General features: G+C 65.8%; 166 protein-coding genes and 3 tRNA genes (1 of these 169 cut by a window edge). 79 read left to right on the forward strand and 90 right to left on the reverse strand.

Translation table 11 applies throughout. The features are described 5' to 3' along the window. Nucleotides 1-17,453 carry the 5' portion of an amino acid adenylation domain-containing protein gene (locus ACIBI6_RS19530; protein WP_396957265.1) on the reverse strand. Its footprint begins 763 nt before the window's first position, so 17,453 of the gene's 18,216 nt are visible here — the first part of the coding sequence; it begins with the start codon at nucleotides 17,451-17,453; the stop codon falls past the left edge of the window. An 850-nt stretch (nucleotides 17,454-18,303) separates the two neighbouring features. Here ACIBI6_RS19530 and ACIBI6_RS19535 point away from each other — a divergent pair. Further along, entirely contained in the window at nucleotides 18,304-18,543 is a 240-nt protein-coding gene (locus tag ACIBI6_RS19535; RefSeq protein WP_364341197.1) for a hypothetical protein, read from the forward strand. Between the two features lie 240 nt (nucleotides 18,544-18,783). On the opposite strand, the gene ACIBI6_RS19540 is transcribed toward ACIBI6_RS19535, so the two are convergent. From ACIBI6_RS19540 to ACIBI6_RS19550, 3 genes are all read right to left on the reverse strand, one after another. Continuing rightward, a tRNA-Leu gene (locus tag ACIBI6_RS19540) sits at nucleotides 18,784-18,857 on the reverse strand. Nucleotides 18,858-18,964: 107 nt separating this feature from the next. After that, on the reverse strand, nucleotides 18,965-20,482 hold the full coding sequence (locus ACIBI6_RS19545) for an amino acid permease (RefSeq protein ID WP_396957266.1): 1,518 nt from the start codon (nucleotides 20,480-20,482) through the stop codon (nucleotides 18,965-18,967). Nucleotides 20,483-20,751: 269 nt separating this feature from the next. Further along, nucleotides 20,752-22,218 (reverse strand): peptide MFS transporter, encoded by a 1,467-nt coding sequence (locus tag ACIBI6_RS19550; RefSeq protein ID WP_396957267.1) that lies wholly within the window; start codon nucleotides 22,216-22,218, stop codon nucleotides 20,752-20,754. 293 nt (nucleotides 22,219-22,511) lie between these two features. Between ACIBI6_RS19550 and ACIBI6_RS19555 the strand changes: the two genes are divergently transcribed. Further along, nucleotides 22,512-23,324, forward strand: a complete 813-nt coding sequence (locus ACIBI6_RS19555; protein WP_396957268.1) for a neutral zinc metallopeptidase — start codon at nucleotides 22,512-22,514, stop codon at nucleotides 23,322-23,324. Between the two features lie 115 nt (nucleotides 23,325-23,439). On the opposite strand, the gene ACIBI6_RS19560 is transcribed toward ACIBI6_RS19555, so the two are convergent. From ACIBI6_RS19560 to ACIBI6_RS19600, 9 genes are all read right to left on the reverse strand, one after another. Continuing rightward, nucleotides 23,440-24,387, reverse strand: coding sequence for a Ppx/GppA phosphatase family protein (locus ACIBI6_RS19560; protein WP_364341189.1), 948 nt, complete (start codon nucleotides 24,385-24,387; stop codon nucleotides 23,440-23,442). Nucleotides 24,388-24,906: 519 nt separating this feature from the next. Next, a complete protein-coding gene (locus ACIBI6_RS19565; protein WP_364341187.1) occupies nucleotides 24,907-25,437 on the reverse strand; it encodes a DUF501 domain-containing protein in 531 nt (176 codons plus the stop codon). After that, nucleotides 25,434-26,081, reverse strand: coding sequence for a septum formation initiator family protein (locus ACIBI6_RS19570; protein WP_396957269.1), 648 nt, complete (start codon nucleotides 26,079-26,081; stop codon nucleotides 25,434-25,436). The genes ACIBI6_RS19565 and ACIBI6_RS19570 overlap by 4 nt, the downstream gene beginning before the upstream one ends. A 91-nt stretch (nucleotides 26,082-26,172) precedes the next feature. Further along, the gene (gene eno / locus ACIBI6_RS19575; RefSeq protein WP_364341183.1) at nucleotides 26,173-27,459 is read right to left on the reverse strand and encodes a phosphopyruvate hydratase; all 1,287 of its coding nucleotides are present in this window, start codon (nucleotides 27,457-27,459) and stop codon (nucleotides 26,173-26,175) included. A gap of 157 nt (nucleotides 27,460-27,616) precedes the next feature. After that, on the reverse strand, nucleotides 27,617-28,342 hold the full coding sequence (locus ACIBI6_RS19580; RefSeq protein ID WP_364341181.1) for a lytic murein transglycosylase: 726 nt from the start codon (nucleotides 28,340-28,342) through the stop codon (nucleotides 27,617-27,619). Nucleotides 28,343-28,553: 211 nt separating this feature from the next. Beyond that, nucleotides 28,554-30,158: an ABC transporter ATP-binding protein gene (locus tag ACIBI6_RS19585; RefSeq protein ID WP_396957270.1), complete on the reverse strand. Its 1,605-nt coding sequence runs from the start codon at nucleotides 30,156-30,158 to the stop codon at nucleotides 28,554-28,556. Beyond that, the gene (locus tag ACIBI6_RS19590) at nucleotides 30,155-31,024 is read right to left on the reverse strand and encodes an ABC transporter permease subunit (protein ID WP_364341177.1); all 870 of its coding nucleotides are present in this window, start codon (nucleotides 31,022-31,024) and stop codon (nucleotides 30,155-30,157) included. The genes ACIBI6_RS19585 and ACIBI6_RS19590 overlap by 4 nt, the downstream gene beginning before the upstream one ends. A 28-nt stretch (nucleotides 31,025-31,052) precedes the next feature. Beyond that, complete coding sequence (locus ACIBI6_RS19595) at nucleotides 31,053-31,979, reverse strand: ABC transporter permease (RefSeq protein ID WP_396957271.1); 927 nt, start codon at nucleotides 31,977-31,979, stop codon at nucleotides 31,053-31,055. Beyond that, on the reverse strand, nucleotides 31,976-33,493 hold the full coding sequence (locus ACIBI6_RS19600) for an ABC transporter substrate-binding protein (protein ID WP_396957272.1): 1,518 nt from the start codon (nucleotides 33,491-33,493) through the stop codon (nucleotides 31,976-31,978). Before ACIBI6_RS19600 ends, ACIBI6_RS19595 begins: the two co-directional genes overlap by 4 nt. A gap of 315 nt (nucleotides 33,494-33,808) precedes the next feature. Between ACIBI6_RS19600 and ACIBI6_RS19605 the strand changes: the two genes are divergently transcribed. The 6 genes from ACIBI6_RS19605 (at nucleotide 33,809) to ACIBI6_RS19630 (ending at nucleotide 41,115) form a co-directional block, all read left to right on the forward strand. After that, on the forward strand, nucleotides 33,809-35,002 hold the full coding sequence (locus tag ACIBI6_RS19605) for a TauD/TfdA family dioxygenase (RefSeq protein ID WP_396957273.1): 1,194 nt from the start codon (nucleotides 33,809-33,811) through the stop codon (nucleotides 35,000-35,002). Then, the gene (locus ACIBI6_RS19610) at nucleotides 34,974-35,984 is read left to right on the forward strand and encodes an ornithine cyclodeaminase family protein (protein ID WP_396957274.1); all 1,011 of its coding nucleotides are present in this window, start codon (nucleotides 34,974-34,976) and stop codon (nucleotides 35,982-35,984) included. The genes ACIBI6_RS19605 and ACIBI6_RS19610 overlap by 29 nt, the downstream gene beginning before the upstream one ends. Before the next feature lie 149 nt (nucleotides 35,985-36,133). Next, nucleotides 36,134-37,492, forward strand: coding sequence for an alanine racemase (locus ACIBI6_RS19615; protein ID WP_396957362.1), 1,359 nt, complete (start codon nucleotides 36,134-36,136; stop codon nucleotides 37,490-37,492). Between the two features lie 52 nt (nucleotides 37,493-37,544). Then, complete coding sequence (locus tag ACIBI6_RS19620; protein ID WP_364341165.1) at nucleotides 37,545-38,576, forward strand: cysteine synthase family protein; 1,032 nt, start codon at nucleotides 37,545-37,547, stop codon at nucleotides 38,574-38,576. Nucleotides 38,577-38,724: 148 nt separating this feature from the next. After that, complete coding sequence (locus tag ACIBI6_RS19625; protein ID WP_396957275.1) at nucleotides 38,725-40,131, forward strand: MATE family efflux transporter; 1,407 nt, start codon at nucleotides 38,725-38,727, stop codon at nucleotides 40,129-40,131. Between the two features lie 66 nt (nucleotides 40,132-40,197). Further along, nucleotides 40,198-41,115 carry a putative PEP-binding protein gene (locus ACIBI6_RS19630; RefSeq protein WP_396957276.1) on the forward strand — a complete coding sequence of 306 codons (918 nt, stop codon included), beginning with the start codon at nucleotides 40,198-40,200 and terminating at the stop codon, nucleotides 41,113-41,115. Here the strand turns inward: ACIBI6_RS19630 and ACIBI6_RS19635 are convergent. Next, nucleotides 41,097-41,672 (reverse strand): TerD family protein, encoded by a 576-nt coding sequence (locus tag ACIBI6_RS19635; RefSeq protein WP_040695304.1) that lies wholly within the window; start codon nucleotides 41,670-41,672, stop codon nucleotides 41,097-41,099. The genes ACIBI6_RS19630 and ACIBI6_RS19635 overlap by 19 nt on opposite strands. Before the next feature lie 75 nt (nucleotides 41,673-41,747). Beyond that, nucleotides 41,748-42,233, reverse strand: a complete 486-nt coding sequence (locus tag ACIBI6_RS19640) for a hypothetical protein (protein WP_364341158.1) — start codon at nucleotides 42,231-42,233, stop codon at nucleotides 41,748-41,750. Between the two features lie 668 nt (nucleotides 42,234-42,901). Between ACIBI6_RS19640 and ACIBI6_RS19645 the strand changes: the two genes are divergently transcribed. Beyond that, on the forward strand, nucleotides 42,902-44,344 hold the full coding sequence (locus tag ACIBI6_RS19645) for a stealth family protein (RefSeq protein WP_396957363.1): 1,443 nt from the start codon (nucleotides 42,902-42,904) through the stop codon (nucleotides 44,342-44,344). Here the strand turns inward: ACIBI6_RS19645 and ACIBI6_RS19650 are convergent. From ACIBI6_RS19650 to ACIBI6_RS19675, 6 genes are all read right to left on the reverse strand, one after another. Next, entirely contained in the window at nucleotides 44,295-45,245 is a 951-nt protein-coding gene (locus ACIBI6_RS19650) for a phosphodiesterase (RefSeq protein WP_396957277.1), read from the reverse strand. The two genes, ACIBI6_RS19645 and ACIBI6_RS19650, sit on opposite strands and share 50 nt — an antisense overlap. A 245-nt stretch (nucleotides 45,246-45,490) precedes the next feature. Next, nucleotides 45,491-46,582, reverse strand: coding sequence for a glycerol dehydrogenase (locus ACIBI6_RS19655; RefSeq protein ID WP_364341154.1), 1,092 nt, complete (start codon nucleotides 46,580-46,582; stop codon nucleotides 45,491-45,493). Nucleotides 46,583-46,736: 154 nt separating this feature from the next. Then, nucleotides 46,737-47,369 (reverse strand): MazG family protein, encoded by a 633-nt coding sequence (locus ACIBI6_RS19660; protein ID WP_364341374.1) that lies wholly within the window; start codon nucleotides 47,367-47,369, stop codon nucleotides 46,737-46,739. Nucleotides 47,370-47,560: 191 nt separating this feature from the next. After that, a complete protein-coding gene (gene mfd / locus ACIBI6_RS19665) occupies nucleotides 47,561-51,175 on the reverse strand; it encodes a transcription-repair coupling factor (RefSeq protein WP_364341151.1) in 3,615 nt (1,204 codons plus the stop codon). Nucleotides 51,176-51,393: 218 nt separating this feature from the next. Next, complete coding sequence (locus tag ACIBI6_RS19670; RefSeq protein ID WP_364341149.1) at nucleotides 51,394-52,041, reverse strand: TetR/AcrR family transcriptional regulator; 648 nt, start codon at nucleotides 52,039-52,041, stop codon at nucleotides 51,394-51,396. A 181-nt stretch (nucleotides 52,042-52,222) separates the two neighbouring features. Further along, complete coding sequence (locus ACIBI6_RS19675; protein WP_364341147.1) at nucleotides 52,223-52,837, reverse strand: TetR/AcrR family transcriptional regulator; 615 nt, start codon at nucleotides 52,835-52,837, stop codon at nucleotides 52,223-52,225. Nucleotides 52,838-53,142: 305 nt separating this feature from the next. On the opposite strand from ACIBI6_RS19675, the gene ACIBI6_RS19680 reads away from it, so the two are divergent. The 7 genes from ACIBI6_RS19680 to ACIBI6_RS19710 all read left to right on the forward strand — a co-directional run bounded on the left by ACIBI6_RS19680 (nucleotide 53,143) and on the right by ACIBI6_RS19710 (nucleotide 58,223). Beyond that, nucleotides 53,143-53,213: transfer RNA gene (locus tag ACIBI6_RS19680), tRNA-Gln, on the forward strand. A gap of 94 nt (nucleotides 53,214-53,307) precedes the next feature. Further along, nucleotides 53,308-54,798 carry a bifunctional UDP-N-acetylglucosamine diphosphorylase/glucosamine-1-phosphate N-acetyltransferase GlmU gene (gene glmU, locus ACIBI6_RS19685; protein ID WP_364341145.1) on the forward strand — a complete coding sequence of 497 codons (1,491 nt, stop codon included), beginning with the start codon at nucleotides 53,308-53,310 and terminating at the stop codon, nucleotides 54,796-54,798. Then, entirely contained in the window at nucleotides 54,795-55,775 is a 981-nt protein-coding gene (locus ACIBI6_RS19690; RefSeq protein WP_364341143.1) for a ribose-phosphate diphosphokinase, read from the forward strand. The genes glmU and ACIBI6_RS19690 overlap by 4 nt, the downstream gene beginning before the upstream one ends. Before the next feature lie 103 nt (nucleotides 55,776-55,878). Next, nucleotides 55,879-56,478, forward strand: coding sequence for a hypothetical protein (locus tag ACIBI6_RS19695; RefSeq protein WP_396957278.1), 600 nt, complete (start codon nucleotides 55,879-55,881; stop codon nucleotides 56,476-56,478). 58 nt (nucleotides 56,479-56,536) lie between these two features. Then, nucleotides 56,537-56,797, forward strand: a complete 261-nt coding sequence (locus ACIBI6_RS19700; protein ID WP_364341139.1) for a hypothetical protein — start codon at nucleotides 56,537-56,539, stop codon at nucleotides 56,795-56,797. A gap of 39 nt (nucleotides 56,798-56,836) precedes the next feature. Then, the gene (locus ACIBI6_RS19705) at nucleotides 56,837-57,505 is read left to right on the forward strand and encodes a hypothetical protein (protein ID WP_364341137.1); all 669 of its coding nucleotides are present in this window, start codon (nucleotides 56,837-56,839) and stop codon (nucleotides 57,503-57,505) included. Nucleotides 57,506-57,572: 67 nt separating this feature from the next. Then, a complete protein-coding gene (locus tag ACIBI6_RS19710; protein WP_364341135.1) occupies nucleotides 57,573-58,223 on the forward strand; it encodes a DUF2461 domain-containing protein in 651 nt (216 codons plus the stop codon). Nucleotides 58,224-58,261: 38 nt separating this feature from the next. Here the strand turns inward: ACIBI6_RS19710 and egtD are convergent, their stop codons facing one another. From egtD to egtA, 4 genes are all read right to left on the reverse strand, one after another. Further along, nucleotides 58,262-59,233: an L-histidine N(alpha)-methyltransferase gene (gene egtD / locus ACIBI6_RS19715; protein ID WP_396957279.1), complete on the reverse strand. Its 972-nt coding sequence runs from the start codon at nucleotides 59,231-59,233 to the stop codon at nucleotides 58,262-58,264. After that, nucleotides 59,230-60,063, reverse strand: coding sequence for an ergothioneine biosynthesis protein EgtC (gene egtC, locus ACIBI6_RS19720; RefSeq protein WP_396957280.1), 834 nt, complete (start codon nucleotides 60,061-60,063; stop codon nucleotides 59,230-59,232). The genes egtD and egtC overlap by 4 nt, the downstream gene beginning before the upstream one ends. 127 nt (nucleotides 60,064-60,190) lie before the next feature. Then, complete coding sequence (gene egtB / locus ACIBI6_RS19725) at nucleotides 60,191-61,531, reverse strand: ergothioneine biosynthesis protein EgtB (RefSeq protein WP_396957281.1); 1,341 nt, start codon at nucleotides 61,529-61,531, stop codon at nucleotides 60,191-60,193. Nucleotides 61,532-61,586: 55 nt separating this feature from the next. Then, on the reverse strand, nucleotides 61,587-62,918 hold the full coding sequence (egtA, locus tag ACIBI6_RS19730) for an ergothioneine biosynthesis glutamate--cysteine ligase EgtA (protein ID WP_396957282.1): 1,332 nt from the start codon (nucleotides 62,916-62,918) through the stop codon (nucleotides 61,587-61,589). A 268-nt stretch (nucleotides 62,919-63,186) separates the two neighbouring features. Here egtA and ACIBI6_RS19735 point away from each other — a divergent pair, with 268 nt between their 5' ends. Continuing rightward, complete coding sequence (locus ACIBI6_RS19735; protein WP_396957283.1) at nucleotides 63,187-64,365, forward strand: aminotransferase class V-fold PLP-dependent enzyme; 1,179 nt, start codon at nucleotides 63,187-63,189, stop codon at nucleotides 64,363-64,365. Next, entirely contained in the window at nucleotides 64,366-65,283 is a 918-nt protein-coding gene (locus ACIBI6_RS19740; protein ID WP_364341123.1) for a ribonuclease Z, read from the forward strand. Nucleotides 65,284-65,364: 81 nt separating this feature from the next. On the opposite strand, the gene ACIBI6_RS19745 is transcribed toward ACIBI6_RS19740, so the two are convergent. Beyond that, nucleotides 65,365-65,952 (reverse strand): TetR-like C-terminal domain-containing protein, encoded by a 588-nt coding sequence (locus ACIBI6_RS19745; RefSeq protein ID WP_364341121.1) that lies wholly within the window; start codon nucleotides 65,950-65,952, stop codon nucleotides 65,365-65,367. Between the two features lie 113 nt (nucleotides 65,953-66,065). On the opposite strand from ACIBI6_RS19745, the gene ACIBI6_RS19750 reads away from it, so the two are divergent. Together ACIBI6_RS19750 and ACIBI6_RS19755 are read left to right on the forward strand one after the other, a co-directional pair. Further along, nucleotides 66,066-66,746, forward strand: coding sequence for a lysophospholipid acyltransferase family protein (locus ACIBI6_RS19750; protein ID WP_364341119.1), 681 nt, complete (start codon nucleotides 66,066-66,068; stop codon nucleotides 66,744-66,746). 123 nt (nucleotides 66,747-66,869) lie between these two features. Beyond that, a complete protein-coding gene (locus ACIBI6_RS19755; RefSeq protein WP_364341117.1) occupies nucleotides 66,870-68,507 on the forward strand; it encodes a fatty acyl-AMP ligase in 1,638 nt (545 codons plus the stop codon). A gap of 12 nt (nucleotides 68,508-68,519) precedes the next feature. Here ACIBI6_RS19755 and pth read toward each other — a convergent pair whose 3' ends face one another. Both pth and ACIBI6_RS19765 read right to left on the reverse strand, forming a co-directional pair. After that, the gene (gene pth / locus ACIBI6_RS19760; RefSeq protein WP_364341115.1) at nucleotides 68,520-69,101 is read right to left on the reverse strand and encodes an aminoacyl-tRNA hydrolase; all 582 of its coding nucleotides are present in this window, start codon (nucleotides 69,099-69,101) and stop codon (nucleotides 68,520-68,522) included. A gap of 24 nt (nucleotides 69,102-69,125) precedes the next feature. Then, complete coding sequence (locus tag ACIBI6_RS19765) at nucleotides 69,126-69,734, reverse strand: 50S ribosomal protein L25/general stress protein Ctc (protein ID WP_364341113.1); 609 nt, start codon at nucleotides 69,732-69,734, stop codon at nucleotides 69,126-69,128. Nucleotides 69,735-70,036: 302 nt separating this feature from the next. Here ACIBI6_RS19765 and ACIBI6_RS19770 point away from each other — a divergent pair, with 302 nt between their 5' ends. After that, a complete protein-coding gene (locus ACIBI6_RS19770) occupies nucleotides 70,037-71,680 on the forward strand; it encodes a peptide chain release factor 3 (protein WP_396957284.1) in 1,644 nt (547 codons plus the stop codon). 66 nt (nucleotides 71,681-71,746) lie between these two features. Here the strand turns inward: ACIBI6_RS19770 and ACIBI6_RS19775 are convergent, their stop codons facing one another. Both ACIBI6_RS19775 and ACIBI6_RS19780 read right to left on the reverse strand, forming a co-directional pair. Further along, nucleotides 71,747-72,301, reverse strand: coding sequence for a nuclear transport factor 2 family protein (locus ACIBI6_RS19775; RefSeq protein WP_364341111.1), 555 nt, complete (start codon nucleotides 72,299-72,301; stop codon nucleotides 71,747-71,749). Nucleotides 72,302-72,401: 100 nt separating this feature from the next. Continuing rightward, on the reverse strand, nucleotides 72,402-73,280 hold the full coding sequence (locus ACIBI6_RS19780; RefSeq protein WP_364341109.1) for a DUF4393 domain-containing protein: 879 nt from the start codon (nucleotides 73,278-73,280) through the stop codon (nucleotides 72,402-72,404). Between the two features lie 332 nt (nucleotides 73,281-73,612). On the opposite strand from ACIBI6_RS19780, the gene ACIBI6_RS19785 reads away from it, so the two are divergent. Both ACIBI6_RS19785 and ACIBI6_RS19790 read left to right on the forward strand, forming a co-directional pair. Then, nucleotides 73,613-74,935 (forward strand): hypothetical protein, encoded by a 1,323-nt coding sequence (locus tag ACIBI6_RS19785; RefSeq protein ID WP_364341107.1) that lies wholly within the window; start codon nucleotides 73,613-73,615, stop codon nucleotides 74,933-74,935. Then, nucleotides 74,932-75,855, forward strand: a complete 924-nt coding sequence (locus ACIBI6_RS19790) for an Abi-alpha family protein (protein WP_364341105.1) — start codon at nucleotides 74,932-74,934, stop codon at nucleotides 75,853-75,855. The genes ACIBI6_RS19785 and ACIBI6_RS19790 overlap by 4 nt, the downstream gene beginning before the upstream one ends. A 77-nt stretch (nucleotides 75,856-75,932) precedes the next feature. Here the strand turns inward: ACIBI6_RS19790 and ACIBI6_RS19795 are convergent, their stop codons facing one another. Continuing rightward, the gene (locus ACIBI6_RS19795; protein ID WP_364341103.1) at nucleotides 75,933-77,786 is read right to left on the reverse strand and encodes an ABC-F family ATP-binding cassette domain-containing protein; all 1,854 of its coding nucleotides are present in this window, start codon (nucleotides 77,784-77,786) and stop codon (nucleotides 75,933-75,935) included. Nucleotides 77,787-78,252: 466 nt separating this feature from the next. On the opposite strand from ACIBI6_RS19795, the gene ACIBI6_RS19800 reads away from it, so the two are divergent. Continuing rightward, entirely contained in the window at nucleotides 78,253-79,101 is an 849-nt protein-coding gene (locus ACIBI6_RS19800) for an LLM class flavin-dependent oxidoreductase (RefSeq protein ID WP_396957285.1), read from the forward strand. An 11-nt stretch (nucleotides 79,102-79,112) separates the two neighbouring features. Here ACIBI6_RS19800 and ACIBI6_RS19805 read toward each other — a convergent pair whose 3' ends face one another. Continuing rightward, entirely contained in the window at nucleotides 79,113-80,048 is a 936-nt protein-coding gene (locus ACIBI6_RS19805) for a 4-(cytidine 5'-diphospho)-2-C-methyl-D-erythritol kinase (protein ID WP_364341099.1), read from the reverse strand. 216 nt (nucleotides 80,049-80,264) lie between these two features. Between ACIBI6_RS19805 and ACIBI6_RS19810 the strand changes: the two genes are divergently transcribed. From ACIBI6_RS19810 to ACIBI6_RS19820, 3 genes are all read left to right on the forward strand, one after another. After that, nucleotides 80,265-80,423 carry a hypothetical protein gene (locus tag ACIBI6_RS19810; RefSeq protein ID WP_396957364.1) on the forward strand — a complete coding sequence of 53 codons (159 nt, stop codon included), beginning with the start codon at nucleotides 80,265-80,267 and terminating at the stop codon, nucleotides 80,421-80,423. Between the two features lie 243 nt (nucleotides 80,424-80,666). Next, complete coding sequence (locus ACIBI6_RS19815; RefSeq protein WP_364341097.1) at nucleotides 80,667-80,873, forward strand: copper ion binding protein; 207 nt, start codon at nucleotides 80,667-80,669, stop codon at nucleotides 80,871-80,873. Further along, nucleotides 80,873-81,763: a hypothetical protein gene (locus ACIBI6_RS19820; RefSeq protein ID WP_396957286.1), complete on the forward strand. Its 891-nt coding sequence runs from the start codon at nucleotides 80,873-80,875 to the stop codon at nucleotides 81,761-81,763. The genes ACIBI6_RS19815 and ACIBI6_RS19820 overlap by 1 nt, the downstream gene beginning before the upstream one ends. A gap of 451 nt (nucleotides 81,764-82,214) precedes the next feature. Here the strand turns inward: ACIBI6_RS19820 and rsmA are convergent, their stop codons facing one another. The 3 genes from rsmA to ACIBI6_RS19835 form a co-directional block, all read right to left on the reverse strand. Next, on the reverse strand, nucleotides 82,215-83,096 hold the full coding sequence (rsmA, locus tag ACIBI6_RS19825) for a 16S rRNA (adenine(1518)-N(6)/adenine(1519)-N(6))-dimethyltransferase RsmA (RefSeq protein WP_396957287.1): 882 nt from the start codon (nucleotides 83,094-83,096) through the stop codon (nucleotides 82,215-82,217). A 55-nt stretch (nucleotides 83,097-83,151) separates the two neighbouring features. Next, entirely contained in the window at nucleotides 83,152-84,279 is a 1,128-nt protein-coding gene (locus ACIBI6_RS19830) for a transglycosylase family protein (protein WP_364341091.1), read from the reverse strand. 205 nt (nucleotides 84,280-84,484) lie between these two features. Next, nucleotides 84,485-85,351 carry a TatD family hydrolase gene (locus ACIBI6_RS19835; RefSeq protein ID WP_396957288.1) on the reverse strand — a complete coding sequence of 289 codons (867 nt, stop codon included), beginning with the start codon at nucleotides 85,349-85,351 and terminating at the stop codon, nucleotides 84,485-84,487. A 15-nt stretch (nucleotides 85,352-85,366) separates the two neighbouring features. On the opposite strand from ACIBI6_RS19835, the gene metG reads away from it, so the two are divergent. Further along, complete coding sequence (metG, locus tag ACIBI6_RS19840; protein ID WP_396957289.1) at nucleotides 85,367-86,926, forward strand: methionine--tRNA ligase; 1,560 nt, start codon at nucleotides 85,367-85,369, stop codon at nucleotides 86,924-86,926. Nucleotides 86,927-87,146: 220 nt separating this feature from the next. Here metG and ACIBI6_RS19845 read toward each other — a convergent pair whose 3' ends face one another. Beyond that, nucleotides 87,147-87,899: an isocitrate lyase/phosphoenolpyruvate mutase family protein gene (locus ACIBI6_RS19845; RefSeq protein ID WP_364341089.1), complete on the reverse strand. Its 753-nt coding sequence runs from the start codon at nucleotides 87,897-87,899 to the stop codon at nucleotides 87,147-87,149. Nucleotides 87,900-87,985: 86 nt separating this feature from the next. Then, nucleotides 87,986-88,843 carry a 16S rRNA (cytidine(1402)-2'-O)-methyltransferase gene (rsmI, locus tag ACIBI6_RS19850; protein WP_396957290.1) on the reverse strand — a complete coding sequence of 286 codons (858 nt, stop codon included), beginning with the start codon at nucleotides 88,841-88,843 and terminating at the stop codon, nucleotides 87,986-87,988. Between the two features lie 236 nt (nucleotides 88,844-89,079). Between rsmI and ACIBI6_RS19855 the strand changes: the two genes are divergently transcribed. Continuing rightward, the gene (locus ACIBI6_RS19855) at nucleotides 89,080-90,681 is read left to right on the forward strand and encodes a dolichyl-phosphate-mannose--protein mannosyltransferase (RefSeq protein ID WP_396957291.1); all 1,602 of its coding nucleotides are present in this window, start codon (nucleotides 89,080-89,082) and stop codon (nucleotides 90,679-90,681) included. 3 nt (nucleotides 90,682-90,684) lie between these two features. On the opposite strand, the gene ACIBI6_RS19860 is transcribed toward ACIBI6_RS19855, so the two are convergent. Together ACIBI6_RS19860 and arcA are read right to left on the reverse strand one after the other, a co-directional pair. Continuing rightward, on the reverse strand, nucleotides 90,685-91,044 hold the full coding sequence (locus ACIBI6_RS19860; RefSeq protein WP_364341083.1) for a GntR family transcriptional regulator: 360 nt from the start codon (nucleotides 91,042-91,044) through the stop codon (nucleotides 90,685-90,687). Between the two features lie 7 nt (nucleotides 91,045-91,051). Next, on the reverse strand, nucleotides 91,052-92,350 hold the full coding sequence (gene arcA, locus ACIBI6_RS19865; protein WP_364341081.1) for an arginine deiminase: 1,299 nt from the start codon (nucleotides 92,348-92,350) through the stop codon (nucleotides 91,052-91,054). 110 nt (nucleotides 92,351-92,460) lie between these two features. On the opposite strand from arcA, the gene soxR reads away from it, so the two are divergent. Next, the gene (gene soxR, locus ACIBI6_RS19870; RefSeq protein WP_040695381.1) at nucleotides 92,461-92,946 is read left to right on the forward strand and encodes a redox-sensitive transcriptional activator SoxR; all 486 of its coding nucleotides are present in this window, start codon (nucleotides 92,461-92,463) and stop codon (nucleotides 92,944-92,946) included. On the opposite strand, the gene ACIBI6_RS19875 is transcribed toward soxR, so the two are convergent. The 7 genes from ACIBI6_RS19875 to ACIBI6_RS19905 form a co-directional block, all read right to left on the reverse strand. Continuing rightward, on the reverse strand, nucleotides 92,915-93,793 hold the full coding sequence (locus ACIBI6_RS19875) for an SDR family oxidoreductase (protein WP_396957292.1): 879 nt from the start codon (nucleotides 93,791-93,793) through the stop codon (nucleotides 92,915-92,917). The genes soxR and ACIBI6_RS19875 overlap by 32 nt on opposite strands. A 275-nt stretch (nucleotides 93,794-94,068) precedes the next feature. Further along, nucleotides 94,069-95,196, reverse strand: a complete 1,128-nt coding sequence (locus ACIBI6_RS19880; RefSeq protein ID WP_396957293.1) for a glycosyltransferase — start codon at nucleotides 95,194-95,196, stop codon at nucleotides 94,069-94,071. 375 nt (nucleotides 95,197-95,571) lie between these two features. After that, nucleotides 95,572-97,389: a bifunctional diguanylate cyclase/phosphodiesterase gene (locus ACIBI6_RS19885; protein WP_051182549.1), complete on the reverse strand. Its 1,818-nt coding sequence runs from the start codon at nucleotides 97,387-97,389 to the stop codon at nucleotides 95,572-95,574. Between the two features lie 67 nt (nucleotides 97,390-97,456). Continuing rightward, the gene (locus ACIBI6_RS19890) at nucleotides 97,457-99,604 is read right to left on the reverse strand and encodes an Rv1355c family protein (RefSeq protein ID WP_396957294.1); all 2,148 of its coding nucleotides are present in this window, start codon (nucleotides 99,602-99,604) and stop codon (nucleotides 97,457-97,459) included. Next, nucleotides 99,601-100,365 (reverse strand): hypothetical protein, encoded by a 765-nt coding sequence (locus tag ACIBI6_RS19895; protein WP_396957295.1) that lies wholly within the window; start codon nucleotides 100,363-100,365, stop codon nucleotides 99,601-99,603. Before ACIBI6_RS19895 ends, ACIBI6_RS19890 begins: the two co-directional genes overlap by 4 nt. Before the next feature lie 256 nt (nucleotides 100,366-100,621). Beyond that, on the reverse strand, nucleotides 100,622-101,056 hold the full coding sequence (locus tag ACIBI6_RS19900; protein ID WP_364341071.1) for an effector binding domain-containing protein: 435 nt from the start codon (nucleotides 101,054-101,056) through the stop codon (nucleotides 100,622-100,624). Further along, complete coding sequence (locus ACIBI6_RS19905) at nucleotides 101,053-101,496, reverse strand: GyrI-like domain-containing protein (RefSeq protein ID WP_040695392.1); 444 nt, start codon at nucleotides 101,494-101,496, stop codon at nucleotides 101,053-101,055. The genes ACIBI6_RS19900 and ACIBI6_RS19905 overlap by 4 nt, the downstream gene beginning before the upstream one ends. 160 nt (nucleotides 101,497-101,656) lie before the next feature. On the opposite strand from ACIBI6_RS19905, the gene ACIBI6_RS19910 reads away from it, so the two are divergent. Further along, a complete protein-coding gene (locus ACIBI6_RS19910; RefSeq protein ID WP_364341069.1) occupies nucleotides 101,657-102,415 on the forward strand; it encodes a uracil-DNA glycosylase in 759 nt (252 codons plus the stop codon). Nucleotides 102,416-102,423: 8 nt separating this feature from the next. Here the strand turns inward: ACIBI6_RS19910 and ACIBI6_RS19915 are convergent, their stop codons facing one another. Beyond that, nucleotides 102,424-103,131, reverse strand: a complete 708-nt coding sequence (locus ACIBI6_RS19915; protein WP_364341067.1) for a hypothetical protein — start codon at nucleotides 103,129-103,131, stop codon at nucleotides 102,424-102,426. A gap of 452 nt (nucleotides 103,132-103,583) precedes the next feature. Between ACIBI6_RS19915 and ACIBI6_RS19920 the strand changes: the two genes are divergently transcribed. Next, complete coding sequence (locus ACIBI6_RS19920; RefSeq protein ID WP_396957296.1) at nucleotides 103,584-104,834, forward strand: KasA/KasB family beta-ketoacyl-ACP synthase; 1,251 nt, start codon at nucleotides 103,584-103,586, stop codon at nucleotides 104,832-104,834. Here ACIBI6_RS19920 and ACIBI6_RS19925 read toward each other — a convergent pair. Beyond that, on the reverse strand, nucleotides 104,831-105,682 hold the full coding sequence (locus ACIBI6_RS19925; protein ID WP_396957297.1) for a GNAT family N-acetyltransferase: 852 nt from the start codon (nucleotides 105,680-105,682) through the stop codon (nucleotides 104,831-104,833). The two genes, ACIBI6_RS19920 and ACIBI6_RS19925, sit on opposite strands and share 4 nt — an antisense overlap. 334 nt (nucleotides 105,683-106,016) lie before the next feature. Between ACIBI6_RS19925 and ACIBI6_RS19930 the strand changes: the two genes are divergently transcribed. Together ACIBI6_RS19930 and ACIBI6_RS19935 are read left to right on the forward strand one after the other, a co-directional pair. Then, a complete protein-coding gene (locus ACIBI6_RS19930; protein ID WP_396957298.1) occupies nucleotides 106,017-106,904 on the forward strand; it encodes an alpha/beta fold hydrolase in 888 nt (295 codons plus the stop codon). A 96-nt stretch (nucleotides 106,905-107,000) separates the two neighbouring features. Continuing rightward, nucleotides 107,001-107,804, forward strand: coding sequence for an SDR family oxidoreductase (locus ACIBI6_RS19935; protein WP_364341059.1), 804 nt, complete (start codon nucleotides 107,001-107,003; stop codon nucleotides 107,802-107,804). Between the two features lie 271 nt (nucleotides 107,805-108,075). Here ACIBI6_RS19935 and ACIBI6_RS19940 read toward each other — a convergent pair whose 3' ends face one another. Beyond that, entirely contained in the window at nucleotides 108,076-108,390 is a 315-nt protein-coding gene (locus ACIBI6_RS19940) for a hypothetical protein (protein ID WP_396957299.1), read from the reverse strand. A gap of 247 nt (nucleotides 108,391-108,637) precedes the next feature. Here ACIBI6_RS19940 and ACIBI6_RS19945 point away from each other — a divergent pair, with 247 nt between their 5' ends. The 3 genes from ACIBI6_RS19945 to ACIBI6_RS19955 all read left to right on the forward strand — a co-directional run bounded on the left by ACIBI6_RS19945 (nucleotide 108,638) and on the right by ACIBI6_RS19955 (nucleotide 111,356). Then, on the forward strand, nucleotides 108,638-109,261 hold the full coding sequence (locus ACIBI6_RS19945) for an antibiotic biosynthesis monooxygenase (RefSeq protein ID WP_364341055.1): 624 nt from the start codon (nucleotides 108,638-108,640) through the stop codon (nucleotides 109,259-109,261). Nucleotides 109,262-109,527: 266 nt separating this feature from the next. After that, nucleotides 109,528-109,824 carry a hypothetical protein gene (locus tag ACIBI6_RS19950; RefSeq protein ID WP_364341053.1) on the forward strand — a complete coding sequence of 99 codons (297 nt, stop codon included), beginning with the start codon at nucleotides 109,528-109,530 and terminating at the stop codon, nucleotides 109,822-109,824. Between the two features lie 512 nt (nucleotides 109,825-110,336). Further along, nucleotides 110,337-111,356, forward strand: coding sequence for a DUF6492 family protein (locus ACIBI6_RS19955; protein ID WP_396957300.1), 1,020 nt, complete (start codon nucleotides 110,337-110,339; stop codon nucleotides 111,354-111,356). Nucleotides 111,357-111,714: 358 nt separating this feature from the next. On the opposite strand, the gene ACIBI6_RS19960 is transcribed toward ACIBI6_RS19955, so the two are convergent. The 5 genes from ACIBI6_RS19960 to ACIBI6_RS19980 form a co-directional block, all read right to left on the reverse strand. Further along, nucleotides 111,715-111,787, reverse strand: a tRNA-Ala gene (locus ACIBI6_RS19960). An 85-nt stretch (nucleotides 111,788-111,872) separates the two neighbouring features. Then, the gene (gene glpR, locus ACIBI6_RS19965; RefSeq protein WP_364341011.1) at nucleotides 111,873-112,934 is read right to left on the reverse strand and encodes a gephyrin-like molybdotransferase receptor GlpR; all 1,062 of its coding nucleotides are present in this window, start codon (nucleotides 112,932-112,934) and stop codon (nucleotides 111,873-111,875) included. 326 nt (nucleotides 112,935-113,260) lie between these two features. After that, nucleotides 113,261-113,911, reverse strand: coding sequence for a GNAT family protein (locus ACIBI6_RS19970; protein ID WP_364341010.1), 651 nt, complete (start codon nucleotides 113,909-113,911; stop codon nucleotides 113,261-113,263). A 12-nt stretch (nucleotides 113,912-113,923) separates the two neighbouring features. Then, a complete protein-coding gene (gene glp, locus ACIBI6_RS19975; RefSeq protein ID WP_364341008.1) occupies nucleotides 113,924-115,183 on the reverse strand; it encodes a gephyrin-like molybdotransferase Glp in 1,260 nt (419 codons plus the stop codon). Between the two features lie 200 nt (nucleotides 115,184-115,383). After that, entirely contained in the window at nucleotides 115,384-116,340 is a 957-nt protein-coding gene (locus ACIBI6_RS19980; protein ID WP_364341006.1) for a UTP--glucose-1-phosphate uridylyltransferase, read from the reverse strand. Nucleotides 116,341-116,426: 86 nt separating this feature from the next. Between ACIBI6_RS19980 and ACIBI6_RS19985 the strand changes: the two genes are divergently transcribed. The 4 genes from ACIBI6_RS19985 to mscL all read left to right on the forward strand — a co-directional run bounded on the left by ACIBI6_RS19985 (nucleotide 116,427) and on the right by mscL (nucleotide 118,707). Further along, entirely contained in the window at nucleotides 116,427-117,014 is a 588-nt protein-coding gene (locus ACIBI6_RS19985) for a 5-formyltetrahydrofolate cyclo-ligase (RefSeq protein WP_396957365.1), read from the forward strand. A gap of 69 nt (nucleotides 117,015-117,083) precedes the next feature. Then, nucleotides 117,084-117,380, forward strand: a complete 297-nt coding sequence (locus tag ACIBI6_RS19990) for an FmdB family zinc ribbon protein (RefSeq protein ID WP_396957301.1) — start codon at nucleotides 117,084-117,086, stop codon at nucleotides 117,378-117,380. Between the two features lie 111 nt (nucleotides 117,381-117,491). Next, the gene (locus ACIBI6_RS19995) at nucleotides 117,492-118,190 is read left to right on the forward strand and encodes an SAF domain-containing protein (protein ID WP_396957302.1); all 699 of its coding nucleotides are present in this window, start codon (nucleotides 117,492-117,494) and stop codon (nucleotides 118,188-118,190) included. 109 nt (nucleotides 118,191-118,299) lie between these two features. Next, entirely contained in the window at nucleotides 118,300-118,707 is a 408-nt protein-coding gene (gene mscL, locus ACIBI6_RS20000) for a large conductance mechanosensitive channel protein MscL (RefSeq protein WP_364341000.1), read from the forward strand. A 127-nt stretch (nucleotides 118,708-118,834) separates the two neighbouring features. Here the strand turns inward: mscL and ACIBI6_RS20005 are convergent, their stop codons facing one another. From ACIBI6_RS20005 to ACIBI6_RS20045, 9 genes are all read right to left on the reverse strand, one after another. Further along, nucleotides 118,835-119,506, reverse strand: coding sequence for an MspA family porin (locus tag ACIBI6_RS20005; RefSeq protein WP_364340998.1), 672 nt, complete (start codon nucleotides 119,504-119,506; stop codon nucleotides 118,835-118,837). A gap of 149 nt (nucleotides 119,507-119,655) precedes the next feature. Next, a complete protein-coding gene (locus tag ACIBI6_RS20010; RefSeq protein ID WP_364340996.1) occupies nucleotides 119,656-120,330 on the reverse strand; it encodes an MspA family porin in 675 nt (224 codons plus the stop codon). Nucleotides 120,331-120,639: 309 nt separating this feature from the next. Continuing rightward, nucleotides 120,640-121,308: an MspA family porin gene (locus ACIBI6_RS20015; RefSeq protein WP_364340994.1), complete on the reverse strand. Its 669-nt coding sequence runs from the start codon at nucleotides 121,306-121,308 to the stop codon at nucleotides 120,640-120,642. Between the two features lie 62 nt (nucleotides 121,309-121,370). Then, the gene (locus tag ACIBI6_RS20020; protein WP_364340992.1) at nucleotides 121,371-122,045 is read right to left on the reverse strand and encodes an MspA family porin; all 675 of its coding nucleotides are present in this window, start codon (nucleotides 122,043-122,045) and stop codon (nucleotides 121,371-121,373) included. Between the two features lie 505 nt (nucleotides 122,046-122,550). Then, complete coding sequence (locus tag ACIBI6_RS20025) at nucleotides 122,551-122,736, reverse strand: hypothetical protein (protein WP_083898204.1); 186 nt, start codon at nucleotides 122,734-122,736, stop codon at nucleotides 122,551-122,553. Further along, nucleotides 122,737-123,231 carry a molybdenum cofactor biosynthesis protein B gene (locus tag ACIBI6_RS20030; RefSeq protein WP_157187336.1) on the reverse strand — a complete coding sequence of 165 codons (495 nt, stop codon included), beginning with the start codon at nucleotides 123,229-123,231 and terminating at the stop codon, nucleotides 122,737-122,739. It lies immediately after the preceding gene. A gap of 80 nt (nucleotides 123,232-123,311) precedes the next feature. After that, nucleotides 123,312-124,736: a S1C family serine protease gene (locus ACIBI6_RS20035; protein WP_396957303.1), complete on the reverse strand. Its 1,425-nt coding sequence runs from the start codon at nucleotides 124,734-124,736 to the stop codon at nucleotides 123,312-123,314. A gap of 188 nt (nucleotides 124,737-124,924) precedes the next feature. Next, nucleotides 124,925-126,397 carry an ATP-binding protein gene (locus tag ACIBI6_RS20040; protein WP_396957304.1) on the reverse strand — a complete coding sequence of 491 codons (1,473 nt, stop codon included), beginning with the start codon at nucleotides 126,395-126,397 and terminating at the stop codon, nucleotides 124,925-124,927. A 15-nt stretch (nucleotides 126,398-126,412) separates the two neighbouring features. Continuing rightward, on the reverse strand, nucleotides 126,413-127,099 hold the full coding sequence (locus ACIBI6_RS20045; RefSeq protein WP_364340985.1) for a response regulator transcription factor: 687 nt from the start codon (nucleotides 127,097-127,099) through the stop codon (nucleotides 126,413-126,415). A gap of 359 nt (nucleotides 127,100-127,458) precedes the next feature. On the opposite strand from ACIBI6_RS20045, the gene ACIBI6_RS20050 reads away from it, so the two are divergent. The 5 genes from ACIBI6_RS20050 (at nucleotide 127,459) to ACIBI6_RS20070 (ending at nucleotide 132,515) form a co-directional block, all read left to right on the forward strand. Then, nucleotides 127,459-130,260, forward strand: a complete 2,802-nt coding sequence (locus ACIBI6_RS20050; protein WP_364340983.1) for an ATP-binding protein — start codon at nucleotides 127,459-127,461, stop codon at nucleotides 130,258-130,260. Next, on the forward strand, nucleotides 130,257-130,664 hold the full coding sequence (locus ACIBI6_RS20055) for a roadblock/LC7 domain-containing protein (protein WP_364340981.1): 408 nt from the start codon (nucleotides 130,257-130,259) through the stop codon (nucleotides 130,662-130,664). Before ACIBI6_RS20050 ends, ACIBI6_RS20055 begins: the two co-directional genes overlap by 4 nt. Before the next feature lie 7 nt (nucleotides 130,665-130,671). Continuing rightward, nucleotides 130,672-131,046 carry a DUF742 domain-containing protein gene (locus tag ACIBI6_RS20060; RefSeq protein ID WP_040695427.1) on the forward strand — a complete coding sequence of 125 codons (375 nt, stop codon included), beginning with the start codon at nucleotides 130,672-130,674 and terminating at the stop codon, nucleotides 131,044-131,046. 88 nt (nucleotides 131,047-131,134) lie between these two features. Continuing rightward, nucleotides 131,135-131,692: an ATP/GTP-binding protein gene (locus tag ACIBI6_RS20065; protein WP_364341355.1), complete on the forward strand. Its 558-nt coding sequence runs from the start codon at nucleotides 131,135-131,137 to the stop codon at nucleotides 131,690-131,692. Further along, nucleotides 131,685-132,515, forward strand: coding sequence for a hypothetical protein (locus tag ACIBI6_RS20070; protein ID WP_396957305.1), 831 nt, complete (start codon nucleotides 131,685-131,687; stop codon nucleotides 132,513-132,515). The genes ACIBI6_RS20065 and ACIBI6_RS20070 overlap by 8 nt, the downstream gene beginning before the upstream one ends. A 19-nt stretch (nucleotides 132,516-132,534) precedes the next feature. Here ACIBI6_RS20070 and ACIBI6_RS20075 read toward each other — a convergent pair whose 3' ends face one another. Next, nucleotides 132,535-132,906, reverse strand: coding sequence for a VOC family protein (locus ACIBI6_RS20075; protein WP_396957306.1), 372 nt, complete (start codon nucleotides 132,904-132,906; stop codon nucleotides 132,535-132,537). A gap of 89 nt (nucleotides 132,907-132,995) precedes the next feature. On the opposite strand from ACIBI6_RS20075, the gene ACIBI6_RS20080 reads away from it, so the two are divergent. After that, on the forward strand, nucleotides 132,996-134,000 hold the full coding sequence (locus tag ACIBI6_RS20080; protein ID WP_396957307.1) for a glycoside hydrolase domain-containing protein: 1,005 nt from the start codon (nucleotides 132,996-132,998) through the stop codon (nucleotides 133,998-134,000). Nucleotides 134,001-134,462: 462 nt separating this feature from the next. On the opposite strand, the gene rpmF is transcribed toward ACIBI6_RS20080, so the two are convergent. The 3 genes from rpmF to mrf are packed head-to-tail and all read right to left on the reverse strand — an operon-like array spanning nucleotide 134,463 to nucleotide 136,244. Further along, nucleotides 134,463-134,636 (reverse strand): 50S ribosomal protein L32, encoded by a 174-nt coding sequence (rpmF, locus tag ACIBI6_RS20085; protein ID WP_364340972.1) that lies wholly within the window; start codon nucleotides 134,634-134,636, stop codon nucleotides 134,463-134,465. A 1-nt stretch (nucleotide 134,637) separates the two neighbouring features. After that, the gene (locus tag ACIBI6_RS20090; protein WP_364340970.1) at nucleotides 134,638-134,928 is read right to left on the reverse strand and encodes a type B 50S ribosomal protein L31; all 291 of its coding nucleotides are present in this window, start codon (nucleotides 134,926-134,928) and stop codon (nucleotides 134,638-134,640) included. Then, nucleotides 134,925-136,244: a ribosome hibernation factor-recruiting GTPase MRF gene (gene mrf, locus ACIBI6_RS20095; RefSeq protein WP_396957308.1), complete on the reverse strand. Its 1,320-nt coding sequence runs from the start codon at nucleotides 136,242-136,244 to the stop codon at nucleotides 134,925-134,927. The genes ACIBI6_RS20090 and mrf overlap by 4 nt, the downstream gene beginning before the upstream one ends. Before the next feature lie 161 nt (nucleotides 136,245-136,405). On the opposite strand from mrf, the gene rpmB reads away from it, so the two are divergent. Genes rpmB through rpsR form a run of 4 tightly spaced genes read left to right on the forward strand, consistent with a single transcriptional unit; the run spans nucleotide 136,406 to nucleotide 137,416 of the window. After that, nucleotides 136,406-136,642 carry a 50S ribosomal protein L28 gene (gene rpmB, locus ACIBI6_RS20100; RefSeq protein ID WP_364340966.1) on the forward strand — a complete coding sequence of 79 codons (237 nt, stop codon included), beginning with the start codon at nucleotides 136,406-136,408 and terminating at the stop codon, nucleotides 136,640-136,642. Between the two features lie 10 nt (nucleotides 136,643-136,652). Continuing rightward, complete coding sequence (gene rpmG, locus ACIBI6_RS20105) at nucleotides 136,653-136,823, forward strand: 50S ribosomal protein L33 (RefSeq protein WP_364340964.1); 171 nt, start codon at nucleotides 136,653-136,655, stop codon at nucleotides 136,821-136,823. Next, nucleotides 136,823-137,128, forward strand: a complete 306-nt coding sequence (gene rpsN / locus ACIBI6_RS20110; RefSeq protein ID WP_396957309.1) for a 30S ribosomal protein S14 — start codon at nucleotides 136,823-136,825, stop codon at nucleotides 137,126-137,128. The genes rpmG and rpsN overlap by 1 nt, the downstream gene beginning before the upstream one ends. Before the next feature lie 33 nt (nucleotides 137,129-137,161). Next, nucleotides 137,162-137,416: a 30S ribosomal protein S18 gene (gene rpsR, locus ACIBI6_RS20115; protein WP_040695439.1), complete on the forward strand. Its 255-nt coding sequence runs from the start codon at nucleotides 137,162-137,164 to the stop codon at nucleotides 137,414-137,416. 72 nt (nucleotides 137,417-137,488) lie between these two features. On the opposite strand, the gene ACIBI6_RS20120 is transcribed toward rpsR, so the two are convergent. Continuing rightward, on the reverse strand, nucleotides 137,489-138,067 hold the full coding sequence (locus tag ACIBI6_RS20120; protein ID WP_396957310.1) for a LysM peptidoglycan-binding domain-containing protein: 579 nt from the start codon (nucleotides 138,065-138,067) through the stop codon (nucleotides 137,489-137,491). A 245-nt stretch (nucleotides 138,068-138,312) separates the two neighbouring features. On the opposite strand from ACIBI6_RS20120, the gene ACIBI6_RS20125 reads away from it, so the two are divergent. Further along, nucleotides 138,313-138,768 (forward strand): hypothetical protein, encoded by a 456-nt coding sequence (locus ACIBI6_RS20125; RefSeq protein WP_364340957.1) that lies wholly within the window; start codon nucleotides 138,313-138,315, stop codon nucleotides 138,766-138,768. A gap of 47 nt (nucleotides 138,769-138,815) precedes the next feature. Here the strand turns inward: ACIBI6_RS20125 and purH are convergent, their stop codons facing one another. From purH to ACIBI6_RS20145, 4 genes are all read right to left on the reverse strand, one after another. After that, nucleotides 138,816-140,420: a bifunctional phosphoribosylaminoimidazolecarboxamide formyltransferase/IMP cyclohydrolase gene (gene purH / locus ACIBI6_RS20130; RefSeq protein WP_396957311.1), complete on the reverse strand. Its 1,605-nt coding sequence runs from the start codon at nucleotides 140,418-140,420 to the stop codon at nucleotides 138,816-138,818. After that, nucleotides 140,417-141,106 carry a phosphoribosylglycinamide formyltransferase gene (purN, locus tag ACIBI6_RS20135; RefSeq protein WP_396957366.1) on the reverse strand — a complete coding sequence of 230 codons (690 nt, stop codon included), beginning with the start codon at nucleotides 141,104-141,106 and terminating at the stop codon, nucleotides 140,417-140,419. The genes purH and purN overlap by 4 nt, the downstream gene beginning before the upstream one ends. A 59-nt stretch (nucleotides 141,107-141,165) precedes the next feature. Further along, nucleotides 141,166-142,713 (reverse strand): DUF6350 family protein, encoded by a 1,548-nt coding sequence (locus ACIBI6_RS20140; protein ID WP_396957312.1) that lies wholly within the window; start codon nucleotides 142,711-142,713, stop codon nucleotides 141,166-141,168. An 83-nt stretch (nucleotides 142,714-142,796) separates the two neighbouring features. Further along, entirely contained in the window at nucleotides 142,797-143,855 is a 1,059-nt protein-coding gene (locus ACIBI6_RS20145; protein WP_396957313.1) for a DUF5336 domain-containing protein, read from the reverse strand. A gap of 282 nt (nucleotides 143,856-144,137) precedes the next feature. On the opposite strand from ACIBI6_RS20145, the gene ACIBI6_RS20150 reads away from it, so the two are divergent. Then, on the forward strand, nucleotides 144,138-145,079 hold the full coding sequence (locus ACIBI6_RS20150) for an undecaprenyl-diphosphate phosphatase (protein ID WP_396957314.1): 942 nt from the start codon (nucleotides 144,138-144,140) through the stop codon (nucleotides 145,077-145,079). Between the two features lie 52 nt (nucleotides 145,080-145,131). On the opposite strand, the gene sucD is transcribed toward ACIBI6_RS20150, so the two are convergent. Together sucD and sucC are read right to left on the reverse strand one after the other, a co-directional pair. Continuing rightward, nucleotides 145,132-146,046: a succinate--CoA ligase subunit alpha gene (sucD, locus tag ACIBI6_RS20155; RefSeq protein WP_364340945.1), complete on the reverse strand. Its 915-nt coding sequence runs from the start codon at nucleotides 146,044-146,046 to the stop codon at nucleotides 145,132-145,134. Between the two features lie 11 nt (nucleotides 146,047-146,057). Next, entirely contained in the window at nucleotides 146,058-147,224 is a 1,167-nt protein-coding gene (gene sucC / locus ACIBI6_RS20160; protein WP_364340943.1) for an ADP-forming succinate--CoA ligase subunit beta, read from the reverse strand. Nucleotides 147,225-147,929: 705 nt separating this feature from the next. On the opposite strand from sucC, the gene ACIBI6_RS20165 reads away from it, so the two are divergent. Continuing rightward, nucleotides 147,930-149,039, forward strand: coding sequence for a M23 family metallopeptidase (locus tag ACIBI6_RS20165; RefSeq protein WP_396957315.1), 1,110 nt, complete (start codon nucleotides 147,930-147,932; stop codon nucleotides 149,037-149,039). Nucleotides 149,040-149,099: 60 nt separating this feature from the next. Here ACIBI6_RS20165 and ACIBI6_RS20170 read toward each other — a convergent pair whose 3' ends face one another. Continuing rightward, nucleotides 149,100-149,525, reverse strand: a complete 426-nt coding sequence (locus ACIBI6_RS20170; RefSeq protein WP_364340939.1) for a hypothetical protein — start codon at nucleotides 149,523-149,525, stop codon at nucleotides 149,100-149,102. A gap of 53 nt (nucleotides 149,526-149,578) precedes the next feature. Beyond that, entirely contained in the window at nucleotides 149,579-152,203 is a 2,625-nt protein-coding gene (pcrA, locus tag ACIBI6_RS20175; protein ID WP_396957316.1) for a DNA helicase PcrA, read from the reverse strand. A gap of 379 nt (nucleotides 152,204-152,582) precedes the next feature. Between pcrA and ACIBI6_RS20180 the strand changes: the two genes are divergently transcribed. Next, complete coding sequence (locus tag ACIBI6_RS20180) at nucleotides 152,583-152,876, forward strand: chorismate mutase (protein ID WP_327093861.1); 294 nt, start codon at nucleotides 152,583-152,585, stop codon at nucleotides 152,874-152,876. 118 nt (nucleotides 152,877-152,994) lie between these two features. Here the strand turns inward: ACIBI6_RS20180 and ACIBI6_RS20185 are convergent, their stop codons facing one another. Then, entirely contained in the window at nucleotides 152,995-154,449 is a 1,455-nt protein-coding gene (locus ACIBI6_RS20185) for an NAD-dependent succinate-semialdehyde dehydrogenase (RefSeq protein WP_396957317.1), read from the reverse strand. Between the two features lie 205 nt (nucleotides 154,450-154,654). Between ACIBI6_RS20185 and pgi the strand changes: the two genes are divergently transcribed. After that, entirely contained in the window at nucleotides 154,655-156,292 is a 1,638-nt protein-coding gene (pgi, locus tag ACIBI6_RS20190; RefSeq protein WP_364340932.1) for a glucose-6-phosphate isomerase, read from the forward strand. A gap of 58 nt (nucleotides 156,293-156,350) precedes the next feature. On the opposite strand, the gene ACIBI6_RS20195 is transcribed toward pgi, so the two are convergent. Together ACIBI6_RS20195 and ACIBI6_RS20200 are read right to left on the reverse strand one after the other, a co-directional pair. After that, nucleotides 156,351-157,025: a nucleoside/nucleotide kinase family protein gene (locus ACIBI6_RS20195; protein ID WP_364340930.1), complete on the reverse strand. Its 675-nt coding sequence runs from the start codon at nucleotides 157,023-157,025 to the stop codon at nucleotides 156,351-156,353. Nucleotides 157,026-157,090: 65 nt separating this feature from the next. Then, the gene (locus ACIBI6_RS20200; protein ID WP_396957318.1) at nucleotides 157,091-157,993 is read right to left on the reverse strand and encodes a LysR family transcriptional regulator; all 903 of its coding nucleotides are present in this window, start codon (nucleotides 157,991-157,993) and stop codon (nucleotides 157,091-157,093) included. A gap of 151 nt (nucleotides 157,994-158,144) precedes the next feature. Here ACIBI6_RS20200 and ACIBI6_RS20205 point away from each other — a divergent pair, with 151 nt between their 5' ends. Continuing rightward, nucleotides 158,145-158,549: a nuclear transport factor 2 family protein gene (locus tag ACIBI6_RS20205; protein WP_396957319.1), complete on the forward strand. Its 405-nt coding sequence runs from the start codon at nucleotides 158,145-158,147 to the stop codon at nucleotides 158,547-158,549. Here the strand turns inward: ACIBI6_RS20205 and ACIBI6_RS20210 are convergent. Beyond that, nucleotides 158,546-159,223 carry a class I SAM-dependent methyltransferase gene (locus ACIBI6_RS20210; protein WP_364340924.1) on the reverse strand — a complete coding sequence of 226 codons (678 nt, stop codon included), beginning with the start codon at nucleotides 159,221-159,223 and terminating at the stop codon, nucleotides 158,546-158,548. The two genes, ACIBI6_RS20205 and ACIBI6_RS20210, sit on opposite strands and share 4 nt — an antisense overlap. Before the next feature lie 74 nt (nucleotides 159,224-159,297). Between ACIBI6_RS20210 and ACIBI6_RS20215 the strand changes: the two genes are divergently transcribed. Beyond that, nucleotides 159,298-160,164 (forward strand): helix-turn-helix transcriptional regulator, encoded by an 867-nt coding sequence (locus ACIBI6_RS20215; RefSeq protein WP_364340921.1) that lies wholly within the window; start codon nucleotides 159,298-159,300, stop codon nucleotides 160,162-160,164. A 249-nt stretch (nucleotides 160,165-160,413) separates the two neighbouring features. On the opposite strand, the gene ACIBI6_RS20220 is transcribed toward ACIBI6_RS20215, so the two are convergent. Both ACIBI6_RS20220 and ACIBI6_RS20225 read right to left on the reverse strand, forming a co-directional pair. Then, nucleotides 160,414-162,033, reverse strand: coding sequence for an acyl-CoA dehydrogenase family protein (locus tag ACIBI6_RS20220; RefSeq protein WP_396957320.1), 1,620 nt, complete (start codon nucleotides 162,031-162,033; stop codon nucleotides 160,414-160,416). After that, entirely contained in the window at nucleotides 162,020-162,649 is a 630-nt protein-coding gene (locus ACIBI6_RS20225) for a TetR/AcrR family transcriptional regulator (RefSeq protein ID WP_364340917.1), read from the reverse strand. The genes ACIBI6_RS20220 and ACIBI6_RS20225 overlap by 14 nt, the downstream gene beginning before the upstream one ends. A gap of 66 nt (nucleotides 162,650-162,715) precedes the next feature. On the opposite strand from ACIBI6_RS20225, the gene ACIBI6_RS20230 reads away from it, so the two are divergent. Continuing rightward, nucleotides 162,716-163,477, forward strand: coding sequence for a crotonase/enoyl-CoA hydratase family protein (locus ACIBI6_RS20230; RefSeq protein WP_396957321.1), 762 nt, complete (start codon nucleotides 162,716-162,718; stop codon nucleotides 163,475-163,477). A 2-nt stretch (nucleotides 163,478-163,479) separates the two neighbouring features. Next, entirely contained in the window at nucleotides 163,480-165,156 is a 1,677-nt protein-coding gene (locus ACIBI6_RS20235) for a hypothetical protein (RefSeq protein WP_364340913.1), read from the forward strand. Nucleotides 165,157-165,221: 65 nt separating this feature from the next. On the opposite strand, the gene ACIBI6_RS20240 is transcribed toward ACIBI6_RS20235, so the two are convergent. Further along, a complete protein-coding gene (locus ACIBI6_RS20240; RefSeq protein WP_396957322.1) occupies nucleotides 165,222-166,469 on the reverse strand; it encodes an FAD-dependent monooxygenase in 1,248 nt (415 codons plus the stop codon). Between the two features lie 77 nt (nucleotides 166,470-166,546). On the opposite strand from ACIBI6_RS20240, the gene ACIBI6_RS20245 reads away from it, so the two are divergent. From ACIBI6_RS20245 to ACIBI6_RS20255, 3 genes are all read left to right on the forward strand, one after another. Next, nucleotides 166,547-167,098 (forward strand): TetR/AcrR family transcriptional regulator, encoded by a 552-nt coding sequence (locus tag ACIBI6_RS20245; protein WP_364340909.1) that lies wholly within the window; start codon nucleotides 166,547-166,549, stop codon nucleotides 167,096-167,098. Between the two features lie 101 nt (nucleotides 167,099-167,199). Continuing rightward, nucleotides 167,200-168,390, forward strand: coding sequence for an NAD(P)/FAD-dependent oxidoreductase (locus ACIBI6_RS20250; RefSeq protein WP_396957323.1), 1,191 nt, complete (start codon nucleotides 167,200-167,202; stop codon nucleotides 168,388-168,390). 10 nt (nucleotides 168,391-168,400) lie between these two features. After that, entirely contained in the window at nucleotides 168,401-169,342 is a 942-nt protein-coding gene (locus ACIBI6_RS20255; protein ID WP_396957324.1) for a sigma-70 family RNA polymerase sigma factor, read from the forward strand. A gap of 264 nt (nucleotides 169,343-169,606) precedes the next feature. Here ACIBI6_RS20255 and ACIBI6_RS20260 read toward each other — a convergent pair whose 3' ends face one another. Continuing rightward, nucleotides 169,607-170,290 (reverse strand): pyridoxamine 5'-phosphate oxidase family protein, encoded by a 684-nt coding sequence (locus tag ACIBI6_RS20260; RefSeq protein ID WP_396957325.1) that lies wholly within the window; start codon nucleotides 170,288-170,290, stop codon nucleotides 169,607-169,609. Between the two features lie 81 nt (nucleotides 170,291-170,371). Here ACIBI6_RS20260 and ACIBI6_RS20265 point away from each other — a divergent pair, with 81 nt between their 5' ends. Then, on the forward strand, nucleotides 170,372-171,769 hold the full coding sequence (locus tag ACIBI6_RS20265) for a PLP-dependent aminotransferase family protein (RefSeq protein ID WP_396957326.1): 1,398 nt from the start codon (nucleotides 170,372-170,374) through the stop codon (nucleotides 171,767-171,769). Between the two features lie 312 nt (nucleotides 171,770-172,081). Then, nucleotides 172,082-172,387, forward strand: a complete 306-nt coding sequence (locus ACIBI6_RS20270) for a hypothetical protein (protein WP_396957327.1) — start codon at nucleotides 172,082-172,084, stop codon at nucleotides 172,385-172,387. Nucleotides 172,388-172,521: 134 nt separating this feature from the next. Here ACIBI6_RS20270 and ACIBI6_RS20275 read toward each other — a convergent pair whose 3' ends face one another. Then, the gene (locus tag ACIBI6_RS20275; protein WP_364340897.1) at nucleotides 172,522-172,833 is read right to left on the reverse strand and encodes a hypothetical protein; all 312 of its coding nucleotides are present in this window, start codon (nucleotides 172,831-172,833) and stop codon (nucleotides 172,522-172,524) included. 481 nt (nucleotides 172,834-173,314) lie between these two features. Here ACIBI6_RS20275 and ACIBI6_RS20280 point away from each other — a divergent pair, with 481 nt between their 5' ends. From ACIBI6_RS20280 to ACIBI6_RS20305, 6 genes are all read left to right on the forward strand, one after another. After that, a complete protein-coding gene (locus ACIBI6_RS20280; protein WP_396957328.1) occupies nucleotides 173,315-174,247 on the forward strand; it encodes a helix-turn-helix domain-containing protein in 933 nt (310 codons plus the stop codon). Continuing rightward, nucleotides 174,244-174,447: a DUF397 domain-containing protein gene (locus ACIBI6_RS20285; protein WP_396957329.1), complete on the forward strand. Its 204-nt coding sequence runs from the start codon at nucleotides 174,244-174,246 to the stop codon at nucleotides 174,445-174,447. The genes ACIBI6_RS20280 and ACIBI6_RS20285 overlap by 4 nt, the downstream gene beginning before the upstream one ends. After that, nucleotides 174,444-174,650, forward strand: a complete 207-nt coding sequence (locus tag ACIBI6_RS20290) for a DUF397 domain-containing protein (RefSeq protein WP_396957330.1) — start codon at nucleotides 174,444-174,446, stop codon at nucleotides 174,648-174,650. The genes ACIBI6_RS20285 and ACIBI6_RS20290 overlap by 4 nt, the downstream gene beginning before the upstream one ends. A gap of 150 nt (nucleotides 174,651-174,800) precedes the next feature. After that, nucleotides 174,801-175,046, forward strand: coding sequence for a DUF2630 family protein (locus ACIBI6_RS20295; protein ID WP_364340887.1), 246 nt, complete (start codon nucleotides 174,801-174,803; stop codon nucleotides 175,044-175,046). Next, a complete protein-coding gene (locus ACIBI6_RS20300) occupies nucleotides 175,043-176,473 on the forward strand; it encodes a dihydrolipoyl dehydrogenase family protein (protein ID WP_396957331.1) in 1,431 nt (476 codons plus the stop codon). Before ACIBI6_RS20295 ends, ACIBI6_RS20300 begins: the two co-directional genes overlap by 4 nt. 14 nt (nucleotides 176,474-176,487) lie before the next feature. Next, nucleotides 176,488-177,993, forward strand: a complete 1,506-nt coding sequence (locus ACIBI6_RS20305) for a carboxylesterase/lipase family protein (RefSeq protein ID WP_396957332.1) — start codon at nucleotides 176,488-176,490, stop codon at nucleotides 177,991-177,993. Nucleotide 177,994: 1 nt separating this feature from the next. Here ACIBI6_RS20305 and ACIBI6_RS20310 read toward each other — a convergent pair whose 3' ends face one another. Next, nucleotides 177,995-178,864, reverse strand: a complete 870-nt coding sequence (locus tag ACIBI6_RS20310) for an Fpg/Nei family DNA glycosylase (protein WP_396957333.1) — start codon at nucleotides 178,862-178,864, stop codon at nucleotides 177,995-177,997. 418 nt (nucleotides 178,865-179,282) lie between these two features. Here ACIBI6_RS20310 and ACIBI6_RS20315 point away from each other — a divergent pair, with 418 nt between their 5' ends. Beyond that, nucleotides 179,283-179,762, forward strand: a complete 480-nt coding sequence (locus ACIBI6_RS20315; protein ID WP_396957334.1) for an Lrp/AsnC family transcriptional regulator — start codon at nucleotides 179,283-179,285, stop codon at nucleotides 179,760-179,762. On the opposite strand, the gene cobF is transcribed toward ACIBI6_RS20315, so the two are convergent. Continuing rightward, nucleotides 179,738-180,478: a precorrin-6A synthase (deacetylating) gene (cobF, locus tag ACIBI6_RS20320; RefSeq protein ID WP_364340877.1), complete on the reverse strand. Its 741-nt coding sequence runs from the start codon at nucleotides 180,476-180,478 to the stop codon at nucleotides 179,738-179,740. The genes ACIBI6_RS20315 and cobF overlap by 25 nt on opposite strands. A gap of 42 nt (nucleotides 180,479-180,520) precedes the next feature. Here cobF and ACIBI6_RS20325 point away from each other — a divergent pair, with 42 nt between their 5' ends. From ACIBI6_RS20325 to ACIBI6_RS20355, 7 genes are all read left to right on the forward strand, one after another. Then, nucleotides 180,521-181,327, forward strand: a complete 807-nt coding sequence (locus ACIBI6_RS20325) for a thymidylate synthase (protein WP_364340875.1) — start codon at nucleotides 180,521-180,523, stop codon at nucleotides 181,325-181,327. Continuing rightward, nucleotides 181,324-181,872 carry a dihydrofolate reductase gene (locus tag ACIBI6_RS20330; protein WP_396957335.1) on the forward strand — a complete coding sequence of 183 codons (549 nt, stop codon included), beginning with the start codon at nucleotides 181,324-181,326 and terminating at the stop codon, nucleotides 181,870-181,872. The genes ACIBI6_RS20325 and ACIBI6_RS20330 overlap by 4 nt, the downstream gene beginning before the upstream one ends. A gap of 199 nt (nucleotides 181,873-182,071) precedes the next feature. Continuing rightward, a complete protein-coding gene (locus ACIBI6_RS20335) occupies nucleotides 182,072-182,401 on the forward strand; it encodes a cupin domain-containing protein (RefSeq protein ID WP_364340873.1) in 330 nt (109 codons plus the stop codon). A gap of 56 nt (nucleotides 182,402-182,457) precedes the next feature. Then, nucleotides 182,458-183,486 carry a Dyp-type peroxidase gene (locus ACIBI6_RS20340; protein WP_396957336.1) on the forward strand — a complete coding sequence of 343 codons (1,029 nt, stop codon included), beginning with the start codon at nucleotides 182,458-182,460 and terminating at the stop codon, nucleotides 183,484-183,486. Next, a complete protein-coding gene (locus ACIBI6_RS20345; protein ID WP_396957337.1) occupies nucleotides 183,483-184,283 on the forward strand; it encodes a family 1 encapsulin nanocompartment shell protein in 801 nt (266 codons plus the stop codon). The genes ACIBI6_RS20340 and ACIBI6_RS20345 overlap by 4 nt, the downstream gene beginning before the upstream one ends. Nucleotides 184,284-184,359: 76 nt before the next feature. After that, nucleotides 184,360-184,890 (forward strand): hypothetical protein, encoded by a 531-nt coding sequence (locus ACIBI6_RS20350; RefSeq protein WP_396957338.1) that lies wholly within the window; start codon nucleotides 184,360-184,362, stop codon nucleotides 184,888-184,890. Between the two features lie 64 nt (nucleotides 184,891-184,954). Next, nucleotides 184,955-186,571 (forward strand): TerD family protein, encoded by a 1,617-nt coding sequence (locus ACIBI6_RS20355; RefSeq protein ID WP_364341351.1) that lies wholly within the window; start codon nucleotides 184,955-184,957, stop codon nucleotides 186,569-186,571. A 134-nt stretch (nucleotides 186,572-186,705) separates the two neighbouring features. On the opposite strand, the gene ACIBI6_RS20360 is transcribed toward ACIBI6_RS20355, so the two are convergent. The 3 genes from ACIBI6_RS20360 to ACIBI6_RS20370 all read right to left on the reverse strand — a co-directional run bounded on the left by ACIBI6_RS20360 (nucleotide 186,706) and on the right by ACIBI6_RS20370 (nucleotide 189,822). Then, on the reverse strand, nucleotides 186,706-187,605 hold the full coding sequence (locus ACIBI6_RS20360; RefSeq protein WP_396957339.1) for an RNA polymerase sigma-70 factor: 900 nt from the start codon (nucleotides 187,603-187,605) through the stop codon (nucleotides 186,706-186,708). After that, nucleotides 187,602-188,759: an NAD(P)/FAD-dependent oxidoreductase gene (locus ACIBI6_RS20365; RefSeq protein WP_396957340.1), complete on the reverse strand. Its 1,158-nt coding sequence runs from the start codon at nucleotides 188,757-188,759 to the stop codon at nucleotides 187,602-187,604. Before ACIBI6_RS20365 ends, ACIBI6_RS20360 begins: the two co-directional genes overlap by 4 nt. A gap of 406 nt (nucleotides 188,760-189,165) precedes the next feature. Continuing rightward, nucleotides 189,166-189,822, reverse strand: a complete 657-nt coding sequence (locus ACIBI6_RS20370; protein WP_396957341.1) for a TetR/AcrR family transcriptional regulator — start codon at nucleotides 189,820-189,822, stop codon at nucleotides 189,166-189,168. Between the last annotated feature and the right edge of the window lie 313 nt (nucleotides 189,823-190,135).

The following is a 190,135-nucleotide window of genomic DNA, read 5'->3' on the forward strand; positions in this document are numbered from 1 at the left end:
AGCACATCGAAGCCGACGGATCGGTCGACGACGGGTCCGGAGTGCATTCCGGATTCGATCCGCTTCGCCAGATCGGCCGGGCACGGATCCGACAGCATCCAGCTGATCGGAACCTCGTAGTCGAGTTTTTTGCGCAACTCGCTCACCACTTGCACCGACTTCAGCGAATTACCACCCAATGTGTAGAAGTCGTCATCGGCGCCCACCCGATCCATACCGAGTACCGCCCCGAAGACCTGTGCGACCTCCCCTTCCAGCCAGGACGAGGGCTCCCTGAACTCCGCTACCGCGAGCACCGGCTCCGGTAGCCGCGTGCGGTCCAGCTTGCCCGACGCGGTGAGGGGCACCGTGTCGAGCACCATCACCGTGGTGGGCACCATGTAGTCGGGTAGTTCGGATGCCGCGTGCGCCGAGACCGCCGCGGTGTCGACCGTGGCGCCCGCGGCGGGCACCAGGTAGCCGACGAGGTGGTCAACCGCACCGCTGGAGCGCATGACGGCGATCGCCCGGGCGACGCTCGGGTGCTCGGCGAGTACCGCCTCGATTTCACCGAGTTCGATACGCAGGCCGCGCAACTTCACCTGGAAATCGGTGCGGCCCAGGTATTCCAATTCGCCGCTGTTGCGCCAGCGCACCAAGTCACCGGTGCGGTACAGGCGCTGGCCGTCACCGTACGGATCAGGCACGAACCGTTCCGCGGTGAGACCCGGACGGGACTGATAGCCGCGCGCGAGCTGGTTGCCCGCCAAGTACAGCTCCCCAGCGACACCGGGTGGTACCGGATGTAACCGGTTGTCGAGTACGTATGCCCGCGCGTTCCATACCGGTGTGCCCATCGGCATGTTCCCACTGTCGGCTTCGGTCACCCGATGCGCGGTCGCGCACACGGTGAACTCGGTCGGCCCGTACAGGTTGTGCAACTCGACCCCGGGCACTATCCGCCGCACCGCCGCCGCCACCTCGGGGCCGAATGCCTCACCGCCCACCAGGAACGTCCGCACCGACTCCAGCGACTGGGCAGGCACCGCGTCCGCGAAGACCGCCAGCATCGACGGCACGAACGCGGCGATCGTGACCCGCTGGGTGGCAATGGTTTCGGCGAGATAGGCCGGGTCGGTGTGCCCGTCGGCTCGCGCGATCACCAGCCGCGCCCCCATCGCCAGTGTCGCGAACAACTCCCACACCGACATGTCGAACGTGGCCGGGGACTTCTGCAGCACCACATCATTCGGCATCAGGGCGTAGGTCTCGTTGACCCACCGCAACTGGTTCACCACCGAATAATGCAATACCGCAACACCTTTCGGTCGCCCGGTCGACCCGGAAGTGAAGAGCAAGTATGCGATGTTGTGCGGTCGCAGTGATGCGAGCCGATCGGCGTCGGTGACCGGCGCGTCATCGAAGCCGGACAGCTCCAGCCCATCGAGGGACGACAGCTCCAGCACCGGCGCGGCGATCGACAGCATGTACGCGACGCGGTCGGCCGGAAGGTCCGGATCGACCGGCACGTACCCACCGCCTGCGGCGTGCACCGCGTACATGGCGGTGATCTGGTCCAGTGAACGCCGCATGCGCAGCGCCACCAACGACTCCGGACCCACTCCGCGGGAGATCATCCACCGCGCCAACCGGTATACGCGAGACGCGAATTCCGCATAGGTCAGCGACTGTTCGCCGAACGTCACCGCGGTCCGGTCCGCATATGCCACCACGGAGTGGGCGAAGACCGAGGCGAGCGTCTCGCCGGAAGGGAGCCTGCGATCGGTCGAATTCCACTGCGTCAGAACGGCTTCTCGTTCCTCGGCGCCGAGCAGATCCACCTCGTGCACCGGCTGTGCCGGATCGGTCACCAGTGCGCCGAGCAATCGCAGCAGGCGATCGACGATCGTGGTCACTGTCGTCGGGTCGAAGAGGTCGCTCGCGTAGGTCACCCCGCCGCTGATGCCGGCGGGGGCACCGGTGGAGTCGTAGGAATCCGACACCGTGATCTGCAGATCGAACAGTGCGGTGTCGCTGTCGGCCGACTCGGCCGACGCCGAGAGCCCCGGAAGTTCGAACTGCGCCCTGGCGAGGTTCTGGAATGCCAGCATCACTTGGAAGACTGGATGGTGGGCGCGCGAGCGCACCGGGTTCAGCTCCTGCACCAGCCGCTCGAATGGAATATCGGCGTGCCCGAACGCGGCGAGATCGGTCTCGCGCACATGCTCGAGCAGCTGGGTGAACGTCATCCCCGGGGTCAACCGGGTCCGTAACACCAAGGTGTTGACGAACATCCCGACCAGATCGTCGAGTTCGGGCTCGCCGCGTCCCGCATACGGAGTGCCGATCGCTATATCGTCGGTATCGGCCAGCCGGGCCAGCGTGGCCGCCAGCGCGGCGTGGAAGACCATGAACAGCGTCGTGTTGTGTGCTCGCGCGACCTGCTGCAATCCCGCGTGCAGATCGGCACCGACCGTTATCGGCACGCTCGCGCCCGCATAAGTCTGCATGGCCGGTCGCGGTCGGTCGGTCGGCAGCTCCAGCAAAGCTGGGAGTTCCGCCAATTCGTTTGTCCAGTAGTCGATCTGGGCGCGTAGCAGCGATTCCGGATCGTCTTCGGTCCCCAGCACCGTCCGCTGCCAGATCGCGTAGTCGGCGTACTGCACCGACAGCGACGGCCAGCACGGTGTCTCCCCGATCAGGCGTGCCTCGTACGCGGTCATCATGTCCCGTGCCAGCGGACCCAGCGACGACCCGTCGCAGCAAATGTGGTGCGCCACCACGGCCAAGACCCGCTCCTGCGGCCCGAGCTCGAACAACCGCACCCGCACCGGCGCCTCGACCGTCACATCGAATACCGTCGAGACGAACGCCGACAACGACTCGGCCAGTTCCGGTTCCGCGACCGAGGTCACGGTCATCGGCGCCATCGACTCGGCGGCGGGCAGGACAACCTGCGACGGCTCGCCATCGGCATACGGGTATACGGTCCGCAGTACCTCGTGCCGGTTCAGCACATCCTCGATGGCCGCGCGCAGCGCGTCGAGATTCAGCTGTCCGGACAGCCGTAGCACGATCGGAATGCTGTAGGCGGCCGAGCCGGGCTCGAGCCGGTTCAGGAACCACATTCGCTGCTGTGCGTACGACAGCGGAATTCGCTGTGGCCGTGGCTGTGCGGTCAGCGCCACCCGACCGGTATCGGCCTGCGATTCGGCGCGCGCGGCCAACCTCGTGACCGTGGGCGCCTCGAAAATCATCGACGCCGGGATGGTCGCGTCGAGCGCGGCACCGATCCGCGCGGCTACCCGGGTGGCCACCAGGCTGTTGCCACCGAGTTCGAAGAAGTCGTCGTCGGCGCCTACCGGACCGCCGATGCCGAGGACGTCGGCGAATACGCCGGCCACTATTTCCTCCACCGGTGAAGCCGGGGCCCGGAATCGCTTGGCCTGGACGACGGGTGCGGGTAGGGCCGCGCGGTCGAGTTTTCCATTCGGCGACAAGGGGATCGCATCGAGGATCATCACCGCGGCGGGCACCAGATACGACGGCAGCACCTCGGCCAACGCCGCCCGCAACTGCTCGCCCGACAGACTCGCCCCGGTTTCGGGTACCGCATAGGAAACCAACATCACCGGACCCGTGCCCGCATGCCACGGCAACGTGACCGCGTATGCCACCTCCGCACGCGCGCTCAGCACCGCGTCGACCTCGCCCAGCTCGACCCGGTAACCACGGATTTTCACCTGGAAATCGTTGCGCCCCAGGAACTCCAGAGCACCATCGGTATTCCAGCGCACCACATCACCCGTGCGATACATGCGGCGTCCAGGTTCCCCGAACGGGTGCGCCACGAAGCGCTGCGCACTCGTTGCCGCCTTGTCGAGGTACCCGCGCGCCAGCGCCGACCCCGCCAGATACAACTCTCCAGCCACCCCCACCGGCACCGGCCGCAGCCGGGCATCCAAGACCAGCGCCTGCATGCCTTGCAGCGGGGCACCGATCGTCGGCCGGTCACCGGGTCGCAGCTCACCCGTCGCCGTGGCAACCACCGTGGCCTCGGTCGGCCCGTACAGCTCCCGGAACTTCCGTGCGCCGGCGATGTCGGTGCCCGCCCACCGATTCACCAGATCCGCCGGGACCTTGTCACCCCCGGACAGCACCACCCGCAAGTCGTCCAGCCCGGCCGGAACCACCGACGCGAGCGCGGCAGGGGTCATGAAGGCGTGGGTAACCCGCTGCGCGCGCAGGAGTTCGGTCAACTCAGCGCCGCCGTAGATCTGCGTCGGCACCACGACCAGCGCACCGGCACGGCTGACCGCCATCAGGATCTCCAGCAGGGCGGCGTCGAACGACGGCGACGCGAAATGCAACACCCTGGATGTGTGTCGGAGCTCGCGATCGGCGCGTAGCGCCGAGACGAAGTCGGCGATGCCGGAATGTGTGACGGCGACGCCCTTCGGCACCCCGGTGGATCCGGAGGTGAAGACCACGTAGGCAACGTTCGAGGTCCGCAGTGGTCGCAGCCGCTCGTCATCGCCGACCGGGCCGCTGGCCAACTCGTCGATCTGCGCGGCGATGGCCGCGTCGTCGAGCACGATCCAGTCCACCGAATCGGGCATCTCGGCACGCGCCGAGGACACCGTGAGGCCCAGCGTCGCACCCGAATCCGCCACCATCTGCTCGATCCGGCCCGCGGGATAGCTCGGGTCCACCGGCACATATGCCGCACCTGACTTCACCACCGCCCACCATGCGACGACGGAGTCCATCGACCGCGCTGCCGCCACCAGCACCGCACTCTCCGGCCCGGCGCCACTGCGGATCAGCATCCTCGCCAGCCGGCTCGATCGTTCGTCCAGCTGTGCATACGACAACGTGGCATCCCCCGAGACAATGGCGATACCGTCGCCGTTGTCCCGGACGGCCGAGGCGAACACCTCCGGCAGCAATCCGGACGGCTCCAGCGCCGCCACCGTGTGTTCCCCCACCCGCGAGGTGAGCGCCGAGCGCTCGTCGGCTTCCAGCCAGTCGATGTCGCCGACCACTACGGCCGGATCGCCGGCGACGGCTTCCAGTACCCGCATCAGCCGTCGGACAATTCCCGCCGCGGTCGCCTCGTCGAACAGGTCCCGAGCATAGCTCATCATCCCCGAGATACCTTGCGCCACAGCGGCATTGGACGAATCGGACAGCACCAATTGGAGGTCGAACTGGGTCGCCCCGGTATCCACATCCGCCCGTGCAACCCGGACGTCGGGCAGCGCCACATCGACCGTCGACACGTTCTGGAACGCCAAGGCCACCTGGAACAACGGATGCCGTGCCGCCGATCGCTCCGGCTTCAACTCCTCCACGACCCGCTCGAACGGCACGTCCGCGTGCTCGAACGCCAACAGGTCCGTCTCCCGGGTGCGCATCAGTAACTCGGCGAACGGCTCGCGCGTGTCCACCCGGGTCCGCAATGGCAGCGTGTTCACGAACATTCCCACCAGTTCGTCCAGGCCAGGCTCGCCCCGCCCGGCGACCGGGGTGCCGATCACTACGTCATCGCTGCCACTGAGCCGCCCCAATACCGTTGCCAGCGCCGCATGCATCACCATGAACAGCGACGACCCCCGCGACCGTGCCAGCGCGAGCAGCCGCTCGTGCAGCCGCGCACCGATCTCCACCGGTACCCGGCCGCCCGACAGCGATGCGATCGCCGGGCGTGGTCGGTCGGCGGGTAGTTCCAGCCGGTCCGGTGCGCCCGCGAGCGTCGAGCGCCAGAACTCCAGTTGCGCGGACATCAACGACGCCGGATCGTCTGCGGCCCCCAGCATCTGCCGTTGCCACCACGCGAAATCCGCGTACTGCACGGCGAGTGGTTCCCATTCCGGCGCGTGCCCGGCCAGTCGCGCGGTATACGCCACCATCACGTCACGGGCCAGTGGCCCCATCGACTGACCATCGCCGGCGATGTGATGGACCACCAGCACCAGTAGGAATTCTGCTGTGGCACTGTCGCTTTCGGCACCCAGTTCGAACAATCCCACTCGCATCGGCACTCGGGCGGTCACATCGAATCCGCGCCGCACGAACTCACCCACCACATCCGGGACCGAATCCGCAGGCACTCGCACCGGCTCCACCAGCACCGCGGGCTCGTCGAGAACGACCTGTCGCGGCTCACCGGAGGTTTCCGGATATATCGTCCGCAAAACTTCGTGACGTGCGACCACATCCGCGAGCGCGGCCGCCAGCGCTTCGGTATTCAGCCGTCCCGACAACCGCAGCATCACCGGAATGTTGTATGCCGCAGAGTCCGGCTCGAACCGGTTCAGGAACCACATCCGCTGCTGCGCGAGCGACAGCGGTACCGGGTCGGGACGCACTCCCGCCAGCAGGGGCAACCGGCCTCCACCGTTGAGTGCTCCTGCGAGCGCGGCCAATCCGCCGACGGTCGGCGCCTCGAATACCGACCGCACCGGCACTCGCCTGTCCAGGGCCGCACCTATGCGCGCCACCAGCAGCGAGGCACTCAGCGAATCGCCGCCCAGCGCGAAGAAGTCGTCGTCGACTCCCACCCGGTCCACATCGAGCACCTGCTCGAATGTTCGCGCGATCATTTCCTCTATCCCCGGCGAGGGCGCCCGGAATTCTCGCGCGACGGCAATCGGCTCGGGCAATCGCTCGCGATCCAGTTTCCCGTTGGCGGTCAGCGGCACCTCATCCAGCACCAGCACCGCGGACGGCACCATGTACCGGGGCAACGCCTCGGCCAGTGCCGCACGCAACTCCTCGCCCGATACCTCGGCCCCGGCCGCAGGAACGACATAGGACACCAGCAGCACCGGTCGCCCGCCATCGCGGCGCGCCACAGTGACCGCATATGTCACATCCGCACGCGCACCCAGCACCGCGTCGATCTCCCCCAGCTCGACCCTGGTGCCGTGCACCTTCACCTGAAAATCATTGCGCCCCAAGAACTCCATCTCGCCATCGGCGCTGCGGCGCACCACGTCACCGGTGCGGTACATGCGCTGCCCCGGCCCCCCGAACGGGCATGCGACGAACCGCGCCGCGGTCAACGCCATCTTGGCGACGTACCCATCGGCCAGACCGGTGCCGAACAGGTACAACTCGCCCGCGACGCCGTGTGGCACGGGCCGCAACCAGGTATCCAGGACCACGGCCGCGACGGCGCCGACCGGCCTGCCGATCGTGATCGCGGCACCGGGCACGAGTGCATCGCCCGCGGTAGCCCAGATAGTGCTTTCGCTCGGCCCGTAAAGATTGACCATGGTGCGATACGGCGCCCACCGATCGACCAGTTCCGGCCCGACCGGCTCGCCGGCTGTCGCCAGCACGCGCAGCCCGTCGAGACCGTCGCACGGGACTGTCGCCAGCGCCGAGGGGGTCACTACGGCATGCGAAATACGTTCGCGCCCGATCAGATCCGCCAGCTCGGGGCCGGCGTAGACATCGGCGGGCGATACGACCAGGCGGCCGCCCGAGCCGTGCGCCATCAACAATTCGAACACCGAGGCGTCGAAGCTGGGCGAGGCGACCTGCAGTACTACCGACATCAGGTCGACGCCGAGTATTCGCCGCTGCGCTGCGACCATATCGGCCAGGCCGCGATGGCTGACGAGTACGCCCTTGGGCGTTCCGGTCGACCCGGAGGTATAGCTCACGTACGCGATCTGATCCCGCCGAATCGGTCCGCCGCGTTCGGCATCGGTGATCGGCACGGCGGGAACCGAGTCCACCGCGCCGCGCGTGTGCTCCTCGTCGAGGATCAGCCAGTCGACGCCGTCGGGAAGATGCTTCCCCGCGGACGTATCGGTCAGCGCGAGCACAGTTTTCGAATCCGAAAGCAGAAATTCGATCCGTTCCGACGGCAAGGTCGGATCGATCGGCAGGAATGCGGCACCGGTCTTCGCGACGGCCCACAGGGTGACCGTCGCGGCCAGGGATCGCGGAAGCACGGAGGCGACGACCTGTCCGGCGCGGGCGCCGTGCCGCAGCAGGACCCGAGCCAGACGTGCGGATCGCTCGTCGAGCTGCCGGTAGGTCATGGTGGCCGTGGCGCACCGCACGGCGATCGCTTCGGGTTCGGCGGCGGCGGAAGCGGCGAGTATCCGGTCCAATGTGTCCGGGATCGCGGCCTGCGCACCCGAAACCGGCCACGTCGGCCCCGGCTCCTCGGCGAGCGGCAGCTCGCCCAGCCGCATATCGGCATTCGCGGCGATCCGGCACAGCAACTCGACGAAGCGGTCGAGGATGCGGCGCGCCGACGCGGTATCGAACTCACGGTCGTGGAATCGGAGGGTGATCCGAAGTCCCTGCGCCTCGCCTTGCTCGGACTGCTTCGGTTCCACGACCAGGCTCAGCGGGTACGGCGTTGCGTCCACACCGCTGAGTTCGTCCACTCGCAGGCCAGCCGAATCGACGAGTTGCTGCAGTGCCGTCCGGTCGACCGGAAACGACTGGAAGGTGATGGCAGTGTCGAAGAGTTCGGGCAGACCGACGCTGCGGTGAATCTCGGGTAGGCCGATATGGTGATGATCCAGCATGCGGGCGTGCCGCGCCTGAATGCCGATCAGCAACTCGCGTACCGTCATTGTGGGATCGAGCGGGACTCGCACGGGAATCGTATTCAGAAACATGCCGAGCGTCTGATCGACCAGCGGCAACTCCGGGGGCCGGCCCGAAACGGAGGAGCCGAAGATCACATCGGTCTCACCGGTCAGTACCCGCAGATTCAGGGCCCAGGCCGCGGCGACGGCCGTATTTATGGTGACGGCCGCCTCCGCCGCCACTCGACGAAGTTCTCCGAAACGATCCGCCGTCAAGTCGGCCCCGACCTCGGCGGCGGATACCGAGCCCGCCGCGCCGGCGTCGCGGGACACCCGGGTGGGTGCGTCGACATTCGAAAAGGCTTGCGCCCATGCCGCTTTGGATGCTGCGCTGTCCTGCCGACCCAGCCAGGACAAATAGTCGCGGTAGGAGGGAGCAGGTCCAGCGGAGCCGATATGTGCGGGAGATCCGTAGTAGTCGAGCAGTTCTCGCATCAGCAGCGGCATCGACCAGCCATCCAGGATCACATGGTGATTCGTGACCAACAGCCGGAAGGACCCCGCATCGAGCCGGATCAGCGTCAAGCGCAGTAGCGGAGGAGCCGACAGGTCGAATCCCGCCGCCGCGTCCGCTGCGGCAATGGATCCCGGATCGGCGGCGGATTCCGCATCGCCACCACCGGCGAGATCGATCTCCCGGAACGGGATTTCGGCATGGTCCAGCACGATCTGGCACGGCCCCGCCGCGGTCTCGACAAAGGCGGCCCGCAGGATATCGTGCCGGTCGACCACCGCCTGAGCGGCACGTCGCAGGCGCTCACTGTCGACCGCGCCGGAAAATCCGATCATCGTCTGGACGGTGTAGTTGTCCCCGGTATCCGGGTCGAACGTCGAGTGGAAGTGCATCCCGGATTGTGTGGGCGACAACGGCCACACGTCGGACAGGCCGCGGAACTGCCGCTCGAGCCGATCGATGTCGGGTTGTGTGAGCGCGACGAGCGGAGAACCCGAGGCACGATCCGCCGCCGGGAGTCGAGGGGGTGCCTCGATTGTCACCGCAGCCGCATCGCCGTCCGCCATTGCGGCGAGGGCGGCAACTGTCTTGCCTTCGAATACATCTCGCGGCGTGAGCGTGAGCCCGGCGGATCTCGCCATAGCCACCAGCCGCATCGAGACGATGCTGTCCCCGCCGAGCGCGAAGAAGTTGCTATCGGCGGACACAGTGTCGAGATGGAGCACATCGGCGAAGAGTTTCGCCACGACCTGCTCGGTATGCGTCGACGGCGGTCTGCCGCCTGCGGCGTCGGAATCGAAGGCGCACTGCTGCAACGCTTTCCGATCGATCTTTCCGGTTGGCGTGCGCGGCATCTGGTCGAGCCGCACGATCGCCGCGGGATTCATATAACGAGGTAGCCTGCCCGCGAGATCGTCGCCGAGTGCCGCCACATCTACTACAGCGCCCGGCGCGGAGACGACATAGGACATCAGAACCGGTTCGCCGGCAGGCCCTTCCACCGCAACCGTAGCGACGCTCGCCACGTCCGGGTGCCGGGCCAGGTGGGCATCGATTTCCCCCGGCTCGATCCGCAGGCCGTGAATCTTGACCTGCTGATCGCAACGGCCCAGGTATTCCAGTGCCAGCCCGGCGCGTCCGCGCACCCAGCGCACGGAATCGCCGGTGTGGTAGATCCGCTCGCCGCGGGTGGATCGCGGATTCGCGACGAAGCGCGACGCGGTCACACCCGGCCGATCGACGTACCCGCGGGCAAGTCCGGGCCCACCGATATAGAGTTCGCCCGCGACACCGACCGGCACCGGTCGCAGCCACGAGTCGAGAACCATCGCGGACGCGCCTCGGATCGGTCCACCGATCGTCACCGGCTCGCCGGGTACGAGGGCATCCGACCCCGTCGCCCAAATCGTGCACTCGGTCGGTCCGTAATGATTCATCAGCCGTCGCCCAGCGCCCCACCGGTGCACGGTGTCCGGCCCGGTCGCTTCGCCGACGACCGCGAGCGATGTCAACGACGGTGTCCGGGACGGATCCATCGTATTCAGCACGGATGGGGTGATGATCGCGTGCGAAACCTGCTGCGACCGAAGCAATTCCTCGAGGTCGGACCCCGCGTACACCTCCGGTGGCGCCACCACGAGGCACGCGCCACTGCCATGCGCCAACAGCAACTCCGACATGCACGCGTCGAATCCTGGCGACGCGACCTGCAACACCATCGAATCCATACCCACACCGAAGGCGTCGACTTGCGCCGCGACGAGGTCGGCCAGACCTCGATGGCTGAGGTGGACCGCCTTCGGTTTGCCGGTCGATCCGGAGGTGTAGATCACGTATGCCGCGTTGTCGGCCGACAGCCTGTCGGCCCCGGCCGGGACACCCGTCGGATGAGGTAGATCCTCATAAGCATCCGAAGCCGAAGCGTCCAGAATCAACCATTCGACAGTGTCCGGAAGCCGCGGTGCCACAGCGCTGGTCGTCACGCCCAGACTCGTCCCCGAGTCGGACACCAACTCCTCGATGCGCGCGGCGGGATTGCCGGGATCCAACGGCAGGAAGGCGGCACCCGTTTTCGCCACCGCCCAGATCGCGACGACCAGTTCGGCCGAACGGGGAACGGCCAGTGCGACGATCGACTCGGCGCGAGCACCACGGCCGGCCAGCAGGCGAGCGAACCCGTCGGCGCGATGCTCCAGCTCACGATAGGTCCACCTGGTGTCACCGCACCGAACGGCCACAGCATCCGGATACCTCCGGGCGGTCCCCGACAGGATGTCGCGTAGCACGAGCTGCGCGGTCGGCTCCGCGCTGCCGACCGAAAGCAGTTCCGCGCGTTCTGAATCCCAGCAGGAGGAGACCGCGGCGACCTTCCGGGCGGGATCGCTGACGATCTGGGTGAGCAGCAACTCGAAGCGCTCGAGCAGCGTGCGAGCAGCGTCGGAATCGAATCGGTCGGTGGCGAATTTCAGCGTCACCGTGTAGGTGCCGGGCTCGTCGGCGGCATCCGGTCGTCCGGCACGACTCGACTGCGGCGGGGTCACTTGCAAACTCAGCGGATACGGCGTGGCATCGTGTGTGTCGATCTCGACGAGCCGCAATCCGGCGTCGGAGAGATTGCGTGCCAACAGTTCCCGGTCGAGCGGGTAGGACTCGAGCACCGTAGCGGTATCGAACATATCGGCATTACCGGTGGCCCGTTGCAGCTCCGCCAAGCCGATGTGCTGGTGATCCAGCATCGCGGCCTGCTCGGACTGCACGCGGACGAGCAGGTCGCCGACGGTTTCGTCGGGTTGGAGCCGGACGCGGACGGGCAGCGTGTTGACGAGGAGCCCGACCATGCGCTCGACATCCGGAATCTGCGCCGGGCGGTGCGACACGGTATTGCCGAACACCACGTCCGACCGTCCGGTCAGGGTGGCCACCAGCAATGCCCACGCCACCTGCAAGGCCGTATTGGCAGTGACGCCGTGCGAGCGGCCCAAATCGAGAATCGCGGCGGTGGTCGCGGCGTCGAGGTGCAGACCGACTTCACCGGCGTGCGCGGTGACGGTCCGATCCGGCCCGCCCGTGACCCGGGTCGGACTGTCGATTCCGGCGAGCATCTCCCGCCACGCGGCGGTTGCGGCGTCGCGATCCTGAATCTGTAGCCACCGCAGATACTCTCGGTACGAACGAGGGGGCGCGAGCTCGGCCGTATCGCCATCGGATATGTACAGCGCGAGCAATTCGTGGATCAGCAGGGGCATCGACCAGCCATCCAGCACGAGATGGTGGTTGGTGACCAGCAACTGGAACATATCGACGCCGGTGCGCACGAGGTGGAAACGCATCAGCGGCGGGCAGGCCGGGTCGAACGGCGCCGCAGCCGCCGTCGCGCGTCGCCGAAGTGCTTCTGCCTGCTGCCCGACATCGCTGATGTCGGTGATACTCGACTCGCCCCAATCGACCCCGACGTCGCGCAACACGATCTGACGTGGCCCATCGGCACTTTCGACGAACGCGGTCCGCAGGCTGTCGTGCCGGTCGATGAGCACCTGCGCGGCCCGCCGCATCCGCTGCGCATCCACCTGCCCGGCAAACGTCAGCGCCGCCTGCACGGTGTAGCCGTCGTCGACGTCCCGGTCGTAGATCGCGTGGAACAGCAGCCCGGACTGCAGGGCGGTGAGTGGCCACACATCGGTCATCGACGGGTATTCCCGCAGCCAGTGGTCGACATCGTCCTGTGATACCGCGGTGAGCGGGAAGTCGGATGGGGTGAAGCCGGGTGTGGTGTCGGATCGGACGTGATCGGCAAGCGCCCCCAGGGCTAGAGCCCACAGCCCGGCGAGTTCGTCGACCTCCGCACCTCCCAACACTTGTGAGGCGAACTCCCAGGTCGCGTTGAGTTCGAGCCCGTCGAGCCCCTCCTCGGCGATCGCATTGATATCGAGCACGGCGGACAACGCCATCCCCGGATCGCTCGTCGCGGTCAGTGCGGTGAATTCGGTGGTGGGTGCCCAGGGCACCGAGTGTTCACCGACGCTCACCCGGCCGAGGTAGTTGAAACTGATCTGAGGTTCGGGCAGGTCTGCGAGCTCGGCGCTCCCCTGCGAATCGAGATAGCGCAGCATTTGATAGCCGATGCCGTTGTCGGGCACCGCGCGCAGCTGTTCTTTCACCTGCTTTATCGCCAGTCCCGCACTCGAGCCGCCCGCGAGCGCATCATCGATGTCGATGTTCTCCCATTCGATCCGGACCGGGAACCGAGTGGTGAACCAGCCGACGGTGGCACTGAGATCGGCGCCGGGTACGGCCCGCTCCTCGCGGCCATGTCCCTCCAGCGAGATCAACTCTGCGGCCACCGCCGTACCGCGCCGGCGCCGCCACTCACCCAGTGCCAGTATCAGCGCCGCCAGCAGCGGATCGTTGGCACTGCAGTGGAAGCGGTCCGGAATGGTGGTGAGAACCGCTTCGGCAACCGCTGCCGGGATGCGCTGACGCACCCGGCCCGCCGTGGCCCCGACGTCACGATCCGGGACCAGACGGCGCGATCCGAGTAGCTGATCGCCTTGCTCGAGTAGGCCTTTCCACAGGTCGAGCTCCGCCGACCGCCGGCCCGGCGCTTGCTCGACCAAACCGTGCATCCACCGCCGGAACGAGGTGGTGGCCGGGCCGAAATGCGGTTCGCCGCCGTCGCGAACCTGCGACCAGGCCTGCGCGAGGTCGGCCAGGATGATGCGCCACGACACCGCGTCGACGGCGAGATGGTGGATCACCAGCCACATCAGGTCGGGGCCCGAGCCGTTGCGATCCTGAATCCAGACGGCCTGAAACAGCACACCGTTGCCCGGGGCCAATCGATCCGCGGCCTTCTGCAGGTGCCGACCGATTTCGGCGGCGTCACGTCGATCGACCCGAACATCGACGAGCGCGGCGTCCGGATCGACCGCTTCCCGATCGAGCACCTCGACGTACCGACTAGCCGAATCGCCGCGCAGTACTGCCCGCAACATATCGTGGCGGTCCAGCAGGGATCCCACTGCGCGCACCAGGCCCGCTCGATCGACGCCCTCGGGAAGCTGAACGAGCGCGGCCTGCGCGAATCGGTCGTAACGACCCCGATGAAGCATCGCGTGCATGATCGGCGACAACGGCATCGGCCCTACACCACCGCCGGGCAACTCGGCCAGCTCGGGGCTATCGCCGGCTTCCGTCGCCGTTGCCGCCAGGCCCGCGACGGTCTTGTGCACGAAGACATCCTGTGTGGAGAAACTCAGGCCCTCGGCCTTGGCGCGCGCCACCAGCCGGATCGACAGAATGCTGTCGCCACCGAGGGCGAAAAAGCTGTCGTCCGCCCCGACTCGAGGCACGCCGAGCACCTCGGTGAACAGCCGTGCGACCGTCTTTTCCCGGGCGGTCGCTGGTCCACGCCCGACCGGTGCGGTCCCGAATTCGGGCCTCGGCAAAGCGCTGCGATCGAGCTTGCCGAAGGCATTGACCGGCAGGCTGTCCAACGAGAGGATCACCGCCGGGACCATATGCGGCGGCAGCGAAGCGCGGGCGAAGCGCTGAAGTTCGAGCGGATCGATCCGACGACCGCTGACCGGGACGACATAGGACGCCAGCACCGTCGTGCCGATGTTGTTCAGCACCGGCACAGTGACGGACCGATCCACGTCCTCATGTGTGGTGAGCGCGGCGTCGATTTCCCCCGGCTCGATCCGGTAGCCACGGATCTTGACCTGGAAGTCGCTGCGCCCCATCAATTCCAGCGTCGGCTCGGCATTATCGCCGGTCCAGCGCGCGATATCGCCGGTGCGGTACATCCGCTCGCCGGTGCCGCCGTACGGATCGGCGACGAACCTGGCGGCGGTTTCGACGCACAGATGGCTGTATCCACGGGCCAATCCCGGTCCGGCGAGATACAACTCGCCCGCGGTGCCCTTTGGCACCGGTTGGAGCGTTCGGTCCAGCACCATCGCCGAGACGCCGCGGATGGGGCCACCGACCGTATGGGCGCGGCCGGGTCTCAGCATGGAGCCGACGGCGGTCACGGTGGTTTCGGTAGGACCGTATTCGTTGTAGATGGACACCGACGGTGTCGTCCACCGCTCGATGACGTGCGGTGGACATACATCGCCACCGACCACGACTACCCGCAAATCCGTCGTCCGACGCGGGTCCACAGTTGCCAGCATCATGGGCGTCAGCGTCAGGTGGGTCACGTGCTCGTCGGCCAACAGTTGCGTGAGCGGCTCACCGCCGCTCACCTCCGGCGGCACGATCACCAGCGTGGATCCGATCGCGAAGCAGGTCAGAAACTGTTCCAGGGAGGCGTCGAAACTGGGCGAGAGGGCGTATGACACGCGTGAGGTGGCGTCGATGCCGTACGTGGCGGCGCGGTCGGCAACCAGATTCGCGAGGCCGGCGTGCGTAACCTGGACGCCTTTCGGGGCTCCGGTGGATCCCGAGGTATAGGTGATATAGGCGATGTTGGACGGCCGTAGTGGGCGGGTACGGTCATCGTCGGAAATCGGCGCGCTCGCGGCGTCGCATTCGCCCAGGGGCGCACGGTCGTCGAGCACCACATGGCGCATCGCCAGCGGGAGCCGCCCGCGCAGGGCGTCGACCGTAATCGCCACAGCCGCACCGCTGTCGGCGACGATATGTGCTATCCGCTTCGCCGGGTACTCGGGGGACAACTGGACAAATGCCGCACCGCATTTCGCGACCGCCCACGTCGCCACGACCAATTCGACCGAACGTCGCAGCATGATCGCCACCGCCGTGTCCGGGCCGCAGCCCAGATCTATCAGATCCCTGGCCAGCTGCGAGGACCTGGTGTCCAGCTCGCCATATGTCATCGTCTGCCCGGCCGAGGCGATCGCGCACGCACTACGATTCCGGCTCGCGCTCTCGGTCAGAATCTCTGGAAGCAGCTGTGTTTCGACCCCGCCGGGCCCCCGCACAGGCAGCAGCGCAGACCGTTCCTGAACTTCGAGCAGCGGCACTCGGCTGACCGGAGATCCCTGTCCCCCTGCGAGGAACTCGTGCAGAAACATGCGGAACCGCCGGTGGTGGCCCGCGAGCTCCTCAGGGGTGTATGCATTCGGATTTCCCTGGAAGTCGATATGTGTACTGTCTCTGCCGGCGCCCGGGTAGATATTGACGAAGAGGTCGGCGGTAGGTCCTGAGGTGAGGACGTGCAGGCGGCCTGTCGTGTTGCCGAGCACAATCTCGTTCTCGATCATCATGAGGTTCACGGCCGGCCCGAAGGATGGCGCCTCGTCGCGCGCAATCCCCATATCGTGGAATATGTCCTCTTGGCGATAGCGCTGCCGCCGAAGAGCACTGGTCAACTCGCTTTGCACAGCGGAGATCAATTCACCGACGCTGCGGCCGGCGACCCGAACTCGCAGCGGGACCACATTCGCCACCATCCCCCCGGAACGGCGCAGCACGGCAGAGTGCCGACCCGAAACCGGCAGGCTCAGCAATACTTCATCGCTCCCGGTCATCCGCGCTAGATAAGCGGCGAACGCCGCGACGATGGTCGGAGTCACGCTCTGGCCGTGCTGGCTCCGCAGTAGATGCGCGGTGGCGTCCGGCAACTCTGTGCTGACCAGCGCCGGATGAATGGTGGGCTTGCCTACGCGACCGGCCAGGCTGACGACGGCAGGCGCGCCTGCCAGGTGCTCGAGCCAGTATCTGCGATCGTTTTCGAAACGCGCCGAACCCCGGTACGCCAGATCCTGCTCGACGACGACCCCCAGGTCCTGCGCCGCGCACGGCGGCGCTTCCTCGGACCTCACCCGAGCGTTGTACAACTCGGTTATCCGGTGCAGCATCGTTACCGCGGCAAAACCATCGAGTGCGATGTGGTGTGCACGCTGGTACCACAGGAAATGGTCCTCGCCGACCTGGAACACGATGCTCGTCATGAGGTCGTCGTTCAGCAGGTCCAGGGGGGCGGAATAATCCTGAACCATGATTTCGTGCGCAGTCGCAACCGGATCGGCGTGCCGACGCAAGTCCATGATCGACACCTGAGCTCCGCGTTCCTCGTCGACGAACTGACCTGGCTCTCCGTCGACCTCGATCAGGCGGACGTGTCCGGATCCGAACTCGCGACCAGCGGTTCTGCATGCCTCGGCAAGCAATTCCGCGTCCAACTCGCCTACGATCTCGACGAATTGGGCTACAGATATCGGCGATGATTCCGCGAGGTGCTGGGCAAACCAGATTCCCCGCTGAGCCGCAGTCAGTGGAAGAATGTCGAATGATGACAGTCGCGCGGATCCATTACCGTCGGAGCGCGCGGCGGAACCGTTTCCCGAATTTGTGCCGGGAAAGTAGAATGAGCCGTTTTGCAGCACTTTCGACTGATCCGGATTGCTATTGATACCGCTCTTGAACTGGTCCATCTCGACCTCCGCTGATATCACTCATTTCAGGAAATCAGTTCTATTGCTGCAAAGTTGCCGATATCAGTGTGGTGGAATTTGCAACATAGCGACGTCAACCGGGTCGCATGCTCAGGAAGGCACCGTCAAGGCGATCGGCACACGATCTCGCCGACGCTTACGCGGCGTTCTCGTCGGTTGGACGTCTCAGCCATCCATCCATCGTCCGGTCGCCCGTCGTGCATGGCCCAGGGACCAGGGGCCAAATTCACAAGGAGCGGGGCGCCATTCGGCACCCTACGGCAAATATACCGCAGACACGTGCCACTCTGTTGAGACAGCGATAACGTTATCTGACAGGCCATTCGAGCACGAAGTTGCAGTTCAGAGCGTTGAACAGCAATGGATTGGCTAACATTCGCGGCAGGTCGGTCAGGTTAGGCTACCCATAGTCCAACCTGCGTGACCGGCTTCAAGACTCCCGAACAACTGCGTGACCTGCTTCGAGTACTCCAGCACCAGGCAGAGCTCGAATCCTGCGGAGAATCAGGCCTCTGAACCGCTGGAACAAACCCTCCACCACAAGAAAGCTGACAGTTAACGACATCTGGTTCGGAATCGCCCCTAATGCCGCCGCTGAACACTGCGGTATGTCAAGACTTCAGGAGCCGCTGAATTTACGCTGCGAAACCATCGTGCCGATTGAGAGGAGCCGAAAACGGTCCGCACCGGGAATAGCTAACTGCAACTCTTATTTCGCGCGGTTGATGCCCTGAACGCCGATCTGGACAAAAAGACGTTATCGGGCGAGCAATATACGAGGACGAACTGCAAGAGCGGCGGCTTGGCCTCACGGCACCATCGAGTCCGGATGCCGGCCTGGACGGGCCCTTTTCGCCCGGCTGCCTGCGAGACCGCGGCACGACTCGAATCCCAGCACCACACTCTGCAGACCAGCATCTTGGAACTCGAAACCGCCGACGGCATAGCGGCCTGCTCGGCTGTCCTCTACGATCGCACGGGCCAACTCGGCACTTGCGTAGTAACCGCCCTCTCCAATGCCGCCCGTCGAGTAGACCTGGCGCGTCCGCTGGACCTGGCGAACCGCTGACAGCATGTTCGGCGTCCCGGATGCTCCGACCAGGAGTGCCCGGGACGCCAGCGGTGCCGGGACTACGGAGCCAGCGGGATGGAACGGTTATACGACGCGAACGAGGCAACTGTAGGCCGTTCTCCCTGCCGATTACTCCCACGAAATCGCAGCGGTCAGCGCATCTCTGTCGACAGCCACCGGCGAACCGACAGCAGCAACGGAGACGCCGCCGGTCGCGCCCAGTGTGGATCTGACACGTGCCCCCAGTCGGACTCGAACCGACACTTTGCAGATTTTAAGTCTGCTGCCTCTGCCAATTGGGCTATAGGGGCGCCCGGTCAGCGTACCGACTCGTACTGCCGTACCGGAATTCCGTTCTGCAGGCTAGCGCATCCCCGGTGGTGGCCAGAGTAATGCCGCCATCGCACAGTCAGATCATCTAGTCGTGGGCGACCACCGGTGCGGTGCTGTCGGAGGAGTTCGCGCCAGGTCCGTTGGCGAGGACGGAATGGCGGCGGCTGTAGGCGAAGTAGACGATCAGGCCGATGACCATCCAGACGAGGAAGCGCAGCCAGGTTTCGACCGACAGGTTCAGCATCAACCAGAGGCAGGCGAGTACGGCGAGGATGGGGATGAGCGGGACCAAGGGCACGCGGAAGCCGCGCGGAAGCTCGGGTCGGGTGCGGCGCAGGATGAGAACGCCGATGGCGACCAGGACGAAGGCGAAGAGCGTGCCGATATTGACCATCTCCTCGAGGGTGCCGAAGTCCACGAAACCGGCGAGCACGGAGCAGACCACACCGACCACGATGGTCAACCGAACCGGAGTGCCGTTCTTGCCGGTGCGCGCGAGCTGACGCGGCATCAGTCCGTCGCGCGACATGGCGAACAGCACCCGGGTCTGTCCGAGGAACAGCACCATAACGACCGTGGTGAGTCCGGCGAGCGCGCCGATGGAGATGATGTTTTTGGTCCAGGTGGCGCCGTGTTGCGCGAAAGCCGTCGCGAGCGTTGCTTTGTCGCCCGATAGCGCGGTGTAGGGCACCATCCCGGTGAGGATCAGGGATACCGCGACATAGAGAATGGTGACGATGACCAGCGAGCCGAGGATGCCGCGCGGCAACGAGCGTTGCGGATTCTTCGTCTCCTCCGCCGTCGTCGCGACGACATCGAAGCCGATAAACGCGAAGAACACCAGACTGGCCGCGGCGAGCAGACCGTACCAGCCGAACGTGCTGTGTCCGGCGCCGGTGAAGTAGGAGAACAGCGACTGGTGCAGCCCCTCCCCTTCCGCACCGGACTGCGACGACGGGATGTAGGGCGTCAGGTTCGACTTGTCGAAGTAGGTGGCGCCGACGACGAGAACCACCGCGATAACGCTCAACTTGATGGCGACGGCCACCGCCGAAACCCGCGAGGACACCTTGGTGCCGACCGCCAGCAGCACACCCAAAACCGCGATAAGAAATACCGCACCCCAGTCGAAGTCGATCGGCCCCAGATGCGCGATCGGCGAATGCGATCCCATCACCTCACCGAGGTACTGCGACCATCCCTTGGCGACCACCGACACCGCGAGCGCGAACTCCAGGATCAGATCCCAGCCGATGATCCATGCGACGAGCTCGCCGAAGGTGGCGTAGGAGAACGTGTACGCGCTGCCCGCCACTGGAACCGTCGAGGCGAATTCGGCGTAGCACAGCGCGGTCAACCCACAGGCGATGGCGGCGAAGACGAAGGCCAGGGAAACCGAAGGTCCGGCGACATTGCCCGCGGTGCGTGCGGTGAGCGTGAAGATGCCCGCCCCGACGACCACGGCGACACCGAAGATGGTGAGGTCCCAGGCGGTCAGATCCTTGCGCAGTTTCGAGTCGGGTTCGTCGGTGTCCCGGATGGACTGCTCGACCGATTTGGTACGGAACAGACCGCCCCATCGAGTTCCTGGGGTCGCCAACACTGTCTCCTTGCTGTCGTCGACGGGTTCTGTATTCGATTGCGGCGCTCCCGGGGCCCTCCGGGGTAACGCAAGCTGCCGCCTCCATGCCCGTCGCTCACGCCGCTGTATTCAATTGCGGCGCTCCCGGGGCCCTCCGGGGTTACACAAGCTGCCGCCTCCATACCCGTCGCTCACGCCGCTGTATTCAATTGCGGCGCTCCCGGGGCCCTCCGCGGTAACGCAAGCTGCCGCCTCCATGCCCGTCGCTCACGCCGCTGTGTCGATTCTCCCTAGTGCACACCGGCCATATGTCGGCGCACCCATGGTGTGAGTGCGACGACGATCAGACCGGCACAGATCGCCACTGCTCCGGTGATTCCGAAGTACGCGAATTCGTGATCCGCGTCATAGAACCGAGCCAAAGTACCGGACATCGAGGTTCCGATGCCAATGGAGAAGAAGTACAGCGCCATCATCTGGGCACGGAACGCCTCGGGCGCCAACTGCGTGGTGACCGAGAGACCGATCGGGGAAAGCAGCAGCTCGGAGACCGCGAATGCGCCCATGATGAGCAGCACAGCCAGCGCTGGCACCGATTTGCCACTGCTCCCCGAGAACAGCACGAACAACCAGAACGCCAGCCCCATGCCGATGACGCCGAGGGCGAATTTGCGCGGTGTACTCGGGGCACGATTGCCCAGCTTGGTCCACATGAGCGCGAACAGCGGCGACAGGCAGATGATCCACACCGGCTCCGCCGAGCCGATCCAGTTCGACGGTGCAGTCCAGCCGAAGATGGTCCACCGCAACCGTTCATCGGAATACACCGCGAGGACTGTGAAGATCTGCTGGAACAGCGACCAGAAAACCGCATTCGCGATGAACAGCGGTATGAAAGCACGAACCCGGCTGCGCTCGACCGACGTTACCTTTGCGCTGGTCAGCATGAGTACGAAGTAGGCGAGCGCGGCCCCGATGATGACGACGGTGGTGACCTCGGACAGGTTGTCCAAGTTCACCAGGCCGGTGATCAATGCCAGCGCGACCACGATGGCCGCCCCGGCCACGATGCCCAGTATCGGTCCGACGGCGTTGCGCGGCAACGGATTGGGCACATGCCTGCCCGCGGTGCCGAGGTTGCGCCGGAACACCACGTACTGCGTCAGCCCCAACGCCATGCCCACCGCGGCCGCACCGAAGCCGTAGTGAAAGCCCCAATGCCGTTGCAGCAGACCGGTGAGCAGCGGGCCGACGAACGCACCGAGGTTGATGCCCAGATAGAACAGCGTGAAGCCGCCGTCCAAGCGCGGATCACCCGGCCGGTAGAGGGTGCCGAGCAGCGAGGAGGCATTGGCCTTCAGTCCGCCGCTGCCGAGCGCGACCAGCACCAGGCCGACTCCGACACCGCTCAGTCCGGGCAGAACCGCCAGCGCGATATGCCCGGCCACGACCACAACGCCGCCATAGAAGACGGTGCGCTCCATACCGATCAATCGATCGGCGATCCACCCGCCGAGCACCGTGGACAGATACACCAGCCCGCCGTACGCGCCGACGATCCCGACACCGGTGCTCTGCGATAAACCCAGTCCGCCCTCGGTCGTCGAGTAGTACAGGTAGTACCCGAGGATGGTGAGCATTCCGTAGAACGAGAAGCGCTCCCAGAGTTCGACTCCGAAGAGATTGGTCAACCCGATGGGGTGACCGAATAGGGTTCGCTCCCGAACCGGTTGCTCCGCCATTGCTGCGTCGGACATGCTCAGACCCTCCCATATGGGCGGGAATTTTCCGGCATCCTGAACCAGGAATTCCCTGCTCACAGCCGATATGGCCAGACATGCGAGTCGCCGCCGGAGCAATCCGCCAACCGGTCCTCCACCTTGGAGGTGCCCGTCCAGTGCGCCCTTTCAGCGAATTCCAGGCAATGTCGAATATTCGTCGGCCGCGATCGGTGACGCACAGCACTCGACGAGAAAACCGGAGAATCTGCCGGTAAAGTTCGCCTCGCTGGACGGGGAAACCTCGTTTGTTGGCTGGACGGGGGAACCTGATGAAGCGCTCGAGCGCCCGTGCGGCGCTGCTGCTCGCCGTGATCGGCGCGCTGGTGTCGATGCTCGGCTCCGGATGCGCGTCGGTATCCGCGGTGGATGCCGAGCCCGTTGAGGGTGCACCGCAGGAACCGCCACTGACGGCCAACACCCTGCACGCGGAGTTGCGCTTGTCTCCGCTGCGGTGTCAGCTGCCACCGATCGAGATGAGCGCGGAGGGTCAGCGGCAATTCGTCCAGACCGAACTGGACTGCCTGACGAAGGCCTGGGATCCGGCGCTGCGCGCGGCGGGTATGACCCTCGCGCCGCTGCAACTCGTGGTGGTCGACAACGTGACGACCGGATGCTCGAAACAGGTTCAGTCCACCGATCCGGCGTTCTATTGCGGCGGCACTGTGTACTGGCCGACCGACGATCCCATCCATCGGGGGTGGGGTTCGCAACTCGGGCAGTACCTGATGTTCGTCGTGATGCACGAATACGGCCACCACCTACAGTCCTCTACCGGCATCCTGCGCACCGCCGATCGAGATATCGGTACCGCGGGCGAGAAGTCACCGCTCGGATTGGAACTCAGCCGACGCATCGAACTCCAAGCCCAGTGCCTGGCGGGCGTGATGCTGGCGGCAGCGCAGGCAGGCGGCATATTGCCCCCGGCCGAGGCCGCGGATCTGATCGATATCCAATCCGATACCGAAGAGGATCCGACCCACGGCACCGGGGTGAACAGTCGGCGCTGGGTCGAATCGGGTTACCGCAGCGCCTCGACATCATCGTGCAACACCTGGGCGGCCGCGCTCGACAAGGTGGAATGACCGCGCAGGGGCGACGGACGGCAAGCGGCCGGGCGGGGTACCAGGTCGTGATCTCCTCGTAGCAGCTCACGGTCGTCGTGAAGTGGATATGTCGCGCGACGGCCGCGATAGAGCGTCAGGCGATGGACAGGGCTATGCCGTCGAGGATGTCGTGTTCGCTGACGGTGAGGGCGGAAATGTCGGCGCGGCGGGACAGTTCGTAAGCGAGCACCTCGGTGATGACGGCGCCGCCGCCGATCACGTCGACACGGCCGGGATGCATGGGGCCGAGGGCGGCGCGCTCGTCGTGGTTCATGCCGATCAGGCGATCGCAGACCTCGCGCACTTGGTCCAAGGTGAGGCTGGTGAGATGGACACGCTCCGAATCGTATTCGGGCAGATCGAGGGCGACGGCGGCGATAGTGGTCATGGTGCCCGCTACGCCGACCCAGGTGTGCGCGCCTTCGACCGGCACCTTCGCGAATGCCTCCGCCAGTCGCTCGGTGGCGAATTCCCGTGCGGCGGCAACCTGTTCGGCGGTCGGTGGATTGCCCGGCAGGCACCGCTCGGTAATGCGTACGCAGCCGATATCGGCGGAGAATGCGGCACGCACACCATCGCTGTCGCCGACGACGAGTTCGGTGGAGCCGCCGCCGAGATCGACGACAACGAAGGGCCCTGCCTCGCTGGCCAATTCGCCGACCGCACCGGCGAAGGACAGCCGTGCCTCCTCGTCACCGGTGATCACCTCGGCCTCCGCACCCGCCACCACGGTGCCGAGTTCGGCACGGGCCATGGCGAAGAAGTCCTCGCGGTTGGCGGCATCGCGAGTCGCGGAGGTCGCGACCATCCGCACCCGACTCACCCCCGCCTCCCGCATCAGCGCGACATAATCGGCGAGCGCGACCCTGGTGCGCTCGATCGCCTCCGACGCAAGCGCCCCGGTCGCATCCACCCCCTGCCCCAGCCGCACAATGCGCATCTCCCGATGCACATCCACCAACCGCCCATCGCCGAGCACCTCGGCGATCAATAGTCGAATCGAATTCGTCCCGCAATCGACTGCCGCTACCCGATTACTCATGCTCAGCTCCGCTCATATCAGCACCGGTTCATTTCCCACTCGCGCTCACCGCGCGCCCAGTCATCCCAGCGCCTACGCCGCCCGCCGCAGCACCCACGCTCAGCGCATCGCGGACGCTCACCGCGGCACCCGCAGACGTCACAGCACCCGCATATGTCGCGGCACCCGTGCTCATTGCAGCACCCACGCCCAGCGCGACACCCCACGCCTCGCGACACCCCACGCCTCGCGACATCCACGCGCACCACAGCGGCGCCCACGCCCGCTGCAGCATCCACGCCCAGCGCGACACCCCCACGGGTCACAGCACCCACAAGCGGCGCGGCACCCACAAGCGGCGCGATACCCACAGAGGTCGCGGCACCCACGCTCACCACAGTGCCCACGACCGCCGCGGCACCCACGCCCAGCGCACCATCCACACCCACTGCGGCACCCGCACACGCCCCGCCATTCGCACTGATCACAGCACGCATGTTCGCCCCAGCGCCCGTGGTCAATTCAAGCGCCGCGCTCATGTCATTGCCCGTTGGTCGGAGCGTGAGGTGGCTCGTATTTCGGCCAGTCGGCCGGGACCGCGGTGCCGCGCAGACCGCTGTCGGCTGCCATGGCTACTGCTTCGTCGCCGAAGGGGTTGACACCCGGGCCCTTGGCGAGGGAGTGGGCGATCAGGACGTGCAGGCATTTCACTCGTTCGGGCATGCCGCCGCCGGTGAAATCGGTGCCGAGGGATTCGATTTCATTGCGCTCGGCCAGGTAACTCTCGTGGGCGGCGCGGTAGGCGGCGGCCAATTCGGGGTCGGTGGCGAGGCGTTCGGTCATTTCCCGCATGACGCCCGCGGATTCCTGCCTGCTCGCCTCGGCGGTGAGGCGCGGATCGGTCAGGTAGTAGAGGGTCGGGAACGGGGTGCCGTCGGGCAGCCGCGGCGCGGTCTTGACCACCGCGGGCAGCCCGTCCGGAGTGCGGTAGGCGACGGCGAGTACGCCGCGCGGTTCGCGTCCCAGCTGCTTGGCGATGATCTCGAGATCGCGGTCGTTCGGTGCGGTCACCTGGGTCCTTCCGGTGCTGGCTGCGGCGCGGCGGGCGGCGCGGGCTGAAGCCCTGCGGGCGTGGGGGCCTGCTGCGGTTGCGAAATACTGCGCCACAGTTCGGTGTACCAGGGCTCGGGCGCTTTCGACTGGGTCGGTGCGGGGGGCGGCGCGGGCGCTTCGATACCGGGCACCTGGACGATATAGGGCGTCTCACCCGGCATCACCAGCCGCAACCGGTCCCTGGCCTCGGAGCGCACATAGGCCGGATCCTGTTGCTGCGCACGGCGATCCCGCAGCTTGGCGAGATCGGCCTCGAGTTCGATGCGCTCCTGCGCCAAGTGCGCGGCCTCGGCGCGCTGGGTGAAATAGGTGCGTAGTGGTACGGCCAAAGTCAGCGCGAGTGCGCACACGACGATGGCCAGGATGACCGCTTTACCGGTGGATAGCCCGAGGATGGTGCGATCGTGCTTGTCCTCGTGCCTACCGGAGCGCAGACCTATCTTTTGCGGCTTGGCCTTCTCGGCGGCTTCGGACCGTCTGCGGGTCGTGCGCTTCGGTGCGGCCGCCGGCGATTCGGCGGCCGGGCGCGATCTGGCAGAACGCGACGTGCGGCGGTTCCCACGTCCGGCCGGACTGGATCCACGCGCACGTCGCTCTGTCATACCGCTCCTGTATCTAACTTGCGGCGCTCCCGGGGCCCTCCGTGGTTACGAGGGCTGCCTCCTCCGGGCCCGTCGCTCGCACCGCGGCTGGCTAGCCTTCGAACGCGAACCGCGGGAACGCGACGTCACCCGCGTACCGTGCCGAATCACCGAGTGCATCCTCGATGCGCAGCAGCTGGTTGTATTTGGCGACGCGCTCGCTGCGGGCCGGGGCCCCGGTCTTGATCTGACCGCTGCCGACCGCGACGGCCAGGTCGGCGATGGTGGTGTCCTCGGTCTCACCGGAGCGGTGGCTCATCATCGTCTTGTAGCCGTTGCGGTGCGCGAGCTCGACGGCATCCAGAGTCTCGGTCAGCGTGCCGATCTGGTTGACCTTCACCAGCAGCGCATTGGCCGCGCCCTTGGTGATGCCTTCCTCCAGGCGCTCCGGGTTGGTGACGAACAGGTCGTCGCCGACCAACTGCACCTTGTCGCCGATCTGATCGGTCAGCGTGACCCAGCCGTCCCAGTCGTCCTCCGAGAGCGGGTCCTCGATGGAGACCAGGGGGTAGGCGGCGAGCAGTTCGGCGTAGAACTGCGCCATCTCGGCGGCCGAGCGGACGCTGCCCTCGAACTTGTAACCGCTGCCAGCGGTGTAGAACTCGGTGGCGGCGACATCGAGTGCGAGCGCGACATCGGTGCCCAGCTTCAAGCCCGTCTTCGCGATGGCGACACCGATCAGGTCGAGCGCTTCCTTGGTGCCCGCGACCGACGGTGCGAAACCGCCCTCGTCACCGAGACCGGTGGACAGGCCCTTGGACTTCAGTACCGACTTGAGCGCGTGGTACACCTCGGCGCCCCAGCGCAGCGACTCCTTGAAGGTGGTCGCGCCGATCGGGGCGACCATGAACTCCTGGACGTCGACGCCGCTGTCGGCGTGCGCGCCACCGTTGAGGATGTTCATCATCGGCACGGGGAGCACATGCGCGTTCGGGCCGCCCAGATAGCGGAACAGCTCCAGGCCCGAGGATTCGGCGGCGGCGCGGGCCACCGCGAGCGAGACGCCGAGCAGGGCGTTCGCGCCGAGGCGGGACTTGTCCGGGGTGCCGTCCAGATCCAGCAGGACCTGGTCGACGGTGCGCTGCTCGACCGCGTCCAGACCGATGACGGCCGGCGCGATCTCGTCGAGCACACCCTCGACGGCCTTCTGCACACCCTTGCCGCCATAGCGCTCGCCGCCGTCGCGCAGTTCGACGGCCTCGTGCTCACCGGTGGAGGCACCGGAGGGCACGGCAGCCCTGGTCAGGGTGCCGTCGTCGAGGGCGATCTCGACCTCGACAGTGGGGTTTCCGCGAGAATCGAGGATCTCGCGAGCTCCGACCTGTTCGATGATGGCCACGAAAACGACACTCCTTCGGCTGTTGGCACGGTAGGTCTGACGGGAAGGGCCGTGCGCCTGCGAGCCTAGCGTCCTCGACGACTGCGCAGTAACCGGCACTCCGACGAATCGCATCGCACTCTCGCGACGAGCACCCGTTGTTTGCTCCAACGAGTGCTCATGCCCGGCGCCCGACGCTGTACGCGGCGGCGCGATCACGGACGGTCAATAGGTAGGCATTGGACTGGTTGTAGGTCAATAGAGCCTGCTGCCAGCCGCGCTCGGAGGTCAGATCGCCACCGCTCGCGCACAGGTAGCGGGCCGCGGTGAGTGCTGCGTCATCGATATTTTGCGGATCCGCGACACCGTCGCCATTGGCATCGACACCCCAGCGCTTCCAGGTCTCCGGAATGAATTGCAGTGGGCCCAGCGCCCTGTCGAACTCCGGATCGCCGTCGAGCTTGCCGCTGTCGGTGTCCTTGACAAGTGCCACTCCCGGCGCACCGTCGAGTGGGATGCCGATGATCGGCGGGCGCACGGTGCCATCCGCGTCGACCGCCGAACCGCGATGGGTGCCGTGCTTACTCTCCACGCTGGCGATCCCGGCAATGGTGGTCCAGGCGATTCCGCAGTCGGGCCGGGACCGGCCCATGATCGCCGCGGCATAGCCGTACGACTCCAGGGCAACACTCGGAATGCCGAGTTTGTCGGATTGCTCGTCGGCCCAGTCGCGTAACTGCACGGCGGTACGGCCGGGCGCGTCCAGATCGATCAGCGGCAGCGGCGTACCCGGACCGGGCGGAATGCCCTCGGGAATGGGCGGCAGATTGCGTTCGGCGCCGCAACCGGCGAGCACGAGGGTCACCATCGCGGCGACCAATACGCCGGTCAGCTTCGCGAGCATTCCTCCATCATCCGGATCCGAACGACCATTCCCGCGAAGCACGCGTCGCGCCGAGCCCAACGTCATGTATCCCTCCCCCTTGCAGACCCCAGCATGCCCGGTGGTCATGCGCTCCGTGATCCGAGATTACCGAGCAGATCGTCGATTACGCAGCCGTCGATTCGCCCTCGCAGAACTACCGTGCATCACGCACAAGCTGTACGGGAAACGCCTAACCGAGGAGTTCGCGGGTCGCGCTGTGCGCCGGGGTGGTGAGGACCGCTGTCGCCGAGCCGGATTCGACAATCCGGCCGTGGTCGAGGACGACCAGTTGCGAGCAGTGTCCGGTGACCAGGGTCATATCGTGGGTGATTACGAGTAGGCCGGTGCCGTGTTCGGCGCGGATGCGGTCCAGCAGCGTCATGATCGAGATAGCGGTGTTGTGGTCCAGGGCCGAGGTGATCTCGTCGCAGATCAGCACGGCCGGCTCGGCCGCGAGCGCTCTGGCAAGTGCCACTCGCTGGCGTTGGCCGCCGGAGAGTTCGTGCGGGTAGCGGGTGGCAAGATCCGGCGCGAGTTCGACCGAGTCGAGTAGATCGGTAATACGCTGCGCCAGTCCTCGTTTCGATACCCCAGCGAGTCGGCGCAGCGGGCGGCCCAGGGCCTGGGCGACGGTGCGTCGGGGGTTGAGCGCGGACCGCGGGTTCTGCGTAACCAGCTGAATACCATTGCGGCCGTTGCGAGCTCGTCGGCCAGGTCCGACCGGGATCGACTCGCCTCGCAGTTCCAGCGATCCGATCGCTTCCCGGTGCAGGCCGGCGAGCACCCGCGCGAGAGTGGTCTTTCCGGCTCCCGACGCCCCTACGATCGCCAGTGCCGCACCGCCCGGCAGTACGAAATCGATGTCCGCCAATACTTCGTGCCCGGCGATCGAGGCACCGATATCCTGGGCGCGCAGTATGGGTTCCATCGGTTGCGCAGCCGACTCGACAGTCCTCGAGCGCACTGCCACCGCCCCCTGCCCTACGGGCTGCGCAGCCGAGCTTGCGATGTCGATGTTTCGGCCGAAAGGCACCTCCGGTGCCATCGCCGATCTCACGATCGACGCGGCGCTCCCGTTCGGTTGCGATGAATTCGATGCACTCGAACATGTCGGCACAGCTGTGTGGGCGATTACCTCGGAATGCACCGCGCCTAGTTCGATCACGTTATCGGCGATGGCATGGATAGTCGCGGTGTCGTGCCCGGACAGCAAGATTGCGGCGGAGCGCTCGGTGGCGATATCGGCAAGCACCTGGGCGATATCGGTACGGAGTGAACCGTGCAGCCCGGCCAGGGGTTCATCGAGAATGAGGATCCCGGTGTGGCGAACGAGCGCACGCGCGAGGGCCACCCGACGCTGCTGACCGCCGGAGAGTTCGCCGGGGCGACGGCGCAAATGCTCGTCGGATAGGCCGACCAGTTCCAGGGTTTCGGCCACGGCGGCGTCGGGGTGGCGAACCTCATTCAGCAGGGAACGCACCCGCATCAGCGGATTGAGGGCCGAGCCGGGATCTTGTCCGACATAGGCGACATGATCACGCCGGAACCGTTGCAGCGCTCCAGGAGGCAACGCGAATACATCCTGTCCGGCCACAACGGCCGCCCCCGCGGATCGCCGGGCTCCTGCTGGCAAGTGCCCGAGCAATGCCCGCATCAAGGTTGTCTTGCCCGATCCCGATGGACCGGTCAAGGCGGCTACCTTGCCCGCCGCGACGCTGAAACTGGTGGGCTCGAACAATTCCTGACCATTCGATCCGCATACGGTCAGCGCATCGACGACGACAGTCGCATTCATCTCTGGTCCTCCAAAGCATTGCCCACCACCGGCGACTCCGTACCGGTCATCGACTCGGAACCGTGCGACCTGCGAACAGCCCATCGTCGCCGACGATGCTGATCGAACGAGGTCACCGCGAGATTCACGCTGACCGCGACCACCGCGATCGCCAGACTCGGCGCCAGCACGGACCATGGGTTGAGGAGCATGCCGGAGGAGTTCTCGCGCACCATGACCGCCCAGTTGCTCGCGCCGAGCGTGGTCGGCAGTTGCAGAAACGATGCGGTGCTGACCACATACACGCCCTCTACGAAGCGAAGACCGAGTTGCGCGGCCAATACCGCGCGCAAATTCGGGATAACCTCACGGAATACCAAGTGCGGCAGAGTTTCACCGCCGGCTTGGGCCGCTTCGACATACCCGCTGGACGCGACACCAGCAGCGGCCGCCGCGAAAACTCTTGCGCTGTACGGAGTCCCGAAAAGCAGCGCCACCACCACAAGCCCGTAGACACCGGCGTCCGGCCATGCCGTCAGCACCAACAAGATCCCGAGTACCGCCGGAAGCAGGATCGCGAAATCGGCAACGCCCTCGATCAACGCACCGACCCGGGGACGCAATGCCGCGATCGCACCGAGCACGCACGACAACCCGGTCACCGCGACCGCGATCACGCCCGCCAGCAACAGCAGGCCCCAACCGCCATAGAGCAGCTGCGCCAGCACATCCCGTCCGAGCCGGTCCGTACCCAACAAGGTGTCCGCACCCGATCGCGCGAACGGTATCCCGACCGCCTCCTCGGCAGGTCGAGTCGCCAGGCACGGACCGAGCGCAGCAGCGATAACCACCACCAGCGCGGGCAATACCGTGAGGAAACGCTTCACTTGCGACCTCCGGGACGTCGAAATCCGGTCATATTCGCCCCCGCGATGCCCAGGTCCGGATCCCGTCCGCCATGGCCAGCATCACCATGATGATCACCCCGGTCAGCGCGACCACCGCGGCGATCAGGGAGGTGTCCCGATCGGCCACCGAACCCGCCAGCACCGCACCGAGTCCTGGATAGTTGAAGATGGTCTCGACGACCAGCGCACCGCCGAGCAGCATCCCGACCGTGGTCGCGAAACTCGCCACAATCGTCGGCAGCGCGAACGGCAGCACATGCCGGGTCAGCACGACGGTAGTCGAAAGTCCTTCCAGCACCGCACTTTCCACATGCGGCGAGCGCGCGGAATCGAGTAGCGCCGCGCGCACCACCCGGGTGTTCCAGCCGGTCTGCGGTATCGCCAATGCGAGCACCGGAAGCACCAGCATGTCCGGACTGGCCGGGAATCCGGAACGCCCGGTAATGGTGACGGCGGGCAGCCAACCCAGACCCAAGGAGAACACCAGGATCAACAAGGTCGCGATGACGAACTCCGGAATCGCCGCCGCCGCAGTGGTAGTCGGCTGCAGCAACCGGGTAGCCCGGCCGCGCCGCGCCGCCCACCAGCTGCCGAGCAGAAGCGAAGCGAAGACCGTCACCAGGAAGGCGAGCCCGCCGAGTAGCAGCGTCGGCGGAAACTTATCGGCCAGTAGCTCATTGATCGATCGCCCGCGCGCGGTGCGGCCGAAATCACCGGTCGCCACACCGGATATCCAGTCGAGGAACCGCGCCGGCAGCGGACGGTCGAGGCCGAGCTCGTGTTCCTTCGCCGCGATCTGCTCCGCGGTCGCGTCGCGGCCGAGCACCGCACGGGCGGAATTACCCGGCAGCAGATCGACGGCCGCGAACACCGTCGCCAGCAGCGCGACCAGCAGGACGACGCGCCGGATGAGGAGTCGGGCGAAGGAGATCACTCCGCGAGCCAGGCTCGTTCCAACTGCACCCTGGCGAAGCCGCCGAGGGTCGGCACATCCCGCACCCGGGAGGTCGCGATATCGATACCGTCGGCCATGCCCCAGACCAGATAACCCCCGCGGGCGTACTGGATCCGCTGCACGTCACGGCAGGCCGCCGCGTATTCCGAGTCATCGGCCGCGGCAAGGGCTTTCGCAGTTGCCGCGTCGAATTCGGCATCCTTGAAGGCGGTTTCGTTGCGGTTGGATGCCGAGGACATCAGCTTGGTCGCGAAGAACAGTGTGGAGTCATTCGTGCCCCAGGAGACCGTGTACAGCGGTGCCTTCAACCAGGTCTGGTCGTAGAAGGTGTTCGACTCCTGCGTCACGACATCGAGGTGCAGCCCGATATCCGCCAGCTGCGTGGCGATCACCTTCGCCGATTCGACCTCCCCCGGGGCCTCGGCCTTGGTGCGGAACTGGTAGCTGCGCCCGGTATCGAATCCGGCATCGCGCAGCAGCGACTTCGCCCGGTCCACATCGCGGTTGCGCTGCGCAATGGTGTTGTCGTACAACGGATCACCGGTGCCGAGGATATCGTTCGCTACCGTGCCGTACCCCGAATGCACCTGATTGACCAGGGCCTTGCGATCGACACCCAGCCGAATGGCCTCGCGCACCCGCGCATCGGCGAACGGCCCGTCGGAGGTCCGCATCGCCACACCGACCATGGTGTCGTTGGACCGCCGCACCACCCGCAGATCACCGCGCCCCTCGGCGGTACGTCCCGCAATCGCACCGACATTCGAGGCCAGATCGATCTGCCCACCGAGCACCGCATTACCCAGTGCCGTCACGCTGTCGAACATGGTGACCTCGATCGCGTCCAGCAGTGGCGCCGGACCGTACCACCGATCGTTGCGCACCAGCCGGGCATTGCCACCCTGATAGGACTCCAACCGGAACGGCCCGGTGCCGATGGCCTTGGTGAAATCGGTGGTGTCTTTCTTGACTGTGAAGGTCATCAGCCGAACCAGCAGCGGCAGTTGGGAATTCGGCTCGGGCATGGCGATGACGACCCGGTTCGGACCGTCTGCGGTGATGTCCTCCACGGCGGCAGGCATTTTCGACGCACCGCCGACGGTCCGCAGCCGACGCAGCGACCAGACCACATCATCGGAGGTCACCGGGGTCCCGTCGTGGAATGTCGCACCGTCAGCGATGGTGAAACTCCAGCGGCGTCGCTGCGCATCGGCTTCCCACCGACTGGAAAGGCGCGCAGCAACATTCGGGTTCGCGCCGGGTACCGTCAGCGCGTCGTACACCAGCGAGGTGATGAGGAAATCGCTGTCATTGCTGAGATTCGCATGCGGATCGCGTTCGATGCGCGCCGCGCTGCCGAGCGCACCGACCCGCAGGGTGCCACCGCGCCGCGCGGGTCCGCCCGAATTGCCGCCGTCCGAACATGCGGCGACCAATAGCACCGCACCGACACCGAGTCCCGATCGCAGGAGTTGTCGTCGATTCCATTCCATGGTGCTGCCTTCCTCGAACCTCAACGAGTTACCCGCGCGCGACCGCGAACCCTAGCGAATCTAGCTAGGACAGGCTAGCCTAATAGGGCTCCGGGCGTTGAACTTTGCCGCAGCGCAGCTATCAGCCACTACCCCGAAGACGATGCCGCAAATTAGCTACAGCTAGCCGCGGCAGGCTCTGATCCCCGTCATGCAGATGCGCTATTTTACCGACTCGCTTAGGTAAGCCTTGCTTAACGCGGCGTGAGCCACTAGCTTCGCAGATCGAATCGTCATACCCCCGCTTTTCGACCCGATGCGAAGAAGGGATTCCAGGTGAAAGGCGTTCTCTCCGAACGTAAGACGCTTCACCCACTGGATATCGAACGGCGCGAGCTGCCGAGTACCGCCGGACACGCGGTGCGCGCCCTCGCCCGTGAGATATGTATCACGCTCGACTCCCGGCCCGATGGCACCGCCGATATCGCGCGCACGCTGACCGATCCGGCATTGCTCGCGCAAATCGATGCGCGCGTCGGCGAGTTGCCCGACGCGGTGCGCGTCGCCATGCGCCCGCCCGCCACCGCTGTTGGTGCCACCGTTGTCGGCAAATTGCCTCTGAGCGATGCCGAATTCGGGCCGACGCCGCCGAGTTGGGTCGAGGCGGCGCGCTGGAGTGGTGAATCCGACCGCCGCGCGAGCTCATTCGAACTCGATATCGCGATGCTGCTGCTCGCCCGCAGCGCGGGTGAACCGTTCGGCTGGCAGGGTCAGCAGGGCGGCCGGCTGGTCAACAACATCGTGCCCTCGCCGGGTCACGAACACGAACAGTCCGGTGCGAGTAGCAAAACCCTGCTCAGCCCGCATACCGAGGACGCATTCCACCCGGACCGGGCCAACCTGCTGATGCTGGCCTGTCTGCGCAATCCGGACGGCGTCGGCACCACCGTCTCCTCGGTGCGCCGGACCGAACTCTCCGAGGACGAACGCCGACTACTCGGTACGCCGACCCTGCCGATCCTGCCCGACGTCTCCTACGGCACCGGTCACGAGCACTACTGCGCACCGCCGTTGCCAACGCTGTGGAGCGACGAATCAGCCGATGACACAGCGGGTTTGACGCTTCGCTACGATCCGGCATACACCCCGCTCGACGATACCGATACCGAATTCCGACTGGCGTATGCGCGCCTCACCGCAGAGCTCGAACGCGTCTGCGTCACCGCCGCTCTCACCCCCGGTGAGCTATTGCTGGTGGACAATGACGTGGCCGTACACGGTCGGGTACCGTTCAGCGCGCGCTATGACGGCACCGACCGCTGGCTCAAGCGCGTCAATGTCCGCCTGCCCGAACGTCGGCGGCGGGCGGCCGAGGCCGACGAAAATGGTTATGGGCAACGGATCGTCGCCCCGTTCCGAGCGGCAAGCAACCCGCTCGCGATCGACGGTGTACCGGACCGGGCTAGCACCCGGAACGCAGTAAGGCTGGATACGACACAACATGATCGAGGAACCGTTGAGCACTCGTGACCGGAGCACACCACTGCGGGTGCTGAGCCGCAGCGACCTCGCGGACGTGCCCATCACACCCGCCGATGTAGTGCGCGCGGTGGAGGACGCGTATCTCGCCTTCGCCGCGGGTGATTCGGATAATCCGCGCAAACTCAGCGTCGCGAATCCGGACGGCTGGTCGGTGGCCTACGCCATGCTCGGGCGCGACGGCCGGCGCCGGGTCGTCGCGATGAAGACCTCCTACAAATTCGATCCCGGCCACGACCGCAGCACCAAGCGCTACTACACGACCATCACGCTCTACGACGACAGCACCGGCGCACCGATCGCCATGATGGACTGCGCCAGGGTCGGTGCGCTGCGCACCCCGGCGGTTTCGGCGCTGCTGGTGCGCGAGACCGCGCGCCGTGGCGCGGAGAGCGTGCTGCTGATCGGCACCGGCACTCAGGGCCGAAACGCCCTGCCGCACTTGCTCGCCGCCAACCCGCAGCTGCGCAAGCTGATGCTCTACGGCACCCACCCGGAGGGTCTGGCGGCGGTGCGCGATTACCTCGCCGAATACAACCCGCACGCATTGCTGGAGACCGTCGAGGATCCGCGCGCGGCCGCCGGTGCCGCCGATGTGGTGTTGGCGACGGCCGGGCCCGGCACCGAGGTCGCGATCGAATCCGAGGATCTCGCACCGGGTTCCACCGTCGTGCTCGTCGGCTACGGCTTGGCGCCGTCCACTCTGGTCGACGCCGATCGGGTAATCGCGACCAGCGCCGAGCAAATGGCGCTGACCGGCACCGATATGGCCGGTCCCGACGGCAGGTTGCGCACCGTCGACGCCGAACTGCCGCAGATCCTGAGCCGCCGCGCGGTCGCCCGACGCTCCGATGACGAACGAATCTTCGTCTACAACAGCGGGCTGGTACTGACCGATATCGCGGTGGCACACGCACTCGCCGAACGAGCCATTGCCGAGGGCCGCGGCACGGAGGTGCCGCTGTGGGACTAGACATCAGCGCCGTCGAGTTCGACAAGAAGGTGCGCGCCCCCGGCACCGCCGAACCCGACGGCACGCTGCTGTTCGAGGACGGCTCGACCCGCGACAAGGCCGAACTCGGCGACCATCCGTCGAGTACCGGCGCTACCCCCGATCCCGCCGTGCTGGCGGCGGTGCAGGGGCTGCTGAGCATCTGCGCACCCGCCCTGCCAGCACACACCGACGACTGGGAGCGCAGGCTTCTCGCCGATCCGAATCTGCTCGGCGATATCGCCTTCGCGATCGGTGGGCCCTTCCATGTGATGTATCCGTCACGAGTTGCGGTGAATATCAACGGGTTCCAGCGTGCGTTCGAGCGGGCCGGTGTGGATGGCTCCATCTACTACGGCAAGAAGGCCAACAAGGCGGCCTGCGTGGCGCGTGCTTGCGCCGAATATGGTGCGGGCGTTGATGTTTCCAGTATCGGTGAACTGAATGCCGCACTGTCACAGGGCGTTCGCGGTGGCGAGCTCATGGTCACCGGTCCCGCCAAATCCGACGATCTGCTCTGGCTGGCGGTGCGGCACCGCGCATTGATCGCCGTGGACAGCCTCGACGAGCTCGACAGGCTGGCCGCGTGCACCCCGGCCGCCGCGGCTCGCGTACTACTTCGCGTGCTCCCCAAGGGATCCGCGAGCCGATTCGGCATGACCGCCACGGAATTGGATCGCGCGATCTCGGTGATCGGCGCGTCCGGCACCGTCGGCCACGAATCAATTCGGCTGCATGGCTTCAGCTTCCACCTTTCCGGCTACGATGCCGTCGCACGCGCCGAACAGGCCGACGAATTGATCAACCGCTGTCTGGATGCCCGCACACTGGGTCATCCGGCCACCACTATCTCCATCGGTGGTGGGTTCGGCGTCGATTATGTGCCCGCGAGCGCCTGGTCGGAGTTCACCGAACACGCGAACGGCCGGTGGTTCTATGCGGGGAAGTCCTTCGATTCGTACTACCCCTACCACTTCCCGGCGCCGGGCCCGGCCATGCTCACGGCCATTCTCGAGCACAACGCACTTGCGCAACGGTTGCGCGACAACGATTTCCGCCTCGCCATCGAACCCGGCCGGGCACTGCTCGACCGCGCCGGGTCCAGCGTCTTCCGGGTGCAAGGCGCCAAGACCCGCCACGCCGACGGTCACCGCTACCAACTGCTCACCGTCGACGGCACCAGCCTGAGCCTGTCCGAGCAGTGGTTCGATAGTGAATACCTCCCCGATCCGATACTGTGGCCCTCGCATCCGGGCGAGCTCACCCCGACCTGCGTCGGCGCGGCCAGCTGTCTGGAGTCCGACATGCTCAGCTGGCGGCGCATCCCGTTACCGCGACGAGCCGAGGTCGGCGATCTGCTGATCTATCCGAATACCGCCGGTTACCAAATGGATTCGAACGAATCGGCCTTTCATGAACTGCCGATTCCGCCGAAGGTGGTACTGCACGACACCGGCGATCGACTCCGTTGGACGCTCGATGCCGGATAATCCGGCACCCCATTCGACCAATATTCCTTACGGCCCGAACGAGGAGACCTCCATGCCGCTCGTCACGCGCGTGACGGATCTGATCGGTCGCACCCCGCTATTCGAACTGGCGACCACCGCGACCGGCACCCGGCTGCTGCTCAAACTCGAGCAGTTCAATCCGACGGGTGCGGCCAAGATCAGGATGGCGCGCGCGATGATCGATGATGCGGAGCGTCGAGGTTTGCTGAGCGATGGCGGGCATATTATCGAGTCCACATCCGGGAATACTGGGCTCGGCCTCGCGGTAGTCGCTGCCGAACGTGGGTATCGCTTCACCGCCGTGGTCGATCACCACGCATGTAAGGACAAGCTGCGCGCGATGCGAGCAATGGGTGCGGAATTGGTATTCGTCGCCGATGAGGGCGACGACAACCTGGCCACCTCGGCGCGGGAAGACCTGGCCGAGGCGATGGCGGCCGGACAGTCGGATGCGTACTTCACCGAACAGCACAATAACGACGCGAACGCGGTCGGGTACTACGCCGTGGCCGAAGAATTGCTGGAGGACGTGGAGCGCGTCGATATCCTGCTATCCGCAGTGGGCACCGGCGGTTCGCTGTTCGGCACCGCGACCCGACTGCGCCAACTCGGTGGCACGCCACGGGTGATCGGTGTGGAGCCCGTCGGCTCGATCGCCTTCGGTGGGCCGGGCGGACCGTACTGGCAGTCCGGCACCGGCACCCCGCCTGGCGCCACCATCGGCACCGCCGTGGACTATTCGCTGCTCGACGAGGGCGTCAAGGTCTCCGATATCGCAGCCTTCGCGACCGCCCGCGCGGTCGCGGCTGAACTCGGTCTGATGATCGGCGGTTCCGCGGGCGGCTCGGTACACGCCGCGCTCACCCGCCTCGAAGAGTTCCCGCCCGGCTCGACCGTGGTCACCATCGTCTGCGACGGCGGCGAGAAATATCTCGACACCGTCTTCGACGACGAGTGGATGCGCGAACGCGATCTGCTCGACGCCGCCACCGAACGCGAAGTGCACGCCATGCTCGACCGCTACGCTCCCGCCCGCCGCCACCAACTCGTCGAGGCGCGATGAAGCACATGCGCGTTTTCGATCATCGTTGCGCGACACCCCGTACGTCTGAAATGATCACTCCATTAGGGTTGCCTAACTCAAATGCTCAGCGACGAGTTGCGATCGGACTGATGACGCTCGGTTCAGCGATTCGACCGGAGGAGGTGCGATGGTGAATCTGTCCACCTTCCGTGCCGATGGGCGACAGCTCACCGCACTGGCCGCACCGATCGCGCTCACCCAGCTCGCGCAGATCGCGGTGTCCACGACCAATATCGCGCTGATGGGCACGCTCGGCGTGCGCGAGGTCGCCGCAGGCGGGCTGGCGATGGTGCTGTTCAACCAGATTCGCACCATGTGCGTCGGGCTGATCACCGGTACCGGGAATCAAATCGCGTCCTCGGTGAGTGCGGCGGATAAGCGCGGCGAGTCCGCGGACGGTGAGGTGCGCGATATCGTCCGTTCGAGCTTCCTGATCGCCACCTTCGCCGGAATCATCGGCGGCGCGGTGCTGATCGGACTCGGCTGGTCGCTGCAGTGGCTCGGCCAGGACACAGGCGTGCTCGCCGATGCGCGACCGCTCATGCTCGCCCTCGCCCCCGGACTGCTGCCCTGTCTGTGGTTCCAAGTGCTGCGGCAGTACACCGTCGGTATGCAGCGCCCGCAGGCCCTGCTGCTGGTCACCCTCTGCTCGGTGGCACTGAATCTGGTACTGGCCCTTACCTTCATGCACGGCTGGGTCGGACTGCCCGCACTGGGACTGACCGGCATCGGCATCGCGTCCTCACTGGTCCACCTGATCACCTTCGGCGTCTTCTCGGCGATGGTGCGCGCCGATGCCACGCTCGGCACGACCCTGCCGCTGCGTCCGTGGCCGGTGCACATGCCGACTATCCGGGCCGAGCTCGAACTCGGTGCCCCGATCGCACTCACCTATGGTTCGGAGGCGGGCATGTTCTCCGTGCTCGCCCTGGTGATGGGCAGTATCGGACCGGCCGCGCTGGCCGCGCACAATGTGGTCTACCAGATCATCTATATCGTCTTCCAGGTCGCGATCGGTCTGTCCCACGGCGCGTCCATTCTGGTCAGCCACGCCGTCGCGCGTGACGAATTCGGCCACGCCCGCGCGCTGGCCTGGCTGGCGCTACAGCACGCGGGCATCGTCGCCGCGCTCACCGGCGTGGTCTATATCGCCGCGCCGAAGCTGGTGCTGAGCCCCTTTCTGGAACCGAGCGACACCGCGACGGTCGAGCTGGCCCGCTCACTACTGCTCATCGGCATCGTGCTCCAATTCTTCGATGCCACACAGAACATCGGCACCGGCCTGCTGCGCGGTCTGAAGGAAACCAAGGCGGGCTTCCGCCTGTCCCTGGTCGGCTATTGGCTCGTCGGCCTGCCCACGGCGCTGCTGCTGGCCTTCCCGCTCGGCCTCGGCGCCGCGGGCGTCTGGTGGGGTCTGACCGCAGGTCTGGCCAGTACCGCCATTCTGATGCTGCGCCGTTACTTCGCCCTACTCGACACTGCCGCCTCCACCCACCCCCACCGGCTTCCGCAATCCCTACCCACCCCTTCCTGACCTCGTAAAATCCGGACTTAATGGGCGGCGGAAAGTGTTGTGCGGCAACCTGATAGCGTGCGGGGAATGCGGCAGAGCCTGGCATTGAGTTGTGAGCGGATCTCCGCTGAACTGCTCGACCACTTCGACGGGGTCGGGATGGTGCGCGGCGAGTACGTGTTCCGCGCGGCCGGGAAATATCCGACGCCCGAATCGGTTTCGGGTTACCTCGTGCCATATCTGCGCCATATTGCGAAGCGGGCCAACGGAACAACGATCTGGTATCGCACCATGGAAGCCGATACTGCCGAATGCAATATCCTGGGCGGCGTCGAAGAGATCATCGACGAGCCGCATAAACTGCTCGGCCTGCGCGGTATTCGCCGAGCCCGTCGCTTTCCCGACGCATTCGTCGCCGAACTCGAGGGCATTGCGCAGGTGCGCGACGAGGGCGCGGATATCGGCGTACTTTTCCCCTTCGTCACCTATGTCGACGAATTGCAATGGGCCATCGAGCAAACCCGGGCCGTGATCGGCGACTGCCCGGTCGCCACCATGATCGAGATACCGTCGCTGCTGCTCGAGGTCGACCGTGTGGTCACCACCGGGGTGTCACGGGTGGTGATCGGCTGCAACGATCTGTCCTCACTGCTGCTCGGCCAAGCCCGCGCCACACTGCGGCCGGTTCGTCCCGTACCGCCGCTACTGCGCGCGATCGAGCGCGTCACCATGGTGGCCGCCGCCGCGGGTGTGCGGACCGCAGTCGCGGGTTATCTGCATCCGGACCTGCTCGCGGCCTGCGCCAACCTCGGCGTCGACGAATGCGTGCTGCACTACTCCGATCTGCCCGAAGTACTGGGTGAGCAGTTCGCGGACCTGCCGGATCTCGATGTGCTACAAGCGATCAAGCGCAAGACCCGCGCCGCGATCGCGCTGTACGAGGCGCAGCGGGCGGCCGGTACCGATCCCGACCACCCGCACGCCCATCAGACGTTGACGCCGTAATCGCGGGCGATACCCGCGAGCCCGGAGGCATAGCCCTGACCGATGGCACGGAACTTCCATTCGTTGCCGTACCGGTACAACTCCCCGAACACCATGGCGGTCTCGGTGGACGCGTCCTCGGTGAGGTCATACCGGGCCAGCTCGGCGCCCGTGGTCGCGTCGACCACGCGGATGTAGGCGTTGCGGATCTGGCCGAACGACTGGCCGCGCGCATCGGCATCGTGAATGGAAACCGGGAAGAAGATATTGGTGATCGTCGGTGGCGTCGCCGCCAGATCGACATTGATTACCTCGTCATCACCTTCGCCCTCACCGGTGAGATTGTCACCGGTATGTTCGATCGTGCCCTCGGGCGAGCGCAGATTGTTGTAGAACACGAAGTGCTGATCCGACAGCACGCGCTGATTCGGCCCGGTGGCGAGCGCACTCGCATCGAGGTCGTAATCGGCCCCGGTGGTCGTTCGCACATCCCAACCGAGCCCCACCGCAACCTTGGTGAGGTTGGCGGCCTGCTTCGACAGCGAGACATTTCCGCCTTTGGCCAATGTGACGCTCATGATCCCCTTCCATTCGACGCGTTCGCGCCGCCTTTCTTCACGATTATTACTCTGTACCGGACAGCTTGTGCCGGTTCAGTTCTGGATATCGACCCAGGCGCGCAATGTCTGTACGCGCCCTTCGAGCGCATGCAATTCGCTCGCATCGAGTACGGTGCGCTCGATTCCGTGCGCCACCGCGAAGGCCGACTGCCGGTGGTCATCGATGACTTGGACATCGATCTGGACCGCGACATAGTCTGTCGCACCGGGCATTTCCTCGGCGACAACACTCGCCTGCCCGCGCGCGCACAGCGCGACATTGCCACCGCCGAGAATCAGCAATGCGACATCGGGCCGTTCGCGCAAGCGGGCCAGCGAACCGCGATCGAATTTCAGGCTGAGCAGAATCCGCCGATCGCCCGCGCGCACCGGCCAGGACACCGGAATCGCATGCGGCGCTGGATCGGTGGTGACCAGCACCGCGATCGTCTCCTGGGGCCATTCCGGGAGTACGTCCAGTTCGGGATGATCTGCCGTAGAGTGGTCTTGACGTTGCACGGGGCTCGCTCCGGCTGCCATGTTCGTCACCTCTTGATCGCTGCAACGCGGCGGGCTGTGCCACGTTGCTTGCAAGTCTAAGGTGCTGTGTCCCTTGTTCGCTGACGCTGCGACCTTTGTCCGAAGTGCTCTCAGCCACCTCTCAGGACACCGATACGGCGTCGCGGGTGATGGGCAGTGTCTCGCCCCCGGATCCTCGAGGATTATGCGATGAGGCTACCCTCATTCGAAAGGGACAACCTCGCCCACCCACCTGTCCGGGACACCACAGCGCTGTCCGGTTGACGGGCCGTCACAAGTCGATGCATTATTTCTGACAGCACTCTGTTCAGCAGGTGCTTTCCATTTCGCCGGCCGATGACTGTCCGGCCCGACGTGCTGTTACCGGTCCTGCTCGGCCGCTGTGCCGTGTCCGTACCGACAGCACTACCCCCAAGCAGACGCGATGGCGTCCGGCCGTGAGTGAGGTGAGAACGACATGGTGTACCGATCGTCTGAGACTCGGCTGATCACTTCGTTCCTGCACTACGGCATCGTCCCGAATTTCTGAATTCGGCCGCGCCGGGCGCGGCAGCCGAGGACGGCGCCGACGGCGTCGTCCGCAGCGGTGCTCGGGTATAGCGCGGCACCACAGGACATTTCGGCACATATTCGGACGTGGGAGCAGACACATGGTTGATATAGGGGCAATGGATTCCGGAGCGGTCGATATGGTGGCGTGGCCGACGGCGGGCAATCTCGTCGTCTCACCCGCGATGCTGGACGACCTGGGTTATCTGCGCGGCGAGTTGGCGGCCGCGGAGGTGCCGTTCCTGCTGATTCGCGATGGTGAACATCGGCTGGCACTGGCAGCGGATGCCGCACATCAGAAGATGGTGCGTCGGGTGACGGCCACCGCGATCGTCGCGGGTTTCGCGTGTGCCGAGGTGCAGCACAATGTCTTTCGGTTGAGTCGCGATGCCGATCCGGCACATTATGTGGATCTGGAACTGTGGGAGTACCACGGCGACACCGTCGAATGCCCGCGGCCGAATGCCTTCACCCGCAATGTCTTCGATCTCGCCGATGTCGAACGCACGGAAGTTCGTCTGTTCGACCGCAATTGGCCGACATTGACCGATATGTTCGCACCCCAGCCGACCGATGTCGGCTTCGATATCGATCTGGTGTTCTCCTGGGTCGATGGCACCGATCCCGAATTCCGGGCGCGCCGTGCGGGAATGCTGGCCCAAGTCGTGGTCGGCGAAGGCGATGACGCGGACGCTCGAATCCGGCAGATCGACGAACTGAAATACGCACTGCGCTCGGTGTACAAGAATGCGCCGTGGATTCGCCGGGTCTTCATCGCGACCGATTCCGCGGTGCCGGAATGGCTCGACGAGCATCCGCGGGCGACGGTGGTGCGCGCGGTCGATCACTTCAGCGATACGAGCGGGCTGCCCACCTTCAATTCCCATGCGGTGGAATGCCAACTGCAGCATATCGATGGGCTCAGCGAGCATTTTCTGTACTCGAACGACGATATGTTCTTCGCCCGGCCGGTGCGTCCGTCGATGTTTTTCTCCCCCGCCGGTGTGAGTCGGTTCATCGAGGCGGGCACCCGGATCGGACCAGGCCGAAACGACGAGCGGCGCAGTGGTTTCGAGAATGCCGCACGGGTGAACCGGGAATTGCTTGCCGAGCGGTTCGGACATGTCATCACCCGGCATCTGGAACACACACCGGTTCCGTTGCGGCGCAGCGTATTGCTCGAAATGGAGCAAGTGTTCGCGACTGAATTCGCCCGGACCAGGGCGAGCAGATTCCGTGCGGCCACCGATATTTCGGTGACGAACTCGCTGTACCACTACTACGCGATGCTCACCGGGCGCGCGGTGCCGCAGGAGACGGCGCGGATGCGCTATGTCGACACCACGAGTGAACGTGGCCTCGCACTGCTCGACGGACTCGCGCGACACCGGGAAGTCGACTTCTTCTGCCTAAACGACGGCAGTTTCCCGGAGGTCGCGGAGGCCGACCGGGTGCACGCGGTGTCGGAGTTCCTGTCCAACTACTTCCCCGACCGCGCGCCATGGGAACGCGTCAGTGCACGGCCTCGTCATCTTCCGGAGTCTGCGCCTGGCGCCGCATGACTCGCGGAATGCGGGCGGCGGGCGGAATCACGATGCCCTCATCGGCCAGCTTGCGCGCCGCCTCCTCCGGGGTGGACGGGGAGCCGACAGTCGGGCCGCGATCGATCGGGACCACCGAGTGGACAATGGTATCCGGATAGATGTGCACGTAGTTGAAGGCCTGCGCGCCGTCGCGGCCGCGCAGGCCGCCCTCGGCGACGGCCAGATCCTGGCTGTAGCAGGTCGCCGAGGCAACCGAGACCGGGATGCCCGCGAAGGTGGCGCTGGTCGAAAAGTGCAGGTGCCCAGCAAGAATCGCGCGCACGTCGGTGCCGTCGAGGGCATCGGCCAGCCTGCGCTGATCGCGCAATTCGACGGTGACGGCGAGATCGAGAACACACGGCACCGGCGGGTGGTGCATCGCCAGAATCGTGCCGAACGGAGCGGGCTCGGCGAGTATCGAACGCAGCCAGGCCAGCTGTTCGTCACGGATCTCGCCGTAGTGGTGGCCGGGGACACTGGTGTCCAGGGCGATGATGCGCAGGCCGTCGATCATGTGCACCCGATCCAGCGGCTTCGTCGACGGACGCTCACCGAGCAGAGCCCTGCGCAGTTCGCCGCGATCGTCGTGATTGCCGGTGACCCAGACGATCGGCGCACGCAATCGACGTGCGAACGGTTCCACGATGCCGCGCAGCTTCTCGTACGCATCGGGCTCGCCCCTATCGGTGAGGTCACCGGTGAAGACGATCGCCGTCGGGCGGATGCGGCTGGCCGCGGCCTGGTCGAGCAATTGTCGAAGACGCTGATCCGCGTCCACGTCGCCGTACAGCGCGTCATCGCCGCCGATCAAATGGGTATCGCTGAAATGGAACAGCACGTGATTCGGTCGCGGGTGCTCCGCGACTCTGCTGGTGGGCACCGGACCGAACGTCCTCCCCGGCGGATTCGCCCGCCATTGGCTTCGGGTTCCATCGCCAGGATAGCGAAGCAGTATTGACAGACTGCCCGCCCCACGGTGACAAACTGCTTGCGGGGAGGTGAGAGTTCGGTGTCATCAGGGCTCGAGGTCGAGCCGGATCCAGCCGAGAAGTCCGTATGGAGGGCCTCAGCGGCGAGTGAGCATCCTCGACGACGGTCCGATCGTCGCTGCTGTGACGTCGGCGCTCACTTCGTACCGAGGGTGTCGGCGGTGCGGAGGGCGTCTAGGACCATGGGGGTGTCGACGGAGAAGGGTTCGTTGTGGATGGTTTCGCCGGGGGCAGTGGCGCGGGTGGCGATGGCGGTCAGGGTTCGGTTGTCGGGGTCGGTCAGGCCGAGTGCGGCCAAGGTAGTTGGTAGGCCGACCGATGCGCAGAATTCGAGGACCGTTGAAATTTCTTCGGTGGGAGCGCCTTCCAGCACCAGCTGGGTGAGGACGCCGAAGGCTACCTTTTCGCCGTGTAGGTATGGGTGGGTTTGGGGGGCGGCGGTGAGGCCGTTGTGGATGGCGTGCGCGGCGGCGAGGCCGGAGGATTCGAAGCCGAGGCCGGACAGCAGGGTGTTGGCCTCGACGATGCGTTCGAGGGCCGGGGTGACGGTATGGTTGCCGACCGCGGCGAGGGCGTGGGTTCCATCGGCGAGCAGGGTGTTGTAGCAGAGTTCGGCCAATGCGGTTGCGCTGCGGGTGGAGGCACCGCCGCGCATATTCCGGACCCGCGCGGTACTGCAGGTCCGCGCTTCGAACCAGGTCGCGAGCGCATCACCCATCCCCGCGGTGAGCAGCCGCGCCGGAGCCTGCGCGATAGCGGAAGTATCGACCAGCACCATTGCCGGATTCCGGCGCGCCAACTGGTAGGCCTCGAATTCCCCAGCGTCGGTATAGATCACCGACAACGCACTGCAGGGCGCATCACTGGATGCCGTCGTGGGACAACTGATCATCGGCAGCTCCAGATCATCGGCCACCGCCCGCGCGGTATCGAGTACCTTGCCCCCGCCGGCCCCCAGCACCACCGTGCTTCCACTCTGCTGCACGGCCGCGGTCACCCGCGCGATTTCCGCCCGACTGCACTCACCCCCGGACCGATGCACCGAATACTCGATCTTCGCGTCGGTCAGCGACTCCCGCCACGTCTGCGCCAACAACCGATACGCACTCGCCCCCGCCACAATCATCACCGGCCCCGCGATCCCCAACCGCGTCATCTCCGCCCCGAGCGCCCCCGTCGCATCCCGCCCCTGCACATAATGGCCCGGCGAAGAAAACACGCTCAACATTTGCCACCTCCCGATCCCGGGCATCGCCGATTCGCCCATACCCCGACTGCCGACTCCGTATCGCAAACGCTACGCGCCCCATAGCCCCGCTGGCCGCGGTTGAGCCATCAAGCCGCTATACCGATTTGAGCGTCCCGGGCTTCCCTACGCCGGGCTACTGCGACCAGTACTTGCGCCAATCCGCAGCCGATAAAGGTGCGCGCTCGCCGCGTGCGGCTTCGGCGGCGTCTTCGGTGGCGCGGATTTCCGATGCGAAGGACAAGGTTGCTTTGCGGAGGCGTTCTTCGGCGCTGTCTTCGCCATCCAAGTGGACGGTGCGGAGGGTGTCGGGAATCAGGTCTTCGGGGAGGCCCGCTCTGAGGCTGCGGGAGCGGATTTTCTCGGCCAGGGCGAGGGCAGGTTGGGCCATGGCTATGCCATCCAAACAGGAGCGGCGGGACTTTTCGGCGGATTTGCGTTCCTCCCAGGCCTTTTCCTGGGCGGCGATCTTTTCCGCGACGGTGGCCGACGGGTCGATGGGCTCCTCAGCGAGGTGCGGGCTGCGGTTGACGAGTTTGGCGACCAGCGCGGCCGCGACATCGTCGACGGTGAATTCGCCTGCGGCCTGGGCGATTCGGGAGTGGAACAGCACCTGCAGCAGCAGGTCGCCGAGTTCTTCCTTGATGGTTTCGGCGTCGTTGTGCTGGATGGCGTCGAGGAGTTCGTAGGTTTCCTCGAGCAGGTAGGGACGCAGCGAGTCGTGGGTTTGGGTCACCTCCCAGCCGCCGAAATTCCATAGCCGGTCCATCACCTCGACCGCCCCGGCCAGCCCCGCCGCCACCACGGCGGCATCAGTTCGGCCGAATACTGCCGAGGCCCGCCCAGGTTCGGGCACCGCGTGATCGTCGGCGCCATTGGCCCGCCCCGCCTCAGCCGCCCGCCCCGCCTCAGCCGCCGCATGCCGGGCGGCCCGCAGCACGGCTTCGTCGCGGTCCGAACTCATCGAGCCGCCGTGGCCTCGGTCGCGACCCGCAGCTCGACGAAGCCCTTCGGCTTGCCATCCAACTGCAGCAACAGGTCGGCAACGAATTGCAACAGGACGACGTCGCGCACCCGGTCCGCCCCCACACTGTCCTCCACCCGAGGCAGCGGCAGTTGCACAACCCCACTTGCCGCGCGATAGCCGGCACTCGGGTACAGGCGCTTCAACCGCATCTGCTTCGAGTCGGGCAGACTCATCGGCGAAACCTTCAATGTGGTTCCGGTGACCGCGATTTCGGTGACATCGTATTCGCGAGCCAGCAGGCGCAGTTTCGCCACCGACACCAACCTGCCGACCTCGACGGGCAGCGGCCCGTACCGGTCGACAAGTTCCTCGACAACCGACGCCAGCGCCGGATCATCTTGCGCCGCGGCAAGTTTGCGATAGGCCTCCAATCGGAGCCGATCGCTGGTGATGTAGTCGGGCGGAATGTGCGCATCCACCGGGAGGTCGATGCGAACCTCCTTGACCTCCTCGGTCGTAATCGGCTTACCGTCGGCGGCGGCCCGATAAGCCTCCACCGCCTCACCGACAAGCCGCACATACAGGTCGAATCCGACCCCGGCTACATGCCCGGACTGCTCGGCGCCCAGCACATTTCCGGCACCACGGATTTCGAGGTCCTTCATGGCCACCGCCATACCGGCACCGAGATCGGAGTTCTGCGAGATGGTGGCGAGCCGGTCGTAGGCCGTCTCGGTGAGCGGCTTCTCCGGCGGATAGAGGAAGTACGCGTACCCGCGCTCACGACTGCGGCCGACGCGCCCTCGCAACTGGTGCAGCTGTGAAAGACCGAGAGCATCCGCGCGCTCCACGATCAACGTATTCGCATTGGAGATATCCAGCCCGGTCTCGATGATGGTGGTACAGACCAGCACATCGAATTCGCGCTCCCAGAACCCCTGCACGGTCTGTTCGAGCATGTCCTCGTGCATCTGACCGTGCGCGACCACCACCCGCGCCTCGGGCACCAGATCCCGAATCCGCTTGGCCGCTTTATCGATCGACGAGACCCGGTTGTGCACATAGAAGACCTGGCCGTCGCGCAGCAGCTCACGCCGAATAGCCGCGGTGACCTGCTTGTCGTTGTATCCGCCGACATAGGTGAGCACTGGATGCCGCTCCTCGGGCGGCGTCAGGATGGTCGACATCTCGCGGATGCCCGCCAGACTCATCTCCAAGGTGCGCGGAATCGGCGTAGCGGACATGGTCAACACATCGACGTGCGTGCGCAGTGCCTTGATGTGCTCCTTGTGCTCGACACCGAAACGCTGTTCCTCGTCCACGACGACCAGGCCGAGATCCTTCCACCGCACACCGGTCTGCAACAGCCGGTGCGTACCGACCACGATATCGACGGCACCCTCGGCCATCCCCTCGAGGACGGCGCGGGATTCCGCCGGATCGGTGAAGCGGGACAAACCCTTGACGGTCACCGGGAATCCGGCGACGCGTTCGGTGAACGTCTGCAGATGCTGTTGCGCCAGCAGGGTTGTCGGCACCAGCACGACGACCTGCTTACCGTCCTGCACCGCCTTGAATGCGGCGCGCACGGCGATCTCGGTCTTGCCGTAGCCGACGTCACCACAGACCACACGGTCCATCGGGACCGCCTTCTCCATATCGGCCTTGACCTCGGCGATGGCGGTCATCTGGTCGACGGTCTCGGTGAACGCGAACGCGTCCTCCATTTCCTTCTGCCACGGACTGTCGGGACCGAACGCATGCCCCGGCGCGGCCTGACGCGCAGCGTACAACTGCACCAGCTCACCGGCGATCTCGCGAACCGCCTTGCGCGCCTTGCGTTTCGTATTCGCCCAGTCCGACCCGCCGAGCTTGGACAGACTCGGCATCTCACCGCCGACATAGCGCGAGAGCTGATCCAGCGATTCCATCGGCACGAACAGCCGGTCACCGGGCTGGCCACGCTTGCCTGGCGCGTATTCGATGACCAGGTATTCCCGCCGTGCCCCGCCGACGGTGCGCTCGATCATCTCCACGAACCGGCCGATGCCGTGCTGATCGTGCACCACCATGTCCCCGGCATTCAGCGCCAGCGGGTCGACCTGGTTGCGGCGCTTGGCCGGTAGTCGCTTCCCCTCCGCCGGTGCGGTGACCCGGTTGCCGGTGAGGTCGGATTCGGCGACGACCACCAGGCCGGCGTCATCGAAGACCAACCCGTCGTGCAGCGAACCGCACAGCACACCGACCAGTCCGGACGTAGGTTCGGCGCCGACTGCCAAAGCAGCCGCCGGCACCTCGGCATCCGAGAGCCGTTCCAGAATGCGTTGCGCCGTACCGTGACCCGCGACGACCACGACCGCGCGGCCACCGGTCAGCACATGCGCGCGCAGTGAAGCGAAGATCGTCGCCACCAGCTCATCGGAGCCGCGCGCGACCGGACCGGCCAGCACCGGCAGCACGACCTCGGCGGGATCACCGGAGGTCAGCGGGCTCAGAGTCCACCAGGGCAGACCGTGTGCGTTTGCGCTCTCATGGATTTCGGGCAGCGCGCGGTAACCGGAGGCGGCCAGATCCAGTCCGTGCCCGCCCAGCGGCGCCGCACCGCCGAATGAAGCCGCGGTCCACGATGCCTCCAGGAACTCTTCACCCGTGCGTACCAAATCGGCCGCGCGCGTGCGAATCTTCTCCGGATCGCACAGCAGCAGCTGGGTGCCCTCCGGCAAAACCTCAGTGAGCAGCCGCAATTCGCCGGGCTGCAGCACCGGCAGCAGGGCCTCCATGCCCTCGACCGGAATGCCCTCGGCGAGCTTCTCCAACATCTCGACCAGCGCCGCGTCGGCGGCATTGGCCACCGCGACCTCGGCTGCACGATCGCGAACGGGAGCGGTGAGCAAGAGTTCTCGGCACGGCGGCGCGACGACCACATCCACCGTCAGATCGGTCAGCGAGCGTTGGTCGGCGACCGCGAAGGGGCGCAGCTCGGTCACTTCGTCGCCCCAGAACTCCACGCGCACCGGATGATCCGCGGTCGGCGGAAACAGATCGAGGATGCCGCCGCGCACCGCGAACTCACCGCGCTTGCCGACCATATCGACACGGGTGTAGGCGAATTCGATCAGGCGCAAGAGCAATTCGTCGAAATCGAACTCCGCACCGACGCGCAGCACGATCGGTTCGATATCACCGAGGCTCGCGGCCATCGGCTGCATCAAGGAGCGAACGGTCGTCACCACGACCCGCAGCGGCTCGGGAAATACCGGGTCCTCCGGATGCGCAAGCCGCCGCAGCACCTCGAGCCTGCGGCCCACGGTGTCGGCACCCGGTGACAGCCGCTCGTGCGGCAGCGTCTCCCAGGACGGGAACTGCGCGACCGCCGCGCCGAGGATTTCCTCCAGCTCGACCGTCAGATCATCGGCTTCCCGCCCGGTCGCCGTCACCACCACCAGCGGCCGCTGGGCCGCAATCGTCGCCGCGACGAACGGCCGCACCGCCGACGGCCCGACCAGCTCGACCGGCGACTTTCCGACCAGGTCAGCGACGGTCCGCAGGGCCGAATCGGCCCCGGCCACCGCGGCCAGTCCGGCAAGAGGTGGACGGTGGGTGGACATCGAACGCTCCTGAGCTCAGGCGGGGTTTCAAGACGGCCAACCGAGTCTAGGCTCCCCCGTCTCCCCGATTCTTTTGCCGGTCGTCAGGTGCCACAACGCAGTCGCAGCGGGCCGGCGGTCGAGCGGGAAGTCGAGTTCTGGGCGTACCCCGATGAGTTACCCATGTGCTCACGAAATCAGTCGACACGTCACAACCTACCAACGCGCTGTGACAAGTTTTATGGCACGTAGCGGCGTAGGCGGCGGGCGGCGAATTCGCGGAAGTACGAGAGCTTCTCCGGGGGCACGATCGACGGGAGCAGGAAGTACCAGGCCCGTTCCATGCGGGTTGCCATCTGATCGATCGAATCGGTCCCGACCGCCGTGATGTGCACGCCCGCGGTCATTTCCTGCAGCAGCAGGCCGATCACCTCGGCGTCCAGATCGGCCTCCAGGTCGCCCTGGGCAATGGCCCGTTCGGATAGCACACGGTAGGTATCGCCCCAGGTCTTGGCGATATTGTCGCCCTGGGCGCCGCGGTAGTCGCCGATCTGATGGGTCAGCTTGAGCATCGCGCCGACCATCGGATCGTTCATCGATAGGTCCGCGACGACATAGGTGATCCCGATACATGCCTCGAGCGCGGGCACTCTGGGATCGAAGAAACCCTGGCACGAACTGACCAGGCGCTCATTGCCCTGGTCGACCACGGCGCGCGCTAGCTCTTCCTTCGAACCGAAGTGAAAGTACAAGGCGCCCTTGGTCACGTTCGACTGCGCGATGATCTCGCTCAGGCTCGCATTCGCATATCCCAAGCGCAGAAAGACATCGGCAGCGCCCGCAAGGACGGAATCGCGGGTGATCTCCGCGCGCGCTTGCCTAGCCATCAGATCCGCCTGTCATCCTTAAAACCAGCCATCCTGAAGTAGACCGACATCCCGAAGTAGACCGACTTACCGCTCGAACAGCACCCTGAGGATGGGTGAACCGTACCACCAGGTGAGCGCCTGCCCGGGAATTCGAGCATCCGGACCGGCATACCGCGCAATTCACTGGCTACCACTGCGGTCAGTCCCCCGTACCGGCGCGCCATTCCGAGCTCAGCTGCGGGTGGGCTTCCAAATGACTGAGTCCGTTCCAGCACAGGTTGACCAGATGTGCCGCCACAACCTCTTTCGACGGTTTGCGCTCGTCCAGCCACCAGGTCGCGGCGGTCGAAACCATGCCCACCAATGCCTGCGCGTACAAACCGGTCAGACTGGTATCGAAACCGCGCTGCTCGAAATCGCCGCCGAGAATATGCGCGACCTGATTGGTGGCCTCGTTCAGCAGGCTCGAGTAGCGGCCCTCCGCGGTAGCTGCGGGCTGATCGCGCACCAGGATTCGGAATCCGTCGGTGCGTTCCTCGATATAGGTCAGCAGCGCGAGCGCGACCTGTTCGAGCCGGATTCTGGACCGATTCTGGGTGAGCGAGGAGGTGATCATGTCCAGCAACATCGACATCTCACGGTCCACGACCACGGCGTAGAGCCCCTCCTTGCCGCCGAAGTGTTCGTACACCACGGGTTTGGAGACCTGGGCCCGCTGCGCGATCTCCTCGATCGAGGTCGCGTCGTAGCCCCGCTCGGCGAATAAAGCGCGACCGATCTCGATCAACTGCTGCCGCCGCTGAGTTCCCGTCATCCGCGGCCGGGACACTCGATGCGGTTCACCCGAAGACAACGCCCCGCCTCCCTGCGCCTGACCCGTAACTTTTGCCGACAACTGTTCCAGACAGCTCCGCCCGCGCGCGCGTCGCCCCGCCGAACACGGCGATCGAGCGGCCGATTTCGGCGTTCGCCCAGATAACGCGACCGGTGTGAACAGGTTGCGGAGATGGGTACGCATTAATTCGGCGAAGCAGTTCGACGAACGGGAGGTCTTCATGCGAGGATTCATGCCGTGCCGCTGGCGCAGTGGCGGGTTACGCAGATCCGCCGGTGTGACAATCCGCCGTAGTGTAATGGCAGCACCTCTGATTTTGGTTCAGATAGTTCAGGTTCGAGTCCTGGCGGCGGAGCACACCGACACGATGGCTTATCGTTGGCCGCGCACATCGCTGACCAAGCACGACGACAGCCCCAAGCACGATGACAGGCAGCCGAGGGAGATCCATGCCACAGCAGACCGCCGTCGTCGTTCTCGCAGCCGGTGCCGGGACGCGAATGCGGTCGAAGACTCCTAAAGTGCTGCATTCGCTGGCCGGTCGAAGCATGCTCGCGCACGCGCTGCATGCGGCCAACGAGATCGACCCCGCGTTCCTCATCACCGTGGTAGGACACGATCGGGAACAAGTCGGCGCCGCGGTCGCCGCCGTAGCCGCCGACCTCGGCCGCGACATCGCCACCGCCATCCAGGAACAACAGCTGGGAACCGGCCACGCGGTGCAGTGCGCCCTCGCGGCGGTTCCCGAAGACTTCACCGGCGACCTGCTGGTCACCTCCGCCGATGTGCCGCTGCTGGACGGGCACACCCTGTCCGCGCTGCTCGACGAACACCGCAGCTACACCGAACGTTCCGCGGTGACCGTGCTGACCTTCGAGCCGGACGACGCGAACGGCTACGGCCGCATCGTCCGCGATGCCGACGGCCAGGTCACCGAAATCGTCGAACATGCCGACGCCACCCCGGCGCAGTCGGCGATCACCGAGGTCAACTCGGGTGTCTACGCCTTCGACGCGACCGTGCTGCGCACCATGATCGGACGCCTGTCCACCGCCAACGCCCAGCATGAGCTGTACCTGACCGATGTGCTGCGGCTGGCCCGCGAGGCCGGACATCCGGTGCACGGCGCGCGGCTGCTCGATTCGGCCAAGGTCACCGGCGTCAACGACCGGGTGCAGATGTCGGAGGCCGCGCGGACGCTCAACCGCTACATCCTCGAACGGCATATGCGCGCCGGTGTCACGATTATCGATCCCGCGACCACTTGGGTCGACGCGAACGTCAGAATCGCCAGGGACGCCGAAATCCGACCGGGTGTGCAATTGCTCGGCGGCACCGTCATCGGTGAGGACGCGGTGATCGGACCGGATTCCACGCTCACCGATGTCATCGTCGGCAACGGCGCACACGTTGTTCGCACTCACGGTGATCAGGCTGTGATTGGTCCCGGTGCGAATATAGGGCCGTTCAGCTATCTGCGTCCCGGCACCGTTGTCGGTGATTCCGGCAAGCTCGGCGCATTCGTCGAAACCAAGAACGCATCGATCGGCGCGCATTCCAAGGTCCCGCACCTCACTTATGTCGGCGATGCCACCATCGGTGAGCACAGCAACATCGGCGCCTCCAGTGTTTTCGTCAACTACGACGGTGTGAAAAAACATCACACCGTGGTCGGCTCGCATGTGCGGACCGGCAGCGACACCATGTTCGTCGCACCGGTGACGGTGGGTGACGGGGCGTATACGGCGGCGGGTACTGTGCTGCGTAGAAGCGTTCCTCCGGGGGCACTCGCGGTTTCAGGTGGGCCGCAGAAAAACATTGAGGGCTGGGTGCAGCGCAACCGTCCGGGGACGGACGCGGCACAGGCGGCGGCGGAAGCCATCGCGAGCAAAGAGATGTCGGGTCAGGCAATCGAGCAAAAGGATGGCAAACAGCAGTGACCGCGTCATGGATCGACAACCAGAAGAACCTGATGCTCTTCTCGGGACGCGCTCATCCTGAGCTGGCCGAGCAGGTGGCCAAGGAACTCGACGTCCACGTAACCCCGCAGACCGCGCGCGACTTCGCCAACGGCGAGATCTTCGTGCGGTTCGAGGAGTCCGTGCGTGGCTCGGATGCCTTTGTGCTGCAGAGCTTTCCGGCTCCGCTGAACCAGTGGCTGATGGAACAGCTGATCATGATCGACGCGCTCAAGCGCGGTTCGGCCAAGCGGATCACCGCGGTGCTGCCGTTCTACCCGTACGCCCGTCAGGACAAGAAGCACCGCGGCCGCGAGCCCATCTCCGCCCGCCTGGTCGCCGATCTGCTCAAGACAGCGGGCGCGGATCGCATCATCACCGTCGACCTGCACACCGATCAGATCCAGGGCTTCTTCGACGGCCCGGTCGATCACATGCACGCCCAGCTGCAGCTGGCCGAGTACGTGCGCAACAACTACAGCCTCGAGCACATCACCGTGGTCTCCCCCGATTCCGGTCGCGTGCGCGTCGCGGAGAAGTGGGCCGACTCGCTGGGCGGCTCGCCGCTGGCGTTCATCCACAAGACCCGCGACCCGCTGGTGCCGAACCAGATCAAGGCCAACCGCGTGGTCGGTGAGGTCGAGGGCCGCACCTGCATCCTGATCGACGACATGATCGACACCGGTGGCACCATCGCCGGCGCGGTCAAGGTGCTCAAGGAGGCCGGTGCCGGTGATGTGGTCATCGCCGCGACGCACGGCGTGCTGAGCGATCCGGCCGCCGAGCGCTTGGCCAACTGTGGTGCCAAGGAGGTCGTGGTCACCAATACGCTGCCGATCAGCGAGGAGAAGAAGTTCCCGCAGCTGACCGTGCTGTCGATCGCGCCGCTGCTGGCTCGTACGATTCGCGAGGTCTTCGAGAACGGTTCGGTCACCGGACTTTTCAACGGCAACGCTTGACCGCTCTTTGTAAAATGGCGGCTCGGACATTGTCCGAGCCGCCATTGCCTTGTCGGGTGGTACTCCCATGGGACACAGGGCAAGCCGAGGAGGGGGAGCCGACATGACTGCGCCGCGAGATTCAGAACCGAACGTCAACCTCGGGAAATCGCAGGACTCGCTACCTGCCGATCCAACGCAGGTCGCCCAGCCGCAGGACAACGCGGACGCGACCAAGGTCTGGTCGGCGCGGCCGGGTATCGATCCGATGCCGACTTATCAACCAGGACAACAGTTTTCGCCGGAGACGGCCCCACCGTATACCCCGCCCGCGGGTTATCAGCAGCCCACTGCCTACCCGCCGCCCCCGTACCCGCCGAGCTACCCGCAAGCCGGTCCGTATGTCGGACCACCCGGCTATCCGCAAGCGCCCGGTGCTTACCCTGGTTATCCGTACCAGCCGTACACACCGCCCCGGCAATCCGATGTCCCGATCTTCTCGATCATCAGCTTCTCGTGCCTGGCGGCCACCGCACTGTCGGTGGTGATGTTCTGTGGCCTGCCCATCGTGATCACCGGACCGGCGGGCATCGTCTTGGGCATCATCGGACACAACAAGGGCGAATCGCTCGGCAAGTGGGCGGCCATCGCCAATGGCGCGGTGCTGGCCATCGCGGTCATCCTGGTCATCGCCTTCGTCGGGTTCCTCGGGGCCTTCAGCTGAACGGGTTCGCACTCGTCGGATCCCGTTTGCCTGCGATGTCGAGGGGGATACTGGAGGTATGGACCGTGACCCGCTTGATATGGACATGGGGGACGATAAGCAGGAAGACGAGATCCGCGCATACCGGCGAAATGTCGAGGATCCGCCTGCTGACCTGCATATTCGCTATCGCGAAAATGACGATGACGGCCGCCTCGGTATAGGCGAGGAACTCGAACAGGAGTGGACCCCGCATCGTCGGAAATCCGAACTCGCCGAGGAGGACGAGCGGCCCGCCGAGGTCGCCGCGATGGAGATCGTCGACGATTCGGACCTATAAGCCGCCGCCCCGCCGATCGGACGATACGAGGAGAGTTCGATGACCACTCCGCAGCAGGGGCCCGAGCGAGGCGACGCCTCGCCGGAGAAACCGGTCGGCGAATCCGAGCCGCTCGAACCCTCGGGCACGGCTTGGGCCACCCCGGCCACCAGCGGACCGTGGGAGTCGCAACCCGTCGAACCCGCAGCGCCGCTTCCAGCCGAGCCCGCAGCCGCGGATTTTTCGGCGCAGCCGTGGAGTGCGGGGCCGGGCGCGCAGACACCGGTCCAGCCTGCGGCCGCCGAAACCGCACCAGATCTCGTCGTACAACCGCAGCCGTCGCCGGAGTCGGCGCAACAGCAACCGTGGAATGACAAGGCGTCGGCACGCTACGACCGGGATCAGCCGGGCACCGTCTATCCGCCGATCACCGATTCCACCCCGGAAACCGGCGGCTATCCCGCCTACACCCCCCAGCCGTACATCACGCCGGAACCGCGATCGGGTTCCCAGCCCCTGTCGATCATCGGCTTCGTCTGCGCGGGCATTTCATTGCTGTTCTGCCCCTACCTATTCGGCCCGGTCGGCATCATTCTGGGCATCATCGGTCACAAAAAGGGCGAATCCCTCGGCAAATGGGCCGCCATCGCATCCGCTATTTCCCTGGTCATCGGAATCATCCTCGTCTATGCCGTCTTCAGCGGCAGCATGATCCCGGACACCGAATGACGATGTGCTGGACACGCGTCCCAGGTGGATGACAGTCGGCGGGGTGGGCAAGGCTAGCGTGGTCAGCATGAGTCGATTCGGTGGGTTCCCACTCGCGGGGCTGGACTTTTACGAGGATCTGGAAGCCGATAACTCGAAGGCCTTCTGGACCGCGCACAAGGATGTCTACGAGGAGTCGGTCAAGGCGCCGATGGTCGCGCTGACCGCGGAGTTGGAGGCGGACTTCGGGACCGCCAAGATCTTCCGCCCGTACCGGGACGTGCGCTTCTCGAAGGACAAGGTGCCTTACAAGACGGCGCAGGGCGCGGTGGTCAGCGTGGCACCGGGTACGGGCTGGTATGTGCAGATCAGCGCGGCCGGACTTTTCGTCGGCGGCGGATTCTATGCGGGCTCCCCCGCCCAGATCGCCCAGTTGCGCGCCACCATCGATGACGAGGTCCGGGGGCCGGAACTGGAGGCGATTCTGGCCAAGCTGACCAAGGCCGGATTCACCATCGGCGGCGAGCAGCTGAAGACCAAGCCGAAAGGGTATGACGCCGACCATCCGCGCATCGATCTGCTGCGGCACAAATCGTTGACCTGCAGTAAGGAATACGGCGCACCGGCCTGGTTGGACAAACCGCGCGCCGCGAAGGAGGTCCGCACCGCCTGGGAGGCGATGCGGCCCTTCATCGAATGGCTGGGCGCGGTGGTCAGTGGTGCGCCCGCCCGGACTTAGGGGATGGCAGCCGGCGAAGCCGGCGGGGTGGGTCGGGCTCAGCCGCGGGCGGCGAGGACGAGGGCGAAGCGGTCGTCCGGATCGGTCCACACCTGTTCGGTCTGGAATCCCGCCGCCGCCAGTTCGGCGTCGAATCCGTCAATGCGGAATTTGGCCGAGATTTCGGTGCGCATCTGCTCGCCGCGCGCGAACTGGACGGTGAGGTCCAGCTCGCGAACTGTCACGGTCATCTCTTCGGTGGCCTCCAGGCGCATTTCGATCCACTCGTGTTCGGCATCCCAGATGGCAAGGTGCGCGAACTTGTCCGGCTCGAAATCGGCGTCGAGGCGACCGTTCAAGACATGCAAAACATTTCGGTTGAATTCGGCGGTGACACCGGCCCCGTCGTCATAGGCGGGGACCAGTACCGCGGGATCGATGACCAGGCCCGCGCCGAGCAGTAGCCGCTCACCAGGCTCGAGCACCTCGTAGATGCTGGACAGGAATTCGGCCCGCTCGGCGGGGACGAGGTTGCCGATGGTGCCGCCGAGGAAGGCGATCATCCGGCGGCCACCGCGCGGCAGATTGTGCAGGGTGTCGGTGAAATCGCTGACCACGCCGTGCACCGCTAGGCCGGGAAACTCCGCCGCGATCTCCGCGGCGGCAGCCTGCAGCGCCGAGGACGAGACATCCTGCGGAACATAGGTTTTCAGCGGCCCCTCGGCGGTCAGCGCGGATAGCAGCAGCCGGGTCTTGGCGGCCGAGCCCGATCCGAGTTCGACCAGGACCTCGGCCTGTGCGGTGCGGGCGATCTCGCCGACGACCCGCTCCAGCAGCGCGCGTTCGGTGCGGGTCGGGTAGTACTCGGCCAGTTCGGTGATCTGCTCGAACAATTCACTGCCGCGGGCGTCGTAGAACCACTTGGGTGGCAACCATTTCGGATCCGCGGTGAGGCCGAGCCTGGCATCCGTGCGCAACGCCGAGGTGAGGTCGTCGTCGGATAGGTGGATCTCCAGCGTCGGTGCGGTCATAGGAGCGAGCCTTTCGTGCTTGGAACGTCGAGAAGCGGTGTGACGGACAGCGCGCCGGGACGGGCGCTGACCAGCTGGCGATCCGGAATCGGCTGCCAGCGCGGGTCGTCGTCGAAGGGTTCCGATGACAGGATGGCGAAATCATCGGTGACCAGGGCTGATAGCGAGTGATAGACAGTGGTCGCCCACATCTGCTTGCCGTCACCGAGCAGGAAATTCAGTCGGGCGCCGGGGGCTTGGGCCAGGACGGCCGCGACCAGCAGGCGCAATGCCGCCGGTGCCGCCGCCCACGAACCATCGGGAGTGTCGGTCGAGAGCAGACTGCGCAGGAGCACCCACAGCGTCGCCGAATCGGTCGCGGATTCGGCCTCCAGCAATCGCACCGAGTCGAACAGCTGATCGGCGCCGAGTTCGGTTGCGGTGGAGCCGAATTCCTCGGCGACCGCGCTGAGCGCCCGTCGCCAATCGGGCACCACCCCGTTATGGCTGAATGCCCATCGGCCGTGTGTGAACGGCGCACAGGCGTTCCGCTCGACCGGCATACCTATGGTCGCCGAGCGAACCGCCCCCAATACCGCCCACGACTCCAGTTGCGGCAGTACCTCTTCCACCGCCGGATCGGTCCAGATGGGCGCGGAGTTGCGATACCGGCTGACGGTTACCCCATCCTCGTCACGCCACCAGGCCACCCCGAACCCATCCGCATTGATCGTCCCGCCCCCGCGCATATCCTTCGGCGCCCACGCCTGGGTTCGCAGGGAATGCGAACCGAGCGTCAACATGTCGCCCACGCGCACGGAAGGGCCGATGTAACCGAGTTGACGACACATCAGTGCGCACCTCCCACCGTCATGTGTCGGGTGCGGGCTCGGCGGGCCGGGCCGCTGGTAGGCCGTTGCGGCACCTCTGCCGACCGCCCTCCGATCGGGTTCGGCTGTGCGTCAGCACTCGATACGCTCACTCGCCCTCGCCTTTTCGCAGGTCGCGGGCCAGGCGGAAGCCGGAGAAGATCTGTCGGCGGACGGGGTGATCCCAGTTGCGGAAGGTGCCGCGACAGGCGACCGGATCGGTGCCGAAGGAGCCGCCGCGCAGGACTCGGTAGTCGCCGCCGAAGAACACATCGGAGTATTCGGCGTACGGGAATGCGCGGAAACCCGGATAGGCCTCGAAACCCGATGCGGTCCATTCCCATACGTCGCCGATGAGCTGGTGCACACCGGTCGCAGAGGCACCGGCCGGGTACGCACCGACCTCGGCGGGTTCCAGGTGCCGCTGGCCGAGATTCGCGGTGGCGGAATCGGGTTCGGTATCACCCCACGGGTAGCGGCGGGACGTGCCGGTCTCCGGATCGAAGCGCGCCGCCTTCTCCCATTCGGCCTCGGTGGGCAGGCGTTTGCCTGCCCAGTTGGCGTAGGCCTCGGCCTCGAACCAGCAGACGTGCACCACCGGCTGCTGCGGACGCACCGGTGTCATCACGCCGAATGCCCGACGCCACCAGTGTCCGGCCGGATCGCACTCCCAGAACTGCGGCGCCGCCAGCCCCGCGTCCTGCCGGTGCGCCCAACCGCGTTCGGACCACAGCTCGGGCCGCTCGTAACCGCCGTCGGCGATGAAGGCCTGGTACTGCGCATTGGTGATCGGTGCGACATCGATGGCGAAGCCGGGCACATGAACCGGATGCGCCGGACGCTCATTGTCCAGTGCCCATGGGTCGGTCGAGGTACCCATGACGAATTCGCCCGCGGGAATGACGACTTCGCCACCCGCCGGGGTCGCCGCCGAGGGTGCGTCGGGTGCGGAAAGCACGGCGGGGCCGGTGCGCAATTGGTGGGTGGCGAGCATGGTTTCGTCATGCTGCTGCTCGTGCTGGGCGATCATGCCGAATGCGAAGCCGCCGTCGACCAGCGGATCACCGCGTAATGTATTGGTTTCCAATACATCCCACACCTTGTCGCGCACGGTGCCGACATAGCCGCGGGCCTGGGTGGGGTTGAGCAGCGGCAGTTCGGGGCGATTGGCGCGCGCGTGTTTGAAAGCGTCGTACAGCTCGTCGATATCGGCGCGTACCGCTTCGCGTCGGCCGACATCGCGGACCAGCCAGAGTTCTTCCTGATTGCCGATATGGGCGAGATCCCAGACGAGCGGGCTCATCAGTCGCGAATGCTGGGCGACCAGCTCTGCTTCATCGAGGGTGGTGAGGCCGGTGGTGCGATCCCTTGCGCGGGTGAGCACTTCGGCGATCCGGTCACGCAATTGTTCGGTGCCGGAATTATCCGTTGCGGGGTACTGAATGGTCACGATGGGTATCTCCCGAACTCGTTCTGGTCGGCGATTCGAGGCTGCGGCGCCACGGTCACGGGTGGTCCTCGGGCTGATCCGCACTGCGCGAAACGAGTTCATCGGTCGGGGTGCGACCGCTGCGACATCGCTCGGCCGCGGATTCGATCTCGTGGGCCGCCGCCGGACTCGCCGCATGTGTCGCGGCCAGGGTCAGCAATTCGACCGCGACGCCGCGGATCTCCGGATCGGCCAACCCGCAGCGCGCCGCATCGAGCCAGCGGCCCGCGAGTGGCGCGGCGAGCGCCGTCGCCTCGGCCACAACCGCCGGAGACGACAGCAAAGCGTCGAAGACGTGGATCGGGACGGTCCAGTCGTTATCGGGCTGGGCGTCCAGATAACGGACCTCGAGGTGTCCGGAGGCCCGTACCGGTGGGAACAGTGTGGTCAGGTGATAGTCGAGATCGCCGATATCGGGACGCCGACCGATCTCGTCGTCCAACGCACCGGACAACCAGTCCGCGAAGGTCGCCTCCGGCGGCGCTGCCCAGCTGATACCGCTGCCATTGCCGGATACGCCATCGGGGCGACGAACGCACAGCAGCGGGACATCCAGGGCCCAGCGCGCATAGCCGCTGACCGGATCCGGCCAGGACTGCACCGCGGGACGAGTGCGGGCGTGGTCGAGACGCAACCAGGTACGCATTCGCTGCGATGCCCACGCACCCACCGGCGCACCGTGCAATTCGGGCGAGCAGGCGAACGCGGCGAGTAGCGCGGGACCGATCGCGTACAGCGCATTCCACCGGCCGGTGACCTCGGCACGGTCCGCACCGGCATCGACGCTGACCTGCGTCGCCGCGGTATTGCACATCATCAATTTGCCGAACGGGCCGATACCTGCGAAGGACTGTTCCATGGCGCGGTAGCGCGGCAACCGCAAGACCCGCTTGGGGCGGCGGTCCGCATCGGCGGCGCCGGAAATGGTGCGGATGGATCGGGATTCGAGTAGATCGCGCAGCATCCGAGCATCGGCGTGCAAACCCTCGCACAACTGCGCGGCAGCGGCGAACGGGGCACTGGAGAGTTCGATCTGACCGCCGGGTTCGATGGTGACCCGGCTGCCCCCTGGCAGCGGAAGTGCCGGTGAATCGGGGGCGATGGACCGCGGTGCATGGGGTCCGAGTGCATCTGCGAGTGCAGCCAGTTGCGGGCGGGGGGCGGCCGATGGGCCGGACGACGAACACTCACCCTGCACGGTGAGCCATTCCAGTTCGGCGCCGATGAGCGTTGGTGGGCCCAGTTTGAAACAGATTTTCTCGAGATAGGCCTCGGCCGCGGCCCGCGATGAGAGCTCGCCATTTTCCAGCGCGATCACTCGCTTCGGATGCTCGAGCGTGACTGCCATACCAACCTCCACCATGTGAAACCAGGTAACTGTGGCTGTGCCGCATCTGTGCCGCCGACAGTTGTTCAGGTAGTTCTGTATCGCCTCGGGCGTCGGTCGTATTCCAGTGCACCGACCCAAACCAGCGTAGCGAGGGGTACCGACAAGAAATGTGACAAGAATCTGAATTCGTAGTCATGCACAGCGGGGGACGCGCGCACCGTGGCCAGGACCTGCGCCGACTCGTGCGACAGCCCAATGCGCCGATTTCGGCGATACTGTCGAGGCCATGCTCGACGAGAATCGCGTACGTGCCGACATACCGGGCTACGGCACCGGATCCGATCTGGTCTTCCTCGACAGCGCGGGCTCCTCGTTACCGCCCCGAGTCGTCGTCGATACCGTTGTGGCGCATCTGCGACGCGAGGCCGAAATCGGCGGCTACCGCGCGGCGAACGAGCGACTCGACGACCTCGCCGCGGTGAAAACCGATATCGGCCGGCTCATCAACGCCGATCCGACCAGCATCGCGCTCAGCGATAGCGCGACCCGCGCGTGGGCAGACTTCTTCTATTCGGTGCCACTCGCACCCGGCGACCGTATCCTCATCTCCGGCGCCGACTATGCGAGCAATGCCATTGCTGCGCTGCAGCGGGCCAAGGCAACCGGTGCGGTGGTCGAACAGATTCCCAGCGACGGCAGCGGCCAACTCGACCTCGACGCACTCGCCGACATGGTCGACGAACGGGTCGAGTTGGTGTCGGTGCTGCACGTCCCGACCAATGGCGGTCTGGTCAACCCGGCCGCCGATGCCACTCGGATCGCGCATTCGGTCGGCGCGCTGGTGCTGCTCGATGCCTGCCAGTCGGCCGGGCAGCTGCCGATCGATGTGGCCGAACTCGATGTCGACGCACTCTCGGTCACCGGCCGCAAATGGCTGCGCGGCCCGCGCGGCACCGGATTCCTTTATGTGCGACCGGAATTGGCCGCGTCGATGGAGCCGCAGCGACTGGATCTGCACAGTGCGCAGTGGACCGGTGCGCAGGAGTACGCCCTGGTCCCCGACGCGAGTCGCTTCGAATTCTGGGAATGCGATGTCGCTGCGCGACTCGGTCTCGGCGCGGCCGTGCGATATCTGCTCGAGCTGGGACCGGAGGACGTCTACGACGCGATCGCGGTCCGCGCGGAACACCTGCGCAAATCGCTGCCGGAAATCAACGGAGTCACGGTGCGCGACATCGGGATTCGGCACAGCGGCATCGTTTCGTTCACCGTCGACGGGAAATCGGCGGTCGAGGTACGCGATTGCCTTGCGGCACAGAATATTACGGTGACGGCGAGCCATGCCAGCTCTACGCTGCTGGATATGACCGCCCGTGGCCTGGATTCGGTGGTGCGCGCCTCGCCACACTGCTTCGTGAGTTTCGAGGAGCTGGACCGGTTCGTCGGCGCGGTCGCGGCGCTGTAGATGTCACCTCGCGAACTGGTCGTCCTCGGCACCGCGAGTCAGGTTCCGACCAAGCAGCGCAATCACAATGGGTATCTGCTGCGCTGGGGCGAGGAGGGCATCCTCTTCGATCCGGGCGAGGGCACCCAGCGGCAGATGACCTACGCGGGCGTGTCGGTCACCGACATTACCCGGATCGCGGTGACGCATTTCCACGGCGACCACTGCCTCGGGCTACCCGGCATCATCCAGCGGATCAATCTGGACAAGGTCGCCCATCCGGTCGATGTGTATTACCCCGCATCGGGTGCGGTGTTCTTCGATCGGCTGAGCAATGCCAGCTCGTTCTATCGCACCGTCGAGCTTCGGCCGCATCCGATCGCCGACCCGGGTGCGCTGGACGCACCGGGCGCACCGTTCGTCCTGGAGGCGGTCGAGCTATCGCACCCGATCGAAACCTTCGGCTACCGGCTCACCGAACCGAGCGGTGTGCGCATCCTGCCGGAGCGGCTCGCCGAATTCGGCCTGCACGGCCCGGCGGTCGGACAACTGCAGCGCACGGGCAGTATCGAATTCGACGGGCGCACAATCACGCTGGCCGAAGTCAGCGAGCCGAGGCCGGGCCAGAGCTTCGCATTCGTCATGGACACCCGCCTGTGCCCGGGCGTGCTGTCCCTCGCCTCGGGCGTGGACATGCTGGTGATCGAGGCGACCTTCCTGGACGCCGACGCCCAGCTCGCCGAGGAATACGGTCACCTGACCGCGGGCCAGGCCGCCCGAGTCGCCGCCGAAGCCGGTGTGCGCACCCTGGTCCTGACCCACTTCTCCCAACGCTACCGCGACCTCGACGCCCACCGCGCCGAGGCGGCCCTGCACTTCACCGGCGATATCGTCATCGCCACAGACCTGGCGAGGATCGCCCTGCCGCCCCGACACTGAGCACCAACCGCATGGTGGCATAAGTAGTGGTTACGTCGCACTGGGCATTCGGTGTGCGACGTAGTCAGCGGTCGTGCGCGGTCAACTGATGTGTAGGTCGATTGCGTGCGTTGCGAGGGCCGGAGCGTTGGCGGTGGGGGCCACTAGGCGCAAACTGCGGTTGGCCTGGAGGGCGGCGATGCCGTGCAGGCTGGTCCACAGAGCGATCGCGCGCTTTTCTGGGCTGTCCGATGCCGGGGCGGCCTCGCGAACCAGCGTCGCGAAGCGCTCGAACAACGGCAGAGTGATCCCGCGGAGGTTCTCGCCGGAGCCCTCGAGTAGGTCGTGGCGAAACATGAGCGTGAACATTTCCGGGCGCTCGCCGGCGAATTCGACGTACTCGGCGGCCATCCGTTCCAGTTGTTCCCTCGGCGTGCTCGCGCCTACCTCCACCTTGGCGAATCGCTCGATGAGATCGGCGAAACCGCGCGCCGCGATGGCGGCCAGGAGCGCGCGGTGCGTCGGAAAGTGCCTGCGCGGCGCACCGTGGGAAACCCCGGCCGCACGGGTGATCGCACGCAGACCCAACTGGGCCGCGCCGACCTCTTCGAGCATGTCGACCCCGGCGCCGACCAATCGTTCCCGCAACGGCTCACTTCCAACCATGGAGACATTGTCTACGGCGCTCATCGATCACTCCTTCCCGACTGCGTCACATAAGTAACCGTTCTCTACCAACAACCGTAGACAATGTCTACGCTCTTTGGTAGACATTGTCTACGGCAACTTTCTCGGAGGCTCATGTGTGGTACCGGTTGTTCAAGCACGTTCTGCTCGGTCCGCTGCTGCGGCTGCTCGGCCGCCCCGAAGTGGAAGGACTGCGGCACGTACCCCGCACCGGACCGGTGATCATCGCGGCCAACCATCTCGCGATGCTCGACTCGATGTATCTCGCGCTGGCCCTGCCGCGCCGGGTCACCTTCCTGGCCAAGCAGGAGTACTTCACCGGGACCGGATTCAAAGGCCGGTTCAAGCGCTGGTTCTTCACCGTCGCGGGTCAGGTCCCGGTGAACCGCACCGGCGGCACCGCCGCCGCGGACGCACTGGCCGCCGCCACCAGGATCCTGGAATCCGGTGACGTCTGGGCCATCCATCCGGAGGGCACCCGCTCCCCCGACGGCCGCATCTACCGCGGCCGCACCGGCGCACTACGCGTCGCCATGGCCACCGGCGCTCCGGTCATCCCGGCGACACTCTCGGGCACCGACAAGGTGAATCCGCGCGGCCGCCGGCTGCCGCGCTTCGGCAAGGTGCACATCAGCTTCGGCGCGCCGCGCTACTACCCGCAGCCCACCCCGACCCACCCGGCACCGGACACGTGTCAGGTTCGCGCCGCGACCGACGAACTGATGCGGGAATTGGCCGCCCGATCCGGCCGGCACTACGTCGATCGCTACGCGGCAACTTTCTCGAATCGCCCATAACGCCACCGCGACACGGGCATGTCCTCGGAATGGTTAACGCGGGGACGAATTGGCGGGATAGTTGGGGAGCAGGCCGGTCACCCATGTCCGGCTACCGCATCGGGGTGACAAGGGAGTTGGACTTTGAGCAGGTTCACCGACGAGATGTACGCAACGGCACAAATCTCGGATCGCGGATTGGTGACCGGGGAGCCAAACGCGCCATTTCGGCAGACCTGGGGTGAGATCCATCGAATCGCACGACGTATGGCGGGCGGACTCGCCGAAGCCGGCATCGGACACGGTGACGCCGTCGGCGTGCTGGCCGGGATGCCGGTCGATATCGCACCGGCCTGTCAGGCGATCTGGATGCGCGGCGCGTCGATCACCATGTTGCATCAGCCGACACCGCGCACGGATCTGGTGGTGTGGGCGCGCGATACCGAGACCGTGCTGTCGATGATCGACGCGCGCGCGGTGGTACTCGGCGCGCCCTTCGAGGCCGCCGAACCGCTGCTGCGCGAGCGCGGCATCACCGTGGTGCGCATCGATCAGCTACGCGATGGCGCGGAGACCGATCCGGTGCCGACCGTCGAGACCGATACCGCATTGCAGCAGTTGACCTCCGGTTCGACCGGATCGCCGAAGGCCGTGCGGATCACGCACGGGAACTTCTACGTCAACGCCTACGCCATGTTCGATCGGGTGAAGTTCCAGCTCGACGAGGATGTGATGATCAGCTGGCTGCCGCTGTTCCACGATATGGGGATGGTCGGATTCCTCAGCGTTCCCATGCAATTCGGGGCCGAGGTGGTCTGTGTGACGCCGATCGACTTCCTGATGCGTCCACTGCTGTGGGCCGAGCTGATCGACAAATACCGCGGCACCGTCACGGCCGCACCGAATTTCGCGTACTCGCTGCTGGCCCGCCGGCTCAAGCAGGCCGAGGACGGCGCCTACGATCTCAGCAGCGTGCGCTATATGTGGAACGGTGCCGAACCCGTCGATCCGGACACCATGGAGGCACTCGCCGCGGCCGGCGAACGCTTCCGGCTCAATCCGATGGCACTCACCCCCGTCTACGGCATGGCCGAAACCACACTGGCCGTATCGGTTCCGGATCCCGGACACGGGCAGGTCCTCGACGTCATCGATGGCGATCTGCTGGAGGCGCTTGGCAAGGCCGTGCCCGCCCACGAACACCACGGCAATATCCGCCGCATGCCCACGCTCGGCTATCTGGTCGACAATCTCGAGGGGCGGGTCGTCGATGCCGAGCGCCAGCCGCTGCCGACCCGTTCGGTCGGCGTGATCGAACTCCGCGGTCCCGCCGTCACTTCCGGCTATGTCACGGTCAACGGCTTCCGTCCGGCGCAGGATGCGGACGGCTGGCTCGACACCGGCGATATCGGCTACTTCACCGATGAGGGTCTGATCGTGGTGTGCGGCCGGATCAAGGACGTCATCATCATGGGCGGGCGCAATATCTATCCGACCGATATCGAGCGTGCCGCCATGCGCGTAAGGGGTGTGCGTCCCGGCAATGCCGTCGCGGTTCGCTTGGACGCGGGCGAGAAACGCGAAAGCTTCGCCGTCGTGGTGGAAAGCAACGACCACCAGAATGCCGACGAGGTCAAGCGCATCGAACGTGAAATCGTGCATGCGGTGTTCTCCGAGGTCGGCGCCCGCCCCCGCACCGTCGCGGTCCTCGGCCCCGGCGCCCTGCCCAAAACCTCCTCGGGCAAGCTGCGCCGCTCCGCCACCGCGATCCATCTGCGATGAACCGCGGTAGCACTAGTGCAATTGGTTCTGGGCCGGTTCGAGCCCCACGCGCAGTAGCAGTTCGACCGCGTCCGCGGCCTGTTCGACGAGCACCGGCACTTCCTTGCGCTCCACCGACGAAAACGGTTTGAGCACATAGTCCGCCGGGTCCTGGCGACCCGGCGGACGGCCGATGCCGATGCGGGTGCGCAGATATTCCTTGGTGGTCAGGGCACTGGAGACCGAACGCAATCCGTTGTGCCCGCCCTCACCGCCGCCGCGCTTGAGCCGGACCTGACCGAACGGCAGATCCAATTCGTCGTGCACGACGATCACCTCGGTCGGCGGCACCGAGAAGAATTTCGCCAGCGCCGCGACCGGACGCCCGGACAGATTCATGAACGAGCGCGGCTTGGCGATCAATACCTGACGCCCGTCCAGCCGCGCCTGCAACAGATCCGCACCGGACTTCTTGTGCACAGCAAAACGGCCGCCGACGCGCTGCGCGAGCACGTCGGCGACCAGAAAGCCGATATTGTGCCGGGTGCGCTCGTACTCGGGACCTGGGTTGCCAAGTCCGACCACGAGCGCGGGCCCGGTCGAGGATTCGGTCATTCGGATAACCGAGCCGGGGAGTTCTTACTCGGCGCTCTCGGACTCCGCGGCGGCGGCCGCGGCGGCCTCTTCGGTCTCCTGCGCGGAAGCCGGGGCCGCGATGATGTTGACGATCAGGGCCTCCGGGTCACCGGCCAGGGTGACACCCTTCGGCAGCTCGATCTCGCCCGCGGTGATCTGGGTGCCCGCCTCGACGCCCTCGATCGAGACCTCGATGGATTCCGGGATGTTCAGCGCGTCGGCCTCGATGGACAGCGTGGTGACGTCCTGGGTGACCAGGGTGGCCGCGGCGGCCTCGCCGATCAGCGAGATGTTCACATCCGCGGTGACCTTCTCGCCGCGCTTGACGATCAGCAGGTCGGCGTGCTCGATGTAACGGCGAATCGGGTGCACCACAACGGATTTGGTCAGCGCGAGCTGCTTCTTGCCGTCGATGACGAGGTTCAGCACCGCATTGGTGCCGTGCTCGCGCAGGATGGCGGCGAAGGCCTGGGCGTTGAGCGAGAGGTGCTGCGGGTCGGCGGCGTGGCCGTACAGCACGGCGGGAACGTTACCCGCGCGACGGGTACGGCGGGCGGCACCCTTGCCGAACTCCGTGCGGACGGCGGCTTCGAGAAGGTTGGCGTCGGACATGACTGGATCTACTCCCTACGGCTCTTCCGGGCTGTCAACAGTGCGCCAGGGACTGTTATCCCCCCTGGCAAATGGTTGGTCTACTCGTCGGGCGAAGACCGAACGAGGACGGCCGAGAGCCGAGCCGCGTCGATCACGGTGAACGCATTACGTCTGCGGTCACCCTCGCCGAGACAACCCGAACACCATAGCGCAAGTGTTTATGTCCAGCTGAATCGGGTGGTCGGACTGGCCGGCTCACCGTCACCCCGGTCGCGTACGCTGGAGCGGTTGCCGATCGGCCGTCTGAAAGGTTGTTGCAGTTGACCGCCTCCACTGAGGGTGTCGTCACGCCCGCCCCGCGTGGGTTGCCCGCCGAGGTCGCCCGGCGACGCACATTCGCGGTGATCTCCCACCCCGACGCGGGCAAGTCAACGCTCACCGAGGCGCTGGCGTTGCACGCCAGAATGATCTCCGAGGCCGGCGCCATCCACGGTAAGGCCGGACGCAAGTCCACCGTGTCGGACTGGATGGAAATGGAGAAGGCGCGCGGAATCTCGGTGAGTTCGACCGCGCTGCAATTCAACTACCGTGCCGCGGGCACGGATATCGACAACGTCATCAACCTGGTCGACACCCCCGGCCACTCGGATTTCTCCGAGGACACCTATCGCGTGCTCACCGCCGTCGACGCCGCGGTCATGCTCATCGACGCCGCCAAGGGCCTGGAGCCGCAGACACTGAAGCTGTTCCAGGTGTGTCGCCATCGCGGCATCCCGGTCATCACCGTGATCAACAAATGGGACCGTCCGGGCCGCGCGCCGCTGGAACTGCTGGATGAGATCAGCGAGCGGATCGGCCTCATCCCGACACCGCTGTTCCTGCCGGTCGGCATCGCCGGTGACTTCCGCGGACTGCTGCGTCGCGGCCCAGAGGGTGCGGCCGTCGAATACATCCACTTCACCCGGACCGCTGGTGGCGCGACCATCGCGCCGGAGGAATCGATCGCTCCGGAATCGGCCGAGGCGCGCGAGGGTGAAGCGTGGACGACCGCCGCCGAGGAGAGCGAACTGCTCTCGGCCACCGGGCAGGACCACGATCAGGAGATGTTCCTGGCCGGGCAGACCTCCCCGGTCATCTACGCCTCCGCGATGCTGAATTTCGGTGTGCGACAACTGCTGGAGACCCTGGTCGCGCTGGCGCCCGCACCCGGCTCGCGCGCCGATATCGGCGGCACGCAGCGCAACACCACCGATCCGTTCAGCGCGGTGGTATTCAAGGTGCAGGCCGGAATGGATGCGGCACACCGGGATCGGCTCGCGTTCATGCGGATCGTCTCCGGTGAATTCGAGCGCGGGATGGTCGTCACGCACGCCCAGACCGGTCGGCCGTTCGCGACCAAATACGCGCTCACCGTTTTCGGGCGGGAGCGCTCCACCGTCGACACCGCCTACCCGGGTGATGTGGTCGGCCTCGTGAATGCCACCGCGCTTGCGCCCGGACACACGCTGTTCGTGGACAAGAAGGTGGAGTTCCCGCCGATCCCGTCGTTCGCGCCGGAGCATTTCGCGGTGCTGCGGGCGCAGAGCGCGGGTAAGTACAAGCAGTTCCGCAAGGCGATCGACCAGCTCGATTCCGAAGGCGTGGTGCAGGTTTTGCGCAATGACGCGCGCGGTGATGCCTCCCCCGTACTCGCGGCGGTCGGTCCGATGCAGTTCGAGGTCGTCACCGCGCGGATGCTCGCCGAGTTCAACGTCGAGACGCATATGGAGCACCTGCCATACACGTTGGCCCGGCGTACCGATGCGGAGTCGATGACCGAACTCGATCGGCAGCGCGGGGTCGAGGTGTTCACCCGTTCCGATGGAGCGCTGTTGGCGCTGTTCAGTGACAAGTGGCGGTTGCAGTACATCGAGAAGGAGCATCCAAAGCTCACGCTCGAGCCTCTGGTCGCCACGGCGGACTGACCTCAGCGCAAATTCCTGTCCCGATTCCGGCGGAATCCCGCGGAGTCGATGTTCAGACCGATGCGCTCACCCAGCCTCGGGCTCGGCCGCCTCCGGCACGGACTCCCGCCGCGGCGCGGCGGCGCCGGGGTTGCGTTCGACCGACGCGATGCCGTCCTCCCGCGCGATCAGCCCCCAGCGACTCGATGTCAGCCGCAGGCTCGGCAGATCGCTGAGCGAAAGCACCACCTCATAGGTGCGCTCATATCCGGTATGCGCGATGCGCCAGCGACCGTCCGTGCACCGAACGTAGCGATCGGTGTAAAAGGCCGCGCCGCGCAGCAGCATATTGTGCGCCGGTATGAGCACGGTATCGGCGAGATACCAAGTGCCGGTGGCGGTGTCGCCGTCGACATCGATCTCCGGATGGTCGCATCGGTGCTCGGTGATGACGTGCGGACCCAGGGTGTTGCGCATGAACGCCAGGAACGCATCCCGCGACTCGAACGACAGGTATTCGCTGTAGGTGGCCGTCGCCTCCGGGACCATGGTGTCCGCGAATTCGTCCCACGACTTGGTGTCGAGGGTGCGTAGGTACCTGAACTTCAGGCGACTGATCGCTGACACAGCATCCTGGTCCATATCTCAACAATCCCATTCGAAGTCGCCGCGCTACAGAGATTGGGAGATTTGTATCAGATTGCTATCACTTCGAGCCGAAACCGCCGGTCTGCCGTGCGAGTCAATTCCCGATGGTGAAGCAGGTCTTGCAGAAGTCGCTGCCGAATTCGGTCAGCCGCAGACTCTTGCGCACGATCTTGGGCGCGCGTCCGGCCTTCTTCAGCGCCGCCTCGACCACCGGCTGCACCTCGAGCACCATGTACCGGCTGAGCACCACCGGATCATCGGAAACCTGGGTCAGACCGAGGCGGTTGAGGTTGATCAGATAGGTGCGGGCGCGATCCGGATAACGGACACCGGCCTGTTCCGGTACCGAAGTGAGATCACCGGTCACCAATTCCGAGCCGATGCCGAGTGGACGGTTGGTGCGCACATCGACCAACGGTTGCGGACCGTTCAATGCCATGAACCGCAGAATGCGCGCCTCGTCCGGCGCCAACTCGTCGAGGATGCGATCGTAGGCGGGGTGCACGTCCTCGGTGAAGTAGACATCGGCCGAGCGGGCGAGCAGCGCATCGCCTCGGCGGCGCAACTCTTCGCTACTTGCCGAGCGCAACGGCGCGCCGATGCCGACCGGGGCCGGCTGCGGCGCACCGTTGGAAGTCGGTACGTAGCTGACGATTTCGCGCACCGAACCCTCGGTGACGCCGAGCGCGCTGCGCGCGATGGAGCGCAACGCATTACCGGTGCGCTCGGCGATATCCGCCGACGATTCACCGTCGAGCGCGGCCTGGGTGATCTCCTTGGTCACCTCGTAGGTCGTTTCGACGGCCCACTGACTGCCGCGCACCACGGTGCCCGCCGCGAGCCCCGCCGCTCGGAACACACCGCGAATCAGCCGTGCCTCATTGCTGATCTGCCGCTGTTCGACATCCGAGCTGCGCTCCACCGAGCGGGAACCGGCCCGGGCTATGTCCTGTCCGGTCCTGTCGTCTGTCACGTTCTCTCCGATGTATTGCCAAGTGAACGAATACGCCCACAGATTATTGCCCGCCAGCCTTCCAGGTCTGCCTTACCGTGAGCCGATTGGGCCAGCAAACGCGCCGACCCCTGCTGTCGGTCGCGTGATGGTCGTCATTCTCTCCGGCGCTGGTTGACACTACGACATTCTGGACACACAGTGTGACTGATGTCTCAGACAATCCGCTTGTGGCCCAAGACACTCGCGATGGACCAGCGTCTGGACCGCACAGTAGGGTCCGTCTGCCGACTGGGTGCTAGTTTGGGTTGCCGGTGAGGCGGCGGTCACCGGTATATCGGCAGGAGGGTGTCGTGTTGGAGAGTGTTTTCGGGATGCATCCGACGGTCCTCCTGGAATTAGTGACTATCCCCCTTTTCACTGGCGTCATCGGTTACATCACAAACTGGACCGGCATCCTGATGTTGTTCAAGCCGGTCGCGTTCCACGGTATTCGTTTACCTGGATTGCGTGCGCTGTTTCCATTCCTGCCCAAGCGAATTCAGGTGCTGCCGCTGCTGAGCTACGACGGCAGAATTGGCTGGCAGGGCATCGTGCCATCGCGTGCGGACAAAATGGCGAGCATCGCCGTCGACAAGGGTCTGGCGAAACTCGGCAGCGTCGCCGACTTCTATCGCGAGCTCGAGCCGGACAAGCTCGCCGAACACCTCGCGACTATCGCCGACGCGCAGATCAAGGACATAGTCGAAGAAATCCTGCGCCGCGAACATCCGCAGCTCTGGTACAACCTGCCGACCGGGGTGCGCGACATGATTCACGCGCGGGTCCGCCAGCAGCTGCCCGATATCCTGCGCGAGCTGACCGAGGAATTGGGCGCCAATATCGATCAGCTGCTCGACGTCAAGCAGATGGTCATCCGTTATTTCCAGGCGCGTCCGCATCTGCTCAACACCCTTTTCCAGGTACTCGGCGCCAAGGAACTGCGCTTCATGCAGAACTTCGGTTTCTACTTCGGCGCGCCGATGGGCGTGGTGCTGGTCGCTGTTTTGCATATGACCGGCTGGTCGACGCTGGTGGTGCTGCCGGTCGGCGGCGTCATCATCGGCTGGGTGGTCAACTGGATCGGCCTGAATATGATCTTCGCGCCAGCCTACCCGAAGTGGTGGTGCCCGTGGCGGCAGGGCCTGCTGATCAAGCGGCAGCTCGAAATCACCGACGGCTACGCGGAATTGGTCTCGAGTCAGGTGATGACCGTCGCTAATATCGGTGACGAACTGCTGAACGGCCCGCGCTCGGACCGGACCATGCAGATGCTCGAGGACACGCTGCGCCCCGCGGCGGACCGGGCGCTCGGGCCGGCGCGACCGGCGGTGAAGTTCATGCTCGGCAGCCGGGAGTACGACTCGCTGCAGTCGACGCTGACCACCGAGGCGATGACCATCGCGCCGATCGCCTTCGCGGATCCGGACTTCAACGTCCAGCAGGGCAGGCAAATCAACGACTACATCGCCAAACAGATGTCGGCACTATCGCCCCCCGACTTCGTGGATATGCTGCGAGCGGCCATCAAACAGGACGAATGGCTCCTTTTTCTGCATGGCGGCGTGTTGGGGCTCTTCGCCGGATACGCTCACATCCTGATCTTCGGAACGGGAGTGGCGACAACATGGCTGTGACGGAAGCTGACGGCGACGATCTGCGGGCCGCTGGGCAGGGCTCCGAGCGAACCGAGCAGTCCGAAGTGGCCGAAACCCCAAGAACTTCCGAGTCGTCGACATCCGAGCAGTCGACGCAGATCGCGCGGTTGCCACTCGGCGCGGTCGAGCAGAAACGACAGGTCGGCTCGGTACGCAAGACCGTTCGCGCGACCACCGGGGTAGCCCGGGTCGCGGTGAGCGCGGCGGCCGAGGTGACCGCGTGGGGCATCGACACCGCCCTCGGCGTCGGGGCCACCGTGGTGCGCGGCAGTATCGCTGGAAATCCCCCGCGGGAAGTGCTCGCCGAGGCGGAGGCCGAGGTTCGTGACGCGGTGCGGCGTGCATTGCGGCTGCCCGCGACGCCCGAACAGCCTGCGCCCGATGCCGTTCCAACTTTGCGTGAGCAGGGGGCCGCGCTGCTGCGGCTGTCGGCGAGCACGCAGGGTGAGCACCACGAAACCCACCCGGCCTTCGCGCGCATGCTCGAGGAGCTGACCCCCGACGAGGCACGCATTCTGCGCTTCCTGCACCTCGACGGTCCGCAGCCCTCGATCGATATTCGCGCCGGACGACCGCGCGGCATCGGTGTCGAGCGAATCATCTCCGGGCTCAATCTGATCGGTGAGCACGCGGGGCTGCGCTTCCCCAACCGGATCCAGCAGTACCTGCCGAATCTGCGCCGCCTCGGCCTGATCGAATTCGTCAAGGAGCCGGTAGGCAACCCGAACCGCTACCAACTCCTCGAGGCCCAATCACCGGTCCGAGAAGTATTGAAGCGCTCCGGTTTCGGCACCAAGGTCTACTACCGCAGCATCTCGCTCACCGGCTTCGGCGCCGACTTCGTCCAAACCTGCCTGCCGGTCGTTGTCCAGGACGGCCGCGTCTCCGGCACCAGCTAGGCCAGCGCCGTCGAGGCGAGTCGAATGGTTGTTGTGGCTGGGGTTTGGAACGACCATTTGACTAGCGACGATGGGGTTCAGGCGGTGTCGGCGAGTTCCAGCCAGCGCTGCTCGGTGGATTCCTTTTCGGCCAGGACCTGTTTCAGCTCGGCGCCCAGGGTGATGAGTTTGTCCGGATCGGTGGCGGCGTCGGCGAGGGCAGTGTGCAGGCGTTGCTCGCGTTCGGTGAGTTTGTCGATGGTGCGCTCTAGTTTGGCCAGCTCCTTGCGGGCGGCGCGGTAGGCGGCCGAGTCGGTGGCGGGGGCTTCGGCGGGCTTGGAGTCGGTGGATCGCGTTGCGGCGGAGCTCGATACCGCGCGCTTCTTCAGATATTCGTCGATGCCGCCGGGGAGATTGGTGAGCTTTCCGTCGCCGAACAGGGCCCAGGTGGAGTCGCAGATGCGCTCGATCAGATAACGGTCGTGGCTGATCACGACCAGGGTGCCCGCCCAGTTGTCGAGCAGGTCTTCCAGTTGTTGCAGGGTGTCGATGTCCAGGTCGTTGGTCGGCTCGTCGAGGAGCAGGACATTCGGTTCCGACATCAGGATTCGGGTCAGTTGCAGCCTGCGTCGCTCGCCACCGGATAGTTCGCCGACCGGGGTGCGCTGACGAGCCGGGGTGAAGCCCAGGCGCTCGGCCAGCTGGCCTGCGGAGGTTTCCTTATCGCCCAGCATGATTCGCTGCGCGATTTGCTGCACTGCCTCCAGCACCCGAAGATCGGTTGGTAGGTCGTCGAGTTCCTGGCGTAGCCAACCGATCTGAACCGTCTGGCCCTGAATGCGTTTGCCCGCAGCCGGTTCGACGGCGCCGGCCAGCGTGCGTAGCAGGGTCGTCTTGCCGGAGCCGTTCACACCGACCAGGCCGACCCGCTCGCCAGGCGCCAGGCGCCAGGTCAAGTCGCGTACCAGCTCTCGGCCGTCCGGGGTGGTGAGGGTGGCATCCTCGAGTTCGATGACGACGCGGCCGAGGCGCTTTCGCGCGAATGCGGCCAGCGAGACGCTATCGCGCGGCGGCGGCACGTCGGCGATCAGCGCCTCGGCCGCCTCCACCCGATAGCGCGGCTTGGAGGTGCGGGCTTTCGCGCCGCGGCGCAACCAGGCCAATTCCTTGCGCGCCAGATTCGCGCGCCTTGCCTCGGAGGCATCGGCCTGCCGCGCGCGCTCGGCGCGGGCGAAAATCCAGTCGCCGTAACCGCCTTCATAACTTTCGACCTTGCCGCCGACAACCTCCCAGGTGTCGGTGGCGACGGTGTCGAGGAACCAGCGATCGTGGGTCACGACCACCAGGGCGCTGCGGCGCTCGAGCAGATGTTGGGCCAGCCACTGCACGCCCTCGACATCGAGATGGTTGGTCGGCTCGTCGAGGACGAGCAGATCCAGGTCGCGAACCAGCGCGGCGGCCAGTGCGACGCGGCGGCGCTCGCCACCGGAGAGATTGTCGACCGAAGTGTCCAGACCGAGGCCCTCGATGCCGATGCCCGCCATCACCGACCGGATGCGCGGATTCGCGGCCCATTCGTGTTCGGCGACGCCGTATTCATCTCGGGGCCCTCCGGGGTCACGCGAGCTACCGCCTCCGTGCCCGTCGCTCGCGCCGGGGGGCATCGCGTCATCTGCCAGTCCGGCCAGCACGACGGATCCGATGCTCGCGCCCACGGGAAGTACGCCGCGCTGGGTGACCACCGCCACGCGCAGCCCGCCGACCCGGCTCACCCGGCCGCTGTCGGGCGGCTCCAGACCGGTCAGCACCTCCAACAGGGTGGTCTTGCCGCCGCCGTTCAGGCCGACGACACCGATTCGCTCGCCCGCGTGGATGCCGAGCGAAACATTGTCCAGGAGTGGTTTGATGCCGAAGCTCTTGGAGACCTGTTCGAGATTGATCAGGTTGGACATGGATCCTTCCGAGTCAAGCGCCGGGCGAGTACTCGCCCCGCGCAAGCGTACCGAGCACGCAGAACTCACCGTCGGCCCACCGAACGCTCCGCCCGGGCCCGGCGCCACGCCCCGCGCTGGTTCTGATCGTTCCGGCGGACATGTTCGGCGTGATCAGCGACCAGCGCACTCGCCTAAACCTCGACAACCGCAGTGCGCAGCCGGATGTCAGGGCCGCATCCGTTCACGTAACTACATCGCTTCATGCCCCGTGTCCAGGGCCTACTCAGGCAAAGAGTGCGGGCTGGTCTCACAACTGAGACTTGCGTGACGAACGCCGTTCGTTTAGAGTTGGGCGCAGCGAACGGCGTTCGTTACGAACAATGTTACGGCGCTCCTGAGACATAGCCGCAGAATGGGAGCCCCGCCTCGGGTTCGAGGTGAGTGGGGCGGCACGGTTTCAACTACCCCTTACCTGGAGGTTCTCATGCACGTCGGACTCGGTCTGCCCATTTCCGATCCCGCCGCCCTGCTCGACTGGGCCCACCGCGCCGACGCGGGTCCGTTCTCCACGCTCGGCCTGCTCGACCGGCTCGTCTACGACAATCCCGAACCCCTGGTCGCACTCGGCATGATCGCCGGTGCCACCAGCCGCATCAAGGTGCAGACCGAGGTGCTCATCGCGCCGCTGCGTGAGCCGACGCTGCTCGCCAAGCAGGCCGCCACCCTCGATCGCATGTCCGGCGGCCGCCTGGTGCTCGGTCTCGGCGTCGGCGGTCGCGAGGACGATCACATCGCCTCCGGCACCGAGCTGCGCTCGCGCGGCCGTCGCCTGGACGAACAGTTGGCGATCATGCGCCGCCTGTGGTCCGGCCAGCCGTACAGCACCGACTGCGGACCGATCGGTCCCGCGCCGCTGCGTCCCGAGGGACCCGAACTACTCTTCGGCGGCTTCCAGCCCGCCGCCATCGATCGCGTCGGTCGTTGGGGTGGCGGCTTTCTCGCCGCCGCCGCACCGTCGTGGGCCGGTGGCCTGTTCGACATCGCCCGCCGCTCGTGGAAGGAGCACGGCCGCGACGGCGAGCCCCGCATTGTCGCCCAGGTCAATGTCGCGCTCGGCGCGCCCAACCTGATCGAAGACGCCCGCGCATCGATGGGCGCCTACTACGAATTCAGCGGTCGCGCCGACTTCATGCTCGCCGGCATGCTCACCACACCCGCCGAGATCCGCACGGCCATCGGCCAATTCGAAGATCTCGGCGCAGACGAGGTCGTGCTCTACTGCTACGGGCGCGACGCCGATCAAGTCGACCGCCTCGCCGACGTCATTGCATAACCACCGAAACGTCAGCGCTTGCCAGACGTGTCGCTACTGATGACCCGAGCGCCGGGCACCGGTCCACTGGCGGTGCGCACGCTGCGGCACACACCAGCACCCGCGAGCTCGGCCGCGACCGCCACCGCGCCGTCCTCGCTGTCACATAAGAATGCGCAGGTCGGCCCGGAGCCGGAGACCAGCCCGGCAAGCGCGCCCGCACCGACGCCCGCGCGCAACGTCCGCCGCAACTCCGGCTTCAGCGAAAGCGCGGCTGCCTGCAAATCGTTACCCAGCAGGGGCGCGAGCTGTTTCGGGTCACCGGAGGCCAGCGCCTGCATCAACGCCTGCGGCTCACCGAGCCGGGGCGGGCTGCCGACCTCGCGTAGTCGGTCCAGTTCGGTGAAGACCGCGGGCGTGGACAATCCACCCTTGGCCAGCGCCAGTACCCAGTGAAAGGTATTGCGGGACAACACCGGAAGCAGTCGCTCGCCCCGACCCGTACCGAGCGCCGTTCCGCCGTGCAGCGCGAACGGCACATCGCTGCCGAGTTCGGTTGCGACCGCGAACAATTCGTCGCGGGTCAGCCCGACATCCCAGAGTTCGTTCAGGCCCACCAGCGCCGCGGCGGCATCCGCACTGCCGCCCGCCATACCACCGGCCACCGGAATGCCCTTGTTGATGGCGATTTCCACCAGCGGGGCGCGGCCGGCCAGATGTGCGACGCGCACGGCGGCCTTCCACACCAGATTGGTGCGGTCGGTCGGCACATCGTCGGCGCCCTCGCCGCTGACCCGCACGGTCAACGAGGCGGCGGGTGCGAGTTCCAGATCATCGCCGAGCGAGAGGGCTTGGAACACCGTGGTCAGATCGTGATAGCCGTCCGCGCGCACATCACCGACGCCTAGGTGCAGATTCACCTTGGACGGCGCGCGCACGATGACGGGACTTGGCACAACTGACAACACGGTGCTCAAGCCTATCCCGTGGGTACGACAGCTGCTCAGCTCAAGATGAGACATTCACCGCCCACGCGTCGGACGGTTACCACAGCGCTGCGCCGATGGCATCGATCCGCTGTCCGGTGATCCACCGACCAGGGGACGTCCTCGCTCGTTCGATCGCGACGCCGCGCTGAAACGGCGCTGCGGCTGTTCTGGGAGCGTGGTTACGAGGCGACCTCGATCGGCGATCCGACTGCGGCGATGGGCATCCGCGCACCGAGTCCGTATGCCGCCTTCGGCGATAAGGCGACGCTGTTCAACGAGGCGATACAGGTCTTCGGCGCTACGGCAGCTTCATTCCACGCGCGCTCGGCGAGGAGCCGACCGCCGAGGCGGTAGTGCGCCGTATCCTGCGCGCGGCGGCAGCGGGGTGCCGAAATGGCCATGCAGGGTTGGCCTTCCGCCGTTCACGGCTGATACAACCGGGCCGGGAACTATCCGGACATTCGTAGCGACCAGTCAACGGAATCCCGGAACGGCAAAGGCAACTCACACTTGCGCCCAATACCCGCCGGGGGTATGTTCATTTGCGTCGGGGATACCCCCGCACCGTATGATCGAATGCGAGCGAAGGAGTCGGAAATGGCCACCAGCACTTACACCGTCACGGGGATGACCTGCGGACATTGCGTCAACTCGGTCAAGACGGAGATCGGCAAGATCGATGGCGTGACCAGCGTGGACGTCGACCTCGCCAGCGGTGCGGTCCGAGTGGACAGCACCGCACCGCTCGCCGACGCCGATATCGTCGCCGCCGTTGACGAGGCGGGATACGAGGTCGCCGTCTGATGCATGCCCGGCTGAGATTCGCCGCGGTCGGCGGCGGTCTCATCGCACTGTTCGGTGTCGCGCTCGGTATCGGCGCCCTGGTGGGCGATCCGACCGGGTCGACACCGGACCCCGGCGCGCACACCGAACGGGACACCGGGCTTTCGGATTCGCGATCGGGCTACGCCCTGACCGACCTGAGCGCACCCGCGGACCCGAATCGATCCGGGGCCCTGCGTTTTCGGATCACCGGACCGGATGGCGCTCCGGTCACGCGATTCACCACCCAGCACGACAAGAAGCTGCACCTGATCGTGGCCCGCTCCGATACCACCGGATATCGGCACGTGCATCCGACCATGGACGACACGGGCATCTGGTCAATCGATTGGAATTGGACAGCGCCGGGCACCTACCGCGTCTTCGCCGATTTCGTCCCCGAGCAGGGGCACGGCAATCTGGTTCTGAGTCGCACCGTCGCGGTCGCGGGACCGGCCGAGTCGCAACCACTCCCGCCCGAATCCCGAATGGCGGCGGTGGACGGATACCAAGTGCACATGGCGGGCGATCTGAGCACCGCGGGCGGCGAACTTCGTTTCACCATTACCCGCGACGGCGCGCCGGTGACAGATCTCGAGCCGTATCTCGGCGCGTACGCACATCTAGTGGTCTTGCGCGCCAACGACCTTGCCTACCTGCACGTCCATCCGCAGGGCGAAATCGGTCGCACCCCAGCGGGTCCGGAGGTCGGCTTCCATGCCCAGACCCCGAGTGCGGGCACATTTCGGCTGTATCTAGACTTCTCCCACGGCGGCGTCGTGCATACCGCCGAGTTCACCGCGCGCGTCGAATCATCCACAGCGCCATCCACATCCGATGGTGGACACCATTCGGGTGGCGGTCACCCCTGACCGTATGCGCCGATCAGCGCGTGGCCGAGCTGCGCATTCAGCGCGATGACCTGCGCTTTCTGTTCGACACACAGAGTGTGACGACACGCATGAATTGATTGCCGCAGCACATGAATCCGGTTTCACAACCAACAAGGCAAAAGTTGGTTATCCACAATCTGTTTCGCTTCGGCGATGCCGCAGCAAGCGAACCGTATGGATAACGCGGTGCATGATCTCGCCTCATCCGCAACAGAAACCGACCAGTCCGCCCTAACAGCAGATTATTCACCACGGCGGGGAAGGCCGAGATCCGATGACAGCCAGGCGGCACCGCCCGGACGAAGTTCCACCCGCCGGCAAGATGGACCCCCGAGCCGCAAAGTAGAGATCACTGCGGCGGGTCGATATCCGATAGCAACCAGGCGAAATCACGCGGCGCCGCCCGGAGGAAGTTGCGGCTGCTGGGAAGTTACGGCTGGGCGGCGAGGCGGACGAAGGCCGCGGTGTCCAGAGTTTCGCCGCGGGCGGTCGGGTCGATTCCGGCGGCGACCAGGCGGCGTTCGGCCTCGGCGGGGGAACCGGCCCAATTGCCGAGGGCGGCGCGGAGGGTTTTGCGGCGCTGAGCGAAGGCGGCGTCGACGACCCCGAAGACCCGGCGGCGGTGTACGTCGTCCATCGGCCAGGGCGGTTCGGCGTAGCGCTCGATGCGGACCAGGCCGGATTCGACGCGTGGCACCGGCCAGAACACCTGGGTGCCCACCGCGCCCGCGCGACGCACGGTGCCGAAGAAGCCCGCCTTGACGCTCGGTACGCCATAGATGCGGCCGCCGGGTTCGGCGGCAAGGCGGTCCGCGACCTCAGCCTGCACCATCACCAATGAGGTTGTGATGCTGGGCAATTCGGCAAGCAGGTGCAGCAGCACCGGCACGGCGACGTTGTACGGCAGATTCGCCACCAGTGCCGACGGTGCCGCGGGCAGGTTGGCCGCACGAACCCGCAGCGCATCGGCTTGCACGACGGTCAACTGCCCGGCCAGTTCCGGTGCGCGATCCGCGACGGTCACCGGAAGATGTTTCGCCAGCACGGGATCGATCTCGACGGCGACGACCGAATCAACCACATCGAGCAGCGCCAATGTCAAGGAACCGAGCCCCGGCCCGACCTCGAGTACCGTATCCGCGCGCCCCACCCCGGCTGCCGCGACAATCCGGCGCACCGTATTGGCATCGTGCACGAAGTTTTGTCCGAGTTGCTTGGTCGGCCGCACGCCGAGCCGCTCGGCCAGCGCCCGCACCTCAGCGGGCCCGAGCAGAGCAGCACTCCCACGAGCGGAAATATCGGGTTCGGACACGCCCGACAACGTATCAACTCAACTTTCCACCCCCGCACCTCGGAGGGTGCTGTGATCAGCCGATGCCCAAGCGGCTGGTGCAGGCGGGCCAGGCACCCCAACCCTGGCGGGCGCGGGTGACTTCTGCGATGGCGATCTGTTCCTCGCGGGTGGCCAGGTCCGGACGCGGGGCGTACTTGAGACCGCCCTGGCGTTCCCAGGTGTTTTGGTCGAACTGGATGCCGCCGTAGTAACCGTTGCCGGTATTGATGGCCCAGTTCCCGGTGGATTCGCAGTGGGCCAGCGCATCCCAGATATCGCCGTCACGCACCGGCGGCACCTCGGTGCCGGGCTTGGCACCCTTGCGGACGGTCTTCGGCTGAGCCGTCACCTTCACATTGGAGGCGATCGGCCGCCGACTGACCTCCTGGCCGTTGACCATGGTGACCGCGAACGTCACGTCCTGCACGCCGGGCGCACCCTGGCTCTCCACCACGGTCCGGCTCATATTCAGGGTCGGATCCTCGATCACATTCTCCGGCGGATCCAGCGGCACCGTCTCGACCTTGTTCTCGACGCGCTGACGGGTCACCACGATCCGCATTCCATCGGTGAGCGGCGTGATCGCTGCGGGCTCGACGGTGTCCTGTTCGATCAGCGGAATGCCGGCAACGGCAAGGAAGTCACCGACGGTCGGCGCGGCCAGTCGAACATCGACCGGACTGCCGATGCCGTCGAGCAGCGATACCGAACGCGGGCTTGCTATCTGCAGCGCGGCGCCTTCGAGCGGCAACTTCTCGTTGCGCGCCGGGGAAACGAATACTTCGCGGGGCAGATGCAGTTGGTCGACCACATCGCCCGCGGTCAGACCGGTCGACCACACCTTCTCGGCCTTGCCGTCCAGCGATACCGCGACCTCGCGCGCCCGGTTGTAGGTGATGGTCGCGCCATCGGTAATCGCCGCGGCCAGCGCGGGCCGGACCAGGTCGCGGTCGTTCACATCGAACCCCGCGGCCTTCAACACTCCGCTGACGTTGCGCGACATGGTGGTCTGCGTTATCTGCTGACCATCCACGACGACCGTGACCGTCTTGCGGTTCACGATTGCCATCGCGGCACCGACGATCAGCGTCACCAGCAGCGCCGCGACCGCCGCATACAGCAGCGGCGAGCGGGACTGGTTGATCCTCGTGAATGGAGACATGGTCACAGTACGATAACGAAGGGGTCAGCGGTCGACAACCGTAGTGTTACGAGCGGCGGGTATCAATATCACAAACGAATATCGACGCCGCAGGTAAATCGCGAAACGTACCGACCGAAGTGACCTAGGACACATTTACCCGTCCAAATGTGAAACAAGATCAGGTGAAATTGCGAGCCACTCGCGATTCCACCCGATCTCGAATTCAGAGGCCGTAGACGCGGCGGGCGTTGGCTGTGGTGATTTCGGCGAGGGCCACCGGATCTTGTTCCCGCAATTCCGCTAAGGCGCGGACGGTGTAGGGAAGGCAATACGATTCGTTGGGAGCGCCACGGAATGGATGCGGCGTGAGATACGGCGCATCGGTTTCGACCAGGATCTGGTCATCGGGCACCACCTTGGCGGCCTCCCGCAATTCATGCGCGTTCTTGAAACTCACCGTGCCCGAGAAGCTGAGGACGTATCCCTGCGCCACACACGACATCGCCATATTGGTGTCGGAGGAGAAGCAATGGAAGATCACGGTTTCCGGAGCGCCCTCGTCCAGCAATACCGTCAGCAGATCGTGGTCGGCCTCGCGGTTGTGGATCATCAGCGGTTTGCGCAGCCGTTTGGCCAGGTCGATGTGCCAGCGGAAGCCTTCGACCTGATCTTCGATATCGGCGCAGCCCGCCAACTTGCCCGGCCAGTAGTAATCCAGACCGGTTTCGCCGATGGCGACCACACGCGGGTCGGCGGCCAAACGCTCGAGTTCGGCCTTGGCCGCGTCGTCGAGCGCATTCGCCCGCGTCGGATGCAGCGCCACGGCGGCGAACACCCGGCGATCCCAGTTCGCGGCCTGTACGGCCCACTGCGCCGCGGCCAAATCGTCGGCGACGGTCACCACCTGGCCGACCCCGACCGAGGCCGCGCGGTCCACGATCACCGCCGTCGACTCCGCATCGGTGGCCCCGCAGGCGTCCAGATGGGTATGCGCGTCCACCAGCGGTGCGAGCGGTTCCGGCAGCTCCGGCGCGCGACGGCGGCCATCACCTCGGGGGATATTCACGTGAGCGTCGGAATCCACGCGCATTACAGTAGATGCACCATGAGCGAAGCTGACCGTCCCGCCTTCTACATCACAACGGCCATCGCATACCCGAATGGTGCGCCACACATCGGGCATGCGTACGAGTACATCTCGGCCGACGCCCTCGCCCGCTTCAAGCGGCTCGACGGTTATGACGTCTTCTTCATGACCGGCACTGATGAGCACGGGCAGAAGATGCAGCAGACCGCGGTCGCCGAGGGTGTGCCGGTGGAGGAGCTCGCCGCGCGCAACTCGGATGTGTTCGAGGCGATGGACAAGACGCTCGACATCTCCTACGACCGCTTCATCCGCACCACCGATGACGACCATCAGGTGGCCAGCGCCGCGATCTGGGAGCAAATGCTCGCCAACGGCGATATCTACCTGGACAACTACTCAGGTTGGTACTCGGTGCGCGACGAGGCGTTCTACGCCGAGGAAGAGACGTCGCTGCTCGAGGACGGCACCCGGATATCGACCGAATCGAAGACGCCGGTCACCTGGACCGAGGAGTCGAACTACTTCTTCCGGCTGTCGAACTACCAGGATAAGCTGCTTGCGCTCTACGACGAACATCCCGAATTCATCGCGCCCGCAACGGCTCGCAACGAGATGGTGAGTTATGTGAAGGCGGGTCTGAAGGACCTGTCCATTTCGCGCACCACCTTCGACTGGGGCGTGCCGGTGCCCGGACATCCCGATCACGTGATGTACGTATGGGTGGACGCGCTCACCAACTACATCACCGGCGTCGGCTTCCCGGATACGGAATCGGTTGCGTTCCAGCGCTTCTGGCCCGCCGATGTGCACATCATCGGTAAGGACATCACCCGGTTCCACACCGTGTACTGGCCCGCTTTCCTGATGTCGGCCGGGATCGAATTGCCGAAACGCGTTTTCGTGCACGGGTTCCTGTACAACAAGGGCGAGAAGATGTCCAAGTCGGTCGGCAATGTGGTCGACCCGCTCGCGCTGGTCGACGAATACGGCGTGGACGCGGTGCGCTTCTTCCTGCTGCGCGAGATCTCCTATGGTCAGGACGGCAGCTACAGCCACGAGGCGATCGTCGGGCGGATCAATACCGATCTGGCCAATGAATTCGGAAATCTGGTGCAGCGCAGCCTGAAGCTGGTCGCGCGTGACTGCGGCGGTGTGGTGCCGACGCCGGGCGAATTCACCGAGGCCGATCGCGCCCTGCTCGACCGCGCGAACGGTCTTTTGGAGCGCTGCCGCACCGAATTCGATGCCCAGCAAATGCATTTGGCGCTGGAGGCGATCTGGCTGACGCTCGGCGAGGCCAACCGCTACTTCTCCGCGGAGGCGCCGTGGGCGCTGGCCAAGACCGGCACCGAGGAGTCGCTGGCCCGTGAGGCGACCGTGCTGTACGTGACCATCGAACTGCTGCGCATCGTCGCCATCCTGGTCCAGCCGGTGATGCCCGAATCCGCTGGCAAGATCCTCGATCTGCTGGCCAGCCAGAACCGTACCTTCGCCGATATCGCGACCCCGCTGGTCTCGGGCACCTCATTGCCGGAGCCCGAAGCGGTCTACCCGCGCTACGTGGAGCCGAAGAAGTAAATCAGTGGAAGGCGATACGTAGCACGAGGCGTTCCAGGCGGCTACCGCATCTGGGACCACAAGACGCGCCGCTACTGGGGTGACTATTACGAGCTGTGCCCGGACGAGTTGCTGATAGAGCTCAATGGCGCGGCCGACTACGCGAAGATCACCGCATTACTGAAGCGCTACCGCTCGATAAAGCGGTAGCGCTTCGCTCGAGCCGGACCCTCGGGGAGGGCTACTTCCAGCGGTCGAGCAGCCGATTGATCTCCGCGGTCAGCGCCCATTGCAGCATGGGGCCGAAGGTGATGCGGCCGACGCCCTGTTCGGCGAAGACGGCCTTATCCGACTTATCGGGCAGCCCGACAGCGCTGATCGGCAGCGGCAATTCGCTGGTCAGTCGGCGCATATCGGTATCGGAGTGCCGACCCGCCGGGAACAGCGAATCCGCACCCGCCGCGGCAGCAAGCCGCAGGCGCGCGATGGCGCGATCGACGCGGTCGCTCGCGTCGCCGTCCTCGCGCATGAACAGGTCGGTGCGCGCATTGATCACCACGTGCACGCCCGCCGCGTCGGCGAATTGCCGCAGCCCCCGCACGAAATCGGCATGCTCCTCGGGCGTGCGCAACCGGCCACCCTCGCTGTGCACCGTGTCCTCGATATTGAGGCCGATCGCGCCCGCATCCAGCAGCCCCTCGATCAACTGGGCGGGTTCGAGCCCGTAGCCGGATTCGATATCGACGGAGACCGGAACGTCGACCGCACCGGTGATCTGCCGGACGCGAGTCAACAGTTCCGCGAATGTCATCCCTTCCTTATCGCTGCGCCCGACCGAATCGGCGACCGGATGACTGCCCAGGGTCAGCGCCGAAAACCCTGCCGCGACAGCGACATTCGCTGACCACGCATCCCACACCGTCGGAAAGACACCGGGATCGCCCGGCACGTGCAATTCGAGAAACGCCTTCGCCTTGCTTTCCAAAGAGGTCATGACCCGATCATCGTCGCACCCGTGATCGATAGCACTATGACACTCCCCATCCGGCCGCCCGAGAGTGTCGACGATGGCGAGTCGCGCTAGGAACTGTCACCGCCGTCGCGGCGTGCGGTCAGTACCGCGTCGTACAGTTCGCGGCGGGAAACGCCGGTCTCGGCGGCCACCTGAGCGCACGCGTCCTTGAGGCGAATACCTTCGGCGGTCAGTGATTCGACCTCGTCGACCAGATCGGCGGGATCGGCCGCCACGGGTTGGGCGCCTTCGAGGACGACGGTGATTTCCCCGCGCGCCCCATCGACCGCCCAGGCCGCGAGTTCTCCGAGAGTGCCGCGCACGACCTCCTCGTAGGTCTTGGTCAGTTCCCGGCAGACCGCGGCCCGCCGGTCCGGACCGAGCACCTGCACCGCATCGGCCAGGCAGTCGGCGAGCCGGTGCGGCGCCTCGAAGAACACACAGGCGCGCGACTCGGTGAGCAAGGTGCGCAACCACTCTCGACGCTGGCCAGATTTGCGCGGCGCGAATCCGTCGAAGCAGAAGCGTTCCACCGGGAGCGCGGACAGTGCCAGGGCGGTGGTCACCGCCGACGGTCCCGGCAGGCAGGTGACCGGGAGCTGACGCCGCACACAGGCCACCACCATGCGGTAGCCCGGATCGCTCACCGACGGCATGCCCGCATCGGTCACCAGCAGCACTGTGCGGCCGCTTTCGATCTCGTCGAGCAGCGCCGGAATCTTCGCGGACTCCACGTGGTCATCGAAGCGCAGGACCCGCCCGGTGATCGCCACGTCCAGGGCCTTTGCGAGGGCGCGGGTGCGCCGGGTGTCCTCGGCCGCGAGGATATCGGCGGAGCCGAGTGCCTCGCGTAGCCGCTGTGAGGCATCGCCGATCTCGCCCATCGGCGTCGCCGCGAGCACCAATCGACCCACCTGGTCCGCCACAATGCTCCCGTTCCCTCGACCGCGTAGTTCCAAGGCAGCGTATCGGGCCACTGCGGCCGACCACGCCGCAGTCTGCCACCGCCATACCATCCCCATCTCCGGCCGCACCCCGTGGATCTCGGCATCGAATGGCGGCGCCCATGGAAAAATCCGTGAATGCAGCTCAGGGTGTGATTCGCGCGGCGGCGCGCTCACCGGTGCGGGTCACGGCGGCGCGCACAGCATACGATCGGGGCGTGACCCAGGTGACCGACCAGCGCGCGACCGTAGCCGGGGCGGTGCCTTCTTGGTCGAGCCCCGCGCCCCTGCGTCCGTCGCCCGACTTCGGGCCGCTCGACAAGCTGCAGGGGTGGGTGGTCACCGCGGTACTCACCGCGATCGCGGCGTTGACGCGGTTCATCATGTTGGACTATCCGACCGACGCCTACACCCCGGTTTTCGACGAGAAGCATTACGCACCACAGGCCTGGCAGATCCTCACCGGCGGCGGTGTCGAGGACAATCCCGCCTACGGGCTGGTGGTGCATCCTCCGATCGGCAAGCAGCTGATCGCGGTGGGCGAGTGGATGTTCGGCTACAACGGCTGGGGTTGGCGATTCAGTGCGGCGCTGGCGGGCACGATCCTGGTACTGCTGGTCATCCGGATCGTGCGCCGGATGGCGCGCTCCACCATGGTCGGCGCGATCGCGGGCATTCTGCTGATCGCCGACGGACTCACCTTCGTCTCCTCGCGCATCGGCATGCTCGACATTTTCATGGGGGTGCTGGTCACCGCTGCCTTCGGCTGTCTGATCGTGGACCGCGACGAGGTCAGGGCACGAATCGCCAAGGTGGACTACGAGGGTCGGATCGATGCGAACGAATGGGGGCCGCGACTAGGAGTGCGCTGGTGGCGTTTCGGCGCGGGGGTACTGCTCGGACTCTCCTGCGGCACAAAGTGGTCCGGGATGTATTTCATCCTCGCTTTCGGGCTCATGAGCGTCTATTTCGACGTCTCCGCGCGGCGCGCCTATGGTGTGCGGCGGCCCTGGGTCGGTGCGGCGGTGCGCGATGTCGGGCCCGCGCTGTACTCGTTGGTGCTGATTCCGCTCGGCGTATATCTGGCCAGTTACTGGGCCTGGTTCGGCAGTGAGGACGGTGTCTTCCGTTATGCGGTCGGCAATCAGGTCGGTCGCGACGGTCGGTGGTCGTGGCTGCCGAATGCGCTGCGCTCGCTGTGGTACTACAGCGGCGAAACGCTGCGCTTCCACGAAGGGCTGACCAATTCGGCCGGTAACCATCACCCCTGGGAATCCAAGCCGTGGACCTGGCCGATGGGGCTGCGGCCGATGCTCTACTACTACGCCGACACCGGTGTCACCGGCTGCGGTCAGACCCAGTGTGTGAAGGCCGTGATGCTGATCGGCACCCCGGCGATCTGGTGGATCGCCTTCCCGGTGCTGGGCTGGATGCTGTGGCGCAGTGTGGTCCGTCGCGACTGGCGCTATGCGGCGGTACTCACCGGATACGGCGCCGGACTCATTCCCTGGTTCTTCACCCTCGATCGGCAGATGTACTACTTCTACGCAGTACCGCTGGCGCCGTTCCTGGTGATGGGGATCGCGCTGGTGTGCGGCGATATTCTCGGCCCGGCCCGATCGGTACGAATACCGCGAAGCCCGGCGGGCACCTACCGGCCCGCCGTGCCCAGTGAACGACGCAGCCTCGGACTACTCGCGGTCTGTATCTATCTCGGCCTGGTGATCGCCAATTTCATCTGGCTCTGGCCGATTCTGACCGCGTTGCCGATCACCCCCGGCAACTGGCACGACCACCTGTGGCTGCCCAGTTGGCGCTGATGACTAACCCTCCAGAGCCGACCTGACGTACTGCAGGGCCGCCTCATCATCGAGACCGAGCCGTCGAATGGTGGCGACGTAATCGGTCGCGGCGCGGCCCGCCAGATCCTTGGTCGGGTCCCCGGAGGATGCGATGAAAGACCCTTGCCTGCCCCGGGTTTCGACCACCCCATCGGCCTCGAGTTCTCGATACGCCCGAGCGACCGTATTCGGCGCGAGTCCGAGTTGCGCGGCCAGTGCTCGCACCGTCGGGATCTTCGTCCCGGCCGTCAACTCGCCCGATCGCACCTGCGCGATGACACCGAGCCGCAACTGCTCGTAGGGCGGAATCGACGAATCGTGGGTCACGGAAATGGTGAACATCGCACGCTCACACGTCATCTCGGGACAGCGGGCAGGACATGCATCGCGGTCCACCACGGCCGGAACCCAATTCGGAGCCCGGTATGCGCAGCACCTCGATGCCAGCATCCTCGAGCCGCGTATTGGTCATATCGTTGCGCTCGTAGGCCACGACCACGCCGGGCGCGAGCGCCAGAGTGTTGTTGCCGTCGTCCCACTGCTCGCGTTCGGCCGTGACGCCATCGAGTCCGGTATCGATGACCCGTAGTTTGCCGATGCCCATCGCGTCCGCGGCCGCGGGCAGGAACGGGTCGGGACCGCGCACACTCACCCGGGCCTGGTCGTTGCGTCCGCCGTAATCGTCCTCGCGATGAATCGTGAACGCGCACAGCGAATCCCGCACCGCCGGATACATCACGATGGCATCGGTGTCGACCATGGTGCAGACGGTGTCCAGATGCATGGTCGCGCGATTCTGGGCGATCGGGACGACCAGCACGGTGTGCGCGAGATCGTCGTCGAACAGACTGCGCGCCAACGCTTCCGCGCCCGCAGGCGAGGTGCGCTCACCAACGCCCACCGCGACCACGCCCGGCGCGAGCAACAGCACATCACCGCCCTCGATCGGCGCGGTATGCGATTCGTAGGCCCGCCGCACGCCGAGGAAGCGCGGGTGGAATGCGTAGATGAGATCGGTCAGCGATGTCTCGCGCATCCGGGCGGGCAGGGCGAGTGAGGTGATCGCCACCCTCGGGCCGACCCAGAATGACGAATCCCTGGTGAACAGCAGATTCGGCAGCGGATCGATGACGAAATCCGCACCGTGGTGCATCCGCCGCACGAGCGAGGTGTTGTCACCTTCGAAGGGCAGTTCGTCGAAGGTCATCCCGGCCATGAGGATATTGGCCAAATCCCGGGCCCGGACGCCGCGTAGGAAGGCCGCGAGTTCGTCGGCCAGCATATGTCCGAGTTTGCGCGCGTCGACCGCGCCGGAGATGCCCTGGATGCGGGCCGCGCCGCTGACCGAGAGGGTTTCGGCGAGCAGATCGGCCAGCAGTAGCACCTCGACGCCGCGTTCGCGCAGCACACCGGAGAAGATGTCGTGCTCCTGCTGGGCCCGCTCGACCCACGGAATGCCGTCGAATAGCAATTGATCGTTATTGCGCGGGGTCAGCCGCCGCAATTCGTCGCCGGGCCGGTGCAGCAGCACCGTGCGCAGGGTCCCCACCTCCGAGGTGACCGCAAGTCGACCACCCGGCTCGCCGACACCATCGAACCTATCGTCCGCACCGCCATCGTGCCCCGCCCGCACCGCGTCTGCTCCCATGATCCGACCGTAGTTCGCCGAGGGCGTAAGAGCACGCAATTGGGTGTCTTGCGATTCCGACCCCAGCACATCCTAACCTGAAGTATTGTTGAGGTGAATGGAGGAGCGTAATGTCGACAACCGATTGGCGAGCGAAGGAGCTGACCCCCGGGCAGCTGTCCGAGCGTAGCGGAGTAGCAGTCTCCGCGTTGCACTTCTACGAACGCGAGGGTCTCATTTCGAGTCGCCGCACCAGTGGAAATCAACGCAGATACGCCCGCGAAACGCTGCGCCGCGTCGCCTTCATCCGCATCTCCCAACGGGTCGGCATCCCATTGAGCGAAATCCGTGCGGCACTGGACAAACTCCCCGAGGGCCGCACCCCCACCCGGCGCGACTGGGAGACCCTGTCCACCGCGTGGCAGGCCGACCTCGACGACCGCATCACCCAGCTGACTCGCCTGCGCGACAACCTGACCGGCTGCATCGGCTGCGGCTGCCTGTCACTGGGCAGCTGCCGATTGGTCAACGAACACGACCGTCTCGGTGAACAGGGACCGGGTGCCCGCGTACTCGATGTGACGCTCAACTGCCCATCGAAGCCAGCAGCCTGCTGAATCGATCGCTGGTGCGGCGAATTACGAATTCGTAAGGGTAGGCGAATTTGCGGGCCCACCAATAGCCGAAGCGGATATCGAAGGAAGTGTAGACGAGGAACCGATTGCGCTCGATACCGCGAAGGATCTCCGCCGCAACATGTTCCGGCGATACGGCATGCTTGGTGAACGCCGCGATGAGTCGCTTTATCCTCGGGTCTTCCTTGTCGACCCCGATCAGCTCGACGCTGTGCACCAGCGGGGTGTTCACCGCACCTGGCACCACCACGTGCACCGAAATATCGTGGCTCCGCAGGTCGAATCGCAAGACCTCGGAGACGCCACGGATACCGAATTTGCCCGCGCTGTAGGCGGCATGCCATGGCAGCGCGAGGATTCCGGCGGCCGAGGAGACATTCACCAGTGCCCCACCGCGTTTCGCCCGGACCATCGGCGGCACGAAATTCTCGATCACATGAATGGGGCCCATCAAGTTGACATCCACCATCTTGCGCCAATGGCGATGCTCGAGATTCTCGACGGTGCCCCAAGTGGAGGCGCCCGCGATATTCATGACGATATCGAGGCTGCCGAATTGGGCATGCACATCGGTGGCGAAGGCGGTGACCGCACCGTAGTCGGTGATATCGAGGGCACGCGCGGCGAGTACGGTGCCGCCCGCGTCCTTGATGGCGCGAACCGTATCCTCGAGGCCCTCGGCATTGATATCGGTCAGCACCAGTTCGGCACCCCCAGCCGCAGATGCCAGGGCAGTCGCCCGGCCTATTCCGCTCGCCGCCCCGGTGACGAGCACCTTCGCATCCCGCACTGTCTTCCTGCGCCCAAAACCAAGCACACCGGATCCCATCTCGAATAAGCCGAATCGGTTGCACGCAGGGTACGCGGCAACAGGTTCATACGGTGCAAGCGAGTCGGGGAGTTCGAATCAGGAGTGCGAGTGCGCCACAAGTGTCCCGGCCACCGCCCTGGGCCACGTGAACTGCACAGCCCGGCTATGGCCTTCGACCACCGGCGATCGGAATCGCGACCACATCGGCGACCGCTGGATGAAGGCGGACCGGCGATCGGCGGCGCTGCAACGGATTCGGCGAGCAAGTGCAGGCTGAGATCCTGTGGCGCGAATTATCGCCCGAGCACCGCCAGCATCCCCGCGACTGCCCGAGGCCAAGTGAACTGCTCCGCTCGGCTGCGCGCCGCCCTGCGACGACCGGCGGTCGGCATCGCGAGCACATCGGTGACGGCCTGGGCGAAGGCGGACGGGCGATCGGCGGCGACCGCGCCGCATTCGGTCGTGACGATATCAGCGAGTGCCGAGGATCGGCTGGCGACGACCGGCGTACCTGCGGCCAAGGCCTCGAGCGCGGCGAGACCGAAGGTTTCGTGCGGACCGGGTGCCAGCGAAACATCTGCGGTGGCAAGCAGTTTGGCTACCATGGCCCGGTCGGTGATGAATCCGGTGAAGTGCACCGCAGGCAGACCACCGGTCAGTGGCGGTAGCGCACGGGCCCGACGCTCCAGGGCTTCGCGCCGCGGCCCCTCCCCCGCGACGACCAGTCTGGCCTCGATGCCCGCCTTGCGCAGCGCGCCGATGGCCTCGACACTGCGATCGACCCGCTTCTCCACCGACAATCTGCCGCAGTGCACCAGCAGCGGATGTCCGGGCACGCCGAGATCGGCACGCAAGCGATTGTCGCGGCGACGCGGGCTGAACAGCTCCAGATCCACTCCGAGCGGCACCAGTTCGACATTGGGCGCGTCGATGCGCAGGAACTCCGCGCGCGCGAATTCCGTTGTGCAGACCACGATGTCGTAGTCGTCGGCAGTGCGCCGGTTGGCGATATCGGCACATCGGCGGGCCACCGGTGCCGGCATGACCTGGCCCAGTAGTCGGTCCAGGCGCTCGTGCGAGATCATTACGCTCGCCACGTCGCGGGTGCGCGCCCAGCGTCCAAAGCCCCGCAGCGTCAGCCGATCCGAAACCTCGAGCACGTCCGGGCACAACCCGGCCAGTACATCGGCCACCCGGCGCGGATCCGCCGCCCGATAACCGCCAGTCCATGGAATCGCCAAGGCGGGCAGGGTGATCCGTACCGCACCGGTCGGCAGGATCTCCTCGGTCCGGCGCGGTCCGGGCACGATCAGCACCACCTCGTGCCCGGCAGCCACATAGCCCTCGCCCAGATGATGCAATGCGGTGCGCAGCCCACCCGACCGCGGACCGTAGAAGTTCGCCAGTTGCACGATGCGCACATCGCCGATCGTGCAGCGAATCGGGTTCCTCCCGGAACCGATGCGCCCAACACCGCATGAACACCCGTGAAAGACCCTGCTAACGGGTACGACGGCCCAGCAGCCCAACACCCGGGAGGTCGCAAGCGACCCTCCTCGACGTCGAGACCACTCCTCGCCGAGCATTTCGATCAGCAGCTCACAGATCACGCCCACACACGCAACACCTCGTGCTCACTCTCCGGCGCTCGCACCGGCGTCAGCTCGGCTGGCACCGGAATCCAGTCGGTGTCGGCGAAACGCAACGGCCCTATCCTTGATCCGCGGCCCCATCGGCGACCAATGTCGACGTATCGCCCAACGTCTCGATCAGCGGCCACGGACCGGACCTGCCGGTCACGCGCGCGTGGTACCCCGGCCCGCCCGAGGCAGATCGAGATCCAGTGGAATGCGCCCGACCGCCAGATGCGCCTCCACCTCATCGGCGGGCATCGGCCGCGCGATCAGAAAACCTTGCGCCCGATAGCAACCCAGCCCGACCAGGGTCCGCGCGGCGACCGGCGTCTCGACGCCTTCCCCCACCACACCGAGCCCGAACGACCCGGCCAATCCGATAATAGATTTCACGATCGCGAGGTCGTCCGTGCTCGCACCGAGCCGCTGCACGAAGCCGCGGTCGATCTTCACCGCATCGACCGGAAGCGCCTTCAGATGCGAGAGCGAGCTGTATCCGGTGCCGAAATCGTCGATGGCGATCTGTACGCCCATTCGCTTGAGTCCGCGCAGCGTGACCTGCGTGCGCGCCAAATCCTGTACGACCACATGTTCGGTGATCTCCAGGCAGACCGAACTGCCATCGATCCCGAACAGCCGCAGAATATCCTCGATCCGCTCCACGAAATCCAGGCTGACCAGCTGAACCGGCGAAACATTGATCCGCATCACCACATTCGCCGCCAGCCCCCGCCTGCGCCATTCGGCGAATTGCGCGCAGGCCGACCGAATCACCCAGCGCCCCAGCTCACCCGCGAGATTGGTGGCCTCGGCAACGGTGACGAACGCACCGGGCGGCAGCAGCCCCCTGGTCGGATGCAACCAGCGCACCAGCGCCTCCAGCGCCACCACCCGGCCGGTGCGCAGATCGACCTCGGGCTGATAGTGCAGCAGCAGCGAGCCGTCGGAGACCGCGCCGCGCAGATTCAGCTCCACATCGTCCTGCAGTTCGAACTGCGCGCGCATGGCGTCGGTGAAGACCGCGACCCCATTGCCGCCGCCCGATTTCGCCGACAGCAGCGCGTGATCGGCCCGGCGCAGCACATCCGCGACCGTGGTCTCCCCCGGAATACCTACCGCGACACCGACGCTGGCGCCGCGGCTGACCGATTCCCCGCCGACGGTGACCCGCCGTCCGATGAGCTGCTGGATCCGCGTCGCTTCCAACTCGGCCGCCACCGCGTCCATGGGTTTGGCAGGCACGATGACGAACTCGTCGCCACCGAGTCGGGCGATCATGTCATTGGGATCGAGATTCTCCCGCAATCGCGAGGAGAGCGTGCGAATGAAGTTGTCCCCCGCGGTATGTCCGAGAAAATCGTTGAGCGCTTTGAGCCGGTCGAGATCGAGGAAGAAGGCGGCCACCGGTCCTGGACTGCCCTGTCTGAGCCGCTCCTCCATATGTTCGAGTAGTGCCCGCCGGTTCGCCAATCCGGTCAGATCGTCGTGCAGGGCGATATAGCGCAATCGCTCCTCGGCCACCACGCGCGCCTGCAACTGGGCGAAGAGTGCGGCGATCGCCTTGAGCACATTCAGTTCCCGAGTGCTCCAGTCGCGATCGCCCTGTTTGATGAATCCCAACACGCCGGTCGACTCGCCGCGCGACAACAACGGCACCGCGGCCATGGCGACCTGCGGTATACCCGACGAGCGCCGGATCGTCTCCTGATAATCGGCGGATTGCTGGGACGGCCGCACGATGATCGGCTCGGTGGCGTGTTCCAATTCCCGGAATACCGAGTCGGCGTGCTCGAAATGCACGATCTTCAGCGGGTCCGGATCCGGTATGTCGCCACGGTGCGGCCATTCCGCGATGAGCACGGTCGCCCGCTGCTCTCGATCGGTGTGGCGTAGGTAGCTGAAATCGACATCGAAATGCTCCACCAACCTGGCCAGCACACGTTCACTCGCCGCCACCATCGTTGTGGCGTCGACGCCCATCAACTCGGAGGCGACCTGGGTCACCAATGAGTCGAGCGTTCGCCGAGGCACCCTATCTCCGATCGCGCTAGCTGCGGTTGCCCGCGCCCGGCACTGGAAGCCGCCTACTGCGGACCGTGGCTGCTGTCGCAAAGCTCAGGCGAAGCACCAATGCCATGATCTCATGTTTAGGCACTCCCAGCAGGTCCAGGAAACGGCCCTGAAGTGAGGTAAGTGTATCCGCGAAATCCGGGGAAATCCCTTTCAGCTCGTCGGGGTGCCGCGCATATAGGAACAAAGGCGAGACCGGTTGCACCGCAAGACCGAGCCGCTGCGCCGCGATCCAGACCCGCTGCACGGCCGCGCCGCCGCGCGCGTAATCGGCAAGTGATACCGACTCTGCGCCGGATCGACGCGGAAAAGTTATCGCGAGCACCGCCGAACTCGACAGCACGCGGTCGCGCGTGTACTCGCCGAGCGCGGCACCGCCGGACCATTCGCGCAACCGATCCATCACATCCGAGCGCTCGCCGATGCGGATCTTGGCCTGCTCGTCGGGGGCCAATTCCATACTCCGGATATCGATCCCGGTGCGCGAGTCCTCACCGGGCCAGCGCAGTTCGCCGAACATCTCCTGATGCAGGCGCGGGGTCAGGTAGCGGATGCGATCGGATTCACCGAGCAGTGCGGCCGCGGCGGCGAGCTCATCGGGTTCGGTGATGGCGTGGACCGACGCATCGATGGCCGCCGCGGCCAGGTCGGGCAGGACGTGATCGGCCAGTGGCGCGCCCGCGCCGAGGTGTCGGTTCGTCTCGCGGGTCAGTGTGTACGGATAGTCCGCGGCCAGTGCGGAATCGGTGCCGTCGCCCAGATGCAGCACCGCGGAAAATGGGGTGGAGTTGTTCTCGATGAACTCGTGCGCGCCGAGTAGACCGTGCGCGGCGGCCGCGGTGCGCGCGTTGTACAGCGCCGCGCCGATCGATACCGCGCTGGCGCGATAGCCGATATCCAGTGCCGACGAGCGGGTTCGGACGAGATCGATGCGTAGTTCATCGCCATCGACGCGCAGGTACCACGGTTGGGTATTGCCGCCCGAGGGCGCCCGCCGCGCGGATTCGAGCATCTTCTCGACGGCGGACCCGTCCGGATCCGGCACACTGCCTTCGGCCACCGGAAATTCGTCGGACACCTTCTCGCACCCGGGCTCCGGTTCGGCCAGCTCGTCCAGACCACGTTCCAGATCGAACCGGGTCCGGCCCGAGGACAACTTCTGGCCGAGCCCGATCCGGCGCACCGCCGCCGCCACGATGGCCGCACCCAATTGGACGTCACCGCCGAGTTGCGGCCAGGTCGTCACGGTTTCGTCGATCTCGACCAGACTCGCGGCCATCCGGGCCGATAGCTCCTTCGGGTCGAGAATCCGCATGACGTGCGGCGCCTTGTCTTTCGTGGACAATCCGCGCAGATCCGCGCCCATGGTCGCGCCGAGCAGACCGTGGAACGGCGGACGGTCCGGTTCCAGGTCATAGCGCTCGACATCGAGCAGGCCGCGATCGCTGGTATCCATCACCAGCGGAATGCGCTGTCGGCGTGCGCCTTCCCGGACGGCGAATTTGATATCGAGCGAATCGCATTCCTCGACGACCAGCGACAATCCATGCAGGAATGTGTCTAGGGTGTCCTCGTCGATGCCCGCGGTGGCGACCTCGACCGGTAGATACGGATCGAGTTCGGCGATCCGGCGCGCGGTCACGATGGACTTGTTCACGCCGATATCGAAGATCCCACCGGGCACCCGATTCAGATTCGACAACTCGATATCGTCGAAGTCGGCCAGGCGCAATAGGCCGCAGGTGCCCTCGAGGGCCAGTGTGTAAGCGACCGCGTGGCCGACGCTCTGCCCGACGACCCCGATCGCGAGACCGGCACAGCGTTCCTGTTCGGCGCGGGTGAGCTTGTTCTGGTTGCGGTCCAAGCGAATTGCCCGAAATGTCTTTTCACCGGGCAACCCGACGAGCGCGCGCCGCCACGGGTAATAAACCCATCGGTCCGTCTCCGGCCCCCCGAGGTCCGGCGGCGGCCGACGCACCTTGGCGAGTTCGGCGCGCAGCACATCACGCAGATCGAGAATGCGGACCTGCGGTGATTTCCGTAATTGCACGAGGATCGGGGCATCGACTGAGGCATTTTCGTCGAGAATCAGCGGGCGGTGGTCCGCGGTGAGGTCACCGTTCATACCTGCGCCAATCCTCCGATCCCTGGTCCACTCGAGGGCGCTCGACCATGCGGCGACAGCCAGGCATCGAGCGCCGCACGCTCCAGCGCTGTCAACGAACTCTGCAATTTGGTGGCTAATGACCGATATGTCCGGATATCCCACCACATCGGGATAGTCTGATAGCGATCGTCAGGATAGGGCACAGCCGGTATCCGATCGGCGACATACCCACCACTCGAGCGGTACAGTCCGACATTTCGCGTGGCAGTGGTGATGAAACCGAACCTGGCATCGAGCAGTCGGGCGGCGTGGACGACACAGCGGGAGACCGCCGCGGCGAGCGCGGCACGGTGCTCGGCCGCTCGGGAGACCCAAACCGCCTTCACCTCGACCACACCTTCCGGTATCCGGTCGGCAACCATCGCGCGCAACTCGGCGGCACCCGGTCGGCCGGCCCAGGCGCGCAGTGCGTGCACTTCGTCGGCCACACCGTAGGGACCCTGTGCCCGCAATCCCGCGACGACGGCGCCGGACGGATCTACGGCGGTGAAGAACAACGAAGTCGAACGGCCGTCGACAACGCTGTCGTATTCCAAAGCGTGATCCACACCGTAGTGCCGGTAAACCTGCAGCGCACCGCGCAGATAACGACGCCACAGATCGGGATGAGCCTGCGGAGTAGCGACATGAAAGACATATCCGGAATGCATGTCGCGGAACCGCAAAACCTCGGCATCGCGTGTGCCCCCCGGGCCGACTGCGATTGTTTCGACAGTCATGGTGTTCCTATTCCGTTTGCTACCGCACATCTGCACGGTCATCGAGCCGGCCTGACCGACCCGCCAGACGACTCGCCGATCAGGTGAGTTTGCCTAAGGCAGTATCCGTCATCCTTGAAGAATTGACCAGATATCTGGTTAATCTTCCGAAAACTAATTGCCCGCGCCGAAATTACTGCAGGTCAGAACACTCGAACATGCCATCGAATAGATCGTGGAGACCAGTTGGTACTGACGTAGCTAACAGACGGCTAACTTAGACCAGGATGGAGATGAACAGTTCGACCGACTCCGGCCCACGCCAGATCTCGATCTCCTCCCGGTACGCACGGGTGATCTCGGCGGACGCCGTCGCATCGTCGACCTGGGCCCACACATCCTCGACCGGATCGTGGTAGTCCCCGTTCGGCTCGAACCGAGCGTAGACACCCTTGGGCACCTTGACCAGTACGTCACCGACCGGAACCGCGCCCGGAGCGGAGTACTCGAAACATACGACGGCGTTGTAGTTTCCGGCCGGATCCGGCACGTACACCGTGTACATCGGCTGGTCGGCGCCCGCGCGGTCACGTAGCCGATCCTTGAGGAATTCGATCAGGTCGCTATTGCTGACCTTGAAACTCGGACGTACCCGCGGCACCACCAGACCGCCGTAGATGGCCTCGCGGCGCACCACGATCGCGTATGTCATCGCGCCTCGACCGCCAGGTAGAGATCGATCTTGTACGCGTGCGGATAACACTCGAAATCGCCGGTATAGGTGCGTTTGATCTGGTTGTGTTCCTCGGCGTAGGCGATCTGCGTCCACAGGTCGGTCATCACCTGCGGGAAGTTACCGACCGAGGAGAATCTGGCATAGGTGCCGCGCGGCAGCCGCGCCACCAGGTGACCGCGGGTGACCTCGCCGAAGGACACGCACTCATAGCCGACGATCTGGGTGTTGTAGGTACCGAGTTCACCGGAGTAATCGGTGTACGCGCTGGCCAGCTGGCCGCCGAGTTCCTGATGCAGCACTGCCGCCCACGCGGCCTCGAGGTCGTGGTCACGCAGTTCCCCGAGCGCACGTTTCGGGCTGCGCACCGGGAGCCCGGCAACCCACGTTTCGTCTCGCTCGACGATTTCAAACTGCATGGAAAGACTCTTTCGAGGTGAACCCGGGGGCGTTGCCCGCATCCGGACGGCCAGGAAGGCCATGCTATCAACTCGACCGCGTGGTCCGGCTCACATGTCCGGTCCGTTATGCACACCTCCCCACGGCGTTGAACTGGTCGTGCGACCTGTACGCAAACGGATGGCTATCGATACATACCTGCGGCAGCATGTGATCGTGTGCGAGACCATCGCCGAACTGGATGCCGCGGTCGCGGATTGCTTCGCCTGCCCGCGGCTGGTCGCCTGGCGGGAACGAGCGGCCAGGGAGAAGCGCGCCGCGTACCGTGACGAAACCTATTGGGGCAGGCCGGTTCCCGGCTACGGTCCGGATGACGCACGACTGCTGGTCGTCGGGCTCGCCCCAGCCGCCCACGGCGGCAATAGGACCGGGCGAATGTTCACCGGCGACCGCAGTGGGGATTTCCTCTATGCCGCCATGTACAACGTCGGGCTGACCAATCAACCGACGGCGGTGCACCGCGACGACGGGCTGCGGCTGATCGGCGCTCGAGTCACCGCGCCGGTGCACTGCGCGCCGCCCGACAATAAGCCGACACCCGACGAGCGGGATCGCTGCAGTCATTGGCTGAAGACCGAACTGGGTCTGCTCACACCGACGGTGCGAGCGGTGGTTGTACTCGGCGCGTTCGGCTGGCAGGCGCTGCTTCCGGTGCTTGCCGCATCGGGCTGGACTATGCCGCGTCCGCGTCCCAAATTCGGGCACGGCGCTCACGTCGTGCTGCCGCCGACCGTCGATGACCGAGCGCCGCTGCACCTATTCGGCTGCTACCACGTCAGCCAGCAGAACACCTTCACCGGTCGGCTCACCCCCGACATGCTGGAGGCGGTGCTGGCCGCCGCGGCGACCGCCGCGGGTCTTCCCGGCCGCCGGAGCTGAGCAGCGAGTCAGGACGGCGCGGTGATCTTGGTAATGACGGTGATGCCTTCGTGGGACGTGACGCTGACGAACTGTCGATAGGTGCGCACTGTCGCATCTAGTCGGAATTCGGTGATGACGACGTCGAAGCGGCCGTCGAGCATCGGGGTGATCATTACGCAGTGCTGGGTGCCGGGCGGAATCGATTTGATGCCCGCATCGATCAATGCGACCGAGGACACCGCCGCATCCGGTGTGGTCAGTGCGCGGGCATCCGAGGCCGAGCGAGTCATGTAATAGGCGTATTGGAAGGCCAGGATCACATCCGGTCCGGAATCGGTCGAGCCGGTTCCGTTGCCGCGCACCAACTGTTCGGTGCGCGTCGGCTCGCAGTTCGGTCCGCCACCGAGCACCGGATCGGTGATCGTGGCCGTCGACTGCCGGGTATTGCTCGCCTCGGCCGTGTACACGAGCACCAACGCCACCGCCGCCAACGTGCCGAAGATTGCGGCACTGCCGACCAGCCAGGGTCGACGCGCCGGACGCCGCTTCCGGCGATGTGGGCGCGCCGGTGGGAGGACATGCGGTGCCGGTCCGGGCGGGAGCATGCCCGGCCACAGCGGATCGGTCGCGCGACTACCGCGCGTGCCGACGTGCCGGGGGATGGCAGCAGGCGGGGTGGGTGAACTCTGCGCGGCGGTATTGCCGCCGGACTCGGCCGTGTTCGACGACACCATGATCTCGCCACACCCCTTCACCGTGCCGCTGGGGCGACCCTTTCAATGCCGTTGTGCAATAACAAGATTGCATAGATGCGCCGGTAAGGCGACCGAATGGGCCGGACAGAACCGGTCAGTGGACCAGCACACTACGCTGCAACCGCCTGCGGATGCGCGCGCTTCCTGCGACTTTAGAGGTTTCCCACAACCGCCGGGCCTAAGGTTCGTAATGACGGGCATACCGTGATCAATCCGCGCCGGTATGCTCTTCCGGAAACGATGTCCAGCGGAAATACCAGCTCAGCAATGCATTTCGACGCATTCGGGGGCATAGTAGAACGCCTGCGACGATGCCGTACGACAACGATGTCCGGCCGCCGTAGTCCGTCGAACGCCTGTCCAATTCGGATAAGGCACTCGCCAGGACACCGAAAACTGCGTTATCGGAAGAGAAACCAGGAGTGACTCTCGTGCGAAACCTCTTTGCCGCCGACGGGCGATTCCCGAATATCGTCGTGACAAGTCTCGCGGCGACCACGTCGATCGCGGGTGATGTCGACGCGACGTGGAAGGGACTGCTCAACGGCGAGAGCGGAATCGACGTGTTGGAGGATCCCTTCGTCGAGGAGTACGACCTCCCCGTCCGCATCGGCGGTCAGTTGAAGGTTCGCCCCGAGACCCTGCTGACGCGGGTCGAACAGCGTCGGATGTCCTATGTCGAACAGCTCGCGACGGTCCTCGGACGCGAGGTGTGGCGCAATGCGGGCAGTCCGGAGGTGGATCCCGAACGGCTCGGTGTGGCGATCGGCACCGGACTCGGTGGCGCCGATGCGATCACCGATGCGAACACTAAGCTGAAAAATGGTGGCTATCGCAAGATTTCGCCGCTGGCCGTGCAGATGATCATGCCCAATGGTCCGTCGGCGGTCGTCGGTCTCGAATTGAAGGCGAAGGCCGGCGTGATCACGCCGGTCTCTGCGTGCTCGTCCGGGTCCGAGGCAATTGTCAACGCATGGCGGATGATTGCGATGGGCGACGCCGATATGGTCGTCACCGGCGGCGTCGAGGGATATATCGATGTCCTCCCGATCGCGGCCTTCACCATGATGCGCGCGATGAGCACCCGCAACGACGACCCGAAGGGCGCCTCGCGTCCGTTCGACTCCGACCGCGACGGTTTCGTCTTCGGCGAGGCCGGTGCGCTGATGGTCCTCGAGACCGAGGAGCACGCCAAGGCCCGCGGCGCGACTATCCACGCGCGCGTGCTCGGAGCCGGAATCACTTCCGACGGTTACCATTTGGTTGCTCCGGCGCCCGATGGTGATGGCGCGGCACGCGCGATGACCCGGGCCATGCAGATCGCAGGTCTGACCCCGAAGGACATCACCCACATCAACGCGCACGCGACCGCGACCCCGATCGGCGACACCGCCGAGGCCAATGCGATCAACAAAGCCGTCGGTAACCACGCCTCGGTTTACGCGCCGAAATCCGCACTCGGCCATTCGATCGGCGCGGTGGGCGCGTTGGAATCGATTCTGACCGTACTCAGCATCCGCGACGGCGTCGTGCCGCCGACGCTGAACCTGGACAACCAGGATCCGGAGATCGATCTGGATGTGGTGCACGGCGAGGCGCGCAACCAGGAAATCGAGTACGCGATCAACAACTCGTTCGGTTTCGGCGGGCACAATGTCGCGCTCGCCTTCGGCCGGTACTAGCGGACGAGAATGGCGCGCGGGTAGAGCAGTTGGAAGCCGAGCTTCTGGACGTTCTGCTGTGACTTCGAACCCGGCAGGGTCGTAACCACCGCGAGGTCACAGCCCGCGGCCGCCGCGGCGGCGAGGCGCATCGATAGCAGTGCGCCCTGCACGCCGCGGCGGCGGTATTCGGGAAGGGTTGCCGCACCGCATAATTGGGCAACGCCATCGCTGAGGCGCAAGCTCGCGCCACCGACGGGCTTACCGTCGATCATGGCGAGCGAGCCGACGAAACCATTCGTCGCGGTGAGGTCCCGCTCGGCGCGTTCGATGGCCTCGCGCGGGAATTCCTCATGGGAGGCGACGCCCTGAGTGTCCGGGGTGGCGAAGCCGTCGACGACGACATTCACCCAGGTGTCGAATTCGTCGTGCCCGACATCGCGGATCTCGACGCCCTCGGCCGGTCGCGCCTGCCGCCCCGGCTCGAGCCGCAAGCCCAGCACATTCTCGAAGCCGAACAGCACATAGCCGCGCCGCGTCAGGCGTTCGACAACGGTCGGATCGGCCAGCGTGGAGACCTCGACCTGGACCGGCGCTTCCCGCTCGGCGAAGGCTTGTTCGACCGCGTCCAACTCGGCGTCATCGAAGGCAGCGCCGTTCATTCCGACGCCGACCACCTTGTCCAGCGGTGAACCCGGGCCCGCCCACACCGCGAGGCCGCCGCCGATGGGCCGCACCAGCACTCGCTGCTGCGGGTCCCGGCGGGCGGCCGCGCGAGCACCCTCCTCGATCAGTGTGCGTTCGGCGTGCTCGACCCGCGCGGCGAGGTCCTGTCCGGCGAATAAACCGGGGGCGGTTTCAGTTGGCATGAGGAATTACTACCTTGTCGGTAGCGCCGGATTCACCTGGTTTTAGCGCCGAGCGGGTTCGGCGCGTTCAAAGGTGGCCACTGCTCACCAGCGGCTTTCGATTCACTCGTGCTGGTTGCCGTCCTGAGCGAGGACCGAGCGGCGTGACGCGCGACCTTCTCTACGGTCGCGCCGATGAACCGACCCTCAGATCGCCGAAATGGCCACTGCGGCCGCACGACTAGCAGACCCGCCTCATGGTGGTCCGACGAAGCGCTATCCGACCACGGGCGGTGGTGCGAATCCGACTGCAGAAGGTGGTTCCGCAGACGCTCGGCGAACTATCGTGGGCGTTATGCCTGTTACCGACGGTACCGAACCGCCAGTCATCCCCGGGGTGCGCCGGACGTTCGTGACAGCCCGCGATGTCCGGTTCCACGTCACTGAATCCGGACCGGAGGACGGTCGCCCGGTCGTGCTGCTGCACGGCTGGCCACAGCACCACTACGCCTACCGGGATCTGCTTGCCGACCCGCCCGAAGGACTGCGGATCATCGCCCCCGACCTGCCCGGATACGGCTGGTCGGGTGCACCGCCGCATCGGTGGTCGAAGGAGGAAGTGGCCTCCGATGTGTTAGCCCTCCTCGATGCGATGGGCCTGCGACGGGTGCTGCTCGTCGGCCATGACTGGGGCGGTTACATCGGCTACCGCATGGTGCTGCGTGAACCCGACCGCTTCGGCGGCTACCTGGTGCTGAATATGGCCCATCCGTGGGTACCGCCGACGACAGTCATGCGACAGATCTGGCGCCTGCTCACTTACCAGCCGCTGGTCGCCACCGTGGGCGTACCCCTGCAGCAACGCACCCGCTTCCTCGAATGGCTGATCAGAGGGGCGATCACCGACCGCAGCACGGTCAGCCCCGAGGTGATCCGCATCTTCGCCGACCGCTTCCGCGATCCGGTCTGTGCCCGCGCCGCCACCGACACCTACCGCACCTTCTGGCTGCGCGAAATTCCGAATGCCGCACGTCATCCCGAACGCCGCCGCGCCACCATCCCGATCCGCGCCCTGTTCGGCGTAGACGACCCCGCCGTCCACCGCTCCCTGGCGGCCGCCGAAACGGCCCGCGCCGACGACTACACCTTCGAACCGGTCACCGGCTGTGGACATTTCGTCGCCGACGAACGCCCCGGACTCGTCCGCGCCCGCTTGATCGAACTTGCGGCAGACACGAAGTAGCCCTTGTCACTCCGGCTTTCGCACCCATACCGTTGGCCGCCGAGGTATTCAATGCTGAGGTACTCAAAGCTGGGCGCGAAAGACTGAGGAGAACCTATGACCCGATTGGCAGTCGTGACCGGTGCGTCCTCCGGCATCGGAAAGGCAACCGCTGCGGCTCTGGTCGCGCGCGGCTTCCAAGTGATCGGGACGAGCCGGAATCCGGAGTCGATCGCGGCCGCCGACCGAGTGGCAGATGTCGACTATCGCGCGCTCGATCTGACCGATGCCGAGTCGATCGCCGAATTCGTCGACGGCCTCGACGGTGTCGACGTGCTGATCAACAATGCGGGCGAGAGCCAGGCCGGTCCGCTCGCCGAATTACCGACCGCGGCGGTCGAGCGGCTGTTCCAGCTCAATGTGCTCGGGCCGGTCACGCTCACCCAGGCAGTGCTCCCCGAAATGCGGAGCCGAGGTTACGGCCGGGTTGTCATGGTCGGCTCCATGCTCGCCAGCTTTCCGATGCCATACCGGTCCTCTTATGTCGCAACCAAGGCAGCGGTGCGGGGATTCGCCACGGCGGCTCGATTCGAGGAGTCACCGTTCGGCGTGTGGATCACCACCGTCGAACCCGGCCAGATCGATACCGGGCTGCGTGAGCGACGCACCAAGTACATCGACGAGAACTCCCCGCACACAGCGGATTTCACCCATTTCATGACCGCACTCGATCGACAGCAAGCCAAAGGCATTACGCCACAACGGGTTGCCGCCACCATCGTCTCCGCCGTCGAGGCCAGCCGTCCGCGGCCGTTGTACGCGGTCGGCAGCAACGCACCTGCGATGTTCGCGTTGCGCCGCCTATTGCCGCGCACGGTCATCGAGAAGGTCATCGCCAGGGCCTATGGGTTGTCCCGGTGATTTCGGCAATGACATCATTGGATGCATTCGGCCCCGCCGCTCGGACAGGTGAGCATCGGCGGTGTATGCGGCTCCGGCGACGGCGGCGGCTGATAGGCCCCATGGCAGATACGTCCCGTTCGGCTCGAACAACAGTCGATTGATCTCCGCCAATGCCGACATGGGCGGCAGGCCCGCGATCACAGCAACAGCGGCGAGGCAAATGCGTCGTCTTCAGCCAACACCCCGTGCGTGGCTGGCTATACGCCGCCGAATATCGGCCCGGCCTTGATCATTTGTGCCGCGATGCGCCCGGCTCTGCCCTCGGTAGCGCCGAAGTCACCGCGATCACGGCCAGACCGGCATCGCGAATGATGCGGTCGAGATCGTCGATGATGTCGCTTATCGCATCGCGCGTCCGATCCGCCTGCGCGGATGCGGCTGATTCCCTGTCGAATTCGATACCGATCTTGTTGAGCTGCAGCCCGGTATCGAGCAGATTTCGCACCAGATTATCCGCGATCTCAGCGAAAGCGACTGTGCTGCTGTCCAATTCGCCGCCCTCGGATTGCCGATGCGTGGTGTGGTCGAACCGCTTGTCCCACATAATAATCCCTTTTGCCGGACAGGTTCCCTGACTGCCACGGCCGCCGGTTGCCTGGAGTTCGTTCAGCGCCGGAAGTACCCCAGATCCAGCTACCGCAAACTCCGGCAGCGGCAGCGGCGGCCTCCGGTCATGAACAGGTGTTGCAGAGAGTGTGCTGAAGCTATTGCCATGAGCGCCGCGGCGGGGCAGTGTGAACATGTCGGTGGCGCCAGCGGGGCGCTGCCCTGAACACCCGAGGGAGTCGCTCGTGTACGCACGTTCTACGACTATTCAGGCGCAACCCTCCGCTATCGATGCCGGGATTGCGCATGTACGCGACGAGGTAATGCCGGCTGTGGAAGACATACCCGGCTGTGTCGGACTATCGTTGCTGGTCGATCGCCAGTCCGGCCGGTGCATCGTAACTACCTCATGGGAAACCGAAGATGCGATGACCGCCAGCGCCGACCGGGTCCGCCCCATTCGAGATCGTGCGGCCGCGGCATTCGGCGGCGGCGGCACCCAGATCGAGCAGTGGGAAATCGCCGCCCTACATCGTGACCACCGCGCAAAGCAGGGCGCCTGCGCCCGCGTTGTCTGGGTCAAGACGAACCCGGATCGTCAGGACGCGGCGATCGAGACATACAAATCCCAAGCTCTACACGGCATGGAATCCCTCGACGGGTTCTCCAGCGCGAGTCTCTTGGTCGAGCGCGCGTCCGGCCGTGGCGTCTCCTGCGTCACCTTCGACAGCGCCGACGCCATGGAACGCAATCGCGAGGACGCAACCGCCCTGCGCGAGCGAATCACCCGCCAAGCCGGTATGCAGGTCATGGACATGTGCGAGTGTGAGCTGGCCATCGCCCACCTCCGCGTACCCGAATTGGTGTAAATCGCACGGCTGTGGCTCCCGACCGGTTGACCGGTCGGGAGCCGTCGGCGTCGCGCCTGATCCACCACCGTTTCATGCGCGCATTCTGTCCGGTGCTGAAATGCCGAAGAACTCGGCAAGCATCCGGCGTCGACCACTGCGCACCTGCTCATCGGTCATTCGGCGGGCGCGTACTACAGGCATGGGATCGCCGCGAGACCCCAGCGCAGCTCGCCGCGCCAGCGGCCGCGCTCGTCGACCAGCTTCGGGCATGCCAAGCTGGCGGGATGAAGTCGGAGGCGGCGGAGATACTCGACATCCTCGATCAGGTGATGGCGATCGTGCAGGCCGGGCCACAGGATATGAGCTGGCAATCTCGGTACACGGATGCGGCGGAGCTCGTGGACGATCTCACCGACCATTCCGAACTGATTCGGCGAGGTGATATGAGCCGGTTGCCCGATCTGAGATTTCTGTTCATCGCGACCGGCCCGCTGTGTGAGATCGCGGCCAGCAGTGGGTGGTTGGAGACTTACACGGTGCTGGGAAACCAATTCGATCGATTGTATGAGCGGTCGCGGTAGCGTGATGCCGGCCGCAGTCCGGATGAACAGGCCATCCTTGCGACCGCGTCCGACAACACACTCTACTGCCGCGACCCGCGCTTTCGATCGTGCCGATCGCACGCCAGTAACGGCTGCGCCCTGTTTGCTTGTGCCGCGTCCAGATAGCTTGTCAGGTATCGAGATCCGTCGGGCACGGTCATACGGCGATGCCGCGGGGTCTGTAGTGCAGCGTTTCGACTGCGCTCGGCAAGCGAGCCGGATCTGATAGCGCGGCAACCTATCTGGACGGGGCACCAGCCCGGCAAGACTTCCTGCGTTTCCGCACTGCGCCGTATTGCAGATTTCCGGTCGATCGAGAGGGCCGATCGTTGAGGGCACAGGGCGTTTTCAGGGGTGGGTCGAACCAGAGCGCTTCGCGCAGCGTGGTCGCGACGGTGTCGGTGATGAAATACTCAGGGGGCCCAACGCTTTTCGAGCCATGAGGCCTGGCTATCGTTGCCGGCGACGATCAGCCTACGGGGAGCGTGAACGTGACCGGAACTGCGCGGCTACCGGCAATCGAGGTCATGATCCCGGTAGCAGCCAAGGATCTGCCCAGCCTCGACGCCTGTATCACCGGGCTGAGGGCACACTGCCGCAATCCGATCCGATCGGTGAATATCGTCGGATCCGCGCGCCTGCATGCACAGGTACGGACCGACCATATGGTGCAGTGGATCGATGAGGAAGCGGTCTCACCGACACCGGCCGCCATCGAGGCGACCCTGCGCACAGCCGGCGGTGATCACCAGAATTCGTCCTGGTATTTTCAGCAGCTGATCAAACTGAGTTGCTTCCGCATCCTGGCGAGTACGGTCCAGCACCTGCTGGTGCTCGACGCGGACTACGCGCTCGTCGAGGATGTCGTGTTCGTCGAAAACGACGGCAGATCCTATCTGGCACTCGGCTATCCGCTGCAATGGCACCTCGACACCCGCCAGCACGCGATCCCCGACCGCCACTCCGCGATCACCGCGGCGACCCGGCTGCTCGCCGAATGGCGGCCGGTCGACCCGTACAGCGGGATGCAGCATCACATGGTGTTCGACAGACAAATCCTCGCGGACCTGATGCGGCGAGTCGAAGACCAGCACCGGCGACCGTTCTGGGAGGCATTCCTGACGACGATTGAACACGCCAAATGGACCGGTGCTTCGGAGTATGTGCTCTACCGCCACTTCGCGGCGAAGTTCTTCCCGGAACAGATCCGGTCACGGCACCTCGACGCCATCGACATCATCCAGCCCGCCGAAAACGCTTTGTGGACATTGACCGACGCTGTCACCAGCCTCCGCCGGGCGGGAGTCAAGGCGATCGGATGCCACAGTTTTCTCAGCTACCGCAACCGAATCGCCACAATGGACTACATACCCGACCAGTTACGCAGCCAGCTGCAGACAACACCCGGGGCGCTGATGCTCGACCTCAACCAAGGCGCCCTCCACATCACCCCCGCAACCCCACCCCTGGGTCACGCCGAGCGCCTGCGTCGAACCCCAGGTCGTGGGTGAAGTGTCGTTCGCCCAGTGACGGCCGCCTCGCCTGGTGAGGACGCCCGGATTTCGGGCCCGGCCGAATTCACACAGTGCGTGTCTCGGTAGTGACCGCGCCCGATCGACATGGCCACGTCCAGGTGAACCCTCGACATGAGTCATTGGTTGGTTGGAAGATCGGCCGACATGAAGTGGGACCGAAAAGCAAAGCCCAGCCTTTGGTGGACCTGGCGGAACTTACTCGAACCACGATCACCGAACGCAACCACAGGCTCGGGGTCCGGGGCGAAGCCCGCCGGGTGAGGTGTGGGGGCTTCGCCCCCACACGCGGAACGCAAAAGGCTCATGCTCTCCATGAGCATGAGCCTCCGGTATGTGGAGCTAAGGGGAATCGAACCCCTGACCTTCTCGATGCGAACGAGACGCGCTACCAACTGCGCTATAGCCCCGTGCGGCTCCGGGGAACCGCGCTGTGACACTGTATCAGGCGGGGTGGGCAGACTCCGAATCGTGTGGTTGACCTGTGCGGATGGGTCAGGCGCCTGCTGCGCGGCGCATGTCGGCGGCGCTGCGGCGTAGGGCGCGGGCAGTGGCGGGGTCGAAGGTTTCCAGGTGTTCGAACATGGGTTCTTCGTCGTCCACCTCGATGAGGACGGAACGGCGGCGCAGGGCGCGGGCGGTGTCGCGGTCCATGACGCGCTGTTGGGCGCGCTGCTCTGCCTCGCGTTCCGCCTCGATGTGCTCGCCGCGGCTGCGGGCCAGGCGGGCGAGGCGGCGGCGGCGGATTTCCTCCTCCATGCGGACCTGCTTGCGTAGGTACGCCAGGTAGGTCACCAGGACGAGTGCGGAGCCGCCGCAGCCCCACCAGAACATGGGGCTCAGCGCCACCGAGAGTCCGCCGCAGGTGAGGACGGCCAGGACGAGGCCGAGGACCGCGCGCTGGCGGAAGGTGTAGCGTGCCGCGCGCGCGATGGCGTCGGCTTCCGGGTCGAAGCCGCCGCGGCCGCGCCGGGTCGGCACGAAATCCGAGTCGTCGGAGTCGGATTCGTCGAATCGAGCGGGCGCCGCTGTCCGGGCCGGAGGGATTCGGGCACCGGTCGATTCGGTGTGCTCTAAAGCCACCCGGTCATCATCGGCGGTCGCCGGTTGCTTCGCAGCCGTTCGGGCCGTTGCGATTTCGGCATTGTCGGAATCGGCGGCGTCGAGTTCTTCGGCATCGTCGTCGAATTCACCCTCCGCACCGTCGAATTCGTCGATTTCGGCATCAGATATCGCCGACTCGGCTTCAGGCGGGTTGTCCGCGGGATCGTCGTCCTCGGTGACCTGCTCGTCGGCCGGTGGGGTCATCCGGTCCTCCGCATCATCGCTGTGGGAAAGCTTTCTCTGCACTCGGGTCGGCCGGTAATCCGGATCACTGTCGTGGCCGGCGGCCGGGCCACTCTTGGTGCGCCGCTTGGAACCTCCGCGGTGCAATACGCGGGTCGCCAACGCCGCGTCGGTCGTCTGCCTGATCCTGGGGTGCCGGTCGGCGAGGATCGGGAACAGCACGAAGACCCAGAGCACTACCAGGCCGATCCACAGGATCGAATTCGGCATCTCGCCTCCGCACCTCCGTCCCCGACGCATCGTCCGCTCGGCCTTTCGACCGGGTCGCACCGCGCCCCGTCGCGGTGCGTTCGCTCGCCGCAAAACGCCTCGGACGGACGGACGTCCGGCCGCCGTGAGGTGTATTCGGCACCGCCTCACAGGCTGGATGCCGGGGGCGCGGGGCGCACCTCCGACGTCCGTAGGTTAATTCCGTGTCGCACCAAGTTCGGTCAGGCGCGCCGTGCACATACGCCACACCTGTCACAGTTCCACCATTTGCGCCGCGCGTCGAAAACGGCCGGGCGCGTCGAAAACGGCACGGGCGTACAAGTATTTCAGGGCAGCGCGGCCCGCCCATCGCGCACAAGTCGATCGATGACGGTCCCCGCCACCTCCTCGACGGTGATGCCGACCAGCAGGTGATCACGCCAGGCCCCGTCCACATCCAGGTACCGCTTCAGCAGCCCCTCCTCGCGGAACCCCACATTGCGCAGAACCGCTTGACTGGCCAGGTTTTCCGGCCGCACGGTCGCCTCGACCCGATGTAATCCGACCGGCCCGAAGCAGTGGTCCAGCCCGAGCGCCAACGCGGCTGTCGCCACACCCTTCCCGCCCGAATCCTTGGCCACCCAATAGCCGATCCACGCCGACCGCAGTGCACCGCGCACGATATTGCCGACGGTCAACTGCCCGCTGAACGCGCCGTCGACCTCGATCACGAGCGGAATCATCGCACCGCGCCTGGCCTCGGACTTCAGACTCGACCACAGCGACGGCCAGTTCGACACGTGGTTGCGCGCCTCCCAGGCACCGCGCCCGGTCGGCTCCCACGGCTCCAGATGCGCCCTGTCGCGCAACCGGATCCGGCTCCATGCCGCCGCATCGCGCAACCGCACCGGACGCAACGTCACCTCCCCGGCCGCGACGCGCACCGGCCCCAGATGCGCGGGCCAACCGGGATGCTGCGTGGCCCGGAACACATTCATCGTCTCCACGCCTCAGCCACGCTGTGCGAGAAATGCGACCCGGACCTCGTCACCGGTTCTGATCTCGGTGTCGTCCGGGTCGATCACGATCAGACTGTTCGCCTCGGCCAGCGTGGCGAGCAGATGCGACGAACCGCCCGTGCCGCCACCCAACGGCTGCACCAGGTAGTCGCCGGTAGCCTCATCACGCATGAGTTGCGCGCGAAGGTAGCCCTTGCGTCCGGCCATGGAGGTGATCGGGGTGATCGTTCTGGCGCGAATGATCCGGCGCATGGGATGTCTGCGCCCCAACGCGATTCGGATCAACGGTCGCACCATGACTTCGAAAACCACCAGCGCGCCAACGGGATTCGACGGCAGCAGGAAGGTCGGCACCTCATCGCGCCCGAGTCGCCCGAAACCCTGTACGGAGCCGGGATGCATAGCGACCCTAGTGATTTCGAGTTCACCGAGCCCCTCGAGTGCCTCGCGCACCTGCTCCGAAGCCCACCCCCCGATGGCCCCCGCGATCACCACGACCTCGGAGCGAACCAACTGCCCCTCCACCACATCGCGCAGCCGCCGCGCATCCGAACTCACGATGCCGACCCGGTTCACATCCGCGCCCGCATCGCGCGCGGCGGCTGCCAGCGCATAGGAATTCACGTCGTAGACCTGTCCCGGTCCAGGCGTGCGATCGATATCGATCAACTCGCCGCCCACCGAAATCACCGACAGCCGCGGGCGTGGATGCACGAGCACTTTGTCCTGACCGACCGCGGCGAGCAGACCGACTTGCGGCGCACCGATGATGGTGCCCGCACGCACCGCGACATCGCCGGGCTGCACATCGTCACCGATACGCCGGACATAGTCACCGGATCGCACCGGCTCGTACACCTTGATCCTGGCGCGGCCGCCATCGGTGAAATCCAAGGGCAGCACGGCATCGGCCAGTGTCGGCAGCGGCGCACCGGTATCGACCCGCACGGTCTGGCGCGGCTGCAATCGGATCGGCTGCTTGGAACCGGCGACCACCTCGCCGACGACAGGCAGCGTCAGATCGACCAATTCGCCGTCCTCGTCACGGATATCGGTGCCCGCGGCGGACACATCGACGCTGCGCACCGCGTAACCGTCGATGGCGGCCTGATCGAAGCCGGGCAGCGGCCGCTCGGTGACGACGTCCTCGGCACACAGCAGGCCTTGCGCCTCGGAGATCGCGACCCGGACCGGCCGGGGCGCGACCGCCGCGGCCGTCACCTTGATCTGCTGATCCTCAACCGAGCGCATCCAGCCCTTCCTGATCTCTGTCGCCGACCCGATTCCGCGACCGCGCAACCGAACCCGCGCGGCTCTGCCCGATCCGCGGTGTTCCCGGGGCTCTGCGTGGTTACGCGAGCTGCCGCCTACGAGCCCGTCGCTCACACCGCAGATGAACCATCATTCGTACCCGACGGTCCACTATCGGCGAAACCCGACGCCCGCGCCTATCAGTCGTAGGTCGTCAGCTGCGGGTCCCAGTCCGCACTGAGCCGATGCTGCAGCCACTCCCGCAGGGCGGGGCCGTATTCCTCTCGTTCCAAAGCGAAATCGACCGCAGCACGAAGATAACCGCCCGGGTTGCCCAAATCGTGGCGCGACCCACGGTGGACCACCACATGGACCGGATGGCCCTCCGCGATGAGCAGTGCGATCGCGTCGGTGAGTTGTAGCTCCCCGCCCGTGCCGGGTTCGATCCGGCGCAGCGCATCGAAGATGGCGCGGTCCAACAGATATCGCCCCGCGGCCGCGTAGGTCGACGGTGCGTCCGCAAGCGCGGGCTTTTCCACCATTCCGTTGACCCGCAGCACATTCGGGTTCACCGCATCGGGCACCGGCGCGACATCGAAGACACCGTAGGCGCTGACCTGATCCTTGGGAACGTCGATGGCGCACAACACAGTTCCGCCGCGCTTGCGCCGGACCCGGCTCATCACATCGAGCACGCCACACGGCAGCACCAGGTCATCGGGCAGCAGTACGGCGATGGCGTCCTCGTCGTCATCGAGGACGCCCTCGGCCTGAGCGACGGCGTGACCGAGGCCCAGCGGCTCGTCCTGGACCACCGAGGTGACATCCAGCAGCGCGGGCGCCTTGCGCACCTTCTCCAACAACTGGAACTTGCCGCGCTCGGCGAGTGTGCTCTCCAGCACCAAGTCCTCTACGAAGTGTGCGACCACGCCGTCTTTACCCGGCGAGGTCACGATGACCAGCCGCTGCGCACCGGAATCGGCGGCTTCCGTCGCAACCAGTTCGATGCCAGGAGTGTCCACCACCGGCAGCAACTCCTTGGGCACGGTCTTGGTCGCGGGCAGGAACCGCGTCCCAAGTCCGGCCGCGGGCACGACGGCCGTGCGGAAACACGACACGACTGCGCCATTCGCGGATTGTCCGGCCTTTGCTGTCATACGCCTACCCTATCCATCCGTCACCGGCCCGAAGCAGCCGTCACGCCGACTCGGGTCCCGGTGAGCTTAAGGTGATCACTGTGGAGATGCCCGGCGAGCGCGACAAACATGCCTGGCGGGCGGAAATTACTGCTCGACGGGCCGCGATGACCAGGGCAGACCAGGAAACCGAGGCGCGTGAGCTGGCCCACAGTGTCGCTGGACTCGACGTCCCCGCATGGGTGTGCGCGTACGTGCCGATGCACGACGAACCGGGATCGACGGCGATGCTGACGGCACTGCGCACGGCTGGCGCCCGGGTATTGCTGCCGGTCACTGGGCCGCCGGGCCCCTTGCAATGGGCCGAGTTCATCGGCACCGATGATCTGCGGCGCGCCAGATTCGGACTGCTGGAGCCCGCGGGTGAGGTGCTAACCGATGCGATCGCCCTGGCGGAGCTGGTCCTGGTCCCGGCGCTGGCGGTGGATCGTCGCGGCGTTCGGCTCGGCCGCGGCGCTGGGTACTACGACCGAACACTGGCCGCGGCTCGGCCGACGGCGCGGTTTATCGCGGTGGTACGCGACGACGAACTGCTCGACCGGCTCCCCGAGGAACCACACGATCTGCGCATGGGCTGGGCACTCACCCCGCATGGCGGACTGCATCGATTGGGTAGCGCTGGGGCTGCGGAATGAAATGCCGATTAGCGGTGTTGGCACTGTCGGCTGTAGAGTGCCAGATTGACGAACCCTGCGGAGGATCCAGTGCCAACTTATTCATATGCGTGCACCCAGTGTGACAACCGCTTCGACATCGTTCAGTCCTTCACCGATGAGGCGCTGAGCGTCTGCTCGGAGTGCTCTGGCAAGCTGCGCAAGCTCTTCAACTCGGTCGGCATCGTGTTCAAGGGCAGCGGTTTCTACCGCACCGACAGCCGCGGCGGCTCCTCGACCGCCAGCGAGCCCGCGAAGTCGGACAGCGGTGCAAGCAGCTCCACGTCGAGTTCGGATTCCGGCTCGTCGAGCAGCTCCAGCACCACCAGCACGGCCGTCGCCAGCTGAGTTCCGCCTGATAGAAGCAGCCCTGCGGGAGCTATCCCCAGGGCTGTCGATATCCACAGGACAGACTTTTCTCGGGCGAGTCGCGGTGCTGGTGACAATAGGCTCCCCGGCATGGCTCCCCTGGGCATCATTCCGTCGGGCACGACCCGATCGTTCGTCGATCTCGGCCGCGGCGACTCGCTTCGCTCGACTATCTGGAACAGACCGTCATGGGCGGACGCGCTACTCGCTCGACGCCTGCTCGCAGCCGCCCTCACCGCACTCGCGATCGTCCTGTTCCTGCGCGGCGATCCCGGCAGCGCACGCACCGAGGTCTTGGTCGCCGGACGCGATCTGCCGCCGGGTCATCTGCTCGAGGCGACCGATCTGCGCTCGACACCTCTCGAATCCGGCACACTGCCCGCGGGCGCGGTCGACGATGTCGCCGTTCTGGTCGGCGCGACGCTGACCGGCGGAATGCGCACCGGCGAGATATTCACCGATCTGCGCATTGTCGGACCGCGACTGGCGGCGGTCGCCGCCGGGGCGGGTGATGCCCGCATCGTGCCCATTCGACTGGCGGATACGGCAGTCGCGGAAATCCTGCGGACGGGCGACCGGGTGGATGTCATCGGGGCCGAGGAACAGAGCGGTCCCGGCACTCGGCCCGCCCGGCTACTCGCGATCAATGCCGCGGTCGTGCTGGTATCGGATCCCGGTGATCGGCGCGGCGCGCCCGAGCGCGTGGTGTTGGTAGCGATGGACGCCGAACACGCCACCGCGGTGGCCGCCGCATCGCTGCGCACCGCCCTGACCGTGGTTTTTCATTGAGCAATGTTGCCGAACATTTGCCATCAAGGTCAACTAGCATCGGTCGATACGGCAGCCCGAACCGCCGAGCACAACGAGTCAGCTCCCACCCGAAGAGGAGATATCGGCAATGTTGAAGGGTTTCAAGGAATTCCTACTCCGCGGAAACGTCGTCGACCTGGCGGTAGCCGTGGTGATCGGTACCGCGTTCGTCGCGATCGTCACCGCGTTCACCAATGGCATCATCAATCCGATTCTGGCCGTCTTCGGCGAACGCGATGACCTCGGCCTCGGTTTCCAGTTAGTTGCTGACAAACCGGCCACCTTCGTGCAGGTGGGTCCGATCATCACCGCGGCCATCAATTTCGTGGTCATCGCGGCGGTGCTGTACTTCGTGCTGGTGCTGCCCGCACTGCACGCGAAGAAGCGGTTCGGCACCACCCCGGACACCAAACTCAGCGATTCCGAGGTGCTGATCCAAATCCGCGACCTGCTCTCCGACAGCCAGCGCAGCGGGGGCGGACGTCACGAATTTTGATCGAATTCCCCTGCCCAACAGATAAACACCGAATTCGACTGCACTACAATCACATACGGTAATTCCCTGCGCCACAAGGCAAACGGGCCCGTCGCAAGATACGCGACGGGCCCGTTCACATATTCGATCAGCCGAGGCTGAACGGCTGGCCCCACAGAGTGGTCCAGGTGATGACGTTGTCGGTCTCCACCTCGACACTGACGAAGGCCCGCGCCTGCGCGTAGCCACCACAGCCGCTGAGACCGATAGTCTCATCGGCCCAGGTGACCGAGCCGCTGCCGCCCTTGAACTTATTGCGCTTCTTGTGCGCCTCGTTGCCGAAGTCGTCGGCCTGCTCGAGATCGAGCACATAGAACGACTGCGCCTGGCCGGGACCCAGACTCAGGTTGGCGCCGCTGCTGGCGCTCACCTTCGGCTTGACGTTCTGGCTGTCGCTCCAGTCCAGACCACCGGTGACGCCGCCCTCGGCACCGCCGCCGTCGATATTCACTTGGCAGGCAACGACATAACCCGGGAAGATCGCGCCGTTCCAGCCGTCGGTCACCTCGACCTGCGCGCTACCCGACACCCACGCATTGCGATGCACCGGTGTTGCGCCCATGGACGGATTGATATCGGCCGATTCGCCGACCAGCCGGATGGTGAGAACCGTTCCGTCGGACAGCGTTTTGACTATTTGGCCGCCCGGCAACGGAACAAAGGTGTCGGCATTGGCCGCACCGGTGGACAACAGGCCCAGCGCCAGCGCGGCGGCGCCGCCGAGCCCGGCGACGCGCGCCACAAACTTACGATCGATCATGATTGGTACTGCCCCTAGCGATTGAGTTCGATGAATTCGATTCGGCGAGTGGATATTCGACAGATCCCCGCGGCGTTGCCGTCAGGTCCGGACGCGGCAACATGCGTAACCACGTAGGGCCCAGGAACGCCGCAAATCGGACACCGCGGTCAGCCGATGCTGAACGGCGCTCCGTACAGGGTGACCTTGGAGTAGTTGTCGCCGATGATCTCGACCACGGTGTAGGCACGCGCCTGGGCATAACCCGCGCAGCCCTGGATCTCGATCTCCGCATCCTGATATTCGACCGAGTAGCGTCCCGGCTTCAGAATGTCCTTGTAATCGATTTGAACGAACTTGACATCGCCCGGGCCGAGATTGAGCCCGATCGACCCACCGAGCGAACCGCCCGAGAGGTTGATGCCGCCGGAAACACCGGCCGAGATCGCGTTATCGGCGATGCTGACCTGGCAGCCGACGATATAACCGGTGCTCAGCTGCGAAGCACCGTGCGTCGAGGAGTTATTCGTACCCGGCGCTCCAGAAGCACCGTTATTCGGGCCGATGCTGCCCTCGGGAGTGACGGACACATCGGCATTGGCGTTACCCGAGACCCACACGACTCGGCCTGCGCCATTGGCGGCCAAAGATGGTGAAATCAAGGCGTGTTCGGCCGTCCGGCTGACGGTCACGCCCGGGCCCAGCTTCTGGCCGTCCGGCAACGGCACAAAAACATCGGCGTTGGCAGCGCCGGTCGAAAGCAGGCCCATCCCAGCAGCGGCGGCGACAACGGCACCCGCTATGCGGACACCTCGACGCAGACCGCTGGTGCGGTTCTTGCTCATACTTCCCCTCATCGGATTCTAGCGGTCGCCCTCGGGGTACCGAGGCCGAAAACCCTTTCATGCCGACACCGCTCGCTGGAAAGACATTGGCCATCAAGCGGTTTGCCGACAATCTCGTCGGTGGACGATCTTGGGTGCGCCCAATATTAGTGGTTTGCGCCGAATTCCTGTGAGATTTCGCACATGTTACCGTTCGATCCGCTACGATCTGCGAATTTGGCTGGGCGCTAAGGGGTTTCATCACGAAAACGGGCCCGCCGCGAATGCGACGAGCCCGCTCGGGTTTTCAGGGGGCGATGCCCCTGCCGATCAGCCGAGGCTGAACGGCTGGCCCCACAGAGTGGTCCAGGTGATGACGTTGTCGGTCTCCACCTCGACGCTGACGAAGGCCCGCGCCTGCGCGTAGCCACCACAGCCGGTCAGACCGATGGTCTCATCGGCCCAGGTGACCGAGCCACTGCCGTTCTTGAACTTATTGCGCTTCTTGTGCGCCTCATTGCCGAAGTCGTCGGCCTGCTCGAGATCGAGCACGTAGAACGACTGCGACTGGCCGGGGCCGAGGGTGAGGTTTGCACCACTGGTCGCGCCGACACCACCGGTAACGGTGTCACCACTCCAGTCCGCAGTGCCCTCGACACCTCCGGTGGCACCGCCACCGGAGATGTTCACCTGGCAGCCGACGGTGTAGCCCGGGAAGATCGAGCCGCCGCCGTCACCGGATACCGAGACCTGAGCGCTACCCGAAACCCACGCATTGCGGTGCAGCGGGGTCGAGCCCATGGACGGGTTGATGTTGGCGGATTCGCCGGTCAGGCTGATGGTGACGACGGTGCCGTCGGACAGCGTCTTGGTAATCGAGCCACCCGGCAGCGGCACAAAGGTATCGGCGTTCGCGGCGCCGGTGGAGAACAGGCCAAGAGCGACAGTGGCAGCGGCGCCGACACCGGCCACCCGTGCCACGTTCTTACGGTTGATCATGCTAATAATCCCTCGAGGGTTGATTCGCTTGAGCGAGAAGAATATTCGTGGATTGACCGACGTCAGCCGATGCTGAACGGCTGCCCGTAGAGGGTGGTCTTCGAGTAGTGGTCACCGATGATCTCGACGACGGTGTAGGCACGCGCCTGGGCGTAGCCCGCGCAGCCCTGGATCTCGATCTCGGCATCCTGGTACTCGACCGAGTAGCGACCCGGCTTCAGAATGTCCTTGTAGTCGATCTGCACGAACTTGACTTCACCCGGGCCGAGGTTGAGGCCGATCGAACCGCCGAGCGAACCGCCCGAGAGGTTGATACCGCCGGACAGACCGGCCGAGATGGCGTCGCTGGCGATGCTGACCTGGCAGCCGACGATGTAGCCGGTGCTCAGCTGTGATGCGCCGTGGGTGGAGGAGTTGTTGGTACCGGGAGCACCGGAGGCGCCGTTGTTCGGGCCGACAGTGCCTTCCGGCGTAACGTTCACATCCGCGACGGCGTTGCCCGAAACCCAGACCACACGGCCGGCACCGTTGGCTGCCAACGAAGGCGAAATCAGGGCGTGCTCACCGGTTCGGGCGAGCGTCACGTCGGGGCCGTTCTTCTGGCCGTCCGGCAACGGCACGAAGGTATCGGCATTGGCAGCACCGGTCGAAAGCAGGCCCATGGCCACGGCCGCGGCAGCGCCGACGCCCGCGATCCGGGCACCGCGGCGCAGACCGTTGGTGCGGTTCTCGCTCATACTTCCCCTCATCAGGTTCTAACAGTCAACCTCGACCATCGAGGCTGGACGTTGGTCCTCTCAGGCCCAGCTCAGTTTGTGCCCCGATTGTTGCCGATGTGTAACCGGCTGTTATTTCGGCGCAACGGTCAGTGCTGGCATCGGAACCGAGCCGAGTTCCGCCGAGTCGACAAACGTACGTGCCGCACCCGGGCCCGCGAGGTCCAGCAGCGTGGGTGGCTCGTGGCGAGATTAAACCGACCAGTAACGGTCTGGCAACGTAAGTTTTCGTTAAGATCAATGTGATCTAGCTCACACCGTCTCAAATGCTCATATTGCTTGACGTGCATAAACAGGAACGAAGCGCCAGCCGAGCAACTCCAAAAGGCGGCCGCAGTCGCAACGATGCCGTCGGTAACTACGAGACAGCACCGTACTTGAAGGTCTAGCAAACCTCACCGTGAGGAATTCACGGTGGATGTAGGCGCAACCGCGAACGATGGTACGTGGCCGGACCGTAGATGGGTCAGGAGCCGTGATGGGGTGGGACCTGCGACCGGAGCCAGTCGTCCGATAACGATTCGGTCTCGTCGCCGCGCTCGTCACCGGTTGTCTCCGGAAGGACCTCACCGAAAATTTTTGCCAGACGCGCCGCATCCCTCGCCCGGCGTGTCGCCGGACGAGGGTCGTCGGAGGAGTCCGCGGCGGTAATTTATTCCGCCAATCCGGACAGCTCGCCGATCACTCGGCTGGCGAGCGGACCGAGGGTTGCCATGCCGTCGCGGACCGCGGCCCGGCTGCCCGGCAGGTTTACCACCAGTGTGCTGCCGGAGATTCCGGCCAGACCGCGCGAGAGGCCGGCATCGAGCGAACCGGCGACGCGCCCCGAGGAACGCAGCGCCTCGCTGATTCCGGGCAGTTCCCGGTCGAGCACCTGCGAGGTGGCCTCCGGGGTGACATCGCGCGGGGACATACCGGTGCCGCCGACGGAGATGACCAGGTCGACACCGCCGATCACCGCGGTGTTGAGCGCATTGCGGATCTCCACCTCATCGGCCTGCACCGATACCGAAGCGTCCACCAGGAAACCCGCCTCGGTGAGCAGCTCGGTGACCAGCGGCCCGAGCGAGTCCACACCTCCATGCGCCGTTCGATCGTCGACGACCACCACCAGAGCACGCCCCGCGACAGGAGCATCGATTTCCATGTTGGTAACCGTAGCGTCCAGATCGACGAGGTGGGCGTCGGCTCCCGGTCGTGCCGACAATCCGCCGGGCAGCACCCGCATCATCGGCCACCGTCCGCGGCCGCACCGGAGAGCGTCACGTCGACTGTCTTGGGGTTGTTACCTTGTTCATCGGTGTAGGTGACCTTCACCTTGTCTCCAGGCTGATGAGAACGGACCGCGGCGATGAGTGCGTCACCCGAGTCGATGGTGCGGCTGTCCACCTTGGTGATGATGGCATTGGCAGGAATGCCCGCCTTGGCGGCCGGACCGTCCGGCGTCGCCTCCAGCACCCGTGCCGCGGAGTCCTGCGGGCGCAGTTTGATGCCGATCTGGGCGTAGGTGGCGTGACCGGTCTTGATCAGTTCGTCGGCAACCCGGCGGGCTTGATCGACCGGGATGGCGAAGCCGAGGCCGATGGAACCGCTCTGCTGACCGGTCGCCTCGCTGCCGCCGAGGCTCGCGATGGCGGTATTGATGCCGATGAGTTTGCCGCTGGCGTCGACCAGCGCGCCACCGGAGTTGCCCGGGTTGATCGCGGCGTCGGTCTGGACCGCGTCGATGACCGGCTGCACCTGGCTGGGGGTGCCCTCACCGTTGGTCGAGACCGGACGGTTGAGTGCCGAGACGATGCCCGTGGTCACCGTGCCGGCCAGCCCGAGCGGCGAGCCGATAGCGATGACCGGCTGGCCGACCGCTAGATTCGACGAGCTACCCAGTTCGATCGGGGTCAGTCCGTCCTTGCCCTGCACCTTGATGACGGCCAGATCGGAGACCGGATCGGCGCCGACCAGTGTGGCGGGTGCGGTGGTGCCGTCGGCGAAGGCGACCTCCATTTTGGCGTTGGCGCCACCGCCGGAGGCGACATGGTTATTGGTCAGGATCAGACCGTCGGAGGACAGCACCACACCGGAGCCCTCGCCCTGTGCGCGGTTGCTGGCGACCTTGATCATCACCACACTCGGCAGCACCTTCTGTGCCACCGCCTGGGTGGAGCCGGCCGGTGCGTTGGCGACATTGCTGACATTGGGCTTCGGTGCGTCCAGCGCATTGGTCACCGTGGCGTGCCCGTTATCGGTCCGGGTGACCAGCGAGCCGACCGCGCCACCGACGCCACCGCTGACGAGTGCGAGCGCGAGCGCGCCGACGACCAGGCCGGTGCGGACCGGGCGGCGGGCGGGTTCGGGCTGCGGCTCGGCGGCGAATGCGGCGCCGGGATACGGCCCGCCGGGTGGGCGCGGCGGCGCGTAGGACGGCTGGGCGTATTCCGGGCCGGCTTCGGGCCCCGGGAACTGCTGAGTCGGATTCTGCGACATGCGTTGCTGCCAGATCGTTGGATGTGGTGTCGGTTCCTGAGGCCCGTATCCGGACCGCGCGTAGGACTGGCCCGGCGCAACGACCGGGATCTCCTGGGTCGGATGCGGACCGGGCGCGGTATCGGCGTGATCCGGCTGCGGCGTCACGCCTTCCTTGGAATCCTCGGTCATTTTTCTCCTTACGTCTCCGACCAGCTTGGCGACGACGACTGAGAGCGAACTGAGACCCCGCTTTCAGTTTTCCGAGATATCGGCGAACGGACCGGAACCGGCCTTCCCACCTTCACTCGGCAATACCATACGGACCGAGGCGCCAACACGCATTGCGCTGCGGTATCACGGCCGGGTCTCGAAGGGCGTCAATCGGTTACGGAATCGACGGCCCCGTCGAGCATGGTCGCCGCACCCGGCAACACGATCCGGACCAAGGCGCCGCCGCGCTCGGAGGTCTCGATGGTGATCGTGCCGCCGTGCTTGGTCACCACCTGTTTGACGATCGCCAGGCCGAGCCCCGAACCAGGCATGGAACGCGATGCCGTGGTCCGATAGAAACGGTCGAACACCAGCTCGCGCTCGGCGCTCGGAATGCCGGGTCCGGCGTCGTCGACATCGAGCTCGAGCAATCCCCGACCGGTTTCCCGCATGGTGACCTTCACCTGCGCGCCCGCCGGACTCCACTTGGCGGCATTGTCGAGCACATTCAGAATCGCTCGCTCCAGGCCGGCCTCATGGCCGTATACGAACCAGGGCTGCAACTGCGCGGCGAACTCGATGGAACCGCGGCGACGCCGGGCCCGCTCCAGCGCACGCTCGGCCACCTCGCCGAGATCCACTCGTTCATAAACGGTTTCGGGTGCGTCCTCGCGAGCCAAATCGACCAGATCGCCGACCAGGGTCGACAGTTCCTCGATCTGAGCCATCACATCGGCACGCAGCTCGGCCATATCCTGCTCCGGAATCTGCGGCGCACCAGGGCGACTGGAGGCGATAAGCAATTCCATATTGGTGCGCAGCGATGTCAGCGGCGTGCGCAATTCATGTCCGGCGTCGGCGACCAATCGACGTTGCCGACCGCGCGATTCGGCGAGTGCGCGCAACATTGTGTTGAAGCTCTCTGTGAGCCTCGCGAGTTCATCGTCACCCGTCACCGGAATAGGTGTCAGATCGTCGGTGCGGGCGACCCGTTCGGTCGCCGCGGTGAGCCGTCCGATCGGGCGCAGCCCGGTGCGGCCGACCGCGGTACCCGCCGCCGCCGCCAGCACAACGCCACAACCGCCGACGACGAACAACAACCAGGCCAACCGGTCCAATACCTCGCGGGTCGGTTGCAGCCGCTGCGAGATGACCAACGTCGCACCGGAATGCGTCGGCACCGCAAGTACCCGCTGATTACTCACCGTACGTAGTGACGACGGCAACTCACCGTTTGCGACCGCGAGTTCCTGGGTGCCGACCGGTGGAATCGTTTGCTGCGGTGGCATATACGCCTTGTCTTTCGCGTATATCAGCGCAACTCCGACATCATTGGAGTACAGGCCGGCCAGCACGATCGACTGAAAACCCAAACTGTCGAAATTATTGTTGATCATGGTGTTCGCGCGCGCCTTCAGCTGAGCATCCACATCGGCATTCAAGGCGCGCGCCACCATGGCATAGGCGGCGATCGAGGTGACGGCCACCGCGATGGCGACCACCGAGGCCGCGAGCAGGGTGACCCGCCAGCGCAGGGAGACCGATCTGGTCAGTGGCATGGGCGGGCGCATATCCGGCGGTTCCGGGGGATATGCGCCGAGCGCCGCGACAACTTGTCGCTTGGGATTGGTTCTGGCCATGGGATGTCGACTCGCCTACGGGGGTGTTTCGCGCAGCACGTAGCCGACACCGCGCACGGTGTGGATGAGCCGGGCCTCGCCCTCGGCCTCGGTCTTGCGGCGCAGGTAGCCGATATAGACCTCGAGCGCATTGCCGGACGTCGGGAAGTCGTAACCCCAGACCTCTTCGAGGATGCGGCTGCGGGTCAGCACTCGGCGCGGATTCGCCATCAGCATTTCCAGCAGTGAGAACTCGGTGCGGGTGAGGCTGATCGACCGGTCGCCACGGGTCACCTCGCGGGTCACCGGATCCAGCGACAGATCGGCGAACGTCATGGTCTCGGAAACCTCGCCGGGATCGGCGGCCCGGCGGCGCAACAACGCGCGCAATCGGGCCAGCAATTCCTCGAGCGCGAATGGTTTCGGCAAATAGTCATCGGCACCGGCATCGAGTCCGGCTACCCGTTCGGAAACCGAATCCCGCGCCGTCAAAACCAGAATCGGCAGATCGTCTCCGGTGCTGCGCAAGCGTCGGCAAACTTCGAGCCCATCCATCCGGGGCATCATCACGTCGAGTACGAGGGCATCCGGTCGCTGCGTGGTTGCTTTCTCCAGCGCGTCCACACCGTCGACCGCGAGCTCTACGGAGTAGCCGTTGAAGGTCAGTGACCGGCGCAGCGATTCCCGGACGGCACGATCGTCGTCGACTACCAGAATGCGCATGCCCCCAGTTTGACCGCATCGACTGAGAGTCCACTGAGAGCGCGCCGCTCGACACGCCGTGCCCAGCATCGATGCGGCCCACTAGGGGCTGGACGAGCGACCAGCACGTTTGTGATCACGTACAGATCTCGACGGAAACCGGCAACCGTTTTGGGCACCGAAACCCGTTCTGAGTAGCCATATTCGAGTGAATTACAGAGCGACTGCCCCAGATTGCCGTTAGTCACTCTGCGCGGTATGTTCCCTGCGGTAAAAAGAAGACCTCTAGTTGGTTCTCAGCGGGTTGAATCAAAACCGAACAGCCACGCGCCATCCGGGGGCACACGTGCAAGCTCGTGAAGCGGAGGCAACGGAAGCGGATGGAAGCTGCACCGCGGTCCTGGCAATTCAGTCTGTCCAACTGGTCGGTCACTCGCAAGGTTGGCATCGTGCTGGTCCTGCCCGTGCTGCTGGCCACCGTCTTCGCCGTGCTCCGTATCAACAACGAACTGCGCACCATGTCCCAGTTGGATGCGGCGACCGAACAGGTCATCATCATTCGCCCGATCGTCAAGTTCGGAACGGCCACCGAACAACTCGCGGTCGCGGCGACCGCCTCCTGGGGTAACACCGCGGATCCGGCGACCGACGCGGCATTGACGAAATTCGATCAGGCACTCGCCGATCTCGAGGCCGGAATGCGCACGACCAAGGTGAGCACCCGGGTCACCTCCGAATTGGCCTCGGCTGTCGCCACCGGCACCACCATGCGTAATAGCCTGCGCAACGGATCGCCGATGATGGTCGGTGAGCAGGCCGATGAGATCGCGGTTCGCATCGGCAACGCCTACGCCCTCTCGCCCTCGGTCGAGGACCTCGTCATCCAGCGCTACTTCCTGCAGATCGGCGCGATCCAGAACGCTCGCCGCGTGCTCACCCAGCAGCGCATGATGGTCGGCTCCCCCGATGCCGCCCACAATCCGAGCGTGCGCGCGAAGGTGCTCACCTCCGCCGGCGCCGAGATGACCATGATCAATACCTACGGCATCATCCTGCCGGACAATGCGCCGAATATGCGGCCACTGCTGGACGCGGTCGGCATCCGCCTCGGCGCATTCAGTCAGAACGGCGGGGATCCGACATCGAATCCGGCCGTACTGGATTCACTACAGATCAGCTCGGACACCTACGAGAAGACCACCAATTCCCTGGCCGGCACCATCGATAGAGCACTGGCGCATCGGACCACCGAGGCGCAGACCGGTGCGCTGCGCGAGACCACGATCGTCATCGGCATGCTGCTGGCCGGTCTGGCGCTGGCGCTGGCCGTCGCGCGCACCCTGGTCGTCCCGGTGCGCAGGCTGCGTCGCGACGCGCTCGAGGTCGCGCATGTCAAACTGCCAGACGAGCTCGCAGTCGTGCGCAGCGGTGGCGCCACCCCAGAGATCACCCCGGTCGGCGTGCACACCACCGACGAGGTCGGCCAGCTGGCCCGCGCCGTCGACGAAATCCACGAGCAGGCGCTGAATCTCGCCGCCGATCAGGCCCGACTGCGATTGCAGATCGGGAATATGTTCGAAACCCTTTCCCGCCGTAGTCAATCCCTGGTCGAACAGCAGCTGTCGCTGATCGAGGATCTGGAACACGACGAGGACAATGCCGAACGACTACAAAGCCTGTTCCGCCTCGACCACCTCGCCACCCGCATGCGCCGCAACGGCGACAACCTGCTGGTGCTCGCCGGTACCGCACTGCGCCGCGGACAACTACATCCGGTGCCGCTATCGGACATGCTCTGGAGTGCGGTCTCCCAGGTGGAGGACTACCAGCGGGTCGAAATCGGCGCGGTGCCCGACGGCATCGTCGCCGGTGAGCCCGCGGTCGATATCGAACATCTGCTGGCCGAACTGATCGATAACGCGCTGCGCTACTCCCCGCCGACCACCCCGGTCGCGGTGATGGTGGCGCGCGCGGTCGACGGCGGCTACCTGATCGAGATCACCGACCGCGGCCTCGGCATGTCGCTGGAGGATCTGCAGCTCACCAATGACCGGCTCGCCTCCGGTGGTGAGGTCACCGTCGAAACCGCCCGCCGCATGGGCCTTTTCGTCGTCGGCCGACTCGCCAAGCGACATACCATCACGGTGAACCTGCGTCGCACCTCGACCATGGCACAGCAGCCCGGCATCACCGCAAGCGTGCACCTGCCCGGCGCACTTGTCGCGCCGCCCCTGGATGCGACCGATCCGAACCAGCGGGCCATCGAGTCGCAGACCATGGCCGCACTGCCCGCCCCCTCGCAACAGCAGCCGCCGCGCACGCTGGTGCCGGTGCCGAGCCTGCCGCAGCGTGAGCCATCCCGGTTCGGGGTCACCAGTTCCGGTCTGCCACAACGTCGTCCGACCATGCGCGTTGCCGACGCGCCTGAGGTACCAATACCCGGCGACGATCATACCGAAACCTCGGTCGACGTATTCGCGGAGAATCCGAGCGGCCGTCGCGGCGAGCACGACCGGTCCCGCAGCGCACCGTTCGGGCCGCCGACTCCGACGGATGAGCCTGCCACCGGACCGAATTCGGTCGTCGATGTGGAACCGCAGGTGCCCCTCGGCGCGGTCACCGATCTGTGGGCCGAACAACCCGACGAACCGATGAACACCGGATCGAACCCGATCGTCTCCCACGAGCCGGCCGAGCCGTACCCGACCGGCCAACAGCCGACCCTACGGCCGTCGCTGCCGACCAGAAGACCGGCCGCCGCAACCGAACCCGAGCAGACCTCGACTCGACTACAGCCGGTCTCGGCCGAAACCGCGACCAATACCTCGACCCGACTACAGCCCGTGCAGGGCGAATCGCCCACGCCGATCTATCAGCGGATGGTCTCGGAGTGGTTGGTCGAACCCGCGACGTCGCAAACCGCGCCGTCGGCATGGTCCTCCCCCGCCGATGCGGGCTGGACGGCCGCCGAACAGGCCAGTCATCCGACCGCCGAGGCCCGTACCGTCGGCGGACTGCCGATCCGCAGGCCCGGAGCGCAATTGGTGCCCGGCGGCCTCGCGCCGGTCGAGGAACCCGGCATACGCGATCCGGAGGAGATCCGGAACAACCTGACCAGGCATCTCAGTGGGGTCCGCAGCGGGCGGGCCGAAGCGCAGTACAACGACGGAGGGCTTGTATGACCAACCCGAACAGCACCACGGACGAGAACCTCAACTGGCTGGTTGCCCGCTTCACCAAGGATGTGCCCGGGGTGTCGCATGCGGTGCTGGTGACCGCGGACGGTCTGCTGCAGGCGACCAGTCCGAATCTACCCGCGGACCGCGCCGAACAGCTTTCTGCGGTGACCGCGGGTCTGGCCAGCCTGTCCACCGGAGCGGCATCGCTGTTCGACGGCGGGAAGGTGATGCAGTCGATCGTGGAGATGCAGCGCGGCTACCTGTTGGTGATGAGCGTCGGCAACGGGTCGCACCTGGCCGTGCTCGCCAACAAGTCGCACGATATCGGCCGGATCGGCTACGAAATGGCACTGCTCGTCGACCGTGTGGGCACGGTGGTCACGGCCACCGCCCGGACAGCCGTCTGATCCAACGATGTCGAGTCCATTCGGCCACGGACCGAACCGGCCGACCACCCGCGTCAGACCGTACGCCCTGACCTCCGGGCGTACCGAACCCGCGGTCGACCTACCGCTCGAAGCGGTTATCGAAACCCTGTCGTACACTGCGCATCTCGACTGGCCGGCGGGCGATCTGCGCACCGAGATCCTGCGGCTCGGCACGCACCGGCTGTCGGTCGCCGAGATCGCCGCCCACCTGGATCGACCGCTCGGCATGGTCCGGGTCATGGTCGGTGACCTCGTCGTCGACGGCGCGCTGCGCGTGCATTCGACCCTGACCGACGAGGCGAGCTTCGACGAGCGCCGTTCCCTTATGGAGAGGACTTTGCGTGGACTCCGTGCCCTATAGGCAAGGCGGAAATTACGGGCAGCCCGGCAACTCCGGATCCGGCACCGCCGGACCCGCCGATGCCGATACTCGCGTCGCCTCGACCAAGATCGTGGTCGCGGGCGGCTTCGGCGCGGGTAAGACGACTTTCGTCGGCGCGGTATCGGAGATCGTCCCACTACGCACCGAGGCCATGGTGACCCGCTTCTCCGACGGTATCGACGATCTCGCCGATACCCCGGATAAGGAAACAACCACGGTCGCCATGGATTTCGGCCGCATCATCCTGCCGGGCAACCTGGTGCTGTACCTGTTCGGTACGCCCGGCCAGCGCCGCTTCTGGTTCATGTGGGACGACCTGATCCGCGGCGCCATCGGCGCGGTGGTGCTCATCGACACCCGGCGACTGGAAGATAGCTTCGCCGCGGTCGACTTCTTCGAGGCGCGCAACCTGCCGTTCCTGATCGCGGTCAACCGGTTCCCGGATGCGCCGCGCTTCCCGATCGCCGAACTGCGCGAGGCGCTTTCGGTGCGCGAGGGGGTGCCCATCGTGGATATCGACGCGCGCAATGCCATGGAGGTCCGCCAAGCGCTGGCGGCCGTCACCGAATACGCGATCGCCCAACTGAAGGCGCTCGAATTGGAAGGAACCGCCCGACATGCATGACGTCCGGTTGTTCGCTGCGGCGGACAACGGCGCTGCGGTGGACCAGTTCTCGATGGGGTACTGGGTCGCCGCACTTTCCTTCGGTGTTTCGGTGCTCGGCGCCGTGGTCGGCCTGGCATGCATACTGCACGCGGCGCGTTCGTCCCGGTTTCGGTTGGTGTGGGTGACCTCGGCCGCGGTGGCGCTCGGCGGGGTCGGGGCCTGGCTGTCGACCTCGGTCGCGCTGCTCGGCCTCGATATTTCGGGTACCGCTGCGCGCTTCGATGGCGGCAAGATGATCGCGGCCATGGTGACGTCGTTCGTGGCGGTATTCGTCGCGCTGATCGTCATCGGCCGTCGGCTGCAACTGGCCCGGCTTATTCCGGGCGGCCTGGTCATGGGGTTCGGCATCGGCCTCACCCTGTATCTGGGACTCGGGTCCATCCGCATCCAGGGTTCGGTCGATATCTCCCCGTGGCTCGCGGCGGTCGCGCTGGTGATCGCGCTGATCACCGGTGTGGGCACGTTGTGGTCATTCCAGGCGCTGCATGGCCTGCTCGCGCGAGCGGCCACGGTACTGCTGTTCGCCGCCGGTGTGGCGGGCATGTACTACGCCGGGGTCGCGGCCCTCGATCCGAACATCGATACCACCGCGAAGGCACCGGACGGACTCACCCTGTTCGAGTTCGTCTTTCCCATGTTCGTTATCGGATCGCTCGCGCTGACGGTTCCGATCAGTGCGGTGCTGATCGCACCGGACCGGCGCGAGACGGCGGCGGCGCTCGAGGCCAAGCGCCGGGCCGAGCTGCGTTCGGATCGGTCCGAGTTCCAGTCGGTGCGCTGAACCGGCTGGAGCTCGCTGGTCAGGCCTTGGGTGCGGGCATCTCTCCGACGGCCTTACTCGGATCGATGATGCCGATCGCCTCGCCCTGCGGACCGGCGATTACGGCCGAGCGTCCGGCGGGTGAATCCGCTATCGCCTGTAGCACCCGGCCACCCAATTCCGTGGTCTTCGCCACCCCCGCGTCCACGTCGTCGTGCTGGAACCACACCAGCCAGTACGAGGGCATACCGTCGGCGTGCTTACCGGACTCGTCGGCGATGCCACCGACGCCCTCGGTTCTGGTCGGCGGTGTGAACACCACGTACCCGGCGTCGCCGAAGTCGAATTCGGTGTAGCTGAAGCCGAATACGTCGCTGTAGAACTTCTTGGCCGGATGAATAGGCACCTCCACGGACCCAGTCGACCACCGGGCACCGACGGTTTTGGCGGGTTCGGCGATGCCGCCGATTTCGGCCGCCGACACCCCCTACAGTTACTGATATGCGTTTGGGGCTGGACTACGCAGCGGGCCGTCCCGGCGGCGCGGCCGTCCGAGCGGCCGGTTTCGATTTCGTCGTGCGCTACCTCTCCGAGGGCGGTCCGACCCTACCCGGCAAGCAATTGACCCCCGCCGAGGCCGATGACCTGCGGGCCAACGGCATCTCCATCGTGTCGAACTGGGAGACGACCGCGGCCAGGATGCTGGACGGCTACGGCGCCGGAATCATCGATGCCCGTGCGGGTTTGGCGCAGGTGCTGCGCTGTGGCGGGCGCTCGGACCGGCCGATTTACTTCTCCGCGGATTTCGATTCGGCGCCGCAGGACCAGATGGCGATCAATGGCTATCTCGAAGGCGCGGCCACCGTGCTCGGCGCCGCGAATGTGGGTATCTACGGCGGTTTCTGGTCGATCAGCCGGGCACTGGACGCGGGCGTCGCGGCCTGGTCGTGGCAGACCGACGCCTGGTCGGGCACCAATGTGGAGACCAGGCGCAATATCCATCAAACATTGCGGCAGGTGGTTGTCGGCGGCGTGCTCTGCGATGTAAATGAGTCCGAGACAATAGATTTCGGCCAGTGGGACTTCGTACAGGAGGAACCGGATGTGACGCCGGAACAAGAGGCAGTGCTGCGCGATATCCAGATCCAGCTGCGCGGTCCGGAGTTGTCCGGTTGGCCGCAGCTCGGCACCGATACCCAGGGCCGCCATCGCACCCTGGTCGATGGTGTGGCGGCGGCGCTGCAGCGGATCAAGGAGCTGGAGGACGAATCGGCCGATTTGCGTACGCAAGTCGGCGAATTGCGCACGGAGATCAGCGAACTCGAAGCGACCACCGCGGATCTGGTCGAGGAGGTCAAGCGGTTGGCAGGGCCGCATTGGCCGTGGCCGCTCTCACTGATCGAGGGGCCGGCCGATTTCGTGGGTGAGCATCTGGCCCGGCTGGAGTCCCTATTGTCGGACTTGCCAGGTTTGCCCGGTAACCGGGAAGTGGGGAAATCGGCTTAGCTGCCGGAAGTTTGGCGATGAGCGGGTTCTCGGAGATTCGGTGAACCGGGGTTCCGAGAACCCGCCCTCCTGGATGAGGGTACCGGCGCGAGAGCACGAAATCATCACTGCGCCAGGACTTTTACGGACACGAAAAACCAACTCACAGTACGTAATTGATCAATGAGCTACCGCATCGCAATCACAGAAATAGAAAATCGCCACGTGACATGCATCACATGGATAGCTCTCCGATTGCCACGCTGTCGAGCGGTTCCGATCCGAGACCGGCATCGAGCCGTTCTGGTCGATCGACCATCGACCCTGCGCGTTCAGTCCCACCCAGCAGCGCGCGAGTTACCGTCAGCTTGCACATACCGGTTCGTACGAAGGAGTTCGCATGACCGTAAACGTGGTGCTCGACAAGGCTCGAACGCAAGACGGGCCGCTCGTGAGACGAGCTTCGTAGTGCTTACGCAGGCATCAAAGTCGCTCTAGATCAACGAGTCCGCGTTTCACCGCCTGCACCAGCCGGCGCGGCACTTTGTGTACGACCCCACCGACACTGACCGGCACCAGGGCCGGTGGGGTCGCCTTCCACTGCGAGCGGCGGCTGCGGGTATTCGACCGCGACATCCTGCGCTTGGGCACCGCCATGTCAGCCCTCCCCTCGTACGGGCCGGGACGAGGCCCGCTTGCCGTATTTGCGCTCGAACTTCTCCACCCGGCCCTGGGTATCCAGCACGCGGTGCGCGCCGGTCCAGAACGGGTGCGAATCGGAGGTGACGTCCACGACCAGCAGCGGGTAGGTATTGCCGTCCTCCCACTCGACGGTGCGGGCGCTGCTGGCGGTGGATCGGGTCAGGAACCGCTTTCCGGTGCTCGAATCCTCGAACACCACCGGGTGGTAGTCCGGATGGCTTGTGACGCTTTTTCGGCCAGTCTTCATTTCGCTTCTCCTCTCGGGCTTTTCGCCTGGCCGTCGATCGGCAGGCCGGTAGGTTCGCAGGGGTCGGCATGCCATTCGCCGAAGGGGTCCTCCCATTGCGCGACCCGCTCGGGTGCGCGTTCCACCAGGCGCAGTTCGTCGTCCTCGACCAGCGCCCAGTGCAGGGCCCGCCGAATCTCGGCCGGGTCCGCGTCGTGGGCCAGGATGACCAGGGAAATGTCGCGGTCGCCGAACTGCTCGTCCCAGCGCAGTGCGGCCATGGCCCGACGCGTAGGGTCGGCCTGTTCCAACTCGCTCGGACTCATGGCGGCCAGCCACGATCCGGCGCCTCCTACGCGCAATCCACCGCCCGCCGATTCCAGCCACACCACCTCGTTCGGCTGGGTGGCCAGCCATATCCGGCCACGCGCGGTCACGACTCCGTCGAAGAGCACGTCGAGGGCCTCGTGCAGGCGGGCCGGATGGAATGGGCGGCTCGCGGCGAATTCGACAAGGACGACACCGCATTCGGCGCCGAGCGGCGGCTGGCCGCGCAGCAGCGGCGCGTGGGCATCGAAGACGCGGCCGCGCCGCGACTGGGCCGGGATGCGCGCGAGCAATGCCTCGATATCGGCTGAGTCGAGCAGATCGATATCGTCGATCCAGGCCACCGGCGCTTCGGGCACGAGCCGGGAAAGCACCGCGGCGAGGCGAGCCCGATCGATCGGGTCGCCGGTATCGCCGTGTGCCACAACGGCATCCGCGAATTCGACCTGACCGACCGCAACCTGGGCCACGGTCCGGTCGTCCTCGGCGGTCGCGAGTCCGCGCTCGGCAAGGGTGTCCTCGCTGGTGGCATCGGCCAACCAGATTCGCGCGTCCACACAGGTGAGGACGGCCTCGACCCGCACATCTCGACCGGCGGGGCCGTTGACGCGACCGACCACACCGGTGACGTCGATATTCTCGATCGCCTGGCATACCGCTTCCGCCTCGAAGGCCGAATCCAGTTCCAGCACAATGCGATCCACCGATTCACGGGCAGCGAGCACGCACAGCAGCGGCAGCAGATCGATGCGCAGGGTGCATGAGACGCAGCCGTGCGCCAATTCGAGCACGGTCGCGGTCTCCTGCTCGCCGATGCGCACCGTGCGATGCACGATGCCTTCACCGAGTCCACTGAGGTCGTGGCGGATGGTGACGGTGCCCGGTGTCTCGCACAGTGCGGCGGCCAACCGTGCCACACCCGCGGCGGCGGCTCCGGAGCATCCGGCGAGCACCACGACGGGCGTTCTCCGGTCGGACTGCCTCCCGGGTGGGAGTAGGTCGGGTTCCACGCGGCACCCCTTTCGGTATCCAATTCGGCATGTGCGGCGGCCTCGGTGAGTACACGTGCCGATCCGCCATATCGGAAATGATTTTCATTTGCCGTCAAGCAACGGTACATTGTCGATCGGCTGTTGTCGAAAATGATTGTCAAATACTGGAAGGAGTCCGCATGCCGGCCCACTGCCACGTCACCGGGCGCAAACCGGGATTCGGCAAGTCCGTATCGCACTCGCACAAGCGGACGAGCCGGCGCTGGAATCCCAATATCCAGCGCAAGACCTACTACCTGCCCAGCGAGGACCGGCGCATCACGCTGAACGTCTCCGCCAAGGGCATCAAGACCATCGACCGGGATGGGATCGAGGCCGTGGTGGCTCGCATCCGAGCCCGCGGCGACAAGATCTGACGGGAGCACCATGGCCTCGAAATCGACCGAGATCCGGCCGATCATCAAGCTGAAATCCACTGCGGGAACCGGATATACGTACGTCACACGGAAGAACCGGCGCAACGATCCGGACCGCATGGTGTTGCGCAAATACGATCCGGTAGTGCGCAAGCACGTCGAGTTCCGCGAGGAGCGCTGATGGCCAAGAAGTCGAAGATCGCCCGCAATGAGCAGCGCAAACAGATCGTCGCCCGGCATGCGGCGCGGCGCGCGGAGCTCGCGGAGTTGATCCGCAAGCCGAGCACCCCCGAGGAAGACCGCGCCGCGGCACAGTCCGCGCTACAGCGCCTGCCCCGCGATGCCAGTCCGGTACGATTGCGCAATCGGGACGTCGCGGACGGACGACCGCGCGGTCATCTCCGGAAGTTCGGACTTTCCCGGGTACGTGTGCGCGAGATGGCCCATCGGGGTGAACTCCCCGGTGTGCATAAATCGAGCTGGTAGACCACCACTGATCTCGAGAAGGAAACCCGTCACATGGCAGTCAAGCGAGCACCCTCTAAGAAGGTTCGCGCCGAGCAGGCCCGTCGCCCGAAGAAGAACCCGCTGATCGCGGCGGGCGTCGAGACGGTCGATTACAAGGACGTCAACCTGCTGCGCACCTTCATCTCCGACCGCGGCAAGATCCGCAGCCGCCGGGTCACCGGACTCACCCCGCAGCAGCAGCGCCAGGTCGCCGTCGCGGTGAAGAATGCCCGCGAGATGGCACTTTTGCCGTTCACAAGCCGATAGACACCGACGCGGAAGGGCCCCGAAGCTGACGCAGCCTCGGGGCCCTTCGTCGTCAACTCGTCACGGTGAGTGTTACGGGATGGTCAGCACCTGGCCGGGGTTGATGGCATCCGGGTTGCCGATACCGCTGGCGTCGGCAATCTCCTGATAGCGGTTGCCGTCGCCATAGAAGCGCTCGGCGATCGCCCACAGGGTGTCGCCCGGCTCGACCGTGTAGGTCTGTACGGCCGGCGGCGGGGGCGGAACCTCTTCGGCGACGGGCTCGGCGACCTGCTCGGCAACCGGCTGGGGCTCCGGCTCCGGGGCGGGCAGCGGGTTGTCGGTCTGGGTGTCCGAGGCCCACAGCGCGCTGCCGTCCTTGCCGTACAGCACCACATTGCGGTCGGCCTGTACGGTCAGCCGGTCCGCTTCCCGGCCATTGGTTTCGGTGGCCCAGGCGGCACCCTCGCCCTTGTAGAGCACGAAGTTGCCGTCCTCCTGCAGCACGGCCCGCTCGACACCTTGATCGTGAGTCAGGGTGGACCACACGACATTTCCATCCGGTTCCGACAACACCAGATTGCCGTCGGGCTGCAGGGTAAGGGTGTACGCACCGCCGACCAGAGTCTGGCCGAGCCCGAGTTCTTCACCAACGCGCAGCGTGTCGCCCACGTTCTTCCTTTCGAAGGTTTACTGTGCCAAGCATTTCGACTCGATGCGTGCCGCTCGGCGCGCATCGGCCCCCGAATCTACTGGGCGAGCGGGCGGTGCGGAGGTATTACGCGCAGGCTTAGCAGAATGTTCACTGTGTGGGCTTCATCGCTCTATCATCTTGTCGCACAATCCAACCGACAATTTTCCTGATTTGCTGGTACGGCTCGACTCGAGGCGTCGGCGCGTCGTTTAGGGTGGTCGGTATGTATCGGATGTCGCGAGTTCGGCCCGCCGCAGTCGCCGTCGCATTGTTCGTCGGCCTCGCCGTCACCGCGTGCGGTGGCTCCGATAACGGTGGGACACAACAGAAGACGACCACCAGTGCGGCGAAGAGTACGCCGACCGAGGGTACACCCGCCGACGCGGGCCGGATGTTCGTCGCCGATCCGACGATCGTTGGCGCACATCCGATTCCGTTCACGTCCTGGTCACGGGTGGCCGATGATCGGATCGCCGTCAACTTCGAGATCGGATCGCCGGAGTGCTACGGCGTTGATGCCGGCGTGACCGAGACCGATTCAACGGTCACCGTGGAACTGCGCTCCGGTACGAGGGCCGATGCCGTCGGCCGAATGTGCACTATGATCGCGGTTTTCGGCACCCTCGAAGTGCCGCTGAAGGCACCCGTCGGAACTCGACAGGTGCTCAGCGCGGTCTAGACCGGAGCGGGCGGGAGCCGGTAGTCTCCGCCCGCTTCAGGGGTAACTCAGTGGGCGAAGTGGCGAGAGCCCGTCAGGTAGAGGGTGACGCCAGCTTCGCGGGCCAGGTCGATAGTGTCCTGGTCGCGGACCGAACCGCCGGGCTGCACGATAGCCCGGATACCGGCCTGGATGAGCTGCTGCGGACCGTCGGAGAACGGGAAGAACGCATCCGATGCGGCGACCGACCCCTTGGCCCGGTCACCGGCGCGCTGCACCGCGAGACCGACCGCATCGACCCGGTTGACCTGGCCCATGCCGACACCGACCGAGGCTCCGTCGTGGGCCAGCAGGATCGCATTGGACTTCACGGCACGGCAGGCCCGCCAAGCGAATTCGAGATCGGCGAGGGTTTCGGCATCGGCTGCCTCGCCCGCCACCAGGGTCCAGTTCTCCGGGTTGTCGCCGGGGGCGTCGAGGATATCGCGGCTCTGCATCAGTGCGCCGCCGCTGATGGGGCGCAGCTCAGCACCGGCGCGCCGCGGCGGCTCGGCGACCAGGATGCGCACATTCTTCTTGCGCTGCAAAACCTCGACGGCGCCGTCGGCATAGGACGGTGCGACGATCACCTCGGTGAAGATCTCGGCGACCTGTTCGGCCATCTCCACGGTGATCTCACCGTTGGCCGCGATCACACCGCCGTAGGCGCTCACCGGATCGCATGCGTGTGCCTTGCGGTGGGCCTCGGCGAGATCCGAGCCGATCGCGATGCCGCAGGGGTTGGCGTGCTTGATGATCGCGACCGCGGGCGCGGCATGGTCGTAGGCGGCGCGCCAGGCGGCATCGGCATCGGTGTAGTTGTTGTACGACATTTCCTTGCCGTGCAACTGCTTTGCCTGCGCCAGGCCCCGGCTGCCGTCGTTCTGGGTGTACAGCGCGGCAGCCTGATGCGGGTTCTCGCCGTAGCGCAGCACCGAGGTGCGCTCCCAGGAGCCACCGATCCAGCTCGGGAACTGCTGTGCCGCAGTCTCATTCGGCTCGGTGGCGGGGGCGAGCACGCTCGTCATCCAACTCGCGACCGCGACGTCATAGCTCGCGGTGTGCTGAAAAGCCTTGGCCGCCAACGCGGTCCGCTCCGACAGGGTGAAGCCGCCCGCCTGCACCGCGGCGAGTACGTCATCGTAGTCGCCGCTGTCGACGACCACCGCGACCGACGGGTGGTTCTTGGCGGCCGCACGCACCATGGACGGACCGCCGATATCGATCTGCTCGACGCATTCGTCATTGCTCGCGCCGCTGGCCACGGTCTGGGTGAACGGGTACAGATTCACCACCACGAGCTGGAATGCCTCGACACCGAGTTCGACCAGCTGATCGACATGTTCTGCCTTGCGGGTATCGGCGAGGATGCCCGCGTGCACCCGCGGGTGCAGAGTCTTGACCCGGCCGTCCAGGGTCTCCGGGAATCCGGTCAGATCCTCGACCTTGGTCACCGGAATGCCCGCATCGGCGATCTTGCCCGCGGTCGATCCGGTGGAGACCAATTCGACGCCAGCGGCGTTCAGCCCAGTCGCGAGCTCGATGAGCCCGGTCTTGTCGTAGACGCTGATCAGCGCCCTGTGAATCCCCTTGCGCTCAGCTGGGTCGATTTGCCGTTCGCTCCGCTCACTCACCGAAGTACCCGCTCATCTGGAATTACTGCCTTTCGTCCGTCGGAGACAATGCCTCTGGTTGCGACGGCGGCGACAACCTCCGCCAGCAACCGTCGCTCGACAACCTTGATGCGCTCGTGCAGCGTGGCCTCGTCGTCATCGTCGAGCACCGGTACCGGCTCCTGAGCCAGGATCGGCCCGGTATCGATGCCGGAATCGACCAGGTGCACGGTCGAACCGGTGACCTTCACCCCATAGGCGAGTGCGTCGCGAACCCCGTGCGCGCCCGGGAATGCGGGCAGCAGCGCAGGGTGGGTATTGATGATCCGGCCGCCGTAGCGGGCCAGGAAGACCGGGCCGAGAATCTTCATGAATCCGGCCGAGACCACCAGGTCGGGTTCGTAGGCGGCGACCGCATCGGTCAGCGCGACATCCCAGGCGGCGCGATCGGGGAAGTCCCGCACTGCCATCCGGAAGGCCGGAATCCCCGCGACGGCCGCGTGTTCGGTGGCCTGGCAGACGCGATCGACCCCGACGGCGACGACGGTCGCCGGATACTCCGGAGCGGCGGCGGCCTCGATGAGGGCGCGCAGCAGAGAACCGGTGCCGGAGGCCAGCACGACGACGGTTGCCGGGGTCGCGCTCGGCACCCACGGGGCATTCGAAGACGGCTGGGGGGCGGCAGTCGGCGAGGTGGGTGAGCTCAGCGGTCCACTCCTGCGGTTCGGTCGAATGGCGGAGGCGGTATTACACCGCCGGGTAGAGCCTAACGACCGTCCACCCGGTCACTTTCCGGCAGGTCCGCCTCGACCACTTCGGCATCGACGATGTCGGGCACGGTATTGCTGCCCGCGGCGCCCGAGGTGGCGATGGCGATGTGCTCCTCGACCAGTTCGCCCTCGAGTTCCACCTCGAAGTCGGGATCGACGTCGTCCTCGTATTCGTCGTCCTCGTATTCATCGTCGTAGTCGTCGTAATCGACGTAGTGATCGTCCTCGTAATGATCGTCGTAGTGGTCACTGTCGTCGTAGAACTCGTCGTAATCGTCGTTGTACGCGGTCACGGGTGCGCCGATGGGAACGACGAACCAGCGCGCGAACATCAGACCCACGTATCCGGCTACGGCCAACCACCCGAAGGTCACCGCCGCGAAGATCGGGTTGAGCCCCAGGTAGCCGAAGGTCCCGAGGTCACCGCCCGCGACCACGCCGAGTAGCACCAAACCCACGGTGGCGAGCGCCGCCGAGCTCAAAGTCGCCCACGGTGCGGCGGCACGATCGTGCGAGGTCCGTCCGATATCGAGCCCGCCGAGCACACCCACCGCGGCCGGAATCAACAGCAGCAGCGGCCACCAGCCTTCGGCCGGGCCGGTCGGCACCACCGCCATGAGCGGAACGCCCGGAATCGGGCCGCCGACAACGGAAAACACGCTGATCGACGCATCCCCGAAGTGTGCGCCGGAGCCGAGGAGCACACCGACCGTCGCGACCACCACATTCGGCAGATACGCCAGAGAGAGCAGGATCAGCCCGAGCACCCCGGCCGCATTGCCTGCGGCGTGAAAGGTGTCACCGATGCGCGACCAGTGCGCGAAGAAGGACACGATGACGATCGCGGCGGCGCAGGCCAGCAGGCGCACCACCGTTCGGCCGGCACCGAAGATGCCCGCGACCGCCCAGTCCGGCAGCCGCGCCGCGGTGAACAGCCGACGCCGGTTCCGGCTGGCGATGCCACCGGCCGCACCGACCAGGTGTACGGCGCCGACCCAGCCGAAGGCGGCGAGCGTATTCGGCGGCTGCAACGCGACCACACCGGAGGCGTCCTCAGCGACCGCCAGACAGACGGCCGTGACCAGCAGCGGTCCGGCCAGCGCCGCACCGACGAGCCAACCGAGATCCGCGCGCGAACTGTCCGGTTCGACCGCGCGAGCACAATCCCGGGCCGTCAGCCAGACCAGCAGGCCGGTGGGCAGCAGCGGTAGGAGTTCGAGTGAAGTTTTGCCGATCACCATCGGAACCTGGTGTGCCGCAAGCCAACCCGCGGCGATCGCGCCCGAAGTACCGGCCAGGTTGCTGCCCGAGGACAGCAGGGCGGCGAGCATGAGAACGACGACGGCGACGAGCGCGTAGGTCGTCGGCCGGGCGGCAACCAGGAGCAGCACGCGGGCGCGCTCGGGGGTCAGCGATAGAAATCCGGCCTCGTCGAAAACGTCCGCGGCTGTGCGCGGCGTCGATCGGTCGCTCCGCGCCGAACGTTCCGGCGCGCCGCGGGACTCGGCGGTCCGGCGAACAAGAGAGGATCTCGAGGAGCTCATGGAAATTCAGCGTGGCAGCTCCCCCGGCGCGAGCGGGTCAGGCGCGCCGACCCGGTCTGGGATGCGCCGGGAGAGCCGACGAATTACTTGTTCTCGTCCGGACGGAATGCGTGAGTGGCGTCCGAGGACGGGTCCGAACCGGTTTCACCGCCGAACGGCTGGTTCTGGCCCTGTTGGCCCTGTTGACCCTGCTGGCCTTGTTGACCCTGCTGGCCCTGACCGAAACCCGGTGTGCCGTACTGCTGTCCGGACTGCGGGGTCCCGAAGTGCTGGGTGGCACTCTCATCCGGGCGCGGCTGCGCGGCAGGCGAGGAACCGTAGGGCGAACCCTGTTGTGCCGCACCGTATCCGGGCTGCTGCCCATAGGAGGGCGGCTGCTGTCCATAGGACGGCTGCTGCCCCTGACCGTAGGTCGGCTGGCTCGGCTGGCTCTGACCGTAGGGCTGCGGCGGCTGGTACTGACCACCCTGGCCGAATTGCCCCGGCTGGCTCTGGCCGAACTGGCCCGGCTGGCCCTGACCGTACTGCCCCGGCTGACCGAAGGCCGAGGGCTGGCCCTGGCCGAACGCACCCTGCTGGCCGTAACCACCGGAGCCGAAACCGCTCGGCGGGGCCTGCGGGGTGGCGGGCTTCGGCGCGGGCGGGGTCAGGATGCCGGCTTCGAACAGCACCGCGACGACCGCGACCGCCGTCTGCACGAGCGCCAGGAATAGCAGCACGTACGCGCCCCACTTCAGCTCGAGCTTCAAAGTGTCGGGCGTGGCGAAGGACAGGAACAGCGTGCCGAAGAAACCGGCGGCCGATGCCGCGGCCGCGGCGCCGGTCCAATTCTGCTTGGGCAGCAACGAAAGTCCGGCGAGCAGTCCGCCGAGTAGCAGGATCGCCAGCAGTCCCGCCGCGCCGAAATACTGGAAGAGGCTGAACGTGTCACCATCCACGCCCCGCTGCGGCTTTTCACCGAAGAACGGGAGGAAACCGAGCAGGAAGTTGATCACACCGAGCACGGCGACGCCGACCACCAGGAAGAACGGCAGGCCCTTTGCGGTGGACTCGGCGCCGATACCAGCCGACTGGCCGGAGCTGGAAGATGCGGGTGGCGTCGCGGGTGCGTTGTACCCGGAGCCCCCGGTCGGGTATGACATGGTCGTCGTCTCCTAGGTCGAGTCGTACGTAGTCTGAACGGCTGGATCTCCTCCTGACGCTACTGCACTCGCTGGCCCAGGTCACCCGTGACCAACTGGCCGGGCGACCGAAAAACGGCGTCTACGCTGGTCCTGTGTGGATCGGCGCCGACCGATAACAATTCTGCGCTACCACCTCCGATGGGAACGCACTTCCCTCCGTGCGCCCCAGCATTCCAAAACGGACACAGGTCTGTTTCAGTGTGGTGTCGTGGCAGGGCGGGCGTGCCAAGCTGTCAGGCGATGCTCACGTACCCGCAAGCCGTTGTGATCGGCGCACTGCAAGGCATAACCGAACTGTTCCCGATTTCCAGCCTAGGTCATTCTGTTTTGGTGCCCGCATGGCTGGGTGGGTCCTGGAGCGATCTGGTCACCCAGGGCGATTCCGATTCCGGCACACCGTATCTCGCGTTCGTGGTCGGGTTGCATGTGGCGACGGCGATCGCGCTGCTGGTGTTCTACTGGCGCGACTGGGTCGAGATCGCGGTCGGCTTCCTCACCACATTGCGTACTCGCCGGATCGAAACTTCGACACAGCGCCTGGCTTGGCTGGTGGTCCTGGCGACCGTGCCGGTCGGTGTTCTCGGTTTGCTGCTGGAACATCCGCTGCGCACCTTGTTCGCGAAACCCCTTGCGGCAGGCCTATTTCTGACATTGAACGGAATCGTGCTCGCCACCGGTGAGGTGATGCGTCGCCGCAGCCAGCCGACGCTGTCCGACTACGGCCGGCGCTTCGCCGAGGCCGAGGCGCGGGCCAAGGCCATCGAAGAGGGATATTTCGTCGCGACGGTGGAGGAGCCGACCGGCCTCGGCGACCTATCGGTCAAAGACGCGTTGATCATCGGTGTCTCGCAGGCAGGCGCACTGTTCGCGGGCATCAGCCGCTCCGGCATGACGATGGTCGGCGGCCTGCTGCGCGGTTTGGATCATGAGGACGCGGCGAAATTCGCCTTCCTGCTTGCCACTCCGATCATTCTGGCCGCGGGCGTGCTAAAGCTGCCAACGCTGGCCGGGCCGCAAGGCGAGGGCATCCTCGGTCAGGTGCTGGTCGGATCGATCGTCGCGGGCGGCGCGGCGTATCTAGCGGTCCGCTTCCTGGAGCGGTACTTCAAATCGAATTCGCTGTTGCCGTTCGCGATATACAGCCTCGTTTTCGGGATCGCTTCGGTAGTCCACTTCTTCTGAATACGAAGGCCGCCATCCAATTAGGATGGCGGCCTTCGTATGAGTCAGCGAATCAGGCGGTGACGCTTGCCTTCTCCAGAATCTCGCGCGCCAGCGCGGCGGTCTCGGACGGCGTCTTGCCGACCTTCACACCGGCGGCCTCGAGCGCATCCTTCTTCGCCTGGGCGGTACCGGCCGAACCGGACACGATGGCGCCCGCGTGGCCCATGGTCTTACCCTCGGGCGCGGTGAAGCCCGCGACGTAGCCGACGACCGGCTTGGTGACATTGGCCTTGATGTAGGCCGCGGCCCGCTCCTCGGCGTCGCCGCCGATCTCACCGATCATCACGATCAGCTTGGTCTCCGGGTCCTTCTCGAACGCCTCGATGGCGTCGATGTGGGTGGTGCCGATGACCGGGTCGCCGCCGATGCCGATGGCGGTGGAGAAGCCGAAATCACGCAGCTCGTACATCATCTGGTAGGTCAGGGTGCCGGACTTCGACACCAGGCCGACCGGGCCCTTGCCGGTGATGTTGGCCGGGGTGATGCCGACCAGCGATTCGCCGGGGGTGATGATGCCGGGGCAGTTCGGGCCGATGATCCGGGTCTTGTTGCCCTTCTCCACGTTGTAGGCCCACGCGTAGGCGGTGTCCTGCACCGGAATGCCCTCGGTGATGACCACGAGCAGCGGGATCTCCGCGTCGATGGCCTCGATGATGGCGTCCTTGGCAAACTTCGGCGGCACGAAGGCGATGGAGACATCGGCGCCGGTCTCCTTGATGGCCTCGGCGACGCTGCCGAACACCGGCAGCTCGACCGCGTTGCCGTCCTTGTCGGTGTGCGCGACGGTGGTGCCCGCCTTGCGCGCGTTGACGCCGCCCACGACCTGGGTGCCGGCCTTGAGCATCAGCGCGGTGTGCTTGGTGCCCTCACCGCCGGTGATGCCCTGGACGATGACCTTGGAATCCTTGTTGAGGAAGATAGACATTTCCGGTTTCCTTACTTGGCCGCTGCCAGTTCGGCGGCCTTGTCGGCGCCTTCGTCCATTGTCTGCGCAAGTGTGATCAGCGGATGCGCGGCATCGACGAGAATCTTGCGACCCTCGTCCACCTTGTTGCCGTCGAGACGGACGACCAGCGGCTTGTTCGCCTCGGCGCCAAGGATTTCCAGCGCCTTCACGATGCCGTTGGCGACCGCGTCACAGGCGGTGATTCCACCGAAAACATTGACGAACACGCTCTTGACCTGGGCGTCACCCAGGATGACATCGAGGCCGGCGGCCATGACCTCGGCCGAGGCGCCACCACCGATGTCGAGGAAGTTGGCGGGCTTGACGCCGCCGTGGTTCTCACCCGCGTAGGCGACCACGTCGAGGGTGGACATGACCAGACCCGCACCGTTGCCGATGATGCCGACCTCGCCGTCGAGCTTGACGTAGTTGAGGTCGTTCTCCTTGGCCTTGAGTTCCAGCGGATCGGTCGCGTCCTTGTCCGCGAAGGCCTCGTGGTCCGCGTGGCGGAATTCGGCGTTCTCGTCCAGGGTCACCTTGCCGTCGAGCGCGAGGATCTCGTTGTCTGGGGTGCGGACCAGCGGGTTGACCTCCACCAGGGTGGCGTCCTCGCCGATGAACACCTCCCAGAGCTTCTGGATGGTCACGGCCGCGGCGTCGAGCACGTCGGCGGGCAGGTGGCCCTGCTCGGCGATCGAGCGGGCGAAAGCGAGGTCGACACCCTTGACGGCGTCGACGGGCACCTTGGCGAGGCGCTCGGGCTTGGTCGCGGCGACCTCTTCGATCTCCATGCCGCCTTCGACCGAGCACATGGCCAGGTAGGTGCGGTTGGAGCGGTCCAGCAGGAAGGAGATGTAGTACTCCTCCGCGATGTCCTTGGCTTCGGCGACAAGGATCTTCTTGGTGATGTGGCCCTTGATATCCAGGCCGATGATGTTCTGCGCGTGCGTGAACGCGTCGTCCGCGGTGGCGGCGAACTTGACTCCACCCGCCTTGCCGCGGCCACCGGCCTTCACCTGGGCCTTGATCATCACCGGCTTGCCGATTTCGGCCGCGATGGCGCGGGCGTCCTCGGCCGTGTCCGTGACGCGGCCCTCGGACGAAGGCACTCCGTGCTTAACGAAGAGCTCCTTCGCCTGATATTCGAAGAGATCCATGTACTCACCGTCTCGTCTGCGTTGTGATGACAACGTCTTTGTTGGCGGCCCGACGTCGGAAGCGGGTCGGGTCGGACTTTAACCAGTCACATGGAGGGCCAAACGGCCACATTCATCCTAAGTGGCGCAGGTCACGGGCTGTTGCCCAGGGCGGGAAAATGCCTGGCCAAGGCTACTCGCCAGTAGGTTGCTGACGGCGCGCCAGGTAGAGCCGCCGAACCGGTTGACCGAGGGCCTTCTACTACGGTTCGTCGTCGCTCAGTCTCACCCGCGTGCCCCGATCGCAGTGAGTTATTCCGGTGCGTTACCGTGATCAATCTCACATGTTTGGATTGATCGCACGTAGCGCTTGCGGACCTCGCAATCGTTTCGTTACCGTCATTGCGGTCGATGTCACAACACGGTCACGACTAGGAGGACGGCAAGCTTGACGCAGCACAGCGCTCCGCAGACGGAGAGCCGTTCCTTAACGCCTCTGATCAGGCAATTCGACACCGTGATCTCTCGCTCGATGATGTGGCACCACCGATGAACCATCGCTCGACCTTCGCAACCGAAAATCGCGCTCGCTCCGGCCATCCTTACCGGCCCGATGAGGACGAGTCGTTCGGTGAACATTCCAGTGCTGCGGTAAATCCTTTCGGGACTTCGTCGCGGCGTGCCGGTGGGCATCGGTACGCTGCGGGTGGACATGAGGACAGCTCGTTGAGTGCGAACGATTCTTGGGCACAGCCCGATTCGGCCTGGGGCCAGTCGCGGGATGCTTCGTGGGCACAGCCGCAGGCCGATTCATCGCCGCAAGTTGATTCCTGGGGACAGTCACAGGCTTGGGCGCAAGGCAATTCCTGGTCCGATGGCAGTGCATGGTCGTCCGACGATGCTTGGACTCCCGAGAGCGACGAGACCTGGAACGCCGACTCCGAGGCGTCATGGACGCCGGAGGCAGACGAGTCCTGGGACGCCGAGGAGTCCTGGGACGGCGAAGGATCGTGGGATGGCAGCGACGCTTCCTGGGAGCCCGAGGATCCGGAAGGGCCGGCACGGCCCACTGTGATTCCGGGCCGCCGCGCGAACCGCGGTAATGGTGGCGCGCATCGGATGCCCGCGCCCCCCGCCTCGCTCAAGGGCCGCGCCGCGGTCGTCGCCGTTGCCGCTGGTGCGGTGGTTGCCGCCGGACAGGCCGCCTTCGCCGCGCCCGAACAGCCTTCGCAGGCCGTCGATTACGAGGCCGCCGGACAGATTCACGAAATCGCGGCGCAGTCGGTCAGTGTGGCCGATCCGAATACCTTGCCGGATTCGCCTCAGGTGCTGAATGTTTCGGCCCCGACGAATCTCGGTCAGTTCGGTGACATGCTGCAAAAGGGGCAGAAGTTCGCCGACGATATGGCGGCGCAGGAGGCCTCGAAACTCCGCCCACTGTTCACCAAATTCGCCGCGGGCAATTTCACCTCCGGGTTCGGTGCCCGCTGGGGCGTACAGCATCTCGGCGTCGATATCGCGGGCCCGATCGGCACTCCGATCTACGCCGTCGCCGACGCCACCGTGATCGAAGCGGGTCCGGCATCCGGTTTCGGCATGTGGGTGCGACTGCTGCACGACGACGGAACCGTCACCATCTACGGCCACATCGACACCGCGACGGTGTCGGCGGGTCAGCGCGTGCTGGCCGGTGATCAGATCGCCACCATCGGCAACCGCGGTTTCTCCACCGGCCCGCACTGCCATTTCGAGGTGTGGTTGAACGGGGTCGACAAGGTCGATCCGCTGCCCTGGTTGGCCACGCGCGGTATCAGCTTGGGTCCGCAGCGCGACTGAGTCCCTTCACCGCAAGTCCCTTCATCGGCAAGCTGGACAGCGGGGTTCACTGATGCCGGGCTACGGCGCGGCGGCGATCGCCAGTCCGATCAAGCTCACGACCTTGACCACTTCCAAGCCCACATACCAGTAGTGAGCGTGGGAGCGCGGCAACTCCGCGCCCGCGAGCACGCGGTTCGAGCGGCGAGTGAGCAGTGGACGGACCGCGAGGAGCTGGATAGCGAGGATCGCGGCGGCGACACCCAGCCAAACCCGAACAGCACCGCTTGGCGCGACCACCAGGGTCGCCACGATCAACAGCGCGGCGAGGACGGTCTCGACGATATTCAGCGCACGGAATACCAGCCGTCCGATGCCGAGGCCGAGCGGCACGGTGATCCCCGGCGCCCGGAACTTCAGCGGCGCTTCCAGGAACGAGATGGCCAGCACCATGCCGAGCCACAGCATCGGAAGCATCCACAGCAGGTATTGCGCGACGGTTTCCATGTCGCGCACGCTACCGACACCACCGGCGATAGGTCAGGGTCGAAGGCCCCTGATCAGAGCTTGACCAGGGTTCGGCTGTATTGCGGGATGAGCCGGATCTTGCCCGCGGTACCGAAGTCGATGGTGACGGTGGCCAGGGGCCCGAAGCCTTCGGCGGCTACCACGCGACCGAGGCCGTACTTGTCATCGCTGACTCGATCGCCAACAGCCAGTACGAGATTGGCATTGTTGCGGCTGGCACCGCCGGGTGCGGGACGGCGTGGTCCGCGATCGTTGACGCCCGGCCGCTGATTCCAGCCGTCACGGGTCCAGTCGTGCTCCAGGCCGTCGTCCTCACCGCGGCGGCGGATGCCGCGGGTGAGCGGCGACCCCTTCGGCTCCAACCGCTTCCAGTCGACGAGGTGGGCCGGAATCTCTTGCAGAAATCGGGATTCCGGATTCGAGACCGGCTGCCCCCAACCGGAGCGCACCACCGCGCGGGTGACGTAGAGCCGTTGCCGCGCCCGGGTGATGCCGACGTAGGCGAGGCGGCGTTCCTCGGCCAGTTCGGTGGGATCGCCGAGTGCACGCATATGCGGGAACTGCCCGTCCTCCCAGCCGGTCACGAATACCACCGGGAATTCCAGACCCTTGGCGGTGTGCAACGTCATCATGGTGACCACACCGGAGCCCTCCTCGGGCAGCTGGTCACTATCGGCCACCAGCGAGACGCGCTCCAGGAAGGCGGCCAGTGAGCCCGGATCTGGTTCGCCCTCGGCCGCCTCCGGCACCAGCCCCTCTTCCCGGGCGGCCTCGGCATTGTTGTATGCCTCGGAGCTGAATTCCCGCGCGACGCTCACCAATTCGTTCAGGTTGTCCAGCCGGGCGCCGTCCTGCGGATCGTCGGAGCCCTCCAACTCGGCCCGGTAGCCGGTGCGGTCGAGTACCGCTTCGACCATATTGCCGAGGTCGGGGAAGTCCTGATCCGTCTGGGCACCGGCCTCCCGCACCTCTTCGAGTAGATCGAGGAATCCGGCGATAGCGCGCTGCGCTCGCGTATTGAGCAGCGCCACTTTGCCATCGGCCGCAGCGCGCAGTGCCTCGGCGAAACCGATGCCGCGCTGTTCGGCGTGCACCGCGACACAGGCCTCGGCCCGGTCGCCGATGCCGCGGCGCGGGGTGTTGAGGATGCGGCGCAGGCTCACCGTGTCATCCGGATTGTCGAGCACGCGCAGGTACGCGACGATGTCGCGCACCTCCTTGCGCTCGTAGAAGCGCACGCCGCCGACCACCTTGTAGGGCAGGCCCATGCGAATGAAGATTTCTTCCAGCGCGCGGGAGTTGTTGTTGGTGCGGTAGAAGACCGCGACATCGCTGTAGTTGGCATCGCCGGCATCCACCAGCCGGTCGATCTCCCGCGCCACGAACGAGGCCTCGTCGTGCTCGTTGTCAGCGACGTAGCCGGTGATCAGATCGCCCTCACCGGAATCGGTCCACAGCCGCTTGTCCCTGCGCTTCTCATTGCGCGATATCACCGCGTTGGCGGCGGACAGGATGTTCTGGGTGGAGCGGTAATTCTGTTCCAGCAGAATGGTTTCCGCATCCGGGAAATCGCGTTCGAATTCCTCGATATTGCGGATGGTCGCGCCACGGAAGGCGTAGATGGACTGGTCCGCATCACCGACCACGCACAGTTCGCTCGGCGCGACCGCGTCTTCGGCCTGCTCCTGCGCATGATGCCCGACCAACTCGCGGACCAGGATGTACTGGGCATGGTTGGTGTCCTGGTACTCATCGACCAGCACATGCCGGAACCGGCGGCGGTAGTACTCGGCGACCTGCGGATGGTTCTGCAGCAGCGCCACCGTTTCACCGATCAGATCGTCGAAGTCCATGGCGTTCGCCGAACGCAACCGACGCTGATATTCGGTGTACACGCGAGCGACGAGGCCGGGCAGTTCGGTTTCGTCGGTTTCGGCATCGGCGGTGGCCCGCTCCGGACCGATGAGCTCGTTCTTCAAATTCGAGATGGCGGTGGCCAGCAGCCGCGCCGAATATTTCTTGACGTCGATATCGAAGTCGCGGCTGATCATGGTGAGCAACCGCCGGGAATCGTCGGCGTCGTAGATGGAGAAATTCGAATTCAGACCGGGCAGCAGCGCGGCCTGCATGCGCAGGATGCGCACGCAGCTGGAGTGGAAGGTCGAGACCCACATGTTGTTCGCACGCGGACCGACCAGCCCGCTCACCCGCTCACGCATTTCGGCGGCGGCCTTATTGGTGAAGGTGATGGCCAGGACCTGGCCCGGAGTCACCCCGCGGGCGGCGAGCAAGTAGGCGATGCGGCGGGTGAGCACAGCGGTCTTGCCCGACCCCGCGCCCGCGACGATCAGCAGCGGCGCACCGGTGTGCACGACGGCGGCGCGCTGGGGCGGGTTGAGGCCGTCGAGCAGTCGCTCGGCCTCCTCGGCGCGACGTTGCTCACGTTCGGCGCGACGCTTTTCTTGTTCGACACGGTGCTTGTCGTCCACGACATGCCGCGAGGCATCATCTATGGCCGGGTGCGGGACCCCCGCCGCGGTAGGCACGGCAGAGTCGCCCATCTCCTCGGCGTGAACAGCGTCGACCTGCGATTTCTGGGCTGAATCCGGATGCCGAGTCCGCCCGGCCTGCGTCTTGGGAGCCACCGTGATGTCCATCGTCCATCCACGCTACCGGCGGGCACCGACAGAGATGAAGTCCCGGTCGACATCGGTGTCCATTCGGCGAACTGCAGATGAACCGCCCCGGGTCGACACGGGCGTCACAACGTGCAAGCCTTCTCAGGAGATTTACAAAATGAAGTGTTTTGCATTGCTTCGGCCCCATGGCAGACTGGCCCATATGACCTGCGCGACCGCCGCGAAGCATCCGATTCGGCTTACAGCCGGATATCGTGATCGCGGACTTTGTACCTGAGCGCGCTGCCTGGGGGGAGGATTGCAATACCTACCAGGTTTGTTCTGCACGGTGAAAGAACCGATCGGTAACGAGCTCGGCTCACCAGCCGATCCATGTTCTGACACGAGGAGATGAATGATGAGCACCCCCGCCACGACGACCGGGTCCGATTCGGCTCTGCCCCACACCGAGGCCGAGATCGACAAGCTCCGCAAGGAGATCGACCAGCTCGACGCGGAAATCCTGGCCGCCATCAAGCGCCGCACCGAGATCTCGCGGATCATCGGTCGCACGCGCATGGCCTCCGGCGGTCCCCGCCTCGTACACAGTCGTGAGATGAAGGTGCTCGAGCGCTTCAGCGAACTCGGCCAGGAGGGCCACACCCTCGCCATGCTGTTGCTGCGCCTCGGTCGCGGCCGACTCGGCCACTGACCGTCTACGGCCGCCACTAGCGGCCCAATCGAACTACGCGACGTTCGCAAGATCGCCGCCTTCCACAAGGCCGCCCCGGGTGTATTTCACCCCGGGGCGGTCGTTTCATGTCCGCGGGTCAGGTAAGGGCGATGTACTTGGTGGACAGGTACTCCTCGATGCCCTCGCTACCGCCTTCGCGGCCGAAGCCGGAGGCCTTGACGCCGCCGAAAGGTGCTGCGGGATCGGAGATTACGCCGCGGTTGATGCCGACCATGCCGGATTCGATGCCCTCGGCAATGCGCAAGGCGCGGTCGAGATCGCGGGTATAGACGTAGCTGACCAGGCCGAATTCGGTGTTGTTTGCGGCGGCGAGGCCCTCTTCCTCGGTTTCGAAGCCGACAACGGGTGCGACCGGGCCGAAGACCTCCTCACGCAGGATCCGAGCATTCGCGGGTACCTCGCTGAGGATGGTCGCGGGATAGAACCAGCCAGGGCCGCCGGGTGCCTTGCCACCGAGGCGGACCTGCGCGCCGACCGCCACCGCGTCGTCGACCAGTTCGCTGACGGTATTGAGCTGCTCCTCGTTGATCAGCGGACCGAGCGTGGTGTTCGGGTCGGTACCCGGCCCGAGGGTCACCGTATTCGACATCGCCTCGACGAGTTTGGTGGTGAACTCCGCCAGCACACCGTTCTGTACGTGGAAGCGGTTGGCCGCCGTGCACGCCTCGCCGCCATTGCGCAGTTTGGCCAGCATCGCGCCCTGTACGGCGGCGTCGATATCGGCATCGTCGAAGACCACGAACGGTGCGTTGCCGCCGAGCTCCATCGAGGTGCGCAACAGGCCGTTCGCCGACTTCTCCACAAGCTTCTTGCCGACTTCGGTGGATCCGGTGAAGGTGAGCTTGCGCAGGCGCGGATCGTCGAGCAGCGGCTGGGTGACGGCGCCGGACCGGCTGGAGGTGATCACCGAGAGCACCCCGTCCGGCAGCCCCGCATCGCTGCACAGCTTCGCCAGCGCCAACATAGTCAACGGTGTGGCCGATGCGGGCTTGACAATCATCGTGCAGCCAGCGGCCAGCGCGGGTCCGATCTTGCGGGTGCCCATGGCGAGCGGGAAGTTCCACGGCGTGATGGCCAGACACGGCCCGACCGGCTGCTTGTGCACCATGATCCGCCCGGTGCCGGACGGCGCGTGCAGATAGCGTCCGTGCACCCGGACCGCCTCCTCGCTGAACCAGCGGAAGAATTCGGCCCCGTAGCGCACCTCGTTGCGGCTCTCCGGCAGCGCCTTGCCCATTTCCAGGGTCATCAGCAGCGCGAATTCCTCGGCGCGCGCGGTCAGCTGTTCGAAGACTCGCCGCAGGATCTCGCCGCGTTCCCGCGACGGAGTCGCCGCCCATTCGGCCTGCACCGCGACGGCCGCGTCGAGCGCGCGCACGGCATCTTCCGGCGTGGCGTCGGCGACCTCGGTCAGCACCTGCCCGTCGGCCGGATTGTGCACCGGGAAGGTGCCGCCCCCGGTGGCATCGACGGGACCGCCGATCCACAGCTGCGTCGGCACGGATTGGAGTACTTCGCGTTCGGACACCATGTTCCCCAGCCTAAGCCGCGTGCTCGCACAGCACCCTCGACTCATCGATCCGAAATCACCGAGCTTCGAGCGGGCCGCATACGCTCGCCACCGCCCCGTTCGAGCGACCCGCGAATCATCGACACGGGTAGCCATCAGGACAACATGGGCGAAAGTATGCGGTCCTTGCCTGCGCGCCCGAACGAGTGCTTGTAACCTCGCGGACGTGAGCAGCGACATCACCGCATCGGCGGCCTGGCGGAAACTGCACGAGCACCACAGTGCCGTCGCCGGACGACATCTGCGTGAATTCTTCGCCGAGGATCCCGACCGCGGCCGCGAGCTGATCGTGCAGGTCGCAGACCTGCACATCGACTACAGCAAGCATCGCGTCAGCCGGGAAACCCTGCATCTGCTGGTCGAATTGGCGCACGAGGCGGGGGTGACCGAGCGGCGTAATGCGATGTACCACGGCGACCACATCAACACCTCGGAGGACCGCGCGGTCGAACATATCGCGCTGCGCCTGCCCGAGGGCGAGTCGGTCATCGTGGACGGCGCGGACGCGGGCGCCGAGGTGCATGAGGTGCTGCGGCGGATGGGTGAATTCACCGACACCGTGCGCTCGGGTTCCTGGCGCGGCGCGACCGGCGAGCGCATCAAGACCGTGGTGAACATCGGCATCGGCGGTTCGGACCTCGGCCCGGATATGGTGCACCGCGCGCTGCGGCACTATGCCGATGCCGGGATCGGCGCCCGATTCGTCTCGAATGTCGATCCCGCCGATCTGCTCGCGAAACTCGACGGACTCGATCCGGCCACCACGCTGTTCATCGTTGCCTCCAAGACGTTTTCGACGCTGGAGACGCTGACCAATGCCACCGCCGCCCGGCGTTGGCTGGTCGCCGCGCTCGGCGAGGACGCCGTCGCCAAGCATTTCGTGGCCGTCTCGACGAATGCCGAGCGGGTTGCCGAATTCGGCATCGACACCGCGAATATGTTCGGCTTCTGGGACTGGGTCGGCGGCCGCTATTCGGTGGATTCGGCCATCGGCCTTTCGGTCATGGCGACCATCGGCAAGGAGCGCTTCGCCGAATTCCTGGCCGGAATGCACGCCGTCGACCGACATTTCGCGACCGAGCCGCTGGACCGCAACGGTCCGGTGCTGCTCGGTTTGCTCGGCATCTGGTATTCGAACTTCTTCGGGGCGGAATCGCGTGCGGTGTTGCCGTATTCGAATGATCTGGCGCGCTTCCCGGCCTATCTACAGCAGCTGACCATGGAATCCAACGGCAAATCGGTGCGCGCCGACGGCACCCCGGTCACCACCTCGACCGGCGAAATCTTCTGGGGCGAACCGGGAACCAACGGCCAGCACGCCTTCTACCAGCTGCTACACCAGGGCACCCGGCTGATTCCGGCCGATTTCATCGGATTCGCCCGTCCCACCGATGATCTGCCCACCCGCGACGGCACCGGCAGCATGCACGACATTTTGATGAGCAATCTGTTCGCGCAGACCAAGGTGCTCGCCTTCGGCAAAACCGCCGAGGAGATCGCGGCCGAGGGCACCGATCCGAAGGTGGTGCCGCACAAGGTGATGCCGGGCAATCGGCCGAGCACGACGATTCTCGCGCCGCAGCTGACACCGTCGGTCCTCGGCCAGTTGATCGCGCTCTACGAACACCAGGTATTCGTAGAGGGCACCATTTGGGGCATCGACAGCTTCGACCAGTGGGGCGTGGAACTCGGCAAGCAGCAGGCGCTCGCGCTGGCCCCCTTGCTGACTTCTCCGGACGAGCCGCAGCCGCAAGGGGACTCCTCCACCGACGCCCTGATCGGCTGGTACCGCGACAACCGCTGAGCCGCACGTACACCGGTAGTGGCCACTGCGAGGGAGATTCGCCGGGGCTCGTGCGCGCTTAGGCGGCGTAGTAGCGGCCACCGCGCTGGCGCAGCACGAGGTCGGCTCGGAGCCTGGTATCGGCGATCAGGTCGGCATTGGGCAGATCGCTGTTGTGCACCTTGGTTTGCGCGGCCTGAGCGGTGCGACCGCCGCGAATGTGGCGGCGCAGCAGGCGTTGTTCGAGCACGTCGCGGGTCACGTCCAGATACCAGACCTCGTCGAGGAATTCGCGCACGCCCGACCAGGCACCGTCGGACAGCAGTAGATAGTTGCCCTCGGTAATGGCGATCTCCTGCCGATCGAAGACGACACCCGCCGGAGTCGGTTCCTCGATGGCGCGGTCGAAGGTCGGCCACGGCACCGGCTCGCCGAGTGGGGTATCGCGTAGGCGGCGCAGGGTTTCCAGGAAGGCGGCGACGTCGAAGGTGTGCGGTTCGCCCTTGCGCTCCAGATTCGCCGTCGCGCGCAGTACTGCGTTGGGCAGATGGAAGCCGTCCATCGGTGCGATTTCGGCGATTCGGGCACCGGCTCGGTGGTTCAGATCCTCGCGAATGGCCTTGGACAGCGTGGATTTACCCGCACCCGGCGGACCCGCGATACCGAGCACGTACCGTCGGGCGCAACCCGCCGCCCGGATCCGCAGGTGCTCGACGAGCGAGCGCAACGGCATTTCGACGGAAGTCCGTGTCATCGAAATCACAGTACTCAGCCTGAGTCGGTCCGCCGCGAATTTGGGCGCGTGGCTATGTAAGTCGGCTATCGAAGTCGGTGCCGGACTTCGGCGGCGAGGTCGGCGGCGGCGTCCCGAAGTGCCTCGATGAAGACCTGTCCGGCCGAGTCCACGCCGCGATGGACGACGGATGTCGTGCGAGCCGCGGCGGGATGGTCGATTCGGACCAGTGCGATACCTGGCGGCAGCACCGGGACCGCGATCCCGGGCACCACCGTGCTGCCCATACCGGTCGCGACCAGACCGATTTTGGCGAACCAGTCGCGGGCGACGAAGGCGATCTCCGGTTCCCAAGCGGCGTCGCGCCATGCGCCGAGCAGGGTGCCGCTCACCTCGGTGCTGCCCGCGATCCAGCGCTCACCGCGCAGTTGTGCGGGCGTGACGCTGGTGCGGTCCGCGAGTGGATGGTCCGGTGCGACCGCGATGAGCAGTGGGTCGTCCAGGAGTGGCTCGATCTCGGTGTCCGCGGGGATATTGCGCGTCTCGGTCACCACCGCCAGATCCAGTCGACCGCGCGCGACGGCGGATACCAATCGCGGACTGGTTCCTTCGCGCAGCGGTACTCGCGCGAGTCGAGACGCGGTAGCGGCAATGGACCGGGGCACCAACGCGGCCATGGCGGTCGAGAATGCGCCGACCCGGAGCGTGGCGGGCGTGCGCGCGGTGAGTTCGTCGAGTTCCTGCCGCGCGGAGCCGAGTCCGCCGAGCACCGTTTCGGCATGGCGCAGCAGGATCCGTCCAGCGTCGGTGGCCCGCACGCCGCGCGCGTGCCGCTCGAACAAGGCCCGGCCAGCCGCCTGCTCCATGAGGGCGATTTGCCGGGATACCGCCGATTGCGTGTAGCCCAGATTCTCCGCGGCGGTCGAGAACGACCCGCTCCGTGCCGCCTCCTGGACCACCCGCAATCCGACGATCGTGAACTCACCCATGCTGTTTACTCATACCAAATATGCGAGACTCTCGCTTGTCGCATATCTCGGCCGTACCTAGCGTCGTGTGTATGAGTAAGCGAAGCGAGCGAATTATCAACACAGCTGCCAGTGCGGGCATACCGGAACCGAGCGCCCGCGAGGTGCGGGCATGAGCGCAGCGGCGAACAAGAAACTGATCGAGCACATCTTCGACCAGATGGCCCAGGGCAATACCCGAGCGATGGGTGCGGCAATGGCCGAGGACTTCCGCTGGATCTTTCCGGGGAACTGGTCCTGGTCGGGCATCTGGGAGCCGAAAACGGTTGTGTTGAACGAACTTCTGCGACCCCTGATGGCCCAGTTCACCGAGTACCGCAGCGCGGCCGACTTCGTGATCGCCGAAGACGACAGGGTCGTCGCCCAGGTTCGCGGGCACGGCATCACTGCCGGAGGTGAGCCGTACGAGCAGACATACTGTTTCATCTTCCGGATCGCGAACGGTCGACTCACCGAGGTGATCGAGCATTGCGATACCGCGCTGGTCGAGCGGGTGCTCCAGCGTGTCGGTGGCTAGTTCGGGCGGGTGCCGCGGTAGAAGGTGACGCGACCGAGGCGACGATGGCGCTGCGAGGCGACCACGGCACACTCGAAGCCGACGGCGCGCAGGAGTTGGGGGATGCCGTCGCCGAGGTGGTCCTGGGTGTGGTGGGTGTGCAGCAGCATCCGGGCCATCAGGCCGTCGTCCGGGGTCACCTCGCCGCCGATATCGACGATGTGCAGGCTGCCGCCGGGGCGCAGGACGCGCAGCGCCTCGGCCAGTGCGGCGGTTTTGATGTCGGCGTCGAGGTGGTGCAGCATCATCGACGACAGCACCCGGTCGAATTCCTCGTCCGGATAGGGCAGTTCCTGCGCGTAGGCGCGTTCGAAGCGGATTCCGTTCAGCCCGTGCGCCTTTCGTTCGGCACGGGCGAGTGCGAGCGGGTCCGGATCGGAGCCGATCACCGCTGCGGCAGGTTGGGTACGTTTGACTCTCAGCGTGAGATTGCCAGTGCCACAACCGATTTCCAATACACGATGCTCGGGTGTGAGTTCAGCCTGCGCGACCAGGGTTTCGTGGAGTTTGTACATGCCGAGCAGGCGGGTGAGTAGATCGTAGGTGGGCAGCAGTGCGTCACGGCCCGCCGCGGGCAGGTAGTCGTGCCGGTTTCCCATGGCTTTGATTACGGAATGTGGATGATCTTTGGTCATAATTCTCATGGTGCCCGCAGATCCAGACGTATAATTGGATGATTGTTTGCATAATTTGGACTATTTTCGGTGTCATGATCGAGGCTACCCGGATGGTCCGTCACCGCCATGGTGTTCCGGTGTACGACTACCGGAGCGATCAGGTCACGCCGCCGGTGTCACTGCTGCGGTTCGATCGCCATGCCGAACGCGGCCACCGCCCGCATATTCACAACTTTCCGGTGTTGCTGTATGTCCGGTCCGCCGGCGTGGTGTACGTCATCGCGGCAGGTCAGGTGATCGAGGCGGCGCCGCCGCATCGGTTCGAAAGTGCGGTCGGTGTGTTCTTCGATCCCGCGGCGCTCGGCGATGCCGGGCGGGCGCCCTGGCCCGCGTGGCGGGCGCATCCGTTGTTGTTCCCGTTCTTGCACGAGCATTCGGGTGGGGTGCTGGAGTTGGCGCTCCCGGTGGAACGAAGACCCTTGTGGGACAGCGCGATTGCCGCTATCGAAGCCGAGCTGGCACAGCGGCAGGAGGGATATCGGCAGGCGGCGTCGGCACATCTGACGCTACTGCTCATCGACCTCGCGCGGCTGGCCGCCGATGTGGTGGGTGATCTGCGGCGCAGCGGTGAGCCGTTGCTCGCCGAGGTCTTCGACGTGATAGACCAGCGGCACACCGCACCGCTGTCGCTGCGCGACGTGGCGGATGCGGTCGGCATGACGCCGGGGCATCTGACCACTGTGGTGCGCCGCCGCACCGGACGCACGGTGCAGGCGTGGATTACCGAGCGGCGAATGACCGAGGCGCGCCGTCTCTTGGCCGAGACGGACCTGCCGGTGGGCGAGATTGCCCGACGGGTCGGGATTCCGGACGCGGGCTATTTCACCCGCTTGTTCCGGCGCAACAACGACCTCTCACCGCGACAGTGGCGCGCCCAGCCCGCGTCCCTCGCGCGCTGATTGCGGGGGGCCGCAGCGGGCCGGGGCGAGCGCAGGCACCTGTAGTGGGCTGACGCGAGCGGCGGGCACGTGCAGCAGGCTGACCCGAGCGCCCGCAGCGCGCCGACCCGAGCACCGGCAGCAGCCTGACCTGAGCACTCACAGCCGGCCGCCCCCGGCACTCACAGCGGGCTAACGAGGCGCGTGTAGCCCGTAGCGCGCTGCAGCACCGTCGCCGGTGCCCATACGGATGACCGGGAGCGGCCGAGGTCAGGTGAGGGCGCGGGCGATGATGTCGGTGGTGTTCACGCCGGTGGGGAGGGTGCCGAAGGCGATGCCCCAGTCGTCGCCGAGACGGGTGGCGCAGAAGGCGTCGGCAACCGCTGGATGGCCGTGGCGGACCAGTTGCGCGCCCTGTAGGACCAGGGCCATGAGTTCGACGACGCGACGGGCGCGGTATTCGATCTCGTCGAGGTCGGACAACTCCTTGCCGAGGCGGGCGATGGCATCGTCGAGGCGGGGGTCGGCGCCTGCGGCGAGGGAGACTTCGTTGAAGAAGGCCTCCACGGTTTCGGGCTGACGGCCCATGGCGCGCAAGGCATCCAGCGCCGCGACATTGCCGGAGCCTTCCCAGATGGACATGAGCGGGGCCTCGCGGTAGAGCCGGGGCATACCGGATTCCTCGGCATAACCATTGCCGCCGAAACATTCCAGGGCCTCGGCCGCATGCGCGGGGGCACGCTTGCATACCCAGTACTTGGTGACCGCCAATGCGATTCGGCGCAGAGCAGCCTCGGCGGGATCTGTGCCCGCGCGGTCGGTCGCCCCGGCCAGGCGCATCATGACCGTGGTTGCGGCATCGGATTCGATCACCAGGTCGGCGAGCACATTGCGCATCGCGGGTTGGTCGATCAGCTTGGCCCCGAACGCTTCTCGGTGTCGCGCGTGGTGGGCGGCGTAGACGGCGCCGACGCGCAGGCCGGTGGCGGAGCCGATGACGCAGTCCAGGCGGGTCATATTGACCATTTCGATGATGGTCTTGACACCCGCCCCTTCCGCGCCGACCAGCCAGCCGGTGGCGTTGTCGTATTCGATCTCCGACGAGGCGTTCGACTTGTTGCCGAGCTTGTCCTTGAGGCGTTGAATCCGGATGGGGTTGCGGGTGTCGTCCGGGAGGACGCGTGGCAGCAGGAAGCAGGACAAGCCGCCGGGTGCCTGGGCCAGGGTGAGGAACATATCCGACATGGGGGCCGAGGTGAACCACTTGTGACCGACGATGCGGTAGCTGCCATCGGGTTGCGGTGTGGCGGTGGTGGTATTGGCGCGGACGTCGGAGCCGCCCTGCTTCTCCGTCATCGACATGCCCGCGATCAGACCCGCCTTGGTCGACGGTTCACGCAGGCCGAAATCATAAGTGCGGGAACCGAGTAGCGGTTCGTACTTGGCCGCGAGTTCCGGATTGTGGCGCAGCGCGGGCACGACGGCATAGGTCATCGAGATCGGACACATATGCCCGGCGTCGGCCACACCCCAGGTGTAGAACTTGGCCGCGCGAGCGGCATGTGTGCCCGGCCGGTCGTCGAGCCAGGGCGAGCCGTGGAGTCCATGCGCGACAGCGACTTTCATCAGCTCGTGCCAGTACGGATGGAATTCGACCTCGTCGATGCGATTGCCGTAGCGGTCGTGCGTGTGCAGGACGGGCGGGTATTCGTTGGCGAGGCGGCCCCACTGCTGCGCTTCGAATCCGCCTGCGAGCGTGCCGAGTTCGCGCACTTCCGGTTCGGCCCAGCCCGCACCTTCGCGGTGCAGTCCCTCGAGCAGGGCCGGGTTGCGTGCGACATCGAAGGGCACGATATCGGGAACCTGGTTGAAGACTTCATGCGTCGACATCGGACACTCCTGAGTCGGATTCATCGCGCACACCGAGTGCGCGTAACGCGAAACTGATGAGTTCGGGCACAACGGATTCGCTGTGCGGTGCGTCGGCCAGCGGGCCGACCAGGACCTCACCGATCGCGCCGACGAGCGCGGCCGCGCTGGTCTTGGCATCCTGCGCGGGCAGTTCACCACGCGAAACACCTTCGGCGACAGCGGATTCGAAAGCTTCGGCGAAGGCGCGACGGAAACGCAGACGCTCGGTGTCGACCACGGTATCGACGGGTTCGACGAGCAGGACGTAGGCGAGCTTCGGATTCTTCAGCGCCCGGCCCGCGAAGGTCTCCACCGCCGCGGTGACCCGCTCCACGGCGGTTCCGGCGGCGCTTGCGGAGACCACCGCTGCCACCTCGTGTGCGACCACCTTCCGGAATACCGCGCTCACCAGGTCTGCCTTGCCGCTGAAGTTCTTGTAGACCGTCCCGGTGGCCACGCCGGCCTCGGCGGCGACGGCTGCCATGGACAGTCCGGCATAGCCCGCGCGAGACAGCACCTTGGTCGCAGCCTGCACGATCAGGCCCGCCTGGGCATCGAGGCGGGCCTGCACAGCAGGGGTTCTGCGGTAGGCCATACAAGAAGTGAACCACAAATTCATTTCTTTACACAAGGGTACTTCTGACGGCGTATGGTCGTGCTCGTGACTGTGCGAATCGAACGCAATGGGCCCGTGACCACTGTGATCCTGCACCGCCCCGAGGCACGCAATGCCGTCGACGGTCCGACCGCCGCCGCCCTGGTCGACGCATTCCGCGAATTCGACACCGATCCGGATGCGGCGGTCGCTGTGCTGTGGGGCGAGGGCGGCACCTTCTGCGCCGGCGCGGACCTGAAGGCGCTCGGCACCGAGCGCTCCAATCGGGTCACCGAGGACGGTGACGGCCCGATGGGGCCAACCCGAATGCGGCTGTCCAAACCGGTGATCGCCGCAGTCTCGGGATATGCGGTCGCGGGTGGACTGGAGCTGGCCCTGTGGTGCGATATGCGAGTTGCCGAGCAGGACAGCACGTTCGGCGTGTTCTGTCGCCGCTGGGGTGTGCCGCTGATCGACGGCGGCACGATTCGGTTGCCGCGCATTGTCGGCACCGGACGTGCGATGGATATGGTGCTCACCGGTCGCGCCGTCGCCGCCACTGAGGCATTGCAGATCGGGCTGATCAATCGGGTGGTGCCGAATGGCGAATCCCGCAGCGCCGCCGAACAACTCGCCGCCGAACTGGCCGCACTGCCGCAAACCTGTCTGCGCTCGGACCGCATGTCACTGCTGGAGCAGGACGGTATGGACGAGGAGGCTGCGCTGCTCAATGAATACCGACACGGTCTGAAGGCTCTGGCCGACGGAGCGCTGGACGGAGCGCAACGGTTCGCCGCCGGTGCGGGCCGTCACGGTACGCGTACCTGACAATGGTGCCTGCCCGACGCTCGAGCGTCGTCGACGAGATCTTCCTGCGCACGCATCGCGGGCTGGGCACCCCGATCGCGCTCCAGGGTCTGTGGCGCACCGCCGATCGCGTCGATCCGGAGTTACTGCGGCAGGTACACGCGGCACTGCGGGTCGGACCGTTGGGGCGCAGGGTGATTCGTCCTCGGGTGCCGGGTGCACGTCGTAGTTGGCGAGCGAACATTCGGGCGCATCCGCTCGAGTTCACCGACGGCACGATCGCCGCTGCCGACCTGCTCGATTGGGCCGACGAGCAGGGCGCGGACCTCGATCCCGAATACGGTCCGGGCTGGCGGTTGTCGACCGCAGCCCTGGACGACGGCGGATCGATTGTGTCGCTGACCTGCTCACACGCGCTCGCTGACGGGAGAGCCCTTGTGCTGGCGGTCGATGATGCGCTGGGCGGCTCGGGCTCGACCACATCGCCGGTGCGGGCAATGCGTCCCCCGGATGCCTGGTCACGTATGAATTCGGTGGAATCGACGGTCAGCGAATCGTCCACGGAATCTTCTGCGCCGGAATCAAAACGCTCCGGCGAGAACGACCAGGCGACACCGCCCACACCAGAATCGAACCACCCCCACGAGAACGAACGGTTGACCGGCACCACGCACGACACGGCCAGATCTGTCCCAACAACCGGCAACACGCCGACGGATAGCGATCCGGCCACCGACGAGTCGGCTTATCCGGAGCTGCCCGACCGATCGAATGCGGGCGATTCGATGATGCTGTCGAGAGCCTCGTCGACACCCACCGCGCGGGGAGCAGACCGATCCGATGTAGGCGTGAATGCCTGGCTGGGCCGGGCAGCCCGAGATCCAGTATCGGATTGGTCCGACGCTTGGCGACAGTGGTCGATTGTTGTGCGCGGCACGTTCCGCGCGCTTCGTCACGGGATCCCCGAACGTCCCGCCCGGACGGCATCGACTCGCGAAACTGGGTTGTCGACCCGTGAACGCAGGTCGATCGCCGGACGCGCAAGTGTGGATAGCGCGTCGACCTTCGGCTTCGTACTGCACTGTCCCGCTACGGACTGGGAGTCGGCAGCTGCGGCGCAGGGCGGTACTGCCAACAGTCTCTTCATCACGCTGATCGCGAAGATGTTGTGGGCCAGTGGATTTTCCGGTGCGACGATCGATGCCAGCCTTCCGGTCGACACCCGCGACGAGCCGCGCGTCGACAATGACCTCGCGATGACCGAGATCACCATCGAGCGCGGCGATACTCCGGCCACCATTCGCGAGAAGGCGCGAATCGCCTACGAGCGGCGCATGTCCAGCCCCGGCGGGATGCCGGAGGAACTGCTGCAGGTGATTCCGGACCGCTGGGCCTACGCCTTGTCCAAGGGTGCCGGTGAACGAGACATCCTGTGCTCCAATATCGGAACACTCCCCGACTCCCTGCGCACCCTCGGCCCACACCGCTGCATCGGCGTCGCCGCCCGCGCCATCCACCCAGGCCTCACCGCGGACCGCCTCCCCCGCACCCGACTATCCGGCTATCTCTGCCGCATCGCGGACACCTACACCCTCGCCATCGTCAGCCTCGACCCCGCCCATATCGACACCCCCGAAACCCTGCACACCCTGGCACACGAAACCGCAACCGCCCTCGGCCTCCCGATCACCCGCTGGTGACCGCCGACCCCGTAGTGCCGATCGGTGCGCGCAGGTCCGCAAGCCGGGCTGGCGGTGAGGGCTCCTTACTCCAATCCGAGCCCGCTGCCGAGGCCGACCTGGTCTCCTGATGCGGCGGGCGACGGCGGGTAGTCATCCAGGGTCATCGAGTTGTAGAGGCGTGCGCTCTTGGTGGTGAGGCGGACGAAGGCGCGGCTGGGTCCCGCGGGCAGGGCGGAAATCAGGCGGGCACCTTGGACCAGTCCTGACACGCCGAGTCGGGAGGTGGGGATCAGGGTCTTCGCCGCGTTCAGCGCGACCGCATGGCTGCCGCGCACGTGCTCGGCCATCGCGCGTTCGTAGGCGGGAAAGGCGCGCTCGTGGTCGCCGCCCGCCCGCGCCAGTTCCCCGGCGAGGATGTACGCGCCGACGACGGCCAGGCTGGTGCTGCCGCCTACGGCCGGGCCGGGGCAGTAGCCCGCGTCGCCGACGAGTGTCACCCGCCCCCGCGACCAGGTGTCCATGCGGAGCTGGGTGATCGAGTCGAAGTAGAACGCCGGGGTGCGGTCGAGCTCGTCCAGCCAGCGGTCCACCTCGGCGTGCATGCCATCGAACGCCTTGCGCAGCAAGTCCTTCTGCCGGGGCACGTCACGGTGGTGGTAGTCGAGCTCGCCGCGGAACAGGAACAACGCCCGCGCGTCGCCGAGGTGCCGCGCGGCGTACATGCCGGCAGTACGGCCGACGCCGACGTGGATGCGGAGCTCGCCGTCGACACCGAAGCCGTTGGGCAGGGTCACCACCGCGAGGTAGGCCCCGGTGAAGGTGCTGAAGCGGGACTCGTCGCCGAAGACGAGGCGACGCACGTTGGAGTGCAGCCCGTCGGCGCCGACGACGAGGTCGAAGTGGCGCGGTGTGGCGTTCTCGAATCGCACCTCGCCCTCGGGTGAGATCGCGGTGATCGAGTCGCCGAAGACATACTCGACGTCCTCGCTCGCGGCGTCGTAGTAGATCTCGCTCAACTCGTCACGCATTATCTCGACGTGTCGGTCGGAGGTGGCGCCGAAGATCTTGGACAGGTCCACCCCGACGGGACGCCGTGCGCCCTCCCGGTAGAGGTTCATTCGCTTCGTGCCGGTGGCCCGCTCCTCGACGCGTGGGAGCACGCCCATCTTCTCCGAGATGTCCATCGCGGGCCGGAATAGGTCGACCGCGTGGCCGCCGGTCTTGCGTAGAGCCGGCGCGCGCTCGACAACGGTGACCGAGAAGCCGTGCCTGGTGAGCCAGTACGCCAACACCGGACCGGCGACGCTGGCACCGGAAATGAGAATCCGCATGAGCAAATCTCCTTACTTAACGATAAGTAAGCGTAGCACCGTAACTTACCTATCGTTAAGTAAGATAGGCTCGCGGCATGCCTCGTCCTTCCGACACCAAGCAGCGGATCCAAGAGGTCGCCCGCGAGCTCTTCGCGCAGCAGGGTGTGCATCGGACCGGCCTGCAGGAGATCGCCGACCGGCTGGGCATCACCAAACCGGCGCTCTACTACCACTTCTCCTCACGCGAGGAACTGGTCCGCAGTATCGTGCAGCCGATCATCGACGAGGAAGAGGCGTTCCTGGAGGGGCAGGAGGCGCTGAGCGAGGTCGAACCCCGCGCACTACTCGAGGGCTACTTCGACTTTCACTACCGCCACCGCAAAGACATCGTGCTCATGCTCGCCGAGCTGACCACCCTCGCCGACCTGGGCCTGATCGACCTGGTGCTGGCCTGGCGCGGCCGGCTGGTGAAGCTGTTGTGCGGCCCCGAACCCACACTGGAGCAGGCCACCCGGGCCGTGATCGCCTTCGGCGGCCTCCAGGACTGCACGATCCAGTTCGCCGACGTGCCGAAGGACGAACTCCGTCGGGCAGCCGTGGACGGCGCCTGCGCCACGCTGGGCATCGAGGTGCGGCCCGAAGCCTGACGATGCCCGGCCTCGAGGGTGATCCATGTCACTGGATAGTGCTGTCAGGAGTTCGGGGGCTGTCTCGTTCAGGAAGCACGCGAACCAGACAGGAGCGAACCATGAAGCACCGCATCGTCGTCCTCGGGGCCGGATACGCCGGAGCCTTCTGCGCCGGATACCTGGCCCGCCAACTCCACTGCGACGACTTCGACATCACCGTGGTCAACGCCGAACCCGATTTCGTCGAGCGGCTGCGCCTGCATCAGCTCGCCGCCGGGCGGGATCTGCGCCACCGGCCGTTGGCGGAGGTGTTCGCGGGCACCGGCATCCGGTTACGACTGGCGCGGGTAACCAACGTCGACGTCGAGCACCGGACTGTCACAGTCGCCGACGGCGAGGGCATCGACCGGCTCGAATACGACACCCTCCTCTACGCGCTCGGCAGCACCGCCGCCGACCACGGCGTTGCGGGCGTCGACGAGCACGCCTTCCCCGTGGCCGCGCGGCCGTCCGCGCTGCGCCTGCGCGCACGCCTGGATGAGCTGGGCGAGGACGGAAACGTGCTGGTAGTCGGGGGCAACCTGACCGCGATCGAGGCCGCCACCGAGATCGCCGAATCCCGTCCAGGACTTCGGGTCAGCCTCGCCACCAGCGGCGAACTAGGCGGCTGGCTGGGCACGAAGGCCCGCCGTCACCTGCTGCGTGCCTTCGACCGGTTCGGTATCACGGTCCATGAGCACACCACCATCGAGCGCGTCGAGGAGGCGGCGGCGCTCGCCGTCGACGGCACCGCTTTCGCCTCCGACGCGACCGTGTGGGCCGCCGGTTTCGCCATCCACCCGATTGCCGCCGCCAGCGGCCTCGCGGTGGCACCCAACGGCCAGATCACGGTCGACCGTCAGATGCGGTCGGTCTCGCACCCGGATGTCTACGTTGCCGGTGACAGCGCCTTCGTCATCGGCGACAACGGTCGGCCGCTGCCGATGTCCTGCGCTTCCGCGGGGTACACCGGCATGCAGGCGACGGCCGCGATCGTCGGGGACCGGACCGGACGCAAGATCAAGGCGACCGCGCTGACATACTTCGGCAACCACATCAGCCTCGGACGCGAGGACGGGATCTTCCAGCTGGTCGACGGTGGCGGTCGGTCGAAGTCCGGGGCGCTGTGCGGACGGTCGGCGGCGCACGTCAAGGCGGCAATCGTGGCAGCCAGCGGCTGGGCCATCAGCCACCCGACCTTCGGAAGGCCGACTCACAAGTACCGCTTGGCCACCACCCGACAGCAATCGGCCGACGTGGTCGCCGCATAAAGTCGCGCTCATGGACACTGCCACCGTGGCGCGTTTCGAGGCCAGCCGGAATCGGCTGGCCTCGCTCGCCTACCGTCTGCTCGGCTCGGCCGCCGACGCCGAGGACACGGTGCAGGACGCGTTCCTGCGGTGGCAGGCCGCCGACCGGGAGTACGTCGAGGTGCCCGAGGCATGGCTGACCAAGATCGTCACCAACCTGGCGCTCGACCGGCTCCGTTCGGCGAAGGTGCGGCGCGAACGCGCGGTCGGCGCCTGGATGCCCGAACCGCTCCTCGACGGCGACCCGATGCTCGGCCCGGCCGATACCGTCGAGCAGCGCGAATCGGTGACCCTGGCGGTGCTGACGCTCATGGAGCGTCTGTCACCGGTGGAACGGGCTGTTTACGTGCTGCGCGAGGCCTTTGCGTACAGCCACGCCGAGATAGCCGAGATTCTCGGCATCACCGAGTCCGGGAGTCAGCAACACGCCCACCGAGCCCGGCGTCGAATCGCCGCCGCCGGCAACGGCACTGACATCGACCATGCCTCCGCGCGTCGAATTGTCGAGGCATTCGTCGATGCCGCCTCCTCGGGCCGGACCGAACGGCTGGTCGCGCTGCTGACCGACGATGCGACCGGTATTTCCGACAGCGCCGGGCTGGGGCTGGCCGGGAAGCTGATCCGGTACGCGACCCCGGAACGGATCGCCAGCGCCGTGCGGGCCGGTTTCAAACCGTCTGCGGCCAAGCGGCGACTCGCCGGTGGCTCGCCCTCGATCCATGCCGTCGTGGTCAACGGCTGCCCGGCCATGCTCGCCACGCTCGACGACCGGGTCGCGGGCGTCGTGGTCCTGGAGATCCGTGACGACAAGATCGCAGGTGTGCGCGGCATCGCCGCCCCGGACCGTCTCGGTCGCCTCACCGCGGAATGGCAGCGGCGCGAGCATGATGCACCACTGATCGAATCGTGGTAACTGGCCGTCCGACAGTCGATCTCGGTTCGACTGTCAATTCTCGTCGAACTATTCGGCGAGCACCACGGCTTGGCCGTGGGTGGCGGTGAGCAGGGTGACGTGGTCCTCGCGCCAGTTCGCGGAGGTGACCAATCGAGGCCAGGGCTGTGTGGCGTTTGCCTCGGTTGTCGAGTCCGTACATCTGCCGGTCGAGCCATATGCCGAGTACGGGCGTCGGCATGCCGAATCGACTGAGTGCGTGCCGATTTCAGTGGACAGGTTGGGTCAACGGGCGGGGACCGAGGCCATATCGGTTCGATCGAGTACTTCCTGTGGTACCTCGATGCCCGGCTCTAGATCGTCCGAGGGGATCGGGGCGTCCCAGACCTGACGCAAGGGCAGCACGCCTGCCCAGACGCCGCCGGTTTCGATATCGGCGGCGTCGTCCTTGGGGCCACCGGTTCGGACCTTCACCGATGCCTCGGTCAGGTCGAGGGCGAGGACCATGGTGGCAGCCATTTCCTTTTTGTTCGGCTGCCGTACGCGATCCCACGCACCTGGTGCGGAGTGTTCGACGACGACCCGCAGCGCGCGCATGCGCTCATCGGGGTCGGTGAGTTCGACGGCGCGGCCGCGCACCACTGCCGAGCGGAAGTTGGCGGAGAAGTGCATGGCCGAGCGGGCGTAGACGATGCCATCGACCAGGGTGACGGCGATGGAGATATCGCCGGTCAGCGCCGCACGCAGGTTTCCGGCACCGGTCGAGCCGTGCAGGTACAGCGTGTCGCCGTCGCGGCCGTAGACGGTCGGGAGCACCACCGGACTGCCGTCGAGCAGCACGCCGAGGTGGCACACGAGTCCGGCGTCGAGGACCGCATCCAATTCGGCTCGGTCGGTCCGGCCACGCTCCTTGGAACGTGTCAGGGTGGTACGTGAGGTAGGCGAAAGCGGCGGCCGAGAGTTCGTCATACCTCTAGCCTGGAGGCAAAAGTGGCATTCTGAAATAGCCAATTCATGGAAATTCGAAGAGTCCAATTCGGGAGGTGCGCGATGCTGGATGAACTTCCGCTCGTCCTCGACCGCGATGCTGAACAGCCATTATCGGTTCAGGTCGCGGAAGGCCTGCGCGCCGCGGCGAGCAACGGACTCCTTCGTGCCGACGATCGACTCCCCTCGTCGCGAGCGCTGGCCCAGCGCCTCGGCGTGAGTCGCACGGTGGTCGCCGCGGCCTACGACCAACTGCACGCCGAGGGCTGGATCGCGGGCCGCCGCGGCTCGGGCACCTACCTGACGACCTCCCCTGCCGAACCGCCCGCACGACCGAGTACACACAGCACCGCCGAGCACGCGCCGGATCTGCTCGATCTCGGCCCCGGCGCGCCCTGCATCGAGGCCCTCGACCAGGCAGCCTGGCGACGTGCCTGGCGCGCGGCCGCAGACGAACCGCCCATCATCCGCAAGGACCGCGGCGGCGAACCGGAATACCGCGCGGCAGTCGCCGAACACCTGCTGCGCCACCGCGGGCTGGGTGCGGGCAGCAAGTCCGTGGTGCTCGCTACGGCCGGAACCAGTTCGGCCGTTGGCGAACTCGCGGCCGCCTTGCTCCGCCCCGGCGACGCCATTGCCATGGAAGACCCGGGCTACCAGCGGGCCGCAGGCGCGTTCGTAGCGGCCGGTGTCCGGGTACTACCGGTGCCGATCGATGCCGACGGCCTGCGCGTCGACCGACTGCCGCACGGCATCAAGGCGGTGTATTGCACTCCTGCACATCAATTTCCACTCGGCACCCGTATGCAAGCGGCACGTCGCGTGCAACTCGTCGAATTCGCCAGGCGCGCGGGCTTACTCATCATCGAGGACGACTACGACGGCGAATTACGCTACGACACTGCCCCTTTGCCGCTGCTGGCCGCGATGGCTCCGGACGTCGTCATCCATCTCGGCACAACGAGCAAGATCCTCTCGCCGACGTTGGGCATCGGCTGGCTCGTAGCGGCCCCGGATATCACCGAAGCCGTTGTCGCGCACCGTGAACGAACCGGCACCAGCCCGAGTCCGGCGGGCCAGCGCGTACTCGCCGAATTCGCCCGCCACGGCGATCTCGCCCGCCACCTGCGCCGACTACGCCGCGCGGTCCCCCCACGTCGAGCCCTGGTCGTGGACGAGCTGCGCCGCCGTGGACTCGAAGTACTCGGCGACGACGCGGGTTCACACGTGGTGGTGCCACTGGATTCAGGCGAAGCCGAACAGCTTGCCGTGGCAGCGGGCCGAACGCGCGGTGTGGCGATGGATGGACTGTCCCGTCATCACCTTGTGGCACAACAACATCCACTCGCAGCAGCAGTTGGTCCCCACACCTTCGGCATCGCGCTGGGCTACACAGCACTGAACTGGGCTGAGCTACGTACCGCGATTCCGATTGCCGGAGAATGCCTTACACAGCCATAGCGCCCTGCCCGCGGGGGCATACCCGGCCATCCGGTCTGCCCGTCCTCGGCACGAACCCCAGCAGTCACCGCCGGGTGTCTCCACCCCGAACCCGGGACCGTTGACCGTGCGAGCCGTCCACCGCAGGGCTGCGCGACGGCCTGATTGCGTTCGCGACCGTGCGAGCCGAGTCGACGGCCGCACTCGAGCAGGCACGGCGCGAAGCCGCCGAACGCCTGGCCGCACTGGACGACGCCCGCGGCCAAACCCTGCGCCTGCTAACGCCGCGCACCGATTCGCGCGCCGCGCACGGTATTCCCAGCCAATTCGTGCGTGGCGTGCGAAAAGGTGCGCGGCGCCGAGACGATCGCCGCCACCGACGGCGCGGTGCTGGTGTACGGCGCGGAGGGTTGGCTCCGCGCACCGATTCGCGCGCCGCGCACGGTATCTCCCGCGAATTCGTGCGTGGCGTGCGAAAAGGTGCGCGGCGCCGAGACGATCGCCGCCATGGACGGCGCGGTGCTGGTGTACGGCGCGGAGGGTTGGGACCATGCCAGCTGGGCGATCTGCGCGTGGTTACGTTTCCCCATGGTCGTCGGGCCATCCGTCTGCGGCGACCGCGAGAACCTTGCCGTCTGATGTGTGGAGTTTCGGTGCGCTGTCCGTCGGGGCCAGTTCGAGCTTTCGCGGCGTGTCATTGTGGAATACCGCGAGGAGATCCCTAACCGAGGGCGCTATCTCGCCACGCCACGGTCGAAGTTCGAACACGGCGATCACATCCCCGACCGCGAGGCCGGACCGTTCGCCATGTTCAGCAGGACGGCCCAGTACTCCTCGCGGACCGCGTCCCACAAATCGCCGTGCTGGGGCAGCAACTCCCGGGCGTCGACCAGATCGGGATCCGCGTCGAAGATGATTGTTCCGGGCTGCACACCCGGCAGCGGCGTTCGCGACGGCATGCGATACGCGGTGAACGCCTCGCCGGTGAGCTGAACACGCAGTATGCGGGCAGCACGGTTGACCAGTTGCCACACCGCAACCTTCCCCGCCGGTATCTGCGTGGTACGCAACAGATTCGGGTTCATCGCCACCTCACACCCGATGTCGCTGCGCCACTGGGCCGTTCGGGAGGAGCCCACATCAGGAGGGCTTCGAGGTAGCGCTCGAGCACCTCGGTCGGCACATCGCAGTAGACCGTGGGCTGGGGCCCTTGAAACTTGGCTCGCTTCGGAAGATCTCGGCTCGGCATGTACCGACCTCCGTGCATTCGATGGTTTGAGGTGCGCCCGGCCCCTGAGAAAACCGTCCTCGACGAGGGAAGTTAGGAGAGGCATTCTCTCCGGGCGCTCGCACAGTTCAGCACCGAGCGCGCCCCGCGTGGAACTTCCAATGGAAGTTCCATACAGATTGTGACGTTTTCCTGCAAACGTTCCATACGCCCAGCACAATGAGTTCCATTCGTTGTGTAACAGGCCTTCCATGGGCCCGGATGGGCATCTTCCAAATGGAGAGCGCACGCCTTCCATGGACAGGGGGACACGCCTTCCACGAACAGGAGTGGTGCAGATGGGGAAGCCCAATGCGGGCAAGGAGAACCGGCAGCCGACGGGGCAGCTCGCGCAGGATGCGGACGCAACGTCCGGTGTGCCATATCGGAGCCTCGGGAGGTGTCTGCGCGGGATGCGCCAGGAGTCAGGGCTATCGATCGAGATATCCGCGAAGGCGATCGGGCGGGGTGCAGGGACCTTGCATCGGATGGAGACCGGAGCTCCGAACGTCGTTGTGAGAGACGAAGACCTGCGGGGATTGTGCAAGCTCTACCAGCGTCCTGAGATGTTGCCGATACTGAGATCGCTTGCTGAGCAAGGCAAGACGCCTTCCTGGCTGGACGAGTATCCCGACCAGGTGAATCCGACCTTCAACGTCTATCTACAGATGGAGGCGGCATCAGCACATCTGATCGTGTACCGACCGGACATGGTTTCGGGTCTGTTCCAAATCCCGGACTACGCCAGGGCGCTGGATCGGCTGTACTTCGCAACGGACTCCGCGGATGACATCGAGCGCCGCGTCCGTGTGCGCCGGAACAGGCAGTCGCTTATCATGCGCGACCTCGCCCCGCTGACGGTCGATCTGGTGCTCGATGAAGCGGTCCTACGGCGCGTTGTCGGCGGCCCGAAGGTGATGTCCGGACAGCTGCGCCACCTGGCGGACCTGCCACCTAACGTGCGGGTGCAAGTGCTCCCTTCCGTGCGTGGCTTTCCGCTCGGCATATCGACAGGGCCGTTTACGATCGTGGACTTCGCAGCCGATGATCGGGGGCATCCGCTAGAACCTCCGGTCGTCTTCGTCGAGAGCTACACCGGGGACATCTATCTCGAGCGCCCCAAAACTGTGCGGAGGTATCGGTCTGCATTCGACGTGATCCAGCGGGTAGCGTTGGACGTGCCAGACAGCAAGCGCCTGTTGCGGCAGGCAGCGAAGGAGTACGCACCGTGAGTAATGACCTGTCCGGAGCGCTCTGGTTCAAGAGCACCTATAGCGCGGGAGGAAGCGACTGCGTCGAAGTCGCGCATCTCGACGGCGACCAGGTCGGCGTCCGCGACTCCAAGAATCCGACCGGCCCGGCGCTAGTCTTCAGCCCTTCCGAATGGGACGCGTTCACCGCTGGCGTGCACGATGGCGAATTCGACCGGTGAGTGTCGACCTGTCCGGAGCGCTCTGGTTCAAGAGCACCCGCAGTGCCGGGAACTCGGAGTGCGTCGAGGTCGCATTTCTCGATGAAGGCACGGTCGGGCTTCGGGATTCGAAGAACCCAGCTGGCCCCGTACTTGTCTTCACTCCCGGCGAATGGGACGCCTTCACAGCAGGCGTCTCCGACGGAGAGTTCGACCGCGCATAGTCCCGCGAGAACTAGAGCATCAGGCCCGGTCCGCAGCATTCGGATCGGGCCTTTTTCGTGCCCGCAGAACCAGCCGTTCCGGAGCCGATCGGGCCCGGGTCGATTCCCGAAGGACCGTGACCGCGCCGACGCGGTCGTAGCATGGTCCCCATGACCGAACAGGACATCCTGGCGCGTATCAAGAATCTGGTCGATCGTGAGCACGAGTTGCGGTCCAAGGCGACGGCCGGTGCTGTCGATCCGGTAAAGGAGCGGCAGCAACTCGCCGAACTCGAGGTAATGCTCGATCAAGCCTGGGATCTGCTGCGCCAGCGCCGGGCGCGCATCGACGCCGGTGCCACGCCCGAGGAGGCGCAGGAGAACCCGGCCCGTCAGGTCGAGGGTTATCTGCAGTGACCGCGGATTCCGCCGCCGAATACGACGTCATCGTGATCGGTGGTGGGCCGGCGGGCGAGAACGCCGCCGCCTACGCCATCGCGGACAGCGAGCGCACGGCCGTGATCGTAGAGCGGGAACTGATCGGCGGTGAATGTTCGTATTGGGCGTGCATGCCGAGCAAGGCGCTGCTGCGACCGGCCCATGTGCTCTCCGGGGCCAAGGCCATGGCCGGAATCACCGCGAGCGGGCTCGATGTCGACGCGGTGTTGAAGCGGCGCGATGCCTTCACGCACAAGCACGACGACAGCTCGCAGGTCGACTGGGCCACCGATAATCGCATCGAGGTGGTCCGCGGAACGGGACGGCTCGCGGGCGAGCGACTGGTCGAGGTCGACGGCCGCCGGCTGCGCGCCCGCCACGCGGTGGTGCTGGCCACCGGCACCAAGGCCGCGGTTCCCGATGTGCCCGGATTGCGCGATGCGCTGCCATGGATTTCCCGAGATGTGACCAATCTGCACGAGGTTCCGCGCCGCGTGGTGATCATCGGCGGCGGTGTGGTCGCGTGTGAGGCGGCCACCTGGCTCGCCGCGCTGGGCGCGAGTGAGATCACGATGCTGGTTCGCGGCAATGCGTTGCTGGGCAATGCCGAACCGTTCGCGGGGGAACGTGTGGCCGCGGCGCTGTCCGATGCCGGTGTGCGGGTTCGATTCGGCACCCAACCCACACGGGTGACGCGCGCCGACGCGAAGGACTCCGGCGAGGGCTGGATTCACGGCGGTGTGGTGACCGTCGAGATCGGCGATAGCGAGATCGAGGCCGACGAGATCGTGGTCGCTGCCGGACGCGGACCGGCGACGGCGGAACTCGGTGTGGGCTCGGTCGGGCTCGCGGACGGCTATGTCGAGGTGGACGACCGATTGACGGTGCGCGGTGTCGACGGTGACTGGCTGTATGCGGTCGGCGATGTGAATCACCGTGCCGCGCTTACGCATATGGGTAAATACCAGGCCAGAGTGTGTGGTGATGTCATTGCCGCGCGGGCCGAGGGGCGTCCGCTTGCGGATGGGCGATATGCGGCGACGGCCGATCACGGGCAGGTGCCGCAGGTGGTATTCACCGCACCGGAAGTCGCGTCCGTCGGACAGACCGAGGCGGCGGCGCGTAAAGCGGGCTATGCGGTCGAAACCGTGGAATTCGATATCGCGGTCGCCGGATCGTCGCTGGCACGTGACGATTACGCGGGACGCGCGAAAATCGTCATCGATACCGCGACCGACACGCTGCTCGGGGCCACTTTCGTCGGACCGGAGGTGGGCGAGCTGATCCACGCGGCGACCGTTGCCGTGGTCGGCAAGGTCCCGCTGGCGACGCTGTGGCATGCAGTGCCGGCCTATCCGACGGTGAGCGAGCTCTGGTTGCGTCTGTTGGAGGCCCGCCGCTCGTAGTTACCATCGGAAAGATGTCCGAAATCACCACCGCCGACGGAGTTGTCCGCGGTTACCGCGGCCGTCATGTACTGCGCTGGCGCTCCCTGCCCTATGCCGCGCCACCGGTCGGCGACCTGCGATTTCGAGCGCCGCAGCCGGTGGCGCCGTGGGCTGGCGTGCGCGAGGCCACCGCATTCGGGTTCGCCGCGATGCAGCATCGCTCCGGTGCCAGGATCGGTCCGCGCCGGTATCAACCGACCAGCGAAGACGCCCTGACACTCAATGTCGTCGCACCGATCGAACCATCCTCGACACCCCGGCCGGTGCTGGTCTTCATCCACGGCGGCGGATATCTGATCGGCACCTCGGCGCTCGGTCTGTATTCCGGTGCCCGACTGGCGGTCGGCGGCGATGTGATCGTGGTGTCGCTGAACTACCGGCTCGGCGCCTTCGGCTACGTCGATTTCGGTGAATTCAGCACGCCCGAACGACCTTTCGACAGCAACCTGGGCCTGCGCGATCAGGTCGCGGCGCTGGAGTGGGTGCAGCGCAATATCGCCGCATTCGGCGGAGATCCCGGCAATGTCACCATTTTCGGCGAATCCGCCGGTGCCCATGCGGTGCTCGCGCTGCTGGCCACGCCCGCGGCCAAGGGACTGTTCCATCGCGGCATCGCACAGAGTCCGCCCGCCGATTGGGGTATGAGTGCCGAGGATGGTCGCGCGTTCGCCCGGCGATGTATAGACGCCCTCGGCGCTACACCCGATACCGCCGCGAAGACGCTGATCACGGTCGGTGCCAACGACATTCGGCGCGCGGTCGACAAGACCAGCGATAAAGTGCTGCGGGAGCGCCCGGGACTGTTCCCGATCGCGCCCGTCGTGGACGGCGAATATCTGCGGCAGTCCCCGATCGATGCGATTACCAGCGGTGCCGCACACCAGGTTCCGCTCATCATCGGCACCAACCGCGACGAGGGCACATTGTTCGCGAAGTTCGCCGATGAACTGCCGACCACCCCGGATCGCCTACATGCCCTGCTCACCCGAGACGGCGGCGCGGAACTCGAATCCCGGGTCATCGCGGCCTATCCCGGCTATCCGGATGCGAAGGTCGCCGTTCGTGCCGGTGGTGATTACGTGTTCTGGCGGCCATCGGTAACCGTCGCGGCGGGGCACAGTCGCTACGCACCCACCTATTCCTACCGTTACGACTTCGCCCCGCGCGCACTGCGTCTCGCGGGGGTCGGCGCGACCCATGCCACGGAGCTGATCCCGGTCTTCGGTGCGGCCAATTCGCCGATCGGCCGGACCTTCACCGCGGCGGGCGGGCGCCGTGGGATGCTGTCGGTCACCCGGCAGTTCCAGGACAATTGGCTCGCATTCGCGCGGACCGGGCGACCACTCCCCTCGTGGCCCGCCTATACCGAGGACCGGCGCACCACGCTGATCATCGACGAGATCACCCGGTTGGAGAACGATCCGGACCAGGCCAAACGTATTGCCTGGCAGGGAATCCGGGTACCGACTTTGATCTGACCTACTTCAGCAGGCGTGACATGCGGCGGTCGGCGAGTACCTTCCCGCCGGTCTGGCAGGTCGGGCAGTACTGGAACGAGCGCTCGGCGTAGGAGACCTCGCGGACGGTGTCGCCACAGACCGGGCACGGTAGTCCGGTGCGGGCGTGTACCCGCATGCCGGAACGTTTTTCGCCCTTCAGGCGAGCGGCGTCCTGGCCGACAGAGCGCTGTACCGCATCGGCCAGCACCGAGCGCATGGCGTCGTACAGCACCGAAATGGTCTCAGCCGACATGGTTTTGGTACTGGCGAAGGGTGAGATCTTGGCGGTGTGCAGGATCTCGTCGGAGTAGGCATTCCCGATTCCGGCCAGCAGCGACTGGTCGACGATCGCGGTCTTGACGCGCTGTGATGCGCCGTGCAGGATCTCGGCGAATTGCTCCTCGGTCACCTCGAGTGCATCCGGACCGAGGCGCCCGATGCCGGGCACGAGTTTCGGATCGTCGACGATGTACGCCGCGAGCCGTTTCTTGGTGCCCGCCTCGGTCAGGTCGAATGCGGGCGTCATGCCTTCGGGGGTGAAGAAGTGCACCCGCAGCGCGAGCGGGCTCTTGCCGCCCGGTTTGGGTGGTGTCTGGCTGGGCTCATCGATCCACCGCAACCACCCGCCGCGCGACAGATGGGTGATCAACCAGAGCCCGTCGCACTCCATCCCCAGAAATTTCCCCCACCGCCCCGCCCCGGTCACATCTCGACCGGACAGCGCCGTAACCGGCGGATCGAACGTCTTGACCGCACTCAAGGCCGCCACATCGACACGCCCCACCACGGCGCCGACCGCGTGCTCCCGCAGGAACTGCGCCAACGCCTCCACTTCCGGTAGCTCAGGCACGACCCTCAGGCTACCCGGCCCCACTGACATCGGCGCAGTTCAGGATCAAGATCAGGTGGATATGGCGGCGCGGGCGACTCGGGCGATGGCACGCCATCTGATCTTGATCGCCGGGCACTCGACGCCGAGCGGCGAGCAGTCCGGCACCCCTGGGCTGGCACACCGGGGCGACGCGCGTGGGCCGACGCGCGACAGCAGGCGGCCCGCAGCAGGGCAGCTCGCCCGGGCAGGAGTGGAGGCGCTTGTGCCGCGTCCAGATAGCTTGTGAGGTATCGAGATCCGTTGAGCGCAGTCACATGGCGGTGCCGCGGGGCGCATGATGCGGCGTTTCGACTGCGCTCGGCGAGCTGGCCGGACCTGACAGCGCGGCAACCTATCTGGGCGGGGCGGGCTAGGCGGCGGGGGCGAAGTCGGTGCGGTGGTTTTCGGCCCAGGTACGGAAGGAGCGGGGCTGGGGGATGCCGCGCTACTGAATGCCCTGCAACAAGACGGCCGCGCGACCTTGGCCCAACTCGCCACGGCCACCGGCTGGTCGCAAGCCACCGTCACCCGACGGCTCGCGGAACTACGAGCAGCAGAAGCGATCTTCTTCGATGTCGAACTCGACGACGCTCGCTTCGGCGCGACCACCCAAGCGCTGCTGTGGATGTCGGTGGCACCAGCACAGCTCGACCACGTCGCGACCGCGCTCGCCGAGCACGACGAACTGGCTTTCGCCGCCACCACCACCGGCCCGACAAACCTTGTCGCCCAAGCCATGTGCTCGGATCCCACGGCCCTGCACCGCTACCTCAACCAGCGCCTCGGCGCTTTCGAGGCTATCCATACATTGGAAACCACACCCGTCCTCGCCACCGTGAAGGCGGTCGCGCTTCAGGAGCCCGGACGCAGAAGATAAACGTCCATAATCCAACCCTTTTCGGCGCGCAGTCGAGTGCGCCGCTCGACGATCTCCTGCTCGACCGCACGCAGCGGCCCCTCGATCAACGTCTCATCGGGCATTCCCAGATAAGCGCCCCACCAGATGTGCACGTCGTCGCCGGGCACCGCCGAGAACGAACAGTCACCATCCAGCATCACCAGGGTCGAACCGCTGAGCCCATCCTCGCGCAACCGACGCCCGGTGGTGATGTGCACCGGCTCGCCGATGCGATGCAGCACCATCCGATGCCGAGCGGCCAAGGCCTGCACACTGGTGACGCCCGGGATCACCTCGTAATCGAAGCTCTGGGCAGCACGAGCCAGCACCCGTTCGATCATCCGCAGCGTGCTGTCGTAGAGCGACGGGTCACCCCAGACGAGAATGCCGCCGACCCCGTCGACCTGCGCGAACGCATCCTCCAGCAGCGCCGAACGGCGATCGTGCCAGTCCTCGACAACGCCCCGGTAATCGGCCGGATCCCGGTCGCGCGGCGGATCGGCGATCTCCACGATGCGGTACGGGTGATCGAGGTGTTCGGTGAGAATCGACGTGCGCACATCGACCAGTTCCTGCTTCTCGGCACCCTTGCCGATCACGAAAAACACCTCGACCTGCCGCATTGCCTTGATCGCCTGGACCGTCACCTGGTCCGGATCCCCGGCACCGATGCCGATCACGTAGAGCTTGCGCATGGCTCGAGCTTGCCAGGCACGACATGGGTAAGCTCGCCAGGCGTGGCCAACAATGCTGATACCCAGTACGAAGACCTGCTGCGACTGGTCCTGGAGTCCGGTACCGCGAAGGCGGATCGCACCGGCACCGGCACCCGCAGCATCTTCGGCCACCAGCTGCGCTACGACCTCGGCGCGGGCTTTCCGCTGATCACCACCAAAAAGGTGCACCTGAAGTCGATCGTCTACGAATTGCTATGGTTCCTGCGCGGCGATTCGAATGTCGCCTGGCTGCACGAACACGGTGTCACCATCTGGGACGAATGGGCGGATCGGCACGGCGAACTCGGACCGGTCTACGGCGTGCAGTGGCGATCATGGCCCACCCCCAACGGCACCCATATCGACCAGATCGCCGAAGTACTGCACACCCTGCGCACCAATCCGGATTCCCGACGCATCATCGTCTCGGCCTGGAATGTGGCCGACCTCGACAAGATGGCGCTGGCACCGTGCCACGCGTTCTTCCAGTTCTATGTGGCCGACGGCAAGCTGTCGTGCCAGCTATACCAGCGCAGTGCGGATCTGTTCCTCGGCGTGCCGTTCAATATCGCCAGTTATGCCCTGCTCACGCACATGATCGCGCAGCAGACCGAGTTGGAACCCGGTGATTTCATCTGGACCGGCGGCGACTGCCATATCTACGACAACCATGTCGCGCAGGTCACCGAGCAGTTGAGCAGGCAGCCCTACCCGTTCCCGATGCTGAACCTGCGGCCCGCGCCGACGCTGTTCGATTACGCCTACGAAGATGTGGAAGTGGTTGGCTATCAACACCATCCAGCGATCAAGGCGCGGGTTGCGGTATGAACGCGGCATCGCGTAGTGATTCGTTGCGGCGTGCTGGTCGGGCGACGGGCGGGCATGTGCGCACCATCGGTCTGATCTGGGCACAGACTCCCGATGGAGTCATCGGCTTCGAGAACACCATCCCCTGGCGCGTGCCCGAGGATATGGCGAATTTCAAGGCCGTCACCATGGGTCATCCGGTCATCATGGGCCGTCGCACCTGGGATTCTCTGCCGCCCAGATTCCGCCCGCTCGATGGCCGCCGCAATATCGTGGTCACCCGGCAGCCCGACTGGTCGGGTGCGGGTGCCGAACGCGCCGCATCGCTGTCGGACGCACTCGCCGCGACCGCACCGCAGGACGTCTGGATCATCGGTGGTGGCGAAATCTACCGAGCTGCCATGGAATTCGCGACCGACCTGCTGGTCACCGAGGTGGACACCGCCGTCGACGGCGATGCCTACGCACCCGCCATCGGCTCCGAATGGCACGCCGAGGACACCGAGCCGTGGGACGAGTCGAAGTCGGGCCTGCGCTTTCGGATTCGTCGCTACATCCGTAAGTAAGCCAGCCAGTCGGCAAACCTTCAGCATCAGGCATTCGGGACCGCGCAACCTCCTTCGAGCACCGACCAGCGGCGAACACGCCGCATACCGTCGCGGCGACCAAACCGGACACAAGTCGCCCGCCGGTCGGGCATACTCCTGGATATCAGCCCGTGTCACCAGCCCTGATCTGGCTGATTGCATCTGCGGAAGGTGGTCCATGGACAAAAAATCGCTGACTGCGGTCGCGCGCCAACAGCTCAAGTTGGCCAGCACCGCCACGAGCGGGCGCAGTTCGCAAACCATCTACGGCGGTCATGCCAATGCGCTGCGACAGACCGTGGTCGGTCTGTCGGCGGGCCAGAGCCTGGCCGAACACGACAATGCGGGAGAGTCCACTCTGCTGGTACTCAGCGGCACACTGACCTTGATCAGCGGTGCCAACGAATGGAAGGGATCGGCCGGAGACCTGCTGGTCATCCCCAAGGCGCGGCACAGCGTCAAGGCCGTCGACGACGTCGCATTCCTGCTGACAGTTGCCAAGTCGTAGCCGATGTAACGCACCGCTCGGCCGGTTTGTCGCTGCCGCCCTTTAGGGTGGAGCGCATGGGTGAGCCGCAGCCGATCCTCGAACCGCTCACGCCGGCCGCGATCTTCCTCGTCGCCACGATCGACGAGGGTGGCGAGGCGGCGGTGCGTGACCTGCTCGCCGATCTCTCCGGAATACGTCGTTCGGTCGGTTTTCGGCTGCCCGGCGCCGGGCTCACCTGCGTCGCATCAATCGGCTCCGAGGCGTGGGATCGCCTTTTCACGGGCCCACGACCCGCCGAACTGCATGTGCTGCCCGAATTCGTCGGCACGCACCACAGCGCTCCGACCACGCCGGGCGATCTGCTGTTCCACATCAAATCCGAATTCCAGGACGCCTGCTTCGAATTGGCGATGACGATCAACGACCGGCTCGCCGGCGCGGTCACCATCGTCGATCAGACCGTCGGATTCCGGTATTTCGAGCAGCGCGATCTGCTCGGCTTCGTGGACGGCACGGAGAACCCGGAGGGCTCCACGGCCTTCAGCGCGGCGTTCGTCGGCGATGCGGATCCGGAGTTCACCGGCGGCAGTTATGTCATCGTGCAGAAGTATCTGCACACCATGGCGCAGTGGCGGGCGCTCTCGGTCGAGGAGCAGGAGCGGGTGATCGGGCGCACCAAACTCGACGATTTCGAGCTCTCCGATGCGGATAAGCCCGCGAATTCGCATGTCGCGGTGAACACCGTCACCGATGACGAAGGCAACGAACGAAAGATCCTGCGCGCCAATATGCCCTTCGGCAGCATCAAGGACGGCGAATTCGGCACCTATTACGTCGCCTACGCGGCCACGCCGAGCGTCACCGAAACCATGCTGTCCCGGATGTTCATCGGGACGGAGGAGGCCGCCTATGACCGGATCCTGGACTTCTCCGTCGCGGTGACCGGCACGCTGTTCTTCGCACCGCCACTCGACTTCTTCGACGACCTCCCCGACGCACCGGGGGTGGCGGCGACAGCGCTCGAGGAATCTTTATCGCCGAATAGTGTTGGCAGTAACGGTTCTCTGGGTATCGGCACGTTGAAAAGGAGCATGCAATCATGAACAACCTCCATCGCGAACTCGCGCCGATCACCGCCGAGGCATGGACCGCCATCGAGCAAGAGGCGACGCGCACCTTCAAGCGTCATATCGCCGGTCGCCGGGTGGTCGATCTGTCCGGACCGCACGGCACCGACTACTCCGCGGTCGGCCTCGGCCGCACCACCGTCATCACCGCACCGGATGAGGGTGTGCAGGCCCGGCAACGGGTGGTCGCGCCGCTGGTCGAGTTGCGGGTGCCGTTCACGTTGTCGCGCGAGGAACTCGACGATGTCGAGCGCGGCGCGCAGGACACCGATCTGGATGCGGTCAAGGAAGCCGCGCGCAAGATCGCCTTCGCCGAGGACCGGGCCATCTTCGAGGGCTATCAGGCCGCGAATATCACCGGCATTCGGGCGAGTTCGCCCAATTCCCCGATCACACTGCCCAGCGACCCACGGCTGGTGCCGGAGTCCGTCGCGCAGGCACTGAGCGCGCTGCGGCTGGCGGGCGTCGACGGCCCGTATTCGGTGCTGTTGAGCGCGGACCTGTACACGGCGGTCAGCGAGACCTCCGATCACGGCCACCCGATCCGCACCCATATCGAACGCCTCATCCCGGAAGGCGAGATCATCTGGGCCCCGGCCATCGACGGCGCGTTCGTACTGACCACGCGCGGCGGCGACTTCGATCTGCAGCTCGGCCAAGATCTGTCCATCGGCTACCTGACCCACGATGCGCAATCGGTGCAGCTGTATTTCCAGCAGAGTCTGCAGTTCCTCGTCTACACCGGCGAGGCGGCAGTCGCGCTGGCGTCCTGATAGTCGACCCGCCCGCATCGGGAAGCCGGCAGTAAACCGACCGACTAGGTTGGGGTGCGGTATGCAGGAGGTCGAGATGACGATGGTGCGTGCGGGTGTGGTGCCGACCCGGCGAGCAATGCTGTACGGGATGGTCGGAATCGCGGTCACCGTGCTGGTCTGCGGTGCGATCGTGGAGGGATTCGGGCTCAACCGGATCTTCACCGGGCTGCTGGCCGGTGCGGTGGCCGGAATCGCATTGCTTGTCGCGCTGTTCGGACGCGATGTCGTCGTACTCACCGACGGGGCGATCTACCAGCGCACCCCGTGGCGGGAATCCAGTATCGACTGGGAGCGGGTGGTGGCCGGACGGTTCGCACTCGACGAGCGGGCCCGCTGGTCACTCGCACTGGATCTGATCGGTGGCGACGAGCGGCACGGCGAACTCGTGCTGCTGTCCATCCCGCCGGTGCGGCGGCCGGTCGCCGGGGCGTACGACATGCGCAAACGCGAGCAGGTCAACGAGATTCGGGCCATGTTGCGGCGCAAGCGCGTGCCGGTCACGGTGCTGCCGGAAATTGCCGGTGCGCTGCAACAACATTGGCAGATCGCGCCGCCCACCCGCTGATAGCCGGGGCGCGCGATGACCGAGACAGGGTGCGCTCAGGTCGTATACCTTGGCAGATGTGTCGATGATGAAGGGCGCCAATGTCGCGGTGCCGATGTCTTCAGTCCGCGTCGAGCTGGGGTGGCAGTCAGGTCCAGGGGTTCCGGATGCGGATGCCTCCGCGCTGCTGCTCGTCTCCGGGAAAGTGCGGGCGGATAACGACTTCGTCTTCTATAACCAGCCGAATCATCCGTCCGGTGCGGTCCGGCACGAAGGGAAGCGGCCGGGACCGACGGTTATCGACACGTTGTCGGTGAATCTGGCGCAAGTCGAAGCGCAGGTCGACACGATTGTTATTGCGGCATCCGCGGACGGTGGCACATTCGGGCAATTCCATGGGCTGTATGTGCGGGTGCTCGATGCGGTGAGTGGCGCGGAGGCGGCGCGGTTCGACAGCACGGGGGCCAGTACCGAGACCGCATTCGTGCTCGGGGAGTTGTATCGACGGCAGGGGGCGTGGAAGTTCCGGGCGGTCGGTCAAGGGTATGCGACCGGGTTGGCCGGGCTGGCTACCGATTTCGGGATTTCGGTTGATGATCCGGGGCCGGGGCACACGCCCGCAGCGCAGCCGCAGCAGAACGCGCAACCGGCTTACCCACCGCCGCCCGCGCAGCCGTATACGCCACAGCAGTTCGGCGCACCGCCGCCACAGCAGCACACGCCGCCGCCCACGCCACCACAGTTCGGGGCACCGCCCGCACCGCAGCAGCACACGCCGCAGTTCGGGGCACCGCCCGAGCCGCAGCAGTTCGGCGCACCGTCCGCACCGCAGCAACAGACGCCACCGCAGTTCGGGGCACCTCCGCCGTATCCGCCTGCGGCACCGCCCGGATATCCGCCGAATCCGGCGCAGCCGTATCCGCCGAGCCCGACGTCGCAGAACCCTTATCCACCGGACCGAACGCCGCAGCCCTATGCGCCGCCGAATCAACCACCGCAGCCTTATGCGCCGCCGACCGGGTCCAGCCAATTCGCCGCAGCTGCTGCGGCTCCCGGCGCGCCGGTCAACCTCAGCAAGGTTTCGCTGACGAAGGAAGCGCCCACGGTTTCGCTGACCAAGCACGGCGCCACCTCGGGAACCATGCGGGTCAACCTGAATTGGACCACCGCGCAGACCGGGGGCGGTGGCCTGTTCGGCCGCAAGCGCGCCAATGCGCTCGATCTCGATCTGTGCTGCTTCTTCGAACTGGCCGACGGGCGGATCGGATCCGTTCGCGCCCTGGACCGTTCGTTCGGCGCGCTGGATCGCCCGCCGTTCATCCGGCTCGACCAAGATGACCGCACCGGTAGCAGCACAACCGGTGAGAATCTCGATATCAATCTCGACTACACCGCGCAGTTCCGCCGGATTCTGGTCTTCGCCTCGATCTACGAGGGTGCGAACAACTTCCAGGGCGTGCAGTCCACCGCCACGCTGTATCCGGTGAACTCGCCGCCGATCGAAATGATCATCAGCGGCTGCCAGGACAATTCGCGCGACGTGATCCTCGCGCATATCGAGAATGTCAACGGCGAGTTCATCGTTCGTCGCGACGGCACCTTCGTCCGGCCGCCCTCAGGGCATCCCGGTGGCGGAATCCGCGAAATCGCACGCATGTACAACTGGGGCTTCGAGTTCAAAGCCACACGCGGCAAAGGCTAGATGCTTGATTTCAAGGGGTGGGTGATCCGCGGAGCCGGCCACCCGCACCAGATCTGCTGCGTCGAGGATCGACTCCACCGCATCATCGGCGACCGGCCCTGGTCACCCACTGCACTACCCGCGGGCAGGCGGCCTCAGGTCGGATGGACGGTCCGGGTGGCAATGGCGTGCAGCTTGTCGGGATTGGCGACATTGTGGATCGCGGTGATCCGGCCAGTGGCGTCGACATCGAGGGTAACGGTGGCGATGACGCGCCCACCGCCGCTGAACACGACGCCGAGCCCGCCGTTGATCTCGACCATCTCTGCGGTCATGTCGGCTGGCTCGACACCCTGGTAGGTGCGCGTGCCCATGGACGCGAACCAGGATGCGACCGTGTCCGCGCCGCTGACGGGGAGCAGCACCTGGCGCACCTTGCCGCCGCCGTCGGTCCACAACGTCACGTCCGGCGCGAGCAACTGCATCAAGGTGTTGATGTCACCGCCCATCGCGGCGGCGAAGAACCGCTCACTGACCTCGCGTTGGCGGTCGCGGTCGGCCTGGAACCGCGGCCGCCGCGCCTGCACATGGCTCCGGGCTCGCTGCGCGGCCTGGCGCACCGTTGCTTCGGAACGCTCTACGGCGTCGGCGATTTCGACATAGCTGAACCCGAACGCCTCCTTCAAGACGAATACGGCCCGTTCGAGCGGGGTCAACGTCTCCAGCACCACCAGCAGGGCCATCGAAACCGATTCGGCGGCGGTCGCGTCGTCGACGGTACCGGTGAGGATCGGTTCGGGAAGCCAAGGGCCGACGTAGGTCTCGCGGCGGCTGGTGGCCGACCGCAGCCGATCCATCGCCAGGTTCGACACGATTCGTACCAGGTAGGCCTTCGGGTCGCTCACCTGGGAACGATCGGCAGCGGACCATTTGATCCAGGCGTCCTGCACCGCATCCTCGGCGTCGGCTGCGGTGCCGAGGATGCGGTACGCGACGGAGAACAGCAGGTTGCGATGCTCGGTGAACACCGCAACCGTGGCGGATGCGGCGGTCACCGGGTGTACCGCCCGCCCTGCGGCCACACCGCACCGGAAGTGGGGAACTCGAGAATCCGACCGAAGGTCGGCCAGGGCGCTGCACTCACCGTCTCCTTGTACCAGACGGCGCGCCGGCCGGTCAGCCGCAGCCTGCGGGGGCTGTTGTCCGGCTTGGTGAACTGGACCACCGCGTCGTGGCGGCCCAGGCTCACCGGGGTGTGGTAGTAGCCGAACCGGAACGGTTTGGGCTGCTTGCCTTTCAGCTCCCGCACGATCGATACCGCCGCGTGCACGCCGGTCGGCATACCGCTCTGGCAGGTGCCGTGCATCACGCCGTAGCCCTGTCCGATCGCGGCCGCGTCGCCGATGGCGTAGACGTTCGGATGCGACACCGACCGCAGCGCGGCGTCGGTGACGATCCGGCCGTGCTCGTCGACGGCCAGCCCCGCCGCAGCCGCCATCGGGGAAACCCGCACTCCGCTCGTCCACAGCACGGCGTCGACCGCGATGCTCTCTCCGCCGGCGAGTTCCACGGTGTCCGGCAACACCTTGACGATCTCCACACCGCAGCGCACCTGTACCCCCAGTCGCGCCAGAGCGTCGTTCACATAGGCCTTGGCCTGCGCGCCCAGCGTCGATCCTGGCTCGTGGCGACCCAGCAATACAACGTCCAGGTCCGGGTATCGCTCGGCGAGCTCGGCGGCGGTCTCGACGCCGGTCAACCCGCTGCCGCAGACCGCCACGGTCCCGGCGCCGAGCCCGGCCAGTCGCTGCGCCAGCAACTCGGCGTCGTGCACGCTGTTCAGTGTGTAGGCGTTGTCGTCGACGCCAGGTACCGCGGTCGTGTCGGCGACCCCGCCCAACCCGCAGACCAGCGTGTCGTATTCGAGCACCCGCTCGTCGTCGATGCGGACGGTGCGTGCGGCCGCGTCGATGCCGGTGACCCAGCCACCTACGAACTCCACGCCGGTGCCCTCGAGCAATGCCGGAATATCGAACTCGGCCAGGTTCTGTCCGGACGCCGTCTGGTGCAACCGCAGCCGCTCGGTGAAGCGTGCGGTCGCATTGACGAGGACGATCTGCACATCGTCGCGTCGCTTGGTGCGTGCCGCCAAGCTCGTGGCCGCCGACATGCCCGCGTAGCCCGCGCCCAGAATCACCATCTTGTGCATTTGCCTATCCCTTCTCGCAATCACTGTCGACCACAAGACGAGACAGCCCCGGCGCACCGTAAAGCGAGGTGATGCAGGTCACAATCAACACTTGGCACCTGCCATGGCCGGCCGCCCATCAACCCCGCCGTTCCAGCAGGGCACGGGTCCGCGGCGTGCGGGCCACCGCAACGCTGTATCCGGTGGATGCTCCGCCGATCGAGATGAGTGTCGACGGTTGCACTAATGATTCGCGGCGCATGGTGCTGGCGCTCTTCGAGAACATCAATGGTGAGCTGGTGGTGCGCCGTATTCCTGCCGTCGTCCGACCGATCCGTCGATCTTCCTCAACCAGGGCGTCGATCTGGCGTACGGCTGGGGGTATGGAATGGTGGCCGTCGACGGAAAGTCCTGACGCGCAGGCGATTCAGAACGTCAGACGCTGGAGGAGAGCAGTCGCGTCCGCGTGAAGGCCGTCCAGATCACCGCGCCAGCCGAGCATACGCATAATCGCGTCCGGAATGGCGCGTTCGGCGTGGGCGGGTGCGCTGCCCTCATCCGAGCGGATATTGATCACCGTCTCTACGAGCCGGAACGGCAGGCCCTCCGCCCCCGGCACCCCCGCATCGGCAGCGACTATCGCGGCCAAAATTTCGTAGTGCCCGCGTAATTCGTCGCGGCGTAATCGGAAGGCGGCGAAGCGTTCGGTGCGCAGTTCCGGAAGTAGATACAGCGCACCGAGATTCCGCCGCGATGCGCACAGCTGGCGCACGTCGAACCAGGCCAGCGCGTATAGCCGGATGTGTGCCGGCTCCGGCACCTCGCGGAGGCGTTCGGCGAGATCCAAGGGGCCTGCGATGGTTTCGGCGAGCAGAGCGTCGAGGATGTCGTCCTTGGACGCGAAGTGGTGGTAGAGCGACGCTTGGCGGATACCGACCGCATCCGCTACCGCACGCGTCGAGGTATTGGCATAGCCATTGGTGGTGAACAGTTCTCCGGCGGCGTCGAGGATCTCGGCGCGTGGCGTCCGACCGCGCCGGGGGCGCTGGTCGAGTCGGGGACGGCCGGGACCGAGATTTGCCACGACGTCATTCTGACACCGCGTTCGATGCGGCCGACCGCCGCCACAGCGATCGGACCGGTCTGATGTTCGCGGCACGATTGCACACGTGTGAGGTTTCTGTCACTCGATAGAAATCCAGGCAACGCAGAAGTTACCGGCGATCGCGGAAGCGATACACCAGGGACACCGAAAGCGCGATCGCGAACGCAAAACTGTCATGCGATAGGTATTGGCCGCTCGCGAAGGACTCTCAATGACCGTGTCAAGCCGCAGCAGCCGTCGGGGCAGGTGTGTCGAAGCTGAATTCACGTCCGTCTCGCAGCAGTGCCCACAA

The sequence above is a fragment of the Nocardia sp. NPDC050412 genome (assembly GCF_044458825.1).
GTDB lineage: Bacteria > Actinomycetota > Actinomycetes > Mycobacteriales > Mycobacteriaceae > Nocardia.

Bases quoted from the DNA above. Each gene is read 5' to 3' on its own strand.
- ACIBI6_RS19535 (WP_364341197.1), top strand. From the start codon at position 18,304: ATGCCGGCCTGGACGGGCCCTTTTCGCCCGGCTGCCTGCGAGACCGCG.
- ACIBI6_RS19550 (WP_396957267.1), bottom strand. From the start codon at position 22,218: ATGTCCGACGCAGCAATGGCGGAGCAACCGGTTCGGGAGCGAACCCTA.
- ACIBI6_RS19555 (WP_396957268.1), top strand. From the start codon at position 22,512: ATGAAGCGCTCGAGCGCCCGTGCGGCGCTGCTGCTCGCCGTGATCGGC.
- ACIBI6_RS19560 (WP_364341189.1), bottom strand. From the start codon at position 24,387: ATGAGTAATCGGGTAGCGGCAGTCGATTGCGGGACGAATTCGATTCGA.
- ACIBI6_RS19570 (WP_396957269.1), bottom strand. From the start codon at position 26,081: ATGACAGAGCGACGTGCGCGTGGATCCAGTCCGGCCGGACGTGGGAAC.
- ACIBI6_RS19580 (WP_364341181.1), bottom strand. From the start codon at position 28,342: ATGCTCGCGAAGCTGACCGGCGTATTGGTCGCCGCGATGGTGACCCTC.
- ACIBI6_RS19585 (WP_396957270.1), bottom strand. From the start codon at position 30,158: ATGAATGCGACTGTCGTCGTCGATGCGCTGACCGTATGCGGATCGAAT.
- ACIBI6_RS19600 (WP_396957272.1), bottom strand. From the start codon at position 33,493: ATGGAATGGAATCGACGACAACTCCTGCGATCGGGACTCGGTGTCGGT.
- ACIBI6_RS19610 (WP_396957274.1), top strand. From the start codon at position 34,974: ATGATCGAGGAACCGTTGAGCACTCGTGACCGGAGCACACCACTGCGG.
- ACIBI6_RS19620 (WP_364341165.1), top strand. From the start codon at position 37,545: ATGCCGCTCGTCACGCGCGTGACGGATCTGATCGGTCGCACCCCGCTA.
- ACIBI6_RS19625 (WP_396957275.1), top strand. From the start codon at position 38,725: ATGGTGAATCTGTCCACCTTCCGTGCCGATGGGCGACAGCTCACCGCA.
- ACIBI6_RS19630 (WP_396957276.1), top strand. From the start codon at position 40,198: ATGCGGCAGAGCCTGGCATTGAGTTGTGAGCGGATCTCCGCTGAACTG.
- ACIBI6_RS19635 (WP_040695304.1), bottom strand. From the start codon at position 41,672: ATGAGCGTCACATTGGCCAAAGGCGGAAATGTCTCGCTGTCGAAGCAG.
- ACIBI6_RS19640 (WP_364341158.1), bottom strand. From the start codon at position 42,233: ATGGCAGCCGGAGCGAGCCCCGTGCAACGTCAAGACCACTCTACGGCA.
- ACIBI6_RS19645 (WP_396957363.1), top strand. From the start codon at position 42,902: ATGGATTCCGGAGCGGTCGATATGGTGGCGTGGCCGACGGCGGGCAAT.
- ACIBI6_RS19655 (WP_364341154.1), bottom strand. From the start codon at position 46,582: ATGTTGAGCGTGTTTTCTTCGCCGGGCCATTATGTGCAGGGGCGGGAT.
- ACIBI6_RS19660 (WP_364341374.1), bottom strand. From the start codon at position 47,369: ATGGACCGGCTATGGAATTTCGGCGGCTGGGAGGTGACCCAAACCCAC.
- mfd (WP_364341151.1), bottom strand. From the start codon at position 51,175: ATGTCCACCCACCGTCCACCTCTTGCCGGACTGGCCGCGGTGGCCGGG.
- ACIBI6_RS19670 (WP_364341149.1), bottom strand. From the start codon at position 52,041: ATGGCTAGGCAAGCGCGCGCGGAGATCACCCGCGATTCCGTCCTTGCG.
- ACIBI6_RS19675 (WP_364341147.1), bottom strand. From the start codon at position 52,837: ATGACGGGAACTCAGCGGCGGCAGCAGTTGATCGAGATCGGTCGCGCT.
- glmU (WP_364341145.1), top strand. From the start codon at position 53,308: ATGCCACAGCAGACCGCCGTCGTCGTTCTCGCAGCCGGTGCCGGGACG.
- ACIBI6_RS19695 (WP_396957278.1), top strand. From the start codon at position 55,879: ATGACTGCGCCGCGAGATTCAGAACCGAACGTCAACCTCGGGAAATCG.
- ACIBI6_RS19700 (WP_364341139.1), top strand. From the start codon at position 56,537: ATGGACCGTGACCCGCTTGATATGGACATGGGGGACGATAAGCAGGAA.
- ACIBI6_RS19705 (WP_364341137.1), top strand. From the start codon at position 56,837: ATGACCACTCCGCAGCAGGGGCCCGAGCGAGGCGACGCCTCGCCGGAG.
- ACIBI6_RS19710 (WP_364341135.1), top strand. From the start codon at position 57,573: ATGAGTCGATTCGGTGGGTTCCCACTCGCGGGGCTGGACTTTTACGAG.
- egtD (WP_396957279.1), bottom strand. From the start codon at position 59,233: ATGACCGCACCGACGCTGGAGATCCACCTATCCGACGACGACCTCACC.
- egtC (WP_396957280.1), bottom strand. From the start codon at position 60,063: ATGTGTCGTCAACTCGGTTACATCGGCCCTTCCGTGCGCGTGGGCGAC.
- egtA (WP_396957282.1), bottom strand. From the start codon at position 62,918: ATGGCAGTCACGCTCGAGCATCCGAAGCGAGTGATCGCGCTGGAAAAT.
- ACIBI6_RS19735 (WP_396957283.1), top strand. From the start codon at position 63,187: ATGCTCGACGAGAATCGCGTACGTGCCGACATACCGGGCTACGGCACC.
- ACIBI6_RS19740 (WP_364341123.1), top strand. From the start codon at position 64,366: ATGTCACCTCGCGAACTGGTCGTCCTCGGCACCGCGAGTCAGGTTCCG.
- ACIBI6_RS19745 (WP_364341121.1), bottom strand. From the start codon at position 65,952: ATGAGCGCCGTAGACAATGTCTCCATGGTTGGAAGTGAGCCGTTGCGG.
- pth (WP_364341115.1), bottom strand. From the start codon at position 69,101: ATGACCGAATCCTCGACCGGGCCCGCGCTCGTGGTCGGACTTGGCAAC.
- ACIBI6_RS19765 (WP_364341113.1), bottom strand. From the start codon at position 69,734: ATGTCCGACGCCAACCTTCTCGAAGCCGCCGTCCGCACGGAGTTCGGC.
- ACIBI6_RS19775 (WP_364341111.1), bottom strand. From the start codon at position 72,301: ATGGACCAGGATGCTGTGTCAGCGATCAGTCGCCTGAAGTTCAGGTAC.
- ACIBI6_RS19795 (WP_364341103.1), bottom strand. From the start codon at position 77,786: ATGTCCAACCTGATCAATCTCGAACAGGTCTCCAAGAGCTTCGGCATC.
- ACIBI6_RS19800 (WP_396957285.1), top strand. From the start codon at position 78,253: ATGCACGTCGGACTCGGTCTGCCCATTTCCGATCCCGCCGCCCTGCTC.
- ACIBI6_RS19815 (WP_364341097.1), top strand. From the start codon at position 80,667: ATGGCCACCAGCACTTACACCGTCACGGGGATGACCTGCGGACATTGC.
- ACIBI6_RS19820 (WP_396957286.1), top strand. From the start codon at position 80,873: ATGCATGCCCGGCTGAGATTCGCCGCGGTCGGCGGCGGTCTCATCGCA.
- ACIBI6_RS19830 (WP_364341091.1), bottom strand. From the start codon at position 84,279: ATGTCTCCATTCACGAGGATCAACCAGTCCCGCTCGCCGCTGCTGTAT.
- ACIBI6_RS19835 (WP_396957288.1), bottom strand. From the start codon at position 85,351: ATGCGCGTGGATTCCGACGCTCACGTGAATATCCCCCGAGGTGATGGC.
- metG (WP_396957289.1), top strand. From the start codon at position 85,367: ATGAGCGAAGCTGACCGTCCCGCCTTCTACATCACAACGGCCATCGCA.
- ACIBI6_RS19845 (WP_364341089.1), bottom strand. From the start codon at position 87,899: ATGACCTCTTTGGAAAGCAAGGCGAAGGCGTTTCTCGAATTGCACGTG.
- ACIBI6_RS19860 (WP_364341083.1), bottom strand. From the start codon at position 91,044: ATGTTCACCATTTCCGTGACCCACGATTCGTCGATTCCGCCCTACGAG.
- arcA (WP_364341081.1), bottom strand. From the start codon at position 92,350: ATGGGAGCAGACGCGGTGCGGGCGGGGCACGATGGCGGTGCGGACGAT.
- soxR (WP_040695381.1), top strand. From the start codon at position 92,461: ATGTCGACAACCGATTGGCGAGCGAAGGAGCTGACCCCCGGGCAGCTG.
- ACIBI6_RS19875 (WP_396957292.1), bottom strand. From the start codon at position 93,793: ATGGGATCCGGTGTGCTTGGTTTTGGGCGCAGGAAGACAGTGCGGGAT.
- ACIBI6_RS19885 (WP_051182549.1), bottom strand. From the start codon at position 97,389: ATGGGCGTCGACGCCACAACGATGGTGGCGGCGAGTGAACGTGTGCTG.
- ACIBI6_RS19890 (WP_396957294.1), bottom strand. From the start codon at position 99,604: ATGAACGGTGACCTCACCGCGGACCACCGCCCGCTGATTCTCGACGAA.
- ACIBI6_RS19895 (WP_396957295.1), bottom strand. From the start codon at position 100,365: ATGACTGTCGAAACAATCGCAGTCGGCCCGGGGGGCACACGCGATGCC.
- ACIBI6_RS19900 (WP_364341071.1), bottom strand. From the start codon at position 101,056: ATGACATACGCGATCGTGGTGCGCCGCGAGGCCATCTACGGCGGTCTG.
- ACIBI6_RS19905 (WP_040695392.1), bottom strand. From the start codon at position 101,496: ATGCAGTTTGAAATCGTCGAGCGAGACGAAACGTGGGTTGCCGGGCTC.
- ACIBI6_RS19910 (WP_364341069.1), top strand. From the start codon at position 101,657: ATGGCTATCGATACATACCTGCGGCAGCATGTGATCGTGTGCGAGACC.
- ACIBI6_RS19915 (WP_364341067.1), bottom strand. From the start codon at position 103,131: ATGGTGTCGTCGAACACGGCCGAGTCCGGCGGCAATACCGCCGCGCAG.
- ACIBI6_RS19925 (WP_396957297.1), bottom strand. From the start codon at position 105,682: ATGCCAACTGAAACCGCCCCCGGTTTATTCGCCGGACAGGACCTCGCC.
- ACIBI6_RS19930 (WP_396957298.1), top strand. From the start codon at position 106,017: ATGCCTGTTACCGACGGTACCGAACCGCCAGTCATCCCCGGGGTGCGC.
- ACIBI6_RS19935 (WP_364341059.1), top strand. From the start codon at position 107,001: ATGACCCGATTGGCAGTCGTGACCGGTGCGTCCTCCGGCATCGGAAAG.
- ACIBI6_RS19940 (WP_396957299.1), bottom strand. From the start codon at position 108,390: ATGTGGGACAAGCGGTTCGACCACACCACGCATCGGCAATCCGAGGGC.
- ACIBI6_RS19950 (WP_364341053.1), top strand. From the start codon at position 109,528: ATGAAGTCGGAGGCGGCGGAGATACTCGACATCCTCGATCAGGTGATG.
- glpR (WP_364341011.1), bottom strand. From the start codon at position 112,934: ATGCCGAATTCGATCCTGTGGATCGGCCTGGTAGTGCTCTGGGTCTTC.
- ACIBI6_RS19970 (WP_364341010.1), bottom strand. From the start codon at position 113,911: ATGAATGTGTTCCGGGCCACGCAGCATCCCGGTTGGCCCGCGCATCTG.
- glp (WP_364341008.1), bottom strand. From the start codon at position 115,183: ATGCGCTCGGTTGAGGATCAGCAGATCAAGGTGACGGCCGCGGCGGTC.
- ACIBI6_RS19980 (WP_364341006.1), bottom strand. From the start codon at position 116,340: ATGACAGCAAAGGCCGGACAATCCGCGAATGGCGCAGTCGTGTCGTGT.
- ACIBI6_RS19985 (WP_396957365.1), top strand. From the start codon at position 116,427: ATGCCCGGCGAGCGCGACAAACATGCCTGGCGGGCGGAAATTACTGCT.
- ACIBI6_RS19995 (WP_396957302.1), top strand. From the start codon at position 117,492: ATGGCTCCCCTGGGCATCATTCCGTCGGGCACGACCCGATCGTTCGTC.
- mscL (WP_364341000.1), top strand. From the start codon at position 118,300: ATGTTGAAGGGTTTCAAGGAATTCCTACTCCGCGGAAACGTCGTCGAC.
- ACIBI6_RS20005 (WP_364340998.1), bottom strand. From the start codon at position 119,506: ATGATCGATCGTAAGTTTGTGGCGCGCGTCGCCGGGCTCGGCGGCGCC.
- ACIBI6_RS20010 (WP_364340996.1), bottom strand. From the start codon at position 120,330: ATGAGCAAGAACCGCACCAGCGGTCTGCGTCGAGGTGTCCGCATAGCG.
- ACIBI6_RS20015 (WP_364340994.1), bottom strand. From the start codon at position 121,308: ATGATCAACCGTAAGAACGTGGCACGGGTGGCCGGTGTCGGCGCCGCT.
- ACIBI6_RS20020 (WP_364340992.1), bottom strand. From the start codon at position 122,045: ATGAGCGAGAACCGCACCAACGGTCTGCGCCGCGGTGCCCGGATCGCG.
- ACIBI6_RS20030 (WP_157187336.1), bottom strand. From the start codon at position 123,231: ATGGAAATCGATGCTCCTGTCGCGGGGCGTGCTCTGGTGGTGGTCGTC.
- ACIBI6_RS20035 (WP_396957303.1), bottom strand. From the start codon at position 124,736: ATGACCGAGGATTCCAAGGAAGGCGTGACGCCGCAGCCGGATCACGCC.
- ACIBI6_RS20040 (WP_396957304.1), bottom strand. From the start codon at position 126,397: ATGGCCAGAACCAATCCCAAGCGACAAGTTGTCGCGGCGCTCGGCGCA.
- ACIBI6_RS20045 (WP_364340985.1), bottom strand. From the start codon at position 127,099: ATGCGCATTCTGGTAGTCGACGACGATCGTGCCGTCCGGGAATCGCTG.
- ACIBI6_RS20050 (WP_364340983.1), top strand. From the start codon at position 127,459: ATGGAAGCTGCACCGCGGTCCTGGCAATTCAGTCTGTCCAACTGGTCG.
- ACIBI6_RS20055 (WP_364340981.1), top strand. From the start codon at position 130,257: ATGACCAACCCGAACAGCACCACGGACGAGAACCTCAACTGGCTGGTT.
- ACIBI6_RS20060 (WP_040695427.1), top strand. From the start codon at position 130,672: ATGTCGAGTCCATTCGGCCACGGACCGAACCGGCCGACCACCCGCGTC.
- ACIBI6_RS20070 (WP_396957305.1), top strand. From the start codon at position 131,685: ATGCATGACGTCCGGTTGTTCGCTGCGGCGGACAACGGCGCTGCGGTG.
- ACIBI6_RS20080 (WP_396957307.1), top strand. From the start codon at position 132,996: ATGCGTTTGGGGCTGGACTACGCAGCGGGCCGTCCCGGCGGCGCGGCC.
- rpmF (WP_364340972.1), bottom strand. From the start codon at position 134,636: ATGGCGGTGCCCAAGCGCAGGATGTCGCGGTCGAATACCCGCAGCCGC.
- ACIBI6_RS20090 (WP_364340970.1), bottom strand. From the start codon at position 134,928: ATGAAGACTGGCCGAAAAAGCGTCACAAGCCATCCGGACTACCACCCG.
- rpmB (WP_364340966.1), top strand. From the start codon at position 136,406: ATGCCGGCCCACTGCCACGTCACCGGGCGCAAACCGGGATTCGGCAAG.
- rpmG (WP_364340964.1), top strand. From the start codon at position 136,653: ATGGCCTCGAAATCGACCGAGATCCGGCCGATCATCAAGCTGAAATCC.
- rpsN (WP_396957309.1), top strand. From the start codon at position 136,823: ATGGCCAAGAAGTCGAAGATCGCCCGCAATGAGCAGCGCAAACAGATC.
- rpsR (WP_040695439.1), top strand. From the start codon at position 137,162: ATGGCAGTCAAGCGAGCACCCTCTAAGAAGGTTCGCGCCGAGCAGGCC.
- ACIBI6_RS20125 (WP_364340957.1), top strand. From the start codon at position 138,313: ATGTATCGGATGTCGCGAGTTCGGCCCGCCGCAGTCGCCGTCGCATTG.
- ACIBI6_RS20140 (WP_396957312.1), bottom strand. From the start codon at position 142,713: ATGAGCTCCTCGAGATCCTCTCTTGTTCGCCGGACCGCCGAGTCCCGC.
- ACIBI6_RS20145 (WP_396957313.1), bottom strand. From the start codon at position 143,855: ATGTCATACCCGACCGGGGGCTCCGGGTACAACGCACCCGCGACGCCA.
- ACIBI6_RS20150 (WP_396957314.1), top strand. From the start codon at position 144,138: ATGCTCACGTACCCGCAAGCCGTTGTGATCGGCGCACTGCAAGGCATA.
- sucD (WP_364340945.1), bottom strand. From the start codon at position 146,046: ATGTCTATCTTCCTCAACAAGGATTCCAAGGTCATCGTCCAGGGCATC.
- sucC (WP_364340943.1), bottom strand. From the start codon at position 147,224: ATGGATCTCTTCGAATATCAGGCGAAGGAGCTCTTCGTTAAGCACGGA.
- ACIBI6_RS20170 (WP_364340939.1), bottom strand. From the start codon at position 149,525: ATGGAAACCGTCGCGCAATACCTGCTGTGGATGCTTCCGATGCTGTGG.
- pcrA (WP_396957316.1), bottom strand. From the start codon at position 152,203: ATGGACATCACGGTGGCTCCCAAGACGCAGGCCGGGCGGACTCGGCAT.
- ACIBI6_RS20180 (WP_327093861.1), top strand. From the start codon at position 152,583: ATGAGCACCCCCGCCACGACGACCGGGTCCGATTCGGCTCTGCCCCAC.
- ACIBI6_RS20185 (WP_396957317.1), bottom strand. From the start codon at position 154,449: ATGGTGTCCGAACGCGAAGTACTCCAATCCGTGCCGACGCAGCTGTGG.
- ACIBI6_RS20195 (WP_364340930.1), bottom strand. From the start codon at position 157,025: ATGACACGGACTTCCGTCGAAATGCCGTTGCGCTCGCTCGTCGAGCAC.
- ACIBI6_RS20200 (WP_396957318.1), bottom strand. From the start codon at position 157,993: ATGGGTGAGTTCACGATCGTCGGATTGCGGGTGGTCCAGGAGGCGGCA.
- ACIBI6_RS20205 (WP_396957319.1), top strand. From the start codon at position 158,145: ATGAGCGCAGCGGCGAACAAGAAACTGATCGAGCACATCTTCGACCAG.
- ACIBI6_RS20210 (WP_364340924.1), bottom strand. From the start codon at position 159,223: ATGACCAAAGATCATCCACATTCCGTAATCAAAGCCATGGGAAACCGG.
- ACIBI6_RS20215 (WP_364340921.1), top strand. From the start codon at position 159,298: ATGATCGAGGCTACCCGGATGGTCCGTCACCGCCATGGTGTTCCGGTG.
- ACIBI6_RS20220 (WP_396957320.1), bottom strand. From the start codon at position 162,033: ATGTCGACGCATGAAGTCTTCAACCAGGTTCCCGATATCGTGCCCTTC.
- ACIBI6_RS20225 (WP_364340917.1), bottom strand. From the start codon at position 162,649: ATGGCCTACCGCAGAACCCCTGCTGTGCAGGCCCGCCTCGATGCCCAG.
- ACIBI6_RS20235 (WP_364340913.1), top strand. From the start codon at position 163,480: ATGGTGCCTGCCCGACGCTCGAGCGTCGTCGACGAGATCTTCCTGCGC.
- ACIBI6_RS20240 (WP_396957322.1), bottom strand. From the start codon at position 166,469: ATGCGGATTCTCATTTCCGGTGCCAGCGTCGCCGGTCCGGTGTTGGCG.
- ACIBI6_RS20245 (WP_364340909.1), top strand. From the start codon at position 166,547: ATGCCTCGTCCTTCCGACACCAAGCAGCGGATCCAAGAGGTCGCCCGC.
- ACIBI6_RS20250 (WP_396957323.1), top strand. From the start codon at position 167,200: ATGAAGCACCGCATCGTCGTCCTCGGGGCCGGATACGCCGGAGCCTTC.
- ACIBI6_RS20255 (WP_396957324.1), top strand. From the start codon at position 168,401: ATGGACACTGCCACCGTGGCGCGTTTCGAGGCCAGCCGGAATCGGCTG.
- ACIBI6_RS20260 (WP_396957325.1), bottom strand. From the start codon at position 170,290: ATGACGAACTCTCGGCCGCCGCTTTCGCCTACCTCACGTACCACCCTG.
- ACIBI6_RS20265 (WP_396957326.1), top strand. From the start codon at position 170,372: ATGCTGGATGAACTTCCGCTCGTCCTCGACCGCGATGCTGAACAGCCA.
- ACIBI6_RS20275 (WP_364340897.1), bottom strand. From the start codon at position 172,833: ATGAACCCGAATCTGTTGCGTACCACGCAGATACCGGCGGGGAAGGTT.
- ACIBI6_RS20280 (WP_396957328.1), top strand. From the start codon at position 173,315: ATGGGGAAGCCCAATGCGGGCAAGGAGAACCGGCAGCCGACGGGGCAG.
- ACIBI6_RS20295 (WP_364340887.1), top strand. From the start codon at position 174,801: ATGACCGAACAGGACATCCTGGCGCGTATCAAGAATCTGGTCGATCGT.
- ACIBI6_RS20305 (WP_396957332.1), top strand. From the start codon at position 176,488: ATGTCCGAAATCACCACCGCCGACGGAGTTGTCCGCGGTTACCGCGGC.
- cobF (WP_364340877.1), bottom strand. From the start codon at position 180,478: ATGCGCAAGCTCTACGTGATCGGCATCGGTGCCGGGGATCCGGACCAG.
- ACIBI6_RS20330 (WP_396957335.1), top strand. From the start codon at position 181,324: ATGAACGCGGCATCGCGTAGTGATTCGTTGCGGCGTGCTGGTCGGGCG.
- ACIBI6_RS20335 (WP_364340873.1), top strand. From the start codon at position 182,072: ATGGACAAAAAATCGCTGACTGCGGTCGCGCGCCAACAGCTCAAGTTG.
- ACIBI6_RS20340 (WP_396957336.1), top strand. From the start codon at position 182,458: ATGGGTGAGCCGCAGCCGATCCTCGAACCGCTCACGCCGGCCGCGATC.
- ACIBI6_RS20345 (WP_396957337.1), top strand. From the start codon at position 183,483: ATGAACAACCTCCATCGCGAACTCGCGCCGATCACCGCCGAGGCATGG.
- ACIBI6_RS20350 (WP_396957338.1), top strand. From the start codon at position 184,360: ATGACGATGGTGCGTGCGGGTGTGGTGCCGACCCGGCGAGCAATGCTG.
- ACIBI6_RS20355 (WP_364341351.1), top strand. From the start codon at position 184,955: ATGATGAAGGGCGCCAATGTCGCGGTGCCGATGTCTTCAGTCCGCGTC.
- ACIBI6_RS20365 (WP_396957340.1), bottom strand. From the start codon at position 188,759: ATGCACAAGATGGTGATTCTGGGCGCGGGCTACGCGGGCATGTCGGCG.